This window comes from Bartonella sp. B39, assembly GCF_053795145.1.
The window spans coordinates 749,728-980,413 of record NZ_CP200036.1 but is presented as its reverse complement, the minus strand read 5'-3'; the positions used below and the strand labels follow the sequence as shown (position 1 = coordinate 980,413).

The window sequence follows — 230,686 nt, the reverse complement described above, 5'->3', positions numbered from 1 at the left end:
ATATACGAATAGTTCAAGGGATGCGATATAGAGTACAATAGAGAGGTTTTCGCAAAACTGAAGCCAGAGAAGCATTGTCTGTAGTAAAAATGAAACAGGTAGCGCTTGTATTCTATATTGGATTGGTGCCATACAGACTGTAAGGGGAAGAGTAAGCATTAAAATGATTGTCCCTAGCAAATAAGGAAGAAAAGAGTGGGGAAAACACATGATAAATGTGTACCCTGTAAGAAACATGATTATTATAGTGGCTGCTGCTGCGAAGTAGGAGAGCGCTACGAGACGCAAGAGTAAAAATAAGCTGCGTTTAGCAAAACGAAAGTAATAATTTATCGTTTTTTCTCCGCTTTTTTTCTTAATCGCTCTATGTTTTTTAAATTCTTCCCGCTTCTCAATTATTTCGTTCCATTTGCTTTTATCCTTTGTAAAGGCATAATCAATAGTTTCTGCTGTTGGTAACATTATTGTTAGCAGTATGCTCCCTACCACACTTAGTATTGAGCTTAGAATTTCAACTATGCCCTCTATAAATAATCCAATACCGTGGATTACTAATGCAATAATATCAATTAATATTGGGATTATTAAAATAAGGATTACAATTCCTATAATAAACCACATTTTCTCCCCTTTTTATTAATTATCAGTTATAGTATTGAACCTTTAATTGATTTTTTTCTTAATCAGATTTATTCTGTTTCTCCATTATCATTATCTGTTTCTGTTGTTGCCAAAGCTTTTCGGATAATTCCTCAATTATTTTCTCTCGTTCCTTAATCGCTTTGTAGTGTCTATCGACCATCCTACTGTTTTCCTTAACTGCTTCGTTTCGTTGTATAATCGCTTTATTAATTTTTTCATTCTCATGATCAAACGCCATCTGAGAGAGTTCGACTAAGTGATCATGTTCAAAATTTGCTATTATTCCTAGGTAATTTCTCCAAGCAAACAACAAAATTGCTACTACTAATAAAAAGTTTCTTGAAAATTCAAGATACCAAAGCATCCCAAGTACTATGACTAATAAAAGAGTACCTTGAAATTCTGTATTCCGACCATTCTCTGCTTCTTCCCGCATGTCAGAGACTATAACCCATAGTATGAGCACACCCACTATTACTATGATTATTTCCATTACTTTCCCCCGCTTTTTATTAGCTTCTGATCATGTAATTGATTCGTTTAGAGGATACAATTGTGAATTGCTTGGTGCTAAATACACTAGATTTAGGTAAAAAAATAAAAAATACACAATATCATGATTTTTTTGTTGACAGGATATGAAAAATCGTATTTAATGACGCCACTGCACTGGTTGAATTGCGTCTAAAATTACAGTTATAACCCTTCTTATTAAATTGATATGATTGTTTGGAGCCCTGCGTTTGCAGGGTTTTTTGTTATCTGGAGAGAGTATTTGATGACAGCAGAAAATACAGAGATGGCTCCGCAAGCAAAAAGAACGCCGCCAAAGGCAGGTCAAGGGCGGGTAAAAGGTGTGCCAAATAAAACGACACGTATTTTAAAGGAGGCGGTGATTAAAGCTGCTGAGCGAGCGGGTAATAAGTATGGTAATGAGGGGTTGATCTCTTATCTCGAAAAGCAAGCGCTTAAATGCCCGGCGGCTTATTTATCCCTGCTTGGAAAGGTATTGCCACTGCAAGTGACAGGTGAGGATGGCGGGGCAATTAAGATGGTAGGGCGTGTAGAGATAGCGCCATTGGTTAATGACGACACGACAGATTAGGATTGTTCCAAAGCTTATCCCGATTTTTACAGGTAAGGCAGCGGTACGAGCGGCTTTTGGAGGAAGAGGGTCTGGAAAGACCCGGTCATTTGCTTTGATGGCCGCTTTGAAAGGCTATCAATTTGGCATGGGAGGGATAGCGGGCACTATACTTTGTGCGCGTCAGTTTCAAAATTCTCTTGCTGAGAGTTCTTTGGAAGAGATTAAACGCGTTATTGAATCCCATGATTTTTTAAGGGACTATTACAAGGTTGGGGAGTCTTCGATTAAGTCGGTTGATGGTCGTATAGCCTTTCAGTTTTCTGGATTAGACCGCAATATAGCCAGTATCAAATCGATGGGACGTATTTTGCTGTGTTGGGTGGATGAAGCAGAGCCGGTTACAGAAACGGCTTGGCAGACGCTTATTCCGACCTTGCGTGAAGAAGGAGAGGGATGGCGAGCCGAGTTATGGGTCACTTGGAATCCTTTACGGGAAAATGCTCCCGTTGAGAAACGGTTTCGTTTTTCAGAGAATGAGGCAATTAAGCGTATAGAGATAAACTGGTCAGATAATCCGAAGTTTCCAAAGATTTTGAATGAAGCGCGGCTTGATGATCTGAAAAATCGTCCTGAAACCTATAAAAATATCTGGGAAGGGGAATACCTTAAGGCTATTCAGGGAGCTTACTATCAAAGAGAAATGTTGGTCGTTGAGGAAGAGGGGCGGATAGGTCGTGTTGCTCGTGACCCTTTGATGCAAGTGCGTGCTTTTTGGGACATTGGTGGAACAGGCGCTAAGGCAGATGCAACAGCGATATGGATAGCTCAGTTTGTTGGCAGGGAAATAAGAGTACTTGATTATTATGAAGCACAGGGACAGCCGTTATCAGAGCATATAGGCTGGTTGCGTCAGAATGGCTACGAGAAAGCCTTGATGGTTCTCCCTCATGATGGCGCGACAAGAGACCGTGTACATAATGTGAGTTTTGAAAGTGCTTTAAATGATGCGGGTTTTGAAACGCAGGTTGTCCCCAACCAGGGGGCTGGTGCAGTCAAGATGCGTATCGAGGCGGTGCGTCGTATTTTGCCGTCTGTGTGGTTTCATGAAGAAACGACGGTAGCGGGTCGTAAGGCACTGAATTGGTATCACGAGAAGTGGGATGAAAAACGCGGCATTGGTTTGGGGGCTGAGCATGATTGGTCAAGCCATGGAGCAGATGCTTTTGGATTGATGTGCGTGGTTTATGAAGCACCACGCGTCAAACCCCAGCAAGAACGTTATCGCACTATGGAAAGAGAAGCGGCATCATGGATGGCATTTTAAGTCCAGACTTTCATAAAACGACAAATTTTGATGAGTATGAGCTCTATAAGCGCCTCAAATCCTGGTACGCAGAAGATATTGAACATGTGAATGAGTGGCGTGAGCAGGCTCGTGAGGATTTTGATTTTTATAATGGCCGTCAGTGGTCAGAGGAAGACCTCGCGGTTTTAAAAACACAACGCCGCCCTGTCATGACCTTTAATCGTATTGCCCCCCTTGTGAATGCCATTGTTGGGGCAGAGCGTAATAACAAGCGTGAGGTGCAGTTTCAGCCACGGCAAGTAGGAGCAGCGATATCCAATGAATTGCTCACTGGAGCGGCAGAATGGTTTCGCGATGAGGCGGAAGCAGAGTATGCCGATTCCGATGCTTTTCAGGATATGGTCATTTGTGGCATGGGCTGGACAGATACGTGTTTGGATTATGAAACAGATCCTGAAGGAGCACCTACCGTAAGGCGTTTAGATCCACTGAAAATGGTTTGGGATGCTAATGCTGTAAGACCAAATCTGGTTGATGCACAACGTATGTGGTATATTGATCGCAAATCCGTTGAGGATGCACAAAGTCTTTTTCCTGATGTGGCATTTGAGGATATTCATGCCGATTGGGCTACAGATAGTACAACCGCTTCTGAGGAGTATCATGTATCGCTTGATGCATATCATGAGAATTCCAATGCCGCTTCGTTATCAGAGTCATTTTCTGGAAAACGGTATGTTACGCTGGTTGAGTGTCGTTGGTTTGAGTACGAAGCGTATTATAAGGCGCCTGATCTCCAAAGCGGGCAGATGCGCAATTATAGCAAACAAGAGTTTGAACAGATTCAAATGGTGGCGCCGCAGCTACAAGCTGTTCGTTTTCATAAAAAAGTGGTCAAGCGCGCCTTTTTGGGACGACGCCTTTTAGCAAAGCCTGATAGACCATTAGCGCCGGATGGGCAGCTTGGGTGGGAATGTATTACGGGTACACTGGATAAGCTTAAAAACCAGTTTTACGGTATTGTTCGCCCCGCAAAAGATCCGCAAAAATGGTCAAATAAATATTTTAGCCAAGTGATGTATATTTTGAATAGTCAGGCAAAAGGCGGTTTGATGGCAGAACGCGATGCCTTTGATGATGAGCGTCAGGCACTAGAGAGTTGGGCTCGAACGGATACGATTACGTGGTTAGAAAAGGGGGCGCTTACAGGAGGAAAAGTGCAACCAAAACCAAGTGCACAATTCCCCAATGGATTTTTTCAGCTGTTTCATGAATCGCGTGAGGCGATAACGCACGTAACAGGATTATCGCCTGAATTTATAGGTACACGAGAGGTCAACCAAGCAAATGTGCTGGAAAATACACGCCGGCAATCGACACTAAATTTGCTCGCAGGCTTATTTGATAATCTTAAGCTTTATCGGTGCAGACAGGGAAAGGTTATTCTTTATCTCATTCAGAATTATTTGTCAGATGGTCGTTTGGTACGGATTTCTGGATCAGAGAATGCGCAGTATGTGCCCTTAACGCGTGAAGCTGTGACGACTCTAGAGTATGACATTATTGTTGATGATTCACCGACAAGCCCCAATGAAAAAGAGAAAACTTTTGCAGCGATTACGCAGATGTTGCCTTTGCTTGGTGGGTTCTTAACACCGGAGATGATTCCAGATCTTCTTAAGCTTTCACCACTCCCAGCAACACTTGTGGCAAGTTTAACCGCAAAGGCACAGCAAGCACAACAAGAACAACAGCAACAGAAGATGATGCAACAAAGCCAAGGGGCGCAATTAACTCCAGAGCAACAAGCAAAGATTGCTGTTTTACAGCAGGAAGCACAAGCAAAGAACACACTCTATCAACTCGACGCACAGCAGAAACAAACGGCATTGCAGCAGAAAAATATCGAACTTTTCTTGAAACAAGAACAAGCGCGGATGCAGCTTGAGTTGCAACAGGCAAAAAATGAGATAGCGCAGCGTGATTTAGAACGCAAAGCTTTACAGGCACAGTTGGAACACTATCGAGTTTTGACAAAAAATATAATAGCACATTGAAGGAACAGAAAATGGAAGAAGAGTTTACTCCTGAAGAACAAGCAATCTATGATGAACATTTTGCCAGTGATAATGCTGTTGAGTTGGTCGAGCCTGAACAAGTTGAGGAAGTTCTTGATGCAGAGGAAAGTTATGAACAGCCACCTGTAGAACCACTTCAGGAGCAACCAAATTCTGATGCAATAGAATTTGATAAATTAGAACAAGAGCGGCAAGCACGCCAAAAGGCAGAACAAAGCGCCATTGAAGCGCGTGAATTGGCTATTGAACTTGCGCAAAAATATGCTGTAATGCAGGAAGAAATCACGCGCCGCCGTGATGAAAATATTCCCACCCTAGAAGATGATCCAAAAGCACATGTCGCGTGGCTTAGTCATAAGGTACAGGAACAACAGAGGTTGCTTGATGAATTTTCTCATATGAGAGAACAACAGGAGCAATTGAGACAAGAAGAATACGAGCGGCAGCAATTAGGGGATTATTTCGAGGAAGCCAAAGCGCAGGTACAAGATAAATATCCAGATTTAGACAGTATCACCGATTATCTCTACAAAATAGCAGACAATACTCTGCAGGCGCAAGCGAGCCTTTATCCGCAATGGAAAGACCCTGTGGCACGGCAACAGCAAATTGGTGCTGAATTGCGCCAAATATGCCAACAGTGTCAGAAAGCCGGTATAAATCCAATTGAGGTTTTGGTGCAAAAAGCGAAGGCTTTTGGCTATAGTGGAGCGCCAGTTAAGGACGAAGTAGGAGCCCTTCAAGAGCGCTCTCAAGCAGCGCGGACGCTTACAGCGCGCGGCGGGCAAGTTCCAACAGGTGGTATGGATATGAGAACGCTTTTTTCCATGCCAGAAGCCGAATTTGCAGCATGGGTTGAGAAAAATCGCCAAAAATTTGAAGAAATTATGAGCAGAGCGTGAAGATGTGCGCGATGGCGCAACAGATAACCAAGTGATTGTTGTTGCTTGGGGGGAGCCGTAAGGCATTTTTAAAACTAAGAAAGGCATTGTTTGAAATGGCAGTAACACAGGTAAAGCTCAATGATCCATTAGCCGTTGGCGTGTGGGCTAAGATGCTAAATACAGAAACCTCAAAAGCGTTGTCCATTGCACCGCTTATGGGAAAAGGCAAAAACAGCATTATTCAAGTATTGGATATGCTAGGAAAATCGGCTGGTGACTCTGTGACGAGTGGACTACGAGTCCAACTTATGGGGGATGGCGTTAGCGAGGGACAAACGCTGGAAGGCAATGAAGAAGCACTTCAGTTTATGAATGAAACGGTGCGCATCAACGAGCTTTCTCATGCTGTACGCGTTAAATATGAAGGCACTATTGATCAGCAACGTGTTTTATTTAACTTACGTGAGGAAGCAAAAGATGGACTTGTTGACTGGTATGCAGACCGTTTAAGCCTGATGTTTTTCATTCAGGCAGCAGGTTATACAGCACCATGGATTCAATTTGAAGGACGCACCATAACCCTTAAACCCGTGCATTATGGTTTTAATGCTCCATTAGAGCCAAGCAAATTGCGTATTATTCGCCCAGCTAAGAAAAAGACGGATGAAGAACTTACAAAAGAGGATGTTTTTACATTAGATCTTATAGATCAAGCTGTTGAACGGGCTAAACTTGCTAATCCACGTTTGCGTCCTGTCCGTGTTGATGGAAAATCGGCTTATGTGTTGTATCTCCATCCGACACAGGTTACCCAATTGCGTACCAATACAAAGAGTGGGCAATGGTTAGACATTAGCAAAGCAGCTTATGATGGTTCGGGTGCTAAGAATCCCATTTTTGATGGCTCTTTGGGTATGTATAACGGTGTTATTTTACGTGAGGCAGAGCATGTACCAAATGGTATCAATTCAAAGACACAGGAACCTGTAGCATCTGTTCGCCGTGCTGTTCTGCTTGGAGCGCAAAGCGTTATCATGGCTTATGGACGTGTTGGCAATGGTGCAACAGGAGGCGATGGGAAAGGCGGGACACGCTACAAACTTGTTGAAGAACTGTTTGATTATCAACGTGAGTTTGGTGTTGCAGCAAAAACCATTATCGGCATGAAAAAATCACGATACACCTTGCCTCATTCTGATCAAGGGGGACAGGATTTTGGTACCATTGTTATCCCTTCTTTTGCTGAAGCGAACTAACTATTTTAATTTTATTAAAGGATTACAATTATGGAAGAACAACAGCCAATTGTGCGACTATCTGCTGGTACTGTTGGTGTGACCGATGAGGGAATGCCGCTTATTTTGCAAGGATGCAACAGCCATACGCAGCAGGTCAGTTTTTTGCGCGCGCGTGTGAAATATACAGACCGCGGATTAACGACAAAAATTGGCGTTTTGCCCCGCGATTCTCTTATCAAGGGCATTACGGTTTATACATTGACGGATTTTGGAGGAGCAACAGCTAAGTTTGGAAAAGAGCCAAATAGCAGTGATTATGGTTCTGCAACGCTTGCCACTGCTGGTGTAGAAGAGCTTAAACTTCCGCTCCTTGCACGAAATGTTCCATTAGAGGTTGAGAATACGCTCTACATGACACGAGACAAGAAAAGCACCAAAGGTGATGTTGAGGTGATTGTTGAGTTTTACACAAATCGTTAAAGGCATAAGGGGGCGTTTGTTCTTTACGTCCCCTCTCTCAAGATATTCCAAGACATTTGGAAGAGCGTAATATGACAATAATAATACAGACAAGTGGTCCAATTGTAGAAAACCAGACCATTTTTCCTCATGATAAAAATTTCATTCAGATGTTAAAGGATATTCAGGATGAAATAGATGATCAAACAGATGAATATGTTGATCAAGTTCAAAAGGCGATATTTTCAGCCATTCGGTTTTGTGAACGATTGCCCTTTTATTTTAATGAAAGTCGTGAAGTTATTTTTACCACTCTAAAGGGTAAAAGTCGCTATGGAGCCGAAGAAAATCCAGTTATTCAGGATGCTGTTCGAATTGTTGATGCTTACATTTATGAAGATAATCACAGCAAATCAAAACTTTTGCATGCAGATCCTCTCGCTATTGAAAGCCTTGAGAATGATTGTAACCGTGGCATGCCTACGCGATACAGTTATTTTGAACAAAAGCTTATCTTGTATCCAATCCCAGACCGTATTTATTCTATCAGGCTTATTCTTGATCCTGTGAGAATAAAAGATATTGAGAGTGCACAAGAGGCTTCAATATGGTTTTTGGAAGCCTATGAACTGATCAAAACCCGCGCAAAATATGAAATTTATACCAATATTATTAAAGAACCACAGATGGCGGCGGCGGCCTTTGCCATGTTTCAAGAGCAACTCGATGCGCTTAAAATTGAGACGTCACGGCGCAAGAATTTGTTCAAAGTTCAACATACGGATTTTTGATGACCTTTATTCCTATTGCTGAGTTTAGACCAGATGTCGCATTTATTAACAGCGGTTATTCCAGTGAGATAGTGAACGTTTTGCCTGCACCCAATTCCTATATTCCATTTCCTAATGTTGCACCGGTTTCAGAACCTTTTCCAGATGTCATTTTGGGGGTGTATGCTGTACGGTCATTGAGCGGTGTGCGCATCATTGTAGGCTCTTCAACAAAGCTTTACGAGTATGACAACAGCACGCGCGGGTGGAAAGACGTAAGCAAACTTGGTGAACAGTATCATGCCAATGAAACGGCACCTTGGTCTTTTGCTGTCTTTGGCGATTACATCATTGCTGTTAATAACAACGACGCGCCGCAAATACTTGCGTTAAAGACAGCAGACAGATTTGATGATTTAGGCGGAAATCCCCCGCGTGCTGGGCTTGTTCGTATTTGGGGAGATTTTGTGTGTTTGATGAAATTAACAGACAAGCCTAATCGTGTTCAGTGGTCAGGTTTAAACGATGCGACACATTGGAAGGTTGGTGAGAAAAGTTCCGATTATCAGGACTTCCCGGATGGTGAATATGTGCAAGGAGCAACAGAAGCAACCAACCCATTTATTTTTATGCGCTCAGCCATTTACCACGCAACATTTGTTCCAGGCTCTAAAATAATCTTCAGTTTTGTAAAAGTAAAAGATAAAATAGGAGCAAAAAGCAGTGCGGCTATTGCAAGTCGTGGAGACTATACGTTCTTTGTCTCTGATGATGGTTTTTATCAAATCAATAATACAGGTGAGATGTTGCCTATTGGTTTTGGAAAAGTCGATAAAACCATCTTTACGCTTTACAATAATTTTTCCATTGATGAGATGAAAGCCTGTATCGATCCGGTCTATTCACGCGTCTATTTTTCTATAAATGACGATATTATGGGGATGAATATCTATGTTTATGATTGGCTCTTGCAAATATGGAGTGTCATCAAAGGCCGGAGACTTTTCTTATTTCCCCTCTTTGCGGCGGGTTACACATTAGAAGGCTTAGACGAAGTACAAGCATGCCTGAGGGATTTACGCGCTTCTCTTGATAGTAAAATGTGGCAAAATGGCGCGCCAATGTTGGGAGCGTTTATTCCAGATAACACATTTGGTTTTTTTGCTGGCTCTCCTATGGAAGCGATTATTGCTTCCCAAACTGTAGGAGATACAGGGAGGCAAATCAATCTTATGAGTGAAGCCTTTGTTCAGGCTGATACGACAAATGGTTTTTTAAGTGTCGGAGCTGCTTTCCTCATTGATGACAAAAACAAATTAAATTGGGCTAAAGAACGTTATGCGGGCTATAACAGTGGGATGTACAATATCCGCTCTAGAGCGCGTTATCATGCTTTACGGCTTAGAATACCAGAGGGCACGCCATGGACTCATATAACAGGCTTTGATGTGACACTCAAACCTGCAGGCATAAGATGAGTTTTAAGATTTATAACACAGAAAAATGGAGCGCTGAACAAATGGCTCCCTATTTTGAGAATGTCCTAAAATCAATATCTTACTTTCAGAAGAAATTCTCTGACGATTATACTCCTCAGAGCATTTTAAATGATATTTTAAAGGGGGAAAAGCTCCTTTGGATTATTGTGGATGAGCAGGAAAATTTTATGGCGCATGTCACAACAGAGTTACAGAAACTCATCACTGGAACACTGCGGGCAGTTATTGTTACGCTTGGGGGAAAAGGAGGAGAACTGTTAACTAAGCTCATTCCACAGATTGAATCCTATTATAAAGAAAAAGGGGCGAAAGAGCTTGTCATTATAGGCCGGCGCGGGTGGGAAAAATCCCTTAAATCGCATGGCTATTTCGTTAATCTTTTAGAATATAGAAAGCAGCTTTAACATGGGAAAAAGTTCAAAACCAATTCAGACGACGCAAAATACAACGCAAACAAACGCACCACCTGAATGGGCAAAGGGCATCTTTCAACGTGCTGCTAAGGATGCCATGAATTTTTACAATCAAGGCAGCGGAAAAGCCGTTTATGAGGGGGAACGTGTAGCAGGTTTAAGTGATCAAACAAAGAATGCCATCAGTGGGCTTAACAACGCTGCTTATAATTATCATAACGGTACCTTAAATGGATTAGCCACAGGACAAAATTCAACCAGCCAAAATTTAAAAAATATGGCTTCTGGTCATGAGATAGGCAATAATCCTTACTTTAATGAAGCGCTTCAGAACACATTAAATAAAGCGACAAACACGATTAATAGCTCGCTGTCCGGGGCTGGTCGTTATGGCTCCGGTGCGCATACGGGTGTTCTTGCGGATGAATTAGGCAGTATAGCAACCCAGGCTTTGTCGCAGCAATATAACCAAGACGTCAACAATATGATGAATGCTAACAGCTTAATCGACAAAGCAAACCAAAATCAGTTGGCTGGCGCTAACAACTTTTTTCAAGGTCAAAGTCAGGCTAATATCAATGCGTTGGCTGGGGGTGGTTTGCTTGATGCCAATCATCAGCAGCAATTAGATGAAGAGCGACAAAAGTGGGAGCAGCAGAACAATCTTGATTGGGATCACTTAAGTAAATTACTTGCAGCTGGTGCGGCTTCTGCTGGAAATTACGGAATGCAAACGGGACAAACGACGATGTTTACTCCGCAACCAAGACCAAATCCATGGCAAATTATTGGGAATGTTGGAAGCATTCTTGGTACTTTTGCTGGGCTTAGCGATAGAAGAGCAAAGGAAAACATCATGGAAGTTGGACAGAGAAATGGCTACAAACTCTATGAATATAACTACAAGGGGCACCCAGAGCGCTATCGCGGTGTAATGGCGCAGGATGTTTTGAAGTCAAATCCGAAGGCGGTTTTTTATAATAATGCGACAGGCTTTTTGCATGTTGATTATAGCAAGCTTGGATTTGAAATGGAAAGGGTGCAGTGATGGAACAACAAGAGTCGAATGGTATATCAAGATTATTTGATCCCAAATTTTTTCATGCTCTCATAACCCAAATTCTTCCTCAATTCCCTAAGCATTTGTTCAAACAGCTTTCTGCACCCCCAACTACGCCATTTGAAGGACGATACAAGCCCAGTTTTTTGGAACGTGCTGCTTTTAGCACAAACCCTTTTGATGCTCCCGACGGATCTGATAATCCACAAAAAGTCAATTTTGGTGGGCTTATTCGTGGTTCTCATGCGGGAGTAGAAGAAGGCGGGAAAAAAACGCCAGCAGAATTGATTATGTCACTTGATGACTTAAAACGCCAAGCGCCTCCCTTACCGGATTATTCAAATTATTTTGTCAAGAAAAAAGAGGGGTTAGAGCAAGATAAGCATGAGTTTTCAGGGCAGAGAGATGTTGAATCATTGATTCCACAATCTCCACTTGTTGCAAACATCAATAGACCTGATGAGAATGAAGCACAACAACAGCAGAAAGATGCCATGGATTATATTGCAGGACGCAATAAACAATCTATGCCGGAAGAAGCTTTAAGAAGGAGCTCTGAAAATGAAGAAACACCTTCTCATACATCTTTGCCGGAAGAAAAACATTTAAAAGCCGAAGCTTTTTCTGATCAGGCAACGGATTATGTAAACGCAGTTGGGAATTTTATCCATAAAGACGTAAATCCAAACAGCTTATGGGAGCGTTTTAGAAAATCAGAATTTTCCGAGCATTTAATGGATTTTTTTGCAGGGTTAGCATCAGGAAAAACACCGCAAGAAAGTTTTTCAAATGCAGCGCTTGTTATGCGGCAGGGCAATAATGTACGTGCTCAAAATAGACCAATTTTTGAGTTTTTACGCTCTAAAGGATATAGTGATAAAGATGCACAAGCCCTTGTGCAATATCCTGATCTTGCCATGAAACTTATAGGCAGCACGTTAAGCCCTCAAGAAGGCTATAGAACATTGACAGCGGCAGAAAAGGCAGAACAGGGATTGCCTGAGGATATGGCTTATCAAATTTCAACAAGCACAGGGAAAATTATACCTGTTCAAGGGGGACAGCGTTCTTCTTCTGGATTTGGGAGTGATGCGGGTAGTACAGTATCAAAGCCTGAAGCTGGCTATATGTTTGTTAAGGATGAAAATGCACCCAATGGCATACGTGCGGTGCCAATTGCAGGCAGTGGTGCAGAACATAAATTAATTCAAGAACAGAAGGAGGAGGAGCGTAAAAACCAACAAACGCAAATGCGAATTCTGGAAACAGCAGATAGGTCCAATCGTATACTCTCAGCATCTAAAGAATTGCTAAAGATTGTTGAGGAATATCCGCATGTTGTTGGTTTCACGGGTTCTATAGGGTCGTTCCTTCCTAATTCTAAGGCAAAAGATTTCGGGCATATGCTTGATTCATTGAAGGCAAGTATCGGGCTTGATGCCTTGAGAAAAGCAAAAGCATTTTCACCAAATGGTGCATCTGGCTTTGGGAATTTGTCTAATATGGAATTGCAAGCATTGCAAAACTCTGTAGCAGCACTGTATCAAGATCTTTCTGCAGAGCAAATGAAGAAATCTTTAAAAACAGTTATTGACACTTTCAATAAATCCAATGCAGCAACGCGCGCAATTCTTTTTGGTGGTGCAGAAGCAACAAGCGAGCTCGTTCGAGCCGCCTATGGGGAAGATGCTTATAAGGGAAATCATGCACAGTCAAATGATCCACTAGAAAAACAGATAGAAGCATTGCCGGAAGGCATGCTGTTCGTTGATAGCGACGGGCGCATTAAGGAGAAACAAACCAATGGCTGAAGTAATTACCCCTCTTATTAATCGTAAAAACACAAGAGTCATTGGGCATATAAGTGACTATACACCAGAACAGCTTCAAGAGCTTTTTTCGAAGAATAAGGAAAGGCTAAGTGGTGCTACTACAGTAAATAAAGGTGCAACAGAAGAAACAGAAGAAGATGGTCCACATCCAAGTGGTGCTGGTGCTTTTGGATGGGGGGCTCTTCATGGGTTAACTATGGGCTATGATGATGAAATAGCCGGAATATCAGCAGCGACTCTTACTTCTTGGTTGAAGGGATATAAAGAGGCTGTCAAAAAATATAATGAAGTGACAAAGCGATGGCGTGATTATCAAAGAGCAGCGAACCGAGATCATTTTTATCTATCTCTTGCTGGGAATTTAACGGGTGCTGCGGCACCCGTAATTGCTTCTGCTATCTTTCCACCCGCGGCAGGGGCTACTGCTGCCGCTCGTGCGGCAATTGGGGCTGATGTTGTGCTGGGGAGTAGAGCAGGTGTTGCAGGAGCACAAATAACCAGTAAAGCTTTAGCAGCAGGAGAAAGGGCGGTGCAATCTGCTTTAGTAGAGGGTGCGGAACGGGCAGCGGCAAAAGCAGCAGGTGAAGCAGCAATAAAAACAGCGGCAAGCAAAGAGGCGGCAAAGTTTGGCTTGTGGCGTGCAACAAAAGCCGGAGCAACATACGGAGCGATAGCAGGCAGTGGTGAGGGGGAAGGGCTTGCAGATACTCTAGTGTCTGCTGGGGTTGGTGCAGGGTTAGGTGCTGTAACTCCAGTTGTTGCCAGTGGTTTATCAAAAGTGACACCTTTTGTGACAAAATCGCTCAAAGCGGCATTGAGAGGACCTATAAGTCCAGCTGAAATGGCAGCAAAAGCCGCACAAATGCCAGAAAAAGAGGCATTTAAAATAAGCAAGAGAGCACTTAAAGATGTAAGCCGTACCTTAGGTGATGAAGGTGTTGATAATCTTGAGAGAGCATTAAAACTGCGTGGTCCTGATTCAATGATTATTGATCTTCATGACGACCTTGCTGCAAGAGCTTTTAAGGCAGCAAAAAAAGATCCTGATACATATTCACTCGTAAGTAATCGTTTGAGTGAAAGACAAGATGCGAGTGCTATGCGGGTAAGGGATGCGTTGACAGATGTAATGGGTCCAAGAGTAGATACGCTCAATTTAAAAGAAGAGATTATCAAGCAAGCACAGAAAAAGGCTGAACCATTTTATGAGAGGGCGAAAGATTCTCCCATTTCAAATGCTGTAAGTAAAGATTTATCGCTCTTGCAAGAAACCCCCGCATTCCAAAAAACATACAAAAAAGCAATTGCGCAAATGCCAAATGAAGTGAATGCAACAGTTATAGGGAGCAATGGATATCCAAAGCTGAATATGCGGATTTTACATAAAATGAAAGAGGTTTTGGATGACCAAATTAACTCTGCTCGTATCAAAGGAAAACGGGGGTATGCTCGAGATTTGACTCTGTTCAAACAACGCATTCTGGACATTTTGGATACATCATCTCCAGATTACGCTAAAGCACGAAAAATTTATCATGGTGAGCTCGAGATTGCTGATGCTTTAGAGCGAGGAAAACAAGCACTGAAGAAGAGTGTTGATCTTGATACAATCAACAGTCAACTTTCGGATTTGGGGTTGATGGAAAAAGATGCTTTTCAAAAAGGTATACGGTCACAAATAGAACATGCAGCAGGCAATGCGCGGAATTTTGAACACAGCCTTTTGAGTTTGTTTGACACAAAAAATGGGCAAGAAAAATTACAGCAGATTTTTGGTGAGGATAAAGCAAAACAACTGATGAAAGTGTTGCGGCCAGAAGTGGAAAGAACAAGGTTGTTTGCACGCTTGCCAAACCATATGGGTGAAGTGGAAGAAAGGAAAATAGAACAAGTGATGAGTGTAGGAAAGATTGGTCTCATCAAGACTGCTTTGAAAATTTTCGCAAGGGAATGGGGACGCAAACTCTTAGGAGTGCATAGAGATACTGAGAGAGATATTGCGGCTCTCATAACAGCACGGGAAAAAGGGGAGTTTGGGTTAGCAAGGGAAAAAGCTGTTGAATTAATTAAGAAGTTTCATGAAGCAGAAAAGAAACGCTTAATAACAAAAGAAGATCACACAAAATTCATCAATTTTCTTGGAATTCTTTTTAATAGCAGTACTGATAGAATGGTTATAAACTAATGATCAATTTTCATCCCAATGTGAAACGCGCTATCTCACAGGCAGCACAAAAATATGGTTTGCCAGAAAGCTTTCTTGAACGGGTAGCTATAATAGAAAGTAATGGTAATCCAAATGCAAAAAATAACAAAAGCAGTGCAGGGGGACTTTATCAATTTTTAGATTCAACAGCAAAACACTATCAATTGAAAAACAAGTTTGATCCCTTTCAAGCAACTGATGCTATGGCGCGATTGACGAGGGACAATGCACGTTATTTGGCCACAGCATTAGGCAGAGAGCCATCAGAGGCAGAGCTTTACCTCGCACATCAACAAGGATCAGCAGGGGCAGTAAAGCTTATCAAAAATCCACATATGCCAGCAAGCCAGCTTTTAGGTCGACAAGCAGTCACGCTCAATGGTGGTCACAGCGAAGCTACAGCAGAGGATTTTATGAACCACATTTATCAGCTGTACAACAAAACAACAGACGATTCGAATCAAACACGACAACCGCAGCAAAATAATTTGCTAATAGCTAAAAACAAAACAATTTCATTGCCAGATGATGCCTGGTCACACAAGCAATCATTGCGCGGCGTTGAACGGTTACAAAAGGCAATGCAAAGCGATCAAGTGGAAAAACCATTGATGGCCTATGACATGCCATTACCAAAGAGAATGAGTGTACCTGAAAAGGGAGATGCTCCCACAAGTCAGGCTATGGAAAATACACCATTGCAGGGGCAAGGCATTGATGCTGGTGCTCTTAAAAAGGGTGTGATGAATCCAGTTGATTTGATTAGATACAATGCAGATGCGCAAGATCAACAAATACAGATGGTACACCAACAAATGATGCAGAAACCAATGATGGCGGGGTTTTCACAATCAAGTGCACACCCGATAGATTTAACTCCCTTGATTGATCCTTCAAGGAGAAGTTCTGTTCGCTCATATGGGCAGAAAAGAGAGCAACAATTACGGGAAGAGTTATTAAGAAGAACGGGGGTCTATAATGTCTGATATTTATGATTGGTCGTTAATAGCTGATGAAAATGCGCATTCAGATAGCGTTATTAATTGGGCAGAAGGACAACCACCTAGTTCTGTCAACGATAGTGCACGGGTAATGATGCAACGTGTACGTGAATATCTTGCAGATAATGGTGGTTCTCTTGATGCAAACTTTATGGTGAATGGGCAAGATAAAACAACATCTATAACGTTAACAACTGTTTCGCCTATAGCAAAATACAAAAATGATATCATTCTACGTTTTAAAGCACGTGGTGTGAATGTGGGTTCCACAACAATAAATGTTAATAATATAGGGGCAAAGCCACTCTATAAAGCCACAAACATGGGTATTGTACCATTAGAGGGTGGTGAATTACAAAAAGGCGGTATTTATGCAATAGCCTATAATAGTGATGCATCAACAAAAGAACATGATGGTTGGTATCTCTTAAATCCCACACCACTCCCACCTCCAAAGGTAGAAACTTTTCCCTCAGGGTTTATTGCAACCTTTGCTATGCAAGAAGTGCCAAGCGGTTGGCTTTTATGTGATGGTGCAACCTATGAATGCAAAGATTATCCGCAATTGTTCAAAGCAATAGGTGATAAGTGGGGAAAAGACAGCGATACAACCTTTAAAGTTCCTGACTTTAGAGGAATGTTTTTACGCGGCTTTGATGATGGTCGTGGTGTAGACCCAAAGAGAAATTTTGCAACCGAACAAAAAGATAGCATAAAATCGCATACCCATGATTGCACCATTGAAGAAGCAGGCGAGCATACACACAAGTTTTATTATTGGGATACTGACAGAGGATCTGGTCCAATAGGTGGTAGGAATTCTGCTTTTGGTGATTTTAAAAACTCAGGAATAACAGAACCTAGTGGTGCCCACACGCACAAAGCTACTCTTTCCCCAACGGGTGAGGCAGAAACGCGACCTGTGAATGCAACAGTTGTTTATGCTATAAAATCGTGAGGTTTTCGGGTGATTAATCATTTCTCCGCTATTGATGATATTGCGGACGCGGAACAAATCCGCGTCCTTTTTTATGCGAGTCATAGGGTGGTTCACGCACCCTTAAATAAGGTCATTGATCTTATCAAAAACGGCATACAGCATGATCTTTTAAGTGTTTTGACACAGCACCAAGAAGCAACAGACAAACGTATCGAGATCATGCAAAAAACCATTGATGCATTGCGATTGCAGTCTCTCTCTTCCACACAGCAAAAAAAACAAATTGATTAAGGAATAAAATGCGATGCCAATACCCTATCACACGCATACATTTAATATTGAACCAGCAACAAAAGAAGAAGTCAAAGAAGGTGTATTAGATAGTAAGGCTCTTGCTCCCACTTCTGTTGGCAGCGCGGCGGCTTATGAGGTGGAATATTTTGCAACCGCTGCTCAAGGAAAGAAAGCTGATGATGCGGTTGTAAAGAGAGATATTGGTACACTTGCTTACAAAGACAAAGCAACAGTTCACGACATTGAAACAAGTGGGAACCCTAGCGAGGATACTCTTTTGTCAGGTGCTGGTTGGGTAAAAATATCGCCTTTAGGAGTTGGTGATATGAACGCCGCCACATATGATCCCGACAATGTGAGGTCAAATGCTTTTTCCATGGAAAATATGACTGAAGGCGTTACAAAAAAGATTTTGACCCCTGAAGAAAGGTTAAAGCTACAGTGGTTAAGCCCTAGTCAGCCGACAATAGAAAAGTGGCGTACGGGAAATGAAGGTGTTCATTATCCTATATCTCCAATAGATCTCAAAAATACCATCAGTTATTTTGCCTTATCAAAGTCTCTTGGTATGTCAAAAGCGATCTATGATCCAAATAAAATAGCACAAGATGCTTTTGATATGGATAATATGAGAGAGGGAGAAAAGCATCTTATCTTAACTCCTCAAGAACGTTCCCTGATTGCAAAAATTAATGCAATTGAAAAAAATGTGCAAAATGCAGGACAACAAGGGAGACATGTAGCAGTTGCAGATGAGGCAAAAGACATTGCAAATGTTGCATTAACTACAGCAAAAGATGCAAAAACGGCGGCTGAGGCTGCACAAACAAACGCTATCGATGCAAAAGCTACTGCATTTGCTGCACAAACAACAGCGAATAAAGCACAGGAAACAGCTGATAAGGCGCAGAAAAAAGTTGATCTCATTCAAACTCTTGAAAAACAAGACTGGATTGATGGAACAAAAACAATAGATGCACTTATTTCACCAGCCAACCTCATGGCTTCAATCAAAGCAAACAGTGAAAACAGCAGTGGGGTCGACAACAGCGGTGGAGAAAATAGCAAACCTCTTGAAATCCTCATGACGGAAAACGGAGAAATCCCTTGGCCAGATGGGGTCACTGATGAGACTGAGCTTGAAATATGGGCATGGGGTGGTGGTAATGCTGGAAATAATTTTTTTAAAGGAAGCGGTGGTGCTGGCGGTTGTTGTACGTATTTAAGAACCAAGAAAAAATTTCTTGGAAATAGTTCAGTACGTATTGGAAAAGGTGGAGTAGCTGGTGGCGATAAAACTGGTTATTCTACAACAGTTGGTCAATTTATTACAGCTTTTGGTGGAGGAAAAACAAATCCTCATCAAAAGGATATATTCAATGGTGATGATGGTTCTATAGGTGCCAAAGTAGGTGATACTGGTGGTAGTGGTGGTGATGGCTGTATTGGCGGTAAAGGCGGTGATGGCGGTAAAGGCGGTGATGGCGGTTGCGGTGGTCGTGGTGGTCGTGGTGGGGATAATTTTTTATCCAATGGTGGTCGCGGTGGTGATGGCGGTGATGGCGGCAGTGGCGGAACCGGTAGTAATAAACGTGATGGTGGGAATGGTGGTCATGGTGGGAATGGCGGTGATAGTGTTTATGGTTTAGGCGGCAATGGCGGTTGCGGTGGTCATGGTGGTGACTATGGATATTCTTATGGCGGTAGCGGTGGCGATGGCGGCTATGGTGGGAACAGTATTTATGGCGGTGGCGGCGGCGGTGGTAATGGAAGGATAGGAGGGAGCAGCAATTTTGGTAAAAGCAGAGGTAGTGGTGGGAACGGTGGTCGTGGTGGGGATAGTGTTTATGGCGGCGGAGGCGGCGGCGGTTGGGGTGATCGTGGTGGGAATGGTGGTCATAGCATGTGGGGTGGTAAAGGCGGTAAAGGCTGGACAGGACGGCAAGGCGACAAAGATGAAAATTTTAAATCTTATTGTGGCGGTGGTGGTGGATATTTTCCTGGCAAAGATGCAACAGCCTCATCAAGTGGTGATGGTGGAGATGGAGCAGTATTAATCAAAGTATATTTATAGGATGGGGGAAATAATGGCACGGAAAATAAGTGAAGATTGTCTACGTTGTTTAAAAAAGTGGGAAGGCTTGCGGTTGAATGCTTATCAAGATGCTTCTGGCGTGTGGACTATTGGTTATGGACATACGGAAAAAGCTGGTAAGCCAAAGGTTGTTGAGGGCATGGTGATTACAGAAAAAAAAGCTGAAACCATGCTATTAACAGATTTGCGGCAATATGAGCGGGCGGTGGAAAAAGCGGTTTATGTGGATTTAAGCGATGAACAGTTCGGTGCTCTTGTTTCTTTTTGTTATAATGTGGGTATGGCAGCTTTCCAAAGTTCTACACTGCTTAAAAAGCTTAATAGTGGCGATTATGAAGCGGTACCAGCTGAATTACAGAAATGGATCAAAGCGGGAGGAAAACGTTTGCATGGTCTCGTACACCGGCGTGCAGCAGAAGCAGGGTTATGGGCTAAAGGGGCTTATGTTTCTTCCAACTACCAAACCGTTGAAGCACAAAGACTAACGGGTGCTTTAAAAGCCGAAGCCCTTGCCCCGATTATTGGTTCTTTTTCTGGGCTTGGAGGTTTGCTAGCAGGCAATGGTCCTATTCAATGGGCTTTAGCGGTTGTTATGGTTTTAGCTGCCTGTGCTGGAATTTTCTTTGTCACTAAACGTTTTCAGGAACAACGCTTATGATCTGGTGGATGAAAAGAAATCTGATGTTAATTAGTGCGGCTTTAGCCGCTTTTTTTATTGCTCTTGCAAAGGCTTTTACCCTTGGAAAGAAGAGTGAGCAGCAAAAGGAAGCAGAGCAAGCCTTAAAAGCAGAGACAACGCGACTGGAGATAGAGAATGAAATTAATCAGAAAAGTGATGCTGATGTGCGTACTGAGCTCTCTGACTGGTTGCGCGATCAATAAATATGCTTCTTCTTGTATAGGTTGGTTGCCCATTTACTTAGATAGACAAGATATAAACGTTATCAGTACGCACTTAGCAAGAGATATCTTAAAACATAACAAACAGGGTGAACGCTTGTGTGGGTGGAAGCATGGTCAGAAAAAAAACTGAAAAACACACAGAGCTTACGGAAGCAGAAAAAGAAATGCTTCAAGAAATGATTATTACTTACCAAAGTGTGAAAATGATGTCTCGCTTGATGAAGTGGATAGCATTCTTCATCTTTTTGTTGATCCTTGATTTTGCACGCCTCATAGATGCAATAGAGGATATCTTCACCCATTTAAAGCAATGGCTCTCAAAAAAATAAGCTGTTTCAAATTTATTCTACCAACTCTGACTGATCTCGAAACATCTGGTACGACTAAAAAATACCTCAAAAAAATCCTGATTTGTAATACGCTGTAGAGGAAAAAATAAAAAATTCTGCTAGAATCACGTGAGAGCTTCTTTTTCTAATAGGATTTTTTTAGATGCTAACACCATTTGGTAAAACCTTACGTAAACTTCGTATTGATCATTCTGAACGTCTTTTAGATATGGCTAAGAAATTAGATATATCTGTAGCATTTTTATCTTCTGTCGAGATTGGCAAAAAATCTGTACCTGTTGGCATGGAAGAAAAAATCATAGAGCTGTACGTTTTAGATCAAGAGACAGCGGCATGTTTAAGGAAAGAATCAGACGCCTCTCGCAAAAGTTTTACGATCAAGCCTTCTGGTCCATTGAGCCGTGAAATTGTTGGCATGTTCGTGAGATCATTGAATAGTTTTTCACAAGAGGATTTAGCAAAATTAAAAAAATTATTAGAGAAAGTTGGGAAAAAAGATGCGTTTTATAAAGGAACCTTTGAAAATCCTATTCCCTAACCTTTATGTAGCTATCCCGCACCTTAGAAAAAGATATATAAAATCAATAAGTTACTTGTCAGTAAAAGTGCTGTGGCGGAGGGGGTGGGATTCGAACCCACGGTACAGTCTCCTGCACGCCGGTTTTCAAGACCGGTGCCTTAAACCGCTCGGCCACCCCTCCAAACTGAATATGCTTTCTTACAAAGTTCTTACAAAAGGTCAATCATTTATAATGTGTATCTAAACGTTTTTAATAAAATTATTTGCAAGCGAATCAAAAATAATTCCTAACGCCACCTTTTATTCGAAAATTTCTTCTTAAATCAGCAATTTCATTCCAATATGGGCGATTTTTTCAAAAGACAATAGAAAAAATAACAGCTTTATGAAATAATCAAGACCATCAAGATGTGGAGATGATATCTCTATGTATGAATAGTTAGATTTATCATCTTTTTGCTATCGATTTTGCTAATTTTATGGGCGCGCAGGACTATATTTCCACATCTCAAAAGGTCACTAATGAAGAGCTAAATCATTTTCCCTTTTAGAAAATCCTAATATAGTTAGAAAACTCTAATAAAGCCCTGATTCGCAACAATTAGAGCAGAGCGCTAGAAAAACCTGTTTCCTCATATAAAAAATATAAAAAATCAACAAGTTAATAAAGATATAAAATTATATGGTGGGCGATGAGAGACTCGAACTCCCGACATCCTCGGTGTAAACGAGGCGCTCTACCAGCTGAGCTAATCGCCCAATGCAATGATTGGCAATTGAACGGGACCTCTTTAAGGAAAAATTTTTCCAAACGCAAGAATAAAGATGTTGTTGGATTATTTTTTTGAAAAAATGCATAAGCCTTCTTGACATCAACGTATGAACCCCTTACACGACCGCTTGTACCAATTAATCAATTGGTTCATAAGAAGTGCGCGGGTGTAGCTCAGTTGGTTAGAGTGCTGGCCTGTCACGCCGGAGGTCGCGGGTTCGAGCCCCGTCACTCGCGCCATTTCGTGATTGCTTCGCAGAATTTCCATTTTTTAGTGTGAACATTTTATTTATAGGGCATATAGCTATTAAGGTGTTGGCTTTGGAGTGGTTTCTAGAATGTAGCTTTTGTTCCTTTTTACGTGGTTTGTAAGAATAGGGCTTGCGTCTTTCTTTGCTCTGCGTTACCTATGCCGGTAAGAAAAATATCGCATGACATGCCCTTGAAGCAGTATAAGCGGAGTTAATAGAGCCATTATTGCGATTTGTCTGTTTGATCTAGCCGTGTTGGGTGATTACTTTAGTTCAGGCATTTCATTAAGGTGGAAGAGGATTGTGACTGATTTATTGAGTTCTTATTTACCGGTCTTAATCTTTATTATTGTTTCAGCAGTTATTGCTGGAGTTCTTTTAATTATGCCTTACATCGTGGCTTATCGCTCCCCAGATCCAGAAAAATTATCGGCTTATGAGTGTGGATTCAATTCGTTTAATGATGCACGCATGAAGTTCGATATTCGTTTTTATTTGGTATCGATTTTGTTTATTATTTTTGATCTTGAAGTTGCTTTTCTTTTTCCTTGGGCTGTTTCATTTAGCTCGATAGGTATGTTTGGCTTTTGGTCGATGATTATATTCTTAGCACTCTTAACTGTCGGCTTTATGTATGAATGGAAAAAAGGAGCTCTTGAATGGGATTAACTAACAATTCAATGCTTACCGCTCAGAAAACAAAGGGAATTATTGATCCAAATACCGGTAAGTTGATGGGTTTTGACGATAGTTTTCTCCGTGATATTAATGCTGAATTATCGGATAAGGGTTTTTTAGTTACTTCAGCGGAAGCTTTGATTACTTGGGCGCGTACCGGTTCTTTAATGTGGATGAGTTTTGGTTTAGCTTGTTGTGCTGTCGAGATGATGCAGTGTTCAATGCCTCACTATGATAATGAGCGTTTTGGATATGCGCCACGCGCTTCGCCCCGCCAATCAGATGTAATGGTGGTAGCGGGTACTCTGACAAATAAAATGGCTCCTGCATTGAGAAAAGTATATGATCAAATGCCTGAGCCGCGTTATGTGATTTCTATGGGGTCGTGTGCAAACGGTGGCGGGTATTATCATTATTCTTACTCAGTTGTACGTGGGTGCGATCGTATTGTGCCTGTGGATATTTATGTTCCAGGATGTCCTCCTACAGCGGAGGCATTGCTATATGGTATATTATTGCTGCAAAAAAAAATCCGTCGTACTGGTTCCATAGAGCGATAGGAATTTCATTATTATGATGAATGAATCATTAGTTGAACTTGCTACCTATTTAAAAAATAAATTAGGAGATAAGCTTGAAGAGGCCGTTCTTGCATTTGGTGAATTAACTATTGTATCGCGTCTCAATGCAATTACGGATGTTTTAATGTTTGTTCGTGATGATTCTCGCTGTCAGTTTGTTAATATTACAGATATTAGTGGTGTTGATTATCCATTTCGTGATAAACGTTTTGACGTCTCTTACCAATTATTATCTCCTCGCGAGAATTTACGCTTACGTGTAAAAGTGCGTACGGATGAAAGTACTCCCGTTGCTTCTGCTTGCTCGATTTATCCTGGAGCAGAATGGTATGAGCGGGAGATATATGATATGTATGGAATTTTATTTTCAGGTCATCCGGATTTAAGGCGAATCTTGACTGATTACGGCTTTGAAGGACATCCTTTACGCAAAGATTTTCCTGTAACAGGGTTTGTTGAATGTCGTTATGACAATGAAGCAAAGAGGGTAATTTATGAACCCGTTGTCTTGCGACAAGAAATGCGCAGTTTTGATTTTCTTTCTCCTTGGGAAGGAGGACAATATGTTTTGCCGTGTGATGAAAAATTAGACGTCGACAAGTGATATTAGAACTTATAAGGCTTGAGATTAGAATAACAGTTTTTTTAAATAATGAAACATTTTTAGTGTGATAAGAGCTTTTATCAGAATTTTTTATGAAGTTTTTTAAAAAAACAAGGGGTTAATTGTGGCTGAGGTTAATGTTCGAAACTTTAATATCAATTTTGGTCCGCAGCATCCTGCAGCGCATGGGGTTTTACGCATGGTTCTGGAATTGGACGGTGAAGTTGTTGAGCGTGTAGATCCCCATATTGGACTGCTGCACCGCGGTACAGAAAAATTAATGGAAACAAAAACTTATCTTCAAGCGTGTCCTTATCTAGATCGTTTGGATTATGTTGCTCCTATGAATCAGGAGCATGCTTTTGTACTTGCCATTGAAAAACTATTGGGTGTTGAGGTTCCTAAACGAGGGCAGTTAATACGTGTTTTGTTTTCAGAGATTGGACGCATTCTTAATCATTTACTTAATGTAACGACGCAAGCAATGGATGTTGGTGCTTTGACACCGCCGCTTTGGGGGTTTGAGCAACGTGAAAGATTGATGATTTTTTATGAGCGTGCATGTGGCGCACGTCTTCATGCAAATTATTTTCGCCCTGGCGGTGTGCATCAAGATTTACCAGAATCTTTAATTGAGGATATTGGTAATTTTATTGATTCTTTTCTTGTTGCTCTTGGCAAACTTGATTCGCTTGTAACGCCAAATCGGATTTTTAAGCAGCGTAATGTGGATATTGGCGTGGTAAGTATTGATGAAGCTTGGGCGCGTGGCTTTTCTGGTGTTATGATTCGTGGAGCTGGTGTGCCATGGGATTTACGTAAAAGCCAACCTTACGAATGTTATGATGAAATGGAATTTGATATTCCTGTAGGTAAAAATAGTGATTGCTATGATCGTTATTTAATTCGTATGGAAGAAATGCGTCAATCAGCAAAAATTATGCGCCAATGTGTTGAGCGTTTACTGAGTACTGAAAAAAATGGACCGGTTTCGAGCTTGGATCGCAAAATTGTGCCGCCAAAGCGGTCTGAAATGAAAAGTTCAATGGAAGCACTTATTCATCATTTCAAGCTTTATACGGAAGGTTTTCATACTCCCCCGGGTGAGGTGTATGTTGCTGTGGAAGCCCCGAAAGGTGAGTTTGGCGTTTATCTTGTTTCCGATGGCACCAATAAGCCTTATCGTGTTAAGTTGCGTGCTCCTGGTTTTGCGCATCTTCAAGCTATGGATTTTTTAACTCGAGGTCATATGTTGGCCGATGCCGCAGCTATTTTGGGTTCGATTGATATTGTTTTTGGGGAGGTTGATCGCTAATGTCTGTGCGTCGTCTTGCAGATGATATTTATCAGCCTGCTGAGTTTTCTTTTACAAAAGAAAATCAGATATGGGTAAAAAATACCATAAAAAAATATCCTGTAGGGCGTGAGCAGTCTGCTGTTATTCCGCTATTAATGCGTGCTCAAGAGCAAGATGGTTGGGTGACACGTGCCGCGATTGAGCATATTGCTCAGATTCTATCCATGGCTTATATTCGTGTTTTGGAAGTTGCAACTTTTTACACTCAGTTTCAACTCAAACCCGTTGGAACAAAGGCACATATTCAGGTTTGTGGTACGACCCCCTGTATGTTACGTGGATCTGGTGAATTGATTAAAGTTTGTCAGAAAAAAATTCATCATGAACCTTTTGTTACCAATCAGGACGGAACCTTATCATGGGAAGAGGTAGAATGTCTTGGTGCTTGTGTAAATGCCCCGATGGTTATGATTTTTAAAGATACTTATGAAGATCTTACAGCTGAGCGTCTTGAAGAAATTATTGATGCATTTGAAGCAGGTAGAGGTTCTGAGATAGTGGTCGGTCCGCAGAGTAGTCGTAAATCATCGGAACCAATTAGTGGTTTAACTTCTCTTATTGATGATGAGAAAAAAGATCTCTAAATTTTCACAAAAAAAGGATAAGGAAAGAATGGGAACATAATTGAGTATTTTTCTTGAAAAAGTATTTTATTATTCTACCCATGGTAGTAACATTTAACAAAAAGTAAGCAGTCTTGAAAAGATATTTAAAAATTGCATTTGAGGAAAAGCGAAAAATGCTACGGAAAAAAGAAAAAAGGGTGGGGTATGCTGGCTGATAAAGATCGCATTTTCACCAATCTGTATGGTTTAAAAGATAAATCATTAAAGGCTGCGATATTGCGTGGACATTGGGATGGTACCAAGGCGATTATTGACAAAGGCCGTAATTGGATCATTGATGAAGTGAAGGCATCCGGTTTGCGTGGGCGTGGTGGTGCTGGTTTTCCTACAGGGATGAAGTGGTCTTTTATGCCAAAACAGAGTGATGGCCGGCCTCACTATTTGGTTGTAAATGCGGACGAATCAGAGCCAGGAACATGTAAAGACCGTGATATTTTGCGACATGATCCCCATACTTTAATTGAAGGATGTGTATTTGCTACTTTTGCTATGGGAGCGAATGTCGCTTTTATTTACATTCGTGGTGAATATATTCGTGAACGTGAAGCGCTTCAAGCTGCCGTTGATGAATGCTATGATGCAGGTTTACTTGGCAAGAAAACAAAATATGGGCATGCTTGTGATATTGTTATTCACCATGGAGCTGGTGCTTATATTTGTGGTGAAGAAACGGCTCTTCTTGAAAGTCTTGAGGGAAAAAAGGGACAACCTCGGCTTAAACCACCATTTCCTGCCAATATGGGAATTTATGGCTGTCCGACAACAGTAAATAATGTAGAGTCCATTGCCGTTGTTCCAACGATTTTGCGGCGGGGCGCTTCGTGGTTTTCATCAATCGGACGAGCAAATAATGTTGGAACGAAATTGTTTATGGTTTCAGGGCATGTTAATGCACCTTGTACGTTTGAAGATGCTCTTGGTGTTTCATTCCGTGAATTAATTGAAAAACATACGGGTGGTGTTCGTGGTGGATGGAATAATCTTTTAGCCGTTATCCCAGGGGGGGCTTCTTGTCCAGTCGTCCGCGGTGAGGATATGATCGATGCGATCATGGATTTTGATGGGATGCGGGATGTCGGGTCTTCTTTTGGTACAGGGGGAATGATTGTTATGGATAAATCAACCGATATTATCAAGGCAATTTGGCGTATATCTGCTTTTTTTAAGCACGAGAGTTGTGGTCAGTGTACGCCATGTCGTGAGGGGACGGGTTGGATGATGCGTCTTTTAGGGCGTATGGTTGAGGGAAGAGCGCAAAAACGCGAGATTGATCTTTTGTTTGAAGTGTCTAAGCAGGTTGAAGGACACACTATTTGTGCGCTTGGTGATGCTGCCGCATGGCCTGTGCAAGGGTTGATACGTAATTTTCGTCCGGAAATCGAGCGCAGAATTGATGATTATACGCGAAATGTAATCCAAAGCAAAAATATTGCTTTGGAAGCAGTGTAATAAAGGATTTTGTTCTAAGAGCAACGGAATGCAAGTTTTAAGTGGATTATCCGCAGGCTGGATGAGTGATGATAAATATCAAAGTTGACGGTAAAGAGATTGAAGTCCCTGATTACTATACGTTGCTTCAAGCTGCTGAGGCAGCTGGTGCTGAAGTTCCTCGTTTTTGTTTTCATGAATCTTTATCAATTGCTGGAAATTGCCGCATGTGTTTGGTTGAGGTTAAGGGCGGACCTCCGAAACCTCAAGCTTCTTGTGCTATGGGAGTTCGCGATTTACGGCTGGGGCCTAATGGTGAAGTCCCAGAAATTTTTACCAACACTGCAATGGTTAAAAAAGCACGTGAAGGTGTTATGGAGTTTCTTCTTATCAATCATCCTTTGGATTGTCCTGTCTGTGATCAAGGGGGAGAGTGCGATCTTCAAGATCAAGCGATGCTTTATGGTCGTGATTGTTCTCGTTATAGTGAAAATAAGCGTGCTGTAGAAGATAAATATATTGGGCCACTTGTGAAGACGGTTATGACACGGTGTATCCATTGCACACGCTGTGTTCGTTTTACGACGGAAGTGGCGGGTATTTCTGAGCTTGGTTTGATAGGTCGTGGTGAAGATGCTGAAATTACGACGTATCTTGAAAAAGCAATGACATCTGAATTACAGGGAAATGTTATTGATCTTTGTCCGGTGGGAGCTTTAACTTCAAAACCTTATGCGTTTCATGCGCGTCCTTGGGAATTGGTAAAAACGGAATCGATTGATGTAATGGATGCACTTGGTAGTGCGATTCGCATTGATAGCCGTGGTCGTGAAGTGATGCGGATTATGCCGCGTACAAATGAAGATGTAAATGAGGAATGGATTTCTGATAAGACGCGTTTTATTTGGGATGGATTGCGTACTCAACGACTTGATAGGCCATATATACGCAAAGATGAAAAATTTCAGCCCGTAAGTTGGACAGAAGCTTTTGCAAAAATTAAAATGGTAGTTTCTAAAACTTTGCCAGAAAAAATTGGAGCAATTGCTGGAGATCTTGCGTCTGTTGAAGAAATGTACGCACTTAAAACATTGCTTCTTTCATTGGGTTCAGAAATATTTGATTGTCGTCAAAGAGGGATGATTTTATCTCCCGAATTTGGGCGTTCAAGTTATATTTTTAATCCGACGATTGCAGGTATTGAACAGGCTGATGCATTACTTATCGTAGGATCTAATCCACGTTATGAAGCCGCTGTTTTAAATGCACGTATTTTAAAGCGCCAACGTATGGGACATTTCCCCATAGCATTAATTGGGGAAAAAGTCGATTTACGTTACCCTTATTCTTATCTTGGAGAAGGTACCAATGCATTGAGTGCACTTGTTTGTGGTGAAGATGCGTTTTTTAATGTGTTAAAAGAAGCTGAAAAGCCACTTATTCTTATCGGGGAGGGAGCTCTTTCAGGTAAGGAAGGCTTGTCTGTTTTAAAAAATCTTGCAAAATTAGCTGATAGTATTGGAGCTCTCAGCGAGAAATGGAATGGGTTTGGTGTTCTTCACAATGCTGCATCAACTGTTGGAGGATTGGACATTGGTTTTACTTCCAAGCTTGGGGTTGCAAATATTCTTAAAACCTGTGAAGTTTTATTTTTACTTGGTGCTGATGAAGTAGATTTAGCCAATATAAAAGCTTTTACAATTTATATTGGTAGCCATGGTGATAAGGGTGCGCACGCTGCTGATGTTATTTTGCCGGCATCAGCTTATACTGAAAAATCAGGACTTTATGTGAATACAGAAGGACGTGTTCAAATGACAAATCGGGCGGGTTTTGCCCCAGGTGAAGCAAAAGAAGATTGGGCTATTTTACGTGCTTTGTCGGATATTTTAGAACGAAAGCTTCCTTTTGATTCGCTTTCTCAATTAAGACAGAATCTGTTTAATGATTATCCACACTTTTGTGCCATTGATGATATAGCGCCCTCTGATATAGATAATCTTAAAGCGCTTGGTTCACAGATGATTGTTTTAGAAACACAAACGTTTTCTTCTATGGTAAAAGACTTTTATTTGACAAATCCAATAGCACGTGCTTCTGCCGTTATGGCAGAGTGTTCATCTCTTGCAAGGAATAGTGCCACGCAAACTGTAAAGTAAGGGCAGAAGGAAAAGGATAATGATGTATGATTTCTTTATGACTTGGCTCTTACCATTACTCATTATAGTTGGAAAAACACTTCTTCTTTTAGTTGTTCTTCTCGTTCTGGTTGCTTATCTTCTTTACGCAGATAGAAAAATTTGGGCTGCTGTGCAATTGCGTCGTGGACCAAACGTTGTTGGTCCATGGGGTTTGTTACAGTCTTTTGCGGATTTAATTAAATTTGTCGTTAAAGAGCCTGTTATTCCTTCTGGTGCTAATAAGGGTGTTTTTCTGTTGGCGCCTTTTGTGTCCGCTACACTTGCTTTATCAACGTGGGCTGTTATTCCAGTTAATGAAGGCTGGGAAGTTGCAAAAATTAATGTTGGTTTGCTTTATATCTTGGCTATTTCATCTCTCGAAGTTTACGGCGTGATTATGGGGGGGTGGGCGTCAAACTCTAAATATCCTTTTTTAGGGGCTCTTCGTTCCGCTGCACAGATGGTTTCTTATGAGGTTTCAATTGGGTTTGTGCTTGTAACTGTCATTTTAGTGAGTGGTTCATTGGATCTTACAACAATTGTTCATAAACAAAGTTCTGGAATTGGTACGAGCCTTGGTCTTCCTTTTAACAGTTTTCTTGATTGGAATTGGCTCGTTCTTTTTCCAATGTTTATCATATTTTTTATTTCTGCACTTGCAGAAACAAATCGCCCCCCTTTTGATTTGGTCGAAGCCGAATCTGAGCTTGTAGCTGGTCATATGGTTGAATATTCTTCAACACCTTACATGCTTTTTTTTCTTGGTGAGTATGTTGCTATTGTTTTAATGTGCGCATTAACAACCATTTTATTTTTAGGCGGTTGGTTACCTCCCTTGGATGTTTGGTGGCTTAATTGGATTCCTGGTATCATTTGGTTTGTTTTAAAGGTTTGTTTTGTATTTTTTTGGTTTGCTATGGTCAAAGCGTTTGTTCCGCGTTATCGTTATGATCAGCTCATGCGGCTTGGTTGGAAGGTTTTTCTTCCTCTTTCACTAGCGATGGTTGTGATAACTGCTGCTTTCTTAAAATATACTGGTTTTGCTTAAGAGGAGCTCTTCATATGTCAGGTCTTATTCAAGCAGCGAAATCACTTCTTTTATTGGAATTTGTGAGTGCTTTTTTCTTGGCAATGCGTCAGTTTTTTTCACCAAAGCCTACGATTAATTATCCTTATGAGAAAGGGGTTATTTCTCAGCGTTTTCGTGGTGAACACGCATTACGTCGCTATCCAAATGGTGAAGAACGGTGTATTGCATGTAAATTGTGTGAAGCGATTTGTCCTGCTCAAGCTATCACAATTGAAGCGGGACCGCGGCGTAATGATGGTACGCGTAGAACTGTTCGTTATGATATAGACATGGTTAAATGTATTTACTGTGGTTTTTGTCAAGAAGCATGTCCGGTTGAAGCTATTGTCGAAGGTCCAAATTTTGAGTTTGCGACGGAAACACGTGAAGAACTTTATTATGATAAAGAAAAGCTTTTATTGAATGGAGATCGCTGGGAGCGAGAAATTGCTCGTAATATATTAATGGATGCACCTTATCGTTGAGTGTATCGTTGAATAATGAGGTATCGGATAATTTTTCCGATAAATTGTAATCTGGTATGAAGTGTTATACCAACTGTTTGATTAGTTGAGGAGAAGCCTATGCTAACGGATCTAGCGGCGGCATTTTTCTATTTGTTTGCTTTTATTATGCTTGTGAGTGCTGTTGTTGTTATTACAGCACGCAATCCTGTGCATTCAGTCTTATTTTTAATATTAGTATTTTTTAATGCTTCTGCTTTGTTTTTGCTTGCAGGAGCAGAATTTTTAGGGCTTATTTTGCTTGTCGTTTATGTTGGGGCTGTCACTGTTTTGTTTTTATTTGTGGTTATGATGCTTGATGTTGATTTTGCTGAGTTAAAACGTGGTGCACTTCGGTATGCTCCTATTGGAGTTTTTATTGGAGGTATTGTTGCCGTAGAATTAATTATTGTTTTTGTTGCTAGCCATTTTTCTCCAGTTCTTAGGACAAATGTTACGCAACCAATGCCAGATATGGCGCAGCGAACAAATACACAAGCATTAGGCGATATCCTCTACACGGATTATGTTTTTTACTTTCAAATTGCTGGAATAATTTTATTGGTTGCGATGATTGGTGCTATTGTTTTGACACTTCGTCATAAATCGGGTGTAAAGCGACAATCCATAGCAGTGCAAGTTTCTAGAACAGTAGAAAATGCAATTGAAATCAAACAAGTTGAATCAGGTAAGGGCGTTTAAGGGGGAGCTATGCACATTGATATCACTCATTATCTGATTGTTTCTGCTTTAATGTTTACAATTGGTATTGCCGGGATTTTTCTCAATAGAAAAAATGTGATTATTATCTTGATGTCTATTGAGCTTATATTACTTTCAGTGAATCTTAATTTTGTTGCGTTTTCAGCGTTTCTTCATGATCTTGTTGGTCAAATATTTGCTTTATTTATTTTAACCGTAGCAGCTGCTGAAGCCGCAATTGGTTTAGCAATTCTTGTGGTTTTTTTCCGTAATCGTGGTTCTATTGCGGTTGAAGATGTTAATGTAATGAAAGGCTGACCAATGATGTATTATACGATCGTCTTTCTTCCACTTTTAGGCTTTTTAATTGCTGCTCTAGGTGGAAAAACTATAGGAGATCGAGCAAGTGAATTGGTAACTTGTAGCTTTATGGTCGTTGTCGCTGTATTGTCTTGGATAGTCTTTTTTGGTATTGCACTTGGTCATGATCCGGTGGTTGATCTCCTAGTATTACATTGGATTACCGTCGATGGATTAACTTTTGATTGGGCTTTGCATGTTGATACTTTAACAGCCGTCATGCTTATCGTTGTAAACAGTGTTTCGGCATTAGTGCATATTTATTCAATTGGTTATATGCACCACGATCCTTCAAGGTCGCGTTTTTTTTCTTATCTTTCCTTATTTACATTTATGATGCTTATGTTGGTGACATCCAATAATTTGATTCAAATGTTTTTTGGATGGGAAGGTGTGGGGCTTGCTTCTTATTTGCTCATTGGTTTTTGGTTTCAGCGCGATTCAGCCAATAAGGCTGCAATGAAAGCTTTTGTGGTTAATCGTGTTGGAGACTTTGGTTTTCTTTTGGGAATTTTTAGTATTTTTGTTTTATTCCAATCCGTTGATTTTGCCTCTATTTTTACAAAAGCTGCCAACAAGGGCTTCATGCAAAATGTAACATTTTTAGGTTGGCAGCTTGACGGTCAGACAGCAATTACTGTTATATGCTGTCTGTTATTTATTGGTGCTATGGGGAAATCAGCCCAGTTTCTTTTACATACATGGCTCCCTGATGCAATGGAGGGACCAACGCCTGTGTCAGCACTTATTCATGCTGCAACAATGGTAACAGCAGGTGTCTTTATGGTTGCACGTATGTCACCAATTTTTGAACTTTCTTCCATTGCTTTGACAGTAATTATTATTGTTGGTTCAACAACTGCATTTTTTGCAGCAACTGTCGGGTTGGTGCAAAATGACATTAAACGTGTCATTGCTTATTCTACATGTTCGCAACTTGGTTATATGTTTGTTGCATTAGGTGTTGGAGCTTATGGAGCAGCTGTTTTTCATCTTTTTACGCATGCTTTTTTTAAGGCTTTATTATTTCTTGGTGCAGGTTCTGTGATTCATGCTGTATCTGATGAACAAGATATGCGAAAAATGGGTGGGCTGCGTAAACATATACAAGCAACTTATTGGATGATGGTCATAGGAACTATCGCCTTGACCGGTGTTGGAATTCCAGGGACATTTTTCGGAACTGCTGGTTTTTTCTCTAAGGATGCAATTATAGAGTCTGCTTTTGCATCCCATAATATTGCTTCAGGATATGCTTTCTGGCTTCTTGTTTTTTCAGCTTTATTAACCAGTTTTTATTCGTGGCGGCTTATATTTATGACATTTCATGGTAAACCACGTGCGACTATCGATGTGATGCATCATGTTCATGAATCGCCTTTAGTTATGTTGATTCCCCTTTTTATTTTATCTATTGGAGCAATATTTTCTGGTGTCGTTTTTCAACCTTACTTTTTTGGTGATTTATATGATGCTTTTTGGAAAGGGGCGTTATTTACAAACAGCCATAATCACATCCTTCATGATGCCCACAATGTGTTCCATTGGGTAAAATGGTCGCCCTTTATAGCAATGGTTCTTGGATTTATGTTAGCCTATTTATTCTATATTTCTATTCCTTCTCTTCCCAAAAAATTGGCTAGATTTATGCCTAAATTGTATCAATTTCTTTACAAAAAATGGTATTTTGATCAATTATATCACTTTTTGTTCGTTCGTTCTTCTTTAAGAATTGGTTCCTTTCTTTGGAAGGTGGGAGACGGTAGGATTATTGATGGTTTAGGTCCGAATGGTATTGCAGCACGTGTTGTTGATATTACAAATAGAATTGTTCGAATGCAAACAGGGTATCTTTATCATTATGCATTTGTAATGCTTATTGGTATTGCATCGCTGATCACATGGATGATGATCGGGGGCGTAAACTGATGACTGACTGGCCTATTCTTTCTACGGTTACCTTTTTACCGCTTGTTGGTGTGATTTTAATTTTGTTTATCAAAGATGATAGCGAAGTAGCACGACATAATATACGCAATGTAGCATTTTTTACGAGTGTTTTTGTTTTCATTATTTCTTTAATTATTTGGGCTGGTTTTGATCATACAAACGCTCATTTTCAAATGGTTGAGAAATTCAATTGGTTAGGAGAGGGCATTAGCTACCATATGGGAGTTGATGGTATTTCTATTCTTTTTGTTGTTCTCTCAGCTTTTCTTTTGCCTTTCTGTATTTTAGCAAGTTGGGAGAATATTAAAGATAGATTAAAGGCTTATATGATTGCTTTTCTTCTTCTTGAAGTTGCGATTATTGGAGTCTTTTGTGCTCTTGATGCAATTTTATTTTATGTCTTTTTTGAAGGCAGCCTTATTCCAATGTTTATTATTATAGGTGTTTGGGGTGGGGCACGTCGTGTTTATGCGAGTATGAAGTTTTTTCTTTATACTTTACTTGGATCAGTTCTTATGCTGGTTGCCATTATGGCTATGTATTGGGAAGCTGGAACACTCGATATACCAAGTTTATTAACGCACCAATTTCCAGCACATATGCAAATGTGGTTATGGCTTGCATTTTTTGCTTCTTTTGCAGTTAAAATGCCGATGTGGCCAGTTCATACATGGTTACCTGATGCTCACGTGGAAGCCCCGACGGCTGGTTCTGTTATTTTAGCCGGTGTCTTACTCAAATTAGGCGGTTATGGTTTTCTTCGTTTTTCTTTACCAATGTTTCCTATCGCTTCATTGAATTTTGCTCCATTGGTTTTCGCGTTATCGCTTATTGCTATTATTTATACATCACTAGTTGCTCTTGTTCAAAATGACATAAAAAAACTTATTGCTTATTCCTCAATAGCGCATATGGGATATGTGACCATGGGCATTTTTGCTGCGAATGAACAAGCTATCCAAGGCGCTATTTATCAAATGCTCTCGCATGGAATTGTTTCAGCAGCTTTATTCCTTTGCGTTGGGGTTATCTACGATCGTTTGCATACACGTGAAATTTCAGCTTTTGGCGGTTTAGTGAATAACATGCCAAAATATGCCGTTGTTTTCTTAATCTTCACGATGGCAAATGTCGGTTTACCAGGCAGTTCAGGATTTCTGGGTGAATTTTTAACCTTAATAGGTGTTTTTCAAGTGAATAAATTGGTTGTGGTTTTTGCCACAACTGGTGTTATTTTATCAGCTGCTTATGCACTTTATCTTTACCGGCGTGTGGTTTTTGGTTCTTTGGATAAAGAGAACTTAAAAGTCCTTCTTGATCTCTCTTCACGAGAAAAATTTATTCTTTATCCGATGGTTATTCTTACAATATTTTTTGGTATCTATCCAACCCCTATTCTTAAAGCAACGGCATTTTCTGTAGAAGCCCTTGTTAATGAACTACACTAGATTAAGAGAAGAATGCTCATGCAAACTGAAATAATAGCGCAATTAGTGTTAATTTTTCCGGAGCTTTTAATAGCATTGGGGGCGATCATTTTGCTTTTGATTGGTGTCTATTCAAAGGCACGCGCCTCTTTAACTGTGACAGGCTTAGCCATTGCCCTTTTTGTCGCAACTATTATTATTATTGTTTTTCCGAAAAGTGGCTTATTTCAAAATAATGCGCTTATTATAGATTCTTTTAGCCGTTATATGAAAATTTTAACGCTTATTGGTGCGCTCTTTGCTCTTATTATGTCTGTTGATTTTTCCTATAATCACAAGTTTGATGTATTTGAATTTCCGGTGCTCGTTCTTTTAGCAACTCTTGGCATGATGCTCATGATCTCAGCTGGTAATATGCTATCGCTTTATATGGGGTTGGAACTACAATCTTTAGCTTTATATGTTTTAGCGGCGATTAATCGTGATAATGTAAAATCTTCTGAAGCTGGTATAAAATATTTTGTTTTAGGAGCATTATCTTCAGGACTCTTGCTTTATGGTATTTCTTTGCTTTATGGTTTTACCGGTCAAATTGGTTTTCACGAAATTGCTGTTGCTTTAAAAGGTAAAAACGTACAATTGGGAGTTATCTTTGGAATTGTCTTTATTTTAGCTGGTTTGGCTTTTAAAATTTCTGCGGTTCCGTTTCATATGTGGACGCCTGATGTTTACGAAGGAGCACCAACACCAATTACAGCATTTTTTGCTGGTGCTCCTAAAGTGGCGGCAATGGCATTAATCGTTCGTATTATTGTTATGACCTTTATTCCACTAGAGAGTACCGATGGCTCTATGCCTGCATGGCAGCAGATTTTGGTGTTCATGGCGATTGCATCAATGATACTGGGTGCATTTGCTGCAATTGGTCAGAATAATATTAAGCGTTTAATGGCGTATTCGTCGATCAGTCATATGGGATATGCGCTTGTTGGTTTAGCTGCTGGAGATGTACTTGGGGTAAAAAGCGTTATTCTTTATATGACTATTTATCTTATGATGACGATTGGTTCATTTGCATTTATTCTTGGGATGCGATCTGGTGATGGAAATGTTGAAAATATTTATGATCTTTCAGGATTGGTAAAGACGAATCCGTTTATGGCTGTTGTGATGACGATACAGATTTTCTCTTTAGCAAGTATACCGCCGATGGCTGGATTTTTTGGAAAGTGGTATACATTTTCTGCCGCTGTTCATGCTGGACTTACTCCACTTGCTGTCGTTGGTATGATAGCATCTGTTGTCGGGGCTTTTTACTATTTACGAGTCATTAAAATTATGTGGTTCGATGAAGCAAAGGCACATTTTATTACTTTATCGAATGAACTTCAATTTTGTCTCGGTCTTTCTGCGTTATTCATTTTGTTTTATACAGTATTTGGAATTTGGTTTGCTGAGTTAGCAGAAAAAGCAGCAACCGCATTATTTTAATGAATATGGTTTATATCTTATCAGATTTTGCACAAAAACAAGGATACACGGTTGAATCGTACGAAAGTGTGGATTCAACAAATCTCATTGCACAACAAAAAGCACAAGCTGGTCATAAAGGTTATCACTGGGTTGTCGCACAAGAACAATTACGAGGAAGAGCAAGAAGAGGTAGGAGATGGTCTAGTCCGAAAGGAAACCTTTATTCTAGCCTTTTGTTAACTGATAATATTGTTCATCAAACTGCTGCTCAGCTTGGTTTTGTTGCTGGAATAAGCGTGGTAGAAACAGTAAAACAATTTATAAAAGATGAAAAGCAAACAAACAGTATTGTTAGCTTAAAATGGCCGAATGATATTTTGTTAAAAGGAGCCAAAAGCTCAGGAGTTTTACTCGAGATTTTTAAATTACCATCACAGCAATATGCTTTGGTTATTGGTATTGGAATAAATGTAAAATATCATTATGAAGATGCACCCTATCCCACTTCATGCCTAAAAAGTGTTGGTTTGTATATTGATGCAGAACAGATATTTACAGTTTTAACGGAGTTTTTTTCTAAAAATTATCTCCTTTGGAAGCAGTCGGGAGGATGCGATATAATCCGCAAAAAATGGCTTTTACACTCTGCTCATCTTGGGCAGCATGTCAAAATAATCAATGATGAAAAAATCATCGAAGGTATTTTTGATGGTCTTGATAATGATTTTAACTGCATCATAAAACAAAAAAATGGTCAGCAAGCAGTTATAACATCTGGAGATGTTCATTTTGGTTCGGCTGCTTCTGTTAATGCAGGTTGTTATTAATTGCTAAATTTTTATTTCACCATCAGATTATCTTAATGATTTAGGAGATGTTTATGGTTGCAGCCAATAAAAATGAATTTGTTTTTTTACCTTTAGGAGGAGTAGGTGAGATAGGGATGAATCTGGCTGCTTATGGATTTGGTTCCAAAAATCTTCGTGAATGGCTGCTTGTTGATATGGGTGTTAGTTTTGCTGGTTCTGAATTACCGGGAGTAGAACTTATTTTACCGGATATTCGTTTTTTGGAAAATGAAAAACACAATTTGCGCGGTCTTATTGTGACACATGCCCACGAAGATCATTATGGTGCTGTTCTCGATTTATGGCCAAAGCTTCAAGTTCCACTTTACTGTACCCCTTTTACAGCGGGACTATTGGAGAGTAAAAAACAATCGGATTTTGGATCTTGTAAAATTTCATTGAATATTTTTCAAGCTGGTGATCATTTTCAGGTTGGTCCTTTTTCAATTGAGGCTATTGCTGTTAACCATTCGATTCCGGAATCTGTATCTTTGGCAATTACAACATCTTTAGGCACAGTTATTCATACTGGCGACTGGAAAATTGATCATACACCTTCGCTTGGAGATATAACGGATGAAAAACGATTTCGCGCTTTAGGCAACAAAGGTATTTTAGCATTACTTTGTGATTCTACTAATGCGTGTCGAGATGGTACATCACAATCGGAACAGCAAGTTCAGGCAAGTCTTTCTGAAATTATCTCGAAAGCTGAAGGACGAGTTGCTATCGCAACTTTTGCATCTAATATTGGTCGGATACGTTCAATTGCTCTTGCAGCTGAATCTGTTGGGCGCCAAGTTCTTGTTATTGGGCGTTCTCTTAAGCGAAGTATTATGGTTGCACAAGAGCTTGGTTATATGAATGGTTTAGCACCATTCGTTTCTGAGGAAGATTACGGTTATATCCCGCGAAAAGATATCGTTTTAATTGTAACTGGTAGTCAAGGTGAGCCGCGTGCTGCTTTGGCTAAATTGTCTCGAAATGAAATGAGAAATATTGCACTTTCTGCTGGTGATACCGTTATTTATTCTTCACGAAGTATTCCAGGAAATGAAAAGTCTATTATTGATATACAAAATCGTTTCATAGATTTTGGGATTAAAACGATTACGAATGAAGATGCTCTTGTTCACGTTTCAGGACATCCTCGCCGTTCAGAACTTTTACAGATGTATGATTGGATAAAACCACAGATACTGGTTCCTGTACATGGTGAGGCAATGCATCTTGCTTCTCAAGCAGCTTTAGCGCGTCAAGCAGGTATAAAAATTGTTGCTGATATTAGAAATGGGAGTATGCTACGTTTTGCACCAGAGCCTGTAGAAGTTATTGACCAAGTCCCCGTTGGTCGGATCTATAAGGATGGTTGCCTTATTGGTGATGAAGATGCATTAGGAGTTCATGAACGTCGCAAATTAAGTTATGCTGGTCATGTTGCTGTTTCTATCCAAATGAATGGCAAACACGACCTAGAGGGTGATATTGGTTTGGTCACATCTGGTTTACCTGAAACTGATGGAAAAAGCAAACGTTTGAAAGATATTCTTTTCGATGTTGTAGAAAATACATTTTACAACATTCCGCGCGTTAAAAGAAAAAATAATGAACTTATGCGAGAAGCAATACGGCGCGCAGTGAGAGCGGCCGTTAATGAATTTTGGCGAAAAAAGCCTGTTTGCACAGTTTTTTTACACCGCTCGAAATAAAGCATTCTCATATTACGTTATTTCGTTTTAATGAAAGAAAGAGAGTTGTCAGATCATTTTATAGCTAAAAATAAGAAAAGAGAGCACACAAATTTCTCACCAACGTGATCGTTACGTTTGCAACTATTCAGAATGTAGCTATAGATGAACATATGGTATATTCGAGTTATTTTAACACGATGGGCTTAGTTAGGAGTTGGTTATTTAATGCGTCTTTCTCAATATTTCCTACCGCTTTTAAAAGAGAATCCTAAAGAAGCAGAGATTATTTCTCATCGACTTATGTTGCGTGCCGGCATGATTCGCCAACAAGCGTCAGGGATTTATTCTTGGCTTCCTTTGGGAAAAAAAGTGCTTGATAAAGTTTGTAAAATTATTCGTGAGGAGCAAGAACGTGCGGGTGCTATAGAAATATTGATGCCTACACTTCAATCTGCGGATCTTTGGCGTGAAAGTGGTCGTTATGATGATTATGGTTTAGAAATGCTCCGCATTAAAGATCGTCAAAAACGTGATTTGCTTTATGGTCCGACAAACGAAGAGATGGTAACAGATATTTTCCGTTCCTATATTCGTTCTTATAAAGATCTACCACTCAATTTATACCATATTCAATGGAAGTTTCGTGATGAAATCCGTCCACGTTTTGGTGTGATGCGCTCACGAGAGTTTTTAATGAAAGATGCTTACTCTTTTGATCTTGATTATGAGGGTTCTAAAACATCTTATAATAGAATGTTTGTTGCTTATTTACGTACTTTTTCTTGTCTTGGCTTGAGAGCAATTCCCATGCGTGCTGATACAGGCCCAATTGGAGGTGAACTCAGTCATGAATTTATTATTTTGGCTGAAACGGGAGAGAGCGCTATATTTTGTGATAGACAATTTCTTGAACTTACTGTTCCAGACAGTTCGATTGATTTTAGAGATAAAGCTGTTTTAGCTGATATCGTTAAACAGTGGACATCTTTTTATGCAGCAACAGAAGAAATGCATAATGAAGAAGAGTGGACTAAGGTTTCTGAAAATAAGCGCCTCTCAGCGCGTGGCATTGAAGTAGGGCATATTTTTCACTTTGGCACGAAATATTCTGCTCCAATGGGAGCCAAAGTTATGGGACAAGATGGAAAAGAACATATTGTTTCTATGGGATCTTATGGTATCGGGCCTTCACGTCTTGTTGCAGCAGCTATTGAGGCTTCTCATGATGAAAATGGTATTATTTGGCCAGATTCTATTGCACCATTCGATTTTGGTATCATTAATATGAAACCAGAGGATGAAAAATGTACACAGACATGCGAAATGCTCTATCAAGGATTAAGGCGTTCTGGTTTTGATCCATTATTAGATGATCGAAATGAACGTCCCGGAACCAAATTTGCAGCAATGGATTTAATTGGCTTACCAACGCAAATAATTGTTGGGCCTAAAAGCATTGCGCAAAATGAAGTTGAAATGAAAGATCGTAGAACAGGTGTTAAAAAATCTCTAACGGTTGAAGCTGTACTCAATCAGTTTTCTGTATTTTGATAGGCAATATTATGAAGAGGTTGAGCAGTAAATGGTTTTCATCTTATGAATGGATGATTGCTTTTCGTTATATGATTCCTAATAAAAAACATGTTGTTTCATCTGTTATTTCAATCATTTCTCTTATTGGAATTATGCTAGGAGTATTTGCTCTTGTTGTTGTTATGGCCGTGATGAATGGTTTTCGTACAGAGCTTCTCAATCGTATTCTTGGCATGAATGGGCACCTTATTGTTCAAACCATTGGTTCTGGTGTTCCCAATTATAATGCTCTTATTTCTTCTTTAGAGTCCGTAGAAGGTATAAAGTTTGCATTACCTGTCATTGAAGGTCAAGCACTTGTGCAGGGTGAACTTCAGGGAGGATCTGGTGCTTTAGTGCGTGGTATGCGCAAACAAGATTTGGAGAAGCTGAAAACGGTCTCCCAGAATATTAGGTTAGGTTCACTTGCTCAATTTGATCAAGAAGAAGGTGTTGCAATTGGAAGTGGTTTAGCAGAAAAATTGGGGCTCACAGTTGGGAGTGATCTTCGTATCATTACACCAGATGGTGATGAAACTCCTTTTGGAGTTACACCACGTGTTAAAGCTTACAAAGTAACCGCTATTTTTGAAGTTGGTATGTCTGAATATGATTCAATATTTGTTTTTATGCCTCTCCATGAAGCACAAATGTTTTTTAATTTAGGAGATAAGGTTCAGTCTTTAGAGTTGTTTCTGAATAATCCTGATGCTGTTGATCGAATAAAACCAATCGTAGAGAAAACAATCGATCAGCAGGTCTATTTAATTGATTGGCGTTCACGCAATCAGGCTTTTTTTTCAGCTTTACAGATTGAACGCAATGTTATGTTTTTCATTCTTTCTCTTATTATCCTTGTTGCTGCTTTGAATATTATTTCAGGGTTGATTATGCTTGTAAAAGATAAAAGCCATGATATCGCTATTTTGCGCACGATGGGCGCACAACAAGGTACGATTTTGCGTATATTTATTGTCACTGGTATGATGATCGGATTTCTTGGAACAATATTGGGCTTAATTTTTGGTGTTATAGCGACCGCAAATATCAATCATATTCAGAATTTTATATCTTGGTTATTTAATGTTGATGTTTTTAATTCTCAGCTTTATTTTTTAACAAAATTGCCCGCGCAAATTGACTGGAAACAGACAGTCTTGGTGGCTGTAATGGCTTTATTTTTGTCGTTCCTCGCTGCACTCATTCCGGCATGGCGCGCTGCTAAGCTGGATCCTGTGCAAGCTTTGAGGTATGAATAATGGCAGCTATTTTAGAGCTTGTAGAAATTGAGCGACATTTTTTTGAGAGTAATAAACCTCTCATTGTTTTAGATAAAGCGAATTTTATTCTTAATTGTGGAGAACTTGTAGCGCTTGTAGCGCCATCTGGTGCTGGAAAATCAACACTTCTTCATATCGCTGGATTATTGGAAAAACCAACTGCTGGTGATGTGATGTTACGGGGTATTTCTTGTGCAAAATGTTCTGATAGTGAGCGAACGGCTATAAGACGACATGATATCGGTTTTGTCTATCAATTTCATCATTTGCTTCCAGAATTTACAGCTCTAGAAAATGTCATGATACCGCAAATGATAGCAGGATTTAAAAAATCTATAGCAGAAGATCGTGCACTTAAATTGTTGACATATTTACGTGTTTCTCATCGTGCCAACCATCGTCCATCAGAATTATCAGGTGGCGAACAACAACGTGTTGCTATTGCACGTGCAGTCGCAAATGGTCCTTCGGTTCTTCTAGCTGATGAGCCTACGGGGAATCTCGATCCTGTAACTTCAGCTTATGTATTTCAAGCTTTATCTGCTCTTGTTCGTCAATCTGGTCTTTCTGCTCTTATCGCGACACATAATTACGGTTTGGCTAAACAAATGCATCGCCGCATTACACTTAAAGAAAAAAAGATTATTGAACTACCTTAACAGAAAGGGAAAAAATATTCTACAAATTGAATATTGTGTTCCATATCCCTTTATTATCTAATGCAAGGAGATTTTTATGACAGTTTGTGCCGTTGACAAAAATCAATTGGATGTACGTCGGCGCCGATTGGTTTTTCGTGCATGGCATCGAGGTATTCGTGAAATGGATCTCATTTTGGGACTCTATGTGGATGCCCATATTGTAGGGATGAGTGATAAAACAATCTCTCAACTTGAACATATTATGTCTTTTGATGATCGCGATTTACTAACGTGGATTACTGGAGAAATTTCACCACCATCTGAAATAGATGGTCCGCTTTTTCGTGAGATTGTTAATTATCACGTCTGCATAAATTTAAATTGATTCCGATGCCTATATTAAAAAAATTTGTCATTCCTAAAAACATTTCTGTTCATACGGTCTTTGATGGTGTTACTGATGGGTTTGAAGCTTTTGCGCTTGCGAAATTGAGTTCAGAAATTGCACAAGGTAAACCACTTATCTATGTTGTCCGCGATGGAACAAAAATCACTCATTTACAGCAAGTATTAAATTTTATTAACCCCGGTGTGCCTGTACTTCAATTTCCTGGATGGGATTGTTTGCCCTACGATCGCGTGTCACCTGGAATTATTGTTACGGCACGTCGCCTCTCAGCGTTAGCGTACATAGCAAATTTACGTAAGAATCCACGCACTGCAATTATATTAACAACAGCAAATGCAATTATGCAAAAATTGCCTCCTCGTGAAATGATTGAGACTCAAATTATTCATGCACGTGCTGGACAGCGTATAAACATGGGGCATTTAATTCAATTTTTAGAACTCAATGGTTTTGAGCGTGTTACGGTTGTTCGTGATATTGGTGAATTTGCCGTGAGAGGCGGAATAGTTGATATTTTTTCTCCCATTGATGTTGAGCCTTTACGACTTGATTTTTTTGGGGATACCTTAGAAACAATCCGCGTATTTGATTCAGAAACGCAAAGAACAATAAGTAAAAGAGCTGAATTTTTGTTACATTCGATGAGTGAGGTTATTCTTACACCAGAACTTATCAGCCAATTTAAAAGAAATTATATCACTACATTTGGAGTATCACAAAAAAATAATATGCTTTATGAAGCAATTTCTCAAGGCCGGCGTTTTTCTGGCATGGAGCATTGGTTGCCGTTTTTTTATGAGAAACTTGATAATTTTTTTGACCATTGTGGTAACTTACCTGTTGTTTTTGAGCATCTTATAGAAGAAGTGCTCATTGAGCGCTATCGGCTTATTGAAGATTATTATAGTGCTCGTAAAGAGCGTGAAAAGGATAAAGAAAATTCTGCTTCTTATCATCCAGTAGAGCCTAGCCTTTTTTATCTAAAACCAGAACATATTTTAGAATGCGTACAACGATCTGGGCAGCGTATCGATTTCACACCTTTTAATATTCCACAAACTTTTGGACAAACTGTTGTTCACGCGAATGTTGTGTCGGGATATGATTTTGTGAAAGAGCGTAATGCTCAAGAAAAAAACGTTTTTTCAAGTGTCGTTAATCATATTGCTTCATTGCGCGCTGCTGGCAAGAAGGTGCTTTTAGCATGTTGGAGTGAAGGGTCTCTCAATCGTTTGCTGCAAGTTCTTGATGAGCACGGATTGAAAAAAATAGACATTGTAAAATCGTTGCAAACTGTTAAAGCAACACCACGTGATCGCATAACGGCAGCTGTTATAATGATTGAGCACGGTTTTGAGGCTGAAGATTTTGTAATTGTAGCGGAGCAGGATATCCTTGGTGATCGATTAATAAGAACGCCAAGACGGCGTAAGCATAATAAAGATTTTATTTCTGAAATTTCTGCTTTAAATTCTGGCGATCTCGTTGTACATATCGACCACGGTATTGGAAAATTTGTTGGTCTTAAAACCATCACTACAACTGGAATTTTACGCGATTGTCTTGAAATTAATTATGCTGGAGGCGATCGGCTTTTTTTACCTATTGAAAATATCGAACTTCTTTCACGTTATGGATCAGAGGAAGCAAACGTAACGTTAGATAAGTTAGGTGGAGTTGCTTGGCAAGCACGTAAAACACGGATAAAAAAACATTTATTACAAATAGCTAGGCAATTGATCCGTATCGCTGCAGAGCGCGCTACTCGTTCTGCATCTATTTTGGTCCCGCCAGTTGGTATATTTGATGAGTTCGTTGCATGCTTTCCTTATGAAGAGACAGAAGATCAGATGGATGCAATTGATGCTGTTTTAGACGATTTAGCATCAGGAAAACCAATGGATCGCTTAATATGTGGTGATGTTGGCTTTGGAAAAACAGAAGTTGCTCTTCGAAGTGCTTTTGTCGCAGCATTAAATGGGTATCAAGTTGCTGTTGTTGTGCCAACCACTTTGCTTTCACGACAACATTACAAAACTTTTCTTGGACGTTTTCAAGGATTACCCGTTAAGATAGGCCATGCTTCAAGGTTTGTGAAAGCTAAAGAACTTGCACAAGTTAAAAAAGGGATTGCAGATGGTACAATTGATATTGTTATTGGAACCCATGCATTATTAAGCGATGCAGTCAATTTTTCACGGTTAGGACTTCTTATTATTGATGAGGAGCAGCATTTTGGCGTAAAACATAAAGAACGTTTAAAAGAGATAAAAAGTGATATTCATGTTCTTACACTTTCCGCAACACCCATACCACGCACTTTAGGATTAGCATTATCGGGTGTACGTGAGCTTTCATTGATGACAACGCCCCCCATTGATAGAATGGCAGTGCGTACTTTTATTTCACCTTTTGATGAACTTGTTATACGAGAGACTTTGCTTCGAGAATATTACCGTGGCGGACAAAGTTTTTATGTTTGTCCACGTATTTCTGATCTTGCCTTTGTGGAAGAATATCTCAAAATGCATGTTTCTGAACTTAAATTTGTCGTAGCTCACGGGCAAATGCCGGCTGGACAACTTGATGATATCATGAATGCATTCTACGATGGGCAATATGATGTGCTGGTCTCAACAACCATTATTGAATCAGGTCTTGATATTCCAACAGCCAATACCCTAATTGTGCATCGTGCTGAGATGTTTGGCCTTTCTGCTCTTTATCAGTTACGTGGTAGGGTAGGGCGTTCAAAACAACGTGCTTATGCTCTCTTTACATTTCCTGCTGGTAAAGTTTTAACAGCTGCTGCTGATCGCCGTCTTAAAGTTTTACAATCTCTTGATACCTTGGGGGCTGGTTTTCAATTAGCAAGCCATGACATGGATATCCGCGGTTCGGGCAATTTTTTAGGTGAAGAGCAATCGGGGCATATCAAAGAAGTTGGATTTGAACTCTATCAAAAAATGCTTGAGGAAGCTGTTTCTGAATTAAAAGATGGAGAGCTAAATGAAGATAAGCAATGGTCTCCTCAAATTTCACTTGGTACAACAGTGATGATACCAGAAAGTTTCGTGCCTGACTTGCCATTACGTATGGGACTTTATCGTCGTTTAACAGAACTTGATGATTTAGAACAAATTGATGAATTTGCAGCGGAGTTAATTGATCGCTTTGGTCCTTTACCGCTTGAAGTTCAACACCTTCTTAAAGTCTTTTATATCAAAACATTGTGTCGAAAAGCGCATGTAGAAAAATTGGATACTGGACCCAAAGGGATTGTTATACAGTTTCGCAATAATTATTTTGCAAATAGTGTTGCTCTTGTTCAGTGGGTTAAAAAACAAGGTTCGATGGCAAAAATTCGACCAGATCAAAGTATTGCTCTTATTCGTGATTGGTCCACAGCAGATGAAAGGCTTGTTGGAGCCACGAATATTATGATACAGCTTGTCGAAATGGCAGAACAACATTCCATTTAGAAATTTTTTCATTATTTTCAGCTATCATCTATTTTTACAGAATCATTCTACATGGCCATATAGAGATAAATTAAATAACATAGTAGATTGAACAGCACATTCACAACACAATGATCACATCATGTGTGCCATTAATGAAATTTTGTAAACTTTCTTAAACATATGAGAAAATAGTGTAAACTGATTTCTTCATTACAAAAGTTTCTTATATAGCTTTTTTGTTATTCACTGTAATATTTAGCATAAAAAATGCTTATGCTGTAGCTTTTAAAACCGAGTTATCTCTTTCTGATTTAACACTTGATGAAAAATCCGAGCATCTTAAAAAAGATTACAGATTATTAAAAAGAATAAAATTGACTGAAAAAACACTTGCTGATTTAATTTTTTCGCAAATACGCGTTTCTAATATACAACACGATCAGCTTATAAAGGAGCAGAGCGATTTCAGTGAAGAATGATCGCCTTAAACTTATTAAATTAAATAATTTAGCTAAAGAAAAAGAAGAATTGTGGTATAGCGCACGTAAAGTAAGAAAATATCTAAACTTTTGCCTTGTTCTTTTTCTTTAAAAAAGTACAATGTGCGTTTAAAACAAACCTTGTGAGATCAGTGGGTATTTCCTTAAAAAACTTTCCTTAACAATACACGCCTTTCACAAACATTTGAAAATTACGAGAATGTTGCAAATGTTTGGATCTGTTTCTATAGAGATATCAATGATGCCCTTTTTAAAATCTTCAAAACGTGCTCTATCATTACGAAAATATTTGGTCTGAACTATATCAAAATTACTTAATCTTCTTATTAACAGGAAGTTTTTACTCCTACTAATGAGGATTGCGTTTATAATAATTCACTTAGATCAACATGCTCAATGATATAGGGTCTACTTTCTAGAACTTTATTCATCTCATTTTTTCAAAATTATTAACATTAATAGCACGTCTAAGTAGTGTAGGCATTATGTCCGCTAAAAGAAATAGTAATTCGCAATGTTTTTGAATATGTAGACACACTTAATACCATAACTTCCGATTTTTTCGGAGGATTCTATGCATTTCATATTACAATTAAATGGAAACCTTTCCTTATCATTAAGAAGTTTTTGTGAATAAAACGCCTTCAACAGTTATAGGATTTTCATCTGAAAAGCGCGCAATCATTGTTTCGTAAATAGGACCAGAAAATTGTTTATCCGAAAACAGTTCTCTTGCAGTTGTTTTAAAACTATGGATGACAAGGAAAATTTGATTTATCAAATGTCTCAAGGACGCCATAAGTAACCTTATCTCTGGTTTACATCAGGAGATGCATAAGGGAAATGTTCAAATTTGTTCGACAATTTGAGATCTTCATGCATTGTAATGCCTGTTGTTAAAACATCCATGACTTAAAAGCAAAATTGTAAAGTAATAAGCTATAGAATAACAGAAGAATTTACTTCAATTATATTGCAATATCGGCTCGTTTATGCGATCGTGTCTCTTTTCATCGCACTAAGGTTTTTTATGGATAAATTTATAAAAAGCCAATACCATAAAGGGGGACGCTGTATATGAGTGCATAAAAGTCTTATTAGCTATTTGCAACTTTTTTCTCTCAATTTGACTTTTCTCTTTACATTGAAGTAAGAAGCGTAAAAGACGGAGTCGTTTTGTTGTTTTAATTTAATACACTTGACTAAAAATATATTTTGATATTCCTAATGTTGGGGTTATTATAAAAGCGCGTTGAAAGGATTAACTTGGTCATGTCGCATAAAAATGTTTATTCTGTTGTTTCAGTATTAGCTAGAGCTGTTGCCTTTTTTCTTATAATTCACACTTCTGCAGGTGCGCAAACTTTATCTCAAGGTTGGTATAAGGTTTGCAGTAAGCAGCATGATGTTGATGTCTGTAATACAATGAACACTGTTGTGTCAAATACTGGACAGCCTTTAACGGCTTTTAATCTCGTTGAAATAAAAGGAAAACAAAATGAAAAACGCATAGGTATTCAAGTACCTACAGGTCGTTTTTTACCAGAAGGTGTTCATATTCAAATAGGGGACAATTTCTCTAAGAAGATTCCTTATATTATTTGTAATGGGCCGAGTTGTATTGCTAATGATGTCTTAGATGATAAGCTCATTACTGCTATGAAAAGTGGCTCGAAAATGGTTGTAACCACAGTTAATTTCCGTGGTTCGGCTAATCCTATTGAATTTTCTCTTAGTGGATTCACAGCTGCATACACTGGTCCTGGTATGGAAGAAAAAGATTTTCAACAAGAACAAATAAAACTGCAACAAGCCATTCAATCAAAGCAAAAAGAGATTGAAGATCGTATGCGTGCTGAGCAAGAGAAAGCTAAACAAAACTAGCCAATTCACGATATAAAAAGAGCATTTTTTGAAGCTTTTTCTATATTTATTTATTAAAATTGCCATGAAATATTCATGGCAATTTTTTATGCTTAATTTTTAGAAAGGTTTCTACGTTTCCACCAACCAATACGCTCAGTTTTTGGAGCATCATCAGATGTTGATGATATAACAACAGGATAATTGACTTTTTCCTCAACTTTAGAGGGAGTCTGTTTGACAGATTCCTCACTTACAGTTTTTTGTTCTGATTTTTCTTTTGTTGTTGTTGATTTTTTAGAGAGTGATTTTTTATATGTTCTACGTGTAGACTTTTTAGCATCTGCAATAGTTTTCTCTGCTACGTCATGAGCAGATTGATCTGCCTTTTTTGTTTTAGCTTTATGTATCGAACCAGTTGTTGTAGATTTTTTTTCCAAAGGTTCTAATTTTTCTACATTTTGATCGTTCTCAAGTGTTTTCTGATTTTGCACTGCTTTTGAAGAACGTGTTTTACGTTTTTTAGGTTTAACAACTGTATCAACTTTTACAACTTCATCTTGTTGTATGCTCAAGTGTTGTGTATCGTTTTTTTCTTCTTCAAATTGTACAGATTTAGTAGCTGAAATACGGTGTTTGCGATGTGCTTTTTTAATTTCTTCCAAAGCCTGTTTAGCAAAATCGCCTACTGGTTCTGCATAAGGAATACGAAGTTGATAAAATCCATTATCTTGATTACGGCGACCACCACGGCGCCCCCGACGACGAGTACGACGACGAGAATCATCATTTAACATATTGTCATTTTTATGCATGTTGGAAGAAGAATTGCTATTAATTTCACCTTGACGATTTTTACGCCGATGTTTCTGGTTCATTTCAACCGGTGTTTTATCTTCGATAAAAGCGCTGTCTATTAAGATTGTATCTTCAATTTCTTCTTCACTGTTATTTTCAAAAATCAATGGTGGCTGAGAAACTGCCTCTGCTATTGTGCCCTTAGAAATAATGAGATGTTGCGTTCCAATGCTATCATCTGCTTCAATACTAATATTAAGTTTAAAGCGCGCTTCTAGATTAACAAGAATATTGCGCTTGTGGTTTAACACATAAAGTGCTGTTGTTACAGGCGTTCGTACAGTAATATTATGCTGCGGATTATGAAGAAGATATTCTTCAATTGAACGCATAACATGTAAAGCTATTGAGGATTCAGAACGGATATTTCCTGTTCCAGCGCAATGCGGGCAGGGTTGCGTTGTGCTTTCTAAAACTGATACGCGAATACGTTGGCGGCTCATTTCCAAAAGGCCGAAGTGTGAAATGTGACCAACTTGAATACGGGCACGATCACTTTTTAAGCAATCTTTCAACTTTTTTTCGACAAGTTTCACATTACGCTCTTCAAGCATGTCAATGAAATCAATCACAATCAAACCAGCAAGATCACGTAAGCGTAATTGACGCGTTATCTCTTCTGCAGCTTCAAGATTGGTTTGTAATGCTGTTTTTTCGACAGAAAGTTCTTTAGTGGAACGGCCAGAGTTTACATCAATAGCAACAAGTGCTTCTGTTTGATTAATAACAAGATAACCACCAGATTTTAAAGAAACCTGTGGATGCAACATTTTATCAAGTTGAATTTCGATATTGTAGCGCGTGAAAATAGGAATGGGATCGCGATAGGGTTGCACAACTTTTGCATGACTTGGCATAAGCATACGCATGAAATCTTTTGCTTCACGATATCCTTGGTCACCAGAAACAAGAATTTCATTGATATTTTTATTATAAAGATCCCGTATGGAGCGCTTTATAAGATTGCTTTCTTCATGAACAAGGCATGGTGCCGTGGATTTTAGTGTCAAAGTGCGAACAGTATCCCATAAACGTGTAAGATATTCATAATCGCGCTTAATCTCAGCTTTTGTTCTATTTGCTCCAGCAGTTCGTAGGATAACTCCCATACCTTTGGGAACTGCTAATTCTTTTACAATTTCTTTAAGACGCTTACGATCTTGTGCATTTGTGATTTTTCGTGAAATACCACCACCACGCGCTGTGTTAGGCATTAAAACAGAATAACGACCTGCCAGAGATAAATATGTTGTGAGTGCAGCACCTTTATTGCCACGTTCTTCCTTGATGACTTGCACCAACAAAATTTGACGTCGTTTAATCACTTCTTGCATTTTATACTGACGTCCTTGTTTTCGTTGATAGGTAGGGAGTTCTTCACGTACATCCTCTGCACCAACCATTTCGATATCATCATGAGAAACACTTGTATCAAATGCTTCTTCTGTATCATCAAATGTTATTGCTTCGGATGTTACGTCATTTTCAACATCCGCTGCTATGGTACTGCTACGTCCATCTTTTTTTGTTTTTCTGGGGCGTTTTTTATTTTTGTTTGTTTCTTCAGGAAGACTATCTGCATAATTTTCTCCTACAGCAGCTTTTTCTTCTTCTTCAAGAAGAGCGAGACGATCAGCAACAGGAATTTGATAATAATCGGGATGAATTTCAGAAAACGTCAAAAAACCATGGCGGTTGCCGCCATATTCAACAAAAGCTGCTTGGAGAGATGGTTCTACACGCGTAATACGCGCTAGATAAATATTTCCTTTAAGCTGCTTTTTATGTTCTGATTCAAAATCAAGTTCTTCAATTTTGTTGCCATGAACAACAACAACACGTGTTTCCTCCGGATGGGAGGCATCTATAAGCATTTTGTTTGACATAAGTTAAAATCCTGAAGGCGACATGCTCAACTTTATTCAAACGAACAGTATGACTATTCGCAAATGTGAGAGGCTGTCTGCCATAAAAGGGAGGTACCAGCAAAACAGGATGGGACACTATGTGCAGATGCATAACCGCATTTACAACATTTCTAATCGTCATCTCCATTTGTTTTGTATGACTCATAATTTTTGTAAGTCTCCGGTAAAACAATCTTTAAAATAGTTCGGATATCCAAACTCGCGAGTCTTAAATAGCGCAATCTTAGCTTTTTTGACATAAAAAATTTTATCCACAAAAAGCTTAAATTTGTAACATACAACAAATCTTCTAAAGATAACTTAACATGGACTACAGATAATTCAGATGATTACTATCAGCTAGAAAGCATAAATATTCTTTTATGTTGATATCATGGTTTTGGCAAGTAGCAATATAAATACATACCATTATAATGTCTTTATTGCCTTAATTTAATTTTTTAATTGCTTAAAATCAAAATGTTCAGCATTTCTTGAAAGAGATGGAGTAAATTTGAGCTCCGCCTTTATAGGATAAAATAAGTTGTTAATAATATAGGATATGAAATGTTTTGCTTATGATAAGAGGATTTTATATCAAAAAGCTAAAAGTAGCCTATTGGAGTGTTTTTTTATACATCCCATATTGTTTGTTATTTTTTTTAATGTTCCAAACGGATATCCGAGCTGCAGATGCTCTTAAACTTATCAATTTTCGTGCTGTTGGTGATAGTGCACATACGCGTATTATTGCGATTTTTAATACTGAACCAAGTGTTCGTTTGCAGATTTTGGGCAACCCAGCACGCTTGGTTATTAATCTACCTACTGCTGATTTTTCAGCACAAAATACGCCTTTAAAAAAACAGAATATATTATCAGGTATGCTATCAGATGTACGTTATGGTTTCTCTGATATACGGACTTCGCGCATTATTTTGACAAGCAAATTTGCATTTGTTGTTGAAAAAACTACAGTACAAAAATTAGAGAATGATTCATGGCAACTGCTCATTGATATTAGTAAAAGTACGCAAGAAAAATTTTATGAGATATTTGAAAAACAACAAAAAGCCAATCGCAATATAAAAACACAAAAAATGTTGACACGTAATTTTCGTGTTATTCTTGATCCTGGTCATGGTGGAATTGACGGTGGTGCACGAGGTATTAGCGGCATTTTAGAAAAAGATATAACACTGGCCTTTGCACGAGTTTTACGAGATGAATTAAAAAAAGATTCTCATATCACTGTTGCTTTAACACGTGATTCTAATGTTTTTTTAAGATTAAGCGAAAGAGTAAAAAAGGCTCGAGAATTCGGTGCTGATCTTTTTATATCCATTCATGCAGATACCATTGATGTACATTCCCTTCGCGGTGCTACAGTCTATACTATATCAGATAAGGCATCTGATGCAATTGCAAAGTCCTTAGCTGAAAGTGAAAATAAAGTTGATCTTCTGGATGGTTTTCCTGCGGATGAATCGCTTGAAATTACAGATATTTTGATCGATTTGACTCGACGTGAAACACATGCATTTTCGGTGCATTTTGCCAATAGTGTTATCTCAAACTTATCAAAAAGTAATATTAATTTGATAAATAATCCCCATCGATATGCTGATTTTCAGGTTTTAAGAGCTTCAGATATCCCCTCTATCTTGATAGAGATAGGTTATTTATCGAATAAAGAGGATGAAAAATTACTAAGTAATCCTCAATGGAGAAAAAAAATGGCTACCTCTCTTGCGTATTCTATTCGTCAATTTGCTGAGTATAGGCAGAAAATTATGCAGCCTCTTTAAATTTGTGAGAAAATAGAGTACCAGTATGGGTTCCTAAGTAAAAGAGAGAAAACAGTTTTTTCTTTATCTCAATCTAGCAGAGATACCCGCGTGGTGTTGGTGAGATAACATATTTTTTCTTTGATCAGTTTTAAAGAAAGTGATAGCCGTTTCGATGATGATTTTTTTTAGATATCTTATTAGTTTTATTACCACTGTTGTGGTTGGGAAAGCAATGGTACAGGGCTCGATAGCAAAAGAGCAGACGAGTGCACTTCCTGATTATGAAGTTCTTTCGCTCTATGAACCATCCGTGATGACACGCGTCCATGCTGCTGATGGTAGTCTTATGGCAGAGTTTGCAACAAAATATCGCCTTTATTTACCAATTCAATCAATACCAAAAATTCTTAAAGAAGCTTTTATTTCTGCCGAAGATAAAAATTTTTATCATCATTTTGGCTTAGATCCTGAAGGACTTTCTCGAGCCTTGATCAATAATATTCGTAATATTGGTTCTGGAAGACGCCCAGAGGGAGCATCAACCATTACACAACAAGTCGCTAAAAACTTCCTTTTAAATTCAGAGGCTACATTAGAACGTAAATTAAAAGAAGCTATTTTGGCAATGCGTATTGAGAAAACCTATTCAAAAAATCATATCCTTGAACTTTATCTCAACGAAATTTATCTTGGTCGTGGCACTTATGGTATTGCAGCTGCTTCTTTGAGTTATTTCAATAAGTCCGTCAATGATCTTACTTTAGAACAGTGTGCTTATTTGGCTGCTCTTCCGAAAGGACCCGCAAATTATGACCCTTTCAAAAATACACAACGCGCTATTAATCGACGAAATTGGGTTATAGACCGGATGGTTGCAAATGGGTATGTGACAGTTGAACAAGGTGAAAAAGCTAAGGAAAAGCCTTTAGGAGCGACAATACGCGGTAGCGATAACTATGTTTTTGCTGCTGACTATTTTACTGAAGAAGTGCGTCGTCGTTTAATGCATCGCTATGGCACCAAAACGCTTTATGAGGGTGGGCTTTCAATTCGTACAACGCTTGATCCCCATTTACAATTTCTCGCTCGACGTGCTTTGCATAATGGATTAATTAAGTTTGATCATTCACAAGGTTGGCGTGGAGCTTATGATCATATCGATAAGAAAGATGATTGGGGTATAGAACTTGCAAATATCACAGGGTTAAGTGATGTTCCTGAATGGCGTTTAGCCGTTGTTCTTTCTACAAACGATAATAAAGTAGAGATTGGCTTACAACCGCAGCGCAAGGCTTCAAGTTTATTATCAAAAAAACGGGAAACCGCTATTTTATCTGAAAGTGATTCAAAATGGGCATTAAATGTTGTGAAAGAAAATGGCCATCGAAGAGTTGTTCAGAATTTATCTCATGTTCTGCAAGTTGGTGATGTCATTTTTGTTGAAAAAGTACCGAATACAAATAACGTTTATCGTTTACAACAAATTCCAAAAGTTGAAGGTGCAGTTGTTGCTATGGATCCTCACACAGGGCGTGTTCTTGCAATGGTAGGAGGATTTTCTTTTGCTGCATCTGAGTTTAATCGTGCAACGCAAGCCTATCGCCAACCTGGTTCAGCTTTTAAGCCCTTTGTGTATGCAGCGGCGCTGGATAATGGGTATACACCATCATCAGTTATTTTGGATGGTCCCATTGAAATTCGTCAATATAATGGTGAGATTTGGCAACCTAAGAATTATGGTGGTACATTTGCGGGGCCTTCGACACTGCGTTATGGTATTGAATATTCCCGTAATCTTATGACAATACGGCTTGCCTATGATATGGGAATGCCTCTTGTTGCTGAATATGCGGAGCGTTTCGGTGTTGTAGATAAATTGCAACCTTATCTGCCCATGGCTTTAGGGGCTGCTGAAACAACAGTTTTACGAATGGTTACAGCTTATTCAGTCATAGCCAATGGTGGCCGCTCTATTAAGCCTTCTCTGATAGATAGAATTCAAGATCGTTATGGGAAAACGATTTACCGTCATGATGATCGTATCTGTGAAAATTGTAATGCTCAATCATGGGATAATCAAAGTGAACCAAAATTGGTCGATGAACGAGATCAAATTCTTGATCCCATGACAGCTTATCAAATTACATCAATGATGGAGGGGGTTGTTCAGCGAGGTACAGCAGCACGTTTACATTACCTCAATCGACATATTGCTGCTAAAACAGGAACCACCAATGATTCTAAAGATGTGTGGTTTATGGGTTTTACCCCTGATCTTGTCGTTGGTATTTTTATTGGTTATGATCAACCAGCGCCGCTAGGATACAATGGGACAGGAAGTTCATTGGCAGCACCTATTTTTGGTGATTTTGTGGGAGAAGCTTTGAAAGGAAAACCAGATGTACCATTTAAAATGCCAAAGGGTATGATTTTAATGCCCATTAATCGTAGGACAGGCATGCTCGCAGAAAAAGGGGATCGTGATGTCATTATAGAAGCATTCAAGCCAGGAACTGGACCTGCTGATATATATCAGGTCATTGGTAGTACAAATTCTTTTCAAGAAGGTATTCCTTCAGGAACAACTTCTCCACAGGTCAACAAAGCTCTCGAAAGCGGTACGGGTGGGTTATATTAATCAGAAAAATTCTCCTTTAATTATGACTGGCAAACGGAGTAAGGTCATTTTTATCTATCTTTTTGCAGTGTAGCTACAGTAAACAGGTTTGGTGAAGCTATGCTATCCCCTTACATGATCATTAAATTTGTATAAAATGCTAAAAAGCATAACCAAAAAGAGTTTTAAAAAATAAGAATTACGGTGTTAAATTATGCGAGCAGAAATAGAAGCATTAGTCAATGAAATCCAACAAGCAATTAAGTTGCTAAGGGGGCATCTTTGACTGGGATCAATCTCTAAAACGTCTCGAATATCTCAATCAAAAAGCAGAGGATCCAACACTTTGGGATAATATACAACAAGCACAAGATATGATGCGTGAGCGTCAGCGCCTTGATGATTCAGTTAATGGTGTTTTGTCATTTACAAAAACACTTGAAGAGTGCATTGAGTTAATCGCGATGGGTGAAGAGGAAAGTGATATTGAAATTATCACTGATGCAGAAAATTCAATACGTAATCTTAAGAACGAGATAGATAAAAAGCAAATCGATGTACTCCTTTCAGGGGAAGCAGATCCGAATGATACTTATCTAGAAGTTCATGCTGGTGCAGGAGGTACGGAAAGCCAAGATTGGGCTTCTATGCTGTTGCGTATGTATACGCGCTGGGCTGAACAGCATAAAATGAAGGTTGAGCTATTAGAAATTCACGATGGAGAAGAGGCAGGAATCAAATCAGCGACTATTCTCATAAAAGGGCATAACGCTTATGGTATGCTGAAGACAGAATCAGGCGTTCATCGTTTGGTACGCATTTCCCCGTATGATTCCAATGCAAAGCGCCATACCTCTTTCGCAAGCATTTGGGTTTACCCAGTTATTGATGATAATATCGAAGTTGATGTTTCAGAGTCAGATGTTCGTATTGATACATATCGTGCATCAGGAGCTGGGGGACAACATGTCAATACGACAGATTCTGCAGTTCGCATCACGCATATAAAAACGGGTATTGTTGTTCAATGTCAAACGGAGCGTTCTCAGCATAAAAATCGAGCGACTGCATGGTCTATGTTGCGCGCAAGGCTTTACGAAGAAGAGCTTAAAAAAAGAGAAGAAGAAACGAATGCAGTTGAATCTTCTAAAACAGAAATCGGATGGGGATACCAAATTAGATCTTATGTTCTTCAACCCTATCAGCTTGTCAAAGATTTACGTACAGGTGTTGAAAATACTGATCCACAATCCGTACTTAATGGCAATTTAGACGCGTTTATAGAGGCGGCACTTGCCCAAAGAGTTTACGGAAAAGTCCAAGAAATTAAAGATATTGATTAATCGTAAATAATTTTTTTTAAGTTTTGTAGGATCAGCCATTACGATGTAAAAGTGCGGCGGCAGATAATACCTCATCTGCATGTCCAGGTACACTAACTTTGCGCCATTCTTTTGCTATTTTTCCAGTTGTATCAATCAGAAAAGTGCTTCGTTCAACTCCCATATATTTGCGCCCATACATGCTTTTTTCAACCCAAACACCGTAAGCCTCAAGTGTCGTTTTTTCTTCATCGGAAACAAGGATGATATCAAGTTCGTGTTTTGTTTTAAATTTATCATGTTTTTTTACATTGTCTGGAGATATCCCAACAATGACAACCCCAATTTCGTCAAATTTTGTCTTCAATCGCGTAAAATCAATTGCTTCACTTGTGCACCCACTGGTATCATCTTTTGGATAAAAATATAAAACAACAACTTTTCCTTGAAGATCAGAAAGACATAACCTACCTCCACCATCGCGTGGTAAATCAAAATCAGGAGCAAAAGTACCTTTAGTCGGTTTTGTCATTGTTTTCGTCTTTCTTTTTTGTGTAGCAAGTATAACGTATTGAAAATACGTCGAAGAGGTAAGAATTTAACGCTCTAGTAATGATTTCAAAGAATTTTTATTTCTCCTAACAAGGCTCATTTTATCACAAAGATTGAATTGAAAAAACAAGATCAGTATAAACAGCATAAGCAAAGGAATGCAAAAAGTTATAAAGAAATTATACTGGTTTTACTAAAATATGTTTTTTCTTACCGAAAGAAAGTTTAATTACTCCTTCTGCATTGATGTCTTCTTCAATAATAAGACGCATTTCATCTTCAATGATTTGATCGTTAATACGCACACCTCCACCTTGAACATGCCGGCGTGCTTCACTGTTAGATTTAGCAAGTCCTGCTTGTACTAAAAGAAAGAGTAATCCAACACCTGTTTTAAATTCTGTGGCGTTCATTTCAACAGTTGGAAGATTTTCTCCGAGTGTTTTTTCTTCAAAAGTCTTACGAGCGGTTTCTGCTGCTTCATCCGCAAGACTGCGCCCATGCAACATTGCTGTAATTTCTGTTGCAAGAATTTTCTTTGCTTCGTTAATTTCAGCTCCTTGCAATACGGAAAGTTTGAGAATCTCATCTATTGGCAATGTGGTATAAAGTTTTAAAAACCGTGTAACATCAGCATCCTCTGTGTTACGCCAATATTGCCAAAATTGATAAGGTGAGAGCATATCTGCATTAAGCCATACAGCACCATTCAATGATTTACCCATTTTTGCACCGGAAGAAGTTGTCAGCAATGGTGAAGTTAATGCATATAATTGTGGTGTTCCTAAGCGATGTCCTAACTCAATTCCATTGATAATATTGCCCCATTGATCAGAACCACCCATTTGCACACGCAATCCATAACGCTTATAAAGTTCAATAAAATCATAAGCTTGTAATATCATATAATTAAATTCAAGGAATGACAAAGAATGTTCGCGCTCAAGTCTCAGTCTGACAGAATCAAATGACAACATACGGTTAACAGAAAAATGTTTTCCTACGTCACGCAAAAATTCTAAGTAGTTTAAATTGCATAACCATTCAGCATTGTTCACAATGCATGCATCAATTTTCTTATCACCAAATGTCAAATAGTTAGCGAATACCTTTTTAATACCAGCGATATTTGCAGCAATATCATCTCGTGTCAGAAGACGTCGTGCTTCATCTTTGAAGGAAGGATCACCGATTAATCCCGTTCCTCCCCCCATCAAAGCAATGGGACGATGACCGGTTTTTTGTAACCAATAAAGCATCATAATTTGAAGAAGACTTCCAGCATGCAGACTCGACGCTGTAGGATCAAATCCAATATAGGCGCTTACAACTTCTTTTGAAAAAAGATTATCCAAACCTCTTTCATCCGAAATTTGATGGATAAAACCACGTTCGCTCATAATATGTAAAAATTCAGATTTAAAGGCAGGCACAAATTTTATTTCCTAGTTTAACATTGCACTCGTTTATATTGGATGATTAACGCTTTCTCTACCATAAATGAATCATATCTCACAAGAGAATGAACAATACTGGGAGCAAAAGATAACAAAGAGACTCTCTTTCTTTTATGCTTTAGAGAAAAACGGTTTTCATTGATATAATTAGATATATTTTTTATCTTTAAAAAGTAGATAAAATGAGGGAAATCTACAAGAATACCGAAAAATAAGCTACACATCTATCATCAAAATATTTTTTTCATTTTTTCAGTACTTCTAAGTAAGTGAAAGTATTTCAGGTGGAGGAGAAAGGAATTCACCCGTAGTATGATTATCCAAATATTGAGCACATCGCTCAATAAGCTCTTTATTGCATCCGCTAAAAAAGTGGTTAGCACCTTCCAGTATCTCTTGTGTAATAGTGATACCTTTTTGTGTTTTTAGTTTATCTACAAGCGTTTGGACATCTTTTGGAGGAGCAACTTTATCGATATCGCCATGAATGATAAGCCCAGAGGAGGGGCAAGGGGCAAGAAATGAAAAGTCATAAACATTAGGTTGAGGAGCAACGGATATAAAACCCTCAATTTCCGGTCGGCGCATTAAAAGCTGCATACCAATCCAAGCACCAAATGAATACCCTGCAACCCAGCAGTTTTTAGAATCAGGATGCTGCGTTTGTACCCAATCGAGTGCAGCTGCAGCATCTGAAAGTTCTCCTATTCCATAATCAAACTCACCTTGGCTGCGACCGATACCACGAAAATTAAAACGTAATGTGGTAAAGCCACGTTGTTGGAACATATAGAAGAGATCATAAACAATCCTATTGTTCATTGTGCCACCAAATTGGGGATGAGGATGTAAAACAATCGCTATTGATGCATTTCTTTGGTGAGAAGGCTGATAACGCCCTTCAAGTCGACCTGCGGGACCATTAAAAATAATTTCTGGCATTAAATGCTCCTTAAATGCTATAAAGACTCTTATTGACCTTGATCAACTTTTACCATAGAATCTCCACTCATTGATTACTAGATATTCTTTTTTAAGTGCATTTTTCAAGGAAATTGCACTATTTTTTTAAATAAATTCATAAGATTAATGATTGCGATGTAAAATGGTTGTAAGACGCCGATATTTTGATCATAATGCAACAACACCACTCAAAAAAATGGCACGGGTAGCATTATTGGAATCTTTAGAGATATTTGGTAATCCATCATCCGTTCATGAAGAAGGGCGTGCTGCTAAAGCCTTATTAGGAAAAGCACGCCGACAAATTGCTGAAAATCTCAACGCACATCCAGATCATGTTGTATTTACCTCTGGTGCGACTGAAGCAGCAATGACTTTATTAACACCCTTTTATAATATGGGGAGCTCTAAGGTTCAATTTTCTCATCTGTACACTGGAGCCACTGAACATCCATCTATTGCAGAAGGGGGACGTTTCTCTAAAGAATTCATCAGCACCATTGCTGTTGATCAAGATGGTCTCATTCAACAAGATAAATTAGTTTCTCTCTTAACTGCTCACGATAAAACAAAAGGCCTCCCTCTTGTTGCTATTCAAGCTGCTAATGGTGAAACCGGTGTTATTCAACCAATAAAAAAAATAGCTGCTATTGTTCGAAATTTTGGAGGTATTCTTATCGTTGATTTGACACAATATGTAGACAAAAATTTTGTTGATATTAAACAGATGGGAGGGGATTTTTTTATACTGTCTGCGCATAAAATTGGTGGGCCTAAAGGAATTGGTGCTTTTGTTTCATGCGGTAACCTTCTGATTCCGTATCCTCTTATTGTTGGAGGGGGACAAGAAAAAGGTTTGCGTGGAGGAACAGAAGCGTTGCCACTTATTGCGGCTTTTGGGGTGGCGATGGCTGATTGTTTCACCAACGAAGAGATGAAACGCTTAGTGTATTTACACAATAAATTGGAAGATGGAATACAGAAAATATGTAGTGATGTTGAAATTTTTGGTAAAAGAGTTCAGCGTTTGCCAAACACAACTTATTTTGCTGTGCGCAATATAAAAGCTGAAACCATGCAAATTAGTTTTGATTTGGCAGGGTTTTCTGTATCAGCAGGTTCTGCTTGTTCTTCAGGAAAAGTCAAACAAAGTAAAGTTTTGGAAGCAATGGGATACAACGTTCCAAACGGCGCAATCCGTGTTTCAACAGGACTCGACACGACTTCCAAAGATATCGATGATTTTTTATTAGTTTTTTCTCAGATTATAAATAATAGCAAAAGCGGAATTTACCATAAAAAAACTTAGAATTGTTTTAAAAAATAAAATAAGCTTGATTGAAATTTTTTTACTTTGCATATAGTCTAGAAAATGAATTTCTTGCTTTAATCTTGTAAAAACAAGACTTTTAATCACAGGTTCTTGACACTGGAAAGAATGGAGAAAGCTAATGCCGGCAGTACAAGAAACAATACGCCAGGTACGTGAGATAGATGTTGATCAATATAAATACGGCTTTGAAACCAATATTGAAACAGATAAAGCTCCAAAAGGATTAACTGAAGATATTATTCGATTCATTTCCGATAAAAAACATGAACCTGAATGGATGCTGACATGGCGTTTACAAGCTTTTCGTCGTTGGTTAACAATGCAAGAGCCTGGTTGGGCGCGCATTAAATACCCCAAAATTGATTTCCAAGAGCTATATTATTATGCTGCTCCTAAAAATCATACAGGACCGAAATCTTTGGATGAAGTGGATCCTGAATTGTTGGCGACTTATGAAAAACTTGGTATTCCCCTCAAAGAACAAGAAATTTTAGCAGGGGTAAGAAAACAGTCTGCCCCCTCTACTTTTGATGAGAGTATTTATGCATCAGGACAGGTAGCTGTTGATGCAGTCTTTGATTCTGTTTCTGTTGTGACAACATTTAAAAAAGAGTTGGCACGTGCGGGTGTTATTTTCTGCTCTATTTCAGAAGCAATTACAGAACATCCCTTTCTTATTAAGGAGTATTTAGGGACAGTTGTGCCTGCGGGTGATAATTATTACGCTGCTTTAAACGCAGCTGTTTTTACAGATGGTTCATTTGTTTATATTCCCAAAGGGGTTCGTTGTCCCATGGAACTTTCAACCTATTTTAGGATTAACGAACGCAATACGGGTCAATTTGAACGAACATTAATTATTGCAGACGAAGATTCTTATGTTTCTTATCTTGAAGGGTGTACGGCACCCCAACGTGATGAAAACCAACTTCATGCTGCGGTTGTTGAGCTTGTTGCGCTCAAAAATGCAGAAATTAAATATTCTACAGTACAAAACTGGTATCCTGGCGATAAAGATGGTAAGGGTGGTGTTTACAATTTTGTGACAAAACGCGGAGATTGTCGGGGTGATAATGCTAAAATTTCGTGGACACAGATCGAAACTGGCTCTGCAATTACTTGGAAATATCCATCTTGCTTACTACGTGGTGACAACTCGCGTGGAGAATTTTATTCTATTGCTGTCGCAAACGGTTATCAACAAATTGATTCCGGTACAAAAATGATTCATTTAGGAAAAAATACATCAAGCCGTATTGTTTCCAAAGGCATTTCTGCCGGTTTTTCAAATAACACTTATCGAGGGCAAGTTACAGCACATCGAAAAGCACAGAATGCACGCAATTTTACGCAATGTGACAGTTTGTTAATTGGTAATGATTGTGGTGCCCATACAGTTCCTTATATTGAAGCAAAGAATGCGACGGCTCAATTTGAACATGAAGCAACAACATCAAAAATTTCTGATGATCAGCTTTTCTATGTTATGCAGCGAGGTGTTCCCGAAGAAGAAGCTATCGCATTAATTGTGAATGGTTTTGTCAAAGAAGTTATTCAAAAGCTTCCGATGGAATTTGCTGTTGAAGCACAAAAACTCATTGGTATCAGCCTTGAAGGTAGTGTGGGATAATTATTTAGGTAAATAGCGCACTTGGCGTAAAATAGCCAGAACAGGATTAAATTATGTTAGAGATAAAAAATTTGCGTGCCCGTATTGTTGGGACCGATACAGAGGTCATTCGTGGTTTAAACTTAACTGTTCAAGATGGTGAAATTGCTGCTATCATGGGACAAAATGGAGCCGGAAAATCGACTTTATCTTATTTGCTTGCTGGTCGTGATGATTATGAAGTGATAGAAGGCGATATTCTTTATAATGGACAGTCACTTTTAGAAATGGATCCAGCAGAACGTGCTGCATACGGTGTTTTTCTTGCATTTCAATATCCAATGGAAATACCTGGGGTGGCAACGATGGAGTTTTTAAAAGTTGCGATGAATTCTCAACGCAAAGCGCGTGGTGATGTAGAGCTTAAAATTCCTGAGTTTATAAAATGTGTTAAAGACATTTCTTCAAAACTTGAAATAGATATGGACATGCTAAAACGTCCATTAAATGTGGGTTTTTCAGGTGGAGAAAAAAAACGAGCTGAAATTTTACAAATGGCGCTTCTTGAACCTAAACTTTGTATCTTAGATGAAACGGATTCTGGTTTAGATATTGATGCGCTAAAAATCGTTGCAGATGGTGTTAATAAACTTCGGAATTCAAAGCGTTCATTCTTGGTTATTACCCATTACCAACGTCTTCTTAATTATATTATTCCTGATACAGTACATGTTCTTTATAAAGGACGTATTATTAAAAGCGGTGATAAATCATTAGCGCTTTATTTAGAACAAAATGGATATGCTGATCTTATCAGTGAAGCGGCTTGAGGTCATTGAATATGAATGCACGGCAAGAATTGTTGGCAGCTGAAGAAGATATACTCAATAATTTCAATCAATATATAAGCAATTTACCTGGCGATAAAGCTGTACAGACAGTCCGAAAAAAAGCTATTGAACTGTTTCAAACAACACGGCTTCCTTCACGTAAAATTGAAAATTGGCATTATACGAATCTGCGTACGTTACTGAAATCTGTTAGTAATTTTTCAGAAGTAAATGATGAGCAATTCGTTGATGCATTACTTTCAGAAAGTGCTATTTTTTCTATTAAAAATGGAAAAACAGTTACGCAGTCAAATATAAAAAATATTACGGTAAAACGTCTTGCAGACGCATTGAAAGACAATTTTGTAGAGATAAATCAAATTATTTCTGATGAAGATTTTGTTGGACAATTAAATACAGCTTTTGTTACGGATGGTTGGCTTTTTCACATTCCTGAAAATACAAAATTAAATGTTCCCATTGAATTACAAAATATTCAAATGGGAGGACAGTCTCATATTTTTTCAGACATAAAAATTGAAAAAAACTGTCAAGCTGTATTTCTTGAACATCAGATTGGTAATGATAAAGATACTTTTGTCAGTTCGATATCTTCGTTAGATGTTGCTGCTTATAGTGATATTACATGGATCATTATTTGCAATCGTGGTTTTAATTCTATACAGTTTAGCCGATTTCGTGCTCTTCTTGGTCAAGGAGCAAAACTATCACTTTATGTGATTAATATAGGCAGTCAATTGAATCGTCAGGAAATTGATGTTGAATTACAGGGGGAAGAATCTAGCTTTCAATTAAGATTCGTAAATTTATTGTCAGGACAAACGCATAGCGATCTTACGATGACTGTTCGTCACGTGGAAGAAAAATCAACTTCAACCGAAGTTATACGCAATGTGGTCACGGATAAAGCAGTCGGTGTTTTTCAAGGAACAATACGTGTTGCTCAAAAAGCTCAAAAAACAGATGCACGCATGGCTTGTAATAGCCTCATACTTTCAGATAACGCGGAATTTAATGCAAAGCCTGAGCTAGAAATTTTTGCTGATGATGTTGCGTGTGGTCATGGTGCGACAGTTGCTAATATTAATCATGATCATCTTTTTTATCTCATGGCGCGTGGTATTCCTTTAAAAACAGCTCGTGCACTTTTAATTAAAGGATTTGTTTTCGAGCTTATTGAAGACATTAAACAGGATAATACTCAAGCTATTTTGGGAACTATTATTAGCAGATGGTTAGAAAAAAATGTTTAAGGTAAAAAAATGGGAAATGACGTACAAACATTAAGTTATGATGTAGACAAAATTCGGCATGATTTTCCTCTTTTACACCGTAGTGTTTATGGAAAGCAACTAGCCTATCTTGATAATGGTGCTTCCGCTCAAAAACCACAATCAGTGCTCAATGCAATGGATGATTTCTATCAATGCAACTATGCTAATGTGCATAGGGGAATACATTTTTTAGCAAATGCGGCAACACAATCTTATGAAAATGCCCGTGAAACAGTTCGTGCATTTTTAAATGCTCAAACAATTGAGGAAATTGTTTTTACGAAAAATGCAACAGAAGCCATTAATACCGTTGCTTATGGTTGGGCTATGTCCAAACTAAGGGAAGGTGATGAAATTGTTCTCACCATCATGGAGCATCATTCAAATATTATTCCTTGGCATTTTCTTCGTGAACAAAAAGGTGTTAAGCTTGTTTTTATTCCGATTGATGAAAATGGTATTTTACATATTGAGGATTTCCAAAAAGCTTTAAGTGCTCGAACAAAACTTGTTGCTGTTACGCACATGTCTAATATATTGGGAACTGTACCTCCTGTTAAAGAGATTGTTAAACTAGCACACCAAAATGCCATTCCTGTTCTTGTTGATGGTTCTCAGGGTGCTGTACATTTAACGGTTGACGTGCAAAGTCTTGATTGTGATTGGTATGTTTTTACGGGCCATAAGCTTTATGGTCCGACAGGTATTGGTGTTCTTTATAGTAAAAAACATCGGCTGGAGGAAATGATTCCTTTTCAAGGAGGAGGGGAAATGGTCGAGGATGTCGCGACTGATAAAGTTTTTTATAATGCTCCCCCCTACCGCTTTGAGGCGGGAACTCCTCCCATAGTTGAAGCTATTGGATTGGCTGCAGCCATTAATTATGTGCAAGAAAAAGGTAGAAATGCTATTTATGCACATGAAAAAGCACTGTTGGCTTATGCACATGAAAAGCTTGAAACTGTTGAAACGTTACGTACTTATGGTCATTCTCCCAATAAAGGGGCTATTATATCATTTACAATCGAAGGTATCCATGCGCATGATGTTGCTATGTTTATTGACAGAAAAGGAGTTGCTATACGTGCAGGAACACACTGTGCACAGCCGTTATTACAACGCTTTGGTTTAACATCTATTTGTCGTGCATCATTTGCTATGTATAATACCTATGAAGATATTGATATATTAGTAGAAGCACTGAAAGAAGCAAGGACATTTTTTAATGGCTGAATCAATTGAAAAGTGCCGTTCTACGGAATCTGTTGAGACTTTAAGCGAAAATAAAAAGTCTTACATATCAGCAATTCCAGCAGACGAAATTGATCGTATGACGAATGATATTATTGCTGCTCTGAAAACGGTTTATGATCCGGAGATTCCTGCTGATATTTATGAGTTAGGGTTGATTTATCGTATTGATATTGAAGATGATCGTTCAGTAAAAATTGAAATGACACTTACAGCACCAGGGTGTCCTGTTGCCGGTGAAATGCCGGGTTGGGTAGAAAATGCTGTAAGCGCAGTTGAAGGTGTTTCACATGTTGAAGTCACCATGACGTTTGATCCACCATGGACACCTGATTGTATGTCAGAAGAAGCGCAAGTTGCTGTCGGATGGTATTAAAATTACTGCTCATGAACAAACTTTTTACTTTTCATAAGTTTTTAGGTTTAAGAACGTTCACATGAGCCGTAATAAACAAAAATTGGAACTAACTTGGATTGGGAAAAGAGAGACGCACAAAACTTGATCCTCGTATTTTATTGGAAGATCTTTAAAAATCTTATTATGCAGCGTATCAGATGCCTGCTCAGGGTATTTTTGATGATAGTTTGCTGACACTCAGAGCATTTGAACAAGAGTATACAGGTAAGGTGAAGAGCATCTATATTGATCCACCGTATGATACAGGCAATGCATTCGAATATTATGAAGATGGTTTAGAATGTACTATATGGCTAAGCCTTACGGAAAATAGATTAGAATTGTTACATTGTTTTCTTGCGAATGATGAAAGTATTTGGATATCCATTGGTGATGACCAAGCTTATCTTAAAGTGAGTTATGATGGACGAAATTTTGTAAACAATGTCATTTTGCAAAAAAAATATTCGCCACAAAATGATATAAAACACTGTCAATTATATTTTGAAAAAATATTTGTTTACATTTCTTGCAAATAAAAGAAGTTATTATTTTGCAAGTGCCTACGTTGCAGAGAAACTTGAGGAAACCAGTGATCAATGAAAAAATTCTACGGATTGTTCACTGTTTTCCAAAACGGAAGGGGTCTTTTGATAAATAAAAAAACAAACTTTATAAAATCTTATAATAAACCATATTACAAATTGTAGTGATAAGCTACACCGTTGATGAACTATAGAAAAAGTGCATATTTCCATAGTTTATCATAATTTTAGATCTATTCTTCGATAATACCACATGCTAAACGCGCCCCACCTCCGCCAAACGATAATGGCTTATCAGAATGGTTATCTCCTCCTAAATGAATTATTAATGAGCGCCCTTTAACCTCTGAAAGCTTTTTAATTCGTGGGGCGATAACGCTCATTGTCGATCGCCCTTTATCATCGACATAAAGCGCAGGTAAATCACCTAAGTGACCATTGACATTATAAGGTCCAAGATGCTTGTTAGTGCTCTGCGGGTCATAATGTCTACCTGCAGCACCGCCAATTACACCATCTTTCGTATCACATGAAGGATTCGCATGCACATGAAAACCGTGTAAACCTTCCGGTAAGGTGGATAAATTTGGCACAAAAATTAAACCATGTGTATTTTCTTCAATTTCAATCGTACCAATAGGCTTTTTTGTGTTGTTATTTTCTAGCCCATAAACCTTTACCTGCATAGATTCTGCTAATGTAATAGTATAATTAGCTAAAAACATTAGTGATGATAAGAAAAGAAAGAAAATTTTATTCATGTAGCACCTTTTTATACTTATTTGAAATAAATTTCATTACTAAAATATAAAAATAAATATCATAATGATAAAAATACTTTTTATATTCTATGTAATTGTACACTTCATAAAAAACACATAAATCATACTTTCTTGAAAAAGTATAATTCACAAAAAAACTCTATAAACTCAAAATAAATCTTTTTACATGTCTTTAAGTTTATCTCAAATGATTTCCTATATAAAATGAATAATGTGGCTTTTATGGACATTTTTCCTACATTTTTTCAAGAGACACTCCTAAAACAGATTTTATGATTTTCATAAAAAATTCTGTTTCTGAACAAGGATAACTGGTAAAATTTTCTATTTGTTATGAAATTTAATCTATCGTAATGTATGTATCTTTCCCATAAAAGCACAAAATGTACCAACAAAAATACCCATTATTAATCCTATCGTTGCACCAATTATCGTTCCGGTAAAAAATGCTATACCTATACCCATTGCGACAATTGGACCAAATCCTGACAGCCCAATATAACCATAAGTTGCGAGAGTTGCCGCAATAGCTCCTGATATACTACCATTTAAGCTTCCAATAAAAGCAGGTTCTTTAATAGAATGATAGATTTTTTTGAAAAAAGTTCTCTTACAACTTTTGGAATCAACATTGCTATAAGTTTTAAAATTAATCATATTTTTTTCTTTCATTTTGAATACTAACTGTTCCAGAGTAATCAACTGATACAAGAAAATTGTGCTTTTTAAATTCTACTAAAGCACGCCAAATACCTTTATCATCTAAACGCAATCGTTTAATATCCGTGAAACCATTATGCATGAGACAGTTTTTAACTTGCGAAGCTGTAAATGAATTTTGGCCTTGTTTAGTGATATCTTTGGTGAAAGTATAGGCAGAAGCTTGACAATATGGAGCATAAAAAATTTTACTTATTGAAGCTATGACTATAGATAAAAGACAGACAATCGCCATAAAAAAAATAACTAATTTTAAAATTTTACTTAAACTCATCTTGTTGCCGCCTGTTAAAACAATACTTCACTAACTTCTTTATTGCTAACAGGTTCCAAAGAATATTTTATTTTTAATATTATAATTAACGAAGAAAATTTTTTAAAATTTATATTGATTAACAAAAATCGTTTTTTCTTTATTCTTCTTATGAAAAAAAGTGACGTGAGTTTTTGTTCTTAACAATTTTTTCATGTCCATTTTTACTTATTCAAACATACAGTTCTTCAGTTTTATATCATCAACCAACTGATATAAAAGATTTATTACGTAATTAATCCTTATCTGAGAGAATGTAAGCTATCAGAACGTTTTAATAACTCTTATGTATAATTTCTTCTCGAAAATATCATTTTGTCAAAATTCCATGAAAAATGAAATTGTTCCTAATTTTAAACGTTTAATTAAAATATAAAAATAATAAATATTTCTCTTACTAATATCATTATGTTGTGATGTTAGAGTCGTTTTTGCATTTTTTATTATTATTTTTGCTGCATTATGTACTGTACAAAATAACTGTTAATATTTTTATTTAATCAGTAAATTTAATAGCAAAATTAGATCTTATTTTTTTTATTGTCCATTATTTTAATTCATCTGTATCAGTTATTTTTATCATATCAATGGAGCTGTTTAGGTGATTTAGTTAGGAATGTTTGCATAATTTCTTTGAATCCGTAGCCTGGATACATTCCTTCTCGCATAAATAAATTACGTAACGGTGAGTAACTACGTAATAATCCAAGACCAACGCTTCGTATGATATGAACAGGCAACATATTAGAAAGTAAAGCAGAGTTGAGCATATGAACAGATCCACTTCGAATCAATATATCAGGTTTGCGGCATCGGTTATAACGTGCAACAATCATTTCAGAGTTAGAAGTGGATATTTTGTTGGGTAAAATATCAATCAAAGTTTGAACATCACGAAACCCTAAATTCAGTCCCTGCGCTCCAATAGGAGGAAAGACATGGGCTGCTTCACCCACTAAAATTGTTCGATTGGCAGCAAAACGATGAGAGATAAGTCCTGAAAGTGGCCATGCTTGAACTGGTGTTTCTAATGTCAATGTACCAAGCATTGACTGCATCTGATCTTCGATTACTTCTGCAATTGCTTTTGCTTCCATATTCAATAATTCCTCGGCACGGGAAGGACTAACAACCCACACAAGACTAGATCTTTTTCCTGGTAATGGAACCTGTGTAAATGGACCATTTTCTGTGTGAAATTCAGTTGATGTATTTTGATGAGAGAAATCATGGGAAAAATTGAGAACAAGCGCTTTTTGCGGATAATTCCACTGTTTGGCACCTATACCCGCTGCCGCTCGTGTTAGAGAGTGGCGCCCATCAGCAGCAGCAACAAGCGACGCTTGAATAACTCTACCATCTGCAAGAGTAATACATACATGACTTTTTTGGTGATGAAAAGATTTTGCCGAAGAAACAAATCTTGTAATATTAGGCGTATGCATAACAGAATTGACTAAAGCATTGTTTAACTCTACATTAGGTATGTTGTAAGCAAAAGCCTCTTCACCAATTTCAGCGGAAGAAAAATTTACAGTAGGAGCACGCACAATCCTAGAGGTTATATCTATAATTCTAATGAAAGACAAAGCTGCTGCATGACCTTTAAGAATATTCCAAATATTGAGTTTTTGAAGCGTACGTATTGCTGGCATCATAAGAGCAGTTGTCCGTAATTCATCCGCATGAGCAGGTGGACCAACAAGAAAAACAGAGTGCCCCTTATGTGCAAGACTAAGTGCTGTTAACATACCGACTTGGCCTGCACCAATGACAGCAATACCTCTATGCTCACTTTTTTCAAATGTCACAACTACCTGAGCCCTTTCACATTTACCAAATATTTTAATATTTCTAAATGAACAATCTCTTTTTATTGTGTGAAGATCTTCTATTATATTATGTAATAAATAATGCGATATAAAAAAGTAACTTTTGTATGATTTTTTTTACAGTCAATTATACCATTAGTAAAAAATGGCGTATTGGTAAATGGATGAAAACTTTAGAGACGAGGATAAGAAAACTTTGAAACGTAAGCTAACAAAAAAAATCAAAACTAATGCTGATTTATTGCGCCATAAAAAAGTAACGATGCCACAAGCAAAGGCCTTTTCTGTCCATTTACTGACAGCTTCTGGTTCATTTTTAGCGTTTCTTTCTCTTATATCGGCATCTCAAAAAGAATGGACTGCTATGTTTTGTTGGCTTGGACTTGCACTTCTTGTTGATGGTATCGATGGGCCAATTGCACGCAAACTTGATGTTAAATACGTACTTCCAACTTGGTCTGGAGAACTCTTAGATAATATTATTGATTATGTAACTTATGTCCTAATTCCAGCTTTTGCGCTTTATCAAAGTGGTTTAATGGATTCAGGACTGTCATTTTTATTAAGTGCTATCATTGTCATTTCATCTGCTATTTATTATGCGGATACTGGAATGAAAACCAAAGAAAACTTTTTTAAAGGATTTCCTGTCGTTTGGAATATGATGGTTTTCATGCTTTTTGTAGTAAAGCCAGGGGAGTGGATCACTTTTACCATTATTGTTTTATCAGCAATTATATCTTTTTTACCAGTTTATTTCATCCATCCAACAAGAGTCATCCGTTTGCGGTGGCTTAATTTTCCAATTTTTCTTTCATGGTGTTCCTTTGGTGTTACCGCATTTTTTTACAAACTAGATGCTCCATATTGGGTTAAGCTAGGAATTTCAGTAACAGGCATTTATATGTATTGTATTGGTGCTATCATGCAGATATTTCCTCAATTGGGCGTGAAAAAACAATAATATAGACACTCTGGGAAAGGTATGAGATGCAAATTGATTTTGGGGCAGGTGATGATATTCTTTTTACAAAAAAGGGGCATGCTGGCATTATAAAGCTCACACGTCCTTTAGCATTAAATGCTCTTAATCAACGAATGGTTTTCGCCTTTAAAAAAGCTCTCAGTACATGGGAAATAGATGATGATGTTTCTTGCGTTTTGGTTGAAGGAGAGGGGCGTGCTTTTTGTGCTGGTGGAGATGTTGTAGAAATCTACCATATGGGGAAAAAAGACTCTTCCTACCAATATTTTAGTGACGAATATCGCTTAAATGCTTATATTAAACGCTTTCCAAAACCCTACATTTCTTTTTTAAACGGCATTTGGATGGGAGGAGGGGTAGGGATTTCCATATATGGTTCACACCGAATTGTTACAGAAAATACACTCTTTGCTATGCCGGAGGGCGCTATTGGTTTTTTTCCAGATGTTGGCGCGAGCTTTTTTTTACCACCTCTTCCCGATTACTTCGGCATTTATCTTGCATTAACCGGCGCACGCATAAAATGGGGAGATTGTTTAAACTTAGGACTAGCAACTCATGCAGTTCCTGAAGTTGAACTCGATATGATTAGAAAAGCTATCATTGAGAAAGGAAATCCTGTTTTAGCTTTGAAAGAACGAACAATTACAAAAGACTATGAAACAAGCCATGAAATACGCTGTATTATCAGAGCTTGTTTTAGTGCCCATACATTAGAGGAATGTATTGAATTGCTTCATAAAAAAAGCAATGAAGGCATTTTATTTGCCAAAGAGTGCTATGATATCTTGCTGTCACGTTCTCCGACAAGTTTAAAAGTTATCTGGAAACAAATGAAACAAAATCCATTGCAAACTTTGGAAGATTTTATAAAAGTTGAAAATCGTATTGCACATCATATGATTAACTCACATGATTTTCATGAAGGTGTGCGTGCAATGCTGATTGAAAAGGACAGAGCACCTAAATGGCAGCCAGACAAACTTTCAAATGTAACAGATGAAATGATAGATGCCTACTTCCAACCTGTTGAAAGAGAATTATTATTTTGAAAACTAACCCTCAAAAGCAGATTTCAAAAATCAATTTAATTTATAGCTGTTATTTACGTTTTTTGGCGCTTATTTGCTTAGGCTTAAGTGTTGTTTATTGGATACGTCTTGTTGGTGTGCTTCCAGGTGTTCTATGGCGTTTTGATCTTATGCCATGGCAGTGGCAGTTTGCATCAGCCACATTGGCTATTGTTTATCCTGTCGCCTTAATTGGACTTTGGATGCATTCATTGTGGGGAATCGTTTTATGGTGCATTGCAGCATTTATCGAAACATTAACGATGTATTATTCCGCTTCTATTTATCAGCCCTTTGTAGCACTATTTCATGGAGTATTATTTTTAGCTTTTGTGATACTACAAATTATGATGTTCTTCTCAAAAAGAAATCATACAACTGACGATTCCATCGACATTAAATTATTATAACATCTTTATTTCTAAAGTTTTCGGGCCAGTCATTCCGGCCCGATTCTATTTTAAACGTTATAGAATTTTCTCAACTAAACGGTACCCACCATAAATTCCAGACACTAGTCGCTTTCGTTGAGAATATCCATATCAATGATGCGAGTGTTCCCCAAAGTGCCATTGCCATAATACATACCCTCTCTATTTAAAAAAATTCCATAATATATATTATGCGATAATAAGCATGAGATAAGAAGTCTTAACCTAGATAGAAAAAACCTATTTTAGACACATTATTCATATTTTTAACGCATTTTTTATACTTGCAACACAATTATGTCAAAAAAATGGCAATTGTTTTTGCTGCCAAGAAGCTATTTTAGCCGAAACTATTTGCTTAAAATAAGTGTAGCTTGCCAGCAGGTTTTGCACTATTTGCCACCTAGTTTTGCACCAATTTATTTTTTTTCACAGGGTTTTTTAAGGGGTTCTAAAAGGGTCTTCAAAGATCATTTAAAGCCCCTTTTTATGAGTCTTTATTTTCTGTTAAAAATCACGATTTGATATGATCAATTCTTCTTGCCACAATCACATGATTTGATACCTACAATTTGTAAGATCATGAGTGCATGAGCACCATAAAATTTTGTATAATTTGTATCGTATTTTGTAAAAACTACCTCCTTTTCAAAAGATTTTCATTTTTTTAAAGGGTTCTCAAAGGGTCTTCAAAGGCCTTTAAATCCGCAGGGCGGATCAAGCTTATCGGCACCAAAGCCCCTTTCGCATCTTTCATATAATGCGTTCCTTCAAGCTCAATTGCTTTATTCATCACCAACTTCCTCCTGTGTTTTTTGAAAACGGCGAAACGGCACAACATCTCCTGAAGAAGGCGCACATCCCGCTTTTATTTGCCAACGACACCGCAAAAGTTCATGCACTAAAATGTGGTTATAGACCGCCAAGCGGCGCAAATAGTCATTCAGTTCTCGAACATCTTTCGCACTTAAAAAAATTCCATCCAATTCATGTTTTAACAAGGCAGAGCGCAAAGCAATCAAGCAATCTCTCACCATATAAGGGTTCCATTCCATCATTTTTCGCCTCCAAAATCCATATAAACAACTGTATTTGTCTCATCTGCATCACCATGAGAGCTGCCACAACGGGGCAAAACTTCTGCAACTTCCTTTTCCAAGACCGCATCCGCCTCGCTTAAACGGTGAATACTCAATTCCAATTCAAGGGATAACGCCAAATCCACACACAATTTAAGCTGTTCTCCAATCTCAAAACCGTGCTGATAATCGTCATAAAGACCAACAAGCGTATTCGATAATTCCTTAGTTACAGGGATCATGCCAATTCCTCCACGTCACGGTTTCTCCACGCCTCTTTGGCATGTTTAAGCGTCACCTCACACCCATCCCCAAGCGCTGCCATACGTGCCAACATCATGGTTTTATCAATTTGCCGTAAAGCACCAGCCTTTAAGCCAATCCCTGTCAAAAACTTTATCGCACCAACATCTTCAATCCCCCAATCATGTATGCGGGAGGCAATATCCTCACTATAGGGCTTGCGACGCTTCAGATGCATAGCCAATCGGCTTTTAATTTGCGCATAAGACGGACCATTTTGACGGTGAACCAACCGTCCAGAGATCTCATCATTGCCAACCAAAGCCAAACCCGTACCGTTGATATCAACAAAATGGCGCAACTGATTAATCGCCTCATCCGTTAAATTTTGTGCTTCATCAACAATCAACAGCGTACCACTACCAACACGCTCTAATTTCTTGCCAATAGCACGCGTTAAACGGGTGGGGTTATATTCCACCACTTCCAATTCTGCTGCCATATCATTCAAAATACCATGAACACTGCGCGTATGCGGACTAGCTGTCACAAGATAAACATGCGGACGAGTCGCACGGTAATGGCGGCAGGTTTCCGTCTTGCCATTGCCTGCATCAAGCGTAATCATCACCATACCGCCCGTACTTTACGCCAACGTTAAAGTGTCAATGATTTCATGCGCAATACGATTCTTTTGAAAGGCAGGCTTTTCGGGGATCAGTTCCAAAAGACCTGCCGTCTCTTTTAAAGCATCTACCCATTGTTGAACCTTCGCATTTTGCTTGCCTAATTGTCCAGCATAACTACCCGAATACCACTGTGAAAAGGTTCCATCAGGCATACCAATGCGCCGCGCTACTTCTGCCTTCGACCAATCATTCATACGTGCCAAAGCTCTCACCGAATCCACAAGCTCATTCCATAAAGCAATATCATCACTATTGCGGTTTTGTGCTGATCCATCAGGCTGGATTTTTGGTCGCGCCCAAGTGTTTTTATCAACTGTTGCATTTATCGCGTACTTCATGTATATTTCCTTTCTGTATTGATTTAGACATTGAAAGGGGAGAGGTTAAAACTCGCCCCTTTCTTTCTTCTTCAATGAATATCTAAAGTCGTACGCGATACTTAACCGGCCACGTTAAATCCCCCTCTCCTTGTCCTTTGGGGGCAATTTATCACTTCATGCTCCTTGCCCTATTAAGGAAAAGACACCTGAAAATTTGATCGTATTGATTGAAACTTTGAATGGATAAGATTCTTTCTCCCCTTTCTTTGTTAAATCTTCAAGCCCGTACGCGATACTTAACCGGACACTTTAAAATTTCTTCCCTTTTCCAACCCATCGTGGAAACTTAAATCACTTCATGCGCCTCAACTCTTAGGGCAAAGACACCTAAAAACTTCGTACTCTTGATTTAAATATTGAAATGGGCAAAATCCTTTTCCTTTTTGGGTGCGAAGTGCCTCTGACGTTAAAAGCCACAAAGCCCGTTGTGCTGCCGTTGCTTGCCGGATAATCGTCCCCTCGGCCTGTAAACTTTCTTCAAATGTGACATCAAAACTCCGCCCCGCACAATTAAGCGCTTTACGCCCATTTTGTGCATTATGGGCAACAATTTGCGCTCCAACATGCGCTTTGAATTCCTCAAATCCTATTGCACGCTGCCCATAATCTTCAGGCTTGGCATCAGGTTTATTCCCCGTATAAGCTCCAGCACAAAAAGGATGTTTGGAAATAGCTTCAGCTAAATCACGCCATGCTCTCTCAATTGGCTTAGATTGTCCGCTATAAGGTGTGGTCCATTGCAGTTGAACACCCAATGTCGTCAAAAGACCTTGCGGATCGTCTGGCTTAATTTTAAAGCGAAAACGATTTTGCACACCCCCCGAAATCCATTTGCTGGTAAAGGCACGACCATTATCCAAAGTCATAAGCTCCGGAATGCCATAAGTTTCCACCATATCACCAATCACCAAACGGACAATTTCCCAAGTTTCAGAATCCGATAAACGCCATGATAAAATCTTCCCAGAATAAAGATCTTGAATGGCTATCAAATAAAGACGAACAAGTTTTTCTGACCAAGGAACCCGAACAAAAACATCTAATTTATGCCCATCCATATTCACTGCTTGCAGAGCATGAAGCGTCGAACGATCACGTCGTTGTGCAGGATAAAGCTTTTTTGCCTTTTCTTCTCCCTCACGTGCTAATGTCACAACCGCTTTGGAAACTTCTTTATTGAAACGACGCCGCAAAGCCCGCTCAGAAGGAATGGGCACCCAACCTTTTTCCTGTGCAACCGCAACCATGCGCCGATAACAAGCCGAAAATGCAGGCTTAGAAGAACGTAAATAATCCGAACACAAAACTTCCCAAGCCCCCTCATGACACGGCGCAAATTGTGCACAACTCTCCTCACCATAGGAAGGCGCTAACGCTGCCAACCAATCACAACGCTCATATCCTTCTACCCTCTCGCGCCAATTAAAAACTGACCTGCGGCTTACTCCAAATTTGACCGCACTCAAGCTTGCCGCATCATGCACACCCATACCAGCTAAGAGTAAATCATCCATAAAACAAAGCGCCTTCAAACGCTCTTCACAGCGGTTTTTATGTGCCTTCGAAAGGCCATCATAGCGCAACCAAATGTCTTCTTTTTGCACGCTTTGCTCCACATTTTGCAAAACACCAATCTCTCTTTGCTGCATCAGTAAAACTGCCCGCGACCGCTCTGGCAATAAAGAGACGTGGTACTCCCAAACCGGCTTGGTTTTTCCTAAAATTTGGCGAAACAACTGTGTATTTAAACGCCATTTTTTAAGTGCGAGATTATTAAGGCCGACTTTTGTTTTTGGCAACTCTGGCAGGGCTAATGCAGCTAATTCTGCAATGCTAAACCATTCTTTCATGGCTGCCCCCGCTTAATCTTCACGGGTGTAGCCCGCATGGCTTTTAATTGCGCGGCAATCTTCCTTTGTTCCTGCTGGAGCCTAGCAATCTCTGCTAACCGCGCTTCATCCCCTTGCAATAACAATAAGCCATCTTCACTCACAACCTCATCCCACAGCCAAAACGCTCCCGTAGCGCGAACAAAAGCCTTAAAGCGTGGTAAAGAAATATCCACCTGCTTACTTTCAGCAACATAAGCATCCAAACTCGCCTTACTTAAACAGCCAATCCCCAAATAATGGGCCATGCGTTCAGCAATCACACTCCGTTCAAACGGGCATTCACGCAAAGCTTTAGCCATGGCACGTTTTATTCGTGAGCGAAATCGTTCTAAATCAATCTGTGCAACAGGCTCACGACAGGGAAAAACCGGCTGTTGAAAAAAATCAAGCTGTTGAGAACCATGCCTCTTCATGCCTGCTCCTCCCCCCGTTCTCTTGCAAGATAATCACAAAACCGCGCCTTTGTTTGCGCATCCGCTCTCTGCCAAACACCCAACAATTGGGCAAAAATCCGTTCCTGTTCATTGATTTGTGGCGGTGTATTAATGCCATTGACCAAATCAACAGCCCGCCGTAAATCCCCCTCAACCTGTTGCAAAGCAATCGCCACACGCCGCTGCGCAACCGGCTCCATCTTCGCAAGCTTCAACAATTGCGCCTGATTATCCGCCAATGCCGTGCCACGCAAAACCGCCCGCAATTCCGGCTGTAAATGCTGGGAAATGCGATTGAGGAGTTTTACCGACTCCTTCGATAAACCAATGCGATCCGCCACATGTTTGGCAAAGTGCAAACTTTGCACTTTGCCATTTAAGTCACCATCATTTGGCAAAGGGTAAACATTACCCTTTGCCACTTTGTCTCCTTCACACCCAGTTTCATTATGATCTGAAGAACCATCTTTTGGCAAAGGGTCAACTTGACCCTTTGCCACTTTATCCTTTGTATATTGATTACCGTGGTCACCACCACGTTGAATCTCCCCATACTTCTTTTCCCATAATTCGCGGTAGGTCTGGACAAACAAGGCACGGTCAATCACCGACAATTCATTGCGGAAAAGGTTTTCTGCAACCTCTAAAAGCGCGGCATTGTCCTTATCAGCTTGCACCACAACAGCATCAATTTCCCGATAACCCAAAAGCTCAGCAGCACGTAACCGGTGCGCACCAGCAATCAACGTATAATTACCTCCCTTGGCATTGGGCGTATGGCGCACTGTAATCGGATTCATCAAACCCTCTCGCACCATCGATTGCGCAAGCGCCTTGGCATGCTCATCATCTACAGGGCGAATGCGCTCAGGCACAACAATCAAATCTAAAGCAATCTCTTGAAATCGTGCCATCACGCCGCCACCTTTTCCATTTCTTTAAAAAACAAATCCATCGCACGCCCAGCCCACCTTCGATAAGCTTTGGCAAAAACAGGTTCTTCCAAACGTCGATTAATCACTTGCAAAGATAGAGAGATAGAAGTCCGCTGCCGTGCTTGTATGGCAACAATACGCCGCCGCGGCACCTCAAACTGATAATGCAGAATATGAATAACAATCTGTCGTGCTAACGCCGCATCAAATAAGCCATGTGGAGGATCAATAATATATCGTACAGGTAAATGGCGAAAACTGCTTTGCACAACCTTATAACAGCAAGCAAGCATCGTTTCTAATCGCTCAATTTCTGAGTAAGGATTGATGATCTCATCTTTTGCAGAACAGCAATTTATCTTATCTATTTTGTATTGATCTTTAGACATTGATAAACCTTTTTGTCTTATGGTATTTAAAGCTTATGGGAAATGTGTTTGAAACACGCATTCTTGCAACCAATTTTAAGCAGCATTATTGCGCAATGCACAATGGGCTACGGAATCTGTATTAGAATCTTTTGCTGCTTTGAAAATGCGATTGCGACTTTTAGGGTAGCGGTCGCTGAAGATTTGCTCAACGGGCAGGCCGATAAAATCGGCAATAGCACGTTCAGCTTTCTCGTTAGACCGTGTCCAGATATGTTGAACACTGGATGACGATAGTTGATAAGCTTTTGCAAGCTCCGCCAAGGTCATATTACGACGGCGTAGCTCGGCTAAAATACTATGGCGATCCCATATTTGGGTCATGGTCATAACTTTCGCTCCTGCTAAAACAGATGCTGCAACATCCGTCTTTGTGGGGTTAATTGTAAAATAGCTGCAATAAAAGGTATATCTACAAACGGGATATTAGTCAACCCCATTTGTAAATATTTATAATATGAAACGAAAAAAAAATGAGCCAAAAACCGCATTAGCAAGACGACTCACAGAAGTTAGAAAGCTTGTGGGCTTATCTCGTGATATATTTTCTCTTAAGATTGGTATCAGTCTTCAGGGGCTTGGAAATTACGAACGCGGCGACAGAACTCCAGACGCAACGGTTTTATCAGCATATAAAGAAAAATTTGGAGTGAACCTAAATTGGCTTTTGACTGGTGAAGATGCAATGTTTATAGACATGATGATGACTCAGGCTTTCAATATCTCTCCACCTACCATCCCTTCTGGCCTCATGAAAAAGCTTGGTCGCATAGCTTATACGACCTATCGTGATACAAAAATTAAACTCCCCCCTGAAGATATAGCGGAAATCGCGGCGGAGCTCTATGGAAAGTTGCAAGAGCTTGTTCAAAACATCAATGATACGGAAGAAGTTGAGCTTACTTTGCCTCTTCTCAAACTGCATTTAAAGCGTCAAATCGAAGCTGAAAGAGCACATATAACAACTACACAAAATACGGCTTAATGCCTCTCTAAAATGAAAAACTGATATGAAAATCTTTTTACATTAGAAAAATTATGTAACTATATGATTTATAATGATATATTGTTCATAAAAATAGATAATCACCAATAGGTGAAAATCTTTTTTGCTTTTTTGGTCATTTTGGGTTGTTTTTGGAGTTGCTTTTACGATTTGTCTGATTTTTTTCAAAGGTCTTTCAAAGCCGGTTTTCTGGGCTTTCACAGACTTTTTAAAATTCTTCAAAGGATTTTCAAAGACTTTTCAAAGCCTCATTCCCTTTTTGCTGAAAAATTCCGATTTTTATGATTTTTGGCTCTTTTGAGCAATTTTAGGTGTCAAAATTTAATTTTACAAAACGCGCATTTAATGGTAAAAATTGTACATAAAAACAACAAATTACCACATATTCCTAACTAATCCCACCTCTTCCCACTTAGTGCAAAACATACTACCAAACCACAGCTCTCCTGCTACAAGCAGAATTCTATAAAATAAAAGTACACCCATCCTTTTACAGCTGTCTTGTTTACAAAAAAACTCATTGTAAAAATTAGAAACAGCCCTCTTTAATTACTTCTAAAATAAATTCTTTTCGTCTATAAAAGAGAATTATGCTTCCTACAAATAAGCTAACGGGGGTTTGTTATTGTTTTTCTTACCCTTTCGTAAAAGTTTACATCACAATAGCAGAACTAATAAGTAAGCTTTTTACTTTTATTCAAGATAAAAAACACTGGACATTTTGCGAACCCTAAAATCTATCAACATTTTATATGATAGGATAACGAGAAAGAAAATCGATAACGCCTTTTTTATAGACATTATCTCCCACAGCAAGCATATGATCTCGATCGGGAATTGGTAACACTTCACCATGAGGCAACAAAGCGGCTAACGGCTCTGCTTCACCGCTAATTTCATCTAATGAACCAACGGCAACAAGTGCAGGTTGCTTAATTTTATAAACCTCAGAGGCTGTTAACTCCTGTTTTGATGTAATAACACAAGCAGCCAAAGCACGTCTATCACTTTTAGTTTTATCTGCAAATTTACGAAACATCAAACCGCGCGGATTGGTAATAGTAGAAATATCTTTTGCTAAAAGAGCTTCAGCGACAGGTTGCCAATTCCCTGCTCCTGTTACCATACCAATACCTAAACCACCAAAAATGACGCTGTGTACATATGTTGGATACAAAAGAGCCATAAATGCGCTAATTCGAGCCCCCATAGAATATCCCATGACATGTACTTTAGATAACTCTAAATGCTGCAATAATCTTACGGCATCATACGCCATAGCTTGAGGTGTATAAAAAGAAGGGTCATAACTTTTAGCAGAATCTCCATGACCACGGTTATCAAGGGCAATAACACGATATCCCGCTTCAGTAAGAGTACGAAACCAACCCGTTGCATACCAATTCACCCATGCAGAAGATCCAAAACCATGAATCAACAAAATGGGAGTTCCCTGCCCTTCTTCTCGATAAGCAAATCGCAAACCATTATATTCAAAAAAATGAATATTTTCCGCTATCATTTTTTATTGCCTTCGCACTTTCCACAAATAGTAGGATGAATAACACGTTGTCCCTTCTGTATTTGTTTTTTAGAAACTTCACCGGCATTAAGCTCAAGAGCAAAAGTCGCAGGCACTCCTGATGAAATAATATTAGTTGAAAACGGTGAAGTTTTTTCAATAATTGACACAATAACCCCTTCAGCATTTAAAAAAATCATATCTAAGGGCAAAGGTGTATTTGCCATCCACATAAAAAATTCCTGCTTATCCTTTAACTGCTTACTTTCTTGCTTTCTAAAGAGCATTGCGCGATCACGTGGAAAATGAGTGCGATACATTAAACCAGCTGCCGCTTGGGACTGCGTAAAAGCAATCTCTACTTTGTAAGAGATCTTACCTTGATTTGTTTGTATTTCCAAAGGAATTGGATGAACAGGGATTTCTATGGGTTGCTTCGCTATAACTACACTTATTTTTAACAAGAAAAACAGCACCAATACAACGATACGCCTTCTCTCAAAAGGTTTTAATATTTTTATCTTCACCACAAATAACTCTTTAAATTTTGTTATTAAAATAAAAACACCTAAATTTTAAAAGTAAAAAATTACAAGAATCTATCTTCTTATCGTACTCAATGCAATATTTGAATCCGTTTTATTTTATTTACGGATTGACAGACAAACTTCCTCTTACACATGCTAACCTTAATACCGCTTACATCCACTGGATCCTCTCTTTAAAAAAAGGGATCGTATAACTTCAATACTGCAATTCAATGCGTAGCAAACGGAATCCCTATATCTGGATAAATCTCTGCTGTCATCAAGCCTTTTTCCCCTTTACCAAAACGCACAAGAACAACTTGACCAGAACGTAGCTCTGCTAAACCAAAACGACGCAACGTTTCCATATGAATAAAAATATCTTCTGTTCCTTGCCCGCGACTAAGAAAACCGAAACCTTTATCGCGATTAAACCATTTAACAATTGCACGCTCTAAACCACTTTCTGGAGTCACAACAATATGTGTACGGGCTGGAATTTCTGACGGATGAACCGCCGAAGAACAGTCTATGGATTTCACTTGAACGCACTTCAATCCCCGCTCAGTTTTTTCCACAGCACAGACAACTTTAGCACCTTCTAAAGCTGTCCGAAAACCATCCCTGCGCATTACCGTAACATGCAATAATATATCGGGAAAATTAGGCAAATCAGGTACAACAAAGCCATACCCTTTACTACCATCAAACCACTTAATGACACCACTAATTTCAATAATCTCACCACAAGCACTTACACTGTCCTCAGATAGGGAACAATCCTTTAATGCATCTTTACTCGTCATAATAAAACGTGATCCTGTAGCTCTAAATTGTATGATATTGATTCTCTACGCTTAAGTAAACATTGCTATTACATCAACACGCAAGCCCCAAGATAAGATTTCCCCACATTGTCGTATCTCTTAGTGTTAATATCAACACGAATATTCACAAAAGTATTTGATCGTATGCTCCATATATCTTACAGTGGATCGCTCAGAAAGAAGCTAATACAAAAGGTTTTTTACACAAATATTTTCATGCATGAATGTGTAGCTTGCATGATAAAGAAGTTCAAGATAAGGTATAAAAATTACAATTAATATTAAGGAAAGTGCGCAATGCAATTGAAAAAAATCCTTACTAGCCTTGTAGCTATCATGGCACTTGTAGCAAATGTCTATGCGAGTGAACCTATTAAAATTGGTGTTTACCTTCCGTTAAGTGGTCAAAATGCATTTGGAGGTCAGCTTGAAATTAGAGGCATACAGTTGGCACATAAAAAAATCCCAGAAATATTGGGACGTAAAGTAGAGCTTATTGTTATTGATAATAAATCTGATAAAGTAGAAGCTGCCAATGCTGTTATGCGTTTAACTGCGAGTGAAAATGTTAGTGGAATTATAGGTAGTTATGGCTCTTCGCTATCGTTGGCTGGTGGGGAGATATCGGAAAAAGCAAAGACTCCAGCTATTGCGACTTCCTCAACGAATCCGCTTATTACACAGGGTAAAAAATACTATTTTCGCGCTTGCTTTATTGATTCTTATCAAGGTATAGGGATTGCAACTTATGTAAGTCAAACTTTACAGGCAAAAAAGGCAGCTATACTCAAAGATATATCAAGCGACTACGCAATTGGCCTTGCGAGTTATTTTACGCGTGCTTTCAAAAAATTAGGTGGTGAAGTTATCTCAAATTTAAACTATAATTCCGGAGATCAGGATTTTTCAGCTGTTCTAACACAGATTATAGCACAAAAACCTGACATCTTGTTTATTCCATCCTACTTTTCTGAAGGTGCCATTATCATGAAACAAGCGCGCGAGCTAGGTGCAAAGTTTCAAATTATGGGTGGAGATGCTATGGATAATCCAGAAACTGTTACAATTGCCGGAAAAGCTTCAGAAGGCTTCTTACATACAACACTTCCCTATAGTGAAAACATGCCGAATATGTCAGCAGCTGCGCAAGAATTTACAAATGAATGGAGAGCAGCTTATCCTGATAAAGAGCCAAATATCAATTCTGTTTTGGGATACACGAGTTATATGATGTTCATGAAAGCTATTGAAAATGCTGGCAGTGCTGATCGTGAAAAGATCACGATAGAACTTAGCAAATTAAAGGGTTTTCAAACACCCTTTGGTGATATGTCTATGGATGAAAATCATAATCCCAAAATTCCTATTGGTATAATTGAAATAAAAGATGGGAAACGTGTCTATTTAGATGAAGTTAAACCTGCTTTTTGAAAAGTCAGAAATTTTGCTAATGCTAATAAAAATACAATAATTGGTTGGGGATTTTTTTCAACTAAATCTGAGAGTTTTTTATTTTATCCTATGTGAATTAACAAATGTGGAAGGACAAGAGATGAGCACTGAAATGTTCATCCAATATTTTTTTAATGCACTGGCATTGGGATCTCTTTATGGGCTTATCGCTATTGGTTACACCATGGTCTATGGTATACTGAGACTCATTAATTTTGCTCACGGTGACATCTTTATGTTGGGAGCATATTTTGTTTTCTTTTCCACAATTAGCTTTATGCCTGCTTGGGCTGCACTTCTCCTTTTGCTGTTAGCAGTTTTCATTTATTATTCGGTGTTTATAGGGTTTAAAAAACGCCCTCCAATTTATTGGATCGCTGTCTTTTCTATCCTTATTCTAGGGTTAATTTATTATTTTAAAATTGCTCCACAAGATTTTGCACCTATTTGGATCTTAGCTATCTGTTTTTCAATTTTTATCACAAGTGCAGTGGGCATTACTGTTGATCAATTCGCTTATAAGCCTCTGCGTCATGCTCCGCGTATTTCAGCGCTTATTGGTGCAATAGGAGTTTCCTTTTTTATTGAAAATCTCGCTACTGTACTTTTTAGCGGTATCCCCAAAGGAGTGAAACAACCAGATTTTCTTGTAAAGCCGATTCTGTGGCATGTGGGACAAAACTCAGAGGGAATCATTAGAATTGCTCCCATGTCTCTGATCGTTCCCACTATTTCATTTCTTCTTATTGTGTTACTGCTGTGGATTATCCATAGAACAAAACCTGGTCTTGCTATGCGTGCAATCTCACACGATATCGAAACGACTCGTTTGATGGGTGTATCTGTCAATAAAGTCATTGCATTCACATTTGGGATAGGATCAGCACTTGCCGCTATTGCAGGCATCATGTGGTCTCTGCGCTACCCTCAAATTCAACCTTATATGGGAGTTCTTCCAGGACTCAAAGCATTTATCGCTGCCGTTATCGGAGGTATTGGCTCAATTCCAGGAGCAATGTTAGGTGGATTATTATTAGGGTTTATTGAAATTATGATTATCGCATTCTTTCCTACGCTATCTGGATACAGAGATGCCTTCGCTTTTATTTTATTGATTCTGATTTTATTGGTAATGCCCACTGGATTAATGGGCAAAAAAAGTCAGGAGAAAATCTAATGGCAAAATCAGCTACAACTTTTCTGTCCTGTATCAGTATTTTGCTTCTTATTAGTTTTTTGTTTTATGCTGATAATCATTTTAATGACTATACACTTCGTATCATCAATCTTATTGCCATTAATGCGATATTGGCAATTTCGCTTAATTTGATTTATGGTTTTACTGGTATGTTTTCTCTAGGCCATGCTGGCTTCATGGCCATCGGTGCTTATGTATGTGCAATTTTACTTCTTTCCCCTGAACAAAAAGAAATGATGTGGATTCTCGAACCTATAGCTGAACCGTTGCTTCATCTACAATTACCTTTTTTTGTTGCTGTTGTTGTAAGTGGTCTGTGCGCTGCAGTTGTGGGTTTATTGATTGCTCTTCCTATATTGCGTCTTGGTGGCGACTATCTTGGAATTGCAACATTAGGCTTTGCAGAAATTATTCGGATTGTCATTACAAATACTACATTCTTAACAAATGGCTCTTTGGGAATTAAGGGAATACCGCAAAATGCAACATTATGGTGGAACTATGGTTGGTTGGCATTTACGGTTACCTTTATTATTCTCTTACTACGAAGCAATACTGGTAATGTATTGCGTGCTATTTGTGATGATGAAATCGCGGCGAAAACAATGGGGGTTAACGCTTTTTTCTACCGGAGCTTTTCCTTTACTGTTGGTGCATTTTTTGCAGGTATAGGAGGAGCATTGATGGCTGCTCTTATTTCAACTATCGATCCCAAAATGTTTAATTTTCTCCTAACATTTAATATTTTGATGATTGTTGTTGCTGGTGGTCTTGGTTCAATTACAGGGAGCATTATTGGGAGTATTATTATTACAGTCATGCTTGAATGGCTCCGCATTATTGAAAGTCCTTTTGACTTAGGTTTTTTACATATTCCAGAAACACCAGGGCTTCGTATGGTCGTTTTTTCTCTTTTGTTGCTGGTAATTATCTTATTTTGGAGAAAAGGATTGTTGGGACAACGTGAATTCTCATGGAATGGCATTTATAGATTTTTGGCACGCAAGAATTTCTCTAATACTGAGGGAAAATCATGAGCGACACCATCCTTTCACTCAATAATATCGTAATGCGTTTTGGCGGTTTGGTTGCTGTAAATAACATTAATATGGTAATCAAACGAGGAACAATTACTGGATTAATTGGTCCGAATGGAGCTGGAAAAACAACTGTTTTTAACATGATTTCCGGATTTTATGCTCCCACAAGTGGAACAATTCTTTTTGATGAGAAAAAAGTTTCTGGAGCACCTCCTTATATTATCTGCAGGCGCCATATTGCACGAACATTTCAAAATATTCGTCTTTTTTCTGGGTTAACGGTCTTGCAAAATGTTATGGTGGGGGCTCATGTCCGACAAAAATGTCCATGGTTTGCTTCCGCTCTGTTTTTGCCAAAAGCAATAAAAGAGGAAAGAGAAGTCCATAAAAATTCAATGGAACTTCTTAAACGGCTACAACTTGATCATCTTGCCAATCAATCTGCAATAACTCTGCCATATGGTGTGCAAAGACGTCTAGAAATTGCGCGCGCTCTAGCAACAAAGCCTAAATTACTGCTTCTTGATGAACCTGCTGCTGGTATGAATCCACAGGAAAGTGAAGACCTTAAAAAATTTATAGCAAAAGTACAGAAAGACTTTGATCTTACAGTTCTGCTTATAGAACACGATATGAAAGTTGTTATGGGGCTTTGTCAATATATTTGGGTAATGGAATACGGCTGTTGTATTGCCAATGGCACACCAGATGAAATTCGTAACAACCCTAAAGTTATTGAAGCCTATCTTGGCGGAGATGTTTATGGATATTCTTAAAATCAAAAATCTTCACGTTCATTATGGTGCCATTAAAGCTATCCAAAACCTTTCTATGTCTATAAAAAAGGGAAGTATAGTAACTTTAATCGGTGCCAATGGAGCAGGAAAAAGCAGCATTGTACGCTCTATTACAGGACTTAACCGATACGTGTATGGAGAAATCACGTATAAAAATGAATCAATTATTAAAAAATCCCCAGAAAAAATTTTGCGATTGGGTATTGCCCTAAGTCCTGAAGGACGACGCATTATGCCTCATCTCACTGTTTTAGAGAATCTACACCTAGGTGCTTATATTCGCCATGATAGGCTAGGAATTGCTCGTGATATTGAATGGGTATTTGATCTCTTTCCACGCCTACGTGAAAGAGCAAAACAATTGGGAGGAACGATGTCTGGTGGTGAGCAACAAATGCTTGCTGTGGGCCGTGCACTCATGAGTAATCCTGACATGGTAATATTAGACGAACCCTCTCTGGGTTTAGCACCACTTCTTGTAAAGGAACTTTTTTCAATTATCCGAAAAATTAACGATATGGGAAAAACCATCCTTCTTATTGAGCAAAATGCATTTGCAGCACTTTCTATTGCTGACTATGCTTATATTCTAGAGGTAGGACATGTTTTATTTCACGGTGAAGGCAAAACTATGCTTTTTGATCCCCGTGTTAAAGAAGCATATCTTGGTGGATGAAAAACACATAGCGTTAAAAAACCAATAGTATTCTCTCCCAAAATATCTCTCTAGTTTAAGAGCGATGCTTTTTTATAAGGCTCTTTTCATAAAATCCTGAGCTTTTTATTCCCACCATTTTTCTGCGCTGAATACGCCTGCTGCCTGTTCTATAATGTGCGCTATCTGAAAAATAATTTCCTCAGCAAAAGGCTTACCAATCAATTGTAATCCTAGTGGTAAACCATTCGATGAGAGACCTGCAGGAACAGAGATGCCTGGTAAACCAGCCATATTAACTGGCACGGTAAAAATATCATTGAGATACATTGCCACAGTATCATTTTTTATTTTTTCATCAGCAATGCCAAAAGCGGGTGTTGGTGTTGCAGGTGTGAGGATAGCATCAATGCCGGAAGCAAAACATTGATCAAAATCACGCTTTACCAATGTTCGTACTTTTTGGGCTCTTAAATAATAAGCATCATAATAACCTGATGAGAGAACATAAGTACCAATCAAAATACGCCTTTTGACTTCATCACCAAAACCAGCTGAACGGGTATTTTCATACATTTCAATAACGTCTTTTCCTGGCATACGGAGACCAAAACGGACACCATCATAACGTGCCAAATTAGAAGATACTTCTGCAGGAGCGACGATATAGTAAGCAGGCAAAGCATATTTTGTATGGGGTAATGAAATATCGCTTATTTCAGCACCCGCTTCTTTTAACCAATCCATTCCTTTTTGCCAAAGCTCAATAATTTCAGAAGACATTCCTTCCATATGGTACTCTTTTGGAATACCAATTTTCATTCCTTTGATTGATCGACCAAGATATCTTTCATAATCAGGCACCGGCAAATCAACAGAAGTAGAATCTTTTTCATCAAAAGAAGCCATTGATTTAAGCAAAATAGCACAATCGCGAACATCTCGCCCGATAGGCCCAGCTTGATCAAGTGATGAAGCAAAAGCGATTGTTCCCCACCGTGAACACCGTCCATAAGTTGGTTTAATTCCTACCGTCCCAGTGAATGCTGCTGGCTGGCGTATTGAACCGCCTGTATCTGTTGCTGTTGCACCAGCACAAATCCGCGCTGCAACAGCGGCTGCAGAGCCACCTGAAGAACCACCAGGCACCAATTTTTCATTAGAACCATTTTTTCGCCATGGATTTATAACTGGACCATAATATGATGTTTCATTGGAGGACCCCATAGCAAACTCATCCATATTAAGCTTACCTAACATAACGGCTCCATCTTGCCATAAATTAGCCGTTACAGTTGATTCATAATGCGGTTTAAAACCATCAAGGATATGTGAACAGGCTTGCGTATGAACACCGTATGTCGCAAAAAGGTCTTTAATTCCTAGTGGAATTCCTTCTAAAATCCCTCCCTCCCCTCTAACCAATCGGCTATCTGATTTAGCAGCCATTTTTCGTGCTTGCTCTGCTGTTATTGCTACATAAGCATTCAAAGTTGGATTAGCCAATTCGATCGCTTTTAAATAAGCCTCCGTTAATTCAGTGGCTTTGAATTCTTTCTTTATGAGAGCATCACGAGCTTGTGCAATTGTAAAAGTTGTTAAATTGGTCATATTGGTTCTCAAGTTTTTAAAATACAAAAAATTACTCAACGACTTTTGAAACAAGAAAGAAATTTTCTTCCGTAACAGGCGCATTTGCTACGATATCCGCCGCTATATCACCATCTGTGACACTATCTTCACGCATTCGTAAAGCCATCGGCATCACTGATGTTAATGGTTCAACACTCCTGACATCGACTTCATCTAATTGTTTCACAAAACCTAAAATGACATTGAGTTCTTTTGTCATACGTTCTGCTTCGTCGTCATGGACAGCAATACGCGCTAAATGCGCTACCCGCTTGACTGTTTCTTGATCAACAGACATACTTATGCCTTTCTGCTTTTTATTTTTACATTTGTGTATTGGCTATACAAGGCTGCGTTTACAAGCGCAAGAATATTGATAACCTGAAACACCAAAAGACTTAAATTATAAACCATATGACTATTATTAACATAAATGAAGTTATGTCGAATCTTTTGCCTGGGCAAGTAATAGCAGGTTTAGATTTGGGCACAAAAACTATCGGAATTGCAGTTTCTGATATGGGGCTAGCTTTTTCAAATCCGCGTCCTGTACTTCAACGAAAAAAATTTATGGAAGATGCTCACAAACTTATAAAAATTTTTGATCGTGAAAACGTTGGAATTGCTATCATTGGCTTACCTCTTAATATGAATGGAAGAATCGGCCCTCGCGTTCAAGCAACCAGAGCTTTTGTCAGGAATATGGAAACACATACAGAAATTCCATTTGTTTTTTGGGACGAACGTTTATCAACAATTGCTGCAGAACGCTCTCTTCTAGAAATGGATGTATCGCGCACTAAAAGAAAAACACGAATTGATTCTGCCGCCGCTGCCTTCATATTGCAAGGCGCTCTCAACAGAATCCAAAACCTTTGTCATATAGAAGGATAAAGAACATTTAACAGATGTCCTGCATTATATCGTGCAACTAGCATCCCATAGGAAGATCTCCATTGTCCCCCAAGGCGACTTTCCATATAAGCATTTGCTACATGCTCTATATCTATAGAACATAATGATGCAGCTGCAGCTGCATATGCTACTTGTTCAACAAAAAATCTACCTGCCCCCTCATTTGCCGATGCCATTTCTACAGCAGACTTAATAATCTCAATTGCCCGTGGTCCGGCTGGTCCAATATTAGCAGCAATTTTTTCTAACAACTTCTGAAATAATCCTGGTGCTCTTTTAGCTATCAGAATTGCATCCTTTACCAATTGATTAGCAGAACCATTTCTCACAATCCGTGCAGGAGCATTACACAACATTTGCGATAATGGATTGCCCTCTACAAAACTCTCAATACCGACCTGTGCAATAATCTCGCCAATAATAGGTATGACTAATTGGCTCACGTGATAAGCAATAATAGGTGTCATAATCCGTGCAAAAGCTGCTTCAGAGCGATCATTTGCAGCATTATCAAATGCTCGCGCTAAACGTAAAACCAATGCTTGTGCAGCAGCAATATCCAGTGCAATATCTGCAAAAATACGTTCTGTCAGTGGTGGTAAAGGCTGATCTGGCATTTTTTGTCGAAAAAAATCTATACCGAATTGAAGTGCAGCCCGCATAACACCTGCCGATACGATAGATTGATCAAAACGCATCATTGTTTCGATATCCTTAATGACTTTAACTCCCTCTCCCACCTTACCCAAAAGCCAACCATAACTACCTTGAAAATCAACAACACCCTCTGGGGTTAAAGATTCTCCGGAACGCTGCAGTAAATGACGAATCGATATCGTGCCATTTAATGCACCATTTTCTTGTACACGTGGGACTAAAAAGCAGCTTAAATGACCATCTAAGTCTGCACTAACAAGATATCCATCCACTATAGGATTAATAACATTGGTTTTTACAATATTTAAACGATACAGATCACGCCCTATTTTTTCATCAAAAGAAATCTTCTTAACACTTGGAAAATTGAAAGAGTATTTTCCACATTGTTCAACATCATCAAAAGCACAGGTAAGCGAAGCTGCTTTTTTGCTATTAAAAGGCTTGGACGATAAATCATATTGGCGTGATAAGAGTACATCTTGCCATTTTCTAAAAAGCTCAACATCACCAATTAAGACTGCAATAGCTGCACTTGTTATAATAACCTCATTCAAATGCCCTGTTTCTAAGCTAGCAGATAAAGCCAAGCGAATAGCACGCGCTTGATAACGCACCCCGTTTTCTGAGGAAGTATTTTCCCAAAGCGAAGTGACCAAACCAGCTTGTCTAGAATATTGTTGAAGAGCTTGATAAGAGGAATGTATCTCTAATTGTTCTATTGGCTGTCCCCATTCATCGTTATACCGCAATACAGGTCGATAACGATTCGCCAACAAGGAAAGCTCCCATGCTCCACGACTCGCTACAAAATCTCCTATTTCTTCAAAACTTGCTAATAAAAATTTAGGCAAAGTAGAAGCAATACGAAACATAAGCGTATCACTGAGAAACGCATTTTTTTTGCGGGCATTTTGCCCAGATACAGCACCCATAGGCATATTCCTATTATTCAAATCATTCATATCATAGACTATTTGTCGTTTTGCAGTTAAAAAACATTTATTATATTCGAACAAACACTTGTTTAACCTGTTTAGAGAGAGATAGAAAAGAATGCTATGACTCAAAATACTTTTTTTCCCCTTTTTCCCCACCAACATCTTTTAGGTATTAAAGGTTTGAATGTACAAGACCTTACTATCTTGCTTGATCGAGCAGATGCAAATGCTAACCTCTCTAAAAAAATTGATAAAACAACATCTACATTATGTGGGTGTACTCAAATTAATCTTTTCTTCGAATCTTCCACACGCACACAATCCTCTTTTGAATTAGCCGGCAAACGGTTAGGAGCAAACGTGATGAGTATAGCTATTGGCAACTCATCTGTAAAAAAAGGGGAAACATTAATTGATACAGCCACAACCCTCAATGCAATGAAACCAGATATACTCGTTATTCGCCATAGTTGCGCCGGAGCAGCTGCTTTGTTAGCGCAACAAGTGGATTGTTGTGTCATTAATGCAGGTGATGGTGCCCATGAACATCCAACACAGGCTTTATTAGATGCTCTAACCATTAAAAGAGCAAAAGGCCGTATTGAGGGGTTAATTGTTGCAATCTGTGGAGATATCTTACACTCGCGTGTCGCACGTTCCAATATCCTTAGTCTTAACGCTTTGGGAGCTCGGATTCGTGCTGTTGCTCCTTCCACCCTCTTACCCACGGGTATTGCCGAAATGAGTGTTGAAGTTTTTAATACAATGAAAGAAGGTCTTAAAGGTGCTGATGTCATCATGATGCTACGTTTACAACATGAACGTATGGCAAGTTCTTTTATTCCCTCCATTCGTGAATATTTTCATTATTTTGGCTTACATAAAGAAAATTTAGCTTATGCCAAAAATGATTGTATTATTTTACATCCTGGCCCAATAAACCGCGGTATAGAAATCGCGTCTGATATAGCAGATGGACCACAAAGTATGATTCATACACAAGTAGAAATGGGAATTGCTGTGCGTATGGCTGTCATGGAGGCTTTATTGGATTCACGCCTTAAAGCAAGTGGAGAGAAAAAATGACAAAGCCAATTGTTTTTCAAAATGCCCGTATTATTGACCCTTCACGCACAATCGATGAAATTGGTACAGTTATTGTTGAAAATGGGCTGATTACAGCCGCTGGAAAAGAAGCACTGAATCAAGGAATCCCCGCAGAAGCTGAAATTATTAATGCACAAAACAAAGCAATTCTTCCTGGACTTGTTGATGCCCGTGTTTTTATTGAAGAACCAGGCAATGAACGTTGTGAAACAATTGCATCAGCAAGCCAATCTGCAGCAGCAGGTGGTATTACTTCTCTCCTTATGATGCCAGATACGCGCCCAATTATCGATAATGTAGCGCTTGTTAGATTCATTACGCATACAGCACGAGAAATGTCATTGGTCAATATTTATCCCGTTGCTGCAATCACTCAAGGTTTTAACGGACAAGAAATAACCGAATTTGGCTTGTTAAAAGATGCAGGAGCCGTCGCCTTTTGTGAAGGAAAGAACACACTTCAAAGTTCATCTGTTATACGGTGCGCAATGACTTATGCACGTGATTTTGATGTTCCATTGATGCATGAGACACAAGATAAAGACCTTATAGGAAAAGGTGTTATGAATGAGGGACTGCTAGCGAGTTGGCTTGGTCTTTCTGGAATCCCTCGCGAAGCAGAGGTTATTCCACTCGAAAGAGATTTGCGCTTAGCTGCATTAACACAAACACGCTATCATGCCGCACAAATATCAACAGCACTCTCTGCTGAAGCAATTCGTATAGGCAAACAACGTAGCGAGAAGATTTCAGCCGGTGTATCCATTAATCACTTATCTCTTAATGAAAACGACATTGGTGAATATCATACCTCTTTCCGTCTTATGCCTCCATTGCGTACAGAAGAAGATCGTATAGCAATGATTGAAGCAATAAAAGATGGAACAGTGGATATTATCGTCTCTTCTCATGATCCTCAGAGTCTTGATGCAAAACGTTTACCATTTAATGATGCGGCTGCAGGCGCCATTGGTATGGAAACTTTATTGAGTGCCGCTTTACGCCTTTATCATGATGAAGCTATATCTCTTCTACGATTAACGGAACTTTTGTCAACGGCTCCTGCGAAACTTTTTGGCCTTGATGCAGGTACACTCAAAAAAGGTGTTCATGCAGACCTTATTTTGGTTGATCTTGAGGAGCCATGGGTAGTTTCTGCAAAGAAGCTATATTCACGCTCAAAAAATACACCTTTTGAGAATGCACGCTTCCAAGGACGTGTTGTTCAAACTTTTGTTAAAGGACAATCAATTTTTAAACTTGATCAATAAACTTAATGAGATTTTTAATGAATGAAGGTGAAATGCTTTTTCAGTTTTGTGTATGGTTTATCTTTCTGATGTCCTATCTCATGGGATCAATCCCATTTGGCTTTCTTTTTACGCGATTAGCAAAACTTGGCGATGTCAGAACAATTGGTTCTGGAAATATCGGAGCTACAAATGTTCTACGGACAGGAAATAAAAAAGTTGCGGCTCTCACGCTTCTTTGTGATACGTTAAAGGGAACTGTTATTATTCTTATTGTAAAATTTTTAAATGTCCCAACAGAAAACAGTATCATTGTTTCTCTAGCTGGTTTTTTTGTCTTTTTGGGACATCTTTTTCCTATATGGTTGAAATTTAAAGGTGGCAAAGGCGTTGCTACTTATCTTGGTGTGTGTTTAGGGGTCTACTGGCCGGCAGCAATTGTTTTCATTGTTGTGTGGATGGCGATTTTTTTACTCACACGCTATTCTTCATTATCCGCACTCATTGCTGTTGTTGTAACTGCGATATTTGTTTTTTACTTTTCCGATCCTTATTTCTACTTTATGCTGATTGTGATGAACATATTTGTGTATATAAAGCATTACGCAAATATCGGTAGATTATTAGTTGGGAAAGAAAATAAAATTGGAACTCAAAACGGGGATAAATAAAGGAATCCTGCTTACTGATCGTCAACGTCTAAATTGGTTACGATTGTTGCGTAGTGAAAATATCGGAGCAGTGAGTTTTCGCAATCTTATTGATCATTATAAAACAGCAGAAGCTGCTCTAGAAGCACTTCCTGAGCTTAGTAGAAAAGGTGGCCTTCCTACATCTGTTCGAATAACAACAATAGAAGAAGCAGAAAAGGAAATGCAAAAAGCCGAGAGGCTGGGTATTCGCTTTATCGGTGTAGGAGAACCGGATTATCCAGCCTTTCTTAAGGTGACAGAAGCTTCACCGCCCCTTATTACTATAAAAGGCAATGTTGCAGCTTTTCAGAAACCTTCTGTTGGAATTGTAGGGTCTCGAAATGCCTCCGCAGCTGGCAAAAAACTCGCTACTCAATTTGCTCATTTTCTGGGAAATGCTGGTTTTACAACAATCTCTGGACTCGCTCGTGGAATTGATAGCATTGTGCATCAAGCGAGCTTATTAACAGGTACAGTAGCAGTAATGGCTGGTGGAATTGATCACATCTATCCTCCTGAAAACAAAAAACTCCACGAAGATATTATTAGTAACGGTGGAGCAATTATTAGTGAAATGCCCATTTCCTGGAAACCGCGCGCTATCGATTTCCCGAGAAGAAACCGCATTATTGCAGGCCTATCACTTGGCCTCTTGGTTGTAGAGGCTGCGCTGCGATCAGGATCCTTAATTACCGCACGTCAAGCTGCAGAAATGGGACGATTAACTTTTGCTATTCCTGGTTCTCCACTTGATCCGAGATCCGTTGGTACAAACAACCTTATTAAGGATGGTGCTCTACTAACCACACATCCTTCTGACATCATAGAAACACTTACACCATTAACTCCAGCAGTCACTCATTCCCAATTCAATTTTTTTGAGGAAGAAAAATCAATCTCTCTACAAATTGAAAAAGATAGTTTAAGTGTACCTGATGAAAAAAACAGCAATTCCTCTTGTATTGGAGATGAAAGAGAACGCGCAGCCGTTCTTTCTGCCCTTTCCACAACCCCAATTGATTTAGATACACTCCGCACCCATTCAGGCGTTTCACTCTCAAACCTTTATCTTTTTTTGGTAGAACTCGAGCTTGCTGGGAAGCTTATTCGACACTCTGGCGGTTATGTGTCATTGTCGAGTCTGGATCTTCCCCGAGAGCCTCGGCACTGTTAATAATGCTCTGCCCTTCTTTAGCGGCCATATCCAAAAGCAATGCTAAAAGTGGGCTATGCGCTTGGCGTGCCATCTGATTCATTTGTTCTGACATATCTGTAATATATTGGATAACTTTTAAATGATTTATAAACATAATCCTCTATCCTTGAGCATTTATCCTCCTACTTCTCAATAGATGTTATCTTAGTATTTTGCCGTATGTTTCTGTATTAATGATGAAAAATAAATTATATAGTTTTATATAGGGTGTATCTTAATAATAACAATCATAAGTTGTACAATATTAATGTTTTTTATATGGCTAATATTTTTTTATATGCTCTTAATCAATTGCTATTAGCTATTCGTATGAAAAGGAGTTATAAAAAGGCTTTCATTTCAACATTCGGGTAAAATTATGAATATCGTTATCGTTGAATCTCCAGCAAAAGCAAAAACAATTAATAAATATCTTGGATCTCAATACAAAGTCGTAGCATCATTTGGACATGTTCGTGATTTGCCTGCAAAAGATGGCTCCGTTCTACCCGATCAAGATTTTTCTATGAAATGGAGCGTCGATTCTACTGCTGCTAAGCGTTTGAATGAAATAGCAAAAGCAGTCAAAGAAGCCGATAGCCTCATCTTAGCAACGGACCCTGATCGTGAAGGGGAAGCCATTTCATGGCATATTCTTGATATTCTTCGTCAAAAAAAAGTTTTAAAAGATAAACCCATTAAACGGGTTGTATTCAATGCTATCACCAAAAAATCTGTGCTTGATGCCATGAACAATCCGCGTGATATTGATACATCACTTGTAGATGCTTACCTTGCACGTCGTGCCCTTGATTACCTCGTCGGTTTTACACTCTCACCTGTTTTGTGGCGTAAACTTCCTGGTGCACGTTCGGCTGGTCGTGTTCAATCCGTTGCTTTGCGTATTATTTGTGATCGAGAATCAGAGATAGAACATTTTATTAAAGAAGATTATTGGTCCATTACAACAGACTTAAAAACCGTCCGAAATGATAATTTCCAAGCAAGATTAACAATGTTTAATCAAAAAAAGATTAGCAAACTCGATATTCAATCTCAAGAACAAGCAGATCAAATTTGCCTTATGTTAGAGGAAGCAAAATATCGTACATTGAATATTGAAGCAAAGCCAACAAAGAGAAATCCTTCTCCTCCGTTTACAACATCCACTTTACAGCAAGCGGCCTCTTCAAAACTAGGTTTTTCAGCCTCTCGCACTATGCAAATTGCTCAAAAACTTTATGAAGGTATTGAAATTAATAGTGAAATGGCAGGGCTTATTACCTATATGCGTACCGATGGTGTACAAATAGCACCAGAAGCCATTGAATCAGCACGAAAAGTGATTCATGAATCCTTTGGTAGTAACTATATTCCTGAAAAACCGCGTTTTTATTCAACAAAAGCAAAAAACGCACAGGAAGCGCATGAAGCCATCCGTCCAACCGATTTTCAACGCATCCCCAATCATGTACGAAATTTTCTCGATAGCGATCAAGCAAAGCTCTATGAATTGATATGGAAGCGCGCTATTGCTAGCCAAATGCGTTCTGCTGAGATTGAACGCACAACTGTTGAAATTGAAGCACAGCAAGGAGAAAACCGCGCAAATTTACGTGCAACGGGTTCTGTTATTCGTTTTGATGGATTTATTTCTGTTTACACTGATCAACGAGAAGAAGAAAATAGTGAAGAAAATGAAGCAACACGTTTGCCGCAAATTAATGCTGGTGAAGAGCTTACAAAAGAAAAAGTCGAAGCTGTACAACATACCACAGAACCACCTCCTCGCTATTCTGAAGCTTCCTTAATTAAAAAGCTTGAAGAGCTAGGAATTGGTCGCCCTTCAACCTATGCATCTACATTATCCACACTTTGTGATCGTGGATATATTGTAATTGATAAACGAAAACTTATTCCTGATGCAAAAGGACGTATTGTTACGGCCTTTCTTGAAAATTTCTTTAATCGTTATGTAGAATACGGTTTCACAGCTGATCTCGAAGAACAACTGGATCTTATATCAGATGGAAAACTTTCTTGGAAAGATGTAATGCGCGATTTTTGGGATGGATTTAATGCGTCTATTACCAATATCAAAGAACTCCGTATAACCAATGTTCTTGATGTTTTAAATGTGACATTAGCACCTCTCGCTTTTCCTATCCGTGAAGACGGAAGTAATGTCCGTTCTTGTCCTCTTTGTAAAAACGGTGAATTATCACTAAAGCTAGGGCGTTACGGTGCATTTGTTGGCTGTTCTAATTATCCCGAATGCAAATATACACGCCAACTTGGAACGGACTCAGCAGAAGAGAATGACGTAATGCGTAGTGATGAACCTGTTGTGCTTGGTGTCGATCCTAAAACAGGAAAAGATATCTCTCTTCGCAATGGCCGTTTTGGTTCCTATGTTCAACTTGGTGAAAGCAAAGAAGCTAAGCGTGCAGGGATACCAAAAGAATGGAAAGCAGAAAATATAACTCTTGATAAAGCTTTATCCTTAATATCCTTGCCTCGTGAAATTGGCATTCATCCTGAAACAGGAAAAATAATCACAGCCACAATTGGACGCTATGGTCCCTACCTTACACATAATGGCAAATCTGCTCCCCTTCTTCATGCAGACGAAGTTTTTGATATTGGTATCAATCGTGCTGTTACAGTACTTGCTGAAAAACAAGAAAATAAAACAACGCGTAGCAGAAAAACACCAGCAGCACTCGCAACATTAGGGAATCATCCAGATGGTGGAACAGTTACTGTGCGCGATGGACGTTATGGTCCGTATGTTAATTGGGGCAAAATTAATGCAACATTGCCAAAAGATAAAGATCCAATTAGTGTAACACTTTCAGAAGCATTAGAACTTATATCAGCTAAAGCATCCGGCAAAAAAACAACTTCAAAAAGAGCTTCTTCTCCAAAAAAAGAGACGTAAACCTTGGCTACAGGTGAAAAGAAAACAAAATATTTGCAGTCATTCAATATGGAACGGCTGCCTAATAAAGCAGAAATTCTTTCCTTTATTAATGAGAATCCTGACCGATCAAGTAAACGTGAAATTGCCAAAGTTTTTAACTTAAAAGGTGATTCTCGTATCTGGTTAGGAGATATATTGCGTGAATTGAAAGGGCAAAACCTCGTATCAAAACAGCGTAAAAGGGCAATTAATAAAGAAAAGTTACCACCGGTTGCTTTAGTAAAAATTAGCGGGCGAGATGAAGATGGTGAGTTTATTGCACAACCTCTTGAGTGGGAAGATGGTCCAAAACCGAGTATTGAAATACGCTATTTTCATCGCATAAAAGGAGCAAGCATTGGTGTTGGAGATCATATTCTTGTAAAAATTTTTAGAAATAAAACTTCTCAAATCTCCCCTTATATAGGACGAGTTATCTGTAAAATTGATGCATCTCCGAAAAGTACATTTTGTGTTGTACGAAAATTAAAAACTGACCAATGGCGACTTGAACCTATAGATCGAAAAACGAATGAATTCATTATTGATATCTCTGATATATCTTCAAAAATAAAGATAGAATCTGGTGATCTTGTTGAAGTCGAAATTAAAAAAAATACTGGTTATGGATTGAAAAGTGCCCAAATAAAAAATGTTTTAGGACACATTGAAGGTGAAAAAACACTCTCAATGATTGCTCTTCTTTCAAAAGAAATTCCTTATGTTTTTCCTAAAGATGTCCTTGAGCAAGTAAAACATATAAAACCTGCCAACATAGAAAATCGCGAAGATTGGCGGCAATTGCCACTTGTTACAATTGATCCACCAGATGCAAAAGACCATGATGATGCAGTTTATGCAACAAAGGATAAAGACCCAACCAACCGTGGTGGTTGGATTGTTGTTATCGCAATTGCAGATGTTTCTTACTATATCAAAGCAGGAAGCGCTTTAGATAAAGAAGCATTAAAACGGGGAAATTCTATTTATTTTCCTGATCACGTTGTGCCAATGCTTCCAGAAAAAATTTCTAATAATTTATGTTCTCTGCGTGAAGGAAAAGAGAGACCAGCTTTAGCTGTTCGTATGATTTTTGATGCAAACGGTAATAAATTAAAACATAGTTTTCATCGAATTATGATGCGTGTAAGAGCCAAACTCTCTTATCAAGAAGTACAATTAGCAATTGAGGGAAATATAAATGAAAAAAGTGCTTCTCTTATCGAGAGTGTCTTGCAACCATTATGGCAAGCTTATGAGTGTCTAAAAATTGCGCGTAATCGTAGACAACCACTAGAATTAGAAACAGCAGAAAAAAAGATTATTCTTGATCAAAATGGATGCATCAAAGACGTTGTGAATGAATCACATCTAGAATCACATCGTTTGATTGAAGAATTTATGGTACAAGCAAATATTTCTGCTTGTGAAACATTGAAAGAACATCATCAGCCTCTTATTTATCGTATCCATGATAAGCCCTCTCCTGCAAAGCAAGAAATACTGCGAAATTTTCTTCAAAGTTTGGGAATATCCCTTTCTCGAGGCGCAGAGCTTACATCAGCACGCCTTAATAGCATTTTAGCAAAAGTCATGAATACCGAACAACAAGAATTGGTCAATCAGGTAATTTTGCGTACACAATCTCAAGCTGAATATAACCCTAAAAATATAGGCCATTTTGGTTTGAACTTACATAACTATACACATTTCACATCTCCGATCCGTCGCTATGCTGATCTTATTATTCATCGAGCACTCATTAAAACCTTAAAACTAGGAAATGATCAATTAACAGACATACAGGAACAAAATCTTACAGAAATTGCTACACAAATTTCTTTATGTGAGCGCCGTGCAATGATGGCTGAAAGAGAAACAATTGATAGGCTTGTCGCACACTATTTAATGAACAAAATCGGCCGTATTTTTACAGGCCGTGTTTCTGGTGTTACAAAAGCGGGTCTTTTTATCTCACTTGATAAACTTAATACAGATGGTTTTGTGCCTATTTCTACACTTAAAAATGATTATTATTATTTCGATGAAATACAACATATTCTCCTCGGAAAACGTAGTCATAAAGGTTATCAACTAAGTGATAGAGTAGAGGTAAAACTTGTAACAGTGCAGCCTTTTGCTGGTGCTTTATGCTTTGATCTCTTAACAGAACCTCGTCCAATAACCTTTTCATCCACCTCCTATCATAAAAGAAAATTTATAATGAAAAAACGAAAAAATGCTTTTTATGGAAAAAGAAAAATGAACTAAAAATCTCAAAAACTTATGAGATAAATCAAATCGTTATCTTACTCTCCTTAAATTAGATATTAATGATAAGAGTAAAAGATAACGATAATTGTAAAATAAAAAATGATCTACAATATGCTGTAATTGTATTATTTTGTATTTATATAATTAACTTTTTTAGCATATAAAGCCGTGTTTTTTTGACCAATAACAAACGCATAAAAAATCTGAAAGCACTCTTTATATGAAATGAATTAGAAAATCTACAAAGGATAGGTTGAACAGATTTTTATTTTTTTCATTCCAAATCAACTTTTCATTAGTTGAATGAACAAAAACAGAATTAAGCCATCCTTATGATAAAAAAGTTTTGATCCCTCAAAATCATTTTTTGCGTGCCATCATTGCAGCTATCGCGACTATTGGTACCGTTGGAATAGCATTGGGAATAGGAACATAATTTGTTTCACTTCTTATGACCGAGAAAGGTATTTCAAATAGTGCCATTGGCTATAGTGGAACAGTTGGTAGAATTTCTGCGGTTATTGCAGCCATCTTAACTGCTCGAATCATCTTATAATCAGATGTTTTTCAAACAATATTGCTTTTGATGACCATAGGGTATTTGAGCTTTCCAGGACTTTATTCTTTTGAACCAATGTGGTTTTGGTTCATTTTAAGATTTGTATTACATTTTACTATGACAGTTATATTTATCCTATCGGAGTTTTTGATTAACAATTGTGCATCACCTAAAAAACGCGGTTTGTTACTTTCTATTTATGCCATTACAACTAGGATTAGGATTTGCACCTATCCAAATTCTCGTGGCTTGGAAATTAAGTCCAGAATTTAAAAAAGCCAACATACTTTATTTTTTCCCTATCTTTTCCATATTCTAAGCTCAATGATGGCAGTACTTATTATAATACTGTCCAAATAGGAGAATTACTCCTTATAACACCCTTTAGTCTATCCATCGAGTATAATGAGAGTGTAGTTGCACACTTTATGGCAACTCTTGCACTTGGTAATATTTTTATCTTAATCCCTATTAGCGTTATAAGTAATTATGCAAAAGACCAACGTTATCCCTTTATGGTCTGTGCTATCTTAGGTTTTATTGAAACTTTTATGATACCCTGGATGATAAAATAACTAATGGCTTTTGATTTCTTTCTCCTTAGAGGCGTATCTGTGAGTTTTTACACAATCAGGCTTGCACACCTAGGTGCTCGTCTCAAAGGACACGAACTCTCTGCTGCTAATTCTGTTTTTATCTTTTGTTATGGAATTGGTATGCTCATTTGGTCAACCATTATCGGACAATACATGGGTATCTTTAAACCATTTGATTTTTCAGCAGCAATGGATTGTTTTTTTGGCTTATATATTATTTTGGTGTTTGTACAACTAATGAGAAATTAATCAGCTCTTGACTTTTTTTAGAACATCCGTAGTGTTGCTGCAAAGTATGATTACATCAGAAATAAATTTTCATAACAATATGATATAATTTTCAGTATGAATAGGACTCTTAAATTATGGCTAAGGCAGCAACCATTAAGATCAAGCTTTTGTCAACTGCGGATACTGGTTTTTTCTATGTGACAAAGAAAAATAGCCGTACGATGACAGACAAAATGAGCAAACGTAAGTATGACCCAATTATAAAAAAACACGTCGAATTTAAAGAAACAAAAATTAAATAAAATAGGTTATACCGTTTAACTGGTAGATTCTGTAGCAGAAGATAAATGCAGTTTTATTGCTTCTTCAGAATTATTTTATGGGATTTTTTTAGCTAAAGAAAATAGTATCTCTGTAATTTGTATGCTTTTACAGACATGGGGTGGTTAGTTCATTTTTTAGTTTCCTATCTGCATCGTAAGGATTAAAATAACAGGATGTTTGGTTTATCTTGGTATGTAACAAAACACAAGATGCATCAAACGTAACGAAGTTTTTTCCTTGGAATGAGACAATATTTTTATCAAAATAATGAAAGTCTTTTGTAAAAATTATAGGAGATTATTACTAAAGCAAATGCATTATAGCGGTAGTTTTTTTATTTCATGAAAAAGAAGTTTTCTCATTTTAATTTAAGAATCTTTAAGTTAAAAATCATCAATTTTAGTATTCTTGTCGCAGCTACCATTCTCATCGCTACAACGGTTTATTTTAATAAGAATTATCCTCCCCCTCAAAAGGAAACTTTTGTTTCTAAAACCTCTATCGAGGGGAATGCACTGGTCGTTGATGGCGATTCAATCATGATTTCTTCTGTCATGATCCGTCTTCTAGGGATTGATGCTCCTGAGCTCCACCAATTTTGTGGTAAAAAGCAAGCGCGTTATCCATGCGGACTTGAGGCAAAAAAATATTTAGAACGACTCATAGCAAACCAACCAGTTACATGTCATTGGTACAAAAAAGACAAATATCGCCGTATTCTTGCGACATGTGAAACAAAACAAGTCAGCAATATCAACGCATCGCTTGTGCGTAATGGTTGGGCCGTAAGTTACTATGATTACCTTGAAGAAGAACAAGAAGCCAGAAAGAAAAAAGAAGGAATATGGCAATCAAATTTTCAACGACCGAAAGAATGGCGAAGAACACATTCTCAAACAGAATAAGAAAAATATTCTTTTTCTGAAACACATTTTTTAATCTCCTATTTGCCAATGAAGCAACCACCCTGTAGCCAGATTACCGAACTTGAAAAAAATTTATTCCTGTTGTATTTGTATCCAACAGCCACATTATCTTCCTCCACTTCCTCATGAGCCAAGACCCGTAATTTATTTATCCAATACAGCTTTAATTGCAATCGCAGGTCAAGCACCAGGGTTGCGTGTCTATGAAACTTCTATCCATTTTAATGATCGCTCTGGTAAAATATTGCGTAATTGACTCGATGTTACGAAAGAAAAACTTTATAATAAATCCCTCTTTACTATTGTTTCTATGAGATTTTGTTTTCCAAGCTATGACAAAAATAAATCTGATTTACCACCAGACGTGAGTGTCGTGAAATATAGCATGAGAAAATATTTCAAGCGATGCCACAAACAAAGCTCGTTCTTGCTATTGGAAGTTATGCACAAAAATGGCATATTGCAGAGTTAAAGCATAAAATTGTTTTAGAAACCGTCCATGATTGGAGAAATATTCTTTTCATATGCCAACCTCGGGGTTATAATGTCATGCCTTTGCCTCATCCCTCATGGCGAAACACTTCTTGGTTACAAAAAAATCCATGGTTTAATGATGAGCTTGTTGTGTGTCTGCGTAGTTTAATACGTGAATTTTTATAAACTGAATATTGAGAAAAAACATGGATCGTCTTGACAGAAAAATTCTACATCTTTTGCAAGAAAATGCAACACTCTCTGTTGCTGATATTGCAAAAAGAGTTGGACTTTCAACCACTCCTTGCTGGCGCAGGATTCAAAGACTTGAAGAGGATGGCGTTATTCAGCGTCGTGTCGCTGTTCTTTCTCCAGAAAAAGTAAATGCACACGTTACTGTTTTTGTTTCCATTCGTACAAACACACATAGCCATGAATGGTTTAAGCGTTTTGCAAAAATTGTGCGAGAATTTCGTGAAGTCATTGAATTTTATCGCATGAGTGGAGATATTGACTATTTATTGCGTGTTGTTATTCCCGATATTGAATCCTATGATCTTTTTTATAAGAAATTAATTTCTAAAATTGACATTCATGACGTCTCATCTTCTTTTGCAATGGAACAGATTAAATATACAACAGAACTTCCACTCAACTATATAAAATTGCAAGAAAAAACCAGCGAACAAAGTTCTTAAAAGCTTTTTTAAATATGCTGTTATTCTTTAGGCGATCAAATCTTCTTGTTCAAAATCCGCCATTTTTGTATGCATCAAAATAGCAGCCTTGACAATACCAGCTGCCATGGCTGCACCCGTTCCCTCACCAAGACGCATCCTTAGATCTAAAAGCGGTTCTTTTCCAATCTTTTTTAAAAGTTTACGATGTGCTGACTCAGAAGAAACATGTCCAACAAGAGTATGATCAAGAGCTCTTGGATGCATTTTATAAAGTACCGCTGCTGCTGCTGTTGCCACAAAACCATCTAAAATAACCGGAACTTTTTCCATTCTCGCTGCTAAAATAGCCCCAACCATAGCTGCAATTTCACGCCCTCCTAGGCGACGCATAATTTCAAAAGGATCATTAAAATGATCCTTGTGTAAAGAAACCGCTGTCTTGATCACCGCTATTTTACGCTGATAAAATTTTCCCTCGGATCCCATACCATTTCCTGTCCATTCCTCAACCTCTCCACCAAACAAAGCTAAACACAAAGCTGAAGCTATTGTTGTGTTTCCAATACCCATTTCACCTATACACAGGAGATCTGTTCCACCAGCAATGGATTCCATTCCAAATGCCATTGTAGCAGCTGCACTACGCTCGTCCATTGCTGCATCTTTGGTAATATTCATCGTGGGATATTCCAGTGCTAAATCAAATATTTTCAATCCAAGATCATAAGCTATACAAATTTGATTAATAGCAGCACCACCAGAAGCAAAATTTTGGACCATCTTCTGCGTCATAGATTGCGGAAATGGTGTAACATTTTCCTCTGTAACGCCATGATTACCAGAAAAAATAGCAACTAAAGGTCGTTTTACGATAGGCTTTTCCGTTCCTCTCCAGCCCGCATACCAAACCGCAATCTCTCCTAGTTTCCCTAGAGATCCTTCAACTTTCGTTAATTTTTCTTGCCTTTTTTTTGCCAAAGTTATAGAAAACGCATCAGCAATAGGTAAATTTGTGAGTAAAGCACGAAAATCATCAAATGGACTAACGGACATGAAGATACCTTTTTAAATCTACAATGTTTAATGAGAATCTCGTCATATATACAGGATATGAATAATTTGTTGTATTTTTCAAAGCAGCGTTTTAAGAACGTCAAATATTATTAATAAAATTATTTTTGTACTATATTTTCTAACAGAATGACCGTTTTACTAATTTATATATTATAAATATTATCAATATGTTATCATATATTTTTATATTATAATTTTAATCTATTTCCACATTGAGTAGCATTGATCCGCACACTGTTTAACATGTGGTATTAACATCCTCTCCATAATAAAAGTGATAGCTTTCTGAAATTCACGAATCTGGATTCGTCCAAAATCTTCTTAAAGAAGTAAAGCTTTAGAGAATCTAAGCTTTAACATATATTAATCTCTAAATTGCTGTTAAATGATGGCAGAAAAAGCTTCTTTCAAAACATGCACGCCCGCATCTGTTTTTATTGCATCATTTGATAATATTTGTCGCCATCGACGTGCTCCATCCCGACCATGAAATAAACCAATCATATGACGCGTCACATGAGAAAGCCGCCCTCCTAATGCAATATGTCGATCAGCATACTCACACATGGCCTCAATAAGATCCCTATCACCAAGATTATTCTGCGGTTCACCATATATTTCAAAATCAATATATTTTAACAAAGTTGGATCATGATAAACTTGTCGACCAACCATGGTAGCATCACACAAAGCCAAATGCTCTTTAATCTCATAAATCGATTTGATTCCACCATTTATCCCAATGAATTTATTATGATATTTACGTTTTAATTTATAAACTCTTTCATAACTAAGTGGAGGAATATTGCGATTTTCTTTCGGGCTTAATCCTTGTAACCATGCTTTGCGTGCATGTACCCAGAGTGCATCACACCCAGCATTCCAAACTTTATCAGCTAAAAGATCTAAAGCTAATTCTTCATTTTGCTCGTCCACACCAACACGACATTTAACAGTGACAGGTACGCTAACCACTTTTTTCATCTCTTCTACAGCACTTGCCACAATATCAGGATGCAACATCAAACAAGCACCAAATACACCCGATTGAACACGATTTGATGGGCAACCAACATTGAGATTTATTTCATCATAACCAAATTCTTCAGCAATTTGCGCAGCCTCTGCCAATTTTTTTGGATCTGCTCCCCCTAGTTGCAATGCAATTGGATGTTCTTTATCGTTCAAAGCTAATATTTGTCTGCGAACACCATGGATTACAGCATCGGCTACAATCATTTCAGTATAAAGGAGTGCTTTTTTCGTTAAAAGACGATAAAAAAATCTGCAATGCCGATCTGTCCAGTCTAACATTGGTGCTACTGCAAATTTTACTGATGATGGAGGATCATAAAATATCATAAGAAAATTGCTCTCTTAGCTCTATTAAGTGTTTCCCATTCATACATACAAAGCCTCCACTTTTTTCTCACTACGCAGAAAGTTTTATTCTTTTTATTGTCACTTAAAAATGTAGAAATAAACTCTCTATTCCCATTATCTTTTTCAATTAATCTAAAATTAAACCAACACCAATTGAAAAAAAATACAATAACCATTCATAACGGAATAATTTCTTGAACCATGGTCATGCAATTGGTGCTATAAGATGTGAAAGTTATAACATCAAAAAAATCCTTTGAACGGTTCTTCTTGCCACTCATATTACCCTTCTGAAAGCTATAGCTGCACTATCCAGCATAGTATCTAAGATATTTTGAATTTGATAAAGAACAAACAAAAACATTACAAAGCTCGTGTCATTATAACGAATTTTTGTTCAATATTCTTTAATTTATTGCGCGAATAGATACTAAAGTACTACTTTGGATTTCTGTGATCATAAATTCTTTTCACTCTCTTTTTGGTTTTCCATGTAATCAGAAAGCATACTGATTTCTTTCTCATTAAACAAAAGCCCAAGTTTTGAACGACGCCATAATACGTCTTCACATGTTTTAGCCCATTCCTTTTCTATTAACCATTTGACTTCTATTTCGTAGAGTCCATGTCCAAAATTTTTTCCTTTATCTGCTTTACCATTTGCAAATATCAATAGTGCCTCAGAACCATAAGACCGCGCAAGTCTGCGGTATGTAAAAGAATCTAAATCTGGAATCAAAAGAGCAATCTTATTTTCAATTGCATTTAGCCTATTATATGGAAAATCACCCCCAGGAAGCGTTGAATTTTCTGTCCAGGGTTCTCCCTTTGTCCCAAGCGCTTTTTCAACAAATGTCATTGCGTCTTCTGCCAATTTTCGATAGGTTGTAATCTTACCACCGTAAAGATTAAGCATCCTTGGCACATCTTCTGATCCAATTTCTTTTAGAACGTAGTCACGTGTGGTTTCCTGTGCTTTTGACGTCCCATCATCATAGAGCGGACGAACTCCAGAATAAGACCAGACAATATTTTCACGCAATACGGGTTGTATGAAATATTCACTCGCTGCTGTACAGATATAGTCAATTTCTGCATCTGTAATATGAACATGAGCAGGGTCACCTTGATAATCACAATCTGTTGTTCCAAGCAATGTAAAATCTTCTTGATAGGGAATAGAAAATATAATACGACCATCACCGTTTTGGAAAATATAAGCACGGTTATGAGCATAGAGCTTGGGAATTAGAATATGAGAACCTTTAACAAGCCGTAGTGGTGGATTATCTTTACAGTCCAACACGTTTGCCAAAATATTCTTAATCCAAGGACCCGTCATATTCGCAATATAAGAAGCCATGACGTAATATTCTTTACCGTTTAATTTATTTCGAAGCATTATAAGCCATTTTTTTTCTTCTCTTTTTAAAGAGAGAACTTCTGTTCGTACTTTTATATCGGCACCGTACTTTTCTGCATCACGAGCATTAGCAATGACCAAACGCGCATCATCTACTGTTGCATCAGAATATTCAAAACCTTTCTGATATTCTTCCTTAAGTATAGAGCAAAAATTCTTTGAAAAATTAATTGTTTTACTGCGCCACAGTTTTTGATTCCAGTTTCCTAGATGATCATACATAAAAAGTCCAAGACGCAATATCCAAGCAGGACGCAACTCTTTATGATAAGGGAGAAGAAAACGTAAAGGACGCACAATATGAGGAGCCATACGCCAAATGATCTCGCGTTCTTTTAATGCTTCACGAACCAACTTGAACTCATAGTGTTCAAGATAACGAAGACCGCCATGAATAAGTTTTGTTGATGCACTTGATGTCCCCGAGGCAAGATCATTCATCTCCGCCAATCCCACTTTAAACCCGCGTCCAGATGCATCCCTCGCCAACCCGCACCCGTTTATTCCTCCACCAATGATAAACAAATCATAATGCGTTGTGGTTTTCATAATTTTACTTTTCATCATTTGATTTAATTTGTTCTAATGTGCTCAATAAAGCAACAGTAAAAAATCAATAAAAATGCTCTTAATTGGATTATCAACGTGCTTTTTTCCACAATAAAAAACATGCATCAAAAGAGCTTTGATATCATCACAGATGCAACCAACGTTTGATAAAAAAGAAGAAAATTTAGCTATTAAAGAAAATGCTCATAGCAAAGCATGTATTATGTAAACCCTTCCGAGAGAAAAAAATTGATGTTTTCCCTGTAACATACTAGATGTATACTGCGGCTAAGTGCTTTATTGTACATAAGCAATAGTTTTCATATCGTTTACTCAACTTTACAATAGAAATATGAAGGCATACAAATGATTCAGCAGTCTCAATACTTAAAAACAATGCTTATTGCGAAATTTTTAGCAACAGTTACGTTGAGTATTTTAACCTTTTCGTCTTCTTTATCAAATGCAACCTCAAGTGATAAAATAGCAAATTATTTGAATTCAGAAAACCTTAAAACGCAACTTCTGGAAGATCCTACTTTTTTATCTAAGCTTAAAGAAAAGCTTACACCAAGCGTTGATGAAAACGATATTCAAAACATTGTAAGAAACTATTTGCTCACTAATCCGGAAATCATGATCGAAATGCAGCTTATACTTCAAGAAAAGCTAGAAAAGCAAAGCGAAGAAAAAGCTCAAAAACAAGCTTCAATCATCAATCTGTTGAAAAAGGAAATTTTCCAATCCCCTTATGATGCTGTTTTAGGAAGTCCAAATGGTAAAAGAGTCCTTGTTTATTTTTTTGATTACAATTGCGGATATTGTAAGACATCTTATTCACACATAGAAAACTTAATAAAAGAATACCCAGACCTACGGATTATTATCAAAGAGTTACCAGTTTTGGGACCTGATTCTGTGGCAGCACATAGTGTTGCTTATGCTTTTCGAAAACAATTTCCAGAGAAATATCCTCAGTTTCATAGAGCGCTTTTAACCAATAAAAGCCGCGTCAATGAGGCTAAAGCTATTAAAATAGCAGTTTCATTAGGAGCAGATGAAAAAAAACTACGCAATGCAATAAGAGATTCTAATCTTCGAAATTCCTTTAAAGAAAATATTCAAATTGCCTCTGCACTGAATATTACAGGAACGCCTTCTTATATTATTGGTGATAAAGTGCTTATCGGAGCCGTAAGCCAAGATATTTTAAAAAAATCCATAGAAAATACACAGTAAATATCTTTTTTTATCTCATACACTTAAAAAAATACCGTCAATGGAATGATTTTATGCTTTCTCTTTTTTGGTAACAGGCTTATAAGTGCGACTTTATACAGCAGATACTGGTTTAAAATTGCAGACCATAATCTAAAAAAGTAGATAGCTTTTAATAGAAGCCTCAAAAAAGGTCATCCGTAGTCTAAAGATATTCGATCATAAGAAATAAATAGTGACGATCTTCATTGATCAAGGAGTGAAAAATAAAATGTCAACAAAAAAAATGGACGTGGAAAAACATACCGCAATTGATACAAAAATTATCCGTGACCTTGCTGAGATTTTAAATGATACAAATTTAACGAATATTGAACTTGAACAAGGTGGACTTCGTATTTGTGTGTCACGTCAAAACACCTCAGCCACTCCTGAACAGACAATTTATGCTCCCGTTCCTGCCCCTGCTGTTACTGTAACTTCTCCTCCTGCCTCCACAATTGAAACTCCTATACAAGAGGATAAATCAAAAAATGCAATAACATCTCCCATGGTTGGGACAGCTTATCTTGCACCTTCACCAGGCGCACAACCTTTTGTAGAAATAGGGCAAAATGTTTCTGAAGGACAAACGTTACTTATCATTGAAGCGATGAAAACGATGAATCAGATTCCATCAACACGCTCAGGTACAGTGACTGCTATTTTTGTTAAAGATAGCCAACCCGTTGAGTTTGGCGAACCACTTATTGTTGTTGAATAAAGCGAGGAGCAACTATGATTCGAAAAATCCTCATTGCTAATCGGGGAGAAATTGCTCTTCGCGTGCTACGAGCCTGCAAAGAACTTGGAATAAAAACCGTAGCCGTCCACTCCACTGCTGACGCTGATGCAATGCATGTTCGTCTTGCTGATGAAAGTGTTTGTATTGGCCCCCCCCCAGCGCGCGATTCTTATTTAAGTATTCAGCAAATTATCGCTGCGTGCGAAATTACGGGAGCTGATGCTGTTCATCCAGGCTATGGCTTTCTTTCTGAGAATGCAAAATTTGCAGATGTTCTAGAAGCCCATGACATCACATTTATCGGTCCAACAGCTGCACATATTAGAATCATGGGAGATAAAATAGAAGCAAAGAAAACCGCTAAAAAACTTGGAATTCCTGTAGTCCCTGGTTCAGACGGCGCTATTACTGAAGAAGTTGAAGCTCTGCGTACTGCTCGTGAAATTGGTTATCCACTTATTATTAAAGCTTCTGCCGGTGGTGGTGGACGTGGTATGAAAGTTGTCCATTCTGAACAAGATTTTGCTATAGCTCTCAAAACAACCCGTTCAGAAGCGGCAGTAGCTTTTGGTGATGATGCAGTTTATATCGAAAAATATCTAGAAAATCCCCGTCATATTGAAATTCAAATTATAGGTGATGGAGCGGGAAACGCTGTTCATTTAGGAGAACGCGATTGTTCACTTCAACGGCGTCATCAAAAAATATGGGAAGAAGCTACGTCACCTGCACTTAATGAAACTGAACGGAAAAAAATTGGTGCCATTGTGGCAGATGCTTGTGCACAACTTGGATATCGTGGAGCAGGTACTATTGAGTTTCTTTATGAAAATGGCGAATTCTACTTTATTGAGATGAATACGCGTTTACAAGTCGAGCATCCTGTAACTGAAGCGATTACAGGCATAGATTTAGTTCATGAACAAATTCATATTGCATCAGGCTGCAAACTTTCAGTTACACAAGATGATATTTGCTTTTCTGGTCATGCTATTGAATGTCGTATTAATGCGGAAGATCCGATTAATTTTACACCATCACCGGGAACCATTACACACTTTCATACACCTGGAGGTTTAGGAATTCGCGTTGATTCAGGTGCTTATTCAGGTTATCGCATCCCTCCTTATTATGACAGCATGATTGGAAAACTCATTGTTCATGGACGCACGCGTTTAGAATGCATGATGCGTTTACGACGCGCTTTAGATGAATTTGTGGTTGATGGAATCAAAACGACATTGCCTCTTTTCCGTGATCTCATTAACAATGAAGATGTTGCAGATGGTAATTATAATATTCACTGGCTAGAAAAATATCTTTCTAACAAATAAACTTTTTTAGATTCATGATTTGATAACAAAATGGTGAGTGCTCATCAACGCTTCTACAAAGTGGCAACATGGGAGTAATATCTAAAATTGCTATAAACGATAGTAAGAAAACAAAGAGTCTGGTTATTTTATAATTTATGATATAAATTTCTACAAATATCCACCAAAATTGGTAATTTTCTATTTTCCTTTTTGTAAAGTTTGTGCTACCTCCTACGTGTTTATGCCCTTATAGCTCAGTTGGTAGAGCACCTGATTTGTAATCAGGGGGTCGGGAGTTCGAGTCTCTCTGGGGGCACCATTTTATGTATTCAATATATTGAAATATATAGATTTTTTCTTTAAAGAGCTGTTTTTAGACCACCTTTTAGACCACCTTATACAGTTTATATAATTTTACCTAATTTGTTCTTATTTGCTCCTTATTTTTCTTTGGAGTGAATGCTAAAATCTCTTTTTTTCTCCACCTCACTGCTCTACCTAATTTATAGGGTTCAGGAAACAACCCTTGAAGCACCCAATTGCGAATCGTTGTTGTGGATACACTAAAAAGCTGTGCACACTCACGTGTCGTTACATATCTATCTCCATCATCAAATATCATCTCATTACCTTTCTATTTTTTATATTAATTAAATGGGCGGGGATGCTTGGAGGAGAGAGCACCCCCATAACTTTAAGCAGCTTTTGCTAATATCTTTTCTGTTTCTTGTTCTATCTCTACTAAAAAGGCTTCGACAGCTTTATTGATATATGCGATCTGTTTTTCATCACGGTGTACGCGTTTTGCTTTGATCCGTAAGGGCGCCGATTGGCCAGTAAAGCGTGGATCATAACTCACAAAATCACACCATTGACGTCCTGTACAAGCCATTTGGAATTGCATTTGTGCGAGATATTCAGGCTTGATCTGGTTATCGAGAAAAAAGCGTATATGCGTTTTTGATCTTGGACATTTGACCTCTATTAATCCATGATCCCCAATCAGACCATCAGGGCTTGCACCGGCCATCTCCATTGTGGGGTGTTGGATAAAACCGCACTTTGTAACATGAGTATCATAAATGAACTCATATTCTTTGATTGCATCCTCTTCATGGTCAATACCCCATCGCATGTCTTCAGTTTCATAATGGGGGCTTATTTCCTCTGTTAAGCGCTCTGTGATGAGTGTGATTTTGTAGTCATCATATTTGCTTGTCGGCAAACCTTTTGCTGTCTTACTGAGTACGTTGTAAATATTAGAAGCAGTGATTTTTCCCAACCGCACTTGAAACCACTCTGCTGTTCTTTGTTCCATCTCACACCGCCGTTTGTTGTTTTTGTTGTCTTGGTGCAGATTCAATATCTTGAATATGTATGCATTCGGCATCTTGTATAAGAAGATCGGTTTGCTCTTGTGGTTGCAAGGATTGTTGTGCGGCAGCCATTTGCATGCATTGCTTTTTCTTCAACCCCTCTAAAGCCATTTGTGCTTTCTCATAAGAGAGATCGATGAGGCTTTGTCCTTTTACAAAAGAGAGTACTTTTGCTTCATCTGTCTGTGTTTGTTCCATGAGTTTTTTGATTTGTACAAGCATTTCATGAGAAATTGGTTGCTCTTGTGTGTTGTTGTTTCCTTCATTAATCCGCACAGCTTCATCTTCTTCATAGATTCCAGAAAATCCGAAGGCATACCGTGCACATTGTATGGTTGCCTTATGGCGCAACATGCGAGCAGGGTATTTCTGCCAAGGATCTGTTTTTTGTTTGCATTCGTTGAGATATTCAGTGACTTCAATGGGGTCTTTAATCTCTTTCAAGCGTATGGCACATTTGATAGCAATGAGATTGCCGTTATTGTCGAGTTGATCTTGAAAGGTCATGCCGTCAAATTTAGGATTTGACTTTATGATCTTGATCCATCCATCAATAGAGACAACAGGGATGATGCCGCCGCCTCGTTTAGGAAGAGCATAAATCTCTTTAGTGAGTGGATTGAGGCCATAAGTATTAGCTACCGAAATAAAAGCAGCAAATTCTTCATCAGAGAAGTTATGGCTGATACAGGTTTTGATGATAGTCTTTCGAAATTCTTGTTCTGAGAAGCCATATTTTTGCGATATAAGGGCTAAAGGAGAATTTGTCATTTTGGTTTCCTTTATTTACGCATCACTCACCCGTGGCGTGAATCACGCTTTTGTTAAAAATGGTTGTTTGTGCTGTTAGAAGTTGGTCTTTTGAGACCGTGCTCACTTATCAGTGAGTTCGTATTTCTTTTCCATAGTTTTTCTCCTTTGTTAATGCATGCTTTGTCTTTTAAGTTCTTGAGACAGCACACCAATTCCTTTTGCTGTGATTTTTGCGCAAGGAATGAATTTTTCTATTCCACTTGCGGTTTGAAGTGTGATGGTTGGACAATCCATAAGTTTCTTTTGGATTTTGTCTTGGTACGGTAGCAAATTTCCACCTACTGATCGTCTGTAAACCCAACCTTTTTGCTGTAAGAATTGAATGAACTGTTTTGGTTGCATCTCGAGTATTTTAGCGGCTTCTGTAAGACCAAAGAGTCCATCATGGCGTTGTAAGCTTTCAAGAGCCATTGCTTTTGGCTTTAAATCTTCAATGATGGTGTCTTTTTGATCTATTTGCCCTTGTAGGTAATTCAAAAAGCCAATCATAGCTTTTGGACTTGAGTAATCGATTTGTGGAACCGCCACCTGCTTTTCTAATTCTTGCCAACGATCAATTATTTTTGCACGTAAAGTAGTGCTATAACCAGAAACAAGAATTAAGCATTCACGCTTGGGGAGATGATAGCAATTTTGAGGCTTGCCTTGTTTGTCTAAATAGGTGCCCTCAAATTTGAGGAGACCCCCTTCAGAGTATAATTCCCCTAACATTTGCTTAATGTCGCGTCTTACATTGTCATGTCTTTTACCGCATAACTCTGCAATCTCACGGCTAGACATAGTTTGAACCGTTTGGTTATTAAAATCGTTTTCTGCTGTTGTCATAAGATTATGCATGATGAACTCCTTTCAAGAAGCTCGTATTTTTTTCAGATGTTCTAATAAAGTCTTGCATCATCACTGCCTTAATTAACCAAAACACAAGGTTTGATATAATGCTGTGTTTTTGCTTCTGTGGTATTTTGTTTTGGCAATTTTCTTTGCTGCGTAAATTGTGAAGTGATGATTATCTATTTCATCTGTTTTTATTTCAGATTTTGGACAAATCTTTTTTCTGTTCCATTCTTCTTTTGTAAAAACAAAATCCACCCCCTCTTTCAGATCAAACTTTTCAACACAATCATTAAACCAAGTGGAAAAATCTTGTTTCAAATGTAAACGCCTATGCATTACATGGGCATTGACCATTGGGATGTAACCGGTTTTATCCTCTCCCTCGTTTTTGGGTGTGATGTATCGTTCAGTCTCTTTACTTTTGGCATGACTGTTCATAGATTTGTTCTCGTTAATGACTGATGGAGAAAGGGGGCGCTTTTTCAAACGCCCTTAGAAATTTTAAAGCACATCACAAGGACGCAATCGGTGCTGCTGTTCATAGGTACCAAACATTTTGTCTTTATATTTCTGCTGTTTTATATCGTCTAAAAAAAAGCCGTATGCTGCGCTGTGTTTAATAAAGTCATGAGGTATGATGTCGTCAAAACACTGTTGTTCACGTTCTTTAAGGTAAAAATCGGCAATATCTTCAGAGATATCTTCACAACGGTTCATAGCTGGTTCAATGCGAAAGATTTGGACAGCGTTATCAGCTTCGTCAATAAAGTCGATAATGTCATTTTCTTCGTAAAATGGCCCAGACTGAGCGAGATTTTGTACCTCATTTTCACATATGACTAAGAGAATTTCATCTGAATTTATAAAAATTGGTTTTCCCATAATTTCCCCTCCATTACGATTCTTGGCAATTAATTCTGTTTAGTTTATGGAATATATATTTCATTTTTAATGAAAAATGTCAATAATAAATTTCATAAAATATGAAATATTTTGCATATGGAGGCTAACAGTGGATGAAGAAATGCTAAAAAAACTTTGGAATTATGGGGATAAAAAGGTGATAGCTGCTATTATTTTTTGTCTGATTGGCCAGAATTCTGAAGAATCGTTAAAACAGCTTGCTGAACTTCAGGCTTTGCTTGATAAAAAAGACTAACAAATTGTCCAGACCCCTCTATTAAAAAGGGTGGTACCTCGCCAATAAAATTAATAATTTTTATTAATTCATCTGCCTTTATCGAGCGGTTTGTGCCTGAGTTATTTAATATGCTGGTAAGAGTGGAAGGCAATATACCTAAATGCTTAGCCAGCATTTTTTTGCTGCCGTGTCCTTTTTTTACTAATTGCTCATTAAGCCATAATCTTAACTGTTCACGTTCCATATAATTAAATTCTTTCAGGTTGAGTGAAAAATCAATTCAATAAATTCTGAATTTTTACTATTGATAAAGTTCATAATTTATGAAATTATACTGTTATGAAACAAGAGCCTGCATATACGCTTATAAAATATTTAGGAGGAGTCACAAAGGTTGCACGCATTTTACGTAAATGTAAAGGCGCTGTTTATCGTATAACCTACTCCAAGAAAAAAGGCGGTGCCGGTGGGTTGTTTCCTTCAACTTATCAGGCACAACTGCTTACTTATGCTCAACGGCATAACATTGACCTGCGTCCTGAGGATTTCTTTTATCCTGAGCGTTTGCGAGCTTTGATGGAAATAGGAAAGTTACCTCCAACGACCTCTTTTGTCAACGATTTCTCTGTTTGCATGAAGCCGGGCAAGCGAAGTGAAATGATGCAGTCTCAACATGAGGAAAAGTAAGTGAAGTTTATTACGTTTAGCTCCATGAAGTTAGAATATTAGTTATGACGAAAGAAACCAAGATAAATAGGTGAGTTAATCCACTTTTGTAGAAATACCGAAAGCATAATTTTTTCAAGACAGCTAATCACAACACGCTCTGTCATAGCGTCCATGTAAATATGTAACATCCTTAGGGGGGATTATGAGTTTTTCACAAACTATTTTTTGCCTTGATCTAGGCACTAAGACGGGCTGGGCGCTTTGTGGTGTGGATGGTCGTATAACAAGCGATACAGAACATTTTCCCACACGCCGTTTTGAAGGTGGGGGAATGCGTTATTTGCGGTTTAAGCAGTGGCTTTCAGAAATCACGATGGCAGCAGGTCAAATTGATGCGGTGTATTTTGAAGAGGTAAGGCGTCATATGGGTACGGATGCTGCCCATGTTTATGGGGGCTTTCTAGCGACATTAACAGCGTGGTGTGAACACCACCAGATACCGTATGAAGGCATTCCTGTTGGCACAATTAAAAAAGCAACGACAGGAAAAGGCAACGCCTCAAAAGAAGAAATGATTAAGGCGATGTGTGACAAAGGGCACGCACCGCAAGACGATAATGAAGCAGATGCTTTGGCAATTTTATATTTAATGAAAGAAGGGGGTATGCATGTCCAGTAAAATACCATGGACGAGACTTAATACAGACCAGTGGCTATTTAAACTCTCTGATTTACCACCTATGGAAGTCAATGTTTATGTGAAGTTGCGAATAAGAATGTTACACACGCGTGAACCTCTTTTGAATGATTCAGGAATATTATCTCATTTTACTTGTTGTTCAGTAAAAAGATTTCAAAAGGCATTAGATTATTTATTTAGATCTGGACACATCATTTGTTTAGAAGATGGTCGTTTGTGGAGTTCAGATGTTGAGGAAGAACTCAATAACTCAAACGAAAATTTAAATAAATTTTCAGAGAGAGCACAGAAGGCAGCGCAAGTAAAATGGGCAAAACATCATAAAGCAAAAACAATCAGTGATGATCAAGATGCTAAGCATGATGCTTGCGGTATGCTTGATGATACTAAGCATGATGCTTACGGTATGCTTAATGATGCTAAGCATGATGCTTACGGTATTAAGCATGATGGTGAACAAAAAGAAAAGAAAAGATCCCCCCACACCCCCCTAAAAGAAAATAAAAATATAAATAAAAATAAAAAAACTAACACTATCGTGTTAGCAAAAAAAGAAAAAGAAATGGGGGCTGAGAATTCAGAAACTGATCTTCCCATTCACGAGCCAAAAGGCAGTGATGCATTCAATAGGCTTTCAGCTCACGATGAAATTTCACTGGATGCAAGCAGCAATGTTTCAGAAATCACAAGCGCTGTGAAATCATCTTCCATTCACGAGCAAAGGAACGTTTTTCAAAAAGTCAAACGATTTAAAACTGATCGTGGTTGTCGATTGCCTGATGATTTTGAGCCTGATTACGCTTTTGCCATTCAGGAGGGATTATCTCCAGAGTGCGTGAAAGTCGAGATGGAAAAATTCCGAGATTATTGGCGTGCCAAGACAGGAAAAGACGCTACCAAGCGTGATTGGCCAGCAACGTGGCGTAACTGGGTAAGAAATTCAAAAGATTATCAAAAAAATAAACAAGGTGGAAACAATGGAAATCACTCTCAAAGGCAAAAAAGCGTTGGTGAACGCATCGCAGACAGCATCCTTGATATCGGATCTCGAGGCTACTTTGAATCAAATTTACGAGATGATAGCATCGGGCTTTCCCTTGGTTTTGAAGGATGGTCAGCAATTAACGAGACAGCAGGAAACGATTGCCTTAGATGCTTGTGATCAACTTCACGAATTGTTTGCAGTGAAAGCGAGTAAAGAGGATATAGCCAAGGCAATTCGGATGCTTTCGTGTGGTTTGAAAATTTCGCAACAGGCAGATCATGAAGGTATGGCGCTTACCTATGGAATGGTTTTGGAAAGTGTTTCTGCGTGGTCACTGATGAAAACGATTAAACGGATTTTATGCGATGAGGTAGAAGGTTTATCGGATACGTTTTTCCCAAGCACCCGTGAGTTAGTAAGATTATGTCGTGATTTGGAAAACATTCTTTTGACGAAAGCCAATCTTGTCCGCAAGGCTGTCTTGAACACCCGTGAAAAAAGACTGAAAGAAAAGGCATTGAGAGAAAATTCAAGACCACTCACGTTGGTTGAAAAGCAAAAGCTTGAAGAGGTTTTAAATGGGATTGGGGGAGCAGTGAAAAACATTGCAGGTTAGCAAAATAGTGAAAAGTGCTGATTTTTTTGGAATAGATATGCGTTTAAATCGACAAAAATGCACCGTACAGAGCGATTTAAAGTTTTTTTGATAAATTCTACATAAGAAGTTAAAACGCCACTGTACGGTCAAATTTGAGGTAAATAAATCCATATGGTAAAATTAAGGATTTAAGATATGAAAATCTTAAAACACATGTTCTTAACAAAACGTCAACAGCCCATGCAAAAAAAGTTTGTGGCAATAGCTATTGGTCACGTGCCATGGGGGCTTGGTTGTGCTGAGTATTTTTATAACCTTTATGAGCATGAGGATGGTTCTAGAGAATATGAGGAGTTTGAAGGCTGTCAGTACTATGACATGCCAGAGAAAACAGATTTCAGTACCAAAGCGCAGGTGAAAGCGTGGGTTTATGGGGGTGCGGTGCCTAAAAGCGTTTTGAATCTCGAACCTCTCATAGAAGAAATCAACAAAAATATTAAAAAATTATCGGAATATGCTTGACAATGTTGTAGACATGTGAATATATCGAATCAAGTGCTAGAAACACTAAACAACTAGCGGATAGATTGCCGATACAGTTTCTTCTCCGCATTTTAAGGACTTTGACTCATTATGCACTACAAGTGTACAATGATCTTGTCGGGTGTGGTCACACCATACAACACCCTTATGGGGAAAATGTGACGACGGACTAGTTGCCGTGTTTCTAACACCCGGCGCCCTTATAGGGCTGTTAATAGAAACCGTTTTACAACTAGGAGTTAGCCATGAATAATTTAGTAACAATAAATGATGCTGGCATTGCTGTCACAACCTCTTTGAAAATTGCTGAAGGTATAGGAAATAGCCATGCCACTGTTATCAAGCTTGTACGCAATAATTGCAAAGACTTTGAGGAATTTGGAAGGGTTGGATTTGAAATCGCACCCTTTGAAACTACAGGTGGAAAACAAAAGAGAGAGGTTGCTATCCTCAATGAACCACAAGCAACTCTACTCATGACCTATATGCGCAACAATGATATGGTGCGTGCATTTAAAAAAGCACTTGTTAAAGCTTTCTATGATTTAAAAAGCCAATCTGTTAGTTATGAATTATTGTCTTATGAGTATTAAAAAAACCTGCCGGTGTTGGAGAAATCTTAGGAGTGATGATGAGACGTTTGTTGGATGCAAACGGCCTTAAAGAAGAACTTGAACACTATAAAGCCTTAATCGATGAAGCAAAACGGGTTTTAGAAAGCTCTGTTGTGAAAGTTGCTTAGTTTAAAAGTGAGACCTCTAAGCGGGGTAGAGGTCAGACGAGATATTAATTTCAAAGTCCTGTTTGCTCTAAAGGTGCAATATGCGAAATCGGATTGTTATGCCGTGCTTGCCATAGATCATGCTTTTGTTGCAATTTAAGCCAGAATTCCGCATCATTTAAACCGGCCATCTCCAAGCGTAAGGCTAGGTTAATGCTAATTGCTGCATTACAGTTTAAAACACGTGATAAAGTTAAACGTGCAACACCAAGACGATTTGCTGCTTCTGTTACCGTTAATCCTAGTGTATCCAGTAACTCTTCTCTTAAAATGCCACCGGGGTGTGGAGGATTGTACATCATAATAACACCTCAAAAATTAATGATAATCTTGATAATCAACAAGTTCAATATCTGTTCCAATGAAACGAAAGGTAACACGCCAATTGGCATTTACACGCATCGACCAATAGCCTTTTAAATCGCCAGTAAGTGCATGCAGACGATATGATTTAATTGTTACTTGTTCAGGAGTAGATATCGTATCTAAAATTACCAAAATATTTGCTAATTTTTTAGCATGCGCGGATTTTATGCCTTTGCAAGATCCTCTTTCAAAGAATAATTTCAACCCTTTATGCTTAAAACTAACGATTGCCATATATTTCCCCTTTGGTACTTGATACGATACACCATGCGTTTATGTCAATCAATTATTTACTATTTTGTCATGCAAAAACATAAATCTATACGTTAATATATTATTATATCTCTTTGAAAAACAAAGAAATTCGTGCTACAATATCTGTTGTTTAAAATGCAAATCTTATGGATATATAAATATGCTCAATAAAGTGACTCTCATTGGTTATCTTGGTGCTGATCCCGAAAGCAAAACAGTGGCTTCTGGTGCTGAGGTTGTTAATTTTCGTATGGCCACTTCTGAAAGTTATAAAGATAAAAATACCGATCAGAAAATAGAAAAAACCGAATGGCATTCAGTGGTGGTTTTCAATCCACATTTGGCAAAGGTTGCTCTTCAATATCTCAACAAAGGCTCAAAGGTTTATATAGAAGGCAAATTACAAACACGTAAATGGCAAGATAAAAAAGGCATCGATCGTTATACTACAGAAGTGATTTTGCCACAGTTTAAAGGTGAATTGTATTTACTTGATGCAAAGAAAAATCAATCGGCATCCCCTACCCCTTCACCCAGCACGTCTCAAAATTATGCTGTTGCTTCAGGTGCTGCTGATTATAGTACAGCAGTCAATGATGCTATTCCATTCTGATTGAAAAAATATGACAAAGAGAAAAAAACGTGCAAAACGTGGCCGTCCACGGATTAAGGGATGTATGAGAGAGAAAAATGGCCGTATTTCACGTGCAAAAGCACCGCGTGATCCGGTTGATAAATTGGCCATAGAAATACGTGCCAAGCGCTTTGGTTTGACCATAGAAGACGCTAAAAATCCGCTTTCCGGTACTTATATCGGACGGCTTTATTTGCAAGGTGTGATTGAACAAGATCAATATGATGCTGCGCAAAAATATCTCGAAGTGAGAAACAATTACCTATGTGCAAAAGGATTGCCTAATGCAATTTATGATGACTTTACTCCTTCATCAAATGAGGAGGCACAAAAACGGTGGATTGAAAGAGCAACTCATTGTTATGAAGAAACGAAAGAGGCTATCAAAGAAGCACAATATCTATATCACAAACATAACCTTTATGCCTCTCTGCAGTATCTTGTTATAGAAGATCAAATGCTACCACATCTTGTTAATTCACTGCATATTGTTCTTAACGCTCTTCATAAACATTTCAGCCGTTAAAAAAAGAATTGACATCAGATGAGAAATCATTAAGATGTGTATATATTTACACATTATTAGTTTGGGTAATGGAACAAGATAGCCGGAAAATCATTGCAAAATTAAAGCGTGATGGCTTTGAACTTGTTAAAGTAAAAGGTTCTCATCATAAATTAAAAAAAAATGGTAAGGTTGTTATTGTTCCACATCCTAAAAAAAATCTTCCGATTGGTACAGCACGTTCTATCGCACAACAAGCAGGCTGGTTAAAAAAAGGAGAAGAAGAATGAAAAGATTTTTTGCTCTTATTCATAAAGATGAAGATTCTGCTTTTGGTGTTCAGTTTCCTGATTTTGAGGGGCTTTTTTCTGCTGCTGATGAGGAAGAAAATTTAATCGCAAATGCAACAGAAGCACTTCAGCTTTATTGTGAAGATATAGATACAGTGCCTATTCCTTCAAAATTTGAAGAAGTCATACAACGGGAATCTGTCAAAACAGCTTTGTCAGAAGGAGCTTTTTTAATACAAGTTCCCTTTATTGAAAATGATGCAGAAGTGGTACGTACGAATATATCTATTGAAAGGGGGCTCTTACGTGCAATTGATGATTGTGCACAAGAAAGAGGTTTAACAAGATCTGCTTTTTTGGCAACAGCAGCGCGTCACGAGCTTAATATTTAAATTTTCTTCTTTTTTGGATGTGTCAACACATACCATTTTGTTTCTAAAAATATCATATTTGGGTAAAAAAACAAAAAAACACAATATCGTGATTTTTTGTGTTGACACGGTGTGAGAAATCGTATTTAATGACACCACGGCACTGGTCGTATTGTGTCAAAAATTCAAAAATTTCCCCTAAAATTCATTAAAATATCAAGCCTTTAATATGGCTAGAAAGCCCGGTTTTCTTGAGAAAACGGGCTCTTTCTTTTTTCAAATAATAAAAGTTAATAATTGACCAATGATGTCATTAATTCTGTCATTAATTAATTTCCTCAAAAGGAGCGAAGATGAAGGCAATCATCACTAAGCCAATGTGTGTTGTTGGTGACAACAAAAGCACCGTTCGTTTTGAACCATCAACACCCAATAATCCGTTTGTAGAAGTTTCCAATCAAGTCTACGCACGTCTCAAGCGCGCCAATGCTGCAAAACCTTTTATTGACGTCAAAACAACAGCAAAGCCTGACAAGGCAGTTGAACACATTAAGCAAATAGAACAAGAAGCCGCACAAACATCATCTGAAACAGCAACAGAAGAAACCTCACTCGAAAAACCAAAAGAATCTAAAGCTTCCAAGTCATCAACATCTACTCCTAAAAAGGTTTAGAAGTTGAAATTAATCATCCACCAAAAATGGTATCTTCAACAGGTGAATGATACTTTTACCAATCTTCAAGCCCCTCGCCTTAATTGGGCTCTACGCAATGCTGTAAACACCGCAGCAAAACAAGTCGAACGCTTTGCCGAAAAGAAGGTTTCTGATGTTACATCCGCCAAATCAAAGCGTATCAAGCAAGGCGTTTATATTAAAGGAAAAGCGACAGCAAAGTTTCTCGAGACAGATATCATTGGTTCTGGAACACCGATACCTCTTAAATTTTTTCAAGCAAAAGAAACAAAACGCGGCGTAACATACAAAATGTTTGGAAAAAAAGAAATCTTACCCCATGCTTTCATTTGCGGCGGTAAATTTCCTAAGCGTGTTACGTTAAAGATGGAGAACAATGTGTTTCAAAGAGCAGATGGAGATCAATTCCCCATTGCAAAACAAGAGGGACCTTCAATTGCTAAAGTTATGTCAAAGCCAGAAATTGCAAGTGCTATCGCACAATATGCCAGTGAACGATTAACCAAAAATATACAGATACAGCTTGCTCGTCAGGAATATGCTGCCAATAAGAAAGGCTAGATCATATTCTTAAGTTGTACCTATGTGCTACATAATGAGATTTTCTTTCTTGACAAGATTCACGGAAAAAGTATATCGTCAAACTAGGTGCCTGAAAACACCTTAAAACAACAAGCGGATTGGTTACCGAAATAATCAGTCTTCCGCACATTAAAGACTTTGACTCATTGTATGTTACACGCATATAATGTATTTGTCGGGTGTGGTTATGCTATACAATACCCTTTGCGGGGAAAGCATAACGACGGGCTTGTTGCCGTGTTTTCAGCACCCGGCACTCTTTGTTGAGTGTCAATGAAAACCTAATCAGCAAGGAGTTCGTTATGAACACTCTTATTAAAATTACGGAACAAACAATTGATCAGAAATCTGTTCAAACCGTCAGTGCACGCGAGTTATATACATTTTTGGAAGTCAATTCTAATTTTAGAGATTGGATAAAAAACCGTATTAAAGAGTATGGTTTCTTAGAAAATAAAGACTTTATAAGTTTCGCTAAAATTTTAGCGAAACCTAATACTTTTCAGGAAAATCAAGACTCTATGAGTTTTACTCAAAAAAGAGTAAAACCTAAAGGTGGTCGTCCAAGTATGGAATACCATCTCACACTTGATATGGCAAAAGAGCTCTCGATGGTTGAACGCAATGAAAAAGGACGTCAAGCTCGTCGTTACTTTATTGAGTGTGAAAAGAAACTAAAAAGCCAATCTGTTAGTTATGAATTATTGTCTTATGAGTGTTTTAAAAAACCTGCCGGTGTTGGAGAAATCTTAGGGGTGATGATGAGACGTTTGTTGGATGCGAACGGTCTTGAAGAAGAACTTGAACACTATAAAGCCTTAATCAAAGAAGCAAAACAGGTTTTAGAAAGGTCTGTAGTGAAAGCTGCTTAATTGAAAATATGATCTCATCTTCTTCACTTTCAGAGTGGAGAGGATGTTAATTTAAAGAAGATTACCAATTATGTATCTCCTATTTCCCAAAAAGTCAATAAAATCAATGCAAAAGGTACTTCCCGGCGGGTTGGATCTGTTGCGGGGCAGGACAGCGCGACCTATCGCTAGCGACAGAATTTTAAAAATGACTGTGCATTGTACACATAAGTCATTGAAAATAACTGATTTTAATGTGCAGACTGTACATTTTTTATACGTAAACTGCACAATATAGGATTATCTTAACAGATAAGTAATTTTACCAATTGACAATATGGCAACAATGTGTCTATTGTTGATTCAGGTGCTTGAAAAACACCTTAAACCAATAGCGGATAGATTGCCGACACAATCTTTTCTCCGCACATTAAAGACTTTGACTCGTTATGCGCTTGTTGCGTATAATGATCTTGTCGGGTGTAGTTACGCTATACAATACCCTTATGGGGAAAGCATAACGACGGACTATTGGCCGTGTTTTTCAGCACCCGGCATTCTTATTGGATGTCCATGAAAAACATCTAACCAATAGGAGTTCATCATGAACACTCTTATAGAAATTACAGAACAAATCATTGATCAAGAGACTGTTCAAACAGTTAATGCTCGTGATTTACACGCGTTTTTGGAAATTACATCAAAGTTTGCAGACTGGATTAAAAATCGCATTAAAGAATGTAAGTTTCTGGAAAATATAAACTTTATAACGCTTTCTAAAAATTTATAAACCGGTGGAAAGGTAAAAGAATACTATCTCACATTAGACATGGCTAAACACCTTTCAATGATAGAACGTAATGATAAAGGGCATGAAGCACGTCAATACTTTATCAAATGTGAACGGCTTTTGAAGCAAGTAACTGTTCCACAAGTTGACTACTCTAAACCCGAAGCATTACTTGGCGTCTTGAATCACTTACAAAATCAAATTGAGCAGAAAGATCATGTTATTGCAGAATTAACTCCCAAGGCAAAAGCACTTGAAGGTTTAACACGCTCTGACGGTCTGTTTGGTCTTACAGAGGCGGCAAAGGTATTGGAGGTACGGCCAAAGGATTTAATTGACTACTTACGTAGCAATGATTGGGTGTATCGTCGTGCTCCAGGTTCTTCCCTGTTGCCTTATCAGGATAAGATAAAGAAGGGGCTTATGGATTGCCCAACCATTACCATTCAAAGACCCGATGGCACAGAAAAGGTTCTACCTTCAACCAAGATCACCACGAAAGGCTTGGCATGTTTGAGAGAACAAATCCATGGAGGTGTGCAATGAATACTAATATCGATTCTTTGTGTGATTTGTGGATAGCATTGTTTCAGCTTTGTAATCGTGATGGCATTGAAGGCGAAGAATCTAAAGCCATAGTTAATGCCATGAGTGTGATAGAAAAAGCTTTGGTTTCAAAGATCAAGAAAGATGCGTATATTGTTAAGCTTCTAGTAGTTCTTACAGATTTTTGAGGTTCAGAGTTTCCTCGTGGCATCGATCCTTTGTTAAAAGCTTATGATCCGAGTTTAAAAAGCCCACTTAAGAAGGTGGCTTAAATTTAAAAGACATCTTTCCTTCCCATCTTTACAGGTGGGGAGGTAGTTTAAAGATCAAGTTTTGAATGGGAGCCCAGGCGCACTAAAATCAATCGATCTTGGCCAATCAAGCGATAAATCAACAATAAGTCAGGTCGAATATGGCAATCTCGATAATTGCTCCAATTCCCAGTCAATGCATGGTCATGATATCGAGGTTCTAAAGGTTGATCATTTGCTAATGCTGCAATGATTTGGCGCAAATCAGTATCTAAAAGATGCCGATACCGTCCTTTCATTTCACGCTTGAAATCACGTTTGAAGATGGTGGTACGTTCAATCGTCCGCATAGAGATCGTCAAATAATTCGTCTACGGAATGAAACTTTTTTAAGTTGCCTTCATCCAGTTCAGCAAAAGCCGCTATAGTTTCTGCATTGGGTTGAAACAAAAAAGACGGTATAGCTTTATCTTGTGCAATGCGCGTCATCAACACCCTTACGACATCACTTACTGACAAACCAGAAGCTTGAATAACTTGATTAGCGACATTTTGAATCTCCTCTGGTACACGCGCCTGAACCATACGACTAGCAGCCATGATAAGCTCTCCTCTTGCAACTGTATTTCAATGTAATACAATTGAAGGTTAATTTCAATTGTAAAGCACAGATTTTTTAGAGTGGCGAGATCGTTTGGCTTAATATCCACTTGCTTTTTTCAATGCTTCACTCATACGTGTGCGCCAGTCTTTTCCCTGTTTCTTAAAAGAGGCAATAACATTTGGGTCAAGACGTAGAGTAACCGCTTGTTTGGGAGATTCAACGGGTGGACGCCCACGCTTACGGCGTTCTTCTGTTACATATTTAAAAAAGGAGGTTGGTAAAACATCTTTAGCTAGCTTTAAACGTGCAAGTTCTTCATCTGTTAGTGGTGGGGAATCCACAGCGTCCCAATCTTCTTTTGTGTAACCACATTCTTTTTTAAAGGTTTTTTTTGATAGTCATTGAAAACCTCTCTTTCTTTTTTATTAGCTTGACGAAAACTGATAATGGACATCACTTCATTGCCAAGCTTTGCAAAGACAACAACTGTTATACCATCAGCAAAATGTCCGATAGCCTTCATGCGGTTTGAGTGTGTCGCATCAATAAGAGCATGTTCCCAGTCAAAGTAAATAACATCAGCAAAATCAAGCTTATGTTTAACAATGTTTAAAGCTCTTTTTGGTTCATCTCACACTATCTTCATATATTTTATGTACACGAAAAATAGGATACCGTAAACAAAAAACTGTACGATAATCCTTATAAGTTTTTCAGAATGGAGAAGCTATCTATGACTAAGAAATCTCGTAAAGGTCTCTCGGTTCGTGCTTTTGCCAAAAAGATGGGTGTGTCTGCAAATGCGGTTGTTTCTCGGATAAAGACAGGTAAATTTGATGCAGCTCTTTTTGAAGATGGTTCTGTCAATGAAGCGCTTGCAACAGCCATCTGGAATGAGAATCCAACAAAACGCCCAGCTCCATTTTTAGCACCTGATGGCCAACATCGTACAAAGATCAAACAAGCCTCTACAGATGGTGCCAATGAATACAAAATTAAACTGGAGAGAATGCAAGTTGCACTCGAAAGCGAAAAGATTGCCCTTGAACGCTTACGTGAAACAACTGTTGATCGAGAAGAAGTAAAGAGAGCAGCTCGTGAGTTTGGTAGAGCGCACCGTGATGCGATGTTGAATTTTGCGCATCGTTTTGGTGCGAGTATTGCCGCACAGGTTGGCTGTGATGCCGCCAGCCTGATAGGTGCCATTGATTATTATATGAGAAAAGCTTTGCTTGAAGCTGTTCATATTCCAGTTCCTTTTCATGATCCTCATTCTCCAGAGTTAGAGAACTTGCAAGAAACGAATAATGGATGAAAATGCAGTCGAAGAATTTTTCGCCAATGCCAATGATGCAAGACAACCGGACCCACCATATACGGTTTCGCAATGGGCGGACAAGAATAGGTACCTTAGCACGGTAGCAAGTGCTGAGCCTGGGCTTTGGAGAACGAAGCGTACCCCCTATTTGCGCGAAATCATGGATAACCTTTCCTCTTACGTGCCTATTGAAACAACCATTGTCATGAAAGGTGCGCAGGTTGGCATGTCAGAGGCAGGATTGAATTTCTGCGGTTATGCCATTCATTATAGTCCGGGACCTGCCCTTTATGTGATGCCGACCGTTGAGACAGCCAAGAAGCTTTCAAAGACGCGGCTTGATCCCATGATTATGGCAAGTCCCGTTTTAAGTGAACGCATAGCCCCTGCCCGTGCGCGTGATAGCGGTAATACAATGTTTTCGAAAGAATTTGCTGGTGGTGCATTGATGCTTACAGGAGCCAACAGTGCTGCTGGATTGCGTTCCATGCCTATTCGTTATCTGATTTTGGATGAGGTCGATGCTTATCCTCTTAGTGTCGATAACGAAGGTGATCCAGTGATGATTGCGGAAAAGCGTACCTCAACCTTTGTGCAACGAAAGATTTTTAAATTGTCCACCCCTACCCACCGTGACACAAGCCGTATTGCCAAGGATTTTGTGCTAGGAGACCAGCGATATTACAATGTCCCTTGTGATGCATGTGGTGTTCTACAGCCCATTGTTTGGTCACAAATTAAGTGGCCAAAAGGCGCCCCCGAAAAAGCTGTATTTGTTTGTGCCCATTGTGGTCATGAACATGCCGAGCACAGAAAAACAGATCTCATGAGTGAGGAAAGAGGTGCGTGCTGGGTGCCTACGAGTGAATCAAGCAGACCGAATTTGCGTTCTTATCATATTTCGGCACTCTATTCACCTTGGCTTACATGGGGGGAATGTGCAAGAGAGTTTTTAAATGCCAAGGATGATCCAGCCCTTCTACAGCCTTTTGTCAATACAGTACTTGGAGAACCATGGGAAGATAAAACGGGTGAAGTTATTGATCCTGAGAGCCTCTATGCAAAACGCGAAGAGTATCCTTTAGCACCAGAACAAGCCGTCGTGTTGACAGCAGGCATTGATGTGCAAAATGACCGCTTGGAACTTGAAGTGGTGGGATGGGGACGCAGTGAAGAAAGCTGGCATATTGATTATCAGGTCATCCTTGGTGATCCCTCTTCTTTTGAAGTATGGGACCAGCTAGATGAATATCTTACAAGACGCTGGCCACACCCAGGTTACAAAGATGGTATCAGGATAACGGCTGCTTGTATTGATACCGGTGGTGGACACACACAGGCGGTTTATAATTATGTGCGCCCGCGTGAGGGACGACGTATCTGGGGGATTAAGGGACAAGCGGGATGGCGTGCAGTATGGCCGCGCCGTCCAAGTAAAAACAACAAAGGACAGATTAATCTCTATATTGTTGGGGTTGATGCAGCAAAAGATATTATCACAGCACGGTTTAAAAAATCCGGTCCTGAAGCATCGGGTGCTGGTGCAACGCATTTTCACAAAAACCTTGATCGGGAATATTTTGACCAACTGACCGCTGAAAGAAAAGTCATCAAATATTTTAAAGGCTTTAAGCGCATTGAATGGCAAAAAAGCGAAAAGGCAAGAAATGAAGCCTTGGACTGTAGGGTTTATGCTTATGCTGCTTTACAAGGTCTTATTTCAGCAGGGATAAATCTTAATCGAGAAGTCGATATCTTAGAAGAGCGTCTGGAAAGACTTAAAATTGAAGGCTCTTTAGAGCAGCCAACACCAAGACATGCCCCCTCTCCTGCTCCAAAAAGATCTCAGATAACACAACCTCAAAGGAAACAATCCAGAACGGTGATGAATCCTTATATGCAAGGGGATTGGAGGTAATTTGTGGATGAAACTTTAGGACAATTTAACAGCAAATTTGCGAGACTTGAAAACTTAAAAAGGCGGCGTGAGCAAATTGAAGAAGCTCTTTATTCGGGAGCGCAATCAGTCCGCCATGGCGATAAGCAAGTAAGCAATCGTTCTGTTGAGGAACTGCGCAGAGCGCTTGAGATGCTGAACACACAAATAGCGGACCTTGAAGGACGCAAGCGTTCACGCGTTTTCTATTTTAATATATCACGAGGCTATTAATGGCTGGCTTTATCAATAAACTCACGGGCTTTTTTACAATTTCTCGTCAACACAATCCCCATTTTGAAGCTGCAAGTAAAAGCCGTCGCATGAGTGGTTTTGACCCCGCAAAAAAACATATCAATAAAGCAATTGAAAAATGCGGCGATACCATTGTTGCCCGTTCAAGATGGCTTTATGACAATGAATCTCTTTATGGGTCTGCAACAGAAGAATGGGTCTCTGCAGCTGTCAGTGATGGGATTAAACCTTATCCTCGTATTGAAGGTTTTCAAGAAGAGAAGAAAAAGCTTTTAGACTTATGGTGGCAATGGGTTGATGAGGCGGACTATGATGAAGATGCCAATTTTTATGGACTTCAAGCAACCATTGCACGAGAAGTCTTTTTAACCGGAGAATGCTTTGTAAGATTACATTATGTTGATCTCTACGGGCGCTCTGGTGTGCCTCTTCAATTGCAAGTTTATCCCACCGAAATGTTGGACCTTTCCTACAATGGACCGGCTGAGATTGAAGGCAATTACATTCGTATGGGGATTGAATTTAATGCCAGTGGTAAGCGTGTTGCTTATCATTTCTGGGAACATCACCCCTATGATGATTGTTCTGCAAGCACAGTCTTTGAGAGTCAAGAGCGCGTGCGTGTCCCTGCTGAAATGGTCATTCATATCAAAGAGCGCCGTATTGCCGGACAATTGCGCGGTTCTCCCAAAATAACGCGCTCTATGACAAAGATCTTTCAACTCGAATCCTATGACGACGCAGAACTTGATCGAAAAAGGACGGCGGCTCTTTTCGCGGCGTTTGTCAAGGACAATTCACCAAACGTCGAAAAATTACCCGATAATCGTGATAAAAACAACGTTGAAGAAGAATACAAAGCACCTGTCATTGCGCCCGGTGCATCTATTTATTTAGGAGAGAATAAAGAGGTTACATTCTCAAATCCTGTTGAGGTTGGTGGCTCTTATGAGGCTTTTCAATTTCGCAATATCTTGAAAATTTGTGCAGCACTTAATATGCCTTATGCCGTTGTGACAGGGGATGTTACGCGGGGGAATTTTTCCAATGTGCGAACCTCCATCATTCAGTTTAGACGGCACGTCAAACAATGGCGTGAACATATCATTGCCTTTCAGTTTAACCGCATTGTTTGGGAGCGTTTTGTTGAAATGACAGTGCTTTCTGGATGTGTCAATTTGCCAGGGTGGGAAGAAAATCCCTTGCCATGGCTTCAATGTGAAAGCTTTGCGCCCCCGCTTGAAATGATTGATCCAAACAAGGATATTTCAGCAGAAAAAGAAGAAATCCGTGCAGGCTTGAAGACACGACGTATGGCACTTGCCGAACGCGGCTTTGATATCGACAGCATTCATGCCGAACTTGAGGAAGAGCACACAGATGCTCGCGCGCGCGGCTTATCTTTTGATACGGATATAACAGCGCCCTCTGGTGACAATCAAACAATTGATACCACAGATTCAGATCATTCTGAGACTTATGAAAGCAATCAAGGCAGCGAGGCACATGCAAATGGCGAATAATCTTGATATGCCGTTTTTGGCATCACGGCTTTTTGGGGTTCCACACATGCTTGCCGCCACAAAGCTTGATATTATTCTCAATGCCCTTGCGCCACGTCTTTTTGAAGGGGAAAAGTTTCCCATAGGAGCCTTTTCGGAAAGGAATGGGGCTACTTTAAGACCCCCTGAAACTTATGTGGTGCAAAACAATATTGCCATAATACCGGTTCATGGCACGCTTGTGCGCCGCAGTGCATGGCTTGGGGCTTTATCGGGATTAACTTCTTATGAAGGTTTGGGGGCTTCTTTTCGTGAAGCCATTGCACAGCCTGATGTTTGCGCTGTTTTACTTGATATTGACAGTGGTGGTGGAGAAGCCGGCGGCGTGTTTGATTTAGTTGAAGAGTTTCAAACACTCTCAAAACAATATGCCAAGCCTATTTGGGCACATGCCAATGAATTTGCCTGTTCTGCAGCTTATGCCATTGCTTGTTCTGCTTCTCAAATCTGGGTTGCACGCACCGGTGTTGTGGGCTCGATTGGGGTTGTTTGCGCCCATCTTGACCAATCCCGTGCGGATGAGAAACACGGGCATAAATGGACTTTTGTTTTTGAAGGCGATCACAAAGTTCATGGCAATCCTCACGAACCATTGAGCGATACGGCACAGATAAAAATGCAAGCCGATTGCGCCCTGCTCTACGAGATGTTTGTCGATTTGGTTGCAAAAAACAGACGCTTAAGTGCTGATGCAATTCGTGACACAAAAGCAGAAACTTTTATAGGCAGCCAAGCTCTCAAGCTTGGATTAGCAGATGCGCAAGGCACACTTGCGCAAGCTTTGGAAGCCTTAACGGATTCCATATCACAAACCCCAACATCAACAACAAAAGAAGGACAAAACACATGGCACGCACACAATACCGCGCCCAAGAAGAGGACGATGAAAAGATTGTCGACACCATCAATGACGAGGAAGAAGACGATAGTGACGTCGACAAAAACGCCGAAATCTTTGACGAAGAAGAAGAAAACGAAGATGAGGATGAAGACAATGAGGATAATGAAAACAAGCGCGAAGACATGAAAGCCGTGCTTGAAAAGGAAAGAAAACGCGCACGCGCACTGACAAATCTTGAAAAGCAAGCAAAGCGCTTAGGCGTTTCTTTTGATGCCGCAAAAGCAATTAAGGACGGCATGAATGTTGAGAAGGCACGCCAATGTGTTTTGGCGGCTGCTAGCTCTCAAAGCGCATCTTTAAAACTATCGCCTTATGCTCCCCATAGTGATGGGGCGAGCAAGGCAAAGATTCATGCAAAATGGGAAGCAGCTTGGAGGGCAGTGAAATGACAAATATTATTTATGACGACGTACGCAATGGCGCTTATCTTGGACCCTACAACCCTGACATGTCAAACGAAGAAGTGGTGTTTGCATCAGGAGCAATTGTTGAGGCTGGCACTGTTATGGGAAAGGTGACAGCAACGGGAAAATACGTTCCCCTTAATCCAGCAGCCTCAGATGGCAGTAAAGTGCCGGCGGGTATTTCTTTTGCGACTGTTGATGTGACAGAGGCAGATCAACGCGCGGTGATTACAGCACGCTTATGCACTGTAAAAGCTTCTGAACTGCTATGGCCAGATGCCATCACGGATGAGCAAAAGAAAGCAGCCATTCAGTCTTTAGAAGACAACAACAAGATAATGTTGCGATAGGAGAATGCACCCATGGATATGAACTTTTTTAAACATGATGCTTTCTCAAGCATCACCATGATGAAAGCCATCGAAAACTATGAGTTTCAACCTGGTCTCATTAGTTCTCTTGATCTTTTTGAGGAAGTGGAAACAAGCACCACAGTGGTTGGTATTGAGAGACGTGACAATACATTGTCATTGATTCAGACAAGTGAACGTGGTGCCCCCTTGGTTGAAGGAGACAGAGATGGTCGTAATCTTCGATTTTTCAAAACAACACGGATTGCCAAAAGTGACACGGTGAAAGCAGAAGAAATCCAAAATCGTCGAGAATTTGGAACAGAGGATCAACTTGAGAGTGCGATGAAATATATCGCTAAAAAACAAAAAAAGCTTATTTCTGAAATTGAATTGACATGGGAAAATATGCAGCTTGGGGCTATTCAAGGTGTTGTTCTCGATGCTGATGGATCAGTGATTGTTGATTGGTATAAGGAATGGGAGATTATACCACCAAAGCCACTTGATTTTAAATTGAACAAAGATGAGACAAATGTTGCTGACCACGTTGATCAAGTCATTATGAAAATGATTGAGGCTTCAAAGGGTGCGTTTACGGATCGTTCACGAATTGTTGGTCTTTGCGGAAATGAATTCTTTTCCAAATTAAAAAACCACAAAACTATTCGTGAAACCTATTTAAATACAGCCTTGGCACAGACATTGAATAGTGCAGGGGGTGTTGCAACACCAAATGCTATTGGATCGGGCAGCTTTGGCAGTTTTGATTTTGCTGGGGTAACTTTTATTAATTACCGAAGCATTCACAATTACAACGTTAGCGCTAAAGCTGGGACAAAACGTGCAATAGGGATTAAGCCTGATGAATGTCAGTTCTTTCCCGTTGATGCACCTGGTGTGTTCCAGAAAACCTTTGCTCCAGGGGAAAGTCTAGACTTTGTTAATACGGTTGGGAAGCCTCTTTACACTATGTTGATAGTTGATCACGATCGCAACGCATGGGTCAAGCCTGAAGTGTACAGCTATCCTCTTTATATTTGCACACGTCCTGAAATGCTCTTTAAGGCCGTTATAGGGGAAAAATAAGATGTTATGGCATGGGCTGCTTAAGCAAATGGTGAAAGATGTACGTAATACCTTTGGGCAGCTCATCATTTATACACGAAAGGAAACAGGGCGATCTTTCCGTATTACAGCGATTTATGGCATCAAGCATTCAGAATCGGAAGCTGGCGGTAGAACATTTACGACAATCCCAAGAAAAGAACTTGATGTTTATATCAATGACATTGGCGGATTGCCGCCAAAGCTTGAGGATAGTGTCATTGTTATGTCTTCTGAAAACACTGGAAATACCCTTCAAGAGCATTTCATTGTGGCAGATGTGAAAGCTTCAGAATCCGGAATGTATAAGCTGATTTTGCGGGAGGCGTCTGTTTAGAGCAGGGTAAATATCACAAAAATATCTCAAAATTTATTGGATTTTTCAAGGGTTCGAACTACTGCAACAAATCTAGGAGTTGCGGTAAATGCGTAATTAGAAGGTACGCCAGAGTAGCGATAAACCTGACATCCCTCACGTGTGATTTTTACTAATTTAATTTTTTTCCAAGCAATCCTTTCATGCTCTTCAGGGCTTTCAAACACAATGGCTTGATCTGTTACCAAAAGACGCCCACGTGCTATAACTACCGTTTGTTCTATATTGTTAATTTTGCGCCTGACAACGAAATTGGTATACTCCTGAACTCCCAACAATTTTTCATTGCGCGCTAAACGACAATCATATTGATGAGCATCAAGTGCTGGCAACATTTCAACAACGTGTGAAAAATCAGAAGAAGGACGGATATGACGGAACAGTATTGAATGTTGTATTGCAACTTGTTCTTCAAAATGTTTGTTTCGTTTGTATCGCCAATAATGATATAAAGTGGAACATGCAAAAAAAGTGAAGATTATTAACAACGTCCATTCTGCAAAACTTAGCCCACCATTTCCGTCTGATTTATTGTCTTGAATAGAGGTAATTTGCTTATCAGTATTCTCAGCTGGCGCCTGAGTCACGCTTTTATCTTGAGTAGCAACATCTATTGATGAAGTCGAAGAGGAGGTAAAAATTTCATTATTGTGTGCAACTTGTTCTGGTTTATTTTTGTGTACAGAAGCACCCACTATTGCAGAGCCGAGAAATAATAGAATTCCAATACCAAGGATTTTAAATCCCTTTTTCCGCCGTTCTTTCATACACACTAAAACGAGTCCGACAATCATCACCAGTAATGATGAGAAACATACAATCATTGCAATTGTGTCGAGCACATTGAGCATTATTTACCCCTCCGCTATAAATAAAAAAGAAAGTTGATAAATTCGAAGTGAGTCGACAAAAAAAGTAAAGATGTGCTTATCATTTTTAGAAGAAATTATATTTCTACTTGACAATATAACAAAAATTTGTCTATCCTCGAATCAGGTGCTTCAAAAACACCTTGAGCGAATAGCGGATGGATTGCCGAAACAATCTCTTTTCCGCACATTAAAGACTTTGACTCGTTATGCGCTTACTGCGTATAATGATACTGTCGGGTGTGGTTACACTATACAATACCCTCACGGGGAAAGTGTAACGACGGACTATTCGCCGTGTTTTTGAGCACCCGGCACTCTCTCAGAGTGTCAATCAAAAACATTTAACGAATAGGAGTTCACGGTGAATACTCTCATTAAAATATCAAAACAAACAGTTGGACAGGAAATTGTTCAAACAGTAAACGCACGTGAATTGCATGCGTTTTTGGAAGTTAAATCCGAATTTAGAAATTGGATTAACAACCGTATTGAACAATATTCTTTTATTGACGAACAAGACTTTACAACTACGGTAAAATTTTACCGGGGTGGGAAATTAAGAGATTATCACATCACCTTAGACATGGCAAAAGAGCTCGCCATGGTGGAGCGCAACGAAAAAGGCAAACAGGCACGACAATATTTTATTGAATGTGAACGGCGTGCAAAGCAAGTATCAGCACCACAAATTGACTATTCGAAACCCGAAGCATTACTTGGTGTCTTGAATCACTTACAAAATCAAATTGAGCAGAAAGATCATGTTATTGCAGAATTAACTCCCAAGGCAAAAGCACTTGAAGGTTTAACCCGCTCTGATGGTTTATTTGGTCTGACAGAGGCAGCTAAGGTACTGGAGGTACGACCAAAAGATCTAACGAATTATTTGCGTGGGAATGATTGGGTGTATCGTCGTGCCCCAGGATCTCCGTTACTGCCTTATCAGGATAAGATCAAGAAAGGCCTCATGGATTGCCCTACGATCACGATTCAAAAACCTGATGGAACAGAAAAAGTCTTGCCTTCAACCAAGATTACCGCAAAAGGCTTGGCATGTTTAAGAGAACAAATCCACGGAGGTATACAATGAATACTGATATCGACTCTTTGTGTGATTTGTGGATAGCGTTATTTAAGCTTTGCAATCGTGGTAGTGTTGAAGATGAAGAGTGTACTGCTATAGTCAATACCATGAGCGTAGTAGAAAAAGCTCTGGTTTCAAAGATCAAGAAAGATGCGCATATTGTTAAGCTTTTAGTGGTTCTCACAGACTTTGGAGATTCAGAGTTTCCTCGAGGTATGGATTCTTTTTTGAAAGCATATAATCCAAATTTAGAAAGCCTTGTTAAGAAAGTGGCTTAACCTTATCGTAAAGCTTATATCTTCCCGTCATTAAGGCGGGAGGATAATTAAAGCACACATTTAAAATTATCTATTTTAGAAAATTCTTCTGCTTTTTCTGATTGCAAAACATTGACGTCGTAAGCAGCTTGCATATTAAGCCAGAATTCAGCTGTTGTATCAAAAAAATAGGCTAATCTTAGTGCTGTATCAGGGGTTATTGGACTATTTTCTGCAACAATACGTTCTATCCGAGTCCGTGGAACATTTAACGATTTTGCAAGGGCATAAGCAGAAATGGCATATTCTTTTAAATATTCCTCTCGTAAAATTTCTCCGGGATGAATAGCTATATAATTTTTCATCTCGCTCTCCTATAGATCAATGATAATCTACGATTTCAACTTCATAAGCGTTATTAGAACGCCATCCAAAACAAATACGAAACTGATCATTAATACGGATAGAATATTGTCCTTGTCGACTACCTTTCGATGCTTAGAGATGATTGCCAGGAGGGCTACGTAAATCTCTGAGATCAACCGCTTTATCAAGCATAAATAATTTCCTTTGGGCTATCCGCACTAGATTCGTGGGAAAGCCTTTTGGCGGGTTGTCTTCCAAAAGATCTTTACACCGCTTATCAGCAAAGGATTCAATCACCAAATCACCTTTATCCGTTTTATAGAGACAAAGCTAGTTCCGATGACTTTTTTGTAAATCTTGTTCGATGAGATATCGGATGTAGCGTGTGTAAGGAACAGCTTGACTTTTAGCTTTTTCCTTTAAAGCTTTCATAAGTGCCTGAGGCAATCGAACGTTAACAGATGTTTCTTTTGGTAGAAATTCGAAATGAACAGGCTTAAAGTTGGTTAAATCATAATTAGTAAGATCAGCAGTATCAATAAAATTTTCTGCTTCTTCATCCGTCTTGAAAACGGGTATTTTCTTTAATTTAGTTGTTTTCATAAAAATTGACCTCCTTTTGGTGCATATAACGTGCACTAATAGGGCACACAAATAATTCGTTATTCATTTTTCTTAAGGTAAAAACCAAAAAAATGTACCGTTCGTTATAGCTTTTTCCAATAGCTCTAAACCGCTCCTCTTTATCACTTGGATCGTTTTCCATGAAGAGATTACCGGAACTAGTAAACAAATACTCGATTTCTTTTTTGGAGACACCGTGCTTAGCGCATTTAGGTCAATTTCCTTTATCCCAGTTTATGCCATGAATTTTGATGTTTAATGTCATAACGTATGTATATTAAAATGTATCCACAAATACAACAAAATAAATAAAAATCCCATTATTAAACAGGAGCGTTTATGCAGCCGAGAGAGACGATCAGGGAAAGCTTTGTTGCGTTGATAAAGGCAGCAAAGACTGCTGCTGGTGAGCATGTTTTCAATATGCGTGATTTCAACTTTTCCCCTGAGAACACGCCGGCCATTAATATCTCCACACAAAGTGAAACAATTGAAGATGGACATGATTTTGGAGCAAGGCGGCGTGTTTTAACAGTGGACGTTGAGTGCTACGACACACGAGAAAACGGTGCACATTTTGTTGACCAACTAGCATGGGAAGTTGAGGAGATTTTCTATGCTAATCCCAATCTTAACAACACAGTTGAAACATGCCGCCTGCAAAATATTGCGATGGCCTTTGGTGATAACGGTGTTGTAGCGCTCCATGGTGCAATTTTAACCTTTGAGGTCATTTATGTGACGAATATTCCCAACATGGATGAAGGAGAAGGCAGTGTAACAGCACAGTTCATTGAACCTTTCCTAGGTTTTGAACCAGAAACAGGTGTGAGAAACAAAGACAAATACCATAAAATCAAGGATAGTCATGCTTGAGCGGCGCGATAAAGAAATCACCGATTTAAAAAGACGCGTAGCCAATATGGTTGTGGTGGGTAAGATTAGCCATGTCGACCATAAAAACGCCCGCTATCGGGTAAAAAGTGGCAACCTTATCAGTGACTGGATTGCAGACACCCAAGCCCGTGCTGGTAAAACGCGTTCCTACGAGGGACGCGATGTTGGAGAGCAAGTTGTTGTTGTGTCTTCATCAGGAGATTTATCGCAAGGGGTGATTGTTGGCTCTATTCATACCGATACTAACCAAGCAGCCGATAAGGGGAGCATTCACCGAACCATTTATCCCGATGGTACCAGCCTTGAATATGATGATGAACAAAACACTTATGGAATTCATATCAAATCAGGAGGAAAGTTTATCCTGACAATCTCTGATGGCGTGTCACTCAAAGGGGATGGTGGTAAGCTAGAGCTTAGCGCACCGGATGGTATAAAAATCACCTCAGAACGTGACCTGAGTTTAAAGGCAAAGGGCAACATTTCTGTAAAAGCAGATGGAAACATTTCACTCAATTCGCAAGATGGTGTTTCTCTTCATTCAAGCAATGAGGTTTCCATCAATTCAAGTGGCTTAAAGCATAACGGCACCAATGTAGGAGCAACCCATGTTCACGGGGGTGTTTCCCCTGGTGGCTCCATGACAGGAGTTCCCAATTGAACACAGGAATGGACCGCACAACAGGAAAACCATTGGTTGGCATCGATCATTTGCGGCAGTCGATTATTGATATTTTGTCAACACGGATTGGCACGCGGGTGATGCGTCGTGATTATGGTTCACGGGTTCCTGAATTGATTGACGCACCGATTAATGATGCTTTTGCGGTTACGCTTTATGCCGCCATTGCTGAGGCTTTAGACCAATGGGAACCACGTTTTAAGCTCAAAAAGATTGATTTTAAAGTGGTTGAGGCTGGACAAGTTTCTCTGTCCTTTGAAGGCATTTATTTGCCATCAGGCAAGCCCATCACCATGGAAGGATTATTGATAAAATGAATGGAGTGCTTGCAAAACCTGAAATTATCACAGAACTTTCTTTTGAGGAAATACGTGCCGCGGCTCTTGCCCATTTAAAAGAGCTTTTGCCTGAATATACGTTTCTCGAAAGTGATCCAGCCGTAAAAGTCATTGAGGCTTTTAGTTATCGAGAATTGCTTTTAAGGCAGCGTATTAATGAAGCAGCACGCAACAATATTCTTGATTTTGCCACCGGCTCTTCTCTTGACGCTTTAGGAAATTGGCATGGTGTTCAACGCATGGAGGATGAAAGTGATGAAAGATACCGTGAACGCATTCAACTTCATGCCCGTGGTGGCAAGGGTAGCGGGACAGAGCCCTATTACAAGCTTATAGCCTTAACTGCAGATAGTCGTGTCAAGGATGCCATTATCTATCGTAAAAGTAAAGACCCAACCATCTATGTAGCGGTTTTTGGCAACAATGAAGAAGGAACGGCGTCTGAAGACCTTATACAAATAGTTTCAGAGGCTCTTCACAGAAAAAATATCATCATGACCAATGATACAATCATTGTTCACGCTGCTGTTAAAAAAGTATTGGACTTAGAAGCAGATGTTTGGCTGCTACCGGAAACATCTTTGAAAATTCTCACGCAAATGGAAGCAAATTTAAGAACCGCATGGAGACAAGAACAAGCCATTGGTCGTGAATTAAGCCTCTCATGGTGGATTTCAAAACTGATGATTGCTGGTGTTCAGAAAGTGATTGCCATTGCACCAACAAGGGACAGTACGGTTTGTGATGAAGAAGTTTTATCGATTGGTAAAATCACCTTAAACTTTAGAGGGCGTGCCCGCTAATGGTTGGCTCTCTACTCCCCACACATGCCACAGAATTTGAGAAACGCCTTGCCGATGCTTGTGATTTTCATCAAGATGTTGATGGATCTATTTTGGAGATTTCACGTGCTAAACTGATTACGCGCCCTCCCCGCTTTTTACCATGGCTGATTGAAGAATACGGACTTGGAGAGCTTACACCTTATGTCCAAAACCTCTATGATTTGATTGATCGGGGTCTTTCCTGGCAGCGCTTGCGCGGTTCCCTTGCGGCAATAGAGTTGGGGCTTGAATGGCTTGGGATTACAGCACGCTTTACACCCGCATGGACGGGGCGCGCATGGTGGAACGCGTTTCAGCTTGAGTTTGACCGCCTTCCTGAACGAACGCTCCTTGAAGCCATTGAAGCAATCGTGAGACTTTCCAAAAGTTTGCGCTCTGATTTTCGCCGTGGTGTCAGTGGTTATGATGTGCAAGCCCTGGAAGGTAATATGTCGAGGCTTGATAACAGTATGCTGGAGTATGAGAGCGGTGTGCGTATAACAGCTGGTGGCACTTTGTTTTCCTTTGGACGCACGACAGAGATTAACCATATTCTCGAAGAAGAAGAAGGCAAACTTATTGGCAATTGGATGGATGATGGGGATGAAGAATTAAGCTGGAACCTTATTGATTATCCATGGGACATGGCAAATTTTCCGTGGTGTTCGGTCAAAAAGCATGAACGCGATATACTCATGGCAGAGTGGTTTAGCAACCGCACGCTTTATCTCGGGTTAAGAGACACTCAAAATGCGGTGATTGGTTATCGCAGATGCTATGCTGTACAGCCTGTCGAACAGGCTTTGGACGGCGTTTATAACCATTCAGGAAACAGATTTAAACCCTCTAAAACAGGCACAATGTTGTTTCTTGCTGCCCGTACAGATTTTAAGGATGTTGAGGACAAACAAGCCGCCTCTGTTTCCCTTCTCATTCATGGTTCCCTAGAAGAGCAGACACCCCCTGGCAAGCTTTGGTTAAAGCTTGATGAACTGAGTGGTGGTGTGGAAATATTCAAGACGCCCATCAACATTCCTTTGCGCGCCGATGTTCGTGAACAATTCAAGATTTTATTGAGGTTTTAACATGAAGCATGAAAGTGGTTTACCCTTTGCAATTGACCGATCTCGCGGCAAAGAGGAGCAACAAAGTGTTGTGTTTTATGGAGAACGCTCCTTTCTTCAAAGTGGGGAACTAAATGAAGTTCAAACCATCATAAGGGGACGGCATAACCGCTTGGGGCGTCTTGTGGCCAAAGAAGGTGACCGTGTTGAACGGGCTGATGCTTTTGTGAACAAAGAGAGCCAAACGGTCACTTTAACCGATGGCAAGATTTATATCGCAGGGGATATCTTTCCCGTTGCACCCGCTGTACTCAACAATGTTTCCATGATTGGGCGCATGGAAATTGGTGTTAAACTGCAAAAACAATGGATAACCCATGAGGATGATCCAGAATTGTTGGGGCAAGTTCCAGGCACCTTGGCTGAAGGTGAAGCAGGAGCAGCGCGTGAAGTCGCAAAGCTTGTTTGGGCACTAAAAGATGATCCACAGCAAGGCACTTTCTTTCCGGTTTATATTTTGCAAGATGGCGTTCTGATTGATCAAAAATCACCCTCGCTGCTTGAACCGGCCATGCAAGCCATTGCCACTTACGACCGTGCCCATGGGCATTATATTGTAAGCGGTTGCCGTGTGACAGCTTTGGGCAAAGAGGAACAAAATCAACGGTTCAGCATTCAAGAAGGGGAAGCCAATATCAACGGCTTTAAGCGCAAACGCTTAGCAGCTTTGAGATATGAAGAACTCGAGGACTTTTCAACAAGCGCGGTTCCCAGTGAAACACATCTCTTTTCGACAAAAGCAGGGGAAACAAGCTTTACCTTTCAAACTTATTACGCCCCCATTGCACATATTCATTCTGTTTTGCTGACAAAGGAAAAAACCGTCACGCTAACGCGCGGTGCGATTGTCTCAGGACGTGATGGCGTTCCCGATAAAAGTATCACCTCTTTTGTCAAAATTGTTCAAGGGAATAAAGAATTTAAAGAAGGCACGGACTTTAAAAAGACCGGCGATACGATTGATTGGGCTCCCGTGGGGGATGAACCGCGCCCGGGCAGCACCTATAAGGTGACTTACCGCTATCGTGCACAGGTGAGTGCTGATAAAGTGACAGCACAGGAAATTACCGTATCGGGTGGTGCTGAGGGCGGTGACATCATTGTCAGTTACACTTACAAATTGCCGCGTATTGATCGCATAGGGTTGAATGCGCAAGGCAAAGTTGTCTATATCAAAGGCATCTCAGCGGATCAGCCCATGGCACCAAGTGTCCCTGAGGATGTGTTATCCCTTGCAACCATTAGCAATAATTGGCTTGAAACGCCGCTTGTTGTCAATGATGGCACTAGGGTTGCCCCCTATGATGAGATGTGGCGCTATTTTCAACGGGTACTTTCCCTTGACCGGTTGATGCAGTTAGAGCGCATTAAAAGCAATGTTGACTCTAAAGAACCTGTCGCTAAAAAAGGTATGTTTGCTGACCCTTTTCTGGATGACTCTTACAGAGATGAAGGGTTTACGCAGACAGGTGCTGTGGGCAACGGCATTTTGCAGCTTGCCATTGATCCAACATTTTACACTGCATCTCTGAAAGAGCCTGTCACGCTTGACTGGACAAACGAAGTGATTATCGCCCAAGAGTTGACAACAGCTTGCGAAAAAATCAACCCTTACCAAAATTTTGCACCACTTCCCGGTACGGTTACACTTACCCCCGCGACAGATTTTTGGCATGAACAGCGCACCCATTGGCTTTCAAGCGTGACCAATCAACTGAATATGGGCTGGAATCGTGGCAGCACTATCCGGACAAGGGAAACAAAAGATGAATTGGTCAATGCCCATCAGGAACAAATTGATTTTTTAAGGAAAATAGAGCTTGTCTTTAAAATTGAAGGCTTTGCCAAAGGTGAAATCTTAGAGAGCCTTACCTTTGATGGCGTCAATGTCTTGCCAAAGAACCGCCTCGTTGCCAATGCTAACGGTAGCATTGAAGGCAGGTTTAAAATTCCTGAAAACATTCTTTCTGGCACAAAAAGCGTTGTGGCTGTTGGTAAAGGTGGAACGACTGCTACGGGTCTTTTTACCGGTCAAGGTGTGATTGATGTGAAAGTGATGCGACGCATAACAACGGTGCGGATATGGACACAATTTGATCCACAAGCGCAAGTGTTTACTCCCGATGAAACACGGCAAATAACCGGCATTGACTTTCATCTTTGTAAAATTGGCAATCGAAACCATGATTTGGTGATTGATTTGGTCACCACTCAAAACGGTTATCCGACAGCTGATATTCAAGCACAAACGTCTTATTCCATGAAAGAAGCTGAACCAGGATGGGCACATGCACGCTATGATGTTCCCTTGACGGTACCAAATGACCGCTTAACGGCCTTTGTCATGAAAACCGATGATGGTGAGCATGCTGTCTCTTTGGCAAAACTTGGAGGCTTTGATGAAGAAAAGCAAAGATATGTCTCAAGCCATCCTTATGTGACGGGGCCGCGTTTTTCTTCTGTTAATGCGCAAAGCTGGACAGCCCATCAAGATGAGGCCTTGACATTCCGGGTGCTGGCTGCGCGCTACACACAAACAGAAAAAACCATTGATCTTGGCAGTTTTGACCTTGTTGAGTGCTCTGATTTGCAAGTTCGTGCGGCCATTGAATTGCCTTCAAGCGATTGTTCTGTCATCTTTGAAATTGAAAGAAGCAACGGCACAATTTATCAACTCCTACCCTTTCAATTGTTGAGCCTTACCGAATATATCAGTGAAAAGGTTCAGCTTCGTGCCATTCTCAAGGGCACTGAAAAACTCTCACCGGTTTTATTTGCTCCTGTTCAGTTGATTGCGGGAAAAATTCATAAAACGGCAACCTATATTACCCGTGCTTTTGTCTTTGGCGAAAAGGCGCGATTGACCAGCTATATCAAAACATTTTTGCCGGGCGGTTCATCTTTTAGCATGGAGATGCAAGTAGATGATGGTGCTTTTGTCCCTCTCACATTAGAGGATACAGAACAGCTTTCCGAGCCCCTTTGGGTGGAGAGAAAATTCATCAGTGGTGACAAAACAGCCAAACAGGCGCGCTTAAAACTCACACTCACGGGTGATCCATCAGCACGATCCATGGTGCGTGATTTTGGTGCCGGCATATTGTGAGGGGAGAAAAGAGATGGACAAAACAAAAAAATTGCAGATGGAACTGCCCAAAGAAGGCCGCTTTATCAGTTCTGAATTTCCAATTTTGCGGGAAAATTTAAGCAAAATTGATCAAGCCATAATGGACGTTGAGGAAAAGATAGATGAAAAGGCACCTTCAAAGCATACGCACACCATAGATGATGTCGCAGACCTTGAAGCGTCTCTTAAGGCCAAGATGGCAGCGGACAAAACTTTTACTTTTGCTGATTTAAGCGATGTCGAGGGTGCTAGTGATGCGGCCAACAATTATGTTCTCTACAAATCAAGCAACAAGAACTTTACCTTTGGCAGTGCTGTTTCCTTGTTGGGAGCACACCAACACAAAAGCGAAGATATTGTGGGATTGGATGAATTTAGAGCCAAGATTAATCAAGATATGACAGCTTATGGCCGCTTAGCACGGCCAAATGAATGGCAAAGTTACAACAAATTTACCAGCAAAGTCACCATGAGTGGTGGGTTAGAGCTTCTTGGTAACACCTCACTAAATCTCACCCATAATAATGAAGTGCTCACCAGTTTAAACGCAACAGGAAGCTTGCTTAAAGGACCACTCAAAGTCGATGGTGATCTTGTTTATACGAAATCAGAAATAGATAAATTAATAGCTTTATTAAAGAAAAATCCCGTTGAAATCCTCATGACAGAAAGCGGTACCATCCCATGGCCTGAGGGTGTCACTGATGACACTGACATTGAAATATGCGCATGGGGTGCTGGTGGTGGTGGAACTAGTGGTAATGGTAGCAATGGAAATGGTGGTGAAGGCGGTCAACGCGTGTGTGTGAGAGTTAAAGGATGGCAACTTAAAAAATCGCGAACAGCACAAATTGGTCGTGGAGGTGATGGTGGAAGCAGTTATGGGCGTCATATAGGATATGACGGCGGTGATACGGTTATTAATGAAATTATTCGCGCTAAGGGTGGAAATGGAGGGTACGGCTTTAGTTGGGGTGGAGCTTCTACCGATAGAGCAGGCTTTGGCAATAATGGTATAGAAGGTAATGGAGGTGGAGGTGGAGGTGGCTATTTTTCAGGAGATAAGGCAACTGGATATTCTGGCGGTTCTGGTGGCAATGGAGCAATATTATTGAAATTTTTTATATAGGAGTTTTTATATGGATTATGCAGTTGTTGAGAACGGTATTGTAACAAATATTATCGTAGCATCAGAAGATTATGTTCACGCCTTTGATGGTGAAGCGATCCCCTCAAGTGAAGCACAAATTGGCTGGACTTATAAGGACGGGGTGTTCTCTCCTCCTGAGGTTCATGAAGCAAAAGCTTCTTTGTCTTCTACTAAAATGGCAGAATCAGATGCATCCGTAGAACCCATAAAAGAACCACAAGAGAAAGCTTAAACAGGCATTCTATCTCAGGTACCTTTAAGCTATACTGCAAATCATTAGGTTCTTGAGAAGTGATAGGAAACAAAAAAGATGCTTTTCAGTTTTGACCATAACGCAGGAAGGACGAGCTTTACGCCCTGAATGTTCACCTTCTTGTGCTTGTTCATGCCATAAATAATAATATCGCACAACATCCCCTGCTTTAAACATGTTCATCATTATTTAAAATGTCATCTAAACCACGATCTAAATTATCTAATATATTTTGGGGTGCATCTGCATAAATAAAGGATTGTGCGCCAGAATGCGCTTTTATTAGTTCATGATATAAATCAATGGGAAGCATAATGATTTTTTCACGCCCTCGTTTCGTTAAAGCAACAGGTGTGGACATAGCTTCGTCTAAAATATCGCCTGCCCCGCGGTTTATATCTGTAAAACTATATTTTTTCATATGCACATCCTATCCTTAATAAATTGTACGCACAATACGTATTATACGTATTATGTAAAGATATTTTATGCTGTTAACTGCCTCCCCGCCCAAAAGACGAGGAGATAAAATCATGTTTTAAGTCTAAGCTACTTTTGCAATAGGTTTTGTTAAGACTCGCTTGGCTTCTTCAATGAGCATTTTATAATGTTTGCTCTCTTCTGCTAATGTAAAGGCTTTAACAAGATGCATGTGGAGTGGTCCATAAATGTAAACAGCCTTTTCAGTTTCTCCCATCTCATCCCAATTGCTTGGAAAATCAAATCGCGTGTCACGGTCATTATCAATCAGTTGGCTTTTTAAATCATAGAAAGCTTTAACAAGTGCTTTTTTAAATGCACGCACCATATCATTGTTGCGCCTATACGTCATGAGTAGAGTTTCTTGTGGTTCATTGAGGATAGCGGCTTCTCTTCTTTGTCTTCCGCCTTTGGTTCCAAAGGGTAGCATTTCAAATGCGACCCTTCCAAATTCTTCGAAGTCTTCAATATCTTGACGTATCAGCTGTATAACTGCCTTATGCGTATTACCCACACCCTCTGCAATTTTTAAAGAGGTTGTGACAGCGATACTAGCACTGTTGATTGTTACTAATCTAAGTTATAATAGCACCTTAAGAAAGCATTCCAATACGATGGAATGGTACTAACAAGAGCTAGTGAAAAGAGGATGTATTTTAGGCTGTTTATGTTTTAGAGCTTGCGCTAAATCATAATTTGTTTGCATAGCTAGCCAAGCGCGTGCAGTACTCACACCAGCCATTTCAAGCCTAATAGCGAGATTTGGACTAATAGCGGCTTTCCCATTTAAAACCCTAGAAAAAGCGACACGAGACATACCAAGCCGTTCAGCTGTTTCAGTAACAGATAAACCAAGCTCTGCGATTACATCTTCACGCAATAGTTCTCCAGGATGTGGAGGGTTTTTCATCATTTTTAGCTCTCCTTATTTAATGATAATCTAGATAATCGACCAATTCGACATCTATACCAATAAAACGGAATATTACACGCCAATTTCCATTTACAGTAATTGACCAATAGCCCTTAAGATCACCTTTTAGAGGATGTAATCGAAAGGACGGGTAATTCAAATCATTTGGTGATATAGCTACGTCAAGAGCACCTAGAATACGCCTTAGCTTTTGAGTATGAGCAGATTGAATTCCTTTTGTAGTACCAGTATTGTAGAAAGCTTCAAGCCCTTTATGTTTAAACCCCAAAATCATAACATACTGTATCGCATATCGTTACCAAATACAAGAAAATTTTTATAAATCCTAATAAAATGCCTATCACGATTTGCTGTAAATAACAGAATTTTACGGCAAAACATGATAATAATGTCAAGAAGCTTCCGATAGTTTTTTATCTCTGGGTGCCGAGCACTAAAAAATACGGCATTTCGCCCCTCATTTTTCCCATTCATTTTCATTCACCCCTCATTTAAAGGAGCATAAAGCATGGCAACAGGATTTTTACATGGTGTTGAAGTTGTCGAGGTTGACGACGGCACCCGTCCCCTTCGCGCGGTACAATCGGCCGTTATCGGAATTGTTGGCACAGCACCCGATGCAGATGAACAAGCATTTCCTCTTAACATACCCGTTTTGGTAACGGGTTCTCTTTCACAAGCAGCTAAACTAGATAAAACAGGGAAACAACGTGGCACTTTGCCCAGTGCTCTTGATCTGATTTTCAAACAAGTAGGTGCCATTGTTGTTGTTGTCCGGGTAGAAGAAGGCGACAATGAAAATACAACATTGACTAATATTCTAGGCGGTGTGAACGCAAATGGTGCTTATGAAGGTGTTCACGCTTTGATTGGAGCGCAATCCACTCTTGGACAAACACCACGCATTCTCATTGCTCCAGGTTTTACGCATAAACGCCCTGTAACCCTTAGCAAGATTGATGTTACAAACCAAGGGAGTGGTTACACCAAAGCAAGCGTTAAAATTGCTGATGGTGCTAAAGCAGAAGCAATCCTTACCGATGGGAAAATCACCTCACTTGTCATCAAGGAAAATGGTTTTGATTATCAAACAGCCCCAAGTATTACGATTGAAGGTGATGGCACTGGTGCGACTGCTAAGGCTGAAATTCAAGCAACCTCTAACCCCGTCGCAGCAGAGCTTCTTGGCATTGCTGAACGCCTACGCGCCATTGTAGTGATTGACGCACCAAATACAACAGATGAAGCAGCTCTTAATACAGCAAAGGATTTTGATTCAAAGCGCGCTATCATGGTTGATCCATTTGTAAAGGTAAATCGTGCTGGAAAAATTGTAGAGCAGCCTGCAAGTGCAGCGGTTGCTGGTGTCATTGCCAAAACAGATTTTAACAACGGTTTTTGGCATTCCCCTTCAAATAAAGTGATTAATGGCATTGTTGGAACTGCGCGTCCGATTGATTTCTCCATTGGTGACAGGTCTAGTCGCGCTAACCTTCTCAATGAACAAAACATCACAACAATCATTCGTGAAAATGGTTATCGCTTATGGGGAAACCGTACGCTTTCAAGCGATACGAAATTTGCTTTTTTATCGGTGGTGAGAACTGCCGATATGATTAATGACGCCATTTTGCGCGGGCATCTATGGGCAGTCGACCGCAATGTCAAAAAAACTTACATGAATGACGTAAGTGAAAGCGTCAATGCCTATTTGCGTGATTTAAAAGCGCAAGGCGCCATCCTTGGTGGGCATTGTACTCCTGATCCAGAGCTCAACACAGCAAGCGCTATTGAGAGCGGCAGAGTCTATTTCAATGTTGAATTCACACCAACAACACCAGCAGAACACATCACATTCCGTTCACGCATTGTGAATGATTATTTAGAGGAGATTTTTTAATGACTATCCCTGTTTTACCAAGAGTTTTGAAATATTTTAACATTTTTGTCGACGGCATTCCTTATCAAGCAAAATGTGAAAGCGTGACGTTACCGAATTTGAACTTGATTGTTGAAAGTTATCGTGGTGGCGGCATGGGAACCCCCATTGAAATTGACCTTGGTCTTGAAACTCTCACGCTTAGCATGACCATTTCTGATTGCTCTCCAGAATTGATGGTGCTGTTGGGACGATCTGATGTCAACATTTCATTGCGAAGTTCAATGCAAGCGCAAGGCACACCCGCAGAAGGTGCTGTCATTACCATGAGAGGACTTTGCAAAGGTTTTGAAATGGCAGAATGGCAACCGGGAAGCAAAGCAACCTCCACGGCTACCTTTACATTGCATTATTTTAAATATGTCCAGAAAGACGTTGAAATTGTTGAGATAGACGCCCTCAACATGGTGAGAAAATTTAATGGCGTTGATGAATTAGCAGAACACAGAGAAAATTTAGGAGTATAAAAATGACAGTCCAAACAAGCTTTACATATGAATTACTTGTACCTGTTACATTTGAAGGAAAAGAGCACACTGAAATTACTTTACGGCGCCCCAAAACAAAAGATGTGCATGAGGTCTATAAACAGAAAAAGCCAGATATTACACAAATACTAGAAATGATTTCGCGTCTTTCTGGTTGGCCCATGGATGCCGTTGAGGGAATCGATTCTTACGATATGGATGTTATTGTAAAGAAAACAGAGTCTTTTACCAAACGGCAGGATTCCGAGACTGGGAAACTGCCACGAAACTCATAGCCGATATTGCCATTGCTTTTCATTGGCCACTTTCAGACATGATGGAAATGGAGCTGGAAGAATTGGTCTTTTGGCAAAATCAAGCAGTAGAAAGGTATAAAACAAAATGAGTGAAAAAGTTGCCGATGCAAAGGTGAAATTGTCTCTTGAAGACAAACTCACCGCACCTCTTAAACGTGTACAAGAGCGTTTTCAGAAATTGTCGCATACATTAAGTATGCCACGCTTTTCTGCTGCTATAAAGAACATGACAAAAAGCCTTCATGGTGTTCAAGGTGCTCTTAGCACGGCGGCAAGCCGTGCTTCGGTCTTTACCGGTGCTTTAGGGCTTGCTGGTGGTGGTCTTGTGGCAAGTGTGACCGCCCTCACCATGAAAACCATGCATCTTGGAGATAGTCTTCACCATGCCTCACGCCATTTAGGCATGAGTGTTGCATCGCTTCAGTTATGGGGTGATGCTGCTGATAATTCAGGATATTCTGCCGAGCTTTTTCAACAATCCTTGGCAACTTTAAATAGGCGTTCGGCACAAGCATATGCCGGACAAAAAAGAGGCATTATGGGCTTTGAGGCGCTTGGCATTTCTGTAAAAGACGCCTCTGGAAAACTCAAATCAAATTCGGCTTTGTTGGAAGAAATTACCGACAAGATGAGTGAGATGAAAAATCAAGCACAAAGACAACATATTGCCGCTCTGCTGTTTGGTGGTGATGGCAAGGAAATGGCGGCCATGCTTGCGCAAGGCATGGCACCAATCAAAGAACTGTTTGCAAAGGCGCGGAAAGGAAAATGGCTGATAGGTGCCGATGTCGCACGCTATGCAGCAGATTTAAGTGACAAACTTGGTGCTTTTAAGAAAAAAATAGGCGGTATCACGAGCTTTATTGGCGCACGTTTTATGCCCATTCTCAATGATATGATTGATGCTTTTTCAAAGTTGATTGATGAAAACCGTGTCCTCATTCAAACAACCGTTGCGGGATGGGCAAAAAACCTAAGAAAAGTCTTTAATGATTTGCTTAATCCTACCTCTGATTTGAGAAGAGGCATAAGCGATCTCACAGAGAGAATAAAAGGCTGGTTTCAATGGCTAGAGCCGTTGATTGGTGAAATAACCCTCCTTAAGGTTGGCCTTGTAGCCCTTGGTTCATTTATTTTTGGTCCACTGATTGCATCTTTAGCTGCAGCGGGAGCAGCGTTTGTCACGCTTGGCTATACTCTTATGACCACGCCTATCGGTTGGCTCATTGGCGGTATTACAGCGCTCTTTGTACTCTATAAATATTGGGACAAACTCAATGGTTGGGTGGCTGCATCTTTAGCCGCAGTTGGAGTAGTTCTTATAGCTTCAGCTATTCCAGCAATAGCAGCCGTTGGTTCTGCTTTTATATCGCTTGGTGTTGCTATCATGACCACACCTATCGGCTGGATTATCGGCGGTATTGCAGCCCTTGTAGGTGCTGGATATCTGCTCTACAAAAATTGGGATACAGTAGTGAACTTCATAAGCAAATTATGGGAATCTTTTGCCAGTTTATTCAGTAATGTTTTCAATAAACTCTTTACTCTGTTTAAAAAGTTTTCCCCGCTCTATTGGATAGCAAAAAAAATCAATGAACTGATTAAATGGTTGTTTGGCGTCGATTTAATGGAAGCAGGTGCCAATCTAATTAACGGGCTTTGGGAGGGCATAAAAAGCAAGTGGCAAGAGCTGTCCGAATGGTTTAATGGCATGACAAGCAAATTAACCAGCTGGATACCTGGCTGGGGAGGGAAAAAGTCAGAATTTAAGGCTACAATCAACAAAACTTCAACCCAAACAATTAAAACCTTTGCCAATGAAACCAATGCGCGCGTAAAGAGAATGGTTGGCACAGCAATTGTTCCAAATATTCTATCTGGAAAAGGCAAAAGTGGTTTTAATACAGGCATAGTCGAAACAGGACACATAGAAACTCCAAATGCAAAAGTGAGTGCCTTCAAAGTTTCCAAGCCAATTACGGTTCATAAGCCTGTTGAAATAGACGCCCGCGTGACCATTACAAATTTAAATATTTCCGTACCAAATGGTCTCAAGGACGAAATCAGAGACGCAGTCAATCAAGCACTTGAACGCTATGCGAAGCAACAACGTTTAGCCATAGCCTCTAGCCTTTCGGATTAGATACCATGATGTTAGCTTTGGGAGGTTTTATTTTTTCGATTGAAACAGCAGCTTATCAAACCCTTGATATGTCTTATGGGGTTCCATGGGTGGAGCAAGGGCGATTAGGAAGAAAGGCTGCTCTTCAATTGCCAGCTGTTGCAAATGCGGAATTTTCTTTAGCAGGAGTGATTTATCCAGATTTCAAAGGTGGTCACAGACAGCTCGAATATTTGCGACAAATGGCACATAAAGGACCTCACATCCTTGTGACCGGTCAAGGCAAAATCTTAGGCAAATTTGTCATTCTTTCCGTAGAGGAAAAACAAAGCGTTTTTCATCATAACGGCTCCCCGAAAAAACAAGAATTTAGCGTGAAATTAAGAGAATATGGTGAAGACCAATGAATGACCTTTATGTAACCAAAGAAGGCGATATGGTCGATGCCATTTGCTGGAAATACTATACCAAAGGTCAGCAAGCGCTTGCCGTTGAACGCGTCTATGCAGCAAATTTTGGTCTTGCAGACTATGGACCAATCTTAAAAGCAGGCATCACGATACTCTTGCCATCCCTCCCCTATCCTAAAGCCACACCAGTAATCAGAATTTGGGGACGCAAATAAAATGAAACCTTTTTGCACGGTTTTGGCAAATGGAGAAGACATCACAAAAACGCTCATGGATTATGTTTTATCAATTGAAATTACCGATGAAGCAGAAGACAAAAGCGACCGTATCACCATAGAGCTTGATGACCGCGCCCGTGAGTGCGATAACGGCTTTCTTGATATCCCTTTAATTGGGACGGTTATTTCCGTGACACTTGGCTATGAAGGTGGTAAAAACCGCGATATGGGAGCCTATCTGATTGATGAAATCTCTGTGAGCAGCCCACCACAGAGCTTAAGTGTTACAGGACGCGCCGCCTCCATGAACACATCTTATAGAACACCTAAAAGTCAATCCTATCACCAACAAACAATAGGCAATATTGTTCAAGAGATAGCACAGCGCAATGGCTATATACCAAAAGTTGATCCTGCACTTGCAAAAATTGTTGTGCGTCACATTGACCAAACTTCTGAGAGCGATATGGCTTTTGCCACACGTCTTGCAGAAGAATATGACGCGGTAGCAAAGCCTGTTGACGGCAAACTGGTGATTGCCAAACGGGGGGAAGGTAAAGCCATCACTGGTGAGACGCTTCCCGTCGTTTTAATCCACGAAAAACTTTGTATTTCTTGGGATTTTAAGTACAGTGCACGTGATGAAGCAGGTGCAGCCAATGGTTTAGCAACAGATGCGGGGGATGACCAAAAAACCGCTGCTGATGCACGAAAACCAGCGGAAATTGAGGAAGGTGAAGGCATTATCCATATGAATGATAGTGATATGCCAAAATTGCCTGAACCAAAAACAGAAGAAAAAGGCGGAAAAGAGCCTGAAAAGCAAGAAGAAGAGAAAAAAGGCGGTGTTCTCGCAACTTATCATGACATCCGCAGTGGTGAGAAAAAAGAGGTAAAAGTTGGTAAACCGCCATTTCATGAACTAAAATATACCTACCACAATCAATCAGAAGCGGTTGCAGCTATTGCTTCTTATCGCAATAAATCATTGCGCGGAAAATCTTCTTTCTCATGTGATATCGGTGGTGATCCCTTTGTGCAAGCAGAAGCAAAGCTTGTTCAAGAGCCGCCTTTCCGCCCTTATATCCCAGCAGAATGGCGTATCAAAAGCGTCAAGCACAAACTTGATAAAACCGGCGGTTACACAACAAAAATAGAGTGCGAACTTTTTGACAAAGCGCAAGAAGACACTGCTAAAAACGTAGCAAATACAACACCAGACAAAGACGATACCCTTGACCCAAGCGCTCCACCCGATGCATACGACGAAGGAGACGGCGTTATCCATATGGATAAAGAGGATACATGAGTAAAATTAGCAAAAATATTATGATATTATTTTACTATTCCTAAAAATACAGCCAAACAACGTTCAATTTCTAGCATTTCCTTTTCTTGAAGAGAGCCAAAAATGGAACCCATTTTGTCACACCTTACCGTCATAATCTTATCAATCATTACTTGCGAAGGTTTTTGCAAACCATTTTTAGCGTTTGGCTGAATCGTAATGCGGAGTAATGGCGCATTAACAAGTGTACTTGTAATTGGTAAAACCGCCATGCTCGTATGTTCACTAAATTGATTACCTTGAATGATCAATGCAGGTCTTGGTTTACCAAAATCACCTTGTATCGCTATTGTTACCAGAGAACCACGCATCATTCTGTCCAGCCATCAACGTCCATTAAAGATTGATCCATAAACAACTGTATAGATGTATCAGCTTTATCCATTCTTGCTACTAAGCGGGATTGACGACGGCACTCTTCTGCAAAATTCGGCTGGCGTGTATCTGGTACCCAAATTTGCATTAAGCGTAAACCCGCTTTTCTTTGTGCATTACGATGTTTTTGAACTCGTTCATTCACGTGCATTGTACCCATAGTAAAATCTCCATCATGTTTCATGTAACGTATAACACAAATAAAGGTTACATGAAACGAGATTTTTAATATACGCGATAATTACAATTTTAGGCTTACAATGTAAGCTTTTTGTTGACATTTATAGTTTTCTACATTATATAAAAGAATGATTAAAACGTTTAAAAGCAAAGAATTGGCTGAATTATTCAAAACAGGAAAATCGCCTAAGATTGATAAGAGACTTGTAAAGCGTATCATTGTTCGTCTCGATCGTTTAGATGTTTCTGAAAGACCAGAAGATATGAATCTGCCAGGCTTTAATTTTCATGCTTTGAGTGGATATTTACCCACTCGTTATACTGTTCACGTCAATGGGCCATGGTGCATTACTTTTGAATTTAATGCATGCCATGCTTACCGTGTTGATCTTGAACAATATCACTAAGGATACAGTTATGAATGATATTCCTGCACAAAGAGATAAAAACCGTTGCCCTTCTCATCCAGGTGATTTACTGGCAGAAATTATTCCTGAAACCGGCAAAACAAAATCAGAAATTGCGCAAATGCTTGGTATATCACGCCAGCATCTTTATGATATTCTATCTGCCAAAAAGCCTATCTCTCCCTCTCTTTCAGCGTGCTTGGGAAAAATGTTTGGTGATGGTGCTGCTGTATGGTTGCGTATGCAAGCGGCTTATGATGCTTGGCATGCTGAGCGTGAAACAGATGTTAGCAAAATTCCGACACTCTACACTCTTTAATTTTAAGTGGAGCTAGAGCTGATAATACTGTTTTTTCATGGTTATGAAAAGAGTGGATGTATGACCTCTGGCAAGAATTGGAAAGACAAATCTCTGCACCACAGATTGACTACTCCAGTCCTGAAGTAATGCTTGGTGTTTTAACGCATTTAAAAGATGAAAATGAACGTAAAGCAATTTTACTAATTGACAATATAATAAAAGTGTGTCTATTCTCGAATCAGGTGCGTAGAAAACACCTTAAAATACCAAGCGGGTGGGTTGCCGAAACAATCTCTTTCCGTGCATCAAAGACTTTGACTCATTATACACCGAGAGTGTACAATGATCTCGTCGGGTGTGGTTACACTATACAATACCCTCCACGGGGAAAGTGTGACGACGGACTTGGTACCGTGTTTTCTAGCACCCGGCACTCTTCTGAAGTGTCAATAGAAAATAATTATTACCAAGGAATTCAATCATGAATGATCTCATAGAAATTACAGAACAAACGGTTGGACAGGAAACTGTCCAAACAGTAAATGCGCGTGAATTGCACGCGTTCTTAAATGTTACATCTCGTTTTAATGATTGGATTAAAAATCGCATCAAGGAGTATGATTTTCAGGAACACATCAATTTCATTATGCTTACTAAAAATTTAGTAAGCGGTGGAAAAGTGAAAGAATACCACCTCACTTTGGACATGGCGAAAGAGCTTGCCATGGTTGAGCGCAACGAAAAAGGCAAGCAAGCACGACAATATTTTATTGAATGCGAACGGCGTGCAAAGCAAGTATCAGCACCACAAATTGACTACTCGAAACCCGAAGCATTACTTGGTGTCTTGAATCACTTACAAAATCAAATTGAGCAGAAAGATCATGTTATTGCAGAATTAACTCCCAAGGCAAAAGCACTTGAAGGTTTAACACGCTCTGATGGGAATGTGTGGCATCAAGCTTTATTATTTTTTATTCACAACGTGATTGTCTCATGCGCGTTGGGAGATCTTTTGAGTCCATTGCCCGTAGATGGGTAGTGCGGACAGACTCCTCTAAACGAGAAAGAATTTCGCCCGTAAGGCTACGGTGGTTTGCTTCAGCAAACTCTTCCAATTGATTTTTTAGTTCAACTGGAATGAGAAATTTAAATTGCACACGATCTTTTTTTGTCATGCACCTAAAATATACCTAAAATGCACTTGACACAAGGTACTTTTTTGGTACTAAATATGTGCATAGGAGGTAAAATGAAAACGATCCAATATAAAATAAATATGCCACATACATTAAAGGAGTGGTTGTTTGATAGGGCGACAGAGAATGATCGCTCTCTTTCATCTGAAATAATTAACATTCTCAAAAAAGAAAAAGCGCTAGAGCATAAGTCCGCAAAAACCTGCTCTAACGCTTCACATTTAATCAACCTGAAAGAGGTTAATCACCATGGACAATAGCACATACTTATCTATCAATAAAGACAAATTAATCAAATTAAGAGAAATCGAAAACGAGCCCCGTGTTCGCGATGTGGATTTAGCAGAAAAATTAGAGTTTGTTCGTACACGTGACGTTAGAAAATTAATCGCAAGAAATATGAAAGAAATAGAAAGGTTTGGGACGTGCGCCACCGTGGCGCACGTAATAAAAGGCAATAACGTAACAGAATATTGGCTTAACGAAGAGCAAGCATTATTGATTGCAACATTATCGAATACAGAAAAATCTTCTCAAGTCCGTTATATGCTTATTAAGCTATTTGTTGCATGGCGTAGAGGCGAGATAAAGCAATCTCATATCCAATCGATCGACTACTCCAGTCCTGAAGTAATGCTCGGTGTTTTAACGCATTTAAAAGATGAAAATGAGCGTAAAGATACAATCATCGCTGCACTCAAACCAAAAGCAGAAGCACTTGAAGGTTTAACCCGCTCTGATGGTTTATTTGGTCTTACAGAAGCAGCCAAGGTACTGGAGGTACGACCAAAAGATCTAACGAATTATTTGCGTGGGAATTATAATTTTTTGTTTGACAAAATTTCAGCAGTATGTCTATTCTCGAATCAGGTGCTTCAAAAACACCTTAGACACATAGCGGGTAGATTGCCGATATAATCTTCCTCCGTGCATTTAAAGGCTTTGACTCATTATACACCGAGAGTGTACAATGACCTTGTCGGGTGTGGTTATGCCATAAAATACCCTTGTGGGAAAAGCATAACGACGGGCTATGTGCCGTGTTTTTGAGCACCCGGCACTCTCTTTAGAGTGTCAATCAAAAACATTTAACACATAGGAGTTCATCATGAACGATCTCATAGAAATTACAGAACAAACGGTTGGACAGGGAATTGTTCAAACAGTAAACGCACGTGAATTGCATGCGTTTTTGGAAGTTACATCAAAATTTGCAGACTGGATTAAAAATCGCATCAAAGAATATGGTTTTCGAAAAAATCAGGATTTTATGGCGTTTTCTAAAATTTTAGAAAACGGTGGAAGAGCGATAGAATACCATCTTTCACTCGACATGGCGAAAGAGCTTTCCATGGTTGAACGTAATGAAAAAGGCAAGCAAGCACGGCAGTATTTTATTGAATGCGAACGGCGCGCAAAGCAAGTTGTTACTCCACAGATTGACTACTCCAGTCCTGAAGTAATGCTCGGTGTTTTAACGCATTTAAAAGATGAAAATGAGCGTAAAGATACAATCATCGCTGCACTCAAACCAAAAGCAGAAGCACTTGAAGGTTTAACACGCTCTGATGGTCTGTTTGGTCTTACAGAAGCAGCCAAGGTACTGGAGGTACGACCAAAAGATCTAACGAATTATTTGCGTGGGAATGATTGGGTTTATCGTCGTGCTCCGGGATCTCCGTTACTGCCTTATCAGGATAAGATCAAGAAAGGCCTCATGGATTGCCCTACGATCACGATTCAAAAACCTGATGGAACAGAAAAAGTCTTGCCTTCAACCAAGATTACCGCAAAAGGCTTGGCATGTTTAAGAGAACAAATCCACGGAGGTATACAATGAATACTGATATCGACTCTTTGTGTGATTTGTGGATAGCGTTATTTAAGCTTTGCAATCGTGGTGGTGTTGAAGATGAGGAGTGTACTGCTATAGTCAATACCATGAACGTAGTAGAAAAGGCTCTGGTTTCAAAGATCAAGAAAGATGCGCATATTGTTAAGCTTTTAGTGGTTCTCACAGACTTTGGAGATTCAGAGTTTCCTCGTGTCATTGATCCTTTGTTAAAAGCTTATGATCCGAGCTTAAAAAGCCCACTTAAGAAAGTGGCTTAAATTTTAAAACATCTTTCCTTCCCATCTTTGTAGGTGGGAAGGTGATCAAGATGCTTCTTCTAAAGCCGCTTTTTCCTTACAATTATTTTGGATAGGCGTTAAGCTAATCTGCAAATTTAAGGCACTTAAAACACTGAGAAAAGTAGAAAGCCGTGGGTCACCCTTGTCGCTTAAAGAACGATAAAGAGACTCTCTTGATAGCCCTGTATTTTGAGCGATTTTACTCATTCCTTGGTTTTTCGCTATTATGCCAAGAGCATGCGCAAGATATTTGCTATCCTTGCTTTCAAGAGCATCTTGTAAAAGAATCTTCTGAGTCTCAGGCGTTTTGAAATATTCGCTTGTATCAAACTTGGTGATTTCCATTTTTTATTTCCTTTACTAATTGGAGAGCTTTTTCAATATCTTTTTGCTGAGTAGATTTATCGCCGCCATTAAGTAACAAAATGATTTGTTTTCCTTGTTTGAAAAAATAAACACGATAGCCTGATCCGTGATTTATTTTTATTCTTCAATTCCACGGAAGAATTTTGCGTTGCCAAGAAATCCTGTTTCTACTCTTGCAATCCGCGTAACAACATGTGCTTGCGCAATCTCATCTTTTAAAGAATCTAGCCATTTCATAAAGTATTTTGTTTTGTGCGCTGTAAACATTTGTAATTTATAAGATACAGAATAGATAATGTCAAATACATTCTTTTGTTTCAGTGAAAAAGCTACATAAGTTTTAACAAGCCATCATTTCGGATAGGAAAGATGTCAATTTTTTAATCCAGCTCTGCTTTTTGTGGGGCTTTTTTTATGGAGAAGCATATGCGAAAAATATCACAAGAAGGGCTAGCACTGATTAAACAATGGGAAGGCTTGCGGTTGAGTGCCTATCAAGACGCCGTCGGAGTGTGGACAATAGGTTATGGACATACAAACAGTGCTGGAAAACCTTTTGTTCACACAGGCATGACAATCACCGAAAAGCAAGCCGAAGAGCTTCTTTGTCAAGATTTAAGACAATTTGAGAATGCTGTTGAACAAGCGGTTCAGGTTTCCTTAACGGATGAACAATTCGCAGCACTCGTATCCTTTTGCTATAATGTGGGAACAGAAGCTTTTTGCAACTCGACCCTTCTAAAAAAACTCAATAGAGGTGAATATGAAGCGGTACCAGCTGAATTACAGAAATGGATCAAAGCCGGTGGAAAATCTTTACAAGGTCTCGTACACCGTCGTGCAGCAGAAGCAGGGTTATGGGCTAAAGGGGCTTATGTTTCTTCCAACTACCAAACCGTTGAAACGCAAGCACCAACAGGGCTTTTCAAAGCCGAAGCCCTTGCCCCGATCATTGGTTCTTTTTCTGGGCTTGGAGGTTTGCTAGCAGGCAATGGTCCTATTCAATGGGCTTTAGCTGTTGTTATGGTTTTAGCCGCCTGTGCTGGAATTTTCTTTGTCACCAAACGTTTTCAGGAACAACGCTTATGATCTGGTGGATGAAAAAAAATCTGATGGTAACCGGTGCGGCTTTAGCCGCTTTTTTTATCGCTCTTGCAAGAGCTTTTACCCTTGGAAAGAAGAGTGAGCAGCAAAAGGAAGCAGAGCAAGCCTTAAAAGCAGAGACAACGCGACTGGAGATAGAGAATGAAATTAATCAGAAAAGTGATGCTGATGTGCGTACTGAGCTCTCTGACTGGTTGCGCGATCAATAAATATGCTTCTTCTTGTGTAGGTTGGTTGCCCATTTACTTAGATAGACAAGATATAAACGTCATCAGTACGCACTTAGCAAGAGATATCTTAAAACATAACAAACAGGGTGAGCGCTTGTGTGGGTGGAAACATGGTCAGAAAAAAAACTGAAAAAACAACAGAGCTTACGGAAGCAGAAAAAGAAATGCTTCAAGAAATGATTATTACTTACCAAAGTGTGAAAATGATGTCTCGCTTGATGAAGTGGATAGCATTCTTCATCTTTTTGTTGATCCTTGATTTTGCACGTCTCATAGATGCGATAGAGGATATCTTCACCCATTTAAAGCAATGGCTCTCAAAAAAATGAAAGCTCTATCCCCTCTCCGCTTTCAAAACGGAGAAAGAGAGATTATATCGTAATCCATCCGCTAATCGCTTAAGTGTTTCTTAGACACCTGACTCGACAATAGACATATTATCAAGCCTCTCCTGATATAAAAGACGCCCATTGTTCTAAGAGGACACAGCGTTGCTCTAAAAAGTCTGTTCGCATATAAGCTTTTGTCACTGAACTCCCAACTGAATGCGCAAGAACAGTTTCTGCAATCTCAAAGGGTGTTGACGTTGTCTCTGCTATCCAATCCCGTAAGCTTGAACGAAAACCATGTGGACGATAAGTCAAACCACAAACTGTCATATATTTTGCCATGCTTGCATCAGAAATTGGCTTGCCTGTAAGACCAGAAAAGAGAAAACCATTCTTTTCAAAGGGGAGAGTTTTTTCAATGACTCTCAAAGCTTCATCACTGAGTGGCACGCGAAAGTCTGAAACTTTCCCTACAATACCTTTCATGTTTTCTTTTGGTATCGTCCATATATTTTTGTCAATTTGTTCAAGACGCAAATATCGCAATGAATATGACCGTGCTCCAGTCAAAATTAGTAACTTCAGTGCTAAATTTGAGAGGATATCATCCTTTAAGTTTTGATAAAAAACCGGCACTTCTTGCCATGGCATAGCAGGAATATTTGTTGATGTAGCACGTGGCTTTCCTAAAAGAGCGCGTGCTTTCATACAAGCTTGTAGATCAACATCTAAACCAAGAGCGGCAGCATATTTCAAACAAATATTGATACGGTTAAGTGCTTTTCGCGCTGTGTCTGCTTTTTCATGCCAAAGGGGTGCGAGAACATTGCGAATGATATTGGCTGTTAATTTTTCTATAGGTAATTTGCCTATGTGTGGAATAACGTGCAACTCTAGTGGAGAAAACCAGCGACCGTTTTTACCTTCATTTTTCAATTCTGCTTTTTTGCTTTCAAAAGCCGCTTCTGCAATTTCACTGAATATGTTGCTTTGCTGTTTTAAGATGGTTTGTTCCCGAAAGACAATAGGATCATTGCCTTCTTTAAGAATATCACTATAATGCCTAGCAAGCTCACGCGCTTCTTTTAAAGAGAGTTTCGTAACAGAACCAAGCCCCATTTCACGGCGTTTATTGTGGTATGTGTAACGAAAAAACCAAGAGCGTGTATTGTCTTTTCGAACATTTAACCATAGCCCTGCCCCATCACAATATTTACCCTGCGGAGACGTCTTTACGAATGATGCTGATAACCGATGAATCGCCCTCACTTAACGTCCCCTCTCGTCCACCTTTTTTGGTCCACCTTTTAGACCACCTTTAATTTCTGATTTGAGATTTTTTCTTTAATACTTAATTTTTTTATTGAATCATAAAAAGCTATAGACATCAATACATCCTTGCGCTTCTTTATATAATTTGATTCTTGCTAATAAAGCCCGCTCTGCCGGCATGCGGCACCATGTATTTTTCAAAAAATCTTTTGTTTTTGGCTTTAATATTCTTTTTCAAAGAGATGCGGGCTTTCAACAATGAGCTTTTCTCGCGCTTTTTGTAACTGTTTAATAACTTCATCAATTTTTGATGGAGAATGAGAAAATTCTTGGCTATTCAATAAATGTTGTCTTTCTCTTCCCTCATAAAAACACTGCATCTGAGACTGAAGTATTCTAATTTCTTGAAAAAAAAGACGTCCAGTTTCTTTGAAGCCATTATTAAGTGAAAAAAGTTGATCGGAAATCGATACCAAAATTTGTTTTAAAAAGCGCTCATTTTCTTGGCGTTTACGATATTCTAAAATAAGAGCATGACTTATCTCATCCAGCTGTTTTTTTGTGGAATCAATTTGACGCAATAAATTCGGTTTTTCCCCCATATTACCTTCTCTCGCCTTCAAAAGCATAGTATGAATATCTAATAACTTAACTGCGGAATGAGATAAATAATCAACTAATGCAGGCGTATCGGTATAGCGTTTTCGTGCAACCATCATGAACTCACCTAATGACTGTTTACATTCATCCCGCTATTTATTTCTATTTTACAAAACCATTCTAAAGAAAGTGCTAAAAAACATTATTTACAATTCATTTATATTTAATAGAGAATTTCAACCTTTCTCACACTTAATGTGAAGCTAGAGGGGTTAAAAAACGTACAGGTGTATAAAGAATAAGATGGGTTGTTTTTTCCAACACACTACTACTATCAGCAAGAAGCGCCTGACTGGGTGACAATTCTGTACCTTGCATAATTGTTGAAGCCAAAGAACCTTCTCGAGAAAGAGCCATTAACGTTGGTGAGGATGCAAAGACATTATGTGCTCCGCCATCAACATTAGAAAAATCGAAGACAGCTATTCCATTTTTGCGCAATATTTCAATATCTGATCCGTCCCCTACACGATGATGTCCACCTGTAAGACGCCCTGAAACAGCTAGCGCTTTATCTGCACGAGATACCAAAATAGCCGTTGGTTGAGGTAATTTTTTAATATCATTAAGTTGACGTTCAAACACATCAATATCAATATCTGGCGCTGCCATTAAGAAACTTGTAATACGGCGAATAGGTTTATAGTTCCCCTGTAATGCTAAAGTTCTAAATGCCTCCATTATGACAAAATTTCCCATAGAATGCGCAATAACTGAAATCTGATCAGCACTGGTTTCACTGATGATTTTCAAAAGCTCCATGAGTCCATCACGCGCAAAATTAGCGCTATCACGATCATAAATATAAAGAGGTACCGATCCAGCAGATGGCCAAGAATAGTGTACTGCAACAACATTCAAAGAATAATCGTATGTAAACTGAGCTGTACGAAATGTACCATCTGCAAAATTGTTATTATAGCCATGAATAAAAAGGAAAATTTCTCTTTTTCCTTTTTCTTTTTCTGCTAAAGCAGCATTCAATTGCTGCTTAAACTGTTCTTTGTTATCGTATTTTTGTAACGCCACTGCTGCAAAATACTTATCATGAGTAGGTTTATAAGCGTTTATTTCAACGACACCTTTCAGATGTTGTTGGGGAATTCCTACGTCGACGCGATTATAGTGCACTTTATTTGATCGCTCTGCTCCATAAGGCTGAGAATAATTATTTTGCATCATACGACTTGTTGCAACATATACCGGAACAACAGTTTTTGGAAGAATCGGTTTATCTTCAACTTCCTTTTGTACTGCAACCATAGACGGTGTTGCATGTACCCCATGCCAGAGCACAGCACGCGACTTGCTACATGCCGTTAATAAAAAAACACAAATAAAGAATGTAAAATAGTTTAAAAACACTGTATTTCTCACTATAATGCCACCCAACCCTATTAAAAAGATCAAAATTTCAAATATAAAGGTAAAAAAATTCTACAACCTCTGAAATAAAACCATTGCTAGGAATATAAACAAATAATACACAAAGCCCCCTCCCGCGACAATGCTCAAAACAGCATCCCCCCTTAAATATAATACAACCATATCCACTATAGAGAATTTAAATGGTGCGGTCGAGAAGACTCGAACTTCCACGGGTTGCCCCACAGCGACCTCAACGCTGCGCGTCTACCAATTCCGCCACGACCGCACGTAGTAAAGAAAAATATATTGGTCTCTGGCTTTAACAAATCATAAAGCGAGGTACAAGCCTATTTTCGCTTTCCTACGATTTATTTTACTTGAATGATTTATAGCTAGATAGAATGTACACTTTAATTATAATCCTTAATTATAATCCTTGAACCATCCTCATAAAGTTAGCCTGTATATCTTGATCTTTCTCATAACAACCACTAAAATTCGTTGTAATTGTTGTAGCACCTTGCTTTTGAATCCCTCTCATAACCATGCACATGTGCTCAGCCTCAATCAAAACCGCAACACCACGAGGCTTCAGATGTACTTCCAAAGCGCCAGCTATTTGAGCTGTCATAGCCTCTTGTGTTTGTAAACGACGAGCAAAAATCTCTACAACACGCGCAATTTTTGAAAGTCCAACAATCTTTGTGTCAGGAAGATACCCGATATGAGCTTTACCAACAATCGGGATCATATGATGCTCACAATGTGAATAAAAAGGAATATTTTTTATCATTATAGCTTCATTATATCCTGAAACCTCTTCAAAAACCGTATCTAAGATCTCTTCAACCGATTTGCTATAACCAATAAAAAGCTCGCTATACGCTTTGACCACACGCCTCGGAGTGTCCACGAGCCCTTCTCGATTCGGATTTTCCCCCATCCATAACAGCAATGTACGAACCGCTGCTTCCACCTCTTCAAAGCTAGGATGCTTTTTTCCAGATAAAAATGAATCTATCGGACCTCCTTTAACAACATTATGCATTTAAAAACTCCAAGCTCACTCTATACAAAACATTTGCTATATATCTATTTCATCTTGTATAATCTCTATATAAACGAATTAAAAGCTTAAACAATTACAACTTTCAAAATTTCAGGCAAGTGCTCATGATTGACAATGTCTATAGTGATAAAATACTTGAATATGCCGCGCATATAAGTAGCATTGGGCGTCTTAATAATCCGGATGCAACATCAAAAAAGCATGCACGTCTTTGCGGTTCAACGATCACTGTAGATCTAAAGATAGAAAATGACGTTGTTATAGATTTTGCCCATGAAGTGCAAGCATGTATGCTAGGGCAGGCTTCGGCTTCACTTTTGGCATCTCATATTAGAGGGAAAACAACACAAAATCTTAAAATATTACGTGAAATTATCTATCATATGTTAACGAAAGATGGTCCATCTCCTCAAGCTCCGTTTCAAGCGTTTTCTTGCTTGCAACCCATTAAAGACTACAAAGCACGTCATGCGTCAATAATGCTTCCATTTGATGCAACTGTAGATTGTATTGAACAAATTGAAGAAAAATAAATGCTCAAATCACAATCCCGACAAAAAAACAGACAAACTCGAAATTATATGGGACATTGGCGAAAAACACCTGGACGATTGCTTGGCATTTTCTTGATACGTTTCTATCAAATAACGCTTTCCAGCCTTATAGGGAATCAATGTTGCCACGCACCGACCTGTTCGGAATATATTTATGAAGCGATTGCACGCCATGGGCTGTGGGCTGGTGCGTGGATGGGACTTTTTCGTATTATGCGTTGTGGTCCATTTGGAACACACGGATTCGATCCAGTGCCTACTTCTCTTGAAAAAAGTTGTTGTTTTTATAAACCTTGGTGTTACTGGAAAAATCCTACTAAACGTAATAAATAGTTCTTTTCTTTTTTCATGCGTATTGATAAAAGGGGCAGTTTGTAGGCTTTAAATTAATTTTTACTCAGTTTTCACGAAACCATCCGCAATCGTTGGCGGAATTGGATCAAAGGGGTGTTTTATGTCTTGCTCTGTTTCTCTTTCTTTTTCTGACGGTTCAAAACGTGATTATCCCCCCGAAATGACTGGTTTGGAATTAGCAGAATCTATTTCTAAATCACTTGCAAAAAAATCGGTCGCCTACAACCTTAACGGAAGCATACGAGACCTATCAGATCCATTAGAACAATCTGGTCAAATAGAAATTATTACCCGAGAGGATCCGCGTGCTCTTGAGCTCATACGTCATGATTGTGCACATGTGCTAGCTGAAGCAGTGCAAGAGCTCTTTCCTGAAACACAGGTAACTATTGGTCCTGTCATTGAGAATGGTTTTTATTACGATTTTGCACGCCAACAACCTTTTACATTGGATGATCTCACCATTATTGAAAAAAAAATGCGTGAAATTATCCAACGCAATAAACCTTTCAAAAAAGAGATTTGGTCTCGTGAAAAAGCGAGAGAGATTTTTTCTGAAAAAGGAGAACACTATAAGGTAGAGCTTATCGATAGTATCCCCGCAAATCAAGAGTTAAAAATCTACTATCAAGGTGATTGGTTTGATCTTTGCCGCGGACCACACATGCAATCTACTGGACAAATTGGAAATGCCTTCAAACTAATGAAAGTTGCAGGAGCTTATTGGCGTGGTGATTCCAATAATCCAATGCTAACGAGAATTTATGGCACAGCGTTTGCAAATGAAAATGACTTAAAAGCTTACCTACACATGCTAGAAGAAGCTGAAAAACGTGATCATCGCCGCTTGGGACGTGAAATGGATTTATTTCATTTCCAAGAAGAAGGACCAGGAATGATATTTTGGCACAAAAAAGGCTGGAAAATGTTCCAAAATTTGATCAACTATATGCGTAGGCGTCTTGATGATCATCAATATGCCGAAGTTAATGCGCCGCAAGTTCTCGATAGATCGCTTTGGGAAATATCTGGCCATTGGGGATGGTATAAGGAGAATATGTTCAAAGTAATTCCAGCAGCTGAGGATTGGGATAATGAAACCGTTTATGCTCTTAAACCAATGAATTGCCCTGGTCATGTGCAGATTTTTAAACATGGTTTAAAGTCTTACCGCGACTTGCCTATTAGACTTGCTGAGTTTGGTCTTGTCCATCGTTATGAACCTTCAGGTTCTCTACATGGTCTTATGCGTGTACGTAGCTTTACACAAGATGATGCCCATATCTTTTGTACAGACGAGCAGTTAGCGGATGAATGCCTCAACATTAATGATTTAATCTTATCAACTTATGCTGATTTTGGTTTTAAAGAAATCAGTCTTAAGCTTTCAACACGTCCAGAAAAGCGAGTCGGATCTGACGCATTATGGGATCATGCGGAAAATATCATGAAATCCGTTCTGAAGACTATTGAGACAAAATTTGCAGAACAAATCAAAACAAGTATCCTTCCAGGTGAAGGTGCATTTTATGGTCCAAAATTTGAATATACATTGAAAGACGCTATCGGTCGTGAATGGCAATGTGGAACAACACAAATAGACTTCAATCTCCCAGAACGTTTTGGCGCGTTTTATATTGATAAAGATTCAGAAAAACGTCAACCGGTTATGATTCATAGGGCTATTTTTGGATCAATGGAGCGTTTTCTTGGTATATTAATCGAAAATTTTGCTGGACATATACCACTTTGGCTTGCACCTGAGCAGGTCATTGTAGCAACAATTACATCCGAAGCAAATGAATATGCAAAAAAAATAACAGCAAAACTTAAAGCTGCTGGACTTTCTGCAACATTAGATCTTCGTAATGAAAAAATTAACTATAAAATACGTGAACACTCTTTACAAAAAGTTCCCGTAATTTTGGTATGCGGTAGACGTGAATCTGAAACAAATAGCGTGAATATGCGTCGCTTAGGAAGCGCAGATCAAACCTCCTTGTCTATAGAAGAAGCGATTAAACAGCTAACGGATAAGGCAACACCACCAGACTTGCGCCGTTTAATAAATACTTAAAAGTACGTGAAAAGATAAAAGAGACTATAAAGAAGAAAAAATTACTGCTATCGTGCTCTATCGAGCACCCGCTTACATTCAATGAGTTCAAACAGTGTTTCTTGCAACAATGCTTTATCGGTTTTGTCTTTGTGAACGTTCACAGAACCAACAGCTGTTTCTTCCTCATTCCTCATAAAATTCAAAAGCCCGAAAGAAGACTTTTTAGGTTTATTGTTGCCAGACTCAGAAGTTTGTCCTGCTTGTTTTTTCCTTATTACAACATTCATAGCATCAAGATCACCGCTACCAAATGCAGTAACAAAAGCAACACCATTCTCCTTTAAAAGACGCTGTACACCTTTTATTGTATAACCCTGATCGTATAATAGTTGCTTAATACCATTAAGCAAGTCAACATCAGTCGGACGATAATAGCGTCTTCCTCCACCACGTTTCATCGGTTTTATCTGTCGAAAACGTGTTTCCCAGAATCTCAAAACATGCTGCGGAATCTCCAATAACTCGGCTACTTCGCTAATTGTGCGAAAAGCATCGGAGCTCTTATCCATCTTGCAACACCTTATCCAAAACACTACGAATAATTCTACAACGACTCACCAAGTCTCAATTTCTCAACAATATTGGTCAAAAATAGGACCATACCTTAAACTCAAAAGCCTTTCGCTTAAAACAAAATGTAGAGTCTAATCTTATGTATTTTCTTAATAAATACCAAACATTGTAACAGCATTCACCTAGGTGATACCATCTTTCTGTCTTGTACGATGCGCATCTAAAATTTTTTGTTTAAGTACATTTGCAGCCTTAAATGTCACTACGCGCCGCGGTGGGATAGGAGCTTCAACACCCGTTTTTGGATTCCGTCCAACACGCTCATTTTTATTGCGAACTTGAAAAGATGCAAAGGAAGAGAGTTTAACTGCCTCACCCCTCACCAGTGAATTGCAGATCTCATCCAAAACCAATTCAACCAAAGCGGCTGATTCAGTGTGTGACAAGCCCACCCTTCTACAAACTACGCTCGCTAAATCTGCACGCGTTACTGTTTTACTTGCCATTATAACCACCTATTTAAAATTTAAAATTACAAAATGACTTATACGTTTTATTCAAATATGGTCAAGCGACTATAATCTACCAACGAACAAGAACTGCTCCCCATGTAAATCCACCTCCCATAGCTTCTAACATAATGAGATCTCCTTTTTTAATTTTTCCATCGTGAACAGCCTTTGTTAAAGCCAACGGCACCGATGCTGCAGATGTATTACCGTGTTGATCAACAGTAATCACAACTTTATCTATGGCAATTCCTAATCTTTTAGCTGATGCTTCAATAATACGTTTATTAGCTTGATGAGGCACAAACCAATTTAATTGTGAGGAATCTATACCTGCAGCCGAAAAACAATCATCAACCACGTCTGTTATCATCCCAACTGCATGTTTAAAAACTTCTCGTCCTTCCATACGTAAATAGCCCGTCGTTTGTGTTGTCGAAGGACCACCATCAACATACAGCTTATCCATATACGCACCGTTAGAGCGCAATTTTGTAGCCAATATACCACAATCAAAAGCAATATCACTCTTGCTTTTTTGTGCTTCCAAAACAGCAGCTCCCGCACCATCACCAAATAAAACACATGTAGTGCGATCTTTCCAATCTAAAATTCGAGAAAATGTGTCAGATCCAATAACTAAAATTCTTTTGGCTGTTCCACAGCGTAAATAAGCATCTCCTGTTGCTAAAGCAAAAATAAAACCAGAGCAAACAGCCTGAATATCAAAAGCAAATCCATGACTCATTCCTAAAGCATGCTGAATCTCAACAGCAGAAGCAGGAAAAGTATGGTTTGGTGTTGAGGTTGCTAAAATAATACAATCAATATCTTTTATTGTTAGACCAGCATTAGCAAGTGCTGCTTGTGCAGCTTCAACCCCTAAAGAAACAGTTGTTTCATTTTCATTGGCAATATAACGTTGGTGTATCCCTGTACGCTGAACAATCCATGAATCGGATGTTTCAACAAATTTTGCAATCTCACCATTCGATAAGCTTTTTTTTGGCAAAGCACTTCCTACACCACACATGACGGATCGAATCATTCGTTCCTAACCTTTTCTTCATATTTTTCAATTATATTACAGAAGCTTATCATAATCCCCTCCATTCACCGTCGCTTCATCATCTTGATCAAAAAGTGTTTCTTTATCCTTATGAAACCGCCGTAAATCAGCAGCTATTTTTTTCAAAAGTCCATTATTAACCATCTCATAACCAACACGGATAGCAGAAGCAAAACCGTTAGCATTAGCACTCCCATGGCTTTTTATCACAACACCATTCAACCCCAAAAGCACTCCACCATTCACTCTATCGGGATCCATTTTGTGTTTCAGTGTACGAAAAGCGCCCCGCGACAAAAAATAACCAAGAGATGTTAAAAAAGAACTGCGCATAGCGGAGTTTAAGATCTCCCCTATCTGGCGTGCAGTTCCTTCTGCTGTTTTTAAAGCAATATTACCAGAAAATCCTTCTGTTACAACAACATCTACTGTTCCCTTTCCAATGTCATTACCTTCAACGAATCCCTTATACTCTAATCCTTCTAAGTGCACTTCACGCAATATCATTCCGGCCTTTTTAATTTCATAAAGGCCTTTAACCTCTTCAACACCGACATTTAAAAGCCCAACACTTGGTTTTTCAGTATGATAGAGCGCACGAAACATACCCGCCCCCATAACCGCCAAATCTACCAACTGACTAGCAGATGCACCAATTGTTGCTCCAATATCTAAAACGATACTCTCACTGCGAAGTGTTGGCCAAATACCCGCAATTCCAGGACGTTCAGCCTCTTCCATCATTTTTAAACAAAAATAAGACATTGCCATGAGTGCACCGGTGTTGCCTGCAGAAATACAAGCATCGGCTTCGCCATTTTTCACCGCTTCAATTGCATACCACATTGATGATTTACCACGTCCATTGCGTAGTGCTTGGCTTGGCTTTTCATCCATGCGCGTATAACTTTCTGTAGGATAAAAACGCGACACGGACGCTAAACAAGGGTATTTTTTTAAAACTGGTACAACAACCTCCTCTACCCCATAAAACAGAAAATAGATATTCGACAAAGCTTTTTGCACAATTGCTGCCCCTGCAATAGCCGCTTCTGGACCATAATCACCGCCCATTACATCTACAGAAATTCTAATCACGTTTGCATATCCCACATCTTTTCATTTATGCTTTTTAAACGCATATTACGACTTTTCGCTATTTAACCACCACAAAAGCACATCATGCAAAAAATAGCTCCACAGAAAATACTGTTTTTATAATGCGATACAATAGATAATTTTTTTATGTTTTTATAATCACTTCCAACTTTTCAAAACAGAAAACGGCGATAAGTTTTGTTCAGATTCTTCTAAATTTTCAATCATACGTATTCTTGCCCCCTCTTTGCGCGGATAATGATTAATGGACAACTCAAAAAATTCTTCCATAACTGCACCGATATCAATTTTATCACCATAAAACACTTCTGGCGTATCTAGCCCCTCCGCATCTAAAAACAATTCTCCTGTATCCTCTGATATTTTTGGCTTTATCAAATTTGAGTCTGCAGGGACCAAAACAACATCAATATTTTCACAGAGAATATTCTCCAGTGGCTCTAATGTGACAACACATAACTGTATTATACATGCCCGCAATAGACCTTTTATACGTACTCCGCGTTTTTTCCACGGGAAAATATGAAATTTTCCCTCACAAAATTTTACTTCAACCAAATCGTGATTCTTAGCTAAATGAGCACATTCTCGCTGTTTCGCACAAATATAAACATTTATACCCTTAGCAGGTAGAGAACGTACTGATATTGGATAAACCAAAGCAAATGTCATTTGAGAAATATTTTGAACATTCATTAACGACTCCCGAATATAGAGTGTAATATACTGTAATTTTATTTAGCCAAAGTACATTGCATTCATTTTTTTCTTTTCTAAAGGAACTCTGTGTGTCATAATTTACTCTATAACAGGGAAGCTCAATGTAAGCTATGGCAGATTAAGCTAAAATGACGAAAAACTTGAGGTTGCCTTTTTTTCGTGTGTCTAAATATAGGAGATATCATTGTTTCAAATGTCCCACATAGCGGTCCTAATCAAGCATAAGTTATTAGTTGGTCTGTCAATAGCAAGCATGATAGTGGTTTCGGGTTGTAGTATTCTTGATTCTTCAGGTTCAAGCCAGATATATCAAGAGGGTTATGTCCTTGATAAAAGTGCTCTTAATTCTGTTTCTGTTGGATCAAGCCAGGAGCAAGTTATTTTAAGTTTAGGAACCCCCTCGCTAAAAACGAAATATGATAATGAGGTTTTCTATTATATCTCACAAAAACGCTATCGTGGGATGCAGTTTATGAAAGCGAAAATTATTGATCGTAAGGTTTTGGCGATTTATTTCAATAAAAATAATCAAGTTACTAAAATAGCTAACTATGGTCTACAAAATGGACAAATATTCGATTTTGTTGCGCAAACAACTCCAACCGCTACAAAAGAACAGCCTTTCTTGATCCAGATTATTAAAGGCCCTGCGAATTTACCAACACATAACTAGGTTATTAAGAGTCAGCATACGATTTTGATAATCTCAGGACTGATAATTATCAGTCCTGATAGCGTTGGATTTACATCCGTCCTCTTAGAGGCGGATTTTTTTTGCCATACTGTCAAGAACTGCATTGACGAGCTTTGGTTCATCCCCTTCAAAAAACGCTTTTGCTATGTCCATATATTCATTCATAACAACAGCAACAGGCACATCTTGGCGGTTAATCAACTCCCATAAACCTGCACGCAAAATTGCACGTAGTATAGAATCAAGACGTGAAAGCGACCACTCTGCAGAAAGCTGTTGATGAAGCATAGGATCAAGCTGTTTTTGATCTTTTACAACACCAGTGATAATAGCTAAAAACCATTGAAAATCAGCATCAAGGTACTGATCTCCATCAATATTTTTTCCTAAACGATAAGTCTCATATTCAGTCGCTGTTTCCATCACACCAGAACCAACTATATCCATTTGATAGAGCGCTTGAACTGCAGCAAGTCTTGCCGCTCCACGTTTATTAGCTGAACGCGGAGAATGTATTCCTTTTATATCAGCCATATTTAATGATTATCTCCAAATCTTTCTTTGAGAGCGATCATACATAAAGCAGCTTTAGCAGCAAAACTACCTTTATTTTTTTCATCCTGTTTTGCGCGCGCCCATGCTTGCTTTTCATCTTCAACGGTCAAAATGCCATTTCCGATAGCCAAATTTTTATGGACAGTTAAATCCATCAATGCACGACAAGAATTATTGGCAACAATTTCAAAATGATATGTTTCACCACGCATGACACACCCAAGTGCTACATAACCATCATAAATGACCTTACTCTTCTTTTCGGCAAAAGCTATTGCAGATGGTATTTCCAATGCTCCTGGCACTGTTACAATATCATAGCTTGCTTCAGCTTTTTGCAAAGTACTCACAGCACCGGCAAGAAGCGCATCAGAAATCCCATTATAAAAACGCGCTTCAACAATCAATACATGCGATTTTTTATGTATCTCTTTTATCATAACAGGATCCCGTAAGAAAAATTAACCCAAAAAATAGGATTATAGAGTACAAAATTCTGAAAAATACAATAAGCTTTCAACTTACTCATCTATCATTTTAAAGCCAGAAAACTTTGCAGCATAACGAGCCAACTGATCAATCTCTAAGTTAACATGATCTCCAACTTTAGTTTGTCCCCAAGTTGTCATTTCAAGTGTATGGCGAATAATAAGGACATCAAAAATACAATCTTCAACACAATTAACAGTCAAAGATGTCCCATTAAGTGCAATAGAACCCTTGCTTACAATAAAAGGCGTAAATTGTGTCGGAATTTTTAGAAAAAAACGAACCGCATCCCCTTCATTTTTCTGATCAATGACCTCAGCCAAACCATCAATATGGCCAGAAACCAAATGTCCGCCCATTTCATCACCCAAACGGAGAGAACGTTCTAAGTTAATACAGGTCCCTTTTTTCCACTCTGCAATATTAGTCAAACGCAATGCTTCTTCCCATGCTTCCACAGCAAACCAATTGCTATTTGCTTGTTTTAATCCTCGTTCAACGATTGTTAGACAAATTCCTGAACAAGCAATTGATGCACCAATTTCTAGACTCTCCATAGCATAACGCGTAGAAATATTTAAACGCACCCCTTTTTTTAAAGATTGAACATCTTCAACACAACCGATATCCGTTATAATCCCTGTGAACATAATGTCTTACGTCTCCATTTACAAAAACGGTCATTTCCAAACATTCTTGTCTCAACTTCTTGAAATTGCGAAAGGTAATTTCCAAAATGAGGAGCCTCAATACGATTTTCGCCTAAAATAACGGGTGCATAAAAGCATATCAAATGATCTACACAACCAGCATTTAAAAATTCTTCCCCTGTTTTTACACCTCCCTCAAGTAAAACGCTATTGATTCCACATTGATAAAGCAGCTGTAAAATAGCAAAAGGCTGCATGCAACCATTACCCATTTTTACTGAATACACAGATACACCAAGCTGTTCTAACGAACTTTTTTTGCTTTTCTTTAAAAAATTTGTATCACAAATCACCCATGTAGGAATTTTTGTTGCTGTTTGGACAACTTTTGCATCAAGCGGGATGCGTAAATCTGTATCCAAAATAACACGTATAGGCGAACGCGTCTCCATCCCTGGCAAACGACAATTTAATTGCGGATCATCCGCTAATATAGTGCCAACACCAACGAGAATAGCATTATTTTGAGCACGCAGAATATGAGTATGAGTGTGAGAAATCATTCCACTAATTTTTATTCCACCCTGCCCCTTTTTCCCCACACCATTATCAGCAGAAATTGCCATTTTTAAAGTGACTGCACATCGCTGCAGCTTCCTTATGCACAAATGTGTGCACAACGCCTCAAAAGCCTCTTCAGCTAAAATCCCCTCAACCACTTCAATCCCAGCCGTACGTAAAAGAGCAATACCACGACCATCAACCCGCTTATCTAAATCAGTCAGAGCAATAACAACCCGTGAAATACCTGAATCAATGAGTGCATTCACACACGGCGAAGTTTTTCCATAATGTGAACAAGGCTCTAAAGTCACATAAGCAGTAGCACCACAAGCCAAGGAGCCCGCCATGTGTAAAGCTTGCACCTCAGCATGAGGTCTTCCATGGATGGCGGTTACACCATACCCCACAATGGATGTTCCTACACCATCATCGTTTCGCACAATTAACGTACCGACCGAAGGATTCTCACCTGTAAGACCGACATGACGCTCTGCTAAACGGATAGCCGCAGCCATAAACCGCTCATCTTGCACTTTTTTATTCATCAAAACGAGATTCTGTATCCGTATCCGTTATGCCCTTTGATAACTCGTCTATAACATCATGAAAATCGCTTGCATTACGAAAATCTCGATAGACGGAAGCAAAACGAATATAGGCAATATCATCAATAATTTTCAATGATTCCATCACAAGATGTCCAATTTTTTCCGAAGCAATTTCTGGTTCTCCCAAACTCTCGAGCTGACGTACAATGCCAGAAATTGCTTGTTCAATATAGTCAGGATCAATATTGCGTTTACGCACAGCTATATCAACTGAACGCATTAACTTATCACGATCAAATGGCTCACATCGTCCACTTTTTTTACAGACTAAGAGCTCACGCAGCTGAACGCGCTCAAAAGTTGTAAAACGGCCACCGCAAACGGAACACACACGCCGTCGACGAATGACCGCCCCCTCTTCCGCAGGACGCGAATCTTTAACCTGTGTATCTTCGTATTGGCAGTAAGGACAACGCATCTTTTCGCATCCCTAACAGGCGCTCAAATAAGAGTAAAGAGGAAATTTATTTGTTATATTTCCCACCTTTCTCTTAACAGCCATTTCAACGGCACTGTTGTCCTCATCATTTTTTGCTACCCGAAGCCCATCAAGAACTTCTGAAATCAGATCACCAACTTGAATAAACTCTTTTTCCGTAAAACCACGTGTTGTCGCAGCAGGTGACCCCAAACGAATTCCTGATGTTATAGAGGGTGTTTCAGGATCAAAAGGAATACCATTTTTATTACAGGTAATGTGCGCTCGTCCCAAAGCCAATTCTGCGCATTTTCCTGTCACATTTTTAGAACGCAAATCAACCAATAGTAAATGATTGTCTGTACCGCCAGAAACAATATTAAAACCATTACTCTGTAATGTTTTTGCTAAAGTTTTCGCATTAGCAACAACATTGGCGCTATAATTTTTGAAAGAAGGTTGCAAAGCTTCCTCAAATGCAACAGCCTTAGCCGCAATCACATGCATTAAAGGGCCACCTTGAAGACCCGGGAAAATCGCTGAATTAATTTTTTTGGCTAACGCCTCATCATTTGTCAATATCAAACCACCACGAGGACCGCGCAGCGATTTATGCGTTGTAGTCGTTACAATATGCGCATGCGGAACAGGAGAAGGATGAACACCTCCAGCAACTAAACCAGCAATATGAGACATATCAACAAGAAAATAAGCACCGATCTCATCTGCAATTTCACGGAATCGTTTCCAATCCCATAGACGAGGATAAGACGAACCACCTGCTATAATAAGTTTTGGTTTGTGTTCTTTTGCAAGGCGTTCAACTTCTTCCATATCAAGAATCTGATCATCTTGACGCACACCATAAGAAACAACATCAAACCATTTTCCTGACATATTGACTGATGAACCATGTGTAAGATGACCACCAGCATTTAAGTCCAGTCCCATAAATGTATCACCAGGCTGGAGTAAAGCTAAAAAGACAGCTTGATTCATTTGGCTACCAGAATTAGGCTGGACATTTGCATAAGCAGCACCAAAAAGCTGCTTTGCTCGTTCAATTGCTAAGTCTTCAACAACATCGACAAATTGGCAACCACCATAGTATCGTTTCCTTGGATAACCTTCCGCATATTTATTGGTTAAAACCGATCCCTGTGCTTCAAGAACTGCTCTTGAAACAATATTCTCTGACGCAATCAGCTCAATTTCATGTTGCTGACGCTCAAATTCACCCCTGATTGCATCAAAAATTGCAACATCAACAGTCTGTAATTTATCATTAAAAAAGCGCTTTTGTATCTTGTCTTCCTGTTGAGTCATAAAACACATTCCTAAAATTAAAAAATAAAGTAATTGAACGATAACACAGCAAACCGCGCAAACCAAATATTTTAAACCATTTTTATCCAAAAATGATGCAAACAATTATCTTATTTCTTTGCCATATGAACAAAAGTTCTTGCCCCACAAAATTCTGTAAAATTGGGATGACATTTTTCCTCATGCGCTCCTAATCTGCCATAATTTCTATAAAAAAAATCTATAATCTCAAGAAATTCAATAATTTAATGACTATCATTTAAATTAGTAATAATTTAAAGCAATTTATAGTGTAAGAAGCTGAATATGGTAGAAAAAATTAATTCAAGGCAACTAGGATGGCAACGAAAGTTTTTATTGATGGTGAACATGGAACAACCGGATTACAAATACAAAAACGACTAGCGGAACGTTCGGATTTTAAATTACTCTCTCTTGCTCATACAGAGCGACACGACATTAACATTCGGCGAGACTGTCTTAGTCAAACTGACATTGCCATTTTATGTCTTCCAGATGATGTCGCACGCGAAACAGTTAACTGGCTTAAAGATAATAAAAAAATTAGAATTATTGACAGCTCAACAGCACACCGTGTTGCGCCAAATTGGGTCTATGGTTTTCCTGAAATGACTGCAGGACAAAAAAAACGTATCCAAGCCGCGCATTACGTGACAAATCCCGGATGTTATCCTACCGGTGCAATTAGCTTGATTCGACCACTCCGTGAGGCAGGCCTGCTAGATGCTTATTATCCGATATCAATTAACGCAATATCCGGCTATACTGGTGGAGGTAAACAATTAATTGCATACATGGAAAACCAATCTCAACAAAATGATGTTCGGGAAAATTATTTCATCTATGGTCTCAATCTTAAACACAAACATGTGCCAGAAATTAAAATCTATGGACAAATCAACAAAACACCCATTTTCGTACCAAGTGTTGGTCATTTTCCTCAAGGAATGATTGTAAATATTCCTCTACATCGTCACTTATTTACAAAATCAGCGAACTGTTCTGATCTGCGCGAAATTCTTGAAAACCATTATAGTGGACAAAATATCATATCAGTTGCCTCACAAGAAGAGACTGACGCACTCACCAAACTCAATCCAGAATGCTTAGCAGGTACAGATCGAATGAAATTATTTGTGTTTGGCAATGAGTGCGAAGGTGTTTTTAACCTCTGTGCCATATTAGACAATTTAGGGAAAGGTGCAGCTGCTGCTGCTATTCAAAATCTCGATTTAATGCTTTCAGGATTCTAACACTTCTTTGGTAATAAATTATTAAACAGCACGATATGCCCCTTTTGTTGCTCGCCAGTGAGCAACTGAAAAACACAATATTGCTAATGCAACACTTTGATGAATAAGCCCCAAACTTATGGGAACTTCATGTAACAAGGTGACAATACCTAAAAATGCCTGAACTACGATCATCACACATATAAAAAATGCACGGCGAGCATGAGTTGAGCGTGGAGCATTCTTTTGTACATATAAAACATGAATAACTGCTGTAATAAACAAAAGATAAGAAAAAAAGCGGTGAATAAATTGAACAGTCAGAGGATTTTCGAATAAATTAAGCCAAACAGGATTATGCTGAAATAATCCATCAGGGATGATCTGACCATCCATAAGCGGCCATGTATTGTAGACTTTCCCAGCATGGAGCCCTGCAACCAAAGCACCCAAATAAATCTCAATCAGAATGAGAATAACAAACCAACCAGCAAAATATTGAACCTTTTGATTTGCTGGTTCTTCTGAATATTCTGTGAGTCCCCGCGCTAAATAAGTAACAAAAATAACAACAAAACATGCTGTTATGAGATGAAATGCCAAACGATATTGGCTCACGCTTGTCAAATTACTCTGACCAATGCCTGAAGCCACCATCCACCAACCAATCGCCCCTTGAAGTGCAATAAGAATTGGTACAACCGCAAGCTGAAACAAAATATTTTTTTCAATACGTTTTGTCGCCCAAAACCAAATTAAACCGAATAAAGCCACAAGACCAACAAGACGTCCGAGAACACGATGTGCCCATTCCCACCAGAAAATGACCTTAAACGCACTTAGCGTCATATCACGATTAAGTAGCTTATATTGCGCTATCTGTTGATATTTTAAAAATTCCTCCTGCCATTGATCTACACCAATCGGTGGAATAACACCGTGAATCGGCTTCCATTCGGTTATAGACAACCCTGATCCCGTCAAGCGGGTCGCTCCCCCCACTAAAACAATGGCCAAACAAAGCAATAAAATAGAATAAAGCCACACCTGAATTTGTTTTCGATTTTTCTTTTGCAATGGTGTTAAAATGCTATCATTCAATTTTTTTACTGTCATCTCTGATTGCCCCACGCCTCTCTCCAACCACAATTCATTCCAAAATTTAAACATCAAATCTTAGGCTATTTTAAATATGTCTGCAACTCTAACACAAAACAAGCATATCATTACAACATGCAATGAATAATCTACGACCTTTATGATGCAACTACACGATAAACAGTTTTCGGAAACTTACTCACCATTTGCATCATCCAATCTTGTTCGTTAAGAGCAATACTGCAAATGTAATAATCTGTTAGCTCTGCAAATTTCTCAAATCCATATTTTGGTTCACTCGCCATTTCTAAAATGATAAAATCATACTCTTTTTTGAATTCCTGTAATATATGAGGAATCTCATTTGAAAAATTTTGTGCACAAACAGCACTCGTTAATCCTTGAGGAAGAATATCAACTCCCGTATCATAATCACGATAAATAACGTCATGCAACTGGGCATTCCCCGTTAAAATATCGCTCATCCCCCGATGGGGACCAATAACTTTCTCTATTTGTTGACCAGAAATATCTACTAACAGGATTGTTTTGCGCTCTTTTACGAGATGAAGAGAGAGCTTTGCTGCCATCCGCGCAGCCTCTAGCCCAATTATTGAAACAACCGTTGAAGTACGACATTTCAAAAAATCGGATAACCCCTCTATTGTAATAAAAGATTCAAAACTTTTTATTTTCTCAGAGACTAAAGCGCTCTCATTATTTTTAAGATCATTTTCTTCTGGTTGATCTTTTTTTATTTCAGAGCATCGATTAAACAACAACACTCCTCCCAACAAAGTGGCCAAGCTTGTAAGTACACAGATAATAACATTTTTTCCGTAAAGAGCCATAAAAGAAATGGGAACTGTCGTTGTTGGCACAACCACATGAATCTTTGTATTTTGCAACAGAGGAGAAACTCTGCTTATCTCTTTATTTTGTGAATCTACCACTGCTCTTATTTTATTTTCAAGCGCGTCAAACATTTGATTCAAAGATTGGGACTGATCTTTTATAAAAAAGCTAATCCTTTTTTTGAGCTGTTTTTCAAATTCTGTTGCAATAACTTCATCTGAATGAATTTGATGAATGATCTGCAAAATTTTATTCTCTAATTGATGAGAAATGACCTTTAATTCCGCAGTCATTGCCTTAATTTGAGGATGTGTCCAACCTAATTGTGCAACCATATGCGCTCTTTGTCTCTCCAGAAGATCACGCTTAGATTCTAATGCAGCAATCATTGAGTTATTTGCAATAAATGATAAAGACAGCAAAGACTGTCCATTTTCACGCATCATGTTAATAGTTGAATTTAAACTTGTTAAGTGAATACGCTTTAAAGTTGCTTGCGTTAATTGCATAGAAAGATCATTAAGCTCTGTTTGTTTTACATTCTGGTAAATGAAAGAATCAACAGATGAACGAAACCCCTGCACTATATTGAGTACCGCAGTCTTATCGTATTGTTGACCAGCCTGCAACTGCGTTAACAATAATTTTTTTTTCTGTTTTATAATTGCTTGTGAAAATGCAGAAAACCACGTTTCCAATCCATGTCGAGCAGCTTCAACAGTTCCAGCTTCAAAAGTAAGATCGATAAAATCACCATTACGAGACAAGCGAATATTTTCATGAAAATTTTTCTTCTGAGCAGCATCTGAAGAAAAATTCTGTACGCTTAGATCGCTTAAAAATATGGACTGTGAAAACAGGAATGCAAGGATATTGTTTTGTTTATCAGTTGGCAACGGCTTTCCTACAGAATCAGATAGCGAAAATGTTAAAGTTGCTCGATATATCCGTGGTTGAATAAAGTAATACAACCAAATCAAAAACGTACACAGCAACACTAACAGCAAAGCAAACAAAACATTTCGCAGAATCGTGCGTACAAACAGTCTTTTATTACACTTAAGACTCATTTTTATTTCAACCAGTAAAATACTTCATATTTATTTATTAAGAGAAAGTGGTAACTATCCTCTTAACTTGAAAACATATTATTTTGAGATAAGAAAAACGTAAAACTTAAGAAAAATATAAAGAAATATCTCGAAAAAATTTAGTTTATATTTTGCTTGATATGGTCTAGTCGTTTTTTTGCTTCAGAGGTAAGTACTGCTCTAATGGTAACGGAACCATCCTCATGCCCTTCCTGCATTATTTCACCAGAGTTTGCATAAAACCAATCAACAAGTGACATTTCATGAGGTCTCAAAAGACATTCAACATTTTGCAGTTTTCCAAAAATTCGCTTTTCAATTGCTGTTAACAATTGATCAAGTCCATCACTCATAAGCGCTGATACCATTACTGCAGGATTTAACTGTGTTTTCGCGCTTGTTTGCAAAACATTTAACGCGTGCTCATCCAATATATCAGTCTTGTTCCAAACTTCTATGATATGTTCTGTATCTTCAATGTCGATACCAAGACTCGAAAGCACTTCTAAAACATCGTGGGCATGCGCACGATGATTAATATCTGACATATCTTTCACATGAAGAATAAGATCAGCTTCAATCACTTCTTCAAGGGTTGCTCTAAAAGCTGCAATCAAATGCGTTGGTAAATTAGAGATAAAACCTACAGTATCAGATAAAAGAATTGTTTTCCCATGGGGAAGAACAACTTTGCGTAAAGTTGGATCAAGCGTTGCAAACAACATATCCTTTTCTAATACATCTGCACCGCTCAAACGATTAAAAAGAGTTGATTTTCCCGTATTAGTATATCCTACTAAAGCAACAACAGGATGGGATGCTTTTTTTCTTTTTGCTCTATGAAGAGCACGTGTTTTAATAACCGTTTCCAATTCGCGGCGGATACGAATAATTTTCTCTTGCAAAAGACGTCTGTCCGCTTCAATTTGAGTTTCACCAGGGCCACCTAAAAAACCACGGCCACCACGTTGCCTTTCCAAGTGTGTCCAACTACGCACAAGCCTACTTTTTTGATAAGATAAATGCGCCAACTCAACTTGCAAAACCCCTTCTTTTGTTCGCGCACGATCCCCAAAAATTTCAAGAATCAAAGCCGTCCTATCAATAACTTTGCAATTCCACAATTTTTCTAAATTACGCTGCTGCACTGGTGTTAAAAAATAATCTACAATTGCAAGCTCAATATTTTCTTCATTTATATAATGGGCAAGTGCATCTGCTTTACCCTTTCCAAACAACGTTGCAGGACGGAACTTAACGATATTAACTGCTTTATAATGAACAACTTCCAATTTTATGGCGCGTGCTAACCCCAATGCCTCTTCAATTCGAGAAGATACTGACCCGCCACTTGAAGCATTTTCACCCTTATTTTCTTGAAAAATCGGCACCAGAACAAGTGCACGCACTTGCATTGCAATCTGTGAAAAAGAACCCCTAAATCTCTCATTTTCATTTATCATGGCAATCTAAGCACTTTATAAGATGATATAAGAGGTTTAAAGTAACAATGATTTGTTTATTCCGAACTTTCACCTTCAAACATCTGCACAGGTTGTCCAGGCATAATTGTAGAAATAGCATGCTTATAAACCAATTGCGCATGTCCATCACGACGCAAAAGAACACAAAAACTGTCAAACGAAGTTACGATACCCGTTAGTTTAACGCCATTTACAAGAAAAATTGTAAGAGAAATTTTTTGCTTGCGCACCGTATTTAAAAACACATCCTGCAGGTGTTGTGATCGTTCTGCCATTATTCTTACACCTTCATCTCGAATTGCATAAAATATTCGTACATGCATATCGGCTGAAAAATATCCAATTGTCAACGTAGGAGCTTCAAAAATTAGCAAAAAATAACTTAAATATTAAAAAGGAATCTTTTAAGGTAAAAAACATTACACACCGTGAAAATTTGTCATCGAATAAAAAAATTCTCCACATTCACTCTATGCATTACAGTTTAAAAGCGAGTTTTTGTCTTGTCCTAAAAGCACTGTACACACCTTATTTCGCATTTTTTGTATTTTAAAGAAATATATGGTTATCTAGAATTAGTAAGATAGGTGGCATAGTAACACGATTCGTTAATTTATCATTGAAAAAAGAAACGATAAGTTGCACGTTGCGCAATGCAAACGCATCCACACACCATACACTTCTTTTAAACATTGTGCATAACCACCATTAAATTATATCTCTCCATAATATAACAGGCTTTTAATTTTATCATGGACAAAAGTTGTAAACAGCATTTTTATTTTGATTCTACTCAAATACGATATTGTTTTTATTGTACTTTATACAACTTCTGAACAGGTTAAAGGAACTGCGTTAACTTTATCCTGATAAGTTTTTAAAATTTTTTCCAGAACATATTCCTTTCTAAATAATTAACGGCTAGTATACTAGAAAATCTGGAGGAGGACGTATCCCTTTCCCATCTGTAAGAGTACGAGGCGAGTATGGCACGCAGAACCAAGTTACAAACATTTGAAATTGAAGTTGAAGAAGCTCTCTCTAAAGCTATGAACTTTGATTTTGATGACGCGACAATTGAAACAATGTCATCTAATAATTCTGAAAATGCCATTAATGTAGATGAGTTAATGCAAAAGATTGCAATGGCAGAAGAAGAAATTTTCTCTGAAAATGGTGCTTCAACTCTTGTCTCAAATATTCATGATAATGCTGTGATTGATGATTCCGTTGTTGAACAGCTTTTTACTCCAAAACCTGCATCTGAACTTTCAGGTGGAACTGTTCATAATACATTGTTGTCTACGCAACTTCTTCCTGCTAATGATGATATAACAATTCCTGCAAATTTTGGCTTCTTAAAGCAGCGCTCTACCTCTCGAATCTACTGGTGTACAACAGCACTCAGTGCTCTATGGGCAACAGGAGGTACTTTTGTTGCTCATAAGCTAGCCCCTGCTGGACTTGCTTCCTTATCAAATATCGCTACCTTTTTTGCATCCCCAACGGGAATAGCGGTAGCAGCTGGAACAGCAATCCCTATCCTTATCTCTTGGGGGGTTGCTCAATTAACAAAACGTTCAAACGAATTGCATAATATCGCTCTTCTTATGACAAATGCTGCACAACGCCTTAGTGAACCACAACATATATCTGAAAAGCAAGCTATTGCTATAGGACAAACTATCCGTGAAGAAGTCGCGGCCATGAATAAGGGAATTGAACGCACACTTGAGCGTGCTGTCGAACTTGAAGCAATCATACAAGGAGAAGTTCATAATCTCGAACAGGCCTACGCTGAAAATGAATCACGCATTCATACATTAATTAAAGGATTGAGTAATGAACGCATAGCTATTTTAAATCATGCTGACCGCGTACAATCAACAATTAAAGGAACACAAGAACAACTGAATGATGAATTTGGCTTAGTTACCTCTAAAATTGTAACCAATGTTGAAAAGCTTGCGCAAACTCTTTCTCAAACTTTACAAAAGCAGGGAGAAGATCTTGTTGAAAAACTTTCCTATGCGGGTGATGGCGTAACAAATCAGCTCATTGAAAAATTTAATGAAACCACGACACAAATTCAGCAGAAAAACACAGATTTTTTCCATGAATTAGGAAAAAGCTTTGACGATTTTTCAGAACGTTTTGATAATAATGAAAAACAAATAGAGAAAACCTTTAATGAAACAGCTGCTAAAGCTGAAATGCATATCGCTAAAATTGCGACGCATATACAAGCAGCAACAGATCAGACTCTACATAGTATTGATGAGAAATTTAAAACGTTAGATGAAGTCATTGTTGATCGTAATAATCAATCTTTGCAGAATTTTGATGAAAAAATCATGCAACTCGACAAGCAGGCATATAAACTCTCTTCTAAATTCGATAACGTAACTTCAGAAGCAATTGAAGCCTTTGAAAATCGTTTAGCAACTGTTGATCTTTCTCTCAAAGAACACAGTGATTCTATAATCGAATCCTTCATTTCTCGCACTCAAACTTTAGAAGACAATGCTGAAAAGCTTGGTGATTTCTTAGAATCACATGCCTTGCAAATTAACGCAAATCTCAAAGAAAGAATGGCTGATATCACCGAATCATTTACAAATGGGCATGAAACTATTCTTTCTGCAATCGACAAAAGCAAAGAAAGACTAAGAGAGGAAGTTCAACATATCGATAGTGCTATTGTTGAGATCATACAAGAACGTTCGCAAGACTTCAAATTACAGCTTTCTGATCAAAGAGCTCTGATGGCAGATATGCTCGATAATGAAAAGAACAAAATTGCTGATACACTAAAAAGTCAAATTGACATCTTAGCTCAGAACACTTCAAATCTTGAACAGGTTTTGATTGATAATGTTCAGATCGTTGATCAGCATGCTGAAAATCATGTTGCAAATATAGTTCAATGCACAGAAAAACTACAAGGAGTCATCGTAGAAAGCTGTAATACAACAAAAGAAGCTTTAGAAGCACAAGCTAGAAATATTGATATACGTGCTGATGCTCTGCGTGATTCTTTAGCTATTAATAGTTTTTCTCTAAATGAAGTTCTTGCAGATCAAGCACGTACACTCGAGCAACGGATGGAAACGATCCATAATCTCATCGCAAAGAGTGATATACGCGTTGATGTTGCATTAAAGCAACAGATAGATCTAGTTGAGAATGCAATTGCTATCAATAACAAGAACATTACTGAAACTGTTCAAGGTCATGTTAAAAACCTAGAAAACCATGCGGAGATTTTAAGAAGTACTCTCTCTCAATCTAGTGGTACATTCTTTGAAACCCTTGATACACGTATAGAATCGTTTGACACAAATCTGGAAGTCCGTGCACACAAGATTTTTGAACGTGCAACTACGCTAGAGGAAACATTATCCGAAAAACTTGGCCAAGTATGTGAAACTATCGAGATGCAAACATCTGCTCTTGAAGAACGCTCTGACACATTAAAAACATCTATCATGCTTAATAATGAACAAAGTCAGATAATTCAACAAGCGCTGGAAACAAACATTGATAATATGCGCATCACATTAGAAGATTCCGTTAATACAGTCGCAGACAACTTGCACAATAAGATTATAAAAGCCTCTGATGTTCTTTCTTCTGCAGGTGAACAGATACTTTCATCGGTTACGGATATCGCTGTAAAAGCAGAAAATATTCTCTCAGAGTCTGGCAATCGCATTGTATCAAATGTTAAACAGACAATTTATGACACCAGTGAAAAAGTTCTATCTGTTTTGTCTGATCAAACAGCTCATACTGTGGAAGCCTTCGCAACGGCCAGTCATAATGCACAAGCATTGTTGAATGAAACAATTCACACTTCAACAATAGCAATTGAACAAGTCCTTAGCGAACGCTGTAGTGTTCTTCATCACTCTATGCAGAATCTTAAAAATAACTTGGGATATCAGCTTTCTGATGTAAGCAATCGTCTGGAAGAAGCAAAAAATCAAACAGCTACTCAAATTTCGGAACATGTGGGAAAGATCACAGAATTAACAAACCATTTAAATCAAGCTGCACAAAGTACAACGGAGTCAATTGGTTATTTAACAGAGCATATCGGTGAACAACTTTCCCTCTCAACACAAGATGCTGAACAAAGAATTTATGCACACAGTGAATCTTTAGTGAATAGCTTGGCACAAACCAATTCTGAAACACTTCAAACAGTAAATGCTATGAAAGAAGATCTCGTCAATAATGTCTCATCCATCCTTAAACAGTTGAATCAATCAATTTATAGCTTTCACGAAAATAGCAATGTTTTATTATCGGCAGTTCAAAATATTGATGGTCAATTTAGCGAGACTGCAAATAATTTTTTCCGCAACACTACCCAAGTCGCGGAGCATTTATCAGCCTCAAATCAAGCGCTCAATAACAATGTTGAGATTCTGCAAGGGCTTTCACAAAATACATTTGAGCAAATTAGTTATATAACAAGTAATTTCGGTGAACATGCTAAAACACTGTCTGAGACTGTTCACGTTCTCGAACAGTCCGAAAATTCACTGAGTACAACACTTGAAGAAAAACATAACATGCTCTCTGCATTAAGCAATGCTCTTGTTTCAAAATCTGATGAAATCAATCAACTGATTGAACATTATGAAAATGTTCTCAGCTTAGCACTTAAACGTGCTGATAAAAATGCGCGTAATTCAACACATTCACTCCAACAGTCACTTAATCAGCTGATTAATGAAGCTTCAACGCGTTTTTCAGGAGCAGCAGAAGATATACGTCGTTCATCTGATAAAATTTGTTTAGAGCTTTCAAAAATTAATGATGATATTAATGAGAGTGTTCAAAAATTACCTGCAACGACAAAAGAAACAACGCAAAAAATCCGTACTGCTCTCAATGAACAAATTACGGCATTAAAGGACTTAGCGAGTGTTGTACAAAGAGCTGATCAAAAAAATGCAAATGGGCAGCCAATGCCCGCATTTCCTACCTCATCAACACTTCAGAGAAGTGATAGTATTTCTCCTGACGTCATCAAGAAGATAGTGCCACCTAAACCTATTTTACAACAACACCAAAGCAAAAAAAGGCAAAATAAATGGGTATCCAACCTCCTAGAAAGAGCTTCGCGTGAAGAGAGTTGGTATGATGAAATTCCTGATGATGCTGTTTTTGCGCCAGTACAAATAAAACCACGTCCTGCAAATGTGTCTCTTAATTCATTAGCAGCAGGTATATTACGGGCTATTAACCACAATGCCATCGTTGAACTGTGGGATCATTATCAGCGCGGACAAAAGAACATCATAACGGAACGCCTTTATACTTTGAACGGAAAAACCATGTTTGAAATGATTAAGAAAAAATATATGAGTGATGTTGATTTTAAACGTTCAGTTAATCAGTATATTGCGGATTTTGAAAAACTCTTACGTGAAGTATCCCACGGTTCTGGTCTTTCTAACTCAGTTCGAAAATATCTTATATCGGATACTGGAAAAGTTTATACTATGCTTGCTCATGCAAGTGGTCGTATTCAATAGATACCAACAAAAGTGGGAAAAATATTTTTTCCACTTTTGTTCTAATTGTATTCATAACTTATCATCGTGTAATGCACTAGTTTTCGAATATAACGTTGTATGTTAAAGGCTAGGTGGATGATTGGTATGCGGTTTTCTGTGATATTTTAAACAATAACCCTATTGAAAATAGCATGATTAATTACCAAACAGACTAACACGATAGGATAAGTATACCATTTCCTACTTCCCTTGTTCGCTCTCTACTTTACTTTTTTTATAAAGGGCTACTGCAAAAACGAACTGCACACGTATAAAATATTTAATGAGAGATTTTCCAACTATATCTTCATTCATTGAAACACATATTTTTTCTACAAAAAACTTTTTAAAATTATACAAAAATTTAGGATTTATAAAAAATAAGCTATAAATCATACATTTACTTGTAGAACGTAATAAATAAAGCACGTATTTATTTTATGACAATCAGGTTAAATTAGTAAGCAACTCTCTTTTGTTTTTTACTTATCTTACTAGCATTGCAAAAAAAATAACTGCTTGGTAATGTAATCACCAGTAATATTTTACTTGTTAAAAAAAACTGACTAACTTCCGTGAATTTCGGTTAAGGAGAGAAGACTAATTGTACCGCTATCAATGAAACTGTTAATGAGTGCAAACAAAAAGAAACATCAAACTGATTTAACAATCTAGAAGAATTTGTTCATACTCGTTGCGTTTTTGTATTGAGAGAAATTAAGCTCTAGCGGTGGATAGAGCCTTATCGTAAATGAAACACTCATATAAACATACACTGTAACTTGGATATCACAAAAATGTCTACAGAACGAAATAGTAATTTCAGTTCACAAAACGCTGAACTTGATAGTGCCGCACTTTTTTATCACCAGTATCCAAAACCTGGAAAGTTGGAAATACAATCGACAACACCTCTTGATAATCAGCGTGATCTAGCTCTTGCTTATTCTCCAGGTGTCGCTGCGCCGTGTCTTGCAATTCATAAAAATCCAAATCTTGCTGCACAATATACTTCCCGTTCTAATTTAGTCGCTGTTATATCAAATGGAACTGCTGTTCTTGGATTAGGAAATATTGGTCCCCTCGCTTCAAAGCCAGTTATGGAAGGAAAAGCTGTTTTATTTAAAAAATTTGCAAATATTGATGTCTTTGATATTGAAATTGATGCACCCAATATTGAGCAAATGGTAGAAACTGTATCTGCCTTAGAACCTACATTTGGTGGCATTAATCTTGAAGATATTAAGGCTCCTGAATGTTTCGAAATTGAAGAAAAACTTCGCTCTCGAATGAATATTCCTGTTTTCCATGATGACCAACATGGAACTGCTATTATTGTTTCTGCAGCAGTATTAAATGCCTTAAATCTTGCTGGGAAAAAAATTGAAAACGCAAAAATAGTTGCTTCTGGCGCAGGTGCCGCAGCTTTAGCTTGTATTAACCTTTTAGTTCGCCTTGGAGCAAAAATTGAAAATATTTGGCTTAGCGACTTAGAGGGAGTCGTTTATAAAGGTCGTGAAACTCTTATGGATCGTTGGAAAATTAATTATGCACAAAAAACTGATGCACGAACTTTATCAGAGATTATTGATAATGCGGATGTTTTTCTAGGCGTATCAGCAGGTGGTGTTTTGAAACCTGAATATCTGAAAAAAATGGCTCAAAATCCATTAATTTTGGCACTTGCTAACCCAACACCAGAAATTATGCCAGAAGAAGCACATTTTGTGCGGCCAGATGCAATGATCTGCACAGGGCGCTCTGATTACCCCAATCAGGTCAATAATGTTCTTTGTTTTCCTTATATCTTCCGTGGTGCATTAGATGTCGGTGCTACCGCAATCAATGAAGAAATGAAAATGGCCGCAGTTCATGCAATTGCAGCTCTGGCCCGTGAAGAAACTTCAGATATTGCAGCACGTGCATATTCAAAGAAACCACCCAGTTTTGGTCCAAACTATCTGATCCCCTCCCCCTTTGATCCACGATTAATACTGCGTATTGCCCCTGCTGTTGCTAAAGCAGCAATGCAAACTGGTGTTGCTGTTCGGCCGATTGAAGATATGGAATCTTATCATGATACCCTTAATCGATTTGTATTTCGTTCTGGCTTAATGATGAAACCTGTTTTTGCAGCAGCAAAAACAGCAAACCGTAAACGTGTCATTTACGCCAATGGTGAAGATGAACGCGTACTTCGAGCAGCACAAATTGTACTTGAAGAACAAACTGCAATACCTCTCCTCATTGGCCGTCCACATGTCGTGGAGACGAGATTAAAGCGCTTTGGTTTAAGAATTCGCCCCGGTATAGATTTTCAACTTACCAATCCAGAAGATGATCCACGTTTTCGTGATTATGTTAATTTATTTCTTCGTTATACAGGAAGGCGTGGTGTCTCACCTGACGTTGCCAAAACAATCGTCAGAACATCAACAACAGCGATTGCAGCGCTCGCCGTAATGCGTGAAGAAGCTGATGCAATGATTTGCGGCTTAGAAGGGCGTTTTGAACGTCATCTTGAATTGATTGAACAAGTTATTGGTCTTGATACAAATGTTCGTCATTTTTCTGCTGTGAGTTTGCTTATTTCTCCACGTCGTACTCTTTTTCTAACAGATACTTACGTTAATGAAGATCCTTCTGCAGAAGAAATAGCAGAAATGACAGCGCTGGCAGCACAAGAAATTGAAGCATTTGGTATAACACCAAAAGCAGCATTATTGTCGCACTCAAATTTTGGCTCGAAAAATACAGAAAGTGCACGTAAAATGCGCCGTGCAACAGAAATTCTTGCTAAATTATACCCCAATTTAGAAGCCGATGGTGAAATGCATGGTGATGCTGCACTTTCTAAAGTTTTTCGTGATCGTGTTTTTCCTGATTCACGCCTCAAAGGCGAAGCTAATTTGCTTGTCTTTCCGACACTTGATGCAGCTAATATAACACTCAATCTCATAAAAAATCTCACTAATGCACTTCACGTAGGACCTATTTTAATTGGAGCCTCACGTCCCGTGCATATCCTGACACCTTCAGTAACTTCACGAGGAGTTGTTAATATGACAGCCCTTGCAGTCCTCGCTGCTAATAGAAAAAACTCTATAATAAAGTAAATGAAAATAAGTAAGATTAAAATAAATTCTAAAGTTTTTCATAACTTTACAGTATGGCATTTTAAGCGCTGAAAACTCATTTGCCCTACAGAAAAGACAACCATATTCTGGATTTGGCTTTTTTTAAGAGAAAAAAGACTAAAAGAAGGATAGTGAGTATATTTTGAATTTATCAGCTCTATAATAAGGAATCGTGCATCGCCCTCTACGTTTGATAAAGTTGCTGATATTATTGCAGAAATTAGTGAAATTGATCGCAATACGATCACACCTGAAAGTCATACAATTGATGATTTAGGAATCGATAGTTTTGATTTTCTTGATATTGTGTTTGCTATTGATAAGGCTTTTGGAATTAAAGTTCCATTAGAGCAGTGGACGCAAGAAGTTAACGAAGGTGCAGTTACAACTGAATAATACTTTGTTCTTAAAAATCTTTGTACAAAAATTGATGAACTCGTTGTCTTAAAAGAAGAAGAATAATTTTTTTACCATGTATGATCAAACTGTATTCATTACTGGTATAGGACTTATAACCTCTCTGGGAGAAGGGGTTGAGCATCATTGGGATCTCTTAAATGATCCCACAATTACACCAAACCTTGATTGTACAACTTTCTCACCCTACATTGTCCATCAATTGCCAGAAATTGATTGGAATTGACAGATTCCTAAAAAAGTGATCAACGGCAGATGGGTAGGTGGAAACGCCTTGGTACCTATGCGGCTGGTCTTGCTCTCGGCGATGCAGGTATGAAAAGTAATGAACAATTAACATCAACAATGGATATGATCGTTGCAGCAAGTGGAGGGGGAACGCGATATTGTTGTTGATACACAGATTCTTTCTAAAGCACGTACAACAGCTGATCCTGATTCCATATTAAATTCAGTCCTTTCGACCGAACTTCGTCCTGCTTTATTTTTAGCACAATTATCAAATCTTCTGGCTGGAAATATTTCAATTGTTCACAAAGTTACCGGATCTTCTCGCACGTTTATGGGAGAATAAGGATCTGGACTTTCTGCACTTCAAATTGCTGCAGCGCGTATTCGATCAGGAGAGAGTACACATGCACTGGTAGGTAGTTCCTATACTGCACAGTGCTGTGATATGTTGTTGGCTCATGAACTTGGAGGCCTTTTAACACGGGGTGGGTGGACATCAGTGTGGGAGCGTAAAAAATACCCTGGTGGTGGTGTTATAACTGGTTCTGGTTCTGTCTTTCTGGTCCTTGAAAGTAGAGCACACGCAGAAAAACATAGTGCACGTGTTTATGCTGAAATTGACCAGATACCGACAGATCAAATAGATAGAACAAAAATCTCGCTTGAAGAATCAATTGTGTCAATGTTGAAAACAATGGCTGCTAAATCTGCTTTGGCCATTTCAGCTGCTTCAGGGTTTCATGAAGTAACAAAAACAGAAAAAACTACTCTTGAGGTCGCTGATATTTCTTACCGCGGTATTACAACATTATTTGGGTATATGCGAAAAACGCAATTTCCTTTAGCACTTGCACTTGCTGCCATTTCTGTTGAAAAAAACGTAGTTTTCCAGCATTAAGTGATCATGAAAAACCTTTTTCTAAAGAAGTACGTGAAGCGTTTGTTACGATCATTGGTATAAAAAGAGCTGAAGGTATAGTTCGCCTAACTGCTGTTTGAGGGAGATTTCTGTAGTGAAATATAATGATCATCTCGGACGTCCTCTTGTAGCAATAACTGGAGTAGGAATTGTAACATCACTGGGACAAGGCAAACACGAAAATTGGCAAAAATTAACAAATGGTGTTAGCGGTATCCATAAAATAACGCGCTTTCCCGTTGAGGGATTAAATACGCGTGTCGCTGGAACAGTTGATTTTCTTAAAGAAAGTACGCTTGGTGCTTCAGCTCTCTCTGAAAAACTCGCTTATCTCGCGGCAGAAGAAGCTTTAGTGCAAGCAGCTCTTGATAAAATGGATTTTAATGGCCCACTCTTTTTAGCAGCTCCTCCTGTTGCGTTTGAATGGATAGCACGTTTTGCTCTTGATCAAAGAGAGATATTCATTAATGAGCCTTCCTATGCGCATCTTCTTGAAGTCTGCAGCCATAGCCTCCATGAAAAACTCTTTGAGAGCACACAATTTGGTACAATTGCAGAAAATCTTCAAAAACAATTTGGGACAAAGGAACTTCCTATTACACTTTCAACTGCTTGCGCATCTGGCGCAACAGCTATTCAATTAGGCGTTGAAGCTATTCAACAGATAGAAACAAATCGTGCACTTACAATTGCTACGGATGGTTCAGTTTCAGCAGAATCTCTTATTCGCTTTTCGTTATTATCTGCTCTTTCAATCCAAAATGATCCTGCAGAAAAAGCAGCAAAACCCTTTAGCCGTGATAGAGATGGTTTTGTTATGGCAGAAGGATCAGGCGCTCTTGTTCTTGAATCTCTTAAAAGCGCATTAGACCGTAACGCTACGATTTTAGGAATTTTTGCTGGTTGTGGAGAGACAGCAGATGATTTTCATCGTACGCGCTCAAAGCCTGATGCATCCCCAGCGATTGAATCAGTTCGCAAAGCCTTAGATGATGCAAAAATAACCATCAATGAAATTGACTATATTAATGCACACGGAACCTCAACACCTGAAAATGAAAAGATGGAATATCTCGCATTGTCAACGGTCTTCGGTGATATTTTAGAACATATTCCTGTTTCTTCTAATAAATCAATGATTGGACATACATTAGCTGCTGCCGGTGCCATAGAGGCTATTTTTTCGCTGTTAACGATTCAATCGGGAATACTTCCCCCTACAATCAATTATGATGATCCTGATCCTGCTATCCCTTTAGACGTTTTTCCTAACCATAGCCGTAAAGCTCGTATCAATACGGTTTTATCAAACTCATTTGGATTTGGTGGTCAAAATACGAGTCTTGTTATCACAGCATATAAAGGATAAATCTTTGAGTACTGATCAAACCTATTATGCTTAACCTAATAGCCATATATATTTAAGTGGAAAGATAATGCGTGCACTGCAATTATTAAATGAACGTGAGCTTAAAATCACCAATATTGCCCCGCCGCCACCGCCTAATCCTGATGAAGTAACAGTGCGTATAAAAGCCGTTGCTCTTAATCATATTGATGTATGGGGCTGGCGTGGTATGGCCTTTGCTAAAGGAAAAATGCCCCTTATAATTGGTGCAGAATCTTCCGGTGAGGTTACTCAATTAGGGAGTAATGTTAAAAATTTACAACTAGGGCAAATCGTCTCAATCTATGGAGCACAAACCTGTGGAACATGCCAAGCTTGCCGTGAAGGACGTGATAACCTTTGCAATGATGTAAAAGGTATCTACGGTTTTCATCTTGATGGATTTGCCTGTGAACTTGTCAATTTGCCAGCACGCCTATTGGTCTCAGCTCCGCCAAAATGTAATGAACTGCAAGCAGCTATTGCTCCAATTACTTTTGGCACTGTAGAACATATGCTTTTCGATAATGCGAAACTACAAGCAGGAGAAACAATTCTAATACAGGCAGGTGGGTTCTGGTATCGGCTCAGCAGCCATTCAACTTGCAAAACATATAGGATGCACAGTTATCACGACCGTAGGTTCAGATGAGAAAATTGCAAAAGCACAAGCTCTCGGAGCTGATCACGTGATTAATTACCGTAAAGAACGTTTTGAAGGTATTGTCCGCAAATTAACTCAAAAAAAAGGTGTTGATGTTGTTTTTGAGCACGTAGGAGTTGATACATGGGGCGGTTCTCTGTTGTGTATGAAACGAGGAGAACGCTTGGTAACTTGTGGTTCTACCTCTGGAGTTACAGCATCACTAAATCTCATGCAGTTGTTCCAGCAACAACTTAAAATATTCGGTTCATTTGGCTGCCGCATAGAGAATATGCAAAACGCTATGCAGAAAATGGCACAAGGCGTTGTACACCCTGTCATTGATACAATTGTTGGATTTGATGAAATTGATACAGCTTTAAAACGTATGGAAAGCCGTAATGTTTTTGGTAAAATTATTCTTAAAATCGATTAAATTATGATAAAACTTTATATTAAAGTTTTTATGTATCGTATTAAAATCATGGTGAAAAAATTATTTTATTTTTTATGGGGATATCTGCTCATTGGTTCTTTATTTATTTTCAAATATTTTCCTGCCAACATTGGAATTTCTTTTTTTTCCTGCTTGGCAAAAACACTCGGTCCTTTTGTCCATCGTTATAAAATCGCGCTTGAGAATCTTAGAGCTGCGTATCCAGAAAAAACAGAAAAAGAACTGCATGCAATTGCAATAGAAATGTGGGAGAATATAGGAAAATTTATAGCTGAATATATTTTTCTTGATAAAATTTTTGATTTTGATCCTCATGCGAACCAGCCAGGTCTTATTGAGGTTAAGGGTATCGAGATATTTCAGCGATTAAAAAATGAAAAAAAACCGCATATTTTCTTCACAGCTCATACCGGAAATTTCGAACTTCTCCCTATATGCGCTCAAAGTTTTGACCTTAATATTACAGTGCTTTTTAGACTACCCGATAATCCCTATATAGCAAAACGAGTCCTGAAAGCTCGACAAACTTCTATGGGGCATCTCGTCCCCTCTAAGGCAGGTGCAGCTTGGGCATTAGCAGCCAAATTAGCAGAGGGTCAAAATGTTGGCATGCTCGTTGATCAAAAGTTTCGTCGAGGTGTTTTAGGAACATTTTTTAATAGACCACTTAAAACAAATCCCCTAATTATAAAGCTTGCGCGACGCTATGATTGCGATATTTATCCAGCACGTTGTATTCGTCTCCCTGGAGGGCGTCATCGTTTAGAATTGTATGAACGTATAAAGCTTCCACTTGATGAAAACAATGAAATCGATATAACTGCTTCTACGCAAAAATTAAATGATATTGTCGAAAGTTGGATACGTGAATATCCTGGACAATGGACGTGGTTACACAGACGTTGGAATAGCTGATATATTACAGATTTATGGGAAAGGCACAAATGATCGCATCAAAAGATATTAATGATCTTATCGCAATTGTTGCAGCATTACGAAATCCCAATAACGGATGTATCTGGAATATAAAACAAACATTTGAATCTCTTATACCCTATATGCTCGAGGAAGTTTACGAGGTTATCGATGCCATTGAGCGGGATAACCGCACAGATCTTTGTGATGAACTCGGTGATCTTCTTTTACAAATAGTCTACCATGCTACGATTGCGCAAGAAGAAGGTAATTTTTCTTTTGAGGATGTTGTTTACGCAATCACTGCAAAAATGATTCGTCGCCATCCCCATGTTTTTGGAAATGTAGAGCAAAAAAAACGTGGTTTTGTGGCGGAAGAATGGGAACAGATTAAAAAAACAGAACGAGCTGAACAGAAACAATGGTGCAAAGAAATAAACTTATCAAACAATTCCATAACAAGCATCCTTGCAAAAATAAAAAAGATCCAGCCAGCAGACCAAGAAGCACTCACTTTACAAAAAGCGGCTGCTGAAGTTGGTTTTGATTGGCATGAGAATCATAATTTTTGTGCAAAAATCGAAGAAGAATTCAATGAACTCAGAGAAGCAATCAAAGATAATAAAATGTCAGATATAGAAGCAGAATTCGGTGATATTTATTTCGCCCTGCTTAATCTTGCACGCCATTTAAATATTGATTCACAAAAAGCATTAAAAAAAACAAATACAAAATTTCGAAATCGTTTTGCCTATATTGAAGAAAGCCTATCTACTCAATCTAAAACACTAGCTGATGCATCTTTAAATGAAATGGAATATCTTTGGGATAAGGCAAAAAATAAGAAAAATATCAGATTTCGCTAACCTAAAAAAATCAACAAATATCCGAATTATTCAATAAAACCTGACTAAGCTCAATTGGCTTTATACGCTTCATCTAGCTGACCTTGCAAGGCAGGACGGAGTTCTACCGATTCACCGCATCCACATGCTGAAACTTGATTAGGATTTTTAAATACAAAACCAGAACGAAGTGTTGTCACTTCGTAATCCACCTGCGTCCCTAATAAAAATAATACTGCATCATGTGCTATAAAAACACGAGCGCCGTTAATTTCAACAACATCTGCATCCAACCCCTCTTCCTTTACAAGGGTAATTGTATATTCCATCCCCGCACAGCCGCCTTTCTTGATGCCAATAAGGATACCACGCGCATCTTTTGCATCCATAATCGCTTTAACACGATTTACTGCAGATTCTGTCAAACTCACTACCGAAAAACGGCTCATTATTTACTCTTTTCTACTCAACAAAACTTCGATAATGTTTTATCTTCGATATCCTGGTTATTTGGTATATCAGAAATAAAACAACAAGATATAAATTGAAATATTTTGATTTTTTCTATCAGGATAAAAGCCTCATATCCAATAATTTGGATTCATAATTATACAATCTGAGATTTCCATTTTACCATCCTCATATCCTGTGCAAAATGCCTTTTGTACAAAAATCAAAAATAAAGAAAAAATTCTTCAATATCATCGATCAGCTAGTATACTTATAAAACTGTTCCCCTTTTTGAAAAGTTTTTAATGGATAAACAGAAATATCAAAAAGATACCACCATCCCCTCACACTTATTAAGTGCCGGAAAAAATGAACAATTTTAGAAGCACAAAGCTTTTTATGAATACAATCTCTCTTTAAAAATACAAGAGTATTTTATAGATTTCATTCTGTTTATTTTTTCTCTTGCCTTTAAATGAACAGTCGTTTAGTCGTTCTACGCAGAATCGGAGCGTAGCGCAGCCTGGTAGCGCACTTGACTGGGGGTCAAGGGGTCGTGGGTTCGAATCCCGCCGCTCCGACCATTTTTTTCAAAACTGTTTGTAGCTTGCCAGCAGGTTTTGCACTATTTGCCACCTAGTTTTGCACCAATTTATTTTTTTTCACAGGGTTTTTTAAGGGGTTCTAAAAGGGTCTTCAAAGATCATTTAAAGACTCTTTGAATGAGTCTTTTTTTTCTGTTAAAAATCACGATTTGAGATGATCAGTTTTTTTGCCACAATCACATGATTTGATACCTACAATTTGTAAGATCATGAGTGCAGAGCACCATAAAATTTTGTATAATTTGTATCGTATTTTGTAAAAACTACCTCCTTTTCAAAGGATTTTCATTTTTTCAAAGGGTTCTCAAAGGGTCTTCAAAGGCCTTTCAAAGGTTATTTAAAGACCCTTTAAATGAGTCTTTTTTTTCTGTTAAAAATCACAATTTGAGATGATCAGTTCTTTGGCAGGAGTCGCACGATTTAAACCACATGTGTAAGATGTTGTGACCTCTTTTATCTGAAATTGACTAAAGGTTTTTCGGATCTCTGGCACATCATTGAGTGAAAGAAGAAACTTCCCCTTTAATTGCGCAAGGAGCGCAGACATGGTCTGGTAATCCTCCCGCTTAAACAAATCCTTTCCATAATAGGGCTCAACGCCAAAATAAGGTGGATCAAGATAAAAAAACACCTGTGGACGATCATAGCGAAGAATAAAGTCAGACCAATTTAAATGTTCAATGGTGACCGTGGATAAACGACGGTAAATAAGCTTTAACAAGGCTTCAAGTTTCAAAGGATTAAACTGTGCAGTGCAGTGAGGATCAACTCTAAACCTACGATTGGTTACCTGACCACCAAAACTCAAACGCTGCAGATAGAAAAATCGTACAGCCCTCTCTAAATCCGTAAGGGTTTTGGGATCTTGTAAAGAGAAGTGTTGAAATACTTCACGGCTGCTAATCTGGAACTTTAACAAATCCGTAAATGGCTGATAATGGCGTTGCAACACCCGAAAAAAATTCACCACATCACCTGAACGATCATTGATCACTTCATATAAAGGTTTCAATTTTCGTCTAAAGAATATTCCTCCCATGCCAACAAAAGGTTCTGCATAAGTTTTATGAGGAATGCTTTCAATGATTCTGATAAGGGTTTTTAGACAACTTGATTTTACCACCAATATAAGCACTAGCTGGTGTGATAGGATCAACAGATTTTAATGTTTCAGCATAAAGTGTATCCATACTTTTTTAACTTCTTCCATACATGATGGCCGCCTTCTCATTGCTTCAAGTGATAAGAAGTGGCTGCGATGTTATGTGTTTTGGCATCGGACGGGTGTGTCGCTAAACTATCCCCGTTGGCTGGGTAACCAGCCCAGCCTCTATTTATTGTGTCTCTCCTCCCTCTTGTTTGGTGCTTCCAGTGTAATTTCTGTGGTGTATCCGCTTGATTTCTCATAGCGATGGGTGACGGTTGCGGCTTTCCATGAACCATTGATTTCGCTGCGGAACCCCTGTAGCAAAAGAGGTTGATCGGCCATGATTTCTGGATAACCCTCAAGGGTCAAAGAACCACTTCCCACAGCACGGCAAAGTCGGTCTGATTCTGATGCCGCTGCTGCTAACGCCTCTTCCTTGCAGGTATAACAAGTCCGCAGACGACGCACAGGTCCGCTAACCCCTGTCTGATGTTTGACTTGGTATTGCTGCCCTTTTGAGCGATCAAAATAAGAAGCTTCCACCACACCGTATTGCGTGCGTGGCTCTAACGTGAATTCCCAACTGGAACAGTCGTGCTTATAAAGGTCGAGTGCTGGTAAATTGTCTCCGCTTAAAAATAAAAACTTATTGTCCTTGATCAAAAAACGTGCCTGCATGCGGTCAGCAAGGCGGGTTAAAAAATCAACCGCAGATTGATCTGTACGAATCACATAAGGCAAAGCTTGTTTGGTCAACTGGGGACTGATCTTTGCTTGATAGCCATGGCGCTTGGCGAGTGTCTCAACAATCTCACCAATGGTTCTGTGATCAAAATGTTCACTAGCTTGTTCTTTGAGTTCCTTACGCATCGAGGCGCTTTTGCCACAAAGGCGTAAAATCTCTCCTTCACTGCCGCCTGAACTTACAACCGATTCAACAACAAAACGCCCCATAAACGCACTGATGATGTTCTCATAGCCAAAGATCACCTGTAGAGTGCTGTTGCTGGCCGGAACACTTAAATCATGACCGCTATCGTCAAATTCTGCTTCAAATGTATCGGCTTCATTACCGGCATTATCAGTGATGGTTGCCGTTAAAAGACGCTGGTAAAAAACTTCATGAACAGGTCTGTCTCCCACCTTAACCACAATAAAAGGGTATGTACGCATTAATCCCATAGCCGCTTCACCATGCTTTGGGGATTAGACAACACAAATTCAGGAAGTATCACACGCAATCCACGTGGCAAAAGCACACCATATTTGGCAATCTCTGGATTGGCCTCCAATGTGGCTTCTAAATAACCTTTTAAAGCTCCCACGCGAGAGCGATCCCCTAACACAGCCATGGCATGGTGAAAGCAGATGAGGTCTAAGCTCATATCCTCTAGCTCTACAACAATGTGCTTTTCTGCTATCTTCATTGGCATTGTCCCATCTGATATTGCCCCATCTGATACTGTCCTTGAGGTTTTCCCCCATCAAAAAAGGGCAAGAGACTAATGGAATAGCGGAGACGCTGAGATTGGCCAGAGCGGCTGATATAATCATGGTCTTTACTAATACTGGTGAGCACCACGCAGCCATGCATAATGGCGCTATAGGTGGTATCATTGATCCAACGGATCATCGCAACGGGTTTGGCTGCTCGAATCGTTTGGGTAATGGCATCTATCGCTTCACGGTCGCCAAACTCTTCTGGAAACAAAACCCCATGGATGGTTTTGGGATCATTACCATAGCCGGTAAATTGCAAACCAGGTGCCTTGCCAAAACGCTCCATACAAACCCAGGAGGCAGAAAACTCTTCTTCAAAGGATTGGAAATTCAACCAGTCCACATAAAATTGATGTGGTCCTAACATCATCAAAGGATCTCTCATAGGCTCCCTCCCCTCATTCTGTTCCCCCATGCAGGGCATTGGCACGTGCACGTTGAATGGCGTGACTTACCGCACGACCAGTGGCAATAGGATCACGGGCACCATTGACATGTACCGTGACATTTTGATTATGGGTGATGGTGGAGCGGTCTTTGTCCCTTATCCCTGTGTCAGGAGCCTGTTTGTGATGGCTTCCCGCAAATTGCACAATCGGTTGAATGGCTGTTTTGCCCCCAAGCCAACTTGGCAAATGGAAAAGGTCCGATAAATCAATCGACCCAATCCATGTCTTGATGCGGCGGGGCAAGGATGTAAAAAAATCGCTCAACCCCGTGATGGAGGCCATAAAACCATCGACAATCCAATTGGCCAAGTCCTCCCCCGCCTGTTCCATACCGGCTTTGGCATCCTCAGAGAGCTTTTCTTGAGCAAAAAAACTAACCAACCATTGCCAAAAGTTGGAAAGGCTTTGTTTAAACCCATCCCACACATTGCCAAACCACCTGCCAACAGCGTTAAGTCCTTGTTTGAATTTTTGCCAAGCTTGAGAGAAATCAAAAGCAGCGGCAATAATATTTTTCCACTTGGTGATGGTTGCGGTATCAGCACCAAAAAAGCGCATGACGGCTTCAAAGGCACGACTAAGAGCGCGTGTTATTCCCCGTGCAAAGCCTTTGACAAAGGAAGAGAAACGATCCCAATATTTCCACAAAGCAAAGCAAGCGGTAAGGATCACAGCCACAACAGCAGCAATCAGAGCCCCTATCGGGGTAAAAACAGCACCAACTACAGAGGCAATGCCAGCCCCAACCACTTCTATCGCTGTCCCTATCGAACCAAAAGAGGCGGCGAATGCAGAACCAGAGACCATAAGCCCCCGAAACGTAGCCACCAGTAAAGTTATCGGCCGTAAAAGACGCAGTGATCTCCCACCAAGCCCTGCCGCCATTATTCCCAGTGAGCGACCTGAAGCCGCTAACCCTCGCCAATTTGCCTTAAGACCACGACTGAGTGCTCCAAGCTTGATAAAAGAGCTGATCAACTGCAGAAACCCAAGACGTGTACCAGCCATGGTAAAACGCAACACACGCAGAGCAATATTAAAAGCCATCAGGGCGGCAATGGTTTTGATGATAGCGCTTGTTAAAGTGGGATGGGCATTCGCCCATGTCATCAACCCATTGGTAAAATTGCCAACACTTTCCATCAAACTGTTGACAGGGGGCAATAAAACTTCACCAATGGTAATCCCCAACGCCACGATACGATTTTGCAAAAGTTCAAATTGCCTCATCGCACCGGTTGCTTGTTTGTCCGCCTCTTGCTCCACGGAGCCTTTAAAGACTTTTGGATCTCTCACAAACTCTAGAGCTTGCCATAACAATTCGGGATTGCCGACCAATTTGGCAAAATCACCGGTAAAATCGCGTCCAGCGATGGCAATCAGGGAACGCATACCCTGTTCTGATTTGCCCAAAACATCAAAAAAGCGAACCAAGGTACCGGTCGCATCTTTATCGAGATCTTCCATGAATTTTTCACGGGATAGCCCGATATTGGTAAAAGCATCCTCAATATGCTTGCCTCCCGCCTGAATGCGGGCACTGATTACGTTAAAGCCACGCGCTGCGCTTTCTGGAACAATACCAGCGGAAATCATTGCTGTACCAAACGCCGCTGTTTCACGCGCCGTGAGTTTAAACATGGTTGCCGCACCGGTGGCACGATTGGTAAAATCGGAAACCTCACTGGCCTTGGCGGCCATATGATTGGAGAGATGATTGATGGCATCACCTAAAGCCTCAATACCTTCCTGATTGAGTTTAAAGACATTGCGCAATTTAGCAAAGCGCTCCCCAATCTGATCCCCCGTCATATCAAAAGCCACTGCAGCTTTAGCAGCATAAACGCTAAAAGCTTCTAGATCTTGCTCGCCGATGCCGGCTTGGCTGGCACTGGTCATCAGCTCCAAAACTTCACGTGCCGCTAGCGGAATCTTGGTGGAGGTTTCCAAAGCAAAACGGCGCAATGCTTTTAAGCGCTCAAGGGGCGCATCCAGAACCTTTTCCAATCCTTTCATCGATTGGTCAAATTGCATGGCTTTATAGAGAGGGGCAATCAAGGTTGCTGTTTGCGCAATGGCACCCACCATGCGCCCACGTGCTTGATTGAAAGCATTTTCCGCATTTGCTGTTGCCTCCCTCAGATGCTCAGGGTCAAACCAATTTTTAAAGTGCTGCCTTGTCTTGTTTTGGAAATGCGCAACATCTGAACTAAAGGCTGCAAGATCCCGCTTGGCAGAAGCTATCCCCTCTTGCAGATGATTAACAAAACGCACAACAAGGGAAACATCCATGAGAGTATTTTATCCTAACTGATGGCTTTCATATTCTAGGGCTTTAAGGCGTGCTAATTCGCTGCGATAGGAAATCACATCCCGCCAATCCATCTGGTTAATTTCTGAAGGTGCCCAGTGATAATAAAGCGCTAGTTCTGCTCCAAATTGTCCGGCATAAAGGATTGGCGTTGCGTAAAAAAAGCAAAAAAAGCCTTGAAGACAGCAATAATGTCAACAACATCAAGTCGATCAATCAGTTCAACAGATTCATGTGACATATCGGCTAAAAGCGCTGTAATTCCTTCTGTCGCCTCACTTGTGAACAAAACTTGAGAAAGCTTTGTGATAAGCACATCATTGGTGAGTGTTTTTTGCTCTCCAAGTTCAGGACCAAGCAACTCTGTCAACTGTGGTCCAATCAGCACCGCTAATTGCTTGGCTTGTTTGAAGGTGGGGCGATAAAAGGTCAGTTTCTTGTATAGAGATTCTTTGCCATTTTTGTCTTGATAAAGAAGAGGAACCTGCAACTCCACATCAATGGTTTTTTGTAAACTTGTCATGATCAATTCCTATAAATGAGATCCCTAATAATGAGAGCTTATAAATTGAGAATAGAGCGTCGACGGCCACCGATATCTTGTCCATTGCGTACAAGCCATCCGCCTCGTTTAAAAGAAAAGCGATGCAGGACAGAACCATCCCAAAATTCCGTATAGTCCCAAATATTTTTAATCTCGCAATCATAGCCTGTGGCTTTCCCACCAGATAGACCTTCGCTATCGACCTTAACTAAGCGGCCTATAACATCGCTTGCCCGAATAAAGATCTTGAATGGCGATCAAATAAAGACGCACAGGCTTTTCTGCCCAAGGAACCTGAACAAAAACATCTAACTTATGCCCATCCATATTCACTGCTTGCAGAGCATGAAGGCTAGAGCGATCGCGTCGTTGTGCAGGGTAAAGTTTTTTCGCCTTTTCCTCACCGTCACGCGCTAACGTCACAACCGCTTTTGAAATTTCTTTATTGAAACGACGCCGCAAAGCCCGCTCTGAAGGGATAGGAACCCAGCCTTTCTCACGTGCAACCGCAACCATGCGCCGATAACAAGCCGAAAATGCAGACTTAGAAGAACGTAGATAATCCGAACATAAAACTTCCCAAGCCCCCTCATGACATATTGCAAACTGTGAATAATTATCTTCACCGCAAGCTGGTGCTAATGCTGGCAACCAATCACTACGACTATGACCTTCTACCCTCTCGCGCCAATTAAAAAGCGACCTGCGGCTTACGCCAAATTTGATCCCCGTGCTGGTTGCCGCATCATGCACACCTACACCAGCTAAGAGTAAATCATCCATAAAACAAAGCGCCTTCAAACGCTCTTCACAGCGGTTTTTATGTGCCTTCGAAAGGCCATCATAGCGCAACCAAATGTCTTCTTTTTGCGTACTTTCTTCCGTATTTTGAAAAATGGCAATCTCTCTTTGCTGCATCAGTAAAACTGCCCGCGACCGCTCTGGCAATAAAGAGACGTTGTACTCCCAAACCGGCTTGGTTTTTCCTAAAATTTGTCGAAACAACTGTGTATTTAAACGCCATTTTTTAAGTGCCAGATTATTAAGGCCGACTTTTGTTTTGGCAACTCTGGCAGGGCTAATGCAGCTAATTCGGCAATGCTAAACCATTCTTTCATGGCTGCCCCCGCTTAATCTTCACGGGTGTAGCCCGCATGGCTTTTAATTGCGCGGCAATCTTCCTTTGTTCCTGCTGGAGCCTAGCAATCTCTGCTAACCGCGCTTCATCCCCTTGCAATAACGATAAGCCATCTTCACTCACAACCTCATCCCACAGCCAAAACGCTCCCGTAGCGCGAACAAAAGCCTTAAAGCGTGGTAAAGAAATATCCACCTGCTTACTTTCCGCAACATAAGCATCCAAACTCGCTTTGCTTAAGCAACCAATCCCTAAATAATGCGCCATACGCTCGGCGATCACACTGCGTTCATACGGACATTCACGCAAAGCCCGCGCCATGGCACGCTTAATACGTGAACGAAACCGCTCCAGATCAATCTGTGCAACAGGCTCACGACAGGGAAAAACTGGCTGTCGAAAAAAATCAAGCTGTTGAGAACCATGCCTCTTCATGCCTGCTCCTCCCCCCGTTCTCTTGCAAGATAATCACAAAACCGCGCCTTTGTCTGCGCATCCGCTCTCTGCCAAACACCCAACAATTGAGCAAAAATACGTTCCTGTTCATTGATGTGAGGCGGCGTATTAATGCCATTGACCAAATCAAAAGCCCGCCGTAAATCCCCCTCAACCTGTTGCAAAGCAATCGCCACACGCCGCTGCGCAACCGGCTCCATCTTCGCAAGCTTCAACAATTGCGCCTGATTATCCGCCAATGCCGTGCCACGCAAAACCGCCCGTAATTCCGGCTGTAAATGCTGGGAAATTTTCGTTAAATAATGTACTGCACGTTTCGATAAACCAATGCGATCCGCCACATGTTTGGCAAAAGACAAAACTGTTCCTTTGCCATTTTCTCCACTCGCATGAGAAATAGGTGCAACTTGCACTAATTGCTCTTCATCATGAAATAGTGCAAACTTTGCACTATTTCTCGTTTCAGAAATAGGATCAAGTTGATCCAATTTCTCATCAGCAGACCAAAATGCAATGTTTGCGCTTTGATTTGCATGTATATCATCACCAATCAAAGGGTAAACATTACCCTTTGATTTTTTATTCCTACCAATCTTAATCTCCCCATACTTCTTTTCCCATAATTTGCGGTAGGTCTGGACAAACAGGGCACGGTCAATCACCGACAATTCATTGCGGAAAAGGTTTTCTGCAACCTCTAAAAGCGCGGCATTGTCCTTATCAGCTTGCACCACAACAGCATTAATTTCGCTATAGCCCAAAAGCTCAGCAGCACGTAACCGGTGCGCACCAGCAATCAACGTATAATTGCCTCCCTTGGCATTGGGCGTATGGCGTACTGTAATCGGATTCATCAATCCCTCTCGCACCATTGATTGCGCAAGCGCCTTGGCATGCTCATCATCCACAGGGCGAATACGCTCAGGCACCACAATCAAATCTAAAGCAATCTCTTGAAATCGTGCCATCACGCCGCCACCTTTTCCATTTCTTTAAAAAACAAATCCATCGCACGCCCAGCCCACCTTCGATAAGCTTTCGCAAAAACAGGTTCTTCCAAACGTCGATTAATCACTTGCAAAGATAGAGAGATAGAAGTCCGCTGCCGTGCTTGTATGGCAACAATACGCCATCGTGGTACCCCAAACTGATAATGAAAAAGATGAATGACAATCTGCCGCGCTAACATCGCATCAAACAAATGATGCGGCGGGTTAATAATATATCGTACAGGTAAATGGCGAAAACTGCTTTGCACAACCTTATAACAGCAAGCGAGCATCGTTTCTAATCGTTCAACTTCTGAATAAGGATTAACGATATCGCTTCTGACATCTGGGGTCCATAAATTACAAGCAGCAACCATAATCCCCCCCGATAAAGAAAACTTGACCACCACCTAATCGCCAAAAACAAACCATCCAATCAGCTGCCTGATGAGACAACTGTATGCAATTTATCTTGCCAATTTCGTATTGATGTTTAGACATTGATAAACCTTTTTATCTTATGGTATCTAAATTCATGGCAAATGCGTTTAACACGCAAAGCCGTGTAACGAGTTCAAGCGGCATTACCGCGCAGTGCGGAAGGGGTACGCGAGTCCGTATTAGCGTGTTTTGCTGCTTTAAAAATGCGACGGCGACTTTTGGGGTAGCGGTCGCTAAAAACCTGCTCAACGGGCAAGCCGATAAAATCGGCAATAGCGCGTTCAGCTTTCTCGTTAGACCGTGTCCAGATATGTTGAACACTGGATGACGATAGTTGATAAGCTTTTGCAAGCTCCGCCAAGGTCATATTACGACGGCGTAGCTCGGCTAAAATACTATGGCGATCCCATATTTGGGTCATGGTCATAACTTTCGCTCCTGCTTCAAACGGATGCTGCAACATCCGTCTTTGTGGGGTTAATTGTAAAATATATGCCCGCTATATCGGGCGGTAATAAAAGATATAATTCACTTTTATGAATTAGTAAACCTAAATGTGTATTAGGAGTGTTTTTTTGGGACGTCCTAAAAAAGAACCTAAAACAGAACTAGCAAAACGGTTACGTGAAGTGCGTCTTGCTCTTGGTTTTGTGGAACGCAAACAATTTGCTGATCATCTTGCGGTACCTGAAAGTACTATGAGCAACTATGAAACTGGCTTACGCGAACCACCTATATCCATGCTGATAATTTACAAAAATATTTGCGGTGTATCTGTGGAATGGCTAGCTACAGGTGAAGGCGAAATGTTCACGGACGTAACGAAAGTGACAGATTTAGAAGCACCTACCATCCCTGCTGGACTCATGAAAAAGCTTGGTCGCATAGCTTATACGACCTATCGTGATACAAAAATAAAACTCCCCCCTGAAGATATAGCGGAAATCGCGGCGGAGCTCTATGGAAAGTTGCAAGAGCTTGCTCAAAACATCAATGATACGGAAGAAGTTGAGCTTACTTTGCCTCTTCTCAAACTGCATTTAAAGCGTCAAATCGAAGCTGAAAGAGCACATATAACAACTACACAAAATACGGCTTAATGCCTCTCTAAAATGAAAAACTGATATGAAAATCTTTTTACATTAGAAAAATTATGTAACTATCTTATTTATAATAATATATTGCTCATAAAAATAGATAATCACCAATAGGTGCAAATCTTTTTTGCTTTTTTGGTCATTTTGGATTGTTTTTGGAGTTGCTTTTACGATTTGTCTGATTTTTTTCAAAGGTCTTTCAAAGCCGGCTTTCTGGGCTTTTACAGACTTTTTAAAATTCTTCAAAGGATTTTCAAAGACCTTTCACAGACTTCTCTCATTTTTAGCACAAAATTCCGATTTTTGTGATTTTTCGCTCTTTTGGGCCATTTTAGATGTCAAAATTTAATTTTACAAAACGCGCATTTAATGGTAGAAATTGTACATAAAAACAACAAACTACCACCTATTCCTAACTAATCCCACCCCTTCCCACTTAGTGCAAAACATACTGTCAAACTACACCTTTTTAATGATGGATTCGTAGGTAAAAATTTTGAAACAGGGATTCTCTAATATTTCTCTATAAATTGATTTTAGATCTCCTTCAAAAAAGCATTTAGTATTCCAGTAGATATACTAAACAATTTAGTGACTAAACGAATTTGAACCATAGTTAAAGGCGTATTACTGGGTATTGTTCCTCTAATACCAATATAAAAATTCTGTAGCTCAAAAAACTACGGAATAATGGAAAAAATTAAATTTCTAAGCTTAAATCTTATTCTCATTCAAATACCATCCTTAAAACATAAGCTACATCGCACTGCATTTTGTCCTTTAGACTACAATAAATATCAAACAAAGCACAAAATCCATCGATATTTTTTACAAATGCATTAAAGTGCGACTGTAGTTAAGAGGATACAATAATGATTTCTTAAGATATTGTTAGTGATACCAGACATCCAAAATTGTTCTACTTTTAAGAAATTGAAGGGAGAAAAATAATCCACGATCTCTTCTAAAAATTTTCCTTAAGCAGCCTTCTTCACTGACTTGCGAAAACGAAAAAGCTTCGCCCGCTTTGCTGCTGTTTTTGCTTTTTTGTGTCTTTCACTTGAAGAGGAAGAATCTTTATTTTGTAATTGTTCAGATTTATCTTTACAATTCAAAAATCGCTTCTCATGTTTAGATTTTCTAAAATGAGGTTCCTTACTATTTTCTTTTTTTCCACTTTTTGATATAATTGGCCTTTCTGGAAAATCAGCAAACTGTTCTGGAACAGCTTCACGTGTTAGTCGCATACGAATCAAACGCTCTACAGCACGCAACCGTGCTCCCTCTACTCCTTCATCAAAAAGTGTGAGTGCTTCACCAGAAGCACCATTACGTCCTGTACGACCAATACGATGCACATAACTTTCAGCTTCATCTGGTAAATCATAATTAATAACATGACTGATCCCCGGTATATCAATACCGCGGGCTGCAATATCTGTTGCAACAAGGATCTGTACCGCTCTTTCACGAAAAGCTTTTAAGGCAGACTGCCGAGCATTTTGTGATTTATTTCCATGAATTGTCGCAACACAATACCCTATCTTTGCTAAACTACGTGTGACAGTATCAGCACCGTGTTTGGTTCTGGTAAAGACAATAACCGAAGCAAAAATCGGATTTGTCAAAAGTTTACCCAAAACATTCTTTTTTTCACGCGTAGGGACACAATATAACTTTTGAGTAATTTCCGCAGCGGTAGTCCCTTGAGGAGCAACTTCTATCCTCACTGGATCATTAAGCAAACTTTTTGCAAGTGCAGTAATTTCTTTCGGCATTGTCGCGGAAAAAAGCGCTGTCTGACGCTCTTGATGCAAAAGTTTTGCGATTTGCCGTACATCACTAATAAAGCCCATATCTAACATACGATCTGCTTCATCCAGAACCAAAAAACGAGATTGAGAAAGATCAACGCATTTTTCACGAACAAGGTCCATTAAACGCCCTGGTGTTGCTATCAAAACATCTACACCTGCACCCATGCGTTTAATTTGTTTTAAACGCGATACCCCTCCTAAAATAAGACATGTCGAAAGGTGAGTCCCTTTCGCCGCAGTACGGATTGCTTCATCAATCTGAACAGCGAGTTCACGTGTAGGAGCCAAAATCAAAGCGCGCGCAGTTTTAGGACAACGTTTATCACCTAAAGCCAAAACCTGACTTAAAACTGGTAAACCAAATGCCAAAGTTTTTCCAGAACCTGTTTGTGCAATACCTAAAATATCATGCCCTTTTAGCATCATTGGAATAGCTAGTTCTTGAATAGGTTTAGGCCTATTCATACCAGCAATAAGTAAGCTTTTAACCAAAAGAGCAGGTAACCCCAATTGTGCGAAAACGTTTTCTCTATTTAAATTCAAAATAAAATCTCTCCTCAGCCCAACAACTATCAATAAGCATTAAGCTGAACCATGTTATTCAAGAATCCGCGCAAGAGAAACCTCGATATTACAAATTTATGGAGCAACGCTTTAAAGAGCGATTTGCGCAACCCATGAGCACCTTGAAATCAAGGTAAAAGGCATAAATTTCATCCTAAAAAGAGCTAACTAACCAGCCCAAAAACCTTTTCTCATACTATCATTCGATTACAACAAAAAATCAAGTACTTTGTGAAAGTTATTTATAATGAATAAGAAAAACAGTAAGTTAACCACTTATCTTTTGATGATTGTTTCCTTTGGTAAATGCACCTCATTAAAATCAGGATAAATCTCAAGAAAAATCGGATTTTGTACAGTTTTTTGACCACCATAGATTAAATACCATTGCGTTTTATCAAAAATCGCTAAAGTTTTATACTGAATGATACGATCACTCATCTCAAGTGTAGTTGGAATCAAAGCATAAAAAGTGCCGTTATCAGTTTGCAAATAATCTATATTCGCTTCATCTAAACGATAAGCGCCTGTAGGCAAATTCTCAAATTGAACACGCAGCTGTTTAAGAAAATTTTCACGTAATTTATCCTCTGTCGTATTCAATCGACGCGCTATTTCTTTATAGAGTCGATCGGGCATATAAGCAGAAATAGGTACAAAATTACCATTTTTTACAGCATTATTGACATCAATAATTAATCTTGAAAGTTTGTTTTTTTGTATTGTCGGTAGCTCGAGTGCTATACTTTGTTTACTAATACTTAAAAATAAAAACAGGCCTAGTAAAAAACAAAAAATAGACTTCATTCTTAATATCTCTCACTTTTGCAAAAAATTTAGCTTCTCAAATGACAAAATCAAATAATGTTTGATCGTCGGTAATATCACGATAGCGCCATCCTAAAGCTTGAAACTTTTTCTCTAAGAGGCAAAAATTATCGTATTTTTTTGTTTCAATTGCGATCAACACAGAACCAAAACTTCTGGATGATTTTTTGAGATACTCAAAGCGCACAATATCATCATCTGGAGAAAGTTGTGTAAGAAAACTACGCAACGCACCAGGATGTTGTGGAAAACTAAAAATAAAATACTTTCTTAAGCCTTGAAAACGCAGAGAGCGCTCTTTAATATCGGGTAGACGCTCAAAATCAAAATTGCCACCCGAAATAACGAGAAGGATTTTTTTTCCTTTCAACTCTTGATAAGAAAGACTATTAAGGGCATCAATTGATAAAGCGCCCGCGGGCTCCAAAACTACACCTTCAACATTGAGCATTTCAACCATTGTAGAACAAACACGATTTTCAGGAACTGTAATAACAGAATCAGGTGAAAATTGCTTTAGCATTGTGTAGTTTAACGCACCAATTTCAGCTACAGCAGCACCATCTACAAATGTATCGATATTTTCAAGTTTGACACGTTTTCCACTCTTCAAACAAGCAAGCAAACTTGCAGCTCGTTGCGGCTCAACAAAACGAATCTCTGTTTTCCAACCATAGTCATGTAAAAACTTACTCACACCACTAGCCAAACCACCACCACCTACGGGTACAATAATTAAATCTGGTTCGCTTTCTCCATTGAGTTTTTTCCATTGCAAAACAGCCTCACAGAGAACTGTCGCTTGCCCCGTAATGATGCGAATATCATCAAAAGGCGGTGCCATTATACCACTACCTTGCGTAACGAAAGACTGTGCAGCTGCGTAACATTGATCAAACGTTTCACCAACTAAACGAATATCAACAAACTCTTCACCAAAAATGCGTGTCTTATCAATTTTCTGTTGCGGAGTCGTCACAGGCATAAAAATCACACCTTTACGTTTAAAATAACGACAAACAAAAGAAACGCCCTGCGCGTGATTTCCCGCTGATGCGCAAACAAATGCAGCATCTTGAGAAATCTTATCAAGCATTGCTGAGACAAAATTAAAAGCACCACGAATCTTATATGATCGCACTGGTGTTAAATCTTCACGTTTCAAATAAATCTCTGCATCATATTTTTGACTAAGAAAATCATTTCTCTGAAGTGGTGTTTCGGCAAATACATTATGCAAAGCCACCATAGCTTTAGTTACGTCTTGAATAAATTTACTCATAACACCAGTCATTTCATGATTCGTTAATATTATTAAGGCTTCTTCTTATCTTTTATCTATAAAGACAACTATTGCCAGTCGAATTTTCATTCAAAAAAGGAAAAATTTTTCTCTTATCATTAATTCTTGATTCAATAAAAGATATAGCTTATGAGGGTGCTCTTACCGCGGACGTGATGAAATCGGTAAACATAGCAGACTTAAAATCTGCCGGTCTAAGACCTTGCGGGTTCAAGTCCCGCCGTCCGCACCACAACATCTGAATTTCCCCTTATTCTCTAATTGTTTAAATTACGATAAGATGACCTTTAGGATTACTTTTTGCAACGCTATTATAATATAATCAGATGGAATTTTGGTTATGTGGAAGGCGAATCATATTTTCCTTTTAGACTGAATGTTTAGCACTATCTCATGATCTAAAAAATCTTGATTCTAAACAGAAGCAATGTGAGCAATTCTTTTTCACTTTATAAACTTATTCGAAGTCAATGACTTCTATTCTATCATAGAATAGTATTTACAATTTATAATAAAAAAACAAAGGCCCTATCTAAGATAAGACCTTTTAAGCTAATCTATCTCAAAAAATTAAAATTTGTAAGCTATTCCAGCACGAAAGTCATTCGTCTTATATTTAATTTCAATTTCGTCATCAAATTTCTTTTTACCAAAATCTGAGTAACGATATTCCGCACGCACAATGATATTATCTGTCATTGCAAAATCAATACCACCGCCCAGAGTATAACCAATCATGGTTTTTTTAATATCTGATGTTTCATTAAAGGAATCTTCCCCCGTAATTGAGATCGACATAACATCCTGAAGCTGCCCATACGCGATACCACCAGAAATATAAGGCATCACACGACCAGTAGAAAAACCAACACGCATCCGCGTGGCACCTGCCCATTTTTGTTTCAAAGTATGGCTAAAAAATAAACGATTTTCCTCTCTCTCTTCTTTACTTCTTAAAACTGATCGAGAAAATTTGTCACTCTTACCTACTCCAAACCTTAATTTTTTTTCATTACTCTTTTTTCCATCCCGTTCATTTTCATCTTCACCAATATCATAACCTCCATCAAAATCTACAACAATAGTTTTTGTATCTTTTCGATTCGTAAGAAGAATATCCGTATCAATCCCCAAAATAAAATTATTACCGAGATCAAAATTAGCACCAACATAAAGACCACCTATAAAACCGGAAGGTTTAGGCATATAATGTTTCTCGACCGGCACCCATTCCTTCTTTTCACTATCTTCATCAGGATAGAGAGGAATATCAACATCAGGCGTTATAGCAGAGGTTTTGCTCGAAAAACCACCAACTTGACCTCCAAAATAAAAACCTTCCCAAGAAAAAGAGGGAGAGGCAATACCTACTGAAGCAACATAAACTGGTTCTTCAGGTACCACCATATCTGCTGCCTGTACTATAGAAGATGAAAATAAAGTAAAAATGGAAGTTATTATAAGTCTTTTATTCATAAAATCATACCCCATTGCTAAAATAAACATAATAAAAATCACATTTAGAAAACAAAGTGTTATAAAATCTTATGTCACAAAATTATACTTACTCCTTTATATATACATATAAGCTTATCATTACATCAAAATTCAATATTAGCAAATAAATTTTAATTACTTTTAATATATTATTAATAATTAATAATTTAAATAATTAAAATTATAAAAATACAATAAAATACCTTTTTTTATTTTAAAAAAATACATGATATTTTTTATCTAAATTATCACACCAAAACCGCATATTGTATCATTTAACAAAATGTTTGCTTGAAAAATTTTCTAAAATAATATAAATAACTGTTTTAAAAACACTATCTAACAAATATTATTACAAATATGTTATAGTTAATACAATATAAAAAAATAAATTAATCTATTATTAATAACAAGATAATTAATTTATTTATATAAATTAATTATCTTGTTATTAATATAAAATAATAAAAATATTGTATAAATATATAAAAATTATTATACTTAGAACACACATTTCAAATTATATGCATATTTATAAATATTACATTTTTATCTTCTACTCTTTGATACTACTCTTATCAAAATGCATAAAAGCAATATTATTGTTCTTATAAATATTACCTTATAACAAATTAAAATCATTTTACTTAAAAAATGCTCTACCTTCACTGATTTCTATATTATCTTCTGCCTTTATTGCAAAGCGGTCTTTATTAGGAAAAGTGATAAAACAGCCCTTCATACAAACTGTAACGGTTTGATGAGTATTCAACAAAATATTTAAAGATACGCTCCCTTCAACGATAATGAGAGATTGTACCTTTAAATCAGTATTCTTCACAGTTGCTGCAAAAACTGTCACAGTCAAGATATCCAACAACGCAACTGTTATAAAAACATGAATACATTTTAGCATTCTAGGATTCCCTCCTCAACAAAACGCTTATATAATACAAAGCGAAGAGCATTGGTTACCTTAAAAGGTGAGGTGATGTTAGGCACATAAATAGCCAAATTAAAGGAAAATTTTTTGCTATCAAATGCAGTAAAACTCACTTGAGGTGCGGGATTTTTTAAAATCCCTTCTGTTGTAGAAGCAGTCTCTAGTAAAATTTCAACAACACGTTCTGGAGCAATATTGGAAGAAACAGCAATAGGGATATCAATTCGCCCCATTTTACTACGTCGAGTCCAATTACTGACATTGTTATTGATAAGGCTTGAATTAGGAATAATAATCGTCTTACGCTGAAATGTTTCAAGTTCCGTTGCGCGAACACTGATACGTTTAACAATACCACCTACCGATCCAGCTTCCACATAATCGCCAAGTTTAAATGGTCTCCCAATCAAAATAATAAGCCCAGATACAAAATTTTGAACAATATTTTGTAATCCAAAACCTATGCCAAGCGAAAGCCCACCAGCAATGAGAGCAAAATTTCTAAGATCCAAACCTGCCATCGACAATCCTATCAAAGCAGATAGCACAATACCACCATAACTTATAACTGTTTTGATAGAATTACGCACACCAGAATCGAATTCTCCATGCGCCAATACCGCGCTATCCAGCCAACCGATAAATCGGCGGATGAAAAACAGACAAGCAAGGAAAGCAGCGGTTCCTGTTACAATAGAAACCAAAGAAATAGACACATTTCCAATCTGAAAACCAGTAATCAATTGCCACAACACTGCTCTCAAATCAGAATAGGAAAATCCAAACTGCACGACAATCGGCATTGCGCAAAACACAACAACAACCAAATTAAGGAAAACGCTAATAACAACCCCCAAATGATTCATCGTTTTCTCTTCTAAATGCAACCATTGCATCAAAGTATGACCAACGCTCGTTTTCATAAATTGGCCTTTAGCTCCAAGTGCTTGAGCGCTTTGTATTCCCAAATACATTAAAACCAAAAATGCACCACCGATCACAATTTGCTGCATAATAAAGCGCGCCAAACCAACATAACCCAAAAAATCCATCACAATCAGCAATAATCCCAATACAATGAGAAGAATGCGTATATAAATTGGCAAAAATAGCGGTTCTCCCTCTTCACCTTGAGAACGCCTACGTCTAAACTGCAAAGGCACAAATGAGATAATAAACAGCAATATCGCGACAAGAAAAACAGCAATGAAACTTTTGGCAATTGTCAAAGAAAGAGAGGCTGAGATTATTTGATAAATACTATCAAGAACAACGTCAAATGCTAAAACTCCACTTAAAAAAGTGAGCAAAATCACCAATTGATATGCTGCTGACGGTGTAATATTGAGAAGACGCACATGGCTTATTTTCGATGATAAAAGAGCAACTGCTAAACGGTTTATCAAAAAGACTAAGATAATTTGATACCCTACCATATCAAATACTGCTGTGAGCTTCCCTAGATCCAAGCTAAAACTACGGAATAAAAACAATACAAGATAAACGCAAACAACACATACAAGCGAAGGGAGAATAACTGAAATAAAAGCGACCAATAAGCGTTGTAAATAAGATATTTCCTTATCTCCCCTAGTAAAATGGCAGTGCACACGTGCAAGAACTTTACGAGAAAAATAAGAAAGTCCCGAAGTGATAAAAAGTGGAATAAAAAAGGAAAGAAATAGTTGTAAAAACTTGAAATAAAATACGAAATTCCACCAAGCACTCAACAGCAAAAGAAAATCAGATGAAGCCTCTTTGGTTTTCTCAACAAGATGTTTAACCATCGGAATTGAAAAATCAAGCCTGTATGTAAGTGTGTGTTTAAAAAGCTCTCGAGATTGAGAAATAGCAAGTTCAGCTATTCTATTTGCAGTCAAAAAGATCGCTTCAAACCGAAGCACTATACTATTAATCTTAGCTTTTTTCTCTATCAATATAGAGCGCTCCTTACTTGAGTTTTGCAAGTTTTTTTGATCATCATGGAGCTCAGTTAATTGATCAAGAAGTGCATTAATATCGTTAAGAGGAGCACGCAAAACAAATGCCGCTTCCATAGCACGTTTACTGATATCTTGTGCACGCAACCGCAGTTCTGCCAAAGTACTCTCATCTTCTGACTTATTTTCAAAGTCTTTTTTTAAAGTTTCTGTATTTTGTTCAAGACCATTTATAATTAGCTGTTTTTGTTCAATAATTTCATCAAATGAGTAAGAAGTTATCGATTGTCCAATGATTAGATTTTGTGGTTCCAGATTCCCCCACGCACAAGAGCTGAATACAACGATAATCCCAAAAATAATGAAAACTATGAACGATTTTTTTTTAAGAAATGGATACATATCTGCCTTAGATGTATAAAGAAGAATCCACCCCCCCCTTAAGAATATGGCATGGGATAAATATTTTCAACTTTTATAAAATAATCTTATAAAAGCTTTTCCTCATCCCATAATACTGATAATAAGAGAAAAGATAATAACTAAGCTTGTGGACTCAATAAGATTAAAGAAGGCGTTCTAAGCATGCTTTTTTTGCACCTCTCTTGCAAAAAAGAAAATTTTCTTCCTTTTACGGCCTGGCTTCTTCTGTCCAGCTTTGGCATATTGTTGACAAATAACCCAGGAACAAGAGCTTATTTGATCAAACAATCACAAGCAAATAATATAGTTGAAACGAATACTCTTGATTCACAAAACAAACGTGATCAGTTAAATATTACAACAACTAGAAACAAAAAGCTTGTAATACCCCATATAGATTCTGTCCTACCTCTCAATATTTTTCAAGATATCTTAGTATTGAATCTTTTTTTAATAACCGCCACATTTGTTTGTGCACAGATTGAGGACCTACAGGCACAATGTTTTTCAAATAAACGTGCTCCTCCTTTTGCTTGAATCTTAAATTGTAAAATTATTATCTTGCCTTACCTTAATAACTTTTAGATTTCCTATTAGCGGAACATATCATGCGCACACCCGGTTGGTTGACTACTCTTTATTGTTTGATCCTTTTAAGCAGCATATACGTTGCCTTGCCCAATTTACTCTCACAAGAACAGGTTAAAAACTCAAAATTCTTATCCGACACCCGAGTAACACTTGGGCTTGATCTTCAAGGAGGTTCTTCTCTCCTACTCGAGGTCGATAGCAAAGCACTAAAACGTGACCAACTACACATGGTTTTAGGCAATGTGCGTAACACACTCCGCGAAAAACAAATCCGTACATCGAGCGTTCGTATGCTCGAAGATAGCGTAATTGCAATTATTTCTGATCCAACACAAAATGAAAAAGCTGTTACCGCTTTGAAAACATTAATCACTCCTATACATAATAGCTTTGGTACTACAGCTGATGATATCACTATTAGTGCTCAAAATGAAACTATCCATGTCGTATTAACTGAAGCTGGTATAAAGGATCGTGTGAGAAGTGCTATTGAACAAAGCTTAGAAATCATCCGTCGCCGTATAGATCAAGTTGGTGTTGCTGAGCCTGCCATACAAAAGATCGGGACCGATCGTATTATGGTTCAATTGCCGGGTTTACAAGACCCAAAGCAGCTACGTGACCTTTTAGGAACAACTGCTAAGATGACCTTTCATTTGGTGCCCTCTAATGTGGATATAAATAACCCACCCGTAGGTGTTTCTATTCTCCCCGGATATACAGATGAAACACAACGCTACGCAATTTATGACCAAATCGCCTTAGATGGAAATGTCCTGAAAGATGCCCGCGCAGGTTTTGACCCGCAAATACCAGGACGTTCTATTATTTCATTTACTCTAAATTCCGCTGGTGCAAAAATATTTGCGGAAATAACACGACAAAACATTAATCGCCCTTTCGCAATTGTTCTTGATAACAAAGTTTTGACTGCTCCTACCATCAATAGTGTTATTCCCAATGGACAAGGTCAAATTACAGGAAGCTTTGACCCTAAAGAAGCCTCAACCTTGGCAGCTCTTCTGCGCGCTGGTTCCTTGCCAGCACCGCTAACCGTGATTGAAGAGAGAACTGTAGGTCCAAATCTTGGTGCTGACGCCATCCAGATGGGGCTTTACACCGGCATGATAGGCTTTGTCCTTGTTACAGTTTTTATTTTTCTTCTCTATAGAGTTTGGGGAATCATTACGAATATAGCACTAATACTCCACACTATTTTAACATTTGCTGCGCTCAGTCTTCTGGGTGCGACACTTACATTACCGGGTATTGCTGGTATTATTTTAGGTATTGGTATCGCCGTTGATGCCAACATTCTCATAAATGAGCGCATCCGTGAAGAAAGCCGAAAAGGTGTCAGCGCCTTTGCAGCCTTAGATCGCGGTTTCAAACACGCTTTCGCAACCATTGTTGATGCTAATGTTACTGCAATTATTGCAACTATTTTACTGTTCTGGTTTGGCACCGGTCCTATTCGCGGTTTTGCTGTAACAATGCTGCTTGGTATTATCATTTCTATGTTCACAAATATCACGATTGTGCGTATCATGATGATTTGGGTAATACGTAAATGGAAAATTAAAACTCTGCATCTTTATTCTATTTTCAACATCATCCCACAAAATACAAATTTCTATTTTATGAAAGCACGCTTCATTGGGATTGGCGTCTCAATTATTTTATCATTAGCTTCAGTTTTTCTGTTTTTTAAGCCTGGCTTGAATTTTGGAATTGATTTCATCGGTGGTAGCCAAATGAGTATTACAACAAAAGTACCAACAAACTTAGCCAGCTTGCGTTCTAAACTTTCAACCCTTAATATTGGTGAAGTTACCTTGCAGAATATAGATAACGCGAACACTGTGCTGATTCGCATACAGAAACAAAATGGCAGTGAAGCACAACAAACCAGCGCCATTGATAAAGTAAAAAAAGCGGTGCAAAACATCTATCCAGATGCCACATTTGATCAAATAGAGGTTGTTGGACCAAAAATTTCAAATGAGCTTTCCACAGCTGCTTTTACTGCTGTTATTCTGGCAGCCATTGCTATGTCGCTCTATATATGGTTACGATTCGAATGGTTTTTTGCAGTTGGAGCGATTATAACGCTCGTTCTAGATACCACAAAAATGGTTGGTTTTTTCGCTTTATTTCAATTTGATTTCAATTTAACAGCCATCGCTGCTCTTTTGACAATTGTTGGTTATTCTATAAATGATAAGGTCGTTGTCTATGATCGAATGCGTGAAAATATGCGCCTTTATAAAAAAATGCCACTGCGCGAACTCATTGATCTCTCAATTAATCAAGTTCTTGTCCGTTGTCTTTTCACATCGGCTACCACAGTTCTCGCTATGCTCCCTATGGCGATATGGGGTGGAAGTGCTGTCCATAATTTTGCAGTCCCCATGGTCTTTGGGATTATTATTGCAACATCGTCCTCTATCTTTATTGCCGCTCCCATTTTACTCTTGCTAGGGAATTGGTGGCATAAACGAAATAATCGTACAAACACGAAACCAAAATAAAAATATCATGTTCATACAATAGGTTCCATCCTTCTTCTCATAAAAATATAGTCATTTTAACTCATTCATTTTTTAATAACAAAGTCGTAAATAATCCATGCTCCATGATACACCACTGATTACAACCATTGTTTCCGGTTTATGTTTAGCATTTCTTTTAGGAATGATTGCGAGCCGTTTGCGTATCTCACCTCTTGTGGGATACCTATTAGCGGGTGTTATCGTAGGACCCAATACAGGTGGATTTAAAATAGATTCCGTTATTATTAACCAACTCGCTGAAATTGGGATCATTTTATTGATGTTTGGTGTTGGACTCCATTTTTCATTAAAAGATCTTTTATCTGTAAGAGCTGTTGCTATCCCTGCTGCCATTTCAGAGATGGTATTTTCTACCTTTCTCGGCTTGTGCCTTGGTTTGATCATGGGATGGGAATTTAGCGGTAGTTTAATCTTCGGTTCAGCTTTATCAATTGCAAGCACTGTTATCCTTCTGCGTGCTTTGCAAGAACGCCACCTTATTGAAACAGAAAAAGGACGCATTGCTATTGGTTGGTTGATTATTGAAGATTTAATGATGGTTCTTATACTTGTGCTCATACCATCACTGGCAAACGTCCTTAGCAGTACAAAAAAGGAAGCTATTGATCCTCTTGTTCAATGGTTAGATTTAAATATTTGGGGAATTTTTGGTCTCACCATCTTAAAAGTTATCATATTTATCGCTCTTATGCTCGTTATTGGTCGGCGTGTTATCCCGTGGTTATTAAAAATGAGTGCACATTCAGGGTCACGTGAATTATTTCGTCTTAGTGTTTTTGCTACTGCACTAGGAGTAGCTTTCGGAGCAGCTCATTTATTTGGTGTTTCTATTTCTCTTGGTGCCTTTTTTGCAGGCATGGTTATGAGCGAATCAGAATTAAGCCATCGTGCAGCAGAAGAGTCCCTACCGCTACGAGATGCATTTTCTGTACTCTTTTTTGTCTCCGTAGGAATGTTATTTGACCCAGGAAAACTATTTACTCATTTTTTCCCTCTCTTAGCAACATTATTGATTATCGTACTAGGAAAATCTACCGCTGCCTTTTTCATCGTTAAATTCTTTCGCTATTCTAATGCAACAGCTTTGACCATTTCTGCAAGCCTTGCCCAAATCGGAGAATTTTCTTTTATCCTTGCAGGTTTAAGTTTGAACTTGGGACTTTTAAACAACGATGCTCATGATTTAATTCTTGGAGGTGCGATTCTTTCTATTTTGCTCAATCCCCTTGTTTTTTTAGCCTGTAATAAAATTAAAAAACGTCTAGAAAAGGTTCCTGAAAATTTACACGATATAGAGAAAATTATTGACATTGATCCACAAGATCCCGATCAAGAATCTTTACAAATGACCTTAAAAACCAACCATATCGTGATCATTGGCTACGGTTGTATTGGGAAATGCGTTGCACTATCTTTAACAGATAAAGGCAACCCCTTCGTAATAGTAGAAGAATCAAAACGCCTCGCTGATCAAGCAATTGCAGACGGCTTCGAAGTCATTTGCGGCAATATCATTCAACAAGAAATAATGAATGCAGCAAATATAAACGATGCACACAAAGTTGTTATTACAATGCGAAGTACCATTGAAGTAGGAGAATGTATAGTGAATATACGTGATATGAGAAAAGATATCCAGATAATCACGCATGCACTATCCAACGTGGAGACGTCTTATCTCATTGATTTAGGTGCAGATATTGTAGTAACTGATGATGAAGAAATTGCCAATGGTGTTATCGAGCATATAACGGAGCAGAGATCTGTAAGGAATATGCAAAATCATAAATTAAATGTACAAAAAACATAAAATGGATAAAGAAGCGTGAAAATAAAGCAATTTATATGGCCATTTATTGGTGTCTTAGCAATGCTGATATCTATCCGCATTCTTTATATAAAGCTTTCTGCGATTTCTTTTAGTGAGGTATTGGAACGCTTGAACAATTTAAATGGACAACATTGGCTGTTAGCCTGTTTGTGTTCTTTTCTAGCTTATGCTGCTCTTGCTGGATATGATCGAATTGCCTTGCAGCATCTTGGCCATAAAATTTCTTGGATTTTTATCGCACTATGTTCGTTTACAACCTACGCTCTTTCACATAACATCGGTGCTTCAGTTTTTTCTGGTGCAGTCGTGCGCTATCGCGCCTATAAAATGAAAGGATTAAGTGGAACTGAAATCGCAATATTAGTAGGTTTTTGCTCTTTTACATTTGTGATAGGTACAATCTTACTTTTTGGGATCGTTTTGATTCTACAACCCGAAATTATCACGCTCATTTATTATGATCTTCCTGAATGGCTTGGAACAACAGTTGGTGCAGCTTTGCTCAGCTGTATAGCACTTTATGTTTTTGGCAGCTGGCTTCAATTAAGACCCTTGCGCTTGGGTAAAAAAATTCAACTTTCTTACCCGAAACTGAAAATTGTCATTCAACAGCTTCTTATTAGCCCCCTAGAGCTTTTAGCAGCAGCAGGGATTATATACGCTGTTCTCCCTTATAGTACAGATGTTCATTTTATTTCTGTGCTTGGTGTTTTCCTAGCATCTTTTACGATAACTCTTCTCTCCAATGCTCCAGCAGGAGGGGTTGGTGTTCTAGAAGCTTTATTCATAACAGGTATGCCCAATTTAAATCCAGCAGATGTTGTTGCAGCACTCATTGTATTCAGAATGTTTTATTTGATCATACCGTTCATCATTTCACTATTTGTTGTAGCAATTTTTGAAACTCAACAATATTGGAAACGGACTTCCAAGACACCACCTGAATAAATAAAAGGAAATCAATGTCTTCTTTTTTTGTGGTGTGTAAACTAATGCAGCCATTAGTCTTCTTTCATTTTTTTTATATTAAACTTTGAAATTCTTTTCTTTTTATACCAACACTACAATACAAAACATGGCAACATTTAATACTTCAATTTTCCTTCAAAAAGCCTTTCATTAACCTACAAGATGAATTTCCGTATAGAGAATAACCGCTTCCATAATCTCTAATTAACTTCCAACATTGAATATTGAAATTGCCGTTTTAAAAGTAATACACTCGATAATAATTTTAATAAAAAGAGTTCCTCTAAACGACCGTACAAAATACAAGAAAAGATTTTATAAAATTTTTATCTTTAAAAAATGCAGAAACAACGTATATGCAATCATAGTTTCTGAAATTAATGACTATTTTACAAATAACTCTGTATCATTTTCTCTTTTTAGCAAATCATTGATAAAACCCCTCATCTAGTATGAAGATTTCCCTCTTCTAACCTAAATATTCACTGACAATTCAGTTTTTGCTTACTCCATGTTTCATGCTCAACACAAATAAAAAATAATGTGCTTTTTCTGGTTACATGAGAGGAGAAATAAGGATTTTAGATACATTTCGACGATCCATCTCTATAACTTTAAAGTGCAATCCATCAGCTTCAAAGCTTTCTCCTTCATTCGGCAAATGACCAAATCGCCAAAGCATAAACCCTGCCAGAGTCGTATAACGGTCTGCCTCATCAACAAGATTACGCCCAAGATAACCACTCAAACGGCGGATATCAGCATATCCTTCAACAAGAATACTTCCATTTTCAAGTTGTTCTGCAATCATGGGTTCTTCATCATCATCAGGAAAATCACCTGCAATGGCTTCAAGAATATCGGTTGGTGTTGCAATCCCTTCAAAAGATCCATGTTCATCAACAATAATTGCCAGCTGAATCGAAGAATTGCGTAATTGCTCCATCAATCGTAAGACGCTTGTATTTTCATGAACTACGAGAGGTTCTCGCATAGCTTTTTTCCAATTGATCTTTTTACCCTCAGCCAAATCCAAGAGGAGATCTTTGGTCAAAGCAACACCAACAAATTCATCCACTTTTTCACGTGCAAGAATTAAGCGGCTATGTTTAACTTGTTGTAGTTCTTCACGCATTTCATTCTCATCACTGTTCAAATCCAACCACTCAATCTCATTGCGCGGCGACATGATAGAACGAACAGGACGATCAGCCAAATCGAGAACGCCACGAATCATCTCCTTTTCTTCAGGTCGAAACAACTCAGAAGCTGCTGCTTGTTCAGCAATGACATCCACAGTATCACCAAGATGACCACCTTTATTTCCTCCTCCTAAGAGCCTTAAAACAGCATCAGCTGTTCGACCACGTAGATTATTTGTTGTGATCATCTTTTCACGATTACGACGTCCAATTTGATTAAAAGCTTCAATGAGAACAGAAAAACCAATAGCAGCATACAAATACCCTTTTGGAATATGAAAACCAAATCCTTCAACAATGAGGGTAAAACCAATCATCATCAAAAAGCCAAGACAGAGGATGACAATAGTAGAATGACGATTAATAAATCGCATAAGAGGACCAGATCCACACATCATCACTCCCATAGCAATAATGACTGCTATATACATAACCACTGCTTGCTCTTTTGCAATCATACCTGTTGCAGTAATAATACTATCAAGGGAAAAAACAGCATCCAGCACCACGATTTGAACAATTACCTGCCAAAAAACAGCATAAGCAACGCCTGTTTTTCTTTCATGTGATATCCCTTCCAACCTTTCATGTAATTCCAGTGTTCCTTTTGCCAGCAAAAATGCTCCACCACCAATTAAGATAAGACTATGCCAACTAAATACAAAAGAAGAGAATGAAAAAATTATTGTATCGAGGTTCATCACCCATCCAATAACTGTAAGAAGAAACAATCGCATAACAAGTGCTAAAGTGAGACCTATCAAGCGTGCACGATCACGCAAATAGATAGGCAATTTTTCAGCTAAAATCGCAATAAAGACAAGATTGTCTATTCCCAAAACAATTTCGAGAAAAATTAACGTGACCAAGCCAAACCACGCATGGGGATCGGTGATCCACTCCATTATAGTTCACCTTTTAAAAACTTAAAAGTGCGCAATTGACAAAATAAATTCATGAGCTCTCATTCGCACAATTAATCAAGAACATTGCATGCAAAAAGACTGTGTTCAAAGCAAGAGAAGGTAAAATATTCCTTAAACGCACACGATTATTTATAAAATTTATAAAGAAGAACACTGCCCTACATTGCTTATAACCACAGGAAGGCTCCTCTGAATCTTTCTCGGGCATTACGCTCGACGATCTTCCAACCATAGCTCCACATAATAATCGAAACATTCGTTTATAGAGTTGTTTATAATGAGTATATTTTTATGTAAGATCAAGAGGTCATATCATATTTTTATCGTACAGCCAATTTAGCTATAGATTTTACCACTTTCATGTAAAAAACAATAAAATCATCTAGACATCCCCCTTTATGAACGTTATAGGACCGCTCATTCTCGTCTTCTGAAAAGTTGTG

Annotated in this window: 230 protein-coding genes, 8 tRNA genes and 16 pseudogenes (2 of these 254 running past the window's edge); 155 read left to right on the top strand and 99 right to left on the bottom strand. The window is 38.8% G+C overall.

The features are described 5' to 3' along the window. On the bottom strand, positions 1-621 hold the 5' portion of the coding sequence (locus V4P57_RS04640) for a hypothetical protein (protein WP_455466920.1). 78 nt of this gene lie to the left of the window's left edge; only the first 621 of its 699 coding nucleotides appear in the window; the start codon lies at positions 619-621; the stop codon falls past the left edge of the window. 58 nt (positions 622-679) lie between these two features. After that, positions 680-1,135, bottom strand: a complete 456-nt coding sequence (locus V4P57_RS04635; RefSeq protein ID WP_455466919.1) for a hypothetical protein — start codon at positions 1,133-1,135, stop codon at positions 680-682. A gap of 285 nt (positions 1,136-1,420) precedes the next feature. On the opposite strand from V4P57_RS04635, the gene V4P57_RS04630 reads away from it, so the two are divergent. The 21 genes from V4P57_RS04630 to V4P57_RS04530 all read left to right on the top strand — a co-directional run bounded on the left by V4P57_RS04630 (position 1,421) and on the right by V4P57_RS04530 (position 21,595). Beyond that, positions 1,421-1,747: a hypothetical protein gene (locus tag V4P57_RS04630; RefSeq protein WP_455466918.1), complete on the top strand. Its 327-nt coding sequence runs from the start codon at positions 1,421-1,423 to the stop codon at positions 1,745-1,747. Further along, a complete protein-coding gene (locus V4P57_RS04625; RefSeq protein ID WP_455466917.1) occupies positions 1,728-3,053 on the top strand; it encodes a PBSX family phage terminase large subunit in 1,326 nt (441 codons plus the stop codon). Before V4P57_RS04630 ends, V4P57_RS04625 begins: the two co-directional genes overlap by 20 nt. Further along, positions 3,038-5,092: a portal protein gene (locus V4P57_RS04620; RefSeq protein WP_455466916.1), complete on the top strand. Its 2,055-nt coding sequence runs from the start codon at positions 3,038-3,040 to the stop codon at positions 5,090-5,092. The genes V4P57_RS04625 and V4P57_RS04620 overlap by 16 nt, the downstream gene beginning before the upstream one ends. Before the next feature lie 11 nt (positions 5,093-5,103). Beyond that, complete coding sequence (locus V4P57_RS04615) at positions 5,104-6,015, top strand: hypothetical protein (RefSeq protein ID WP_455466915.1); 912 nt, start codon at positions 5,104-5,106, stop codon at positions 6,013-6,015. 95 nt (positions 6,016-6,110) lie between these two features. Further along, positions 6,111-7,253, top strand: a complete 1,143-nt coding sequence (locus V4P57_RS04610) for a N4-gp56 family major capsid protein (RefSeq protein WP_455466914.1) — start codon at positions 6,111-6,113, stop codon at positions 7,251-7,253. A gap of 30 nt (positions 7,254-7,283) precedes the next feature. Beyond that, positions 7,284-7,715 (top strand): hypothetical protein, encoded by a 432-nt coding sequence (locus tag V4P57_RS04605; RefSeq protein WP_455466913.1) that lies wholly within the window; start codon positions 7,284-7,286, stop codon positions 7,713-7,715. A gap of 71 nt (positions 7,716-7,786) precedes the next feature. Continuing rightward, complete coding sequence (locus tag V4P57_RS04600) at positions 7,787-8,485, top strand: phage adaptor protein (protein WP_455466912.1); 699 nt, start codon at positions 7,787-7,789, stop codon at positions 8,483-8,485. Next, entirely contained in the window at positions 8,485-9,942 is a 1,458-nt protein-coding gene (locus tag V4P57_RS04595; protein ID WP_455466911.1) for a hypothetical protein, read from the top strand. Before V4P57_RS04600 ends, V4P57_RS04595 begins: the two co-directional genes overlap by 1 nt. Positions 9,943-9,983: 41 nt before the next feature. Beyond that, the gene (locus V4P57_RS04590; protein WP_455466970.1) at positions 9,984-10,367 is read left to right on the top strand and encodes a hypothetical protein; all 384 of its coding nucleotides are present in this window, start codon (positions 9,984-9,986) and stop codon (positions 10,365-10,367) included. Between the two features lies 1 nt (position 10,368). Beyond that, entirely contained in the window at positions 10,369-11,424 is a 1,056-nt protein-coding gene (locus V4P57_RS04585) for a tail fiber domain-containing protein (RefSeq protein ID WP_455466910.1), read from the top strand. Then, on the top strand, positions 11,424-13,247 hold the full coding sequence (locus V4P57_RS04580; protein ID WP_455466909.1) for a hypothetical protein: 1,824 nt from the start codon (positions 11,424-11,426) through the stop codon (positions 13,245-13,247). Before V4P57_RS04585 ends, V4P57_RS04580 begins: the two co-directional genes overlap by 1 nt. Then, a complete protein-coding gene (locus V4P57_RS04575; RefSeq protein ID WP_455466908.1) occupies positions 13,240-15,453 on the top strand; it encodes a hypothetical protein in 2,214 nt (737 codons plus the stop codon). Before V4P57_RS04580 ends, V4P57_RS04575 begins: the two co-directional genes overlap by 8 nt. Further along, entirely contained in the window at positions 15,453-16,460 is a 1,008-nt protein-coding gene (locus V4P57_RS04570; protein WP_455466907.1) for a transglycosylase SLT domain-containing protein, read from the top strand. Before V4P57_RS04575 ends, V4P57_RS04570 begins: the two co-directional genes overlap by 1 nt. Beyond that, positions 16,453-17,433, top strand: a complete 981-nt coding sequence (locus tag V4P57_RS04565) for a phage tail protein (protein ID WP_455466906.1) — start codon at positions 16,453-16,455, stop codon at positions 17,431-17,433. The genes V4P57_RS04570 and V4P57_RS04565 overlap by 8 nt, the downstream gene beginning before the upstream one ends. A 9-nt stretch (positions 17,434-17,442) precedes the next feature. After that, complete coding sequence (locus V4P57_RS04560) at positions 17,443-17,706, top strand: hypothetical protein (RefSeq protein WP_455466905.1); 264 nt, start codon at positions 17,443-17,445, stop codon at positions 17,704-17,706. Positions 17,707-17,719: 13 nt separating this feature from the next. Further along, positions 17,720-19,783 carry a hypothetical protein gene (locus V4P57_RS04555; RefSeq protein ID WP_455466904.1) on the top strand — a complete coding sequence of 688 codons (2,064 nt, stop codon included), beginning with the start codon at positions 17,720-17,722 and terminating at the stop codon, positions 19,781-19,783. 13 nt (positions 19,784-19,796) lie between these two features. Then, complete coding sequence (locus V4P57_RS04550; protein ID WP_455466903.1) at positions 19,797-20,462, top strand: lysozyme; 666 nt, start codon at positions 19,797-19,799, stop codon at positions 20,460-20,462. Then, entirely contained in the window at positions 20,459-20,686 is a 228-nt protein-coding gene (locus V4P57_RS04545; RefSeq protein WP_455466902.1) for a hypothetical protein, read from the top strand. Before V4P57_RS04550 ends, V4P57_RS04545 begins: the two co-directional genes overlap by 4 nt. Next, complete coding sequence (locus V4P57_RS04540) at positions 20,619-20,837, top strand: hypothetical protein (RefSeq protein WP_455466901.1); 219 nt, start codon at positions 20,619-20,621, stop codon at positions 20,835-20,837. The genes V4P57_RS04545 and V4P57_RS04540 overlap by 68 nt, the downstream gene beginning before the upstream one ends. Further along, entirely contained in the window at positions 20,818-21,036 is a 219-nt protein-coding gene (locus V4P57_RS04535; protein ID WP_455466900.1) for a hypothetical protein, read from the top strand. The genes V4P57_RS04540 and V4P57_RS04535 overlap by 20 nt, the downstream gene beginning before the upstream one ends. Before the next feature lie 163 nt (positions 21,037-21,199). Further along, a complete protein-coding gene (locus tag V4P57_RS04530; RefSeq protein ID WP_455466899.1) occupies positions 21,200-21,595 on the top strand; it encodes an XRE family transcriptional regulator in 396 nt (131 codons plus the stop codon). A 73-nt stretch (positions 21,596-21,668) separates the two neighbouring features. On the opposite strand, the gene V4P57_RS04525 is transcribed toward V4P57_RS04530, so the two are convergent. Both V4P57_RS04525 and V4P57_RS04520 read right to left on the bottom strand, forming a co-directional pair. Beyond that, positions 21,669-21,758, bottom strand: a tRNA-Ser gene (locus tag V4P57_RS04525). Positions 21,759-22,260: 502 nt separating this feature from the next. Then, positions 22,261-22,336: transfer RNA gene (locus V4P57_RS04520), tRNA-Val, on the bottom strand. A 176-nt stretch (positions 22,337-22,512) separates the two neighbouring features. Here V4P57_RS04520 and V4P57_RS04515 point away from each other — a divergent pair. The 22 genes from V4P57_RS04515 (at position 22,513) to mfd (ending at position 47,461) form a co-directional block, all read left to right on the top strand. Beyond that, positions 22,513-22,589: transfer RNA gene (locus tag V4P57_RS04515), tRNA-Asp, on the top strand. A 314-nt stretch (positions 22,590-22,903) separates the two neighbouring features. Beyond that, positions 22,904-23,269 (top strand): NADH-quinone oxidoreductase subunit A, encoded by a 366-nt coding sequence (locus V4P57_RS04510; RefSeq protein ID WP_455466898.1) that lies wholly within the window; start codon positions 22,904-22,906, stop codon positions 23,267-23,269. After that, positions 23,260-23,838, top strand: coding sequence for a NuoB/complex I 20 kDa subunit family protein (locus V4P57_RS04505; protein WP_455466897.1), 579 nt, complete (start codon positions 23,260-23,262; stop codon positions 23,836-23,838). The genes V4P57_RS04510 and V4P57_RS04505 overlap by 10 nt, the downstream gene beginning before the upstream one ends. 16 nt (positions 23,839-23,854) lie before the next feature. After that, positions 23,855-24,463, top strand: coding sequence for an NADH-quinone oxidoreductase subunit C (locus V4P57_RS04500; RefSeq protein WP_455466969.1), 609 nt, complete (start codon positions 23,855-23,857; stop codon positions 24,461-24,463). A gap of 124 nt (positions 24,464-24,587) precedes the next feature. Next, positions 24,588-25,778 carry an NADH-quinone oxidoreductase subunit D gene (locus tag V4P57_RS04495; protein WP_455466896.1) on the top strand — a complete coding sequence of 397 codons (1,191 nt, stop codon included), beginning with the start codon at positions 24,588-24,590 and terminating at the stop codon, positions 25,776-25,778. Next, positions 25,778-26,404 carry an NADH-quinone oxidoreductase subunit NuoE gene (gene nuoE / locus V4P57_RS04490; protein ID WP_455466895.1) on the top strand — a complete coding sequence of 209 codons (627 nt, stop codon included), beginning with the start codon at positions 25,778-25,780 and terminating at the stop codon, positions 26,402-26,404. The genes V4P57_RS04495 and nuoE overlap by 1 nt, the downstream gene beginning before the upstream one ends. Positions 26,405-26,590: 186 nt before the next feature. Further along, on the top strand, positions 26,591-27,895 hold the full coding sequence (nuoF, locus tag V4P57_RS04485; protein WP_455466894.1) for an NADH-quinone oxidoreductase subunit NuoF: 1,305 nt from the start codon (positions 26,591-26,593) through the stop codon (positions 27,893-27,895). A 68-nt stretch (positions 27,896-27,963) separates the two neighbouring features. Next, complete coding sequence (gene nuoG, locus V4P57_RS04480) at positions 27,964-30,033, top strand: NADH-quinone oxidoreductase subunit NuoG (RefSeq protein WP_455466893.1); 2,070 nt, start codon at positions 27,964-27,966, stop codon at positions 30,031-30,033. A 22-nt stretch (positions 30,034-30,055) separates the two neighbouring features. After that, complete coding sequence (gene nuoH / locus V4P57_RS04475) at positions 30,056-31,102, top strand: NADH-quinone oxidoreductase subunit NuoH (RefSeq protein ID WP_455466968.1); 1,047 nt, start codon at positions 30,056-30,058, stop codon at positions 31,100-31,102. 14 nt (positions 31,103-31,116) lie between these two features. Then, positions 31,117-31,608, top strand: coding sequence for an NADH-quinone oxidoreductase subunit NuoI (nuoI, locus tag V4P57_RS04470; RefSeq protein ID WP_455466892.1), 492 nt, complete (start codon positions 31,117-31,119; stop codon positions 31,606-31,608). A gap of 99 nt (positions 31,609-31,707) precedes the next feature. After that, a complete protein-coding gene (locus tag V4P57_RS04465; protein ID WP_455466891.1) occupies positions 31,708-32,328 on the top strand; it encodes an NADH-quinone oxidoreductase subunit J in 621 nt (206 codons plus the stop codon). Positions 32,329-32,337: 9 nt separating this feature from the next. Beyond that, positions 32,338-32,646 (top strand): NADH-quinone oxidoreductase subunit NuoK, encoded by a 309-nt coding sequence (gene nuoK, locus V4P57_RS04460; protein ID WP_004860043.1) that lies wholly within the window; start codon positions 32,338-32,340, stop codon positions 32,644-32,646. Between the two features lie 6 nt (positions 32,647-32,652). Continuing rightward, positions 32,653-34,617, top strand: a complete 1,965-nt coding sequence (gene nuoL / locus V4P57_RS04455; protein WP_455466967.1) for an NADH-quinone oxidoreductase subunit L — start codon at positions 32,653-32,655, stop codon at positions 34,615-34,617. After that, positions 34,617-36,086, top strand: coding sequence for an NADH-quinone oxidoreductase subunit M (locus V4P57_RS04450; RefSeq protein ID WP_455466890.1), 1,470 nt, complete (start codon positions 34,617-34,619; stop codon positions 36,084-36,086). The genes nuoL and V4P57_RS04450 overlap by 1 nt, the downstream gene beginning before the upstream one ends. 18 nt (positions 36,087-36,104) lie before the next feature. Next, a complete protein-coding gene (gene nuoN, locus V4P57_RS04445; protein ID WP_455466889.1) occupies positions 36,105-37,556 on the top strand; it encodes an NADH-quinone oxidoreductase subunit NuoN in 1,452 nt (483 codons plus the stop codon). Continuing rightward, positions 37,556-38,365 (top strand): biotin--[acetyl-CoA-carboxylase] ligase, encoded by an 810-nt coding sequence (locus V4P57_RS04440; RefSeq protein WP_455466888.1) that lies wholly within the window; start codon positions 37,556-37,558, stop codon positions 38,363-38,365. Before nuoN ends, V4P57_RS04440 begins: the two co-directional genes overlap by 1 nt. Before the next feature lie 53 nt (positions 38,366-38,418). Continuing rightward, positions 38,419-40,095, top strand: a complete 1,677-nt coding sequence (locus V4P57_RS04435) for a ribonuclease J (RefSeq protein WP_455466887.1) — start codon at positions 38,419-38,421, stop codon at positions 40,093-40,095. Between the two features lie 207 nt (positions 40,096-40,302). Beyond that, positions 40,303-41,628, top strand: a complete 1,326-nt coding sequence (gene proS / locus V4P57_RS04430) for a proline--tRNA ligase (protein ID WP_455466886.1) — start codon at positions 40,303-40,305, stop codon at positions 41,626-41,628. A gap of 11 nt (positions 41,629-41,639) precedes the next feature. Beyond that, positions 41,640-42,908, top strand: a complete 1,269-nt coding sequence (locus tag V4P57_RS04425) for a lipoprotein-releasing ABC transporter permease subunit (RefSeq protein ID WP_455466885.1) — start codon at positions 41,640-41,642, stop codon at positions 42,906-42,908. Next, positions 42,908-43,588 (top strand): ABC transporter ATP-binding protein, encoded by a 681-nt coding sequence (locus V4P57_RS04420; RefSeq protein WP_455466884.1) that lies wholly within the window; start codon positions 42,908-42,910, stop codon positions 43,586-43,588. The genes V4P57_RS04425 and V4P57_RS04420 overlap by 1 nt, the downstream gene beginning before the upstream one ends. A gap of 76 nt (positions 43,589-43,664) precedes the next feature. Continuing rightward, positions 43,665-43,955, top strand: a complete 291-nt coding sequence (locus V4P57_RS04415; RefSeq protein WP_455466883.1) for an FAD assembly factor SdhE — start codon at positions 43,665-43,667, stop codon at positions 43,953-43,955. Positions 43,956-43,960: 5 nt separating this feature from the next. Next, the gene (gene mfd, locus V4P57_RS04410) at positions 43,961-47,461 is read left to right on the top strand and encodes a transcription-repair coupling factor (protein WP_455466882.1); all 3,501 of its coding nucleotides are present in this window, start codon (positions 43,961-43,963) and stop codon (positions 47,459-47,461) included. 1,098 nt (positions 47,462-48,559) lie between these two features. Here the strand turns inward: mfd and V4P57_RS04405 are convergent. Beyond that, on the bottom strand, positions 48,560-48,724 hold the full coding sequence (locus tag V4P57_RS04405) for a hypothetical protein (protein ID WP_455466881.1): 165 nt from the start codon (positions 48,722-48,724) through the stop codon (positions 48,560-48,562). 491 nt (positions 48,725-49,215) lie between these two features. Here V4P57_RS04405 and V4P57_RS04400 point away from each other — a divergent pair, with 491 nt between their 5' ends. Next, a complete protein-coding gene (locus tag V4P57_RS04400) occupies positions 49,216-49,827 on the top strand; it encodes an invasion associated locus B family protein (RefSeq protein ID WP_455466880.1) in 612 nt (203 codons plus the stop codon). Between the two features lie 92 nt (positions 49,828-49,919). Here the strand turns inward: V4P57_RS04400 and V4P57_RS04395 are convergent, their stop codons facing one another. Next, positions 49,920-52,550, bottom strand: coding sequence for an Rne/Rng family ribonuclease (locus V4P57_RS04395; RefSeq protein ID WP_455466879.1), 2,631 nt, complete (start codon positions 52,548-52,550; stop codon positions 49,920-49,922). Positions 52,551-53,149: 599 nt separating this feature from the next. On the opposite strand from V4P57_RS04395, the gene V4P57_RS04390 reads away from it, so the two are divergent. The 3 genes from V4P57_RS04390 (at position 53,150) to prfB (ending at position 58,321) form a co-directional block, all read left to right on the top strand. Next, positions 53,150-54,379, top strand: coding sequence for an N-acetylmuramoyl-L-alanine amidase (locus tag V4P57_RS04390; protein WP_455466878.1), 1,230 nt, complete (start codon positions 53,150-53,152; stop codon positions 54,377-54,379). A gap of 154 nt (positions 54,380-54,533) precedes the next feature. Then, positions 54,534-56,999, top strand: coding sequence for a penicillin-binding protein 1A (locus V4P57_RS04385; protein WP_455466877.1), 2,466 nt, complete (start codon positions 54,534-54,536; stop codon positions 56,997-56,999). 193 nt (positions 57,000-57,192) lie between these two features. Continuing rightward, a protein-coding gene (gene prfB / locus V4P57_RS04380) for a peptide chain release factor 2 (protein WP_455466876.1) occupies positions 57,193-58,321 on the top strand; the annotation gives its coding sequence in 2 pieces (ribosomal slippage) (positions 57,193-57,261 and positions 57,263-58,321; 1,128 coding nt in all). 31 nt (positions 58,322-58,352) lie between these two features. On the opposite strand, the gene V4P57_RS04375 is transcribed toward prfB, so the two are convergent. The 3 genes from V4P57_RS04375 to V4P57_RS04365 form a co-directional block, all read right to left on the bottom strand. After that, positions 58,353-58,832 carry a peroxiredoxin gene (locus V4P57_RS04375; RefSeq protein ID WP_455466875.1) on the bottom strand — a complete coding sequence of 160 codons (480 nt, stop codon included), beginning with the start codon at positions 58,830-58,832 and terminating at the stop codon, positions 58,353-58,355. A gap of 199 nt (positions 58,833-59,031) precedes the next feature. Then, positions 59,032-60,285 (bottom strand): tyrosine--tRNA ligase, encoded by a 1,254-nt coding sequence (gene tyrS / locus V4P57_RS04370; protein WP_455466874.1) that lies wholly within the window; start codon positions 60,283-60,285, stop codon positions 59,032-59,034. A gap of 285 nt (positions 60,286-60,570) precedes the next feature. Further along, positions 60,571-61,251 (bottom strand): alpha/beta hydrolase, encoded by a 681-nt coding sequence (locus tag V4P57_RS04365; protein ID WP_455466873.1) that lies wholly within the window; start codon positions 61,249-61,251, stop codon positions 60,571-60,573. Between the two features lie 163 nt (positions 61,252-61,414). On the opposite strand from V4P57_RS04365, the gene V4P57_RS04360 reads away from it, so the two are divergent. The 7 genes from V4P57_RS04360 (at position 61,415) to V4P57_RS04330 (ending at position 68,526) form a co-directional block, all read left to right on the top strand. Further along, entirely contained in the window at positions 61,415-62,581 is a 1,167-nt protein-coding gene (locus tag V4P57_RS04360; RefSeq protein ID WP_455466872.1) for a cysteine desulfurase family protein, read from the top strand. Between the two features lie 142 nt (positions 62,582-62,723). Beyond that, positions 62,724-64,235, top strand: a complete 1,512-nt coding sequence (sufB, locus tag V4P57_RS04355) for a Fe-S cluster assembly protein SufB (protein ID WP_455466871.1) — start codon at positions 62,724-62,726, stop codon at positions 64,233-64,235. 53 nt (positions 64,236-64,288) lie between these two features. After that, entirely contained in the window at positions 64,289-65,044 is a 756-nt protein-coding gene (gene sufC, locus V4P57_RS04350; protein WP_455466870.1) for a Fe-S cluster assembly ATPase SufC, read from the top strand. Between the two features lie 11 nt (positions 65,045-65,055). Further along, on the top strand, positions 65,056-66,318 hold the full coding sequence (gene sufD / locus V4P57_RS04345) for a Fe-S cluster assembly protein SufD (RefSeq protein WP_455466869.1): 1,263 nt from the start codon (positions 65,056-65,058) through the stop codon (positions 66,316-66,318). A 9-nt stretch (positions 66,319-66,327) separates the two neighbouring features. Then, a complete protein-coding gene (locus V4P57_RS04340; RefSeq protein ID WP_455466868.1) occupies positions 66,328-67,572 on the top strand; it encodes a cysteine desulfurase in 1,245 nt (414 codons plus the stop codon). Continuing rightward, positions 67,565-67,966, top strand: a complete 402-nt coding sequence (locus tag V4P57_RS04335; protein WP_455466867.1) for an SUF system Fe-S cluster assembly protein — start codon at positions 67,565-67,567, stop codon at positions 67,964-67,966. Before V4P57_RS04340 ends, V4P57_RS04335 begins: the two co-directional genes overlap by 8 nt. A 179-nt stretch (positions 67,967-68,145) precedes the next feature. Next, positions 68,146-68,526, top strand: a complete 381-nt coding sequence (locus V4P57_RS04330; protein ID WP_455466866.1) for a DNA methyltransferase — start codon at positions 68,146-68,148, stop codon at positions 68,524-68,526. A 239-nt stretch (positions 68,527-68,765) separates the two neighbouring features. Here the strand turns inward: V4P57_RS04330 and sodC are convergent, their stop codons facing one another. The 4 genes from sodC to V4P57_RS04310 form a co-directional block, all read right to left on the bottom strand. Then, on the bottom strand, positions 68,766-69,293 hold the full coding sequence (gene sodC / locus V4P57_RS04325) for a superoxide dismutase [Cu-Zn] SodC (protein ID WP_455466865.1): 528 nt from the start codon (positions 69,291-69,293) through the stop codon (positions 68,766-68,768). A gap of 366 nt (positions 69,294-69,659) precedes the next feature. Beyond that, entirely contained in the window at positions 69,660-69,986 is a 327-nt protein-coding gene (locus V4P57_RS04320; RefSeq protein ID WP_455466864.1) for a hypothetical protein, read from the bottom strand. Further along, on the bottom strand, positions 69,964-70,308 hold the full coding sequence (locus V4P57_RS04315) for a hypothetical protein (RefSeq protein WP_455466863.1): 345 nt from the start codon (positions 70,306-70,308) through the stop codon (positions 69,964-69,966). The genes V4P57_RS04320 and V4P57_RS04315 overlap by 23 nt, the downstream gene beginning before the upstream one ends. 623 nt (positions 70,309-70,931) lie before the next feature. After that, positions 70,932-72,158 carry a UbiH/UbiF family hydroxylase gene (locus V4P57_RS04310; protein WP_455466862.1) on the bottom strand — a complete coding sequence of 409 codons (1,227 nt, stop codon included), beginning with the start codon at positions 72,156-72,158 and terminating at the stop codon, positions 70,932-70,934. Between the two features lie 181 nt (positions 72,159-72,339). On the opposite strand from V4P57_RS04310, the gene pcsA reads away from it, so the two are divergent. From pcsA to V4P57_RS04295, 3 genes are read left to right on the top strand one after another with little or no spacing between them, the layout of a single operon-like run. After that, positions 72,340-73,143 carry a phosphatidylcholine synthase gene (pcsA, locus tag V4P57_RS04305; RefSeq protein WP_455466861.1) on the top strand — a complete coding sequence of 268 codons (804 nt, stop codon included), beginning with the start codon at positions 72,340-72,342 and terminating at the stop codon, positions 73,141-73,143. A gap of 26 nt (positions 73,144-73,169) precedes the next feature. Beyond that, positions 73,170-74,216 (top strand): enoyl-CoA hydratase/isomerase family protein, encoded by a 1,047-nt coding sequence (locus V4P57_RS04300; RefSeq protein WP_455466860.1) that lies wholly within the window; start codon positions 73,170-73,172, stop codon positions 74,214-74,216. Beyond that, on the top strand, positions 74,213-74,644 hold the full coding sequence (locus tag V4P57_RS04295) for a DUF6163 family protein (RefSeq protein WP_455466859.1): 432 nt from the start codon (positions 74,213-74,215) through the stop codon (positions 74,642-74,644). The genes V4P57_RS04300 and V4P57_RS04295 overlap by 4 nt, the downstream gene beginning before the upstream one ends. A 688-nt stretch (positions 74,645-75,332) precedes the next feature. On the opposite strand, the gene V4P57_RS04290 is transcribed toward V4P57_RS04295, so the two are convergent. The 9 genes and pseudogenes from V4P57_RS04290 to V4P57_RS04250 all read right to left on the bottom strand — a co-directional run bounded on the left by V4P57_RS04290 (position 75,333) and on the right by V4P57_RS04250 (position 81,075). Continuing rightward, complete coding sequence (locus V4P57_RS04290) at positions 75,333-75,458, bottom strand: hypothetical protein (RefSeq protein ID WP_455466858.1); 126 nt, start codon at positions 75,456-75,458, stop codon at positions 75,333-75,335. Then, positions 75,451-75,720 carry a hypothetical protein gene (locus V4P57_RS04285; protein WP_455466966.1) on the bottom strand — a complete coding sequence of 90 codons (270 nt, stop codon included), beginning with the start codon at positions 75,718-75,720 and terminating at the stop codon, positions 75,451-75,453. The genes V4P57_RS04290 and V4P57_RS04285 overlap by 8 nt, the downstream gene beginning before the upstream one ends. Continuing rightward, positions 75,720-75,986, bottom strand: coding sequence for a hypothetical protein (locus V4P57_RS04280; protein WP_455466857.1), 267 nt, complete (start codon positions 75,984-75,986; stop codon positions 75,720-75,722). Before V4P57_RS04280 ends, V4P57_RS04285 begins: the two co-directional genes overlap by 1 nt. Continuing rightward, positions 75,983-77,014 (bottom strand): annotated as a pseudogene (locus V4P57_RS04275) (AAA family ATPase). Before V4P57_RS04275 ends, V4P57_RS04280 begins: the two are co-directional and overlap by 4 nt. A 413-nt stretch (positions 77,015-77,427) precedes the next feature. After that, positions 77,428-78,906: pseudogene (locus tag V4P57_RS04270) on the bottom strand (transposase domain-containing protein); the annotation flags it as partial. After that, entirely contained in the window at positions 78,903-79,361 is a 459-nt protein-coding gene (locus V4P57_RS04265) for a hypothetical protein (RefSeq protein ID WP_455466856.1), read from the bottom strand. The gene V4P57_RS04265 and the pseudogene V4P57_RS04270, both read right to left, overlap by 4 nt. Further along, positions 79,358-80,296, bottom strand: a complete 939-nt coding sequence (locus V4P57_RS04260) for a ParB/RepB/Spo0J family partition protein (protein WP_455466855.1) — start codon at positions 80,294-80,296, stop codon at positions 79,358-79,360. Before V4P57_RS04260 ends, V4P57_RS04265 begins: the two co-directional genes overlap by 4 nt. Next, complete coding sequence (locus V4P57_RS04255; RefSeq protein WP_455466202.1) at positions 80,296-80,706, bottom strand: hypothetical protein; 411 nt, start codon at positions 80,704-80,706, stop codon at positions 80,296-80,298. The genes V4P57_RS04260 and V4P57_RS04255 overlap by 1 nt, the downstream gene beginning before the upstream one ends. A 75-nt stretch (positions 80,707-80,781) precedes the next feature. Next, the gene (locus V4P57_RS04250; RefSeq protein WP_455466854.1) at positions 80,782-81,075 is read right to left on the bottom strand and encodes a helix-turn-helix domain-containing protein; all 294 of its coding nucleotides are present in this window, start codon (positions 81,073-81,075) and stop codon (positions 80,782-80,784) included. Positions 81,076-81,202: 127 nt separating this feature from the next. Between V4P57_RS04250 and V4P57_RS04245 the strand changes: the two genes are divergently transcribed. Further along, positions 81,203-81,730, top strand: coding sequence for a helix-turn-helix domain-containing protein (locus tag V4P57_RS04245; RefSeq protein ID WP_455466853.1), 528 nt, complete (start codon positions 81,203-81,205; stop codon positions 81,728-81,730). Positions 81,731-82,499: 769 nt separating this feature from the next. Here the strand turns inward: V4P57_RS04245 and V4P57_RS04240 are convergent. The 3 genes from V4P57_RS04240 to V4P57_RS04230 all read right to left on the bottom strand — a co-directional run bounded on the left by V4P57_RS04240 (position 82,500) and on the right by V4P57_RS04230 (position 84,606). Further along, the gene (locus V4P57_RS04240) at positions 82,500-83,273 is read right to left on the bottom strand and encodes an alpha/beta fold hydrolase (RefSeq protein ID WP_455466852.1); all 774 of its coding nucleotides are present in this window, start codon (positions 83,271-83,273) and stop codon (positions 82,500-82,502) included. Continuing rightward, a complete protein-coding gene (locus V4P57_RS04235; protein ID WP_455466965.1) occupies positions 83,270-83,788 on the bottom strand; it encodes a DUF192 domain-containing protein in 519 nt (172 codons plus the stop codon). The genes V4P57_RS04240 and V4P57_RS04235 overlap by 4 nt, the downstream gene beginning before the upstream one ends. A gap of 242 nt (positions 83,789-84,030) precedes the next feature. Then, the gene (locus V4P57_RS04230; protein WP_455466851.1) at positions 84,031-84,606 is read right to left on the bottom strand and encodes a cold-shock protein; all 576 of its coding nucleotides are present in this window, start codon (positions 84,604-84,606) and stop codon (positions 84,031-84,033) included. Between the two features lie 318 nt (positions 84,607-84,924). Between V4P57_RS04230 and V4P57_RS04225 the strand changes: the two genes are divergently transcribed. From V4P57_RS04225 to V4P57_RS04205, 5 genes are all read left to right on the top strand, one after another. Further along, the gene (locus V4P57_RS04225; protein WP_455466850.1) at positions 84,925-86,058 is read left to right on the top strand and encodes an ABC transporter substrate-binding protein; all 1,134 of its coding nucleotides are present in this window, start codon (positions 84,925-84,927) and stop codon (positions 86,056-86,058) included. Positions 86,059-86,179: 121 nt separating this feature from the next. Then, complete coding sequence (locus V4P57_RS04220) at positions 86,180-87,256, top strand: branched-chain amino acid ABC transporter permease (RefSeq protein ID WP_455466849.1); 1,077 nt, start codon at positions 86,180-86,182, stop codon at positions 87,254-87,256. Then, positions 87,256-88,314 carry a branched-chain amino acid ABC transporter permease gene (locus V4P57_RS04215; protein WP_455466848.1) on the top strand — a complete coding sequence of 353 codons (1,059 nt, stop codon included), beginning with the start codon at positions 87,256-87,258 and terminating at the stop codon, positions 88,312-88,314. The genes V4P57_RS04220 and V4P57_RS04215 overlap by 1 nt, the downstream gene beginning before the upstream one ends. Further along, on the top strand, positions 88,311-89,093 hold the full coding sequence (locus V4P57_RS04210) for an ABC transporter ATP-binding protein (protein WP_455466847.1): 783 nt from the start codon (positions 88,311-88,313) through the stop codon (positions 89,091-89,093). The genes V4P57_RS04215 and V4P57_RS04210 overlap by 4 nt, the downstream gene beginning before the upstream one ends. Continuing rightward, positions 89,080-89,790: an ABC transporter ATP-binding protein gene (locus tag V4P57_RS04205; RefSeq protein ID WP_455466846.1), complete on the top strand. Its 711-nt coding sequence runs from the start codon at positions 89,080-89,082 to the stop codon at positions 89,788-89,790. Before V4P57_RS04210 ends, V4P57_RS04205 begins: the two co-directional genes overlap by 14 nt. Positions 89,791-89,895: 105 nt before the next feature. Here V4P57_RS04205 and gatA read toward each other — a convergent pair whose 3' ends face one another. After that, the gene (gene gatA / locus V4P57_RS04200) at positions 89,896-91,380 is read right to left on the bottom strand and encodes an Asp-tRNA(Asn)/Glu-tRNA(Gln) amidotransferase subunit GatA (protein WP_455466845.1); all 1,485 of its coding nucleotides are present in this window, start codon (positions 91,378-91,380) and stop codon (positions 89,896-89,898) included. Between the two features lie 31 nt (positions 91,381-91,411). Then, positions 91,412-91,699, bottom strand: a complete 288-nt coding sequence (gene gatC, locus V4P57_RS04195; protein ID WP_455466844.1) for an Asp-tRNA(Asn)/Glu-tRNA(Gln) amidotransferase subunit GatC — start codon at positions 91,697-91,699, stop codon at positions 91,412-91,414. 116 nt (positions 91,700-91,815) lie between these two features. Here gatC and ruvX point away from each other — a divergent pair, with 116 nt between their 5' ends. After that, complete coding sequence (ruvX, locus tag V4P57_RS04190; protein WP_455466843.1) at positions 91,816-92,295, top strand: Holliday junction resolvase RuvX; 480 nt, start codon at positions 91,816-91,818, stop codon at positions 92,293-92,295. Here the strand turns inward: ruvX and V4P57_RS04185 are convergent. Beyond that, positions 92,280-93,908, bottom strand: a complete 1,629-nt coding sequence (locus V4P57_RS04185) for an acyl-CoA dehydrogenase family protein (protein WP_455466842.1) — start codon at positions 93,906-93,908, stop codon at positions 92,280-92,282. The two genes, ruvX and V4P57_RS04185, sit on opposite strands and share 16 nt — an antisense overlap. A gap of 126 nt (positions 93,909-94,034) precedes the next feature. On the opposite strand from V4P57_RS04185, the gene V4P57_RS04180 reads away from it, so the two are divergent. From V4P57_RS04180 to dprA, 4 genes are read left to right on the top strand one after another with little or no spacing between them, the layout of a single operon-like run. Beyond that, complete coding sequence (locus tag V4P57_RS04180; RefSeq protein ID WP_455466841.1) at positions 94,035-95,000, top strand: aspartate carbamoyltransferase catalytic subunit; 966 nt, start codon at positions 94,035-94,037, stop codon at positions 94,998-95,000. Next, a complete protein-coding gene (locus V4P57_RS04175) occupies positions 94,997-96,292 on the top strand; it encodes a dihydroorotase (RefSeq protein WP_455466840.1) in 1,296 nt (431 codons plus the stop codon). Before V4P57_RS04180 ends, V4P57_RS04175 begins: the two co-directional genes overlap by 4 nt. A gap of 17 nt (positions 96,293-96,309) precedes the next feature. After that, entirely contained in the window at positions 96,310-96,942 is a 633-nt protein-coding gene (gene plsY, locus V4P57_RS04170; RefSeq protein ID WP_455466839.1) for a glycerol-3-phosphate 1-O-acyltransferase PlsY, read from the top strand. Next, entirely contained in the window at positions 96,899-98,137 is a 1,239-nt protein-coding gene (dprA, locus tag V4P57_RS04165; protein WP_455466838.1) for a DNA-processing protein DprA, read from the top strand. The genes plsY and dprA overlap by 44 nt, the downstream gene beginning before the upstream one ends. Here the strand turns inward: dprA and V4P57_RS04160 are convergent. Continuing rightward, positions 98,067-98,273: a hypothetical protein gene (locus V4P57_RS04160; RefSeq protein WP_455466837.1), complete on the bottom strand. Its 207-nt coding sequence runs from the start codon at positions 98,271-98,273 to the stop codon at positions 98,067-98,069. The genes dprA and V4P57_RS04160 overlap by 71 nt on opposite strands. A gap of 264 nt (positions 98,274-98,537) precedes the next feature. Here V4P57_RS04160 and topA point away from each other — a divergent pair, with 264 nt between their 5' ends. The 7 genes and pseudogenes from topA (at position 98,538) to V4P57_RS04125 (ending at position 107,202) form a co-directional block, all read left to right on the top strand. Next, a complete protein-coding gene (topA, locus tag V4P57_RS04155) occupies positions 98,538-101,099 on the top strand; it encodes a type I DNA topoisomerase (RefSeq protein WP_455466836.1) in 2,562 nt (853 codons plus the stop codon). A 3-nt stretch (positions 101,100-101,102) separates the two neighbouring features. Beyond that, entirely contained in the window at positions 101,103-103,391 is a 2,289-nt protein-coding gene (gene rnr, locus V4P57_RS04150) for a ribonuclease R (RefSeq protein WP_455466835.1), read from the top strand. 1,176 nt (positions 103,392-104,567) lie between these two features. Beyond that, on the top strand, positions 104,568-104,798 hold the full coding sequence (locus V4P57_RS04145; RefSeq protein WP_455466834.1) for a hypothetical protein: 231 nt from the start codon (positions 104,568-104,570) through the stop codon (positions 104,796-104,798). 116 nt (positions 104,799-104,914) lie between these two features. Then, positions 104,915-105,082: a 50S ribosomal protein L33 gene (gene rpmG, locus V4P57_RS04140; protein ID WP_005865506.1), complete on the top strand. Its 168-nt coding sequence runs from the start codon at positions 104,915-104,917 to the stop codon at positions 105,080-105,082. A 363-nt stretch (positions 105,083-105,445) separates the two neighbouring features. Then, positions 105,446-106,009 (top strand): thermonuclease family protein, encoded by a 564-nt coding sequence (locus V4P57_RS04135; protein WP_455466833.1) that lies wholly within the window; start codon positions 105,446-105,448, stop codon positions 106,007-106,009. Positions 106,010-106,057: 48 nt separating this feature from the next. Continuing rightward, a pseudogene (locus V4P57_RS04130) lies at positions 106,058-106,690 on the top strand (uracil-DNA glycosylase family protein). Positions 106,691-106,710: 20 nt separating this feature from the next. Next, the gene (locus V4P57_RS04125) at positions 106,711-107,202 is read left to right on the top strand and encodes an Lrp/AsnC family transcriptional regulator (RefSeq protein ID WP_455466832.1); all 492 of its coding nucleotides are present in this window, start codon (positions 106,711-106,713) and stop codon (positions 107,200-107,202) included. Between the two features lie 27 nt (positions 107,203-107,229). On the opposite strand, the gene cobT is transcribed toward V4P57_RS04125, so the two are convergent. The 3 genes from cobT to glpD form a co-directional block, all read right to left on the bottom strand. Next, a complete protein-coding gene (cobT, locus tag V4P57_RS04120) occupies positions 107,230-108,237 on the bottom strand; it encodes a nicotinate-nucleotide--dimethylbenzimidazole phosphoribosyltransferase (protein ID WP_455466831.1) in 1,008 nt (335 codons plus the stop codon). A gap of 402 nt (positions 108,238-108,639) precedes the next feature. Next, a complete protein-coding gene (dusA, locus tag V4P57_RS04115) occupies positions 108,640-109,620 on the bottom strand; it encodes a tRNA dihydrouridine(20/20a) synthase DusA (protein ID WP_455466830.1) in 981 nt (326 codons plus the stop codon). A gap of 478 nt (positions 109,621-110,098) precedes the next feature. Then, positions 110,099-111,631: a glycerol-3-phosphate dehydrogenase gene (gene glpD / locus V4P57_RS04110; protein WP_455466829.1), complete on the bottom strand. Its 1,533-nt coding sequence runs from the start codon at positions 111,629-111,631 to the stop codon at positions 110,099-110,101. A gap of 348 nt (positions 111,632-111,979) precedes the next feature. Here glpD and V4P57_RS04105 point away from each other — a divergent pair, with 348 nt between their 5' ends. From V4P57_RS04105 to V4P57_RS04090, 4 genes are all read left to right on the top strand, one after another. Then, positions 111,980-112,852 (top strand): DsbA family protein, encoded by an 873-nt coding sequence (locus V4P57_RS04105; RefSeq protein ID WP_455466828.1) that lies wholly within the window; start codon positions 111,980-111,982, stop codon positions 112,850-112,852. 250 nt (positions 112,853-113,102) lie between these two features. Continuing rightward, positions 113,103-113,594 (top strand): acetyl-CoA carboxylase biotin carboxyl carrier protein, encoded by a 492-nt coding sequence (accB, locus tag V4P57_RS04100; RefSeq protein ID WP_455466827.1) that lies wholly within the window; start codon positions 113,103-113,105, stop codon positions 113,592-113,594. Positions 113,595-113,608: 14 nt separating this feature from the next. Further along, on the top strand, positions 113,609-114,949 hold the full coding sequence (gene accC, locus V4P57_RS04095; RefSeq protein WP_455466826.1) for an acetyl-CoA carboxylase biotin carboxylase subunit: 1,341 nt from the start codon (positions 113,609-113,611) through the stop codon (positions 114,947-114,949). Positions 114,950-115,174: 225 nt separating this feature from the next. Next, positions 115,175-115,250 (top strand) — tRNA-Thr (locus V4P57_RS04090). A gap of 99 nt (positions 115,251-115,349) precedes the next feature. Here the strand turns inward: V4P57_RS04090 and V4P57_RS04085 are convergent. From V4P57_RS04085 to V4P57_RS04055, 7 genes are all read right to left on the bottom strand, one after another. Further along, positions 115,350-115,553 carry a helix-turn-helix transcriptional regulator gene (locus V4P57_RS04085; RefSeq protein WP_005865986.1) on the bottom strand — a complete coding sequence of 68 codons (204 nt, stop codon included), beginning with the start codon at positions 115,551-115,553 and terminating at the stop codon, positions 115,350-115,352. A gap of 72 nt (positions 115,554-115,625) precedes the next feature. Beyond that, the gene (locus V4P57_RS04080) at positions 115,626-116,249 is read right to left on the bottom strand and encodes a lambda exonuclease family protein (protein WP_455466432.1); all 624 of its coding nucleotides are present in this window, start codon (positions 116,247-116,249) and stop codon (positions 115,626-115,628) included. A gap of 1 nt (position 116,250) precedes the next feature. Beyond that, positions 116,251-117,078 (bottom strand): phage recombination protein Bet, encoded by an 828-nt coding sequence (bet, locus tag V4P57_RS04075; RefSeq protein ID WP_455466431.1) that lies wholly within the window; start codon positions 117,076-117,078, stop codon positions 116,251-116,253. 150 nt (positions 117,079-117,228) lie between these two features. After that, the gene (locus V4P57_RS04070; RefSeq protein ID WP_455466430.1) at positions 117,229-117,957 is read right to left on the bottom strand and encodes a Rha family transcriptional regulator; all 729 of its coding nucleotides are present in this window, start codon (positions 117,955-117,957) and stop codon (positions 117,229-117,231) included. A gap of 72 nt (positions 117,958-118,029) precedes the next feature. After that, entirely contained in the window at positions 118,030-118,392 is a 363-nt protein-coding gene (locus tag V4P57_RS04065) for an antA/AntB antirepressor family protein (RefSeq protein ID WP_455466825.1), read from the bottom strand. A gap of 63 nt (positions 118,393-118,455) precedes the next feature. Next, positions 118,456-118,836: a hypothetical protein gene (locus tag V4P57_RS04060; RefSeq protein ID WP_455466824.1), complete on the bottom strand. Its 381-nt coding sequence runs from the start codon at positions 118,834-118,836 to the stop codon at positions 118,456-118,458. 191 nt (positions 118,837-119,027) lie between these two features. Continuing rightward, positions 119,028-119,339 carry an XRE family transcriptional regulator gene (locus V4P57_RS04055; RefSeq protein ID WP_455466823.1) on the bottom strand — a complete coding sequence of 104 codons (312 nt, stop codon included), beginning with the start codon at positions 119,337-119,339 and terminating at the stop codon, positions 119,028-119,030. Positions 119,340-119,434: 95 nt separating this feature from the next. Between V4P57_RS04055 and V4P57_RS04050 the strand changes: the two genes are divergently transcribed. From V4P57_RS04050 to V4P57_RS04025, 6 genes and pseudogenes are all read left to right on the top strand, one after another. Continuing rightward, positions 119,435-119,782, top strand: coding sequence for a hypothetical protein (locus tag V4P57_RS04050; protein WP_455466822.1), 348 nt, complete (start codon positions 119,435-119,437; stop codon positions 119,780-119,782). 184 nt (positions 119,783-119,966) lie between these two features. Next, positions 119,967-120,443: a crossover junction endodeoxyribonuclease RuvC gene (locus V4P57_RS04045; protein WP_455466821.1), complete on the top strand. Its 477-nt coding sequence runs from the start codon at positions 119,967-119,969 to the stop codon at positions 120,441-120,443. Then, positions 120,433-121,626 carry a hypothetical protein gene (locus V4P57_RS04040; RefSeq protein ID WP_455466820.1) on the top strand — a complete coding sequence of 398 codons (1,194 nt, stop codon included), beginning with the start codon at positions 120,433-120,435 and terminating at the stop codon, positions 121,624-121,626. The genes V4P57_RS04045 and V4P57_RS04040 overlap by 11 nt, the downstream gene beginning before the upstream one ends. Next, positions 121,568-122,065 (top strand): hypothetical protein, encoded by a 498-nt coding sequence (locus tag V4P57_RS04035; protein ID WP_455466819.1) that lies wholly within the window; start codon positions 121,568-121,570, stop codon positions 122,063-122,065. Before V4P57_RS04040 ends, V4P57_RS04035 begins: the two co-directional genes overlap by 59 nt. Before the next feature lie 177 nt (positions 122,066-122,242). After that, positions 122,243-122,569, top strand: coding sequence for a hypothetical protein (locus V4P57_RS04030; protein ID WP_455466421.1), 327 nt, complete (start codon positions 122,243-122,245; stop codon positions 122,567-122,569). Between the two features lie 266 nt (positions 122,570-122,835). Next, positions 122,836-123,332: pseudogene (locus V4P57_RS04025) on the top strand (Rha family transcriptional regulator). 50 nt (positions 123,333-123,382) lie between these two features. Here the strand turns inward: V4P57_RS04025 and V4P57_RS04020 are convergent. Beyond that, positions 123,383-123,673: a HigA family addiction module antitoxin gene (locus tag V4P57_RS04020; protein ID WP_455466420.1), complete on the bottom strand. Its 291-nt coding sequence runs from the start codon at positions 123,671-123,673 to the stop codon at positions 123,383-123,385. 16 nt (positions 123,674-123,689) lie between these two features. Continuing rightward, positions 123,690-123,971 carry a type II toxin-antitoxin system RelE/ParE family toxin gene (locus V4P57_RS04015; protein ID WP_455466419.1) on the bottom strand — a complete coding sequence of 94 codons (282 nt, stop codon included), beginning with the start codon at positions 123,969-123,971 and terminating at the stop codon, positions 123,690-123,692. Positions 123,972-124,152: 181 nt separating this feature from the next. On the opposite strand from V4P57_RS04015, the gene ssb reads away from it, so the two are divergent. From ssb to V4P57_RS03965, 10 genes and pseudogenes are all read left to right on the top strand, one after another. Next, the gene (gene ssb, locus V4P57_RS04010) at positions 124,153-124,605 is read left to right on the top strand and encodes a single-stranded DNA-binding protein (protein WP_455466418.1); all 453 of its coding nucleotides are present in this window, start codon (positions 124,153-124,155) and stop codon (positions 124,603-124,605) included. A 10-nt stretch (positions 124,606-124,615) separates the two neighbouring features. Continuing rightward, positions 124,616-125,152 (top strand): hypothetical protein, encoded by a 537-nt coding sequence (locus V4P57_RS04005; protein WP_455466818.1) that lies wholly within the window; start codon positions 124,616-124,618, stop codon positions 125,150-125,152. Positions 125,153-125,220: 68 nt separating this feature from the next. Beyond that, positions 125,221-125,421 (top strand): type II toxin-antitoxin system HicA family toxin, encoded by a 201-nt coding sequence (locus tag V4P57_RS04000; RefSeq protein WP_455466964.1) that lies wholly within the window; start codon positions 125,221-125,223, stop codon positions 125,419-125,421. Beyond that, positions 125,418-125,813 carry a type II toxin-antitoxin system HicB family antitoxin gene (locus V4P57_RS03995; protein ID WP_455466817.1) on the top strand — a complete coding sequence of 132 codons (396 nt, stop codon included), beginning with the start codon at positions 125,418-125,420 and terminating at the stop codon, positions 125,811-125,813. Before V4P57_RS04000 ends, V4P57_RS03995 begins: the two co-directional genes overlap by 4 nt. A gap of 332 nt (positions 125,814-126,145) precedes the next feature. Continuing rightward, entirely contained in the window at positions 126,146-126,466 is a 321-nt protein-coding gene (locus V4P57_RS03990) for a hypothetical protein (RefSeq protein ID WP_455466414.1), read from the top strand. A 3-nt stretch (positions 126,467-126,469) separates the two neighbouring features. Further along, entirely contained in the window at positions 126,470-127,048 is a 579-nt protein-coding gene (locus V4P57_RS03985) for a hypothetical protein (protein ID WP_455466413.1), read from the top strand. Positions 127,049-127,371: 323 nt separating this feature from the next. Beyond that, positions 127,372-127,941 (top strand): antA/AntB antirepressor family protein, encoded by a 570-nt coding sequence (locus V4P57_RS03980; RefSeq protein WP_455466412.1) that lies wholly within the window; start codon positions 127,372-127,374, stop codon positions 127,939-127,941. 337 nt (positions 127,942-128,278) lie between these two features. Further along, the gene (locus tag V4P57_RS03975) at positions 128,279-128,497 is read left to right on the top strand and encodes a hypothetical protein (protein ID WP_455466816.1); all 219 of its coding nucleotides are present in this window, start codon (positions 128,279-128,281) and stop codon (positions 128,495-128,497) included. 27 nt (positions 128,498-128,524) lie between these two features. After that, positions 128,525-129,256 (top strand): annotated as a pseudogene (locus V4P57_RS03970) (phage antirepressor KilAC domain-containing protein). After that, positions 129,253-129,444 carry a hypothetical protein gene (locus V4P57_RS03965; protein WP_455466815.1) on the top strand — a complete coding sequence of 64 codons (192 nt, stop codon included), beginning with the start codon at positions 129,253-129,255 and terminating at the stop codon, positions 129,442-129,444. Before V4P57_RS03970 ends, V4P57_RS03965 begins: the two are co-directional and overlap by 4 nt. 131 nt (positions 129,445-129,575) lie before the next feature. On the opposite strand, the gene V4P57_RS03960 is transcribed toward V4P57_RS03965, so the two are convergent. The 4 genes and pseudogenes from V4P57_RS03960 to V4P57_RS03945 form a co-directional block, all read right to left on the bottom strand. Next, positions 129,576-129,857, bottom strand: coding sequence for a type II toxin-antitoxin system YafQ family toxin (locus tag V4P57_RS03960; protein WP_455466814.1), 282 nt, complete (start codon positions 129,855-129,857; stop codon positions 129,576-129,578). Continuing rightward, positions 129,844-130,107, bottom strand: a complete 264-nt coding sequence (locus V4P57_RS03955; protein WP_375618925.1) for a type II toxin-antitoxin system RelB/DinJ family antitoxin — start codon at positions 130,105-130,107, stop codon at positions 129,844-129,846. Before V4P57_RS03955 ends, V4P57_RS03960 begins: the two co-directional genes overlap by 14 nt. A gap of 99 nt (positions 130,108-130,206) precedes the next feature. After that, positions 130,207-130,452, bottom strand: a complete 246-nt coding sequence (locus V4P57_RS03950) for a BrnA antitoxin family protein (protein ID WP_455466813.1) — start codon at positions 130,450-130,452, stop codon at positions 130,207-130,209. Positions 130,453-130,499: 47 nt separating this feature from the next. Then, a pseudogene (locus V4P57_RS03945) lies at positions 130,500-130,757 on the bottom strand (BrnT family toxin); the annotation flags it as partial. A gap of 87 nt (positions 130,758-130,844) precedes the next feature. Between V4P57_RS03945 and V4P57_RS03940 the strand changes: the two are divergent. From V4P57_RS03940 to V4P57_RS03900, 9 genes are read left to right on the top strand one after another with little or no spacing between them, the layout of a single operon-like run. After that, on the top strand, positions 130,845-131,426 hold the full coding sequence (locus V4P57_RS03940; protein ID WP_455466812.1) for a hypothetical protein: 582 nt from the start codon (positions 130,845-130,847) through the stop codon (positions 131,424-131,426). Then, positions 131,419-133,347: a phage terminase large subunit family protein gene (locus V4P57_RS03935; protein ID WP_455466401.1), complete on the top strand. Its 1,929-nt coding sequence runs from the start codon at positions 131,419-131,421 to the stop codon at positions 133,345-133,347. Before V4P57_RS03940 ends, V4P57_RS03935 begins: the two co-directional genes overlap by 8 nt. A gap of 3 nt (positions 133,348-133,350) precedes the next feature. Further along, positions 133,351-133,599, top strand: a complete 249-nt coding sequence (locus V4P57_RS03930) for a phage head-tail joining protein (RefSeq protein WP_455466400.1) — start codon at positions 133,351-133,353, stop codon at positions 133,597-133,599. Then, positions 133,599-135,143 (top strand): phage portal protein, encoded by a 1,545-nt coding sequence (locus tag V4P57_RS03925; protein WP_455466399.1) that lies wholly within the window; start codon positions 133,599-133,601, stop codon positions 135,141-135,143. The genes V4P57_RS03930 and V4P57_RS03925 overlap by 1 nt, the downstream gene beginning before the upstream one ends. After that, positions 135,133-136,209 carry a S49 family peptidase gene (locus V4P57_RS03920; RefSeq protein WP_455466398.1) on the top strand — a complete coding sequence of 359 codons (1,077 nt, stop codon included), beginning with the start codon at positions 135,133-135,135 and terminating at the stop codon, positions 136,207-136,209. Before V4P57_RS03925 ends, V4P57_RS03920 begins: the two co-directional genes overlap by 11 nt. After that, complete coding sequence (locus V4P57_RS03915; RefSeq protein WP_455466397.1) at positions 136,206-136,472, top strand: hypothetical protein; 267 nt, start codon at positions 136,206-136,208, stop codon at positions 136,470-136,472. Before V4P57_RS03920 ends, V4P57_RS03915 begins: the two co-directional genes overlap by 4 nt. Then, on the top strand, positions 136,469-136,837 hold the full coding sequence (locus tag V4P57_RS03910) for a head decoration protein (protein ID WP_455466396.1): 369 nt from the start codon (positions 136,469-136,471) through the stop codon (positions 136,835-136,837). The genes V4P57_RS03915 and V4P57_RS03910 overlap by 4 nt, the downstream gene beginning before the upstream one ends. A gap of 12 nt (positions 136,838-136,849) precedes the next feature. After that, positions 136,850-137,926, top strand: a complete 1,077-nt coding sequence (locus tag V4P57_RS03905) for a major capsid protein (protein ID WP_455466395.1) — start codon at positions 136,850-136,852, stop codon at positions 137,924-137,926. 1 nt (position 137,927) lies between these two features. After that, positions 137,928-138,281 (top strand): hypothetical protein, encoded by a 354-nt coding sequence (locus V4P57_RS03900; protein ID WP_455466810.1) that lies wholly within the window; start codon positions 137,928-137,930, stop codon positions 138,279-138,281. 26 nt (positions 138,282-138,307) lie between these two features. Here the strand turns inward: V4P57_RS03900 and V4P57_RS03895 are convergent, their stop codons facing one another. Next, entirely contained in the window at positions 138,308-139,171 is an 864-nt protein-coding gene (locus V4P57_RS03895) for a hypothetical protein (protein WP_455466809.1), read from the bottom strand. A gap of 181 nt (positions 139,172-139,352) precedes the next feature. On the opposite strand from V4P57_RS03895, the gene V4P57_RS03890 reads away from it, so the two are divergent. The 3 genes from V4P57_RS03890 to V4P57_RS03880 are packed head-to-tail and all read left to right on the top strand — an operon-like array spanning position 139,353 to position 140,554. Next, positions 139,353-139,496: a hypothetical protein gene (locus tag V4P57_RS03890; protein ID WP_455466808.1), complete on the top strand. Its 144-nt coding sequence runs from the start codon at positions 139,353-139,355 to the stop codon at positions 139,494-139,496. 57 nt (positions 139,497-139,553) lie between these two features. Continuing rightward, complete coding sequence (locus V4P57_RS03885) at positions 139,554-140,282, top strand: antA/AntB antirepressor family protein (protein ID WP_455466807.1); 729 nt, start codon at positions 139,554-139,556, stop codon at positions 140,280-140,282. Continuing rightward, a complete protein-coding gene (locus tag V4P57_RS03880) occupies positions 140,279-140,554 on the top strand; it encodes a hypothetical protein (RefSeq protein ID WP_455466806.1) in 276 nt (91 codons plus the stop codon). The genes V4P57_RS03885 and V4P57_RS03880 overlap by 4 nt, the downstream gene beginning before the upstream one ends. Before the next feature lie 47 nt (positions 140,555-140,601). Here the strand turns inward: V4P57_RS03880 and V4P57_RS03875 are convergent, their stop codons facing one another. From V4P57_RS03875 to V4P57_RS03860, 4 genes and pseudogenes are all read right to left on the bottom strand, one after another. Next, positions 140,602-140,898, bottom strand: coding sequence for a HigA family addiction module antitoxin (locus V4P57_RS03875; protein ID WP_455466805.1), 297 nt, complete (start codon positions 140,896-140,898; stop codon positions 140,602-140,604). A gap of 16 nt (positions 140,899-140,914) precedes the next feature. After that, positions 140,915-141,196, bottom strand: a pseudogene (locus V4P57_RS03870) (type II toxin-antitoxin system RelE/ParE family toxin). A 33-nt stretch (positions 141,197-141,229) separates the two neighbouring features. Then, positions 141,230-141,502 carry a CopG family antitoxin gene (locus V4P57_RS03865; RefSeq protein ID WP_455466391.1) on the bottom strand — a complete coding sequence of 91 codons (273 nt, stop codon included), beginning with the start codon at positions 141,500-141,502 and terminating at the stop codon, positions 141,230-141,232. Beyond that, positions 141,489-141,692, bottom strand: coding sequence for a BrnT family toxin (locus V4P57_RS03860; RefSeq protein ID WP_455466390.1), 204 nt, complete (start codon positions 141,690-141,692; stop codon positions 141,489-141,491). Before V4P57_RS03860 ends, V4P57_RS03865 begins: the two co-directional genes overlap by 14 nt. Positions 141,693-141,862: 170 nt before the next feature. On the opposite strand from V4P57_RS03860, the gene V4P57_RS03855 reads away from it, so the two are divergent. Genes V4P57_RS03855 through V4P57_RS03820 form a run of 8 tightly spaced genes read left to right on the top strand, consistent with a single transcriptional unit; the run spans position 141,863 to position 149,897 of the window. Next, positions 141,863-142,399 (top strand): hypothetical protein, encoded by a 537-nt coding sequence (locus V4P57_RS03855; protein ID WP_455466389.1) that lies wholly within the window; start codon positions 141,863-141,865, stop codon positions 142,397-142,399. Beyond that, positions 142,392-143,081, top strand: a complete 690-nt coding sequence (locus V4P57_RS03850) for a phage baseplate assembly protein V (protein ID WP_455466388.1) — start codon at positions 142,392-142,394, stop codon at positions 143,079-143,081. The genes V4P57_RS03855 and V4P57_RS03850 overlap by 8 nt, the downstream gene beginning before the upstream one ends. Next, positions 143,078-143,419, top strand: coding sequence for a GPW/gp25 family protein (locus V4P57_RS03845; protein WP_455466387.1), 342 nt, complete (start codon positions 143,078-143,080; stop codon positions 143,417-143,419). The genes V4P57_RS03850 and V4P57_RS03845 overlap by 4 nt, the downstream gene beginning before the upstream one ends. Beyond that, positions 143,416-144,243, top strand: a complete 828-nt coding sequence (locus tag V4P57_RS03840; RefSeq protein WP_455466386.1) for a baseplate J/gp47 family protein — start codon at positions 143,416-143,418, stop codon at positions 144,241-144,243. Before V4P57_RS03845 ends, V4P57_RS03840 begins: the two co-directional genes overlap by 4 nt. Then, positions 144,243-145,349 carry a phage tail protein gene (locus tag V4P57_RS03835; RefSeq protein ID WP_455466385.1) on the top strand — a complete coding sequence of 369 codons (1,107 nt, stop codon included), beginning with the start codon at positions 144,243-144,245 and terminating at the stop codon, positions 145,347-145,349. Before V4P57_RS03840 ends, V4P57_RS03835 begins: the two co-directional genes overlap by 1 nt. A gap of 1 nt (position 145,350) precedes the next feature. Then, complete coding sequence (locus V4P57_RS03830) at positions 145,351-148,494, top strand: DUF4815 domain-containing protein (protein WP_455466384.1); 3,144 nt, start codon at positions 145,351-145,353, stop codon at positions 148,492-148,494. Between the two features lie 13 nt (positions 148,495-148,507). Further along, positions 148,508-149,644 carry a Bgr_08870 family protein gene (locus V4P57_RS03825; protein ID WP_455466804.1) on the top strand — a complete coding sequence of 379 codons (1,137 nt, stop codon included), beginning with the start codon at positions 148,508-148,510 and terminating at the stop codon, positions 149,642-149,644. A gap of 10 nt (positions 149,645-149,654) precedes the next feature. Next, on the top strand, positions 149,655-149,897 hold the full coding sequence (locus V4P57_RS03820; protein ID WP_455466803.1) for a hypothetical protein: 243 nt from the start codon (positions 149,655-149,657) through the stop codon (positions 149,895-149,897). 190 nt (positions 149,898-150,087) lie between these two features. Here the strand turns inward: V4P57_RS03820 and V4P57_RS03815 are convergent, their stop codons facing one another. The 4 genes from V4P57_RS03815 to V4P57_RS03800 form a co-directional block, all read right to left on the bottom strand. Next, positions 150,088-150,339 carry a type II toxin-antitoxin system prevent-host-death family antitoxin gene (locus V4P57_RS03815; protein WP_455466802.1) on the bottom strand — a complete coding sequence of 84 codons (252 nt, stop codon included), beginning with the start codon at positions 150,337-150,339 and terminating at the stop codon, positions 150,088-150,090. 123 nt (positions 150,340-150,462) lie between these two features. Then, positions 150,463-150,912: a Rha family transcriptional regulator gene (locus V4P57_RS03810; RefSeq protein WP_455466801.1), complete on the bottom strand. Its 450-nt coding sequence runs from the start codon at positions 150,910-150,912 to the stop codon at positions 150,463-150,465. A 111-nt stretch (positions 150,913-151,023) separates the two neighbouring features. Further along, positions 151,024-151,311 (bottom strand): HigA family addiction module antitoxin, encoded by a 288-nt coding sequence (locus V4P57_RS03805; protein ID WP_455466800.1) that lies wholly within the window; start codon positions 151,309-151,311, stop codon positions 151,024-151,026. Between the two features lie 16 nt (positions 151,312-151,327). Then, positions 151,328-151,606, bottom strand: coding sequence for a type II toxin-antitoxin system RelE/ParE family toxin (locus V4P57_RS03800; RefSeq protein ID WP_375631845.1), 279 nt, complete (start codon positions 151,604-151,606; stop codon positions 151,328-151,330). Positions 151,607-151,840: 234 nt separating this feature from the next. Here V4P57_RS03800 and V4P57_RS03795 point away from each other — a divergent pair, with 234 nt between their 5' ends. Genes V4P57_RS03795 through V4P57_RS03760 form a run of 8 tightly spaced genes read left to right on the top strand, consistent with a single transcriptional unit; the run spans position 151,841 to position 158,114 of the window. After that, positions 151,841-153,232: a phage tail sheath subtilisin-like domain-containing protein gene (locus V4P57_RS03795; RefSeq protein ID WP_455466799.1), complete on the top strand. Its 1,392-nt coding sequence runs from the start codon at positions 151,841-151,843 to the stop codon at positions 153,230-153,232. Continuing rightward, positions 153,232-153,738 carry a phage major tail tube protein gene (locus V4P57_RS03790; RefSeq protein ID WP_455466377.1) on the top strand — a complete coding sequence of 169 codons (507 nt, stop codon included), beginning with the start codon at positions 153,232-153,234 and terminating at the stop codon, positions 153,736-153,738. Before V4P57_RS03795 ends, V4P57_RS03790 begins: the two co-directional genes overlap by 1 nt. A gap of 2 nt (positions 153,739-153,740) precedes the next feature. After that, entirely contained in the window at positions 153,741-154,034 is a 294-nt protein-coding gene (locus tag V4P57_RS03785) for a phage tail assembly protein (RefSeq protein ID WP_455466376.1), read from the top strand. A 38-nt stretch (positions 154,035-154,072) separates the two neighbouring features. Further along, positions 154,073-154,144: a GpE family phage tail protein gene (locus V4P57_RS03780; protein WP_455466940.1), complete on the top strand. Its 72-nt coding sequence runs from the start codon at positions 154,073-154,075 to the stop codon at positions 154,142-154,144. Next, entirely contained in the window at positions 154,141-156,198 is a 2,058-nt protein-coding gene (locus tag V4P57_RS03775) for a phage tail tape measure protein (RefSeq protein WP_455466375.1), read from the top strand. The genes V4P57_RS03780 and V4P57_RS03775 overlap by 4 nt, the downstream gene beginning before the upstream one ends. Before the next feature lie 5 nt (positions 156,199-156,203). Then, positions 156,204-156,584, top strand: coding sequence for a phage tail protein (locus V4P57_RS03770; protein WP_455466374.1), 381 nt, complete (start codon positions 156,204-156,206; stop codon positions 156,582-156,584). Beyond that, complete coding sequence (locus V4P57_RS03765; RefSeq protein WP_455466373.1) at positions 156,581-156,802, top strand: tail protein X; 222 nt, start codon at positions 156,581-156,583, stop codon at positions 156,800-156,802. The genes V4P57_RS03770 and V4P57_RS03765 overlap by 4 nt, the downstream gene beginning before the upstream one ends. A 1-nt stretch (position 156,803) precedes the next feature. Beyond that, complete coding sequence (locus V4P57_RS03760) at positions 156,804-158,114, top strand: phage late control D family protein (RefSeq protein ID WP_455466372.1); 1,311 nt, start codon at positions 156,804-156,806, stop codon at positions 158,112-158,114. Between the two features lie 26 nt (positions 158,115-158,140). Here V4P57_RS03760 and V4P57_RS03755 read toward each other — a convergent pair whose 3' ends face one another. Together V4P57_RS03755 and V4P57_RS03750 are read right to left on the bottom strand one after the other, a co-directional pair. Continuing rightward, positions 158,141-158,464: a type II toxin-antitoxin system PemK/MazF family toxin gene (locus V4P57_RS03755; RefSeq protein ID WP_455466963.1), complete on the bottom strand. Its 324-nt coding sequence runs from the start codon at positions 158,462-158,464 to the stop codon at positions 158,141-158,143. Next, positions 158,464-158,688, bottom strand: a complete 225-nt coding sequence (locus V4P57_RS03750) for an antitoxin MazE family protein (protein ID WP_455466798.1) — start codon at positions 158,686-158,688, stop codon at positions 158,464-158,466. Before V4P57_RS03750 ends, V4P57_RS03755 begins: the two co-directional genes overlap by 1 nt. Positions 158,689-158,836: 148 nt before the next feature. Between V4P57_RS03750 and V4P57_RS03745 the strand changes: the two genes are divergently transcribed. The 4 genes and pseudogenes from V4P57_RS03745 to V4P57_RS03730 all read left to right on the top strand — a co-directional run. After that, complete coding sequence (locus V4P57_RS03745) at positions 158,837-159,115, top strand: type II toxin-antitoxin system RelE/ParE family toxin (RefSeq protein ID WP_455466797.1); 279 nt, start codon at positions 158,837-158,839, stop codon at positions 159,113-159,115. 10 nt (positions 159,116-159,125) lie between these two features. Continuing rightward, positions 159,126-159,434, top strand: a complete 309-nt coding sequence (locus V4P57_RS03740; protein ID WP_455466796.1) for a HigA family addiction module antitoxin — start codon at positions 159,126-159,128, stop codon at positions 159,432-159,434. Between the two features lie 62 nt (positions 159,435-159,496). Further along, a pseudogene (locus V4P57_RS03735) lies at positions 159,497-159,625 on the top strand (phage regulatory protein/antirepressor Ant); the annotation flags it as partial. Between the two features lie 272 nt (positions 159,626-159,897). Next, positions 159,898-160,362 (top strand): annotated as a pseudogene (locus V4P57_RS03730) (antA/AntB antirepressor family protein); the annotation flags it as partial. Between the two features lie 28 nt (positions 160,363-160,390). Here V4P57_RS03730 and V4P57_RS03725 read toward each other — a convergent pair. Then, positions 160,391-160,594: an Arc family DNA-binding protein gene (locus V4P57_RS03725; protein ID WP_455466795.1), complete on the bottom strand. Its 204-nt coding sequence runs from the start codon at positions 160,592-160,594 to the stop codon at positions 160,391-160,393. A gap of 74 nt (positions 160,595-160,668) precedes the next feature. Between V4P57_RS03725 and V4P57_RS03720 the strand changes: the two genes are divergently transcribed. The 4 genes from V4P57_RS03720 to V4P57_RS03705 all read left to right on the top strand — a co-directional run bounded on the left by V4P57_RS03720 (position 160,669) and on the right by V4P57_RS03705 (position 162,727). Next, positions 160,669-160,875 carry an Arc family DNA-binding protein gene (locus V4P57_RS03720; protein WP_455466794.1) on the top strand — a complete coding sequence of 69 codons (207 nt, stop codon included), beginning with the start codon at positions 160,669-160,671 and terminating at the stop codon, positions 160,873-160,875. Beyond that, positions 160,865-161,533, top strand: coding sequence for a phage antirepressor KilAC domain-containing protein (locus V4P57_RS03715; RefSeq protein WP_455466793.1), 669 nt, complete (start codon positions 160,865-160,867; stop codon positions 161,531-161,533). The genes V4P57_RS03720 and V4P57_RS03715 overlap by 11 nt, the downstream gene beginning before the upstream one ends. Positions 161,534-161,723: 190 nt before the next feature. Further along, complete coding sequence (locus V4P57_RS03710) at positions 161,724-162,455, top strand: antA/AntB antirepressor family protein (RefSeq protein WP_455466792.1); 732 nt, start codon at positions 161,724-161,726, stop codon at positions 162,453-162,455. Further along, complete coding sequence (locus tag V4P57_RS03705) at positions 162,452-162,727, top strand: hypothetical protein (RefSeq protein ID WP_455466791.1); 276 nt, start codon at positions 162,452-162,454, stop codon at positions 162,725-162,727. Before V4P57_RS03710 ends, V4P57_RS03705 begins: the two co-directional genes overlap by 4 nt. Before the next feature lie 45 nt (positions 162,728-162,772). On the opposite strand, the gene V4P57_RS03700 is transcribed toward V4P57_RS03705, so the two are convergent. Both V4P57_RS03700 and V4P57_RS03695 read right to left on the bottom strand, forming a co-directional pair. Then, positions 162,773-163,093, bottom strand: a complete 321-nt coding sequence (locus V4P57_RS03700; protein WP_455466790.1) for an addiction module antidote protein — start codon at positions 163,091-163,093, stop codon at positions 162,773-162,775. Next, positions 163,074-163,381 (bottom strand): annotated as a pseudogene (locus V4P57_RS03695) (type II toxin-antitoxin system RelE/ParE family toxin). The gene V4P57_RS03700 and the pseudogene V4P57_RS03695 overlap by 20 nt, the downstream one beginning before the upstream one ends. A 159-nt stretch (positions 163,382-163,540) precedes the next feature. Between V4P57_RS03695 and V4P57_RS03690 the strand changes: the two are divergent. Genes V4P57_RS03690 through V4P57_RS03675 form a run of 4 tightly spaced genes read left to right on the top strand, consistent with a single transcriptional unit; the run spans position 163,541 to position 164,777 of the window. After that, a complete protein-coding gene (locus V4P57_RS03690; RefSeq protein WP_455466369.1) occupies positions 163,541-164,203 on the top strand; it encodes a lysozyme in 663 nt (220 codons plus the stop codon). Continuing rightward, complete coding sequence (locus V4P57_RS03685; RefSeq protein ID WP_455466368.1) at positions 164,200-164,427, top strand: hypothetical protein; 228 nt, start codon at positions 164,200-164,202, stop codon at positions 164,425-164,427. The genes V4P57_RS03690 and V4P57_RS03685 overlap by 4 nt, the downstream gene beginning before the upstream one ends. Continuing rightward, complete coding sequence (locus V4P57_RS03680; RefSeq protein ID WP_455466367.1) at positions 164,360-164,578, top strand: hypothetical protein; 219 nt, start codon at positions 164,360-164,362, stop codon at positions 164,576-164,578. Before V4P57_RS03685 ends, V4P57_RS03680 begins: the two co-directional genes overlap by 68 nt. Continuing rightward, positions 164,559-164,777, top strand: a complete 219-nt coding sequence (locus V4P57_RS03675; protein ID WP_455466366.1) for a hypothetical protein — start codon at positions 164,559-164,561, stop codon at positions 164,775-164,777. The genes V4P57_RS03680 and V4P57_RS03675 overlap by 20 nt, the downstream gene beginning before the upstream one ends. Before the next feature lie 111 nt (positions 164,778-164,888). Here V4P57_RS03675 and V4P57_RS03670 read toward each other — a convergent pair whose 3' ends face one another. The 5 genes from V4P57_RS03670 to folE form a co-directional block, all read right to left on the bottom strand. Next, positions 164,889-166,046, bottom strand: a complete 1,158-nt coding sequence (locus tag V4P57_RS03670; protein WP_455466365.1) for a tyrosine-type recombinase/integrase — start codon at positions 166,044-166,046, stop codon at positions 164,889-164,891. Between the two features lie 224 nt (positions 166,047-166,270). Beyond that, positions 166,271-166,765 (bottom strand): hypothetical protein, encoded by a 495-nt coding sequence (locus V4P57_RS03665; RefSeq protein ID WP_455466962.1) that lies wholly within the window; start codon positions 166,763-166,765, stop codon positions 166,271-166,273. Positions 166,766-166,901: 136 nt separating this feature from the next. Next, positions 166,902-168,086, bottom strand: coding sequence for an alpha/beta hydrolase (locus tag V4P57_RS03660; protein ID WP_455466789.1), 1,185 nt, complete (start codon positions 168,084-168,086; stop codon positions 166,902-166,904). A 192-nt stretch (positions 168,087-168,278) separates the two neighbouring features. Next, a tRNA-Leu gene (locus V4P57_RS03655) sits at positions 168,279-168,363 on the bottom strand. A gap of 141 nt (positions 168,364-168,504) precedes the next feature. Next, positions 168,505-169,125 (bottom strand): GTP cyclohydrolase I FolE, encoded by a 621-nt coding sequence (gene folE / locus V4P57_RS03650; RefSeq protein WP_455466788.1) that lies wholly within the window; start codon positions 169,123-169,125, stop codon positions 168,505-168,507. 125 nt (positions 169,126-169,250) lie between these two features. Here folE and V4P57_RS03645 point away from each other — a divergent pair, with 125 nt between their 5' ends. The 3 genes from V4P57_RS03645 (at position 169,251) to thrS (ending at position 172,131) form a co-directional block, all read left to right on the top strand. Then, a complete protein-coding gene (locus tag V4P57_RS03645; protein WP_455466787.1) occupies positions 169,251-169,679 on the top strand; it encodes an iron-sulfur cluster assembly scaffold protein in 429 nt (142 codons plus the stop codon). After that, positions 169,680-170,033, top strand: a complete 354-nt coding sequence (gene yidD, locus V4P57_RS03640) for a membrane protein insertion efficiency factor YidD (RefSeq protein ID WP_455466786.1) — start codon at positions 169,680-169,682, stop codon at positions 170,031-170,033. Positions 170,034-170,154: 121 nt separating this feature from the next. Next, positions 170,155-172,131: a threonine--tRNA ligase gene (thrS, locus tag V4P57_RS03635; RefSeq protein WP_455466785.1), complete on the top strand. Its 1,977-nt coding sequence runs from the start codon at positions 170,155-170,157 to the stop codon at positions 172,129-172,131. 47 nt (positions 172,132-172,178) lie between these two features. On the opposite strand, the gene V4P57_RS03630 is transcribed toward thrS, so the two are convergent. The 5 genes from V4P57_RS03630 to V4P57_RS03610 form a co-directional block, all read right to left on the bottom strand. Next, positions 172,179-172,682, bottom strand: a complete 504-nt coding sequence (locus V4P57_RS03630; protein ID WP_455466784.1) for a MerR family transcriptional regulator — start codon at positions 172,680-172,682, stop codon at positions 172,179-172,181. A gap of 186 nt (positions 172,683-172,868) precedes the next feature. Further along, positions 172,869-173,192 carry an integration host factor subunit alpha gene (locus tag V4P57_RS03625; protein ID WP_455466783.1) on the bottom strand — a complete coding sequence of 108 codons (324 nt, stop codon included), beginning with the start codon at positions 173,190-173,192 and terminating at the stop codon, positions 172,869-172,871. A 76-nt stretch (positions 173,193-173,268) separates the two neighbouring features. Then, positions 173,269-174,243 carry a beta-ketoacyl-ACP synthase III gene (locus V4P57_RS03620; protein WP_455466782.1) on the bottom strand — a complete coding sequence of 325 codons (975 nt, stop codon included), beginning with the start codon at positions 174,241-174,243 and terminating at the stop codon, positions 173,269-173,271. A 36-nt stretch (positions 174,244-174,279) separates the two neighbouring features. Further along, the gene (gene plsX, locus V4P57_RS03615; RefSeq protein WP_455466781.1) at positions 174,280-175,362 is read right to left on the bottom strand and encodes a phosphate acyltransferase PlsX; all 1,083 of its coding nucleotides are present in this window, start codon (positions 175,360-175,362) and stop codon (positions 174,280-174,282) included. Between the two features lie 159 nt (positions 175,363-175,521). Beyond that, positions 175,522-176,079 (bottom strand): DUF177 domain-containing protein, encoded by a 558-nt coding sequence (locus V4P57_RS03610; RefSeq protein ID WP_455466780.1) that lies wholly within the window; start codon positions 176,077-176,079, stop codon positions 175,522-175,524. A gap of 217 nt (positions 176,080-176,296) precedes the next feature. On the opposite strand from V4P57_RS03610, the gene V4P57_RS03605 reads away from it, so the two are divergent. Then, a complete protein-coding gene (locus V4P57_RS03605; protein WP_455466961.1) occupies positions 176,297-176,776 on the top strand; it encodes an outer membrane protein assembly factor BamE in 480 nt (159 codons plus the stop codon). Between the two features lie 84 nt (positions 176,777-176,860). Here V4P57_RS03605 and nusB read toward each other — a convergent pair whose 3' ends face one another. From nusB to glyA, 6 genes are all read right to left on the bottom strand, one after another. Beyond that, on the bottom strand, positions 176,861-177,331 hold the full coding sequence (gene nusB / locus V4P57_RS03600; protein WP_455466779.1) for a transcription antitermination factor NusB: 471 nt from the start codon (positions 177,329-177,331) through the stop codon (positions 176,861-176,863). A 2-nt stretch (positions 177,332-177,333) separates the two neighbouring features. Further along, on the bottom strand, positions 177,334-177,792 hold the full coding sequence (locus V4P57_RS03595; protein WP_455466778.1) for a 6,7-dimethyl-8-ribityllumazine synthase: 459 nt from the start codon (positions 177,790-177,792) through the stop codon (positions 177,334-177,336). 81 nt (positions 177,793-177,873) lie between these two features. Beyond that, complete coding sequence (locus V4P57_RS03590) at positions 177,874-178,491, bottom strand: riboflavin synthase (RefSeq protein WP_455466777.1); 618 nt, start codon at positions 178,489-178,491, stop codon at positions 177,874-177,876. Then, positions 178,473-179,600 carry a bifunctional diaminohydroxyphosphoribosylaminopyrimidine deaminase/5-amino-6-(5-phosphoribosylamino)uracil reductase RibD gene (gene ribD / locus V4P57_RS03585; protein ID WP_455466776.1) on the bottom strand — a complete coding sequence of 376 codons (1,128 nt, stop codon included), beginning with the start codon at positions 179,598-179,600 and terminating at the stop codon, positions 178,473-178,475. The genes V4P57_RS03590 and ribD overlap by 19 nt, the downstream gene beginning before the upstream one ends. Further along, complete coding sequence (gene nrdR, locus V4P57_RS03580) at positions 179,593-180,081, bottom strand: transcriptional regulator NrdR (protein WP_455466775.1); 489 nt, start codon at positions 180,079-180,081, stop codon at positions 179,593-179,595. Before nrdR ends, ribD begins: the two co-directional genes overlap by 8 nt. Before the next feature lie 12 nt (positions 180,082-180,093). Continuing rightward, the gene (glyA, locus tag V4P57_RS03575; protein ID WP_455466774.1) at positions 180,094-181,407 is read right to left on the bottom strand and encodes a serine hydroxymethyltransferase; all 1,314 of its coding nucleotides are present in this window, start codon (positions 181,405-181,407) and stop codon (positions 180,094-180,096) included. 338 nt (positions 181,408-181,745) lie between these two features. Between glyA and argC the strand changes: the two genes are divergently transcribed. Beyond that, a complete protein-coding gene (gene argC / locus V4P57_RS03570; protein WP_455466773.1) occupies positions 181,746-182,681 on the top strand; it encodes an N-acetyl-gamma-glutamyl-phosphate reductase in 936 nt (311 codons plus the stop codon). A 21-nt stretch (positions 182,682-182,702) separates the two neighbouring features. On the opposite strand, the gene V4P57_RS03565 is transcribed toward argC, so the two are convergent. From V4P57_RS03565 to hfq, 4 genes are all read right to left on the bottom strand, one after another. Then, positions 182,703-183,791, bottom strand: a complete 1,089-nt coding sequence (locus V4P57_RS03565) for a COX15/CtaA family protein (protein WP_455466772.1) — start codon at positions 183,789-183,791, stop codon at positions 182,703-182,705. Positions 183,792-183,916: 125 nt separating this feature from the next. Beyond that, positions 183,917-185,683 (bottom strand): hypothetical protein, encoded by a 1,767-nt coding sequence (locus V4P57_RS03560; RefSeq protein ID WP_455466771.1) that lies wholly within the window; start codon positions 185,681-185,683, stop codon positions 183,917-183,919. Between the two features lie 140 nt (positions 185,684-185,823). After that, positions 185,824-187,167 (bottom strand): GTPase HflX, encoded by a 1,344-nt coding sequence (gene hflX, locus V4P57_RS03555; RefSeq protein WP_455466770.1) that lies wholly within the window; start codon positions 187,165-187,167, stop codon positions 185,824-185,826. A gap of 56 nt (positions 187,168-187,223) precedes the next feature. After that, a complete protein-coding gene (gene hfq / locus V4P57_RS03550; RefSeq protein ID WP_010705211.1) occupies positions 187,224-187,463 on the bottom strand; it encodes an RNA chaperone Hfq in 240 nt (79 codons plus the stop codon). A 711-nt stretch (positions 187,464-188,174) separates the two neighbouring features. Between hfq and V4P57_RS03545 the strand changes: the two genes are divergently transcribed. The 8 genes and pseudogenes from V4P57_RS03545 to mazG all read left to right on the top strand — a co-directional run bounded on the left by V4P57_RS03545 (position 188,175) and on the right by mazG (position 201,730). Further along, positions 188,175-192,737: a hypothetical protein gene (locus tag V4P57_RS03545; RefSeq protein ID WP_455466769.1), complete on the top strand. Its 4,563-nt coding sequence runs from the start codon at positions 188,175-188,177 to the stop codon at positions 192,735-192,737. 818 nt (positions 192,738-193,555) lie between these two features. Next, entirely contained in the window at positions 193,556-195,874 is a 2,319-nt protein-coding gene (locus V4P57_RS03540; protein WP_455466768.1) for an NADP-dependent malic enzyme, read from the top strand. 183 nt (positions 195,875-196,057) lie between these two features. Further along, positions 196,058-196,288 (top strand): annotated as a pseudogene (locus V4P57_RS03535) (acyl carrier protein); the annotation flags it as partial. 79 nt (positions 196,289-196,367) lie between these two features. After that, positions 196,368-197,542 (top strand): annotated as a pseudogene (locus V4P57_RS03530) (beta-ketoacyl-ACP synthase). A 14-nt stretch (positions 197,543-197,556) separates the two neighbouring features. After that, complete coding sequence (locus V4P57_RS03525; protein ID WP_455466767.1) at positions 197,557-198,831, top strand: beta-ketoacyl-ACP synthase; 1,275 nt, start codon at positions 197,557-197,559, stop codon at positions 198,829-198,831. Between the two features lie 67 nt (positions 198,832-198,898). Continuing rightward, positions 198,899-199,928, top strand: a pseudogene (locus V4P57_RS03520) (zinc-binding dehydrogenase). A 3-nt stretch (positions 199,929-199,931) separates the two neighbouring features. Next, entirely contained in the window at positions 199,932-200,864 is a 933-nt protein-coding gene (locus V4P57_RS03515; RefSeq protein ID WP_455466766.1) for a lipid A biosynthesis lauroyl acyltransferase, read from the top strand. 29 nt (positions 200,865-200,893) lie between these two features. Then, positions 200,894-201,730: a nucleoside triphosphate pyrophosphohydrolase gene (mazG, locus tag V4P57_RS03510; RefSeq protein WP_455466765.1), complete on the top strand. Its 837-nt coding sequence runs from the start codon at positions 200,894-200,896 to the stop codon at positions 201,728-201,730. 50 nt (positions 201,731-201,780) lie between these two features. On the opposite strand, the gene V4P57_RS03505 is transcribed toward mazG, so the two are convergent. Continuing rightward, the gene (locus V4P57_RS03505; protein ID WP_455466764.1) at positions 201,781-202,158 is read right to left on the bottom strand and encodes an iron-sulfur cluster assembly accessory protein; all 378 of its coding nucleotides are present in this window, start codon (positions 202,156-202,158) and stop codon (positions 201,781-201,783) included. 508 nt (positions 202,159-202,666) lie between these two features. Here V4P57_RS03505 and V4P57_RS03500 point away from each other — a divergent pair. After that, a tRNA-Pro gene (locus V4P57_RS03500) sits at positions 202,667-202,743 on the top strand. A gap of 391 nt (positions 202,744-203,134) precedes the next feature. Here V4P57_RS03500 and V4P57_RS03495 read toward each other — a convergent pair. The 12 genes and pseudogenes from V4P57_RS03495 to V4P57_RS03440 all read right to left on the bottom strand — a co-directional run bounded on the left by V4P57_RS03495 (position 203,135) and on the right by V4P57_RS03440 (position 212,166). Beyond that, a pseudogene (locus V4P57_RS03495) lies at positions 203,135-203,954 on the bottom strand (DNA adenine methylase). Between the two features lie 140 nt (positions 203,955-204,094). After that, a complete protein-coding gene (locus V4P57_RS03490) occupies positions 204,095-205,084 on the bottom strand; it encodes a phage late control D family protein (protein WP_455466960.1) in 990 nt (329 codons plus the stop codon). Further along, positions 205,084-205,338 carry a tail protein X gene (locus V4P57_RS03485; RefSeq protein WP_455465472.1) on the bottom strand — a complete coding sequence of 85 codons (255 nt, stop codon included), beginning with the start codon at positions 205,336-205,338 and terminating at the stop codon, positions 205,084-205,086. Before V4P57_RS03485 ends, V4P57_RS03490 begins: the two co-directional genes overlap by 1 nt. Next, a complete protein-coding gene (locus tag V4P57_RS03480) occupies positions 205,335-205,796 on the bottom strand; it encodes a phage tail protein (protein ID WP_455466237.1) in 462 nt (153 codons plus the stop codon). Before V4P57_RS03480 ends, V4P57_RS03485 begins: the two co-directional genes overlap by 4 nt. A gap of 13 nt (positions 205,797-205,809) precedes the next feature. Continuing rightward, positions 205,810-208,152, bottom strand: a complete 2,343-nt coding sequence (locus V4P57_RS03475) for a phage tail tape measure protein (RefSeq protein WP_455466752.1) — start codon at positions 208,150-208,152, stop codon at positions 205,810-205,812. 131 nt (positions 208,153-208,283) lie between these two features. Continuing rightward, a complete protein-coding gene (locus tag V4P57_RS03470) occupies positions 208,284-208,694 on the bottom strand; it encodes a hypothetical protein (RefSeq protein WP_455466763.1) in 411 nt (136 codons plus the stop codon). 38 nt (positions 208,695-208,732) lie between these two features. After that, positions 208,733-208,942: pseudogene (locus V4P57_RS03465) on the bottom strand (phage major tail tube protein); the annotation flags it as partial. A gap of 1 nt (position 208,943) precedes the next feature. Beyond that, positions 208,944-209,833, bottom strand: a pseudogene (locus tag V4P57_RS03460) (DNA-binding domain-containing protein); the annotation flags it as partial. Beyond that, positions 209,830-210,288, bottom strand: a complete 459-nt coding sequence (locus V4P57_RS03455) for a hypothetical protein (protein WP_455466762.1) — start codon at positions 210,286-210,288, stop codon at positions 209,830-209,832. The pseudogene V4P57_RS03460 and the gene V4P57_RS03455, both read right to left, overlap by 4 nt. Continuing rightward, positions 210,285-211,277 carry a ParB/RepB/Spo0J family partition protein gene (locus V4P57_RS03450; protein WP_455466576.1) on the bottom strand — a complete coding sequence of 331 codons (993 nt, stop codon included), beginning with the start codon at positions 211,275-211,277 and terminating at the stop codon, positions 210,285-210,287. The genes V4P57_RS03455 and V4P57_RS03450 overlap by 4 nt, the downstream gene beginning before the upstream one ends. Beyond that, positions 211,277-211,675, bottom strand: coding sequence for a hypothetical protein (locus tag V4P57_RS03445; RefSeq protein WP_455466950.1), 399 nt, complete (start codon positions 211,673-211,675; stop codon positions 211,277-211,279). The genes V4P57_RS03450 and V4P57_RS03445 overlap by 1 nt, the downstream gene beginning before the upstream one ends. 197 nt (positions 211,676-211,872) lie before the next feature. Next, positions 211,873-212,166: a helix-turn-helix domain-containing protein gene (locus V4P57_RS03440; protein WP_455466949.1), complete on the bottom strand. Its 294-nt coding sequence runs from the start codon at positions 212,164-212,166 to the stop codon at positions 211,873-211,875. A gap of 148 nt (positions 212,167-212,314) precedes the next feature. Between V4P57_RS03440 and V4P57_RS03435 the strand changes: the two genes are divergently transcribed. Continuing rightward, on the top strand, positions 212,315-212,839 hold the full coding sequence (locus tag V4P57_RS03435; protein WP_455466575.1) for a helix-turn-helix domain-containing protein: 525 nt from the start codon (positions 212,315-212,317) through the stop codon (positions 212,837-212,839). A gap of 974 nt (positions 212,840-213,813) precedes the next feature. Here the strand turns inward: V4P57_RS03435 and V4P57_RS03430 are convergent. From V4P57_RS03430 to ilvA, 3 genes are all read right to left on the bottom strand, one after another. Continuing rightward, positions 213,814-215,226 (bottom strand): DEAD/DEAH box helicase, encoded by a 1,413-nt coding sequence (locus tag V4P57_RS03430; protein ID WP_455466959.1) that lies wholly within the window; start codon positions 215,224-215,226, stop codon positions 213,814-213,816. Between the two features lie 267 nt (positions 215,227-215,493). Next, positions 215,494-216,024 carry a hypothetical protein gene (locus V4P57_RS03425; protein WP_455466761.1) on the bottom strand — a complete coding sequence of 177 codons (531 nt, stop codon included), beginning with the start codon at positions 216,022-216,024 and terminating at the stop codon, positions 215,494-215,496. A gap of 37 nt (positions 216,025-216,061) precedes the next feature. Continuing rightward, complete coding sequence (gene ilvA / locus V4P57_RS03420; RefSeq protein WP_455466760.1) at positions 216,062-217,339, bottom strand: threonine ammonia-lyase IlvA; 1,278 nt, start codon at positions 217,337-217,339, stop codon at positions 216,062-216,064. A gap of 155 nt (positions 217,340-217,494) precedes the next feature. On the opposite strand from ilvA, the gene V4P57_RS03415 reads away from it, so the two are divergent. Continuing rightward, positions 217,495-217,580, top strand: a tRNA-Leu gene (locus V4P57_RS03415). Between the two features lie 338 nt (positions 217,581-217,918). On the opposite strand, the gene V4P57_RS03410 is transcribed toward V4P57_RS03415, so the two are convergent. The 3 genes from V4P57_RS03410 to V4P57_RS03400 all read right to left on the bottom strand — a co-directional run bounded on the left by V4P57_RS03410 (position 217,919) and on the right by V4P57_RS03400 (position 222,130). Further along, positions 217,919-218,824, bottom strand: coding sequence for an outer membrane protein (locus V4P57_RS03410; protein WP_455466759.1), 906 nt, complete (start codon positions 218,822-218,824; stop codon positions 217,919-217,921). A 664-nt stretch (positions 218,825-219,488) separates the two neighbouring features. Further along, positions 219,489-219,761 carry a hypothetical protein gene (locus tag V4P57_RS03405; protein WP_455466758.1) on the bottom strand — a complete coding sequence of 91 codons (273 nt, stop codon included), beginning with the start codon at positions 219,759-219,761 and terminating at the stop codon, positions 219,489-219,491. Further along, positions 219,755-222,130: a mechanosensitive ion channel family protein gene (locus V4P57_RS03400; protein ID WP_455466757.1), complete on the bottom strand. Its 2,376-nt coding sequence runs from the start codon at positions 222,128-222,130 to the stop codon at positions 219,755-219,757. Before V4P57_RS03400 ends, V4P57_RS03405 begins: the two co-directional genes overlap by 7 nt. 629 nt (positions 222,131-222,759) lie before the next feature. Here V4P57_RS03400 and secD point away from each other — a divergent pair. The 3 genes from secD (at position 222,760) to V4P57_RS03385 (ending at position 228,094) form a co-directional block, all read left to right on the top strand. Beyond that, entirely contained in the window at positions 222,760-225,273 is a 2,514-nt protein-coding gene (secD, locus tag V4P57_RS03395) for a protein translocase subunit SecD (protein ID WP_455466756.1), read from the top strand. A 97-nt stretch (positions 225,274-225,370) separates the two neighbouring features. Then, positions 225,371-227,125 (top strand): YbaL family putative K(+) efflux transporter, encoded by a 1,755-nt coding sequence (gene ybaL / locus V4P57_RS03390; RefSeq protein WP_455466755.1) that lies wholly within the window; start codon positions 225,371-225,373, stop codon positions 227,123-227,125. A gap of 15 nt (positions 227,126-227,140) precedes the next feature. Further along, positions 227,141-228,094 carry a lysylphosphatidylglycerol synthase transmembrane domain-containing protein gene (locus tag V4P57_RS03385; protein WP_455466754.1) on the top strand — a complete coding sequence of 318 codons (954 nt, stop codon included), beginning with the start codon at positions 227,141-227,143 and terminating at the stop codon, positions 228,092-228,094. A gap of 577 nt (positions 228,095-228,671) precedes the next feature. Here V4P57_RS03385 and V4P57_RS03380 read toward each other — a convergent pair. Then, complete coding sequence (locus V4P57_RS03380) at positions 228,672-230,222, bottom strand: TerC family protein (protein WP_455466753.1); 1,551 nt, start codon at positions 230,220-230,222, stop codon at positions 228,672-228,674. Between the two features lie 463 nt (positions 230,223-230,685). Between V4P57_RS03380 and V4P57_RS03375 the strand changes: the two genes are divergently transcribed. Next, position 230,686, top strand: a tRNA-Lys gene (locus V4P57_RS03375) (it continues 75 nt past the right edge of the window).

Coding starts and splice junctions, on each gene's coding strand:
- V4P57_RS04635 (WP_455466919.1), bottom strand. CDS start 1,135: ATGGAAATAATCATAGTAATAGTGGGTGTGCTCATACTATGGGTTATA.
- V4P57_RS04630 (WP_455466918.1), top strand. CDS start 1,421: ATGACAGCAGAAAATACAGAGATGGCTCCGCAAGCAAAAAGAACGCCG.
- V4P57_RS04625 (WP_455466917.1), top strand. CDS start 1,728: ATGACGACACGACAGATTAGGATTGTTCCAAAGCTTATCCCGATTTTT.
- V4P57_RS04620 (WP_455466916.1), top strand. CDS start 3,038: ATGGATGGCATTTTAAGTCCAGACTTTCATAAAACGACAAATTTTGAT.
- V4P57_RS04615 (WP_455466915.1), top strand. CDS start 5,104: ATGGAAGAAGAGTTTACTCCTGAAGAACAAGCAATCTATGATGAACAT.
- V4P57_RS04610 (WP_455466914.1), top strand. CDS start 6,111: ATGGCAGTAACACAGGTAAAGCTCAATGATCCATTAGCCGTTGGCGTG.
- V4P57_RS04605 (WP_455466913.1), top strand. CDS start 7,284: ATGGAAGAACAACAGCCAATTGTGCGACTATCTGCTGGTACTGTTGGT.
- V4P57_RS04600 (WP_455466912.1), top strand. CDS start 7,787: ATGACAATAATAATACAGACAAGTGGTCCAATTGTAGAAAACCAGACC.
- V4P57_RS04595 (WP_455466911.1), top strand. CDS start 8,485: ATGACCTTTATTCCTATTGCTGAGTTTAGACCAGATGTCGCATTTATT.
- V4P57_RS04590 (WP_455466970.1), top strand. CDS start 9,984: ATGGCTCCCTATTTTGAGAATGTCCTAAAATCAATATCTTACTTTCAG.
- V4P57_RS04585 (WP_455466910.1), top strand. CDS start 10,369: ATGGGAAAAAGTTCAAAACCAATTCAGACGACGCAAAATACAACGCAA.
- V4P57_RS04580 (WP_455466909.1), top strand. CDS start 11,424: ATGGAACAACAAGAGTCGAATGGTATATCAAGATTATTTGATCCCAAA.
- V4P57_RS04575 (WP_455466908.1), top strand. CDS start 13,240: ATGGCTGAAGTAATTACCCCTCTTATTAATCGTAAAAACACAAGAGTC.
- V4P57_RS04570 (WP_455466907.1), top strand. CDS start 15,453: ATGATCAATTTTCATCCCAATGTGAAACGCGCTATCTCACAGGCAGCA.
- V4P57_RS04565 (WP_455466906.1), top strand. CDS start 16,453: ATGTCTGATATTTATGATTGGTCGTTAATAGCTGATGAAAATGCGCAT.
- V4P57_RS04555 (WP_455466904.1), top strand. CDS start 17,720: ATGCCAATACCCTATCACACGCATACATTTAATATTGAACCAGCAACA.
- V4P57_RS04550 (WP_455466903.1), top strand. CDS start 19,797: ATGGCACGGAAAATAAGTGAAGATTGTCTACGTTGTTTAAAAAAGTGG.
- V4P57_RS04545 (WP_455466902.1), top strand. CDS start 20,459: ATGATCTGGTGGATGAAAAGAAATCTGATGTTAATTAGTGCGGCTTTA.
- V4P57_RS04540 (WP_455466901.1), top strand. CDS start 20,619: ATGAAATTAATCAGAAAAGTGATGCTGATGTGCGTACTGAGCTCTCTG.
- V4P57_RS04535 (WP_455466900.1), top strand. CDS start 20,818: ATGGTCAGAAAAAAAACTGAAAAACACACAGAGCTTACGGAAGCAGAA.
- V4P57_RS04530 (WP_455466899.1), top strand. CDS start 21,200: ATGCTAACACCATTTGGTAAAACCTTACGTAAACTTCGTATTGATCAT.
- V4P57_RS04505 (WP_455466897.1), top strand. CDS start 23,260: ATGGGATTAACTAACAATTCAATGCTTACCGCTCAGAAAACAAAGGGA.
- V4P57_RS04500 (WP_455466969.1), top strand. CDS start 23,855: ATGAATGAATCATTAGTTGAACTTGCTACCTATTTAAAAAATAAATTA.
- nuoE (WP_455466895.1), top strand. CDS start 25,778: ATGTCTGTGCGTCGTCTTGCAGATGATATTTATCAGCCTGCTGAGTTT.
- nuoF (WP_455466894.1), top strand. CDS start 26,591: ATGCTGGCTGATAAAGATCGCATTTTCACCAATCTGTATGGTTTAAAA.
- nuoG (WP_455466893.1), top strand. CDS start 27,964: ATGATAAATATCAAAGTTGACGGTAAAGAGATTGAAGTCCCTGATTAC.
- nuoH (WP_455466968.1), top strand. CDS start 30,056: ATGTATGATTTCTTTATGACTTGGCTCTTACCATTACTCATTATAGTT.
- nuoI (WP_455466892.1), top strand. CDS start 31,117: ATGTCAGGTCTTATTCAAGCAGCGAAATCACTTCTTTTATTGGAATTT.
- V4P57_RS04465 (WP_455466891.1), top strand. CDS start 31,708: ATGCTAACGGATCTAGCGGCGGCATTTTTCTATTTGTTTGCTTTTATT.
- nuoK (WP_004860043.1), top strand. CDS start 32,338: ATGCACATTGATATCACTCATTATCTGATTGTTTCTGCTTTAATGTTT.
- nuoL (WP_455466967.1), top strand. CDS start 32,653: ATGTATTATACGATCGTCTTTCTTCCACTTTTAGGCTTTTTAATTGCT.
- V4P57_RS04450 (WP_455466890.1), top strand. CDS start 34,617: ATGACTGACTGGCCTATTCTTTCTACGGTTACCTTTTTACCGCTTGTT.
- nuoN (WP_455466889.1), top strand. CDS start 36,105: ATGCAAACTGAAATAATAGCGCAATTAGTGTTAATTTTTCCGGAGCTT.
- V4P57_RS04440 (WP_455466888.1), top strand. CDS start 37,556: ATGAATATGGTTTATATCTTATCAGATTTTGCACAAAAACAAGGATAC.
- V4P57_RS04435 (WP_455466887.1), top strand. CDS start 38,419: ATGGTTGCAGCCAATAAAAATGAATTTGTTTTTTTACCTTTAGGAGGA.
- proS (WP_455466886.1), top strand. CDS start 40,303: ATGCGTCTTTCTCAATATTTCCTACCGCTTTTAAAAGAGAATCCTAAA.
- V4P57_RS04425 (WP_455466885.1), top strand. CDS start 41,640: ATGAAGAGGTTGAGCAGTAAATGGTTTTCATCTTATGAATGGATGATT.
- V4P57_RS04420 (WP_455466884.1), top strand. CDS start 42,908: ATGGCAGCTATTTTAGAGCTTGTAGAAATTGAGCGACATTTTTTTGAG.
- V4P57_RS04415 (WP_455466883.1), top strand. CDS start 43,665: ATGACAGTTTGTGCCGTTGACAAAAATCAATTGGATGTACGTCGGCGC.
- mfd (WP_455466882.1), top strand. CDS start 43,961: ATGCCTATATTAAAAAAATTTGTCATTCCTAAAAACATTTCTGTTCAT.
- V4P57_RS04400 (WP_455466880.1), top strand. CDS start 49,216: ATGTCGCATAAAAATGTTTATTCTGTTGTTTCAGTATTAGCTAGAGCT.
- V4P57_RS04395 (WP_455466879.1), bottom strand. CDS start 52,550: ATGTCAAACAAAATGCTTATAGATGCCTCCCATCCGGAGGAAACACGT.
- V4P57_RS04390 (WP_455466878.1), top strand. CDS start 53,150: ATGATAAGAGGATTTTATATCAAAAAGCTAAAAGTAGCCTATTGGAGT.
- V4P57_RS04385 (WP_455466877.1), top strand. CDS start 54,534: ATGATGATTTTTTTTAGATATCTTATTAGTTTTATTACCACTGTTGTG.
- V4P57_RS04375 (WP_455466875.1), bottom strand. CDS start 58,832: ATGACAAAACCGACTAAAGGTACTTTTGCTCCTGATTTTGATTTACCA.
- V4P57_RS04365 (WP_455466873.1), bottom strand. CDS start 61,251: ATGCCAGAAATTATTTTTAATGGTCCCGCAGGTCGACTTGAAGGGCGT.
- V4P57_RS04360 (WP_455466872.1), top strand. CDS start 61,415: ATGGTTGTAAGACGCCGATATTTTGATCATAATGCAACAACACCACTC.
- sufB (WP_455466871.1), top strand. CDS start 62,724: ATGCCGGCAGTACAAGAAACAATACGCCAGGTACGTGAGATAGATGTT.
- sufC (WP_455466870.1), top strand. CDS start 64,289: ATGTTAGAGATAAAAAATTTGCGTGCCCGTATTGTTGGGACCGATACA.
- sufD (WP_455466869.1), top strand. CDS start 65,056: ATGAATGCACGGCAAGAATTGTTGGCAGCTGAAGAAGATATACTCAAT.
- V4P57_RS04340 (WP_455466868.1), top strand. CDS start 66,328: ATGGGAAATGACGTACAAACATTAAGTTATGATGTAGACAAAATTCGG.
- V4P57_RS04335 (WP_455466867.1), top strand. CDS start 67,565: ATGGCTGAATCAATTGAAAAGTGCCGTTCTACGGAATCTGTTGAGACT.
- V4P57_RS04330 (WP_455466866.1), top strand. CDS start 68,146: ATGCCTGCTCAGGGTATTTTTGATGATAGTTTGCTGACACTCAGAGCA.
- sodC (WP_455466865.1), bottom strand. CDS start 69,293: ATGAATAAAATTTTCTTTCTTTTCTTATCATCACTAATGTTTTTAGCT.
- V4P57_RS04320 (WP_455466864.1), bottom strand. CDS start 69,986: ATGAAAGAAAAAAATATGATTAATTTTAAAACTTATAGCAATGTTGAT.
- V4P57_RS04315 (WP_455466863.1), bottom strand. CDS start 70,308: ATGAGTTTAAGTAAAATTTTAAAATTAGTTATTTTTTTTATGGCGATT.
- pcsA (WP_455466861.1), top strand. CDS start 72,340: ATGGATGAAAACTTTAGAGACGAGGATAAGAAAACTTTGAAACGTAAG.
- V4P57_RS04300 (WP_455466860.1), top strand. CDS start 73,170: ATGCAAATTGATTTTGGGGCAGGTGATGATATTCTTTTTACAAAAAAG.
- V4P57_RS04290 (WP_455466858.1), bottom strand. CDS start 75,458: ATGAATAAAGCAATTGAGCTTGAAGGAACGCATTATATGAAAGATGCG.
- V4P57_RS04285 (WP_455466966.1), bottom strand. CDS start 75,720: ATGGAATGGAACCCTTATATGGTGAGAGATTGCTTGATTGCTTTGCGC.
- V4P57_RS04280 (WP_455466857.1), bottom strand. CDS start 75,986: ATGATCCCTGTAACTAAGGAATTATCGAATACGCTTGTTGGTCTTTAT.
- V4P57_RS04265 (WP_455466856.1), bottom strand. CDS start 79,361: ATGAAGAGGCATGGTTCTCAACAGCTTGATTTTTTTCAACAGCCGGTT.
- V4P57_RS04260 (WP_455466855.1), bottom strand. CDS start 80,296: ATGGCACGATTTCAAGAGATTGCTTTAGATTTGATTGTTGTGCCTGAG.
- V4P57_RS04255 (WP_455466202.1), bottom strand. CDS start 80,706: ATGTCTAAAGATCAATACAAAATAGATAAGATAAATTGCTGTTCTGCA.
- V4P57_RS04250 (WP_455466854.1), bottom strand. CDS start 81,075: ATGACCATGACCCAAATATGGGATCGCCATAGTATTTTAGCCGAGCTA.
- V4P57_RS04245 (WP_455466853.1), top strand. CDS start 81,203: ATGAAACGAAAAAAAAATGAGCCAAAAACCGCATTAGCAAGACGACTC.
- V4P57_RS04240 (WP_455466852.1), bottom strand. CDS start 83,273: ATGATAGCGGAAAATATTCATTTTTTTGAATATAATGGTTTGCGATTT.
- V4P57_RS04230 (WP_455466851.1), bottom strand. CDS start 84,606: ATGACGAGTAAAGATGCATTAAAGGATTGTTCCCTATCTGAGGACAGT.
- V4P57_RS04225 (WP_455466850.1), top strand. CDS start 84,925: ATGCAATTGAAAAAAATCCTTACTAGCCTTGTAGCTATCATGGCACTT.
- V4P57_RS04220 (WP_455466849.1), top strand. CDS start 86,180: ATGAGCACTGAAATGTTCATCCAATATTTTTTTAATGCACTGGCATTG.
- V4P57_RS04215 (WP_455466848.1), top strand. CDS start 87,256: ATGGCAAAATCAGCTACAACTTTTCTGTCCTGTATCAGTATTTTGCTT.
- V4P57_RS04210 (WP_455466847.1), top strand. CDS start 88,311: ATGAGCGACACCATCCTTTCACTCAATAATATCGTAATGCGTTTTGGC.
- V4P57_RS04205 (WP_455466846.1), top strand. CDS start 89,080: ATGGATATTCTTAAAATCAAAAATCTTCACGTTCATTATGGTGCCATT.
- gatA (WP_455466845.1), bottom strand. CDS start 91,380: ATGACCAATTTAACAACTTTTACAATTGCACAAGCTCGTGATGCTCTC.
- gatC (WP_455466844.1), bottom strand. CDS start 91,699: ATGTCTGTTGATCAAGAAACAGTCAAGCGGGTAGCGCATTTAGCGCGT.
- ruvX (WP_455466843.1), top strand. CDS start 91,816: ATGACTATTATTAACATAAATGAAGTTATGTCGAATCTTTTGCCTGGG.
- V4P57_RS04185 (WP_455466842.1), bottom strand. CDS start 93,908: ATGGGTGCTGTATCTGGGCAAAATGCCCGCAAAAAAAATGCGTTTCTC.
- V4P57_RS04180 (WP_455466841.1), top strand. CDS start 94,035: ATGACTCAAAATACTTTTTTTCCCCTTTTTCCCCACCAACATCTTTTA.
- V4P57_RS04175 (WP_455466840.1), top strand. CDS start 94,997: ATGACAAAGCCAATTGTTTTTCAAAATGCCCGTATTATTGACCCTTCA.
- plsY (WP_455466839.1), top strand. CDS start 96,310: ATGAATGAAGGTGAAATGCTTTTTCAGTTTTGTGTATGGTTTATCTTT.
- V4P57_RS04160 (WP_455466837.1), bottom strand. CDS start 98,273: ATGTTTATAAATCATTTAAAAGTTATCCAATATATTACAGATATGTCA.
- topA (WP_455466836.1), top strand. CDS start 98,538: ATGAATATCGTTATCGTTGAATCTCCAGCAAAAGCAAAAACAATTAAT.
- rpmG (WP_005865506.1), top strand. CDS start 104,915: ATGGCTAAGGCAGCAACCATTAAGATCAAGCTTTTGTCAACTGCGGAT.
- V4P57_RS04135 (WP_455466833.1), top strand. CDS start 105,446: ATGAAAAAGAAGTTTTCTCATTTTAATTTAAGAATCTTTAAGTTAAAA.
- V4P57_RS04125 (WP_455466832.1), top strand. CDS start 106,711: ATGGATCGTCTTGACAGAAAAATTCTACATCTTTTGCAAGAAAATGCA.
- cobT (WP_455466831.1), bottom strand. CDS start 108,237: ATGTCCGTTAGTCCATTTGATGATTTTCGTGCTTTACTCACAAATTTA.
- dusA (WP_455466830.1), bottom strand. CDS start 109,620: ATGATATTTTATGATCCTCCATCATCAGTAAAATTTGCAGTAGCACCA.
- glpD (WP_455466829.1), bottom strand. CDS start 111,631: ATGATGAAAAGTAAAATTATGAAAACCACAACGCATTATGATTTGTTT.
- V4P57_RS04105 (WP_455466828.1), top strand. CDS start 111,980: ATGATTCAGCAGTCTCAATACTTAAAAACAATGCTTATTGCGAAATTT.
- accB (WP_455466827.1), top strand. CDS start 113,103: ATGTCAACAAAAAAAATGGACGTGGAAAAACATACCGCAATTGATACA.
- accC (WP_455466826.1), top strand. CDS start 113,609: ATGATTCGAAAAATCCTCATTGCTAATCGGGGAGAAATTGCTCTTCGC.
- V4P57_RS04085 (WP_005865986.1), bottom strand. CDS start 115,553: ATGATATTTGATGATGGAGATAGATATGTAACGACACGTGAGTGTGCA.
- V4P57_RS04080 (WP_455466432.1), bottom strand. CDS start 116,249: ATGGAACAAAGAACAGCAGAGTGGTTTCAAGTGCGGTTGGGAAAAATC.
- bet (WP_455466431.1), bottom strand. CDS start 117,078: ATGACAAATTCTCCTTTAGCCCTTATATCGCAAAAATATGGCTTCTCA.
- V4P57_RS04070 (WP_455466430.1), bottom strand. CDS start 117,957: ATGCATAATCTTATGACAACAGCAGAAAACGATTTTAATAACCAAACG.
- V4P57_RS04065 (WP_455466825.1), bottom strand. CDS start 118,392: ATGAACAGTCATGCCAAAAGTAAAGAGACTGAACGATACATCACACCC.
- V4P57_RS04060 (WP_455466824.1), bottom strand. CDS start 118,836: ATGGGAAAACCAATTTTTATAAATTCAGATGAAATTCTCTTAGTCATA.
- V4P57_RS04055 (WP_455466823.1), bottom strand. CDS start 119,339: ATGGAACGTGAACAGTTAAGATTATGGCTTAATGAGCAATTAGTAAAA.
- V4P57_RS04050 (WP_455466822.1), top strand. CDS start 119,435: ATGAAACAAGAGCCTGCATATACGCTTATAAAATATTTAGGAGGAGTC.
- V4P57_RS04045 (WP_455466821.1), top strand. CDS start 119,967: ATGAGTTTTTCACAAACTATTTTTTGCCTTGATCTAGGCACTAAGACG.
- V4P57_RS04040 (WP_455466820.1), top strand. CDS start 120,433: ATGTCCAGTAAAATACCATGGACGAGACTTAATACAGACCAGTGGCTA.
- V4P57_RS04030 (WP_455466421.1), top strand. CDS start 122,243: ATGAAAATCTTAAAACACATGTTCTTAACAAAACGTCAACAGCCCATG.
- V4P57_RS04020 (WP_455466420.1), bottom strand. CDS start 123,673: ATGATGTACAATCCTCCACACCCCGGTGGCATTTTAAGAGAAGAGTTA.
- V4P57_RS04015 (WP_455466419.1), bottom strand. CDS start 123,971: ATGGCAATCGTTAGTTTTAAGCATAAAGGGTTGAAATTATTCTTTGAA.
- ssb (WP_455466418.1), top strand. CDS start 124,153: ATGCTCAATAAAGTGACTCTCATTGGTTATCTTGGTGCTGATCCCGAA.
- V4P57_RS04005 (WP_455466818.1), top strand. CDS start 124,616: ATGACAAAGAGAAAAAAACGTGCAAAACGTGGCCGTCCACGGATTAAG.
- V4P57_RS04000 (WP_455466964.1), top strand. CDS start 125,221: ATGGAACAAGATAGCCGGAAAATCATTGCAAAATTAAAGCGTGATGGC.
- V4P57_RS03995 (WP_455466817.1), top strand. CDS start 125,418: ATGAAAAGATTTTTTGCTCTTATTCATAAAGATGAAGATTCTGCTTTT.
- V4P57_RS03990 (WP_455466414.1), top strand. CDS start 126,146: ATGAAGGCAATCATCACTAAGCCAATGTGTGTTGTTGGTGACAACAAA.
- V4P57_RS03980 (WP_455466412.1), top strand. CDS start 127,372: ATGAACACTCTTATTAAAATTACGGAACAAACAATTGATCAGAAATCT.
- V4P57_RS03965 (WP_455466815.1), top strand. CDS start 129,253: ATGAATACTAATATCGATTCTTTGTGTGATTTGTGGATAGCATTGTTT.
- V4P57_RS03960 (WP_455466814.1), bottom strand. CDS start 129,857: ATGCGGACGATTGAACGTACCACCATCTTCAAACGTGATTTCAAGCGT.
- V4P57_RS03955 (WP_375618925.1), bottom strand. CDS start 130,107: ATGGCTGCTAGTCGTATGGTTCAGGCGCGTGTACCAGAGGAGATTCAA.
- V4P57_RS03940 (WP_455466812.1), top strand. CDS start 130,845: ATGACTAAGAAATCTCGTAAAGGTCTCTCGGTTCGTGCTTTTGCCAAA.
- V4P57_RS03935 (WP_455466401.1), top strand. CDS start 131,419: ATGGATGAAAATGCAGTCGAAGAATTTTTCGCCAATGCCAATGATGCA.
- V4P57_RS03925 (WP_455466399.1), top strand. CDS start 133,599: ATGGCTGGCTTTATCAATAAACTCACGGGCTTTTTTACAATTTCTCGT.
- V4P57_RS03920 (WP_455466398.1), top strand. CDS start 135,133: ATGGCGAATAATCTTGATATGCCGTTTTTGGCATCACGGCTTTTTGGG.
- V4P57_RS03915 (WP_455466397.1), top strand. CDS start 136,206: ATGAAAGCCGTGCTTGAAAAGGAAAGAAAACGCGCACGCGCACTGACA.
- V4P57_RS03910 (WP_455466396.1), top strand. CDS start 136,469: ATGACAAATATTATTTATGACGACGTACGCAATGGCGCTTATCTTGGA.
- V4P57_RS03905 (WP_455466395.1), top strand. CDS start 136,850: ATGGATATGAACTTTTTTAAACATGATGCTTTCTCAAGCATCACCATG.
- V4P57_RS03900 (WP_455466810.1), top strand. CDS start 137,928: ATGTTATGGCATGGGCTGCTTAAGCAAATGGTGAAAGATGTACGTAAT.
- V4P57_RS03895 (WP_455466809.1), bottom strand. CDS start 139,171: ATGCTCAATGTGCTCGACACAATTGCAATGATTGTATGTTTCTCATCA.
- V4P57_RS03880 (WP_455466806.1), top strand. CDS start 140,279: ATGAATACTGATATCGACTCTTTGTGTGATTTGTGGATAGCGTTATTT.
- V4P57_RS03875 (WP_455466805.1), bottom strand. CDS start 140,898: ATGAAAAATTATATAGCTATTCATCCCGGAGAAATTTTACGAGAGGAA.
- V4P57_RS03865 (WP_455466391.1), bottom strand. CDS start 141,502: ATGAAAACAACTAAATTAAAGAAAATACCCGTTTTCAAGACGGATGAA.
- V4P57_RS03855 (WP_455466389.1), top strand. CDS start 141,863: ATGCAGCCGAGAGAGACGATCAGGGAAAGCTTTGTTGCGTTGATAAAG.
- V4P57_RS03850 (WP_455466388.1), top strand. CDS start 142,392: ATGCTTGAGCGGCGCGATAAAGAAATCACCGATTTAAAAAGACGCGTA.
- V4P57_RS03840 (WP_455466386.1), top strand. CDS start 143,416: ATGAATGGAGTGCTTGCAAAACCTGAAATTATCACAGAACTTTCTTTT.
- V4P57_RS03835 (WP_455466385.1), top strand. CDS start 144,243: ATGGTTGGCTCTCTACTCCCCACACATGCCACAGAATTTGAGAAACGC.
- V4P57_RS03830 (WP_455466384.1), top strand. CDS start 145,351: ATGAAGCATGAAAGTGGTTTACCCTTTGCAATTGACCGATCTCGCGGC.
- V4P57_RS03825 (WP_455466804.1), top strand. CDS start 148,508: ATGGACAAAACAAAAAAATTGCAGATGGAACTGCCCAAAGAAGGCCGC.
- V4P57_RS03820 (WP_455466803.1), top strand. CDS start 149,655: ATGGATTATGCAGTTGTTGAGAACGGTATTGTAACAAATATTATCGTA.
- V4P57_RS03815 (WP_455466802.1), bottom strand. CDS start 150,339: ATGAAAAAATATAGTTTTACAGATATAAACCGCGGGGCAGGCGATATT.
- V4P57_RS03805 (WP_455466800.1), bottom strand. CDS start 151,311: ATGATGAAAAACCCTCCACATCCTGGAGAACTATTGCGTGAAGATGTA.
- V4P57_RS03800 (WP_375631845.1), bottom strand. CDS start 151,606: ATGATTTTGGGGTTTAAACATAAAGGGCTTGAAGCTTTCTACAATACT.
- V4P57_RS03795 (WP_455466799.1), top strand. CDS start 151,841: ATGGCAACAGGATTTTTACATGGTGTTGAAGTTGTCGAGGTTGACGAC.
- V4P57_RS03790 (WP_455466377.1), top strand. CDS start 153,232: ATGACTATCCCTGTTTTACCAAGAGTTTTGAAATATTTTAACATTTTT.
- V4P57_RS03785 (WP_455466376.1), top strand. CDS start 153,741: ATGACAGTCCAAACAAGCTTTACATATGAATTACTTGTACCTGTTACA.
- V4P57_RS03775 (WP_455466375.1), top strand. CDS start 154,141: ATGAGTGAAAAAGTTGCCGATGCAAAGGTGAAATTGTCTCTTGAAGAC.
- V4P57_RS03770 (WP_455466374.1), top strand. CDS start 156,204: ATGATGTTAGCTTTGGGAGGTTTTATTTTTTCGATTGAAACAGCAGCT.
- V4P57_RS03765 (WP_455466373.1), top strand. CDS start 156,581: ATGAATGACCTTTATGTAACCAAAGAAGGCGATATGGTCGATGCCATT.
- V4P57_RS03760 (WP_455466372.1), top strand. CDS start 156,804: ATGAAACCTTTTTGCACGGTTTTGGCAAATGGAGAAGACATCACAAAA.
- V4P57_RS03755 (WP_455466963.1), bottom strand. CDS start 158,464: ATGCGTGGTTCTCTGGTAACAATAGCGATACAAGGTGATTTTGGTAAA.
- V4P57_RS03750 (WP_455466798.1), bottom strand. CDS start 158,688: ATGGGTACAATGCACGTGAATGAACGAGTTCAAAAACATCGTAATGCA.
- V4P57_RS03745 (WP_455466797.1), top strand. CDS start 158,837: ATGATTAAAACGTTTAAAAGCAAAGAATTGGCTGAATTATTCAAAACA.
- V4P57_RS03740 (WP_455466796.1), top strand. CDS start 159,126: ATGAATGATATTCCTGCACAAAGAGATAAAAACCGTTGCCCTTCTCAT.
- V4P57_RS03725 (WP_455466795.1), bottom strand. CDS start 160,594: ATGACAAAAAAAGATCGTGTGCAATTTAAATTTCTCATTCCAGTTGAA.
- V4P57_RS03720 (WP_455466794.1), top strand. CDS start 160,669: ATGAAAACGATCCAATATAAAATAAATATGCCACATACATTAAAGGAG.
- V4P57_RS03715 (WP_455466793.1), top strand. CDS start 160,865: ATGGACAATAGCACATACTTATCTATCAATAAAGACAAATTAATCAAA.
- V4P57_RS03710 (WP_455466792.1), top strand. CDS start 161,724: ATGAACGATCTCATAGAAATTACAGAACAAACGGTTGGACAGGGAATT.
- V4P57_RS03705 (WP_455466791.1), top strand. CDS start 162,452: ATGAATACTGATATCGACTCTTTGTGTGATTTGTGGATAGCGTTATTT.
- V4P57_RS03700 (WP_455466790.1), bottom strand. CDS start 163,093: ATGGAAATCACCAAGTTTGATACAAGCGAATATTTCAAAACGCCTGAG.
- V4P57_RS03690 (WP_455466369.1), top strand. CDS start 163,541: ATGCGAAAAATATCACAAGAAGGGCTAGCACTGATTAAACAATGGGAA.
- V4P57_RS03685 (WP_455466368.1), top strand. CDS start 164,200: ATGATCTGGTGGATGAAAAAAAATCTGATGGTAACCGGTGCGGCTTTA.
- V4P57_RS03680 (WP_455466367.1), top strand. CDS start 164,360: ATGAAATTAATCAGAAAAGTGATGCTGATGTGCGTACTGAGCTCTCTG.
- V4P57_RS03675 (WP_455466366.1), top strand. CDS start 164,559: ATGGTCAGAAAAAAAACTGAAAAAACAACAGAGCTTACGGAAGCAGAA.
- V4P57_RS03665 (WP_455466962.1), bottom strand. CDS start 166,765: ATGGTTGCACGAAAACGCTATACCGATACGCCTGCATTAGTTGATTAT.
- folE (WP_455466788.1), bottom strand. CDS start 169,125: ATGCATAATGTTGTTAAAGGAGGTCCGATAGATTCATTTTTATCTGGA.
- V4P57_RS03645 (WP_455466787.1), top strand. CDS start 169,251: ATGATTGACAATGTCTATAGTGATAAAATACTTGAATATGCCGCGCAT.
- yidD (WP_455466786.1), top strand. CDS start 169,680: ATGCTCAAATCACAATCCCGACAAAAAAACAGACAAACTCGAAATTAT.
- thrS (WP_455466785.1), top strand. CDS start 170,155: ATGTCTTGCTCTGTTTCTCTTTCTTTTTCTGACGGTTCAAAACGTGAT.
- V4P57_RS03630 (WP_455466784.1), bottom strand. CDS start 172,682: ATGGATAAGAGCTCCGATGCTTTTCGCACAATTAGCGAAGTAGCCGAG.
- V4P57_RS03625 (WP_455466783.1), bottom strand. CDS start 173,192: ATGGCAAGTAAAACAGTAACGCGTGCAGATTTAGCGAGCGTAGTTTGT.
- V4P57_RS03620 (WP_455466782.1), bottom strand. CDS start 174,243: ATGATTCGATCCGTCATGTGTGGTGTAGGAAGTGCTTTGCCAAAAAAA.
- V4P57_RS03610 (WP_455466780.1), bottom strand. CDS start 176,079: ATGAATGTTCAAAATATTTCTCAAATGACATTTGCTTTGGTTTATCCA.
- V4P57_RS03605 (WP_455466961.1), top strand. CDS start 176,297: ATGTCCCACATAGCGGTCCTAATCAAGCATAAGTTATTAGTTGGTCTG.
- nusB (WP_455466779.1), bottom strand. CDS start 177,331: ATGGCTGATATAAAAGGAATACATTCTCCGCGTTCAGCTAATAAACGT.
- V4P57_RS03595 (WP_455466778.1), bottom strand. CDS start 177,792: ATGATAAAAGAGATACATAAAAAATCGCATGTATTGATTGTTGAAGCG.
- V4P57_RS03590 (WP_455466777.1), bottom strand. CDS start 178,491: ATGTTCACAGGGATTATAACGGATATCGGTTGTGTTGAAGATGTTCAA.
- ribD (WP_455466776.1), bottom strand. CDS start 179,600: ATGAATAAAAAAGTGCAAGATGAGCGGTTTATGGCTGCGGCTATCCGT.
- nrdR (WP_455466775.1), bottom strand. CDS start 180,081: ATGCGTTGTCCTTACTGCCAATACGAAGATACACAGGTTAAAGATTCG.
- glyA (WP_455466774.1), bottom strand. CDS start 181,407: ATGACTCAACAGGAAGACAAGATACAAAAGCGCTTTTTTAATGATAAA.
- argC (WP_455466773.1), top strand. CDS start 181,746: ATGGCAACGAAAGTTTTTATTGATGGTGAACATGGAACAACCGGATTA.
- V4P57_RS03560 (WP_455466771.1), bottom strand. CDS start 185,683: ATGAGTCTTAAGTGTAATAAAAGACTGTTTGTACGCACGATTCTGCGA.
- hflX (WP_455466770.1), bottom strand. CDS start 187,167: ATGATAAATGAAAATGAGAGATTTAGGGGTTCTTTTTCACAGATTGCA.
- hfq (WP_010705211.1), bottom strand. CDS start 187,463: ATGGCAGAACGATCACAACACCTGCAGGATGTGTTTTTAAATACGGTG.
- V4P57_RS03545 (WP_455466769.1), top strand. CDS start 188,175: ATGGCACGCAGAACCAAGTTACAAACATTTGAAATTGAAGTTGAAGAA.
- V4P57_RS03540 (WP_455466768.1), top strand. CDS start 193,556: ATGTCTACAGAACGAAATAGTAATTTCAGTTCACAAAACGCTGAACTT.
- V4P57_RS03515 (WP_455466766.1), top strand. CDS start 199,932: ATGATAAAACTTTATATTAAAGTTTTTATGTATCGTATTAAAATCATG.
- mazG (WP_455466765.1), top strand. CDS start 200,894: ATGATCGCATCAAAAGATATTAATGATCTTATCGCAATTGTTGCAGCA.
- V4P57_RS03505 (WP_455466764.1), bottom strand. CDS start 202,158: ATGAGCCGTTTTTCGGTAGTGAGTTTGACAGAATCTGCAGTAAATCGT.
- V4P57_RS03490 (WP_455466960.1), bottom strand. CDS start 205,084: ATGCGTACATACCCTTTTATTGTGGTTAAGGTGGGAGACAGACCTGTT.
- V4P57_RS03485 (WP_455465472.1), bottom strand. CDS start 205,338: ATGAAGATAGCAGAAAAGCACATTGTTGTAGAGCTAGAGGATATGAGC.
- V4P57_RS03480 (WP_455466237.1), bottom strand. CDS start 205,796: ATGAGAGATCCTTTGATGATGTTAGGACCACATCAATTTTATGTGGAC.
- V4P57_RS03475 (WP_455466752.1), bottom strand. CDS start 208,152: ATGGATGTTTCCCTTGTTGTGCGTTTTGTTAATCATCTGCAAGAGGGG.
- V4P57_RS03470 (WP_455466763.1), bottom strand. CDS start 208,694: ATGACAAGTTTACAAAAAACCATTGATGTGGAGTTGCAGGTTCCTCTT.
- V4P57_RS03455 (WP_455466762.1), bottom strand. CDS start 210,288: ATGAAGAGGCATGGTTCTCAACAGCTTGATTTTTTTCGACAGCCAGTT.
- V4P57_RS03450 (WP_455466576.1), bottom strand. CDS start 211,277: ATGGCACGATTTCAAGAGATTGCTTTAGATTTGATTGTGGTGCCTGAG.
- V4P57_RS03445 (WP_455466950.1), bottom strand. CDS start 211,675: ATGGTTGCTGCTTGTAATTTATGGACCCCAGATGTCAGAAGCGATATC.
- V4P57_RS03440 (WP_455466949.1), bottom strand. CDS start 212,166: ATGACCATGACCCAAATATGGGATCGCCATAGTATTTTAGCCGAGCTA.
- V4P57_RS03425 (WP_455466761.1), bottom strand. CDS start 216,024: ATGAAGTCTATTTTTTGTTTTTTACTAGGCCTGTTTTTATTTTTAAGT.
- ilvA (WP_455466760.1), bottom strand. CDS start 217,339: ATGACTGGTGTTATGAGTAAATTTATTCAAGACGTAACTAAAGCTATG.
- V4P57_RS03410 (WP_455466759.1), bottom strand. CDS start 218,824: ATGAATAAAAGACTTATAATAACTTCCATTTTTACTTTATTTTCATCT.
- V4P57_RS03405 (WP_455466758.1), bottom strand. CDS start 219,761: ATGCTAAAATGTATTCATGTTTTTATAACAGTTGCGTTGTTGGATATC.
- V4P57_RS03400 (WP_455466757.1), bottom strand. CDS start 222,130: ATGTATCCATTTCTTAAAAAAAAATCGTTCATAGTTTTCATTATTTTT.
- secD (WP_455466756.1), top strand. CDS start 222,760: ATGCGCACACCCGGTTGGTTGACTACTCTTTATTGTTTGATCCTTTTA.
- ybaL (WP_455466755.1), top strand. CDS start 225,371: ATGCTCCATGATACACCACTGATTACAACCATTGTTTCCGGTTTATGT.
- V4P57_RS03380 (WP_455466753.1), bottom strand. CDS start 230,222: ATGGAGTGGATCACCGATCCCCATGCGTGGTTTGGCTTGGTCACGTTA.